The 230686-nt window shown below is 29.0% G+C and carries 208 protein-coding genes, 2 tRNA genes and 3 rRNA genes (1 of these 213 running past the window's edge); 116 read left to right on the top strand and 97 right to left on the bottom strand.

Annotated features, from left to right (window positions below; genetic code table 11):
- Positions 1-801 carry the 5' portion of an ADP-forming succinate--CoA ligase subunit beta gene (sucC, locus tag ACULEV_RS06910; protein WP_445457939.1) on the bottom strand. It extends 393 nt beyond the left edge of the window, so the window shows 801 of its 1194 coding nt (coding positions 1-801); it begins with the start codon at positions 799-801; its stop codon lies beyond the left edge, outside the window.
- A gap of 223 nt (positions 802-1024) precedes the next feature.
- Between sucC and lysA the strand changes: the two genes are divergently transcribed.
- Positions 1025-2251, top strand: coding sequence for a diaminopimelate decarboxylase (gene lysA, locus ACULEV_RS06905; protein WP_445457938.1), 1227 nt, complete (start codon positions 1025-1027; stop codon positions 2249-2251).
- 14 nt (positions 2252-2265) lie between these two features.
- Here the strand turns inward: lysA and ACULEV_RS06900 are convergent, their stop codons facing one another.
- The 9 genes from ACULEV_RS06900 to ACULEV_RS06860 are packed head-to-tail and all read right to left on the bottom strand — an operon-like array spanning position 2266 to position 11154.
- The gene (locus ACULEV_RS06900; protein WP_445457937.1) at positions 2266-2925 is read right to left on the bottom strand and encodes a tetratricopeptide repeat protein; all 660 of its coding nucleotides are present in this window, start codon (positions 2923-2925) and stop codon (positions 2266-2268) included.
- Positions 2926-3573: a hypothetical protein gene (locus ACULEV_RS06895; RefSeq protein ID WP_445457936.1), complete on the bottom strand. Its 648-nt coding sequence runs from the start codon at positions 3571-3573 to the stop codon at positions 2926-2928.
- Complete coding sequence (gene pafA / locus ACULEV_RS06890) at positions 3570-5177, bottom strand: alkaline phosphatase PafA (RefSeq protein ID WP_445457935.1); 1608 nt, start codon at positions 5175-5177, stop codon at positions 3570-3572. Before pafA ends, ACULEV_RS06895 begins: the two co-directional genes overlap by 4 nt.
- Before the next feature lie 54 nt (positions 5178-5231).
- The gene (locus ACULEV_RS06885) at positions 5232-5642 is read right to left on the bottom strand and encodes a hypothetical protein (protein WP_445457934.1); all 411 of its coding nucleotides are present in this window, start codon (positions 5640-5642) and stop codon (positions 5232-5234) included.
- A gap of 6 nt (positions 5643-5648) precedes the next feature.
- Positions 5649-6593, bottom strand: coding sequence for an NAD(P)H-dependent flavin oxidoreductase (locus tag ACULEV_RS06880; protein ID WP_445457933.1), 945 nt, complete (start codon positions 6591-6593; stop codon positions 5649-5651).
- Complete coding sequence (locus tag ACULEV_RS06875) at positions 6593-8200, bottom strand: S8 family serine peptidase (protein ID WP_445457932.1); 1608 nt, start codon at positions 8198-8200, stop codon at positions 6593-6595. Before ACULEV_RS06875 ends, ACULEV_RS06880 begins: the two co-directional genes overlap by 1 nt.
- Before the next feature lie 49 nt (positions 8201-8249).
- Positions 8250-9185, bottom strand: a complete 936-nt coding sequence (locus ACULEV_RS06870) for a calcium/sodium antiporter (RefSeq protein ID WP_445457931.1) — start codon at positions 9183-9185, stop codon at positions 8250-8252.
- 7 nt (positions 9186-9192) lie between these two features.
- A complete protein-coding gene (mnmA, locus tag ACULEV_RS06865) occupies positions 9193-10380 on the bottom strand; it encodes a tRNA 2-thiouridine(34) synthase MnmA (RefSeq protein WP_445457930.1) in 1188 nt (395 codons plus the stop codon).
- Between the two features lie 12 nt (positions 10381-10392).
- Positions 10393-11154 carry a toxin-antitoxin system YwqK family antitoxin gene (locus ACULEV_RS06860; RefSeq protein ID WP_445457929.1) on the bottom strand — a complete coding sequence of 254 codons (762 nt, stop codon included), beginning with the start codon at positions 11152-11154 and terminating at the stop codon, positions 10393-10395.
- Between the two features lie 163 nt (positions 11155-11317).
- Between ACULEV_RS06860 and ACULEV_RS06855 the strand changes: the two genes are divergently transcribed.
- On the top strand, positions 11318-12310 hold the full coding sequence (locus ACULEV_RS06855; protein WP_445457928.1) for a fasciclin domain-containing protein: 993 nt from the start codon (positions 11318-11320) through the stop codon (positions 12308-12310).
- Positions 12311-12392: 82 nt separating this feature from the next.
- Here the strand turns inward: ACULEV_RS06855 and proC are convergent, their stop codons facing one another.
- From proC to ACULEV_RS06840, 3 genes are all read right to left on the bottom strand, one after another.
- Complete coding sequence (gene proC / locus ACULEV_RS06850; RefSeq protein WP_445457927.1) at positions 12393-13202, bottom strand: pyrroline-5-carboxylate reductase; 810 nt, start codon at positions 13200-13202, stop codon at positions 12393-12395.
- A gap of 172 nt (positions 13203-13374) precedes the next feature.
- Positions 13375-15264, bottom strand: coding sequence for a membrane protein insertase YidC (yidC, locus tag ACULEV_RS06845; protein WP_445457926.1), 1890 nt, complete (start codon positions 15262-15264; stop codon positions 13375-13377).
- A gap of 242 nt (positions 15265-15506) precedes the next feature.
- Positions 15507-17120 (bottom strand): CTP synthase, encoded by a 1614-nt coding sequence (locus ACULEV_RS06840; RefSeq protein WP_445457925.1) that lies wholly within the window; start codon positions 17118-17120, stop codon positions 15507-15509.
- A gap of 168 nt (positions 17121-17288) precedes the next feature.
- Here ACULEV_RS06840 and ACULEV_RS06835 point away from each other — a divergent pair, with 168 nt between their 5' ends.
- The gene (locus tag ACULEV_RS06835) at positions 17289-17669 is read left to right on the top strand and encodes an RDD family protein (protein WP_445457924.1); all 381 of its coding nucleotides are present in this window, start codon (positions 17289-17291) and stop codon (positions 17667-17669) included.
- 49 nt (positions 17670-17718) lie between these two features.
- Here ACULEV_RS06835 and ACULEV_RS06830 read toward each other — a convergent pair whose 3' ends face one another.
- The 11 genes from ACULEV_RS06830 to ACULEV_RS06780 form a co-directional block, all read right to left on the bottom strand.
- Positions 17719-17946, bottom strand: coding sequence for a DUF3820 family protein (locus tag ACULEV_RS06830; protein WP_445457923.1), 228 nt, complete (start codon positions 17944-17946; stop codon positions 17719-17721).
- A gap of 67 nt (positions 17947-18013) precedes the next feature.
- On the bottom strand, positions 18014-18418 hold the full coding sequence (locus ACULEV_RS06825) for an OsmC family protein (protein ID WP_445457922.1): 405 nt from the start codon (positions 18416-18418) through the stop codon (positions 18014-18016).
- A gap of 2 nt (positions 18419-18420) precedes the next feature.
- Complete coding sequence (locus tag ACULEV_RS06820; RefSeq protein ID WP_445457921.1) at positions 18421-20325, bottom strand: LysM peptidoglycan-binding domain-containing protein; 1905 nt, start codon at positions 20323-20325, stop codon at positions 18421-18423.
- A 65-nt stretch (positions 20326-20390) separates the two neighbouring features.
- Complete coding sequence (locus tag ACULEV_RS06815) at positions 20391-22094, bottom strand: LysM peptidoglycan-binding domain-containing protein (RefSeq protein ID WP_445457920.1); 1704 nt, start codon at positions 22092-22094, stop codon at positions 20391-20393.
- 91 nt (positions 22095-22185) lie between these two features.
- Complete coding sequence (guaA, locus tag ACULEV_RS06810; RefSeq protein WP_445457919.1) at positions 22186-23718, bottom strand: glutamine-hydrolyzing GMP synthase; 1533 nt, start codon at positions 23716-23718, stop codon at positions 22186-22188.
- 157 nt (positions 23719-23875) lie between these two features.
- On the bottom strand, positions 23876-24652 hold the full coding sequence (locus tag ACULEV_RS06805; protein WP_445457918.1) for a hypothetical protein: 777 nt from the start codon (positions 24650-24652) through the stop codon (positions 23876-23878).
- A gap of 7 nt (positions 24653-24659) precedes the next feature.
- Positions 24660-25838, bottom strand: coding sequence for an AIR synthase related protein (locus ACULEV_RS06800; protein WP_445457917.1), 1179 nt, complete (start codon positions 25836-25838; stop codon positions 24660-24662).
- Positions 25839-25915: 77 nt separating this feature from the next.
- The gene (locus ACULEV_RS06795) at positions 25916-26365 is read right to left on the bottom strand and encodes a hypothetical protein (RefSeq protein ID WP_445457916.1); all 450 of its coding nucleotides are present in this window, start codon (positions 26363-26365) and stop codon (positions 25916-25918) included.
- Between the two features lie 6 nt (positions 26366-26371).
- A complete protein-coding gene (locus tag ACULEV_RS06790; protein ID WP_445457915.1) occupies positions 26372-27178 on the bottom strand; it encodes an OmpA family protein in 807 nt (268 codons plus the stop codon).
- 125 nt (positions 27179-27303) lie between these two features.
- Positions 27304-27753 carry a GNAT family N-acetyltransferase gene (locus ACULEV_RS06785; RefSeq protein WP_445457914.1) on the bottom strand — a complete coding sequence of 150 codons (450 nt, stop codon included), beginning with the start codon at positions 27751-27753 and terminating at the stop codon, positions 27304-27306.
- Between the two features lie 21 nt (positions 27754-27774).
- The gene (locus tag ACULEV_RS06780; RefSeq protein ID WP_445457913.1) at positions 27775-29964 is read right to left on the bottom strand and encodes a glutamine synthetase III family protein; all 2190 of its coding nucleotides are present in this window, start codon (positions 29962-29964) and stop codon (positions 27775-27777) included.
- A gap of 256 nt (positions 29965-30220) precedes the next feature.
- Between ACULEV_RS06780 and ACULEV_RS06775 the strand changes: the two genes are divergently transcribed.
- Genes ACULEV_RS06775 through ACULEV_RS06765 form a run of 3 tightly spaced genes read left to right on the top strand, consistent with a single transcriptional unit; the run spans position 30221 to position 35882 of the window.
- Positions 30221-32965, top strand: a complete 2745-nt coding sequence (locus ACULEV_RS06775; RefSeq protein WP_445457912.1) for a T9SS type B sorting domain-containing protein — start codon at positions 30221-30223, stop codon at positions 32963-32965.
- A 10-nt stretch (positions 32966-32975) separates the two neighbouring features.
- Positions 32976-33914 (top strand): PorP/SprF family type IX secretion system membrane protein, encoded by a 939-nt coding sequence (locus tag ACULEV_RS06770; protein WP_445457911.1) that lies wholly within the window; start codon positions 32976-32978, stop codon positions 33912-33914.
- A gap of 12 nt (positions 33915-33926) precedes the next feature.
- Positions 33927-35882, top strand: coding sequence for an OmpA family protein (locus ACULEV_RS06765; RefSeq protein ID WP_445457910.1), 1956 nt, complete (start codon positions 33927-33929; stop codon positions 35880-35882).
- A gap of 97 nt (positions 35883-35979) precedes the next feature.
- Here ACULEV_RS06765 and ACULEV_RS06760 read toward each other — a convergent pair whose 3' ends face one another.
- Positions 35980-36405, bottom strand: coding sequence for a DUF5606 family protein (locus ACULEV_RS06760; RefSeq protein WP_445457909.1), 426 nt, complete (start codon positions 36403-36405; stop codon positions 35980-35982).
- A gap of 92 nt (positions 36406-36497) precedes the next feature.
- A complete protein-coding gene (def, locus tag ACULEV_RS06755) occupies positions 36498-37085 on the bottom strand; it encodes a peptide deformylase (RefSeq protein ID WP_445457908.1) in 588 nt (195 codons plus the stop codon).
- A 210-nt stretch (positions 37086-37295) separates the two neighbouring features.
- Here def and ACULEV_RS06750 point away from each other — a divergent pair, with 210 nt between their 5' ends.
- The 8 genes from ACULEV_RS06750 to argH are packed head-to-tail and all read left to right on the top strand — an operon-like array spanning position 37296 to position 45435.
- The gene (locus tag ACULEV_RS06750; protein WP_445457907.1) at positions 37296-37970 is read left to right on the top strand and encodes a GNAT family N-acetyltransferase; all 675 of its coding nucleotides are present in this window, start codon (positions 37296-37298) and stop codon (positions 37968-37970) included.
- Between the two features lie 9 nt (positions 37971-37979).
- Positions 37980-39197, top strand: a complete 1218-nt coding sequence (locus tag ACULEV_RS06745; RefSeq protein WP_445457906.1) for an argininosuccinate synthase — start codon at positions 37980-37982, stop codon at positions 39195-39197.
- On the top strand, positions 39187-40161 hold the full coding sequence (gene argC, locus ACULEV_RS06740; protein WP_445457905.1) for an N-acetyl-gamma-glutamyl-phosphate reductase: 975 nt from the start codon (positions 39187-39189) through the stop codon (positions 40159-40161). The genes ACULEV_RS06745 and argC overlap by 11 nt, the downstream gene beginning before the upstream one ends.
- An 11-nt stretch (positions 40162-40172) precedes the next feature.
- Positions 40173-41339, top strand: coding sequence for an aspartate aminotransferase family protein (locus ACULEV_RS06735; RefSeq protein WP_445457904.1), 1167 nt, complete (start codon positions 40173-40175; stop codon positions 41337-41339).
- On the top strand, positions 41317-42270 hold the full coding sequence (locus ACULEV_RS06730; protein WP_445457903.1) for an acetylornithine carbamoyltransferase: 954 nt from the start codon (positions 41317-41319) through the stop codon (positions 42268-42270). The genes ACULEV_RS06735 and ACULEV_RS06730 overlap by 23 nt, the downstream gene beginning before the upstream one ends.
- On the top strand, positions 42263-43063 hold the full coding sequence (gene argB / locus ACULEV_RS06725) for an acetylglutamate kinase (protein WP_445457902.1): 801 nt from the start codon (positions 42263-42265) through the stop codon (positions 43061-43063). The genes ACULEV_RS06730 and argB overlap by 8 nt, the downstream gene beginning before the upstream one ends.
- The gene (locus tag ACULEV_RS06720; RefSeq protein WP_445457901.1) at positions 43038-44123 is read left to right on the top strand and encodes a M20 family metallo-hydrolase; all 1086 of its coding nucleotides are present in this window, start codon (positions 43038-43040) and stop codon (positions 44121-44123) included. The genes argB and ACULEV_RS06720 overlap by 26 nt, the downstream gene beginning before the upstream one ends.
- Position 44124: 1 nt before the next feature.
- Entirely contained in the window at positions 44125-45435 is a 1311-nt protein-coding gene (argH, locus tag ACULEV_RS06715; protein WP_445457900.1) for an argininosuccinate lyase, read from the top strand.
- A gap of 10 nt (positions 45436-45445) precedes the next feature.
- Here argH and ACULEV_RS06710 read toward each other — a convergent pair whose 3' ends face one another.
- The 4 genes from ACULEV_RS06710 to ACULEV_RS06695 form a co-directional block, all read right to left on the bottom strand.
- Entirely contained in the window at positions 45446-45919 is a 474-nt protein-coding gene (locus ACULEV_RS06710) for an Lrp/AsnC family transcriptional regulator (protein WP_445457899.1), read from the bottom strand.
- 9 nt (positions 45920-45928) lie between these two features.
- Entirely contained in the window at positions 45929-46342 is a 414-nt protein-coding gene (ruvX, locus tag ACULEV_RS06705; RefSeq protein ID WP_445457898.1) for a Holliday junction resolvase RuvX, read from the bottom strand.
- A 101-nt stretch (positions 46343-46443) separates the two neighbouring features.
- Entirely contained in the window at positions 46444-47922 is a 1479-nt protein-coding gene (locus ACULEV_RS06700) for a malate:quinone oxidoreductase (protein ID WP_445457897.1), read from the bottom strand.
- Positions 47923-48049: 127 nt separating this feature from the next.
- Positions 48050-48664, bottom strand: a complete 615-nt coding sequence (locus ACULEV_RS06695; protein WP_445457896.1) for a PAS domain-containing protein — start codon at positions 48662-48664, stop codon at positions 48050-48052.
- Between the two features lie 246 nt (positions 48665-48910).
- Here ACULEV_RS06695 and ACULEV_RS06690 point away from each other — a divergent pair, with 246 nt between their 5' ends.
- Entirely contained in the window at positions 48911-49738 is an 828-nt protein-coding gene (locus ACULEV_RS06690) for a 2,3,4,5-tetrahydropyridine-2,6-dicarboxylate N-succinyltransferase (protein ID WP_445457895.1), read from the top strand.
- A 141-nt stretch (positions 49739-49879) separates the two neighbouring features.
- Entirely contained in the window at positions 49880-51751 is a 1872-nt protein-coding gene (locus tag ACULEV_RS06685) for an LTA synthase family protein (RefSeq protein WP_445457894.1), read from the top strand.
- Here the strand turns inward: ACULEV_RS06685 and ACULEV_RS06680 are convergent.
- On the bottom strand, positions 51748-52500 hold the full coding sequence (locus ACULEV_RS06680) for a glycosyltransferase family 2 protein (RefSeq protein ID WP_445458527.1): 753 nt from the start codon (positions 52498-52500) through the stop codon (positions 51748-51750). The two genes, ACULEV_RS06685 and ACULEV_RS06680, sit on opposite strands and share 4 nt — an antisense overlap.
- 96 nt (positions 52501-52596) lie before the next feature.
- Here ACULEV_RS06680 and ACULEV_RS06675 point away from each other — a divergent pair, with 96 nt between their 5' ends.
- Positions 52597-53661, top strand: a complete 1065-nt coding sequence (locus tag ACULEV_RS06675; RefSeq protein ID WP_445457893.1) for a glycosyltransferase family 9 protein — start codon at positions 52597-52599, stop codon at positions 53659-53661.
- Here ACULEV_RS06675 and ACULEV_RS06670 read toward each other — a convergent pair.
- Together ACULEV_RS06670 and ACULEV_RS06665 are read right to left on the bottom strand one after the other, a co-directional pair.
- Positions 53658-54473, bottom strand: coding sequence for a glycosyltransferase family 2 protein (locus ACULEV_RS06670; protein ID WP_445457892.1), 816 nt, complete (start codon positions 54471-54473; stop codon positions 53658-53660). The two genes, ACULEV_RS06675 and ACULEV_RS06670, sit on opposite strands and share 4 nt — an antisense overlap.
- Before the next feature lie 25 nt (positions 54474-54498).
- Positions 54499-55257, bottom strand: coding sequence for a lipopolysaccharide kinase InaA family protein (locus tag ACULEV_RS06665; protein ID WP_445457891.1), 759 nt, complete (start codon positions 55255-55257; stop codon positions 54499-54501).
- A gap of 74 nt (positions 55258-55331) precedes the next feature.
- Between ACULEV_RS06665 and ACULEV_RS06660 the strand changes: the two genes are divergently transcribed.
- Positions 55332-56132, top strand: coding sequence for a glycosyltransferase family 2 protein (locus ACULEV_RS06660; protein WP_445457890.1), 801 nt, complete (start codon positions 55332-55334; stop codon positions 56130-56132).
- On the opposite strand, the gene ACULEV_RS06655 is transcribed toward ACULEV_RS06660, so the two are convergent.
- Positions 56113-57228, bottom strand: a complete 1116-nt coding sequence (locus ACULEV_RS06655) for a glycosyltransferase family 4 protein (protein WP_445457889.1) — start codon at positions 57226-57228, stop codon at positions 56113-56115. The two genes, ACULEV_RS06660 and ACULEV_RS06655, sit on opposite strands and share 20 nt — an antisense overlap.
- A gap of 101 nt (positions 57229-57329) precedes the next feature.
- Between ACULEV_RS06655 and ACULEV_RS06650 the strand changes: the two genes are divergently transcribed.
- Entirely contained in the window at positions 57330-58247 is a 918-nt protein-coding gene (locus tag ACULEV_RS06650; protein WP_445457888.1) for a glycosyltransferase family 2 protein, read from the top strand.
- Positions 58244-59413, top strand: coding sequence for a glycosyltransferase (locus ACULEV_RS06645; RefSeq protein ID WP_445457887.1), 1170 nt, complete (start codon positions 58244-58246; stop codon positions 59411-59413). The genes ACULEV_RS06650 and ACULEV_RS06645 overlap by 4 nt, the downstream gene beginning before the upstream one ends.
- Here ACULEV_RS06645 and ACULEV_RS06640 read toward each other — a convergent pair whose 3' ends face one another.
- From ACULEV_RS06640 to ACULEV_RS06630, 3 genes are read right to left on the bottom strand one after another with little or no spacing between them, the layout of a single operon-like run.
- On the bottom strand, positions 59414-60556 hold the full coding sequence (locus tag ACULEV_RS06640; protein ID WP_445457886.1) for a glycosyltransferase: 1143 nt from the start codon (positions 60554-60556) through the stop codon (positions 59414-59416). It abuts the gene before it with no gap.
- An 11-nt stretch (positions 60557-60567) separates the two neighbouring features.
- A complete protein-coding gene (locus tag ACULEV_RS06635) occupies positions 60568-61818 on the bottom strand; it encodes a glycosyltransferase (RefSeq protein WP_445457885.1) in 1251 nt (416 codons plus the stop codon).
- Position 61819: 1 nt separating this feature from the next.
- Positions 61820-62872 carry a glycosyltransferase family 2 protein gene (locus ACULEV_RS06630; RefSeq protein ID WP_445457884.1) on the bottom strand — a complete coding sequence of 351 codons (1053 nt, stop codon included), beginning with the start codon at positions 62870-62872 and terminating at the stop codon, positions 61820-61822.
- A gap of 179 nt (positions 62873-63051) precedes the next feature.
- Here ACULEV_RS06630 and ACULEV_RS06625 point away from each other — a divergent pair, with 179 nt between their 5' ends.
- From ACULEV_RS06625 to ACULEV_RS06610, 4 genes are all read left to right on the top strand, one after another.
- Positions 63052-63612, top strand: a complete 561-nt coding sequence (locus ACULEV_RS06625) for an L-threonylcarbamoyladenylate synthase (RefSeq protein ID WP_445457883.1) — start codon at positions 63052-63054, stop codon at positions 63610-63612.
- A 116-nt stretch (positions 63613-63728) separates the two neighbouring features.
- Positions 63729-65144 carry a CCA tRNA nucleotidyltransferase gene (locus ACULEV_RS06620; RefSeq protein ID WP_445457882.1) on the top strand — a complete coding sequence of 472 codons (1416 nt, stop codon included), beginning with the start codon at positions 63729-63731 and terminating at the stop codon, positions 65142-65144.
- 62 nt (positions 65145-65206) lie between these two features.
- On the top strand, positions 65207-66226 hold the full coding sequence (locus ACULEV_RS06615; RefSeq protein ID WP_445457881.1) for a COX15/CtaA family protein: 1020 nt from the start codon (positions 65207-65209) through the stop codon (positions 66224-66226).
- 57 nt (positions 66227-66283) lie between these two features.
- Positions 66284-67054, top strand: a complete 771-nt coding sequence (locus ACULEV_RS06610) for a CDP-alcohol phosphatidyltransferase family protein (protein WP_445457880.1) — start codon at positions 66284-66286, stop codon at positions 67052-67054.
- Here ACULEV_RS06610 and ACULEV_RS06605 read toward each other — a convergent pair.
- The 7 genes from ACULEV_RS06605 to ACULEV_RS06575 all read right to left on the bottom strand — a co-directional run bounded on the left by ACULEV_RS06605 (position 67051) and on the right by ACULEV_RS06575 (position 74361).
- Positions 67051-67806 (bottom strand): LytR/AlgR family response regulator transcription factor, encoded by a 756-nt coding sequence (locus tag ACULEV_RS06605; protein ID WP_445457879.1) that lies wholly within the window; start codon positions 67804-67806, stop codon positions 67051-67053. The genes ACULEV_RS06610 and ACULEV_RS06605 overlap by 4 nt on opposite strands.
- A gap of 17 nt (positions 67807-67823) precedes the next feature.
- Entirely contained in the window at positions 67824-69314 is a 1491-nt protein-coding gene (locus ACULEV_RS06600) for an ArnT family glycosyltransferase (RefSeq protein WP_445457878.1), read from the bottom strand.
- A gap of 24 nt (positions 69315-69338) precedes the next feature.
- Complete coding sequence (locus ACULEV_RS06595; protein ID WP_445457877.1) at positions 69339-69707, bottom strand: 2TM domain-containing protein; 369 nt, start codon at positions 69705-69707, stop codon at positions 69339-69341.
- A gap of 1 nt (position 69708) precedes the next feature.
- Complete coding sequence (locus tag ACULEV_RS06590; protein WP_445457876.1) at positions 69709-70011, bottom strand: 2TM domain-containing protein; 303 nt, start codon at positions 70009-70011, stop codon at positions 69709-69711.
- 2 nt (positions 70012-70013) lie between these two features.
- A complete protein-coding gene (locus tag ACULEV_RS06585) occupies positions 70014-71348 on the bottom strand; it encodes a 2TM domain-containing protein (RefSeq protein WP_445457875.1) in 1335 nt (444 codons plus the stop codon).
- Between the two features lie 9 nt (positions 71349-71357).
- Positions 71358-71984: a hypothetical protein gene (locus ACULEV_RS06580; protein WP_445457874.1), complete on the bottom strand. Its 627-nt coding sequence runs from the start codon at positions 71982-71984 to the stop codon at positions 71358-71360.
- A gap of 223 nt (positions 71985-72207) precedes the next feature.
- Positions 72208-74361 (bottom strand): TonB-dependent receptor, encoded by a 2154-nt coding sequence (locus ACULEV_RS06575; protein ID WP_445457873.1) that lies wholly within the window; start codon positions 74359-74361, stop codon positions 72208-72210.
- Positions 74362-74502: 141 nt separating this feature from the next.
- On the opposite strand from ACULEV_RS06575, the gene ACULEV_RS06570 reads away from it, so the two are divergent.
- From ACULEV_RS06570 to ACULEV_RS06555, 4 genes are all read left to right on the top strand, one after another.
- A complete protein-coding gene (locus ACULEV_RS06570) occupies positions 74503-75417 on the top strand; it encodes a glutaminase (RefSeq protein WP_445457872.1) in 915 nt (304 codons plus the stop codon).
- 84 nt (positions 75418-75501) lie between these two features.
- Positions 75502-76032 (top strand): IS1096 element passenger TnpR family protein, encoded by a 531-nt coding sequence (locus ACULEV_RS06565; RefSeq protein ID WP_445457871.1) that lies wholly within the window; start codon positions 75502-75504, stop codon positions 76030-76032.
- 53 nt (positions 76033-76085) lie between these two features.
- A complete protein-coding gene (locus ACULEV_RS06560) occupies positions 76086-76487 on the top strand; it encodes a four helix bundle protein (protein WP_445457870.1) in 402 nt (133 codons plus the stop codon).
- Between the two features lie 54 nt (positions 76488-76541).
- Positions 76542-77600 (top strand): nucleoid-associated protein, encoded by a 1059-nt coding sequence (locus ACULEV_RS06555; RefSeq protein WP_445457869.1) that lies wholly within the window; start codon positions 76542-76544, stop codon positions 77598-77600.
- A 178-nt stretch (positions 77601-77778) separates the two neighbouring features.
- Here the strand turns inward: ACULEV_RS06555 and ACULEV_RS06550 are convergent, their stop codons facing one another.
- Positions 77779-78399 (bottom strand): L-threonylcarbamoyladenylate synthase, encoded by a 621-nt coding sequence (locus tag ACULEV_RS06550; protein ID WP_445457868.1) that lies wholly within the window; start codon positions 78397-78399, stop codon positions 77779-77781.
- 188 nt (positions 78400-78587) lie between these two features.
- Entirely contained in the window at positions 78588-80921 is a 2334-nt protein-coding gene (locus ACULEV_RS06545) for an ATP-dependent helicase (RefSeq protein ID WP_445458526.1), read from the bottom strand.
- A 209-nt stretch (positions 80922-81130) separates the two neighbouring features.
- Between ACULEV_RS06545 and ACULEV_RS06540 the strand changes: the two genes are divergently transcribed.
- Positions 81131-81652, top strand: coding sequence for a DUF7935 family protein (locus tag ACULEV_RS06540; RefSeq protein WP_445457867.1), 522 nt, complete (start codon positions 81131-81133; stop codon positions 81650-81652).
- Positions 81653-81766: 114 nt separating this feature from the next.
- On the opposite strand, the gene ACULEV_RS06535 is transcribed toward ACULEV_RS06540, so the two are convergent.
- The 3 genes from ACULEV_RS06535 to ACULEV_RS06525 all read right to left on the bottom strand — a co-directional run bounded on the left by ACULEV_RS06535 (position 81767) and on the right by ACULEV_RS06525 (position 86617).
- Complete coding sequence (locus ACULEV_RS06535) at positions 81767-83515, bottom strand: hypothetical protein (protein WP_445457866.1); 1749 nt, start codon at positions 83513-83515, stop codon at positions 81767-81769.
- Positions 83516-83597: 82 nt separating this feature from the next.
- Positions 83598-84506, bottom strand: coding sequence for a patatin-like phospholipase family protein (locus ACULEV_RS06530; protein WP_445457865.1), 909 nt, complete (start codon positions 84504-84506; stop codon positions 83598-83600).
- Entirely contained in the window at positions 84506-86617 is a 2112-nt protein-coding gene (locus ACULEV_RS06525) for a M1 family metallopeptidase (RefSeq protein ID WP_445457864.1), read from the bottom strand. The genes ACULEV_RS06530 and ACULEV_RS06525 overlap by 1 nt, the downstream gene beginning before the upstream one ends.
- Positions 86618-86702: 85 nt before the next feature.
- Here ACULEV_RS06525 and ACULEV_RS06520 point away from each other — a divergent pair, with 85 nt between their 5' ends.
- The 23 genes from ACULEV_RS06520 to pheT all read left to right on the top strand — a co-directional run bounded on the left by ACULEV_RS06520 (position 86703) and on the right by pheT (position 113896).
- Complete coding sequence (locus tag ACULEV_RS06520; protein ID WP_445457863.1) at positions 86703-87425, top strand: Dph6-related ATP pyrophosphatase; 723 nt, start codon at positions 86703-86705, stop codon at positions 87423-87425.
- A 6-nt stretch (positions 87426-87431) separates the two neighbouring features.
- Complete coding sequence (locus ACULEV_RS06515; protein WP_445457862.1) at positions 87432-87926, top strand: hypothetical protein; 495 nt, start codon at positions 87432-87434, stop codon at positions 87924-87926.
- A gap of 2 nt (positions 87927-87928) precedes the next feature.
- Positions 87929-88630, top strand: coding sequence for an aspartyl/asparaginyl beta-hydroxylase domain-containing protein (locus ACULEV_RS06510; RefSeq protein ID WP_445457861.1), 702 nt, complete (start codon positions 87929-87931; stop codon positions 88628-88630).
- Between the two features lie 98 nt (positions 88631-88728).
- Complete coding sequence (locus ACULEV_RS06505) at positions 88729-89331, top strand: hypothetical protein (RefSeq protein ID WP_445457860.1); 603 nt, start codon at positions 88729-88731, stop codon at positions 89329-89331.
- Positions 89332-89480: 149 nt separating this feature from the next.
- Positions 89481-91586: an ATP-dependent DNA helicase RecG gene (recG, locus tag ACULEV_RS06500; protein ID WP_445458525.1), complete on the top strand. Its 2106-nt coding sequence runs from the start codon at positions 89481-89483 to the stop codon at positions 91584-91586.
- Between the two features lie 253 nt (positions 91587-91839).
- Complete coding sequence (locus ACULEV_RS06495; protein WP_445457859.1) at positions 91840-93321, top strand: S41 family peptidase; 1482 nt, start codon at positions 91840-91842, stop codon at positions 93319-93321.
- An 81-nt stretch (positions 93322-93402) separates the two neighbouring features.
- Positions 93403-94248 (top strand): helix-turn-helix domain-containing protein, encoded by an 846-nt coding sequence (locus ACULEV_RS06490; RefSeq protein WP_445457858.1) that lies wholly within the window; start codon positions 93403-93405, stop codon positions 94246-94248.
- Positions 94249-94343: 95 nt separating this feature from the next.
- Positions 94344-94943, top strand: a complete 600-nt coding sequence (locus tag ACULEV_RS06485) for a peroxiredoxin family protein (protein WP_445457857.1) — start codon at positions 94344-94346, stop codon at positions 94941-94943.
- Between the two features lie 4 nt (positions 94944-94947).
- Entirely contained in the window at positions 94948-95370 is a 423-nt protein-coding gene (locus tag ACULEV_RS06480; protein WP_445457856.1) for a hypothetical protein, read from the top strand.
- 285 nt (positions 95371-95655) lie between these two features.
- Positions 95656-96042 (top strand): VOC family protein, encoded by a 387-nt coding sequence (locus ACULEV_RS06475; protein WP_445457855.1) that lies wholly within the window; start codon positions 95656-95658, stop codon positions 96040-96042.
- 522 nt (positions 96043-96564) lie between these two features.
- On the top strand, positions 96565-98343 hold the full coding sequence (locus ACULEV_RS06470; RefSeq protein WP_445457854.1) for an AHH domain-containing protein: 1779 nt from the start codon (positions 96565-96567) through the stop codon (positions 98341-98343).
- Positions 98344-98345: 2 nt separating this feature from the next.
- Positions 98346-99086 carry an imm11 family protein gene (locus ACULEV_RS06465; protein WP_445457853.1) on the top strand — a complete coding sequence of 247 codons (741 nt, stop codon included), beginning with the start codon at positions 98346-98348 and terminating at the stop codon, positions 99084-99086.
- A 20-nt stretch (positions 99087-99106) separates the two neighbouring features.
- On the top strand, positions 99107-99520 hold the full coding sequence (locus ACULEV_RS06460) for a hypothetical protein (RefSeq protein ID WP_445457852.1): 414 nt from the start codon (positions 99107-99109) through the stop codon (positions 99518-99520).
- 71 nt (positions 99521-99591) lie between these two features.
- Positions 99592-100491, top strand: a complete 900-nt coding sequence (locus ACULEV_RS06455) for a biopolymer transporter ExbD (protein WP_445457851.1) — start codon at positions 99592-99594, stop codon at positions 100489-100491.
- 611 nt (positions 100492-101102) lie between these two features.
- Positions 101103-101786: a hypothetical protein gene (locus ACULEV_RS06450; RefSeq protein WP_445457850.1), complete on the top strand. Its 684-nt coding sequence runs from the start codon at positions 101103-101105 to the stop codon at positions 101784-101786.
- Positions 101787-102015: 229 nt separating this feature from the next.
- Positions 102016-102585: a superoxide dismutase family protein gene (locus ACULEV_RS06445; RefSeq protein ID WP_445457849.1), complete on the top strand. Its 570-nt coding sequence runs from the start codon at positions 102016-102018 to the stop codon at positions 102583-102585.
- A gap of 279 nt (positions 102586-102864) precedes the next feature.
- Positions 102865-103932, top strand: coding sequence for an efflux RND transporter periplasmic adaptor subunit (locus ACULEV_RS06440; RefSeq protein WP_445457848.1), 1068 nt, complete (start codon positions 102865-102867; stop codon positions 103930-103932).
- A 2-nt stretch (positions 103933-103934) separates the two neighbouring features.
- Positions 103935-107024 (top strand): efflux RND transporter permease subunit, encoded by a 3090-nt coding sequence (locus ACULEV_RS06435; RefSeq protein ID WP_445457847.1) that lies wholly within the window; start codon positions 103935-103937, stop codon positions 107022-107024.
- Between the two features lie 3 nt (positions 107025-107027).
- Positions 107028-108332 carry a TolC family protein gene (locus ACULEV_RS06430; protein WP_445457846.1) on the top strand — a complete coding sequence of 435 codons (1305 nt, stop codon included), beginning with the start codon at positions 107028-107030 and terminating at the stop codon, positions 108330-108332.
- Positions 108333-108386: 54 nt separating this feature from the next.
- Positions 108387-109250 (top strand): bestrophin family protein, encoded by an 864-nt coding sequence (locus ACULEV_RS06425; RefSeq protein ID WP_445457845.1) that lies wholly within the window; start codon positions 108387-108389, stop codon positions 109248-109250.
- A gap of 21 nt (positions 109251-109271) precedes the next feature.
- Positions 109272-110222, top strand: a complete 951-nt coding sequence (locus ACULEV_RS06420) for a S41 family peptidase (protein WP_445457844.1) — start codon at positions 109272-109274, stop codon at positions 110220-110222.
- A 4-nt stretch (positions 110223-110226) separates the two neighbouring features.
- Positions 110227-111249 carry a proline iminopeptidase-family hydrolase gene (locus tag ACULEV_RS06415; RefSeq protein ID WP_445457843.1) on the top strand — a complete coding sequence of 341 codons (1023 nt, stop codon included), beginning with the start codon at positions 110227-110229 and terminating at the stop codon, positions 111247-111249.
- Between the two features lie 217 nt (positions 111250-111466).
- Positions 111467-113896 carry a phenylalanine--tRNA ligase subunit beta gene (gene pheT / locus ACULEV_RS06410; RefSeq protein ID WP_445457842.1) on the top strand — a complete coding sequence of 810 codons (2430 nt, stop codon included), beginning with the start codon at positions 111467-111469 and terminating at the stop codon, positions 113894-113896.
- Positions 113897-113993: 97 nt separating this feature from the next.
- On the opposite strand, the gene ACULEV_RS06405 is transcribed toward pheT, so the two are convergent.
- Complete coding sequence (locus tag ACULEV_RS06405) at positions 113994-114845, bottom strand: DUF2911 domain-containing protein (RefSeq protein ID WP_445457841.1); 852 nt, start codon at positions 114843-114845, stop codon at positions 113994-113996.
- Between the two features lie 138 nt (positions 114846-114983).
- On the opposite strand from ACULEV_RS06405, the gene ACULEV_RS06400 reads away from it, so the two are divergent.
- Positions 114984-115448, top strand: a complete 465-nt coding sequence (locus ACULEV_RS06400) for an SRPBCC family protein (RefSeq protein WP_445457840.1) — start codon at positions 114984-114986, stop codon at positions 115446-115448.
- A gap of 175 nt (positions 115449-115623) precedes the next feature.
- Positions 115624-116910, top strand: a complete 1287-nt coding sequence (locus ACULEV_RS06395) for a cryptochrome/photolyase family protein (protein WP_445457839.1) — start codon at positions 115624-115626, stop codon at positions 116908-116910.
- Positions 116911-116934: 24 nt separating this feature from the next.
- Here the strand turns inward: ACULEV_RS06395 and ACULEV_RS06390 are convergent, their stop codons facing one another.
- A complete protein-coding gene (locus tag ACULEV_RS06390) occupies positions 116935-117594 on the bottom strand; it encodes an HAD family hydrolase (protein WP_445457838.1) in 660 nt (219 codons plus the stop codon).
- 100 nt (positions 117595-117694) lie between these two features.
- On the opposite strand from ACULEV_RS06390, the gene ACULEV_RS06385 reads away from it, so the two are divergent.
- From ACULEV_RS06385 to ACULEV_RS06370, 4 genes are all read left to right on the top strand, one after another.
- Entirely contained in the window at positions 117695-118237 is a 543-nt protein-coding gene (locus ACULEV_RS06385; RefSeq protein ID WP_445457837.1) for an RNA polymerase sigma factor, read from the top strand.
- A gap of 31 nt (positions 118238-118268) precedes the next feature.
- Complete coding sequence (locus ACULEV_RS06380) at positions 118269-118673, top strand: hypothetical protein (RefSeq protein ID WP_445457836.1); 405 nt, start codon at positions 118269-118271, stop codon at positions 118671-118673.
- Positions 118674-118675: 2 nt separating this feature from the next.
- Positions 118676-119119: a sensor of ECF-type sigma factor gene (locus ACULEV_RS06375; RefSeq protein ID WP_445457835.1), complete on the top strand. Its 444-nt coding sequence runs from the start codon at positions 118676-118678 to the stop codon at positions 119117-119119.
- Between the two features lie 268 nt (positions 119120-119387).
- Complete coding sequence (locus tag ACULEV_RS06370; RefSeq protein ID WP_445457834.1) at positions 119388-119672, top strand: hypothetical protein; 285 nt, start codon at positions 119388-119390, stop codon at positions 119670-119672.
- Between the two features lie 146 nt (positions 119673-119818).
- On the opposite strand, the gene ACULEV_RS06365 is transcribed toward ACULEV_RS06370, so the two are convergent.
- Positions 119819-120862 carry a VPS10 domain-containing protein gene (locus ACULEV_RS06365; RefSeq protein ID WP_445457833.1) on the bottom strand — a complete coding sequence of 348 codons (1044 nt, stop codon included), beginning with the start codon at positions 120860-120862 and terminating at the stop codon, positions 119819-119821.
- Positions 120863-120973: 111 nt separating this feature from the next.
- Here ACULEV_RS06365 and hemN point away from each other — a divergent pair, with 111 nt between their 5' ends.
- Positions 120974-122332 (top strand): oxygen-independent coproporphyrinogen III oxidase, encoded by a 1359-nt coding sequence (hemN, locus tag ACULEV_RS06360; protein ID WP_445457832.1) that lies wholly within the window; start codon positions 120974-120976, stop codon positions 122330-122332.
- Between the two features lie 468 nt (positions 122333-122800).
- Here the strand turns inward: hemN and ACULEV_RS06355 are convergent, their stop codons facing one another.
- From ACULEV_RS06355 to ACULEV_RS06315, 9 genes are all read right to left on the bottom strand, one after another.
- Positions 122801-122980 (bottom strand): hypothetical protein, encoded by a 180-nt coding sequence (locus ACULEV_RS06355; RefSeq protein ID WP_445457831.1) that lies wholly within the window; start codon positions 122978-122980, stop codon positions 122801-122803.
- Between the two features lie 75 nt (positions 122981-123055).
- Complete coding sequence (locus tag ACULEV_RS06350) at positions 123056-123757, bottom strand: sulfite exporter TauE/SafE family protein (protein ID WP_445457830.1); 702 nt, start codon at positions 123755-123757, stop codon at positions 123056-123058.
- Between the two features lie 218 nt (positions 123758-123975).
- Complete coding sequence (locus ACULEV_RS06345) at positions 123976-124422, bottom strand: FixH family protein (RefSeq protein ID WP_445457829.1); 447 nt, start codon at positions 124420-124422, stop codon at positions 123976-123978.
- A 111-nt stretch (positions 124423-124533) separates the two neighbouring features.
- The gene (gene ccoG, locus ACULEV_RS06340) at positions 124534-125952 is read right to left on the bottom strand and encodes a cytochrome c oxidase accessory protein CcoG (protein ID WP_445457828.1); all 1419 of its coding nucleotides are present in this window, start codon (positions 125950-125952) and stop codon (positions 124534-124536) included.
- A 55-nt stretch (positions 125953-126007) separates the two neighbouring features.
- The gene (locus tag ACULEV_RS06335; RefSeq protein ID WP_445457827.1) at positions 126008-126979 is read right to left on the bottom strand and encodes a cbb3-type cytochrome c oxidase N-terminal domain-containing protein; all 972 of its coding nucleotides are present in this window, start codon (positions 126977-126979) and stop codon (positions 126008-126010) included.
- Between the two features lie 11 nt (positions 126980-126990).
- Positions 126991-127164, bottom strand: a complete 174-nt coding sequence (locus ACULEV_RS06330) for a CcoQ/FixQ family Cbb3-type cytochrome c oxidase assembly chaperone (RefSeq protein ID WP_445457826.1) — start codon at positions 127162-127164, stop codon at positions 126991-126993.
- A gap of 6 nt (positions 127165-127170) precedes the next feature.
- On the bottom strand, positions 127171-129372 hold the full coding sequence (ccoN, locus tag ACULEV_RS06325; RefSeq protein WP_445457825.1) for a cytochrome-c oxidase, cbb3-type subunit I: 2202 nt from the start codon (positions 129370-129372) through the stop codon (positions 127171-127173).
- A gap of 2 nt (positions 129373-129374) precedes the next feature.
- Positions 129375-129566 carry a cbb3-type cytochrome oxidase assembly protein CcoS gene (gene ccoS / locus ACULEV_RS06320; protein ID WP_445457824.1) on the bottom strand — a complete coding sequence of 64 codons (192 nt, stop codon included), beginning with the start codon at positions 129564-129566 and terminating at the stop codon, positions 129375-129377.
- Positions 129567-129642: 76 nt separating this feature from the next.
- A complete protein-coding gene (locus ACULEV_RS06315; RefSeq protein WP_445457823.1) occupies positions 129643-132021 on the bottom strand; it encodes a heavy metal translocating P-type ATPase in 2379 nt (792 codons plus the stop codon).
- A gap of 106 nt (positions 132022-132127) precedes the next feature.
- On the opposite strand from ACULEV_RS06315, the gene ACULEV_RS06310 reads away from it, so the two are divergent.
- From ACULEV_RS06310 to ACULEV_RS06295, 4 genes are all read left to right on the top strand, one after another.
- Positions 132128-132805, top strand: a complete 678-nt coding sequence (locus tag ACULEV_RS06310) for a Crp/Fnr family transcriptional regulator (protein ID WP_445457822.1) — start codon at positions 132128-132130, stop codon at positions 132803-132805.
- 57 nt (positions 132806-132862) lie between these two features.
- Complete coding sequence (locus tag ACULEV_RS06305) at positions 132863-134101, top strand: hypothetical protein (protein ID WP_445457821.1); 1239 nt, start codon at positions 132863-132865, stop codon at positions 134099-134101.
- A 91-nt stretch (positions 134102-134192) separates the two neighbouring features.
- Entirely contained in the window at positions 134193-135407 is a 1215-nt protein-coding gene (locus ACULEV_RS06300; RefSeq protein WP_445457820.1) for an RsmB/NOP family class I SAM-dependent RNA methyltransferase, read from the top strand.
- A 3-nt stretch (positions 135408-135410) separates the two neighbouring features.
- On the top strand, positions 135411-136523 hold the full coding sequence (locus tag ACULEV_RS06295) for an endonuclease (RefSeq protein ID WP_445457819.1): 1113 nt from the start codon (positions 135411-135413) through the stop codon (positions 136521-136523).
- An 87-nt stretch (positions 136524-136610) separates the two neighbouring features.
- Here the strand turns inward: ACULEV_RS06295 and ACULEV_RS06290 are convergent, their stop codons facing one another.
- Together ACULEV_RS06290 and mazG are read right to left on the bottom strand one after the other, a co-directional pair.
- Positions 136611-136904 (bottom strand): antibiotic biosynthesis monooxygenase family protein, encoded by a 294-nt coding sequence (locus ACULEV_RS06290; protein ID WP_445457818.1) that lies wholly within the window; start codon positions 136902-136904, stop codon positions 136611-136613.
- A gap of 95 nt (positions 136905-136999) precedes the next feature.
- Positions 137000-137773, bottom strand: coding sequence for a nucleoside triphosphate pyrophosphohydrolase (gene mazG, locus ACULEV_RS06285; protein ID WP_445457817.1), 774 nt, complete (start codon positions 137771-137773; stop codon positions 137000-137002).
- 94 nt (positions 137774-137867) lie between these two features.
- Between mazG and ACULEV_RS06280 the strand changes: the two genes are divergently transcribed.
- Positions 137868-137999 (top strand): helix-turn-helix domain-containing protein, encoded by a 132-nt coding sequence (locus ACULEV_RS06280; RefSeq protein WP_445458524.1) that lies wholly within the window; start codon positions 137868-137870, stop codon positions 137997-137999.
- Between the two features lie 83 nt (positions 138000-138082).
- Positions 138083-138649 (top strand): DUF1543 domain-containing protein, encoded by a 567-nt coding sequence (locus ACULEV_RS06275; protein WP_445457816.1) that lies wholly within the window; start codon positions 138083-138085, stop codon positions 138647-138649.
- Positions 138650-138667: 18 nt separating this feature from the next.
- On the opposite strand, the gene ACULEV_RS06270 is transcribed toward ACULEV_RS06275, so the two are convergent.
- Entirely contained in the window at positions 138668-138904 is a 237-nt protein-coding gene (locus ACULEV_RS06270; protein WP_445457815.1) for a hypothetical protein, read from the bottom strand.
- Positions 138905-139010: 106 nt separating this feature from the next.
- On the opposite strand from ACULEV_RS06270, the gene ACULEV_RS06265 reads away from it, so the two are divergent.
- Entirely contained in the window at positions 139011-140735 is a 1725-nt protein-coding gene (locus ACULEV_RS06265) for a T9SS type A sorting domain-containing protein (RefSeq protein WP_445457814.1), read from the top strand.
- Positions 140736-140795: 60 nt separating this feature from the next.
- On the opposite strand, the gene ACULEV_RS06260 is transcribed toward ACULEV_RS06265, so the two are convergent.
- From ACULEV_RS06260 to ACULEV_RS06235, 6 genes are all read right to left on the bottom strand, one after another.
- Entirely contained in the window at positions 140796-141332 is a 537-nt protein-coding gene (locus tag ACULEV_RS06260) for a hypothetical protein (protein ID WP_445457813.1), read from the bottom strand.
- Positions 141333-141428: 96 nt separating this feature from the next.
- Positions 141429-142415, bottom strand: coding sequence for a hypothetical protein (locus ACULEV_RS06255; RefSeq protein ID WP_445457812.1), 987 nt, complete (start codon positions 142413-142415; stop codon positions 141429-141431).
- A 19-nt stretch (positions 142416-142434) separates the two neighbouring features.
- On the bottom strand, positions 142435-142791 hold the full coding sequence (locus ACULEV_RS06250; RefSeq protein WP_445457811.1) for a hypothetical protein: 357 nt from the start codon (positions 142789-142791) through the stop codon (positions 142435-142437).
- Positions 142792-142971: 180 nt separating this feature from the next.
- The gene (locus ACULEV_RS06245) at positions 142972-143583 is read right to left on the bottom strand and encodes a response regulator transcription factor (protein WP_445457810.1); all 612 of its coding nucleotides are present in this window, start codon (positions 143581-143583) and stop codon (positions 142972-142974) included.
- On the bottom strand, positions 143580-145343 hold the full coding sequence (locus tag ACULEV_RS06240) for a tetratricopeptide repeat-containing sensor histidine kinase (protein ID WP_445457809.1): 1764 nt from the start codon (positions 145341-145343) through the stop codon (positions 143580-143582). Before ACULEV_RS06240 ends, ACULEV_RS06245 begins: the two co-directional genes overlap by 4 nt.
- The gene (locus ACULEV_RS06235; RefSeq protein WP_445457808.1) at positions 145343-145798 is read right to left on the bottom strand and encodes a hypothetical protein; all 456 of its coding nucleotides are present in this window, start codon (positions 145796-145798) and stop codon (positions 145343-145345) included. The genes ACULEV_RS06240 and ACULEV_RS06235 overlap by 1 nt, the downstream gene beginning before the upstream one ends.
- 214 nt (positions 145799-146012) lie before the next feature.
- Between ACULEV_RS06235 and ACULEV_RS06230 the strand changes: the two genes are divergently transcribed.
- The 4 genes from ACULEV_RS06230 (at position 146013) to ACULEV_RS06215 (ending at position 150558) form a co-directional block, all read left to right on the top strand.
- The gene (locus ACULEV_RS06230; protein ID WP_445457807.1) at positions 146013-146228 is read left to right on the top strand and encodes a DUF5963 family protein; all 216 of its coding nucleotides are present in this window, start codon (positions 146013-146015) and stop codon (positions 146226-146228) included.
- A 135-nt stretch (positions 146229-146363) separates the two neighbouring features.
- Positions 146364-149099: a choice-of-anchor I family protein gene (locus ACULEV_RS06225; protein ID WP_445457806.1), complete on the top strand. Its 2736-nt coding sequence runs from the start codon at positions 146364-146366 to the stop codon at positions 149097-149099.
- Between the two features lie 196 nt (positions 149100-149295).
- On the top strand, positions 149296-149841 hold the full coding sequence (locus ACULEV_RS06220; protein WP_445457805.1) for a type 1 glutamine amidotransferase domain-containing protein: 546 nt from the start codon (positions 149296-149298) through the stop codon (positions 149839-149841).
- A 363-nt stretch (positions 149842-150204) separates the two neighbouring features.
- Positions 150205-150558 carry a VOC family protein gene (locus ACULEV_RS06215; protein ID WP_445457804.1) on the top strand — a complete coding sequence of 118 codons (354 nt, stop codon included), beginning with the start codon at positions 150205-150207 and terminating at the stop codon, positions 150556-150558.
- Between the two features lie 214 nt (positions 150559-150772).
- On the opposite strand, the gene ACULEV_RS06210 is transcribed toward ACULEV_RS06215, so the two are convergent.
- Positions 150773-154198, bottom strand: a complete 3426-nt coding sequence (locus ACULEV_RS06210) for a methylmalonyl-CoA mutase family protein (protein ID WP_445457803.1) — start codon at positions 154196-154198, stop codon at positions 150773-150775.
- A 130-nt stretch (positions 154199-154328) separates the two neighbouring features.
- Between ACULEV_RS06210 and ACULEV_RS06205 the strand changes: the two genes are divergently transcribed.
- Positions 154329-155039 (top strand): DUF4197 domain-containing protein, encoded by a 711-nt coding sequence (locus ACULEV_RS06205; protein WP_445457802.1) that lies wholly within the window; start codon positions 154329-154331, stop codon positions 155037-155039.
- Positions 155040-155201: 162 nt separating this feature from the next.
- Here ACULEV_RS06205 and ACULEV_RS06200 read toward each other — a convergent pair whose 3' ends face one another.
- The 4 genes from ACULEV_RS06200 to pyrF all read right to left on the bottom strand — a co-directional run bounded on the left by ACULEV_RS06200 (position 155202) and on the right by pyrF (position 158104).
- Positions 155202-156011 (bottom strand): alpha/beta fold hydrolase, encoded by an 810-nt coding sequence (locus tag ACULEV_RS06200; RefSeq protein WP_445457801.1) that lies wholly within the window; start codon positions 156009-156011, stop codon positions 155202-155204.
- Between the two features lie 65 nt (positions 156012-156076).
- Complete coding sequence (locus tag ACULEV_RS06195; protein WP_445457800.1) at positions 156077-156880, bottom strand: ABC transporter substrate-binding protein; 804 nt, start codon at positions 156878-156880, stop codon at positions 156077-156079.
- A gap of 5 nt (positions 156881-156885) precedes the next feature.
- The gene (locus tag ACULEV_RS06190) at positions 156886-157269 is read right to left on the bottom strand and encodes a DoxX family membrane protein (protein ID WP_445457799.1); all 384 of its coding nucleotides are present in this window, start codon (positions 157267-157269) and stop codon (positions 156886-156888) included.
- A gap of 1 nt (position 157270) precedes the next feature.
- Entirely contained in the window at positions 157271-158104 is an 834-nt protein-coding gene (pyrF, locus tag ACULEV_RS06185; RefSeq protein WP_445457798.1) for an orotidine-5'-phosphate decarboxylase, read from the bottom strand.
- Between the two features lie 135 nt (positions 158105-158239).
- Between pyrF and ACULEV_RS06180 the strand changes: the two genes are divergently transcribed.
- The 20 genes from ACULEV_RS06180 (at position 158240) to ACULEV_RS06085 (ending at position 177883) form a co-directional block, all read left to right on the top strand.
- Complete coding sequence (locus ACULEV_RS06180; RefSeq protein WP_445457797.1) at positions 158240-158485, top strand: hypothetical protein; 246 nt, start codon at positions 158240-158242, stop codon at positions 158483-158485.
- 33 nt (positions 158486-158518) lie between these two features.
- On the top strand, positions 158519-158998 hold the full coding sequence (locus ACULEV_RS06175; RefSeq protein WP_445457796.1) for a Dps family protein: 480 nt from the start codon (positions 158519-158521) through the stop codon (positions 158996-158998).
- 48 nt (positions 158999-159046) lie between these two features.
- Positions 159047-159232, top strand: a complete 186-nt coding sequence (locus ACULEV_RS06170; RefSeq protein ID WP_445457795.1) for a CsbD family protein — start codon at positions 159047-159049, stop codon at positions 159230-159232.
- A 71-nt stretch (positions 159233-159303) separates the two neighbouring features.
- Entirely contained in the window at positions 159304-160425 is a 1122-nt protein-coding gene (locus ACULEV_RS06165; protein ID WP_445457794.1) for an AI-2E family transporter, read from the top strand.
- 205 nt (positions 160426-160630) lie between these two features.
- Positions 160631-165589 (top strand): translocation/assembly module TamB domain-containing protein, encoded by a 4959-nt coding sequence (locus ACULEV_RS06160; RefSeq protein WP_445457793.1) that lies wholly within the window; start codon positions 160631-160633, stop codon positions 165587-165589.
- An 8-nt stretch (positions 165590-165597) separates the two neighbouring features.
- Positions 165598-167886 (top strand): translocation and assembly module lipoprotein TamL, encoded by a 2289-nt coding sequence (gene tamL, locus ACULEV_RS06155; protein WP_445457792.1) that lies wholly within the window; start codon positions 165598-165600, stop codon positions 167884-167886.
- A 151-nt stretch (positions 167887-168037) separates the two neighbouring features.
- Positions 168038-168847 (top strand): MlaE family ABC transporter permease, encoded by an 810-nt coding sequence (locus tag ACULEV_RS06150; protein WP_445457791.1) that lies wholly within the window; start codon positions 168038-168040, stop codon positions 168845-168847.
- Entirely contained in the window at positions 168844-169575 is a 732-nt protein-coding gene (locus ACULEV_RS06145; RefSeq protein WP_445457790.1) for an ABC transporter ATP-binding protein, read from the top strand. Before ACULEV_RS06150 ends, ACULEV_RS06145 begins: the two co-directional genes overlap by 4 nt.
- A 6-nt stretch (positions 169576-169581) precedes the next feature.
- Positions 169582-170313 (top strand): MlaD family protein, encoded by a 732-nt coding sequence (locus ACULEV_RS06140; protein WP_445457789.1) that lies wholly within the window; start codon positions 169582-169584, stop codon positions 170311-170313.
- An 83-nt stretch (positions 170314-170396) separates the two neighbouring features.
- Positions 170397-170960: a helix-turn-helix domain-containing protein gene (locus ACULEV_RS06135; RefSeq protein WP_445457788.1), complete on the top strand. Its 564-nt coding sequence runs from the start codon at positions 170397-170399 to the stop codon at positions 170958-170960.
- A gap of 7 nt (positions 170961-170967) precedes the next feature.
- Positions 170968-171414: a response regulator gene (locus ACULEV_RS06130; RefSeq protein WP_445457787.1), complete on the top strand. Its 447-nt coding sequence runs from the start codon at positions 170968-170970 to the stop codon at positions 171412-171414.
- Positions 171415-171424: 10 nt separating this feature from the next.
- On the top strand, positions 171425-173635 hold the full coding sequence (locus tag ACULEV_RS06125) for a PAS domain-containing protein (RefSeq protein WP_445457786.1): 2211 nt from the start codon (positions 171425-171427) through the stop codon (positions 173633-173635).
- Between the two features lie 410 nt (positions 173636-174045).
- A complete protein-coding gene (locus tag ACULEV_RS06120; protein ID WP_445457785.1) occupies positions 174046-174639 on the top strand; it encodes a hypothetical protein in 594 nt (197 codons plus the stop codon).
- 123 nt (positions 174640-174762) lie between these two features.
- Positions 174763-175410, top strand: coding sequence for a porin family protein (locus ACULEV_RS06115; protein ID WP_445457784.1), 648 nt, complete (start codon positions 174763-174765; stop codon positions 175408-175410).
- Between the two features lie 12 nt (positions 175411-175422).
- The gene (locus ACULEV_RS06110; RefSeq protein ID WP_445457783.1) at positions 175423-175575 is read left to right on the top strand and encodes a lmo0937 family membrane protein; all 153 of its coding nucleotides are present in this window, start codon (positions 175423-175425) and stop codon (positions 175573-175575) included.
- Positions 175576-175599: 24 nt separating this feature from the next.
- Positions 175600-175887: a YtxH domain-containing protein gene (locus ACULEV_RS06105; RefSeq protein WP_445457782.1), complete on the top strand. Its 288-nt coding sequence runs from the start codon at positions 175600-175602 to the stop codon at positions 175885-175887.
- Positions 175888-175889: 2 nt separating this feature from the next.
- On the top strand, positions 175890-176258 hold the full coding sequence (locus tag ACULEV_RS06100) for a phage holin family protein (protein ID WP_445457781.1): 369 nt from the start codon (positions 175890-175892) through the stop codon (positions 176256-176258).
- Positions 176245-176598, top strand: coding sequence for a hypothetical protein (locus ACULEV_RS06095; RefSeq protein WP_445457780.1), 354 nt, complete (start codon positions 176245-176247; stop codon positions 176596-176598). The genes ACULEV_RS06100 and ACULEV_RS06095 overlap by 14 nt, the downstream gene beginning before the upstream one ends.
- A gap of 43 nt (positions 176599-176641) precedes the next feature.
- Positions 176642-177115, top strand: coding sequence for a hypothetical protein (locus ACULEV_RS06090; protein ID WP_445457779.1), 474 nt, complete (start codon positions 176642-176644; stop codon positions 177113-177115).
- Between the two features lie 102 nt (positions 177116-177217).
- A complete protein-coding gene (locus ACULEV_RS06085; RefSeq protein ID WP_445457778.1) occupies positions 177218-177883 on the top strand; it encodes a hypothetical protein in 666 nt (221 codons plus the stop codon).
- A 90-nt stretch (positions 177884-177973) separates the two neighbouring features.
- On the opposite strand, the gene ACULEV_RS06080 is transcribed toward ACULEV_RS06085, so the two are convergent.
- Positions 177974-180004, bottom strand: coding sequence for a DUF7619 domain-containing protein (locus tag ACULEV_RS06080; protein ID WP_445457777.1), 2031 nt, complete (start codon positions 180002-180004; stop codon positions 177974-177976).
- Positions 180005-180136: 132 nt separating this feature from the next.
- Here ACULEV_RS06080 and ACULEV_RS06075 point away from each other — a divergent pair, with 132 nt between their 5' ends.
- The 7 genes from ACULEV_RS06075 (at position 180137) to ACULEV_RS06045 (ending at position 187907) form a co-directional block, all read left to right on the top strand.
- Positions 180137-180886: a Rossmann-like and DUF2520 domain-containing protein gene (locus tag ACULEV_RS06075; protein WP_445457776.1), complete on the top strand. Its 750-nt coding sequence runs from the start codon at positions 180137-180139 to the stop codon at positions 180884-180886.
- Entirely contained in the window at positions 180879-181406 is a 528-nt protein-coding gene (locus ACULEV_RS06070; protein ID WP_445457775.1) for a KdsC family phosphatase, read from the top strand. Before ACULEV_RS06075 ends, ACULEV_RS06070 begins: the two co-directional genes overlap by 8 nt.
- A 59-nt stretch (positions 181407-181465) precedes the next feature.
- Entirely contained in the window at positions 181466-182413 is a 948-nt protein-coding gene (locus ACULEV_RS06065) for a geranylgeranylglycerol-phosphate geranylgeranyltransferase (protein ID WP_445457774.1), read from the top strand.
- Entirely contained in the window at positions 182400-182990 is a 591-nt protein-coding gene (locus tag ACULEV_RS06060; RefSeq protein WP_445457773.1) for a Maf family nucleotide pyrophosphatase, read from the top strand. The genes ACULEV_RS06065 and ACULEV_RS06060 overlap by 14 nt, the downstream gene beginning before the upstream one ends.
- A complete protein-coding gene (locus ACULEV_RS06055; protein WP_445457772.1) occupies positions 182974-183510 on the top strand; it encodes a mechanosensitive ion channel domain-containing protein in 537 nt (178 codons plus the stop codon). Before ACULEV_RS06060 ends, ACULEV_RS06055 begins: the two co-directional genes overlap by 17 nt.
- 96 nt (positions 183511-183606) lie before the next feature.
- The gene (locus tag ACULEV_RS06050; protein WP_445457771.1) at positions 183607-186051 is read left to right on the top strand and encodes a PIG-L family deacetylase; all 2445 of its coding nucleotides are present in this window, start codon (positions 183607-183609) and stop codon (positions 186049-186051) included.
- Positions 186052-186167: 116 nt separating this feature from the next.
- Complete coding sequence (locus tag ACULEV_RS06045) at positions 186168-187907, top strand: sodium:solute symporter (RefSeq protein ID WP_445457770.1); 1740 nt, start codon at positions 186168-186170, stop codon at positions 187905-187907.
- 26 nt (positions 187908-187933) lie between these two features.
- Here ACULEV_RS06045 and ACULEV_RS06040 read toward each other — a convergent pair whose 3' ends face one another.
- Positions 187934-188806: an AraC family transcriptional regulator gene (locus tag ACULEV_RS06040; protein ID WP_445457769.1), complete on the bottom strand. Its 873-nt coding sequence runs from the start codon at positions 188804-188806 to the stop codon at positions 187934-187936.
- A 183-nt stretch (positions 188807-188989) separates the two neighbouring features.
- On the opposite strand from ACULEV_RS06040, the gene ACULEV_RS06035 reads away from it, so the two are divergent.
- Positions 188990-189388 (top strand): secretion protein, encoded by a 399-nt coding sequence (locus ACULEV_RS06035; RefSeq protein WP_445457768.1) that lies wholly within the window; start codon positions 188990-188992, stop codon positions 189386-189388.
- Positions 189389-189461: 73 nt separating this feature from the next.
- On the opposite strand, the gene ACULEV_RS06030 is transcribed toward ACULEV_RS06035, so the two are convergent.
- On the bottom strand, positions 189462-190763 hold the full coding sequence (locus tag ACULEV_RS06030) for a DUF5723 family protein (RefSeq protein WP_445457767.1): 1302 nt from the start codon (positions 190761-190763) through the stop codon (positions 189462-189464).
- A 71-nt stretch (positions 190764-190834) separates the two neighbouring features.
- Positions 190835-191908, bottom strand: coding sequence for a peptide chain release factor 1 (prfA, locus tag ACULEV_RS06025; RefSeq protein ID WP_445457766.1), 1074 nt, complete (start codon positions 191906-191908; stop codon positions 190835-190837).
- Between the two features lie 186 nt (positions 191909-192094).
- On the opposite strand from prfA, the gene ACULEV_RS06020 reads away from it, so the two are divergent.
- The 6 genes from ACULEV_RS06020 to ACULEV_RS05995 all read left to right on the top strand — a co-directional run bounded on the left by ACULEV_RS06020 (position 192095) and on the right by ACULEV_RS05995 (position 199100).
- Positions 192095-194251 (top strand): TonB-dependent siderophore receptor, encoded by a 2157-nt coding sequence (locus ACULEV_RS06020; RefSeq protein WP_445457765.1) that lies wholly within the window; start codon positions 192095-192097, stop codon positions 194249-194251.
- Positions 194252-194321: 70 nt separating this feature from the next.
- Complete coding sequence (locus ACULEV_RS06015; RefSeq protein WP_445457764.1) at positions 194322-195431, top strand: PepSY-associated TM helix domain-containing protein; 1110 nt, start codon at positions 194322-194324, stop codon at positions 195429-195431.
- Positions 195432-195567: 136 nt separating this feature from the next.
- Positions 195568-196365 carry an alpha/beta hydrolase gene (locus ACULEV_RS06010; RefSeq protein WP_445457763.1) on the top strand — a complete coding sequence of 266 codons (798 nt, stop codon included), beginning with the start codon at positions 195568-195570 and terminating at the stop codon, positions 196363-196365.
- Complete coding sequence (locus tag ACULEV_RS06005; protein ID WP_445457762.1) at positions 196362-197261, top strand: AraC family transcriptional regulator; 900 nt, start codon at positions 196362-196364, stop codon at positions 197259-197261. Before ACULEV_RS06010 ends, ACULEV_RS06005 begins: the two co-directional genes overlap by 4 nt.
- A gap of 156 nt (positions 197262-197417) precedes the next feature.
- Complete coding sequence (locus ACULEV_RS06000; RefSeq protein ID WP_445457761.1) at positions 197418-197882, top strand: Na(+)-translocating NADH-quinone reductase subunit F; 465 nt, start codon at positions 197418-197420, stop codon at positions 197880-197882.
- A gap of 114 nt (positions 197883-197996) precedes the next feature.
- Entirely contained in the window at positions 197997-199100 is a 1104-nt protein-coding gene (locus tag ACULEV_RS05995) for an acyltransferase family protein (RefSeq protein ID WP_445457760.1), read from the top strand.
- An 8-nt stretch (positions 199101-199108) separates the two neighbouring features.
- Here the strand turns inward: ACULEV_RS05995 and ACULEV_RS05990 are convergent, their stop codons facing one another.
- The 3 genes from ACULEV_RS05990 to ACULEV_RS05980 all read right to left on the bottom strand — a co-directional run bounded on the left by ACULEV_RS05990 (position 199109) and on the right by ACULEV_RS05980 (position 204387).
- Positions 199109-201430: a hypothetical protein gene (locus ACULEV_RS05990; RefSeq protein ID WP_445457759.1), complete on the bottom strand. Its 2322-nt coding sequence runs from the start codon at positions 201428-201430 to the stop codon at positions 199109-199111.
- Entirely contained in the window at positions 201390-202421 is a 1032-nt protein-coding gene (locus ACULEV_RS05985; RefSeq protein WP_445457758.1) for a hypothetical protein, read from the bottom strand. The genes ACULEV_RS05990 and ACULEV_RS05985 overlap by 41 nt, the downstream gene beginning before the upstream one ends.
- Positions 202422-202920: 499 nt before the next feature.
- Positions 202921-204387 carry an aminoacyl-histidine dipeptidase gene (locus tag ACULEV_RS05980; protein ID WP_445457757.1) on the bottom strand — a complete coding sequence of 489 codons (1467 nt, stop codon included), beginning with the start codon at positions 204385-204387 and terminating at the stop codon, positions 202921-202923.
- 99 nt (positions 204388-204486) lie between these two features.
- On the opposite strand from ACULEV_RS05980, the gene ACULEV_RS05975 reads away from it, so the two are divergent.
- Positions 204487-205554, top strand: coding sequence for a DUF3810 domain-containing protein (locus ACULEV_RS05975; protein ID WP_445457756.1), 1068 nt, complete (start codon positions 204487-204489; stop codon positions 205552-205554).
- Between the two features lie 4 nt (positions 205555-205558).
- Here the strand turns inward: ACULEV_RS05975 and ACULEV_RS05970 are convergent, their stop codons facing one another.
- Together ACULEV_RS05970 and ACULEV_RS05965 are read right to left on the bottom strand one after the other, a co-directional pair.
- Positions 205559-206116, bottom strand: a complete 558-nt coding sequence (locus ACULEV_RS05970) for a hypothetical protein (protein ID WP_445457755.1) — start codon at positions 206114-206116, stop codon at positions 205559-205561.
- Positions 206117-206148: 32 nt separating this feature from the next.
- Positions 206149-207453, bottom strand: a complete 1305-nt coding sequence (locus tag ACULEV_RS05965) for an NAD(P)/FAD-dependent oxidoreductase (protein WP_445457754.1) — start codon at positions 207451-207453, stop codon at positions 206149-206151.
- 266 nt (positions 207454-207719) lie between these two features.
- Here ACULEV_RS05965 and ACULEV_RS05960 point away from each other — a divergent pair, with 266 nt between their 5' ends.
- The 3 genes from ACULEV_RS05960 to ACULEV_RS05950 are packed head-to-tail and all read left to right on the top strand — an operon-like array spanning position 207720 to position 209751.
- Complete coding sequence (locus ACULEV_RS05960; RefSeq protein ID WP_445457753.1) at positions 207720-208214, top strand: RNA polymerase sigma factor; 495 nt, start codon at positions 207720-207722, stop codon at positions 208212-208214.
- A gap of 4 nt (positions 208215-208218) precedes the next feature.
- The gene (locus ACULEV_RS05955) at positions 208219-208860 is read left to right on the top strand and encodes a hypothetical protein (RefSeq protein WP_445457752.1); all 642 of its coding nucleotides are present in this window, start codon (positions 208219-208221) and stop codon (positions 208858-208860) included.
- Positions 208861-208872: 12 nt separating this feature from the next.
- Positions 208873-209751 (top strand): TraB/GumN family protein, encoded by an 879-nt coding sequence (locus ACULEV_RS05950; RefSeq protein ID WP_445457751.1) that lies wholly within the window; start codon positions 208873-208875, stop codon positions 209749-209751.
- 637 nt (positions 209752-210388) lie between these two features.
- On the opposite strand, the gene rrf is transcribed toward ACULEV_RS05950, so the two are convergent.
- The 6 genes from rrf to ACULEV_RS05920 form a co-directional block, all read right to left on the bottom strand.
- Positions 210389-210498, bottom strand: a 5S ribosomal RNA gene (gene rrf / locus ACULEV_RS05945).
- Between the two features lie 163 nt (positions 210499-210661).
- Positions 210662-213533: ribosomal RNA gene (locus ACULEV_RS05940) — 23S ribosomal RNA — on the bottom strand.
- A gap of 115 nt (positions 213534-213648) precedes the next feature.
- Positions 213649-213722: transfer RNA gene (locus tag ACULEV_RS05935), tRNA-Ala, on the bottom strand.
- Positions 213723-213803: 81 nt separating this feature from the next.
- A tRNA-Ile gene (locus ACULEV_RS05930) sits at positions 213804-213877 on the bottom strand.
- A gap of 82 nt (positions 213878-213959) precedes the next feature.
- Positions 213960-215477: ribosomal RNA gene (locus ACULEV_RS05925) — 16S ribosomal RNA — on the bottom strand.
- The 16S, 23S and 5S rRNA genes sit together here with 2 tRNA genes alongside, the layout of an rRNA operon.
- An 814-nt stretch (positions 215478-216291) precedes the next feature.
- Positions 216292-216978 (bottom strand): DUF4294 domain-containing protein, encoded by a 687-nt coding sequence (locus ACULEV_RS05920; RefSeq protein ID WP_445457750.1) that lies wholly within the window; start codon positions 216976-216978, stop codon positions 216292-216294.
- 81 nt (positions 216979-217059) lie between these two features.
- Here ACULEV_RS05920 and ACULEV_RS05915 point away from each other — a divergent pair, with 81 nt between their 5' ends.
- Positions 217060-218148, top strand: coding sequence for a M42 family metallopeptidase (locus ACULEV_RS05915; protein WP_445457749.1), 1089 nt, complete (start codon positions 217060-217062; stop codon positions 218146-218148).
- A gap of 180 nt (positions 218149-218328) precedes the next feature.
- On the top strand, positions 218329-219027 hold the full coding sequence (locus ACULEV_RS05910; RefSeq protein WP_445457748.1) for a hypothetical protein: 699 nt from the start codon (positions 218329-218331) through the stop codon (positions 219025-219027).
- A gap of 64 nt (positions 219028-219091) precedes the next feature.
- Here ACULEV_RS05910 and ACULEV_RS05905 read toward each other — a convergent pair whose 3' ends face one another.
- The 7 genes from ACULEV_RS05905 to ACULEV_RS05875 all read right to left on the bottom strand — a co-directional run bounded on the left by ACULEV_RS05905 (position 219092) and on the right by ACULEV_RS05875 (position 225420).
- The gene (locus ACULEV_RS05905; protein ID WP_445457747.1) at positions 219092-219487 is read right to left on the bottom strand and encodes an ankyrin repeat domain-containing protein; all 396 of its coding nucleotides are present in this window, start codon (positions 219485-219487) and stop codon (positions 219092-219094) included.
- 174 nt (positions 219488-219661) lie between these two features.
- Positions 219662-220606 (bottom strand): phosphoribosylaminoimidazolesuccinocarboxamide synthase, encoded by a 945-nt coding sequence (locus ACULEV_RS05900; RefSeq protein WP_445457746.1) that lies wholly within the window; start codon positions 220604-220606, stop codon positions 219662-219664.
- A 115-nt stretch (positions 220607-220721) separates the two neighbouring features.
- Complete coding sequence (locus ACULEV_RS05895; RefSeq protein WP_445457745.1) at positions 220722-221234, bottom strand: hypothetical protein; 513 nt, start codon at positions 221232-221234, stop codon at positions 220722-220724.
- Positions 221235-221422: 188 nt separating this feature from the next.
- Entirely contained in the window at positions 221423-221884 is a 462-nt protein-coding gene (locus tag ACULEV_RS05890; protein ID WP_445457744.1) for a hypothetical protein, read from the bottom strand.
- A gap of 11 nt (positions 221885-221895) precedes the next feature.
- The gene (locus ACULEV_RS05885) at positions 221896-222714 is read right to left on the bottom strand and encodes an SDR family NAD(P)-dependent oxidoreductase (protein WP_445457743.1); all 819 of its coding nucleotides are present in this window, start codon (positions 222712-222714) and stop codon (positions 221896-221898) included.
- Between the two features lie 110 nt (positions 222715-222824).
- Positions 222825-224261: an alpha-amylase gene (locus tag ACULEV_RS05880; protein WP_445457742.1), complete on the bottom strand. Its 1437-nt coding sequence runs from the start codon at positions 224259-224261 to the stop codon at positions 222825-222827.
- A gap of 208 nt (positions 224262-224469) precedes the next feature.
- Positions 224470-225420 carry a PhoH family protein gene (locus ACULEV_RS05875; RefSeq protein ID WP_445457741.1) on the bottom strand — a complete coding sequence of 317 codons (951 nt, stop codon included), beginning with the start codon at positions 225418-225420 and terminating at the stop codon, positions 224470-224472.
- A gap of 193 nt (positions 225421-225613) precedes the next feature.
- On the opposite strand from ACULEV_RS05875, the gene ACULEV_RS05870 reads away from it, so the two are divergent.
- From ACULEV_RS05870 to dnaN, 5 genes are all read left to right on the top strand, one after another.
- On the top strand, positions 225614-226444 hold the full coding sequence (locus tag ACULEV_RS05870; RefSeq protein WP_445457740.1) for an SAM hydrolase/SAM-dependent halogenase family protein: 831 nt from the start codon (positions 225614-225616) through the stop codon (positions 226442-226444).
- A gap of 3 nt (positions 226445-226447) precedes the next feature.
- Entirely contained in the window at positions 226448-226744 is a 297-nt protein-coding gene (locus ACULEV_RS05865; protein ID WP_445457739.1) for a putative quinol monooxygenase, read from the top strand.
- Positions 226745-226874: 130 nt separating this feature from the next.
- Positions 226875-227600, top strand: coding sequence for a gliding motility-associated ABC transporter permease subunit GldF (gene gldF / locus ACULEV_RS05860; protein WP_445457738.1), 726 nt, complete (start codon positions 226875-226877; stop codon positions 227598-227600).
- Positions 227600-229282, top strand: coding sequence for a gliding motility-associated ABC transporter substrate-binding protein GldG (gldG, locus tag ACULEV_RS05855; protein WP_445457737.1), 1683 nt, complete (start codon positions 227600-227602; stop codon positions 229280-229282). Before gldF ends, gldG begins: the two co-directional genes overlap by 1 nt.
- Positions 229283-229368: 86 nt before the next feature.
- Entirely contained in the window at positions 229369-230487 is a 1119-nt protein-coding gene (gene dnaN, locus ACULEV_RS05850; RefSeq protein WP_445457736.1) for a DNA polymerase III subunit beta, read from the top strand.
- The last annotated feature ends 199 nt before the right edge of the window (positions 230488-230686 follow it).

Here is a 230686-nt window from a genome sequence, read left to right as displayed (position 1 = left end):
AGTTCCATCAAGATCAACATAATTTAATCCTACTTCTTTAGCTTCAACTTCAATTGGATTTTCCTCACGAACATCACGCAAATCAGCTAAATCTTTATGACGAAATAATGCGTTATCATCTAAATCAACTTTTGCATCAACAGCAATAATTTTATCGTCTGATGTTTTTAATACTGGATTAATTTCAAACATTGAAGCGTCTGAACCAATATAAGCTTTATATAATGAATCTACGAATTTCACCATTTCTTTAAAAGCATTCCCTGATAAACCTAAATTAAAAGCAATTCTTCTTGCTTGAAATCCTTGTAAACCAACAGCTGGATCAATTTCTTCGGTAAAAATTAAATGAGGTGTGTGTTCTGCAACTTCTTCAATATCCATTCCACCTTCTGTAGAATACATAATCATATTTCTACCTTTACCTCTATTTAATAATACAGACATATAAAACTCAGAAGTTTCACTTTCACCTGGATAGTATACATCCTCAGCAACTAAAACTTTATGAACTCTTTTACCTGTTGGAGGTGTTTGAGGTGTAATTAAATCCATACCAATAATTTGACCTGCAATTTCTGCTACTTGATCTAAATTTTTAGCTAGTTTAACTCCTCCTCCTTTTCCACGACCACCAGCGTGAATTTGAGCTTTAATAACATGCCAACCCGTTCCAGTTTCAGCAGTTAATTGTTTTGCTTTAGCTACAGCTTCTTCAGCGTTATTGGCAACATGACCACGTTGAATACGCACTCCATAGCTAGCTAATATTTCTTTACCTTGATATTCGTGTAAATTCATAATATAATAGGTTATTTCTTTTTAAAAAGTGCCACAAAAATAGGAAACTAATTTTTAATTGGCTAACATTTTTAAGGATAATTTGGAAAACATAAAACCAAAAAAAAGTTTTACAAACTTACTTGTTGTTATATTTATAACTAAATGTTATTTTTTGTTTAATAAAAATACTTTTACAAGTAGATAACAAGAAAAGTTTTTAATTTGCAAAAAAATACAGAAGATGAAAAGTCAAGATTTATTACACCTTGTTGAAGAATTTGGTTCTCCACTATATGTATATGATGCAGAAAGAATTGAAACTCAATACAAAAGATTAACAAATGCTTTTTCAAAAGTAGAGCAGTTTAAGATACACTATGCTGTTAAGGCATTATCTAATATTTCAATATTAAAAGTGCTAAAAAAATTAGGTTCTGGTTTAGATACAGTTTCTATTGAAGAAGTGTTATTAGGTTTACATGCAGGTTTTGAACCCAAAGAAATTATGTATACACCAAATGGAGTTTCATTAGAAGAAATTGAGAAAGTAGCAGAAATGGGTGTTCAAATTAATATTGACAACTTGTCCTTCTTAGAGCAATTTGGTACAAAGCATCCAGATATTCCTGTTTGTGTAAGAATAAATCCTCATGTTATGGCTGGTGGGAATGCAAATATTTCTGTAGGTCATATTGATAGTAAATTTGGAATTTCAATTCATCAATTACCTCATTTATTACGTATTATTGAAAACACAAAAATGAATATCAATGGAATTCACATGCATACTGGTTCTGATATTCTAGATGTAGATGTTTTTCTTTATGCAGCTGAAATTTTATTTGAGACTGCTAAAAACTTTAAAAATCTTGAATTTATAGATTTTGGAAGTGGTTTTAAGGTCCCTTACAAAAAAGACGATATTGAAACTAATGTTGAAGAATTTGGCAAAAAACTAACCAAACGTTTTTTAGCTTTCGAAAAAGAATATGGAAGACCATTAACATTAGCCTTTGAACCTGGCAAATTTTTAGTAAGTGAAGCTGGTTTTTTTCTTGCAAAAGTAAATGTAGTAAAACAAACTACCTCTACTGTTTTTGCAGGTATAGACAGTGGTTTTAATCATTTAATTAGACCCATGTTATATGGTTCTCAACACTACATTGAGAATATATCTAATCCAAAAGGGAAAGAACGTTATTACTCTGTTGTAGGTTACATTTGTGAAACAGATACATTTGCTAACAACAGGAGAATCTCAGAAATTCATGAAGGAGATATACTTTGCTTTAGAAATGCTGGTGCATACTGTTTTTCTATGGCTTCTAATTATAATTCTAGAGTAAAACCAGCAGAAGTACTTTGGTTAAATGGAAAAGGCTATTTAATAAGACAAAGAGAAAGTTTCGAAGATATTATTCGCAATCAAGTTGAAATTGATATATTAAATGAAACAGTTTTAGCATAAACAGAAAAGCTTCTCTAACGAGAAGCTTTTTTTATGGAATCGATTTTGAACTTTAAAAGATCAATATCTTTTATATAGTTAATTTTATTCTCTTTCTGTTCTATTTTTTTAAGTAACTTAGAATAATAAAAAATAGCACTATCTTTTTCTTTTTTTGAATTAAAACAACTACCAATTTCATACAAATTATCAGATAAAGATGATACTTTGTAATAATAAATAGCAGAATCAAACATTTTTAAATTTTCAAAACACAATGCTATATTTCGATTATTATTCATTTTTGTACCCAAATACTCTGAATAAGGTGTATCTATTATTTTATACAATTGTAATGCTTCATGAAATTTTTGTTGATTATATAATGCAAGTGCTTTGTATTCAAGAAAAACAGTTTCTTTTTTATATTTCTTATGAAGCTTATCTGCAAATAATTCTGCTTGTATAGGATTAATTTCAAGTAAGCTATCTAGTTTAAAAGTATAAATATCAATTTTCTGTTGATATAAAACTAAAGGATCATATTCAATATTATGGTCATTATCTATTTTAAAAAAACTTGATTTAAATTCTCTTGCAAAAATCCCAATCCCTAAAAAAAATGCACCAACAATATTTAAAGTGATATATATTAAAAAAACTAAAGCAATTATTTTAAAAATTTTAACCTTCATTTAAAAAAACAAAATATAGATTACATTAAATATGAAAAAAATTATACCTACATATAGAATATTCTTACCATGCTTTCTATCTGACTCAATATATTCATAAACTCTTTCCCCATTAGGCAATGTTTTCATTTGTGTTAATAATACATAGCCTATAATAAACCCTAAAAGACCACCTAACATAGCAATAATATAACCCACAATAATCCAACTTCTAGCACTTTTTTCAGGTTTCTTTAATTGAGAAAGTCTATCTTTTTGAGTTTTTTCAATATCTTCACTAGTAATTTCAACACCTCTATTTTTTAATAAATTAATAGCTAAGAGATAGTCAATTTCATTCCACTCATCTTTTTTCTGAATGACTTCAATTAATTCATTATTTGAAAAGGAAAATAAATAATAATCTTCTGGTAAAGTTTTTATATATTCTTTAGAATCATTCAATAAAATTTCATCCGCCTTTTTAAAATCTTTCTGCTCAATTTTAATTTCAAAATCATTTAATATAGTACTACTAAAATTTGAATCTAATGATGCTTTATTCTCAATATATTCATTCGCTAAAGCATGCTTAGTTAAAAGATTAGTGATATACTTTGCTTGTTCACTAGTTGGATATTTTTTATAGGTTACAAATGAACTGCTCATTCCATTATTTCTTCTAATACTTTTGCATCAGTACCATTTGGTAAAGTGATTTTTAATTTTAAAGCTACTGTTGGTGCAATTTGTGAAATTTCCTTCTTATTGTATGATGCTCCATGTTTTATTTTCCAACCATAAAATAACAATGGAACATGAGTATCATAAGTATAAGGAGAACCATGAGTTGTTCCAGTTGCTCCATATTCTAAATAACCTGGTTTTTCTAAAATAACTAATTCACCATTTTGAATTGGATCATAACCATTAGCTATAAAATTTAAGTACATATCATTTCCGGAAGCTCCTAAAATTTCAGAATCGCTATACACTCTTCTAACAAAATTTTGTTTGTAAATAAATGTCTTGAATGCATTTTTTATTTCTTCTAAATCTAAATTACTAGCTTCTATTACTTCTTTATTGAAAAACACATTTGAATTTGAATAATTTAAAACAACATTTTGTCCATATTTTTCTTTAGAGAAAACTTCTAAGTCATTGATAAATTGTTTAGTGTTTATTTGATCTACATTATATTTATTATCCTTTAAATAAGTCACATTTTCTGCACCGGCATGATCAGCTGTAAGAAATAATAAATAATTATTTTTACCAATATTTTTATCTAAATAAGCTAAAAATTCTCCAATAGTTTCATCTAATCTTAAATAAGTGTCTTGCAATTCTATAGCACGAGGTCCTAATACATGACCAATATAATCTGTAGAAGAGAAACTAACTGTTAAGAAATCAGTTATATTGTCTTTTCCTAAACTTTCTTTTTCAATAGCTTTCATTGCAAAATCAACTATCAAATTATTTCCAAAAGGAGTAGAGCGCAATACACCAGCATCATTATTCTCATACATTTCTTTCATATTATAAGGAAAGAATGGTATTTTTTTGTACAATTTGCCTTCATAAGGATTATTATCATTCAAACTTTCATTATAAACTTCTTTTGGCTTAAATAATTCCCATTTTTTATTTAAATATTTTTCATAATGCTTTTCATCATTAAATTGTAAAACCCAATCTGGTAATTTATCCCCATAATATGTACTAGAAACAAAAGAACCTGTTTTACTATACCAAAAAGCCCAATTTGCAAAATGGCCTACAGGTAAAATAGCTCCTCTATCTTTTAAACTAATACCTATTACTTTTCCTTGAAAGTTTGTAGCAAGTTTCAACTCGTCTGTAATGGTTGTGCTTAATAGATTTTTAGGAGACATTTTTCCTTCATAATCGGTTCCATTACCTAAGGTTGTTACCGAATTATCATCAGTACAATACATTTCTTTTCCTGTAGACTTATTAAACCAATTATTACCCACAATACCATGTACACTAGGTGTTGTTCCTGTAAAAATAGAGGCATGACCTGGACCAGTATATGTAGGCATATAATTAAAATGCATATTATGAAATGTATAACCTTCCTTCATTAAACGCTTAAATCCATTTTCTGAAAAATCGTTAGAAAATCGATATAGATACTCCATTTTCATTTGATCTACCACAATACCAATTACTAATTTTGGTTTATCTTGTGCATTTAAAAAGGAAATGAAAATTAAAGCGAAAAGTATAGAAAACTTTTTCATGGTTTTTTTATATAATTTTGAATTCTAAAAATGATTTGGATTAACTTTTAAAGATTATTTTACTATTTCAAAAATATCGTAGCAAAAAATATAATCTTCATTATAAACATATAATTGGGTTTTATTTTTAAGATCTTTTCTTACTATAAATGATATTTTCAAAGGATAACCATCAATATTTTTACATAAATAAGAGTTAATTTCATCCACTTTAGTAACTTCTTTAGGAAGATATTCCACTATTGAATAATATTGGATAACATTAGAATAAATAATAATTTTATTTTTATCATAGTCTAATTTTACAATGGCTTTTGCTTGTTCTGGAGTACTCCACTTTCCCCACTCTCCTTTTCTGTTTTTTTGTAAAACAGATAGCGTAGTCGTTTGAAATTGGAATTGTTGGGCATTTGCTATACCTACAGTAAGAAAAGTAAATAGAGCAATATATTTAAATAGTTTCATAAAATATTAAAAAACAAAATTATGTATTTCTTCCTTTGCATTATGAAATTCATCCATAATAGTATCAATAATAGTTTGAACGGGTAAAATATCATGAATTAGACCTGCAATTTGACCAATTTCTAATTCACCATTTTCTAAATCTCCTTCAAACATACCTTTTTTTGCTCTTGCTCTACCTAAATGTGATTTCAAATCATCAATTGTAGGGCATTTAGCATATAACTCTTGCAACTCGTTATAAAATTTATTTTTTATTAAGCGTACAGGAGCTAATTCTTTTAATGTTAAAATGGTATCGCCTTCATTTGTTTCGACTATAGTCTTTTTGAAATTGTCATGAGAACTAGATTCAGTAGAAGCTGCAAAACGGCTTCCCATTTGAACACCATCTGCACCTAATACCATTGCTGCAAGCATTCCTCTTCCTGTTGCAATACCACCAGCTGCAATTAATGGAATAGTAATATTTTCTCTTACCATTGGAATTAACGTTAATGTTGTTGTTTCTTCTCTTCCATTATGACCACCAGCTTCAAAACCTTCAGCAACAACAGCATCAACACCTGCTTCTTGTGCTTTTAGCGCAAATTTTGAACTACTAACCACATGAACTACTATAATGCCTTTTTCCTTTAAAAAAGAAGTCCAAGTTTTAGGATTTCCAGCCGAGGTGAATACTATTTTAACTCCTTCCTCAACTATAATTTTCATAATCTCTTCAATATTTGGATATAACATAGGTACATTAATTCCAAAAGGTTTATCTGTCGCTTTTTTACATTTTTGAATATGTTCTCTTAACACATCTGGATACATAGAACCTGCTCCAATTAATCCTAAACCTCCTGCATTACTAACAGCACTAGCTAATTTATAACCGCTATTCCAAATCATTCCACCTTGAATAATAGGATATTTTATATTAAAAAGTTGGGTAATTCTATTCATTACTGTTTGATTAATTTTCCTTGCAAGTTAGCATTATTAGCAGAAAAATCATACATATATATACCTGGAGATAGAGATTCTAAAGAAATACTTTGTTGGCTATTTGAAACAGCAACCTGTAAAACTCTCTGTCCCAAGTTATTATACAAATTAAATTCCCCGTTAGTATTATTATTTAATTTTATGAACAATTTCTCACTAACAGGATTAGGATATATTGTTATTTCAGTATTAAAAGATTCTATGTTTAAAGCGTTATTTAGAGCCAATTGAAAATCAGGAACACCATAACCTTTTAGATTATCTGGATTTAAATACTGATCTGCAGATTGTCTTACATATTGAATTACTTCACTAGCTGTTAAATTTGGTAACGCAGACCAAAATGAAGCAACCATACCTGCAAGAATTGGACTAGAAAATGAAGTACCATTAGCAGTAGTAATTGTGCCTGTTGTACTACTAACAGTTGCATTTTGTCCTTTAGCACAAACATCTGGTTTAACTCTTCCATCAAAAGAAGGACCGATAGAACTAAAACTTGCATAAGCTTCTGTGCTTGTAACTGCACCTACTGTTAAAATATTATCTGCATCGGCAGGAATACTAATATGATTTTCAGAAGCGCTACCATCATTTCCAGCACTCACCACACAAACGATTCCTTTAGAAGATGCTATTGAAGCTCCTCTAGAAGCAAAACCTATTTGTCCGTTTCTTTGTGAATAAGAATAACTGTAAGATGTATTATCATAATCTGTATAACCTAAAGATGAATTAATTATATCTACACCTAGACTATCAGCCATTTCTAATGCTTCTACCCAATAAGATTCTTCAACAGGATTTTCAGAATTAGTATCTTCAGTAATAAACAAATAATACTCAGCATCTGGAGCAGTTCCAACTAGTTGTCCATCTGCAAAACCACCCATAGTAGAAAGTACATTTGTACCATGAGAGTTTCTAGTATAAAAATTAGTATTTCTATCTGGAAAATTATAGCCTCCTAAAATTAAATTATTATCTCTCAATCTTTGAAAAGGTGTTGCTGTATTTACTCCTGGAAATCCTGCATCCAGAATAGCAATTATTTTCCCTTGTCCAGTATAATCTTGTTGATGTAATAAATGTCCATTTAACATTTGAATTTGGTTATTTGAATTTCCATAATTAAAATTAGCCATAATTTCAAAGGCTTCTTCATTTTTATTAGAATTTGAATAACTTCCATTTCTAGGAGTAGAATTTAAACTATGATTTGCAAATTGCACATAATCTACAAAACTTAAAACTTCTAATGCCTGAATATTAGTTTGAGAACCTCTAATATGTAAAGCATTCAACCACTTTGATTTGGCCATTATAGTTATTCCTGTGGCTGAAGCAACTTGATTAATATAAGTTTGAGAAATAGGAATATCTTTTATATCCAAAGTAATATTTTGAGTGGTTCTTCTGTCTAAAGCTCTTTGTGATAACATTTCCAGTGGATTATTTGTATAATAAACTTCATCAGGTTTATCAGTAAAATAAACCCAAGCGTCTTCTTGACCAAAAGAACATAAAGTTAATAGCAAGAACAAAAGAGTACCTATTTTTTTCATAATTAAGATATTTTGCTTTCAAATATATGAAATTCTAAACGCTAGATTATTAAATTACAGTGAAATATAAAAAAACACCATAAGCCATTAATAACAGAATACCTTCTTTTAAGCTTAAACTATTTCTTTTTGGCAAAATTACCATTGGTAACAAAATAAAAGCAAAACCCAGCATCCAATAAATGTCCTGTTCAATAATTCTAACATCTACTTTTTCTATTGGTTTTATAATGGCAGTAATTCCTAATACACTTAGAATATTAAAAATATTAGAACCAATAATATTACCAATTGAAATATCATTTTCTTTTTTAATAGCTGCAATGATTGATGAAGCTAATTCTGGTATACTAGTTCCTATTGAAACTACTGTAATAGCAATAACACGTTTACTAACACCTACACTTTCTGCTAAATTTACTGCTCCTTTAACTAATAATTCTGAACCACCCCATAATGCAACACCTCCAATTAATAAAAAACCGAAAATTTTTAAAAAAGACATATTTTCATCAGTTGTTACATCAATATCAACTTGTACCTTTTTATTATTACGAATTAAAATAATTAAAAAAACAACTAAAACAGCCATAAAAATAATCCCATCTATTCGAGTTAAGCCACCGTCAATGACTAGAAATACAAATAATAAAGTTGAAGCAATCATTTTTGTTGGCCAATCTGTAATATAAAAACTTTTATCTACTTGGATAGCATTAATTAGTAAAACAATACCTAGAACTAAACCTATGTTTCCAATATTTGATCCTATAACATTTCCAAGTGCAATATCAGGAAAACCATCTAAAGCTGCCTTTACGCTAACTATCATTTCGGGTGCTGAAGTGGCAAAAGAAACAACTGTTAATCCAACAATAATTTTTGAAATATTAAGTCTTAATGAAAGTCCTACTGATGATTTTAATAACCAATTTCCTCCCACTACTAATAATACTAGTCCAATAACAATAAATAATATATCCATAAAATAATTAAGAAATTACTCCACTACCTAATACTTCATCATTTTTGTGCCAAGCGACAAATTGACCTTCAGTAATAGCCGATTGCGGTTCATTGAATACAACATACATCCCATTTTTAAATTGGTGCAAAGTTGCTTTTTGCAAAGGTTGTCGATAACGAATGCGTGCCATCACTTCCATTGTTTCATTTGGTTGTAAAGTTAAATCTTCACGTATCCAATGAATTTCGTCTTTTTTAATAAACAAAGCTTTTTTAAATAATCCAGGATGATTAGCACCTTGACCTGTGTAAATGATATTCTTTTCAACATCGGTTTCAATTACATACAAGCCTTCTTTTGTTCCACCAACATTTAATCCTTTTCGTTGTCCTTTTGTAAAATAATGAGCTCCTTGATGTTTTCCAACAGTCCTTCCTATTTCATTTGAATAATCTCTATTTCTTGATTCAAAAGCAAAAATCTCTTCTTCTGAAGAAAATTGTGGAGTTTCTAAATTAAAAATTGTCGCTTCTTCTGGCACTTCTATAATAATACCTTCTTTTGGTTGTAATTGTTGTTGTAAAAAATCAGGTAAACGCACTTTACCGATAAAGCACAAGCCTTGAGAATCTTTCTTTTCTGCTGTTATTAAATCTAATTTAGCTGCAATTTCTCTTACCTCTGGCTTTGTTAATTCTCCTATTGGAAACAAGGCTTTTGATAATTGTTCTTGAGATAATTGACATAGAAAGTAAGATTGATCCTTATTATCATCTTTTCCAGCTAATAATTGGTATATTTCTTTTCCATCTTGTTCAATGATGCCTTTTCTACAATAATGACCTGTTGCTACATAATCAGCACCAAGTGACATCGCAATTTTCATAAAAACATCAAATTTTATCTCTCTATTACATAAAACATCTGGATTAGGAGTGCGTCCTTGTTCATATTCTTTAAACATATAATCAACAATTTTCTCCTTATATTCTTCTGATAAATCTACTGTTTGAAATGGTATTCCTAGTTTTTCAGCTACTAAAAGTGCATCATTACTGTCTTCTAACCAAGGACATTCATTTGATATAGTTACAGAATCATCATGCCAATTTTTCATAAAAAGACCTATAACCTCATATCCTTGTTCTTGCAATAAATAAGCGGCAACACTAGAGTCTACTCCTCCAGAAAGTCCTACTACTACTCTTTTCATTTTCTAAAAATATTAATTTTCGTTTTTAGATTTTAATTTGGTTGGAACCAATTTTCCTTCTTTATCTTTTTCTAATTTAAAAGTCTTTCTGGTTTCTCTTGAAACTTTTTCTTTAGAAATTAATTTTCCGTTTTCATAGGTTTCCCAATAACCCCATTTTCTATCATTCTTATATTGCCCTTTTACATTGATGTTCCCTTTCCCATCATAATATAAAGCAGGACCATCTAATTTACCTTTCTTATAATTTATCTCTTCTAATAGGGTTTCATTCTCTGCATATTTTTTATATACACCATCAATTTTTCCATTCAAATAATTAGATTCTTCAGCTAGAGAACCGTCTTTATAAAAGACTTTCTTTATTCCATTAAGTTTTCCTTGCTTATAATTTTCAAGAGACATTACTTGATCACTTTCAAAATGATAATATTTCCATTCACCTTGAGGCAATTTATTCATTAACAAGCCCTCACTTACTTTATTCCCTTTTTGATTGTAAAAAATTGCATAACATGAACCATCCCCTTTAGAGAAATCTCTAGTAGCTATTACTGTTCCTGCTTTAGTATCATCAAAATATTTAAAAATCCCAGTTTCTTTACCATGATTAAAATTGCCTTCATATCTTGGTCTTTTTGATGCTTCGTAAACTCCTTTCCAAATACCATGTCGTTCCCCATTTCCATCAAACTGATTACTATTACTTTGAGAGAAAATTGTTAAACAATTTAGAATAACAAATAGAATTGTTAAGTGTGGTTTTATTAACATTTGTTTTATATTTTTTACTTATTTATAAAAATTTTATAATCAATCAGTTGAACAATAACAAATACAACGTTAAACTTTGCTTTTTTTAATTTTTTCGCGTTTAATCTGGTGTTTTTTTGTTTAAAGTTTTCTACATTTGTTTAAACAATTAAAACAAAATGCTATGAAAAACTTTGCAAAATTAATCAAATTAACTTTAATCGCTACTACATTTGTAACGATGTTTTCATGTTCGGATGATGACACTGTTGTAACACCTGTAAACAATAGTATTGCGGCTGTTGTATCTAGAGCACCACAATTCACTACGCTAGTTTCTGCCTTAGATAAAGCAGGATTAGTGCAAACATTAGACCAAAATGGTCCATTTACCGTTTTTGCTCCTACAAACGATGCTTTTAATGAATTTTTAACAGCCAACAATTTTGCTTCTTTAGATGATGTACCTGTACCTCTTCTTAAAGAAATTTTATTAAATCATGTGGTTATGAGTACCAATTTATCTTCAAACCTAACCACAGGTTATGTAAAATCTATGGGAAAAGGTTCTGCTTCATCCACAAACACATTAAGTTTATTTATTAATACAACAAGTGGAGTTGAAATAAATGGTGTAGCAACAGTAACTGCAGCAGACATTTTAGCAACAAATGGTGTTATTCATCAAGTTGATGCTGTAATAGGATTAGCAACAATAATTGACCATGCTACAGCAAATCCAGATTTCTCAACCCTTGTAACTGTAGTAACTAGCACAGACACAAATGGTAATGGTTTTGGAGACCAAAGTGCTATAGCTACAGCTTTAACAACTAATGCTTCACCGCTAACTGTTTTTGCTCCAACAAATGACGCATTTGCGGTTGCAGTTGGTTCTGGAGGATTTGCAGAAAATGCAACACCTGAACAGGTTTCCACAGTGTTACAATATCATGTAACAGCTGCTGGAAATGTAGAAGCATCTTCATTAACAGATGCTCAAGTAATATCAATGATTACTAATCCGGTACAAGATATCACTATTGATTTAACTACACCAGCAACTCCTAAAATAACTGATCAATCTGCTACACAAGCAAACATTATTGTAATTGATGTGCAATGTGCAAACGGTATTATTCATGCAGTCGATAAAGTATTACAACCAACATTATAATTTCAAAAATAAATAATAAAAGTAAGTTAAGGTTATTATTTGATTTTCCAAAAACTCGATTAATTTGTATTAATCGAGTTTTTTATGAAATTGTTTTGCCTAATTCAATAGCTCGGTTATTTGCTGCAAAAATTCCGTTTTTAATTGATTCTAATAAATTATTTTCATCAAAAACTGATAAAGCTGCTTCTGTTGTCCCTTTTTTTGAAGCCACTTTATTAATCCATTCTTCATGTGATAAATTGCTTCTGTTTTGCAATTGAACAGCTCCTATAAACGTTTGACTTACTAAAAATTCTGCTTCAGATTTAGAAAAACCTAATTCAATAGCTGCTTGAATCATTGCATTCATAAAATAAAACACATAGGCTGGACCACTTCCAGAAACAGCCGTTGTAGCATTGAGCATTTCCTCTTTGTCAATATAAATAGATTTTCCTGTTGTATTAATTAAATTCTGAATAATAAACAATTCTTTTCTATCTACATGCGGAGAAGCACAAAAAACAGTCATTCCAAGACCAATTTGTGTTGGTATATTTGGCATAGACCTAACAATTTTTTCACAACCCAACTTTTCTTGAATAGAATATAATGTTAAACCTGCCATAACAGAAAGAATAAGGTGTTCTCTATGTATAAAAGGTTTTATAACCAATGCTAAATCATTAAAATCTTGTGGTTTAACAGCTATTATAATAATGTCTACATCAAAAATAACAGGACTAGGAGCTGTATGAAAATTATCTACATCTATTGTGTATCGATTAATATTTTCTGTGCTACTTCTGCTTAATATTAGAATATCTGAAGGAGTAATAAATCGAGAACTAACAAAGCTATTAGCATACGTTTGTCCCATGTTTCCATAACCAATAATAAGTATCTTCATATATCAATATTATTCTTTTGTGAATTGAAAATTGTTAAATAGTTTTCAATAGCTTTTGCTAAAGATATTGAGTATTTACAATTAGAAAAACTAATTCTTCTTTTATAACAATTTCAAAATTATTGTTTCAAAAAAAATCCCTGTATGAAAACAGGGATTTATAAAGATTTATTTATTTACTTTTTTTTTGAGCTTCTGCTTGTTCCATCATTTCCCTCATTTTTCTTTGGAACTTGCTTTCTGATTTGGGTTTAGATTTATTCTCTTGTATTTTAGCAAGAATCTTATCTTCTTTTACTATATAATTTTTAATCACTAACATAATACCAATAGTAATTAAGTTAGAAATAAAATAATATAGAGATAAACCAGAAGCATAGTTGTTAAAGAAGAACAACATCATTAATGGAGAAATGTAAATCATTATCTTCATTATTTTGCTCATATCTGGCATACCTTCCTGTGTAGGAGCACTCATTTGTTGGTCACCTGTTGTCATCTTCATATAAAAGAATATTGCAATAGAAGCCAAAATTGGAAATAAACTCACATGACTTCCATAAAAAGGAATGTGGAAAGGTAATTCATAAATACTATCATAAGAAGACAAATCGTTTGCCCAAAGGAACTTTTTTTGTCTTAAATCAAACATGGATGGAAAGAACTGAAATAATGCATAAAAAACAGGCATTTGCATTAAAGCTGGTAAACATCCTGCCATAGGATTTACTCCTGCTTTTGAATACAGCTTCATTGTTTCTTGTTGTTTTTTCATTGCATTGTCTTTGTATTTCTCATTCAATTCTGCAATTTCTGGTCGTAAAACTTTCATTTTAGCTTGAGAAACATAAGACTTATAAGTAACAGGAGACATTACTATTCTTACAAGAATAGTAAATATAATTATTGAAATTCCATAACCAATTCCTATACTAGAAATAAAACCAAAAACTGGGATGAAAATATAACGGTTTATCCAACCAAAAATTCCCCAACCTAAAGGCATGATCTCATCTAAATTTCTATCATAATCGTTTAAAATTTGATATTTAGCAGGACCATAATACCAATTCATATTATAATTAATTGCTCCATTTTTTACTTCTAATGGTACTTGAGCAATAAAGTTTTTTGTAAAAATTGTATCAATTTCTTCGTCGTCAATTAAATTATCAGATACAAATTTAGCAGATTTAAAAGGAGTATCTGTTAATAAAATAGATGTAAACATGTGCTGTTTAAAAGCTATGTAAGAAACATCTTCAGCTGTGTCTTCAGAATCTTTTGCAGCATTTAAATAATCATCTTTTCCTCCTTCATATTCAAAGACCAATTCTGTATATCTGTTTTCATAAGAAACACTCTTTTCATTACGATACGTTTTTAGTTGCCATTCTAAATCAACTGGTTTAGTAGTGTTAATTACATTTTCTAATCCTTGAGAACGAATGGAGAAATCTAACATATATTCTCCTGGCTTTAAAACATAACGGTATTCTAAGAATTGTGCTGGACCTGCTTTTAATTGCATCGTCACCACTTGATTCTCTCCTTCTTTTGAATATTTTGGTTCGAAAAATAAATTGGATGTATGTAATAATCTATTATCTGCAGTGTTTAATGATAAATCGAATTTTGCGTTATTATCATTGATGATTTTTACAGGTTTCTTAGAGTCTTTTTCAAATTGATCATAATTTAAAATTGTAGCATCTACAATGTATCCTCCTTTATTAGCTATTTTTAAAGAAAGAACATCATTTTTAATTTCTGTAAAATCTTCTTTTGCAGATGGTAAAGTTGCTGAATAAGCAAAAGTTCCCAAAGCTGCTTTGGCTTGTTCTTGAGATATAGAGTCTGGAAGAATTTGAGTAGTTTCTACAACTTTATCAGTTGTTTTTACAGTACTTTTTTCTTCTTGTTCTTTTTTAGCTTTTTCAAGCTTTTCTTTTTCTTTTAATTCTTCGGCTGTGGGTTGATTTGAATACATCATCCACATTAAAATACCAGAAATTAATACAAACCCAATAATTGATTTAAAATCAAACTTTTTTTCTTCCATTTTAATTATTTGTTCCGATAGCTAGAGCTTACGGCAATTAATATTATTGTTACTCTTTTTTTACTATTTTATGTCTAAAGCCAATGACAATTACTATTATTTACAAAAATATTCCAATAGAAAAAGAATAGCCCCGATTGACGTGGAAATCTTTTTTATTTTTCAAATTGAAAAATAAAAAAATTGTAACAAAAAGCGGGAAAATGGTCGGCTAAAATACTCCAAGCCATTCGCTCCTTACTCTATTTATTTTTATATTGAACAGCTGCTTTTACAAAACTCACAAAAAGTGGGTGCGGATTTGCAACTGTACTTTTATATTCTGGATGATACTGAACTCCAATAAAAAACGGGTGATTTTTTATTTCAACAACTTCCACTAATCCTGTATCTGGATTAATCCCTGAAGCTGTTAAACCAGCCTTTTCTAATTCGTTCAAATACTTACTGTTAAATTCATAACGATGGCGATGACGTTCCATAATTTCAGCTTTACCATAAATTTTATTTGCCAACGTATTTTCTTTCAAGCTACATTTCCATGCTCCTAGACGCATGGTTCCTCCCATATTTTTAATATCTTTCTGTTCTTCCATTAAATTAATTACTGGATGAGTAGAACTTTCATTCATTTCTGTAGAGTTTGCATCTTTATAACCTAATATATTGCGAGCAAATTCTATTACTGCCATTTGCATACCTAAACAAATTCCTAAAAAGGGAATATTATTTTCTCTTGCATAACGAACAGTATCAATTTTTCCTTCTATTCCTCTATTACCAAAACCAGGAGCAACTAATATGCCATCTAATCCTTTCAAATGTTTTTCTGCCGTTTTGACATCTAAATGTTCTGAATGTATGGAAATTACATTTACTTTTGTTTCATTGGCAGCGCCAGCATGTATAAACGCTTCTAGTATTGATTTATAAGAATCTTGCAATTCTACATATTTTCCAACTAATCCAATATTAACTTCATGTTTAGGGTTTTTATGCTTTTGTAAAAACTCATTCCATTGTTTTAAATCTGGACTATTTTTTTCTGGTAAGCCTAGTTTCTTAAGTGTAACTGTGTCTAAGCCTTCTTCAAGCATTAAGTTAGGAACATCATAAATAGTAGAAGCATCGATAGATTGAATTACCGCTTCTTTCTTAACATTACAAAATAATGCTAATTTTTGACGTAAATCGTCTGACAATTCATGCTCTGTTCTACAAACAAGAATATCTGCTTTTATTCCACTTTCCATTAATGTTTTTACAGAATGCTGAGTTGGTTTTGTTTTTAATTCTCCCGCAGCAGCTAGATAAGGCACTAATGTTAAATGAATTACAATTCCATTTTCATCACCTAATTCCCATAATAACTGACGTACCGATTCTATGTAAGGCAATGATTCAATATCACCAACAGTTCCTCCTATTTCAGTTATTACAATATCAAAATTTCCATTTTGACCTAGTAATTGCATTCTCGATTTGATTTCATTTGTAATATGAGGTACAACTTGAACTGTTTTTCCTAAAAATTCTCCTCTTCTCTCTTTTTCAATAACAGACAAATAAACTCTTCCAGTAGTTACATTGTTTGCTTGAGAAGTAGGTACATTTAAAAAACGTTCGTAATGCCCTAAATCTAAATCTGTTTCCGCACCATCATCAGTTACATAACATTCTCCATGTTCGTAAGGGTTTAATGTGCCTGGATCGACATTAATATAAGGGTCAAATTTTTGAATGGTCGTTCGATACCCTCTTGCTTGTAGCAATTTAGCTAAAGAAGCTGCTATAATTCCCTTTCCCAAGGAAGAAGTAACACCCCCTGTAACAAAAATATACTTTGTTTGATTCATTGTGTTGTGGTTTGTTGTAGTTGTGTAAAAAACTTGGCAAAAATACGATTAAATTTATGAATTAGGCAATTTCATAATATGAAAATTTAGATTTATTTAATAGGCTAAAAATATTGAAAATTAACTTTTTTTTATATATTTGATGACTAACAATTAAAACTATAAAAAATGGAAGTATCAAAATTAAACAGATTTTTAGCATTATTTATTGATGGATTAGTTCTTGCAATTCCGTCATTTGTATTAGGCCTTATAGCAGGACTAATTGGAGGAATGGATTGGCTAGTATATATCGTGTATCTTATACAAATTGGTTATACTTTGTTCCGTGATGCTTTATTTGGAGGACAAAGTATTGGTAAAAAAATAATGAAATATAAAGCCGTTAAAGAAGATGGTTCTTCTTTAGAAGGAGATTTTGGAACTAGTGCAACTAGAAATGTAAGTTTAATTATTCCAATTGTTAACTTAATTGATTGTATTTTTGTAATTACTGATAAACCTAGATTAGGTGATAATTGGGCTAAAACAAAAGTAGTAAACGTATAAAAATAATTTTAACGTGAAAATATATAAAAGCTCCATTATTTATGGAGCTTTATTTTTTTGGGAAATTCCTTCTTATATTTCTAACAATTTCTTCTAGACCGTTTAGTTTTAATTCGTAAACCAATTTCAATTGTTCGCCAAGTTGTCCTTTTGGAAATCCCTTATTACTATACCAAACGACATAATATTCGGGCAAATCGATTAAATACCAATCTTTGTATTTACCAAATGGCATTTTTGTGTGTGCTAGTTTTATAAGTTGGTCTTGATTGTTCATTTTTTTGAATGTAGTAAATGTATATATAGACCAATACAATTGGAAAACTAAATTTCCTATCTAAAACTTATTTCCAATTAAAAGTCACTTCTTTTTCGATATCTGGATGTAAGCTTAATAAAACGGGGCAAGTCATGGCTGCTCTTTCTAATATGGTTTTATTTTTATCTGAGGTTTCTATTGCCATATCTAATGCTACAATAATTTTAGAGATTCTTCTAGGTTCAGACTGCATTATTTTGGTAACAGAAATTGTGGAATCCTTTAAATCAATATCTAAGTCTTTTGTTTTTATTGCCATTATTGAAACCATACAACTTCCTAAAGCTGTTGCTACTAAATCTGTAGGAGAAAATGCTTCTCCTTTACCATGATTATCTGTTGGAGCATCTGTGAGTATTTCGGTTCCTGATTGCAAATGAATACAAGTTGTGCGTAGTTCTCCTACATACGTTATCTTTGAAGTTGGCATTTTTAGTTTACTTTTTTAATAGAATAATCTGTGTCATAATACATTAAATAAACACCATTGTTAATAATATTTCCATTATCATTAACATAATCGAAAGTGTTTTCAAAATATTCTGTTTTTTGTGTTTGAACTGATTTTGCATAGCCACCTTCTTGATAAATACGTAAAATTGTATCAAAAGTTACATCAAAACCTCTTGCTGCAGCACTACTAGGTAATGTTTTGTTTTCTTTAAGGTATTTATTTGCAAAAATCTTATCTGATTCCGTTTCTATTTCTTTTCTATTTGAAGGGAATAACATATTTAACTCTGTTAAGTTTGTCATTGGAATTTCTTCAAAATCTAATGTATCATATAATTTTAAAACTACTAATTGGATATCGAAATCAGATTTTAATTTGATTAAAAGATTAGTTACATTTAAAATTTGAGATGTTGTTTCTGATTCAACAATCACAAAATTCTTTTTGTCTTTGACTAGTAACGATTTTAATTTGTCTGTATCAATTCCTCCTTTTGTATTAAATTCTGGAAATTGAGCTTCTGGATATCTTGAAATTAAATACTCTTTTGTAGAACCTTTTTTTGCACTAACTACTGCAATTACATTTCCATTATTTTTTTTAAAATGAGAAAACAATTTATTCATCATATAATCTTCAGTAGGTACAGCGTTGTACAAATTAGGATATTTCATACCAACTTCTTTAGATAAGGGAGAAATTACAGGAATACTATCTTTTAATAATAGTTCTGCAGTTTTTTCAGCAAGTGAATTTTGAAATGGTCCAATTACAGCATCTACATTAGAAAAATCATTTTCCAAAATTAATTTAGAAATATTAGAACTTGTTCGAGAACTTTCAACATCAAGAATTTTTACATTTAAAGGCAATCCTAAAACTCTTGCTGAATCTATAGCCATCATTGCTCCAGAATAAAATTCTAAAGAAAGATTTAAAAGTGGATTTTCTTTCAAGGTTTGTTTTAATGAAGTGGAAGAATTTGAATCTAGTTTATTTAAATTAAAAGGTAATAATAAAACTAAATTTCTTTTTTTCTTTTTATTTATTGTTTCTAATAAATTAGCTACTTTTTTTTCTATATAAATACTGTCTTTTTTTATTATACCAGCAGTATTTGGTAACTTCAAAATCATTCCTACTTTTAATCCATCTTTTAAATCTGGATTTAGGGCAACTAATTCTTCTTTTGAAATATTTAACTCTCTAGTAAGGCTATAAAAAGTTTGCTTAGGCTTTACTATATATAACGTTGTATCGTTATTAATTTCTGTAACCGTTTTTTCAGTTTTCCTTTTTAAAGTAAGAATTGTTCCATTCTTTAAACCCTCTTTTGCATCAGGATTAAGTGCTATAATATCTTCGATTGTAATGCCATATTTTTTAGAAATACCATAAAGTGTTTCTTGAGGCTGTATTTTATGAGAAAAAGTTTCAATTGTATTTTTAGTGTTTTGAACTTCTAAATAATTTTCATTTACAGGTAATATCTCTTTACCTACAATAATTTCTTGTCCTTTTTTTAAACCATCTTTCAATAATTCTGAATTCCATTCCTCTAATTGTGGAACAGTTACTTGGTACTCTCTTGCAATACTATATAACGTTTCTTTTGCTTTTACTTCGTGAATAATATTTTTAGTTTCAGTTTTAACAACAGCGGTAGGTGTTTTTGGAATTAACAAAACCGTTCCTTCTTGAATTCCATTTTTAGCGTCAGGATTTAATCTATAAATATCAAAAGGTGTAATTTGATATTTTGTAGATATTTGATAAATAGTTTCACCTTTTCCTACATTATGTCTTAAGAAATTCTCTTGTTTTACTTTGGCTGCACAAGAAACGAAAAAAAAGAATAAAATTAAAAGCTTGAAAATTCTCATATTTAGATTTTATATTATTAAGAATAACAAATAGATTTATTATTTATTATGTATGTAGTCAAATTTTATTCCAATTTTAATTCAACTATTTTTGCATTTTCATACAAAGGTAAACTTTCTTTGGTTTTAATAGCAAATAAAGCTTCTTCAAACAATTTAAATTTATCTGTATAAACACAATAAGTAAACGTATTTATATCATAGAAAAAACTAGTTTTCAATTCTCCTTTATCAGATAATTCTCTAGCATATTCATCTCTTTCGCTCTGGCTTTTAGTTACTTTATGCACTATGTAAAAACCATCTTCAACTTGTTTTAAATTATTTATTCTTTCAATTGCAGGTATTTTTTCATTATTAAAATTACTTGCTTTAATTTTTGCTCGTATTTCTTCTAAAGTGATTTGCTTTTCCTTAACATCAACTATGTTTTTTTCTTTTTTAATATTATTTTGATAACGAATTAATTTTTGAAGAGCTAATCTGTCATCATATTCTCTTGCTGAAGCACTATAAAAAGTTGCTTTTTCAATACGTTTTGTAATAATATATTCTTTTTCTTTTTCTATAGTAGCCATTTTAAAGAATAGTGATTCATTTGTTTTATCACTATCTGCATGTAAAGCTTTTATTTTTTCAATTTGTTCTTGTTCCGCTTTATTTTGAGCTTCAATTTCTGCCATAGATTTACTACGCTTTTTGAGTTCTTGATCTTGCGCAACGTTTACTCTTTGTACCTTATTCATTAAAGAAACATAATTTTTTCTTGATTCATTTAAGTCTTTTTTTAATTGAATAATTAACTTACTTGTTTCAATTCTATTAGATTGTGTTTCTTTCTGTAACTTTCTATATTCATCAACATCAACAATATTTGAGTTTTTTAATTTTTCTAAATCTTCATACATGTTTCCAACTAATGAATCTAATTTAGAAGTTAAGAGATCCTGAATATTTTTATTAGATTGTAGAATCAATTTTAATTTATCAACAGAAGTTCCTTTAGAATCATCAATTTCTTTTAAATCTACATTTAAGGAATTCATTTTTATTATTTTCTGATTCATTTGTTTTTGGACAATCAATTTATCCTCTAAATCTTCAATCTTTGCATTTTGAACTTTACTCTTTTCAATAGCAGCTTCTTTTTCCGCTATAGTAATCATTAATTCATTTGAAATATCTTTTGGAGCAATTCCGTTTTTGTTAACTGCTAAAACTGTTCCAACAGCAAATCGGTTTACAATTTCAGGGTTTTGCAATTCTAATTGTTTAATACTAATGTTATATAGTTTAGATACCGAATATTTAGTTTCACCAGCTTTAACTTTATGAAAAACAGTTTCTTCTGTAACTATTCTAGTTTTACCATCTATTGTTTTCTTTCTGGATGGAATAGCAATAACTTGTCCTATTTTCAAGCCTTCTTTTAAGTTTTCTTTATTTAATTCTTCTAAATCTTGAACAGATACATTATAAGCTCTTGCAATTCCGTATAAAGTTTCTTGAGATTGAACTGTATGTGTATATGCATTTTTATAACTACTATTAGTTATATTCTTTGAAAGTGGAATAGTTATTTCTTGACCTATAGCTAAATTTGCTTCAGTAATAGATGTATTTACTTTTTTGATTTCGTCTACAGTTACATTAAATTTTTTGGAAATTGAATATAGTGTTTCTTTAGGTTGAACTATATACTTTCTGGTTTTAATTTCTTGAGCAAAAAATAGATTAGTGCATGCTAATAAAATCAAAATATATCTCATGAAGCGTTAGTTTATTTAGAATTAAAAAGTCATTACAAAGTTATTTATTGTAACGACTTTTCAAAGCATTTTTGTTAAAATTATCTAAAAATTATTCCCATTCAATAGTTGCTGGTGGTTTAGAACTAATGTCATAAACTACTCTATTTACTCCTTTTACTTTATTAATGATTTCGTTAGATGTTTTCATTAAAAATTCATAAGGTAAGTGAACCCAATCTGCTGTCATACCATCAGTAGATTCAACTGCTCTTAAGGCAACTACTTTTTCATAAGTACGTTCATCACCCATTACACCCACACTATTTACTGGCAATAGAATAGCACCTGCTTGCCATACTTTATCATATAAGCCGTGTTCTTTTAATCCATTTATAAAAATGGCATCAACTTCTTGAAGAATAGCAACTTTTTCAGGTGTAATATCTCCCAAAATGCGAATCGCTAAACCTGGTCCAGGAAAAGGATGACGACCTAATAATTCTGGGTCAATTCCTAAAGTAGCTCCTACTCTACGCACTTCATCTTTAAAAAGCATACGTAAAGGTTCAACTATTTTTAGCTTCATAAAATCAGGTAAACCGCCCACATTATGATGTGATTTTATAGTTGCAGATGGACCACCAGTGGCAGAAACTGATTCGATAACATCTGGATAAATTGTCCCTTGACCTAAGAATTTAACATCAGTTAATTGATGTGCTTCATCATCGAAAACTTCAATAAAAGCATTTCCAATGGCCTTTCGTTTTGCCTCTGGATCGTCCAAACCAGCTAATGCATCATAAAAACGTTTTGAGGCATCAACTCCTTTTACATTTAAACCCATTCCTTTGTATTGATCCAATACGTTTTGGAACTCGTTTTTACGAAGTAAACCATTATTTACGAAAATGCAATATAGATTTTTACCAATGGATTTATTTAATAAAACAGCTGCTACGGTTGAATCTACTCCACCTGACAAACCTAAAACAACTTTATCAGTTCCTATTTTTTCTTTCATTTCAGCAACAATTTCCTCAACGAAAGCTTTTGGTGTGAAATTTTGTGGTACTTCAGCAATTCTCACTAAGAAGTTTTCCAGCATTTGTTTTCCATCTGTAGAATGATATACTTCAGGGTGAAATTGAATAGCATATGTAATTTCTCCTTCAATTTTATAAGCTGCATTTTCAACATCTTTGGTACTGGCAATCTTAATACCATTAGTTGGTAACTGCTTTATTGAATCAGAATGGGACATCCAAACTTGACTATTAAGATTAACTCCCTCTAAAAATGGTTCGTTTTCTTGTATAAATGAAAGATTAGCTCTTCCATATTCTCTTGTATTAGAAGCGGCAACTTCACCGCCTGAAAAATGAGCTAAGTATTGCGCTCCATAACAAACGGCTAATAAAGGCATTTTACCTCTTATTTGAGATAAATCTGGATGTAAAGCCTCTTCAGAACGAACTGAAAATGGACTTCCTCCTAAAATCACTGCTTTATAGGATGATAAATCTTCAGGAATTTTATCGAAAGGAAAGATTTCGCAAAAAATATTCAATTCTCTTACTCTACGAGCAATTAACTGAGTGTATTGCGAACCGAAATCTAAAATTAATACGTTGTGTTGCATTGTTTTAAAAGTTAGAAGTTAGAAATTAGAAGTTAGAAATTAGAAGTTAGAAATTTTAAAATTCATACTCCTAACAAATAACTCATTTTTATATGTAAAATAATTAGTTGTTTTATCATTTTATATCCATTTTGAGATTGAAGTTTTAAATTTGAAATCAATTCTCATAAATTAATCCTTTCAATACAGGATTTTTTAAATTTATATAGAAAATAGATATTGGTTCATCATCAGACGTCTTACCATCTTTATTTAAATCATGTATTGCATTAATATATAAATAATCATTGTCAGCATCATAATCTGCACCTATAACTGAATATTTTTTTGGAATTATTAATGACATATTTTCACCATTTTTATCAAAAAAATAAAATCGTCTTAAATCTTTACTATTGATATATTTATCATTATTCGTATCTTCATCATAAACAGAAATCATATAAAAATTTCTATTTAGTGGTTGAAAACTAAGTGTATCAACTCTTGATGATGGATAATAACAAGTTTTTATTAGAACTGGTTTCTCAAATAGATTTTTTCCTTTGTTTTCTTGATGATCAAAATGAAAAATATTAACTAAATTATATCCATAAAGAGCATCAAAACCAGGGATTATATTTTGCCAATAATTCCCTTCTTTTAAATCATCTACATAGTAATTATAATGAAATTCTCTTGAACCTGTATAATAGGTTTTATCTTTCTCATTATAATTTAGCTTAAATAATGGTGCTATTCTTACGTTAGGATTACCTGTTAAAAGTACTCCTAATGATTTTACTTTAAAATCTAAAGAATCTTTTTTAATGACGTTTTTAGAATCTTTCGAATCAGTGACTTCTTCAACTTGCAATCCTTTTTTATCCAATTCATTTGAACTATTACAACTAATTAAAAATATTGTCAATAGCAAAAAAAATATTTTGTTCATTTGTTTGTTAATATTCAAAATTTCCGTATTCTGAAACAATGGTTAATTTCTTTTCATTAGAAGTTTCGACTTTTCCTACTATTTGTGCATCAATGTTGAATGATTTTGAAATTTCAATAATTTCTTGAGCTATTTCAGTAGGAACATAAATTTCCATTCGATGACCACAATTAAACACTTGATACATTTCTTTCCAATTGGTTTTCGATTGCTCTTGAATTAATTTGAATAAAGGTGGTACTGGAAATAAATTATCTTTTATTACATGAACATTATCTACAAAATGAAGCACTTTAGTTTGTGCTCCTCCACTACAATGTACCATTCCATGAATTTTATCTGATTTATATTTTGATAAAATCTTCTTTATAACTGGTGCATAGGTTCTTGTAGGTGATAAAACTAATTTTCCTGCATCGATTGGACTATTTTCTACAGCATCGGTTAATTGAGCTTGACCCGAATATACCAATTCATTTGGCACAGAAGCATCGTAACTTTCAGGGTATTTTTCTGCTAAATATTTGGCAAAAACATCATGCCTTGCTGAAGTTAATCCGTTACTTCCCATTCCTCCATTGTATTCTTTTTCGTAGCTAGCTTGACCATAAGAAGCTAGACCAACAATAACATCACCAGCTTGAATATTTGCATTATCAATAACATCGGAACGTTTCATTCTAGCTGTAACTGTTGAATCTACTATTATGGTTCGCACCAAATCACCTACATCGGCAGTTTCTCCACCAGTAGAATGAATTGTTACTCCATGATGTTTTAAATCTTCGATTAACTCTTCGGTTCCATTAATAATAGCTGATAAAACTTCTGCAGGAATAAGACTTTTATTTCTTCCAATAGTAGAAGAAAGTAAAATATTATCTGTTGCACCAACACACAATAAATCATCAATATTCATGATTAATGCATCTTGAGCAATACCTTTCCAAACTGAAATATCTCCAGTTTCTTTCCAATACATATAAGCTAATGATGATTTTGTACCAGCACCGTCTGCATGCATAATAATACAATAGTCATTATCATTTGTTAAGTAATCAGGTATAATTTTACAGAAAGCTTTTGGAAACAATCCTTTATCAATGTTTTTGATGGCATTATGCACATCTTCCTTAGAAGCAGAAACTCCTCTAAGATTGTAGCGTTGGCTCGTATCAGAACTCATTAAAAAGTAGTTTGTTGTGTTGTGGCACAAAGATAGTTTTTTATATCAAATTTTAGAAATTTGGTAAAAAAAAAGGGTTAAATTTTTACTAAGAATACTCCTTCTACATATTCAGATGGATTTTCAGGGAAAAGTACGTTAGTAATTTTAAATGAAGTATAACATTCCTCTATTTCAGATTCTACATTATATTTTAAATTAATTTCCTCTGTAATCATAGTGGTTTGGTTATTCAATGTAATTTTTATATCAATATTTCTTGCATTAATAGTTGTTTTGGGCAAGAATTGAATAATATTTACATCTTCAACAAATTCGTATGGAATATCATTACCTATTACATCTGTTACAGAAATGTCTGCGCTTGAGAAGGTCTCATTTTCAAAAACATTTTCACTAGTAGTTTCGTCTAAAATTTCAACAAAAAAAGAAGCAGGAACAGCTTGTTTCCCTTCAATACATTTATCTGAACAACTGCATATAATAAGACCAACAAAACTTACAATAGCAATAATATTATTTTTCATTCTCTTTTATTTACTTAAAATTTCAATTTCAACTCTTCTGTTTGCAGCTGCTTGTTCTTCATTTGCTTCTGGAATAGGGTAAATAGGATGATTAACTCCAAAACCAGTTACTGATATTCTAGTCATTTCTATTCCTTTTACTACTAAAAAACGTCTTACTTGTTTTGCTCGTTCTAGAGATAATTTTCTTCTATCGCTACTTACACAACAAATATGACCTTGTATTTCAATTTTTAAATTAGGATTATTTTGTAAAACGAATAATAAATCATACAAAGCTCCATTTGATTCTGGTGTTATAGCAAAAGTATTTTGAAAAAAATTTATATCTTTAAGTTTTATTCTCGTTCCTTTTTTGGCTAATTTAATTTTTTCATGTAGAGGTAAGTTATCATCTATTTCTTCTTCCTCAATTCCTAATATTTCATTCTCTCGTTCTAAATCTTTTTCTAAAATATAGTAAATAGTCGCTTTTCTGTTTTCGGCTTTATTTTGAGATTGATTAAAATTTTCACCATAACTTCTAGTCTTAAAATCTTCTCTAATAGCTACTTTATCAAGAATATAGTCTGCAATAAAATCAACTCTTTTTTGGGCTAAAGAATCATTATATTGAGCTGAACCAACTTCATCAGTATAACCATTTATGGCAACAATTTTTGACTTTATATTTTTTTGAATCCAATCCTCTAATCGAAGTAATTCCTTATTTGTTAAATCAGATTTATTACTTTCAAAATAAACAGAGAATTGCTCTTGTGCAAAACTGCAATTTAAAAGGAGAAGTAATAATAATGATAAAATAGGCTTCACTTTAAATATTTTTTACGAAGTAACACTTTTTTTAGAAAATAAAAAAGCATGCTACAAGTATTTTAACGTGAACCTTAATCAAAAAGTATAAAAAAGCCTATTCAAAAATATGAATAGGCTTAAAATTAAATTTCTTTTTTGAAACAGACACTATTATCAATACCAATATATTGCCCATAATTTGGAATTATAGAAAAACCATTTTTTTGATATAATCGAATAGCTTCGGGTTGTTTTTTTCCTGTTTCTAGAATTAATTTTTTGCATTTTAAATTAATCGCCCATTTTTCAAGAGCTATTAACACTTTAGTAGCAAATCCTTTACCTCTAAAATCATCTAAAACATACATCCTTTTCACTTCCATTGTATCTTCATCAAAATGCTTAATAGCACCACAAGCAACTGGAATATTTTCAAAATATAGAATTATTACATATTTAATTACATCAATAGTATTGAATTGTGCGTAAAATGAATGTTCATCACCATCTCTTATCGCCAAATCTTCATCTAATTTTGTCACTAAATCAATAAAATCCTTATTTGATGAGTTGGTTTCAACAACTTCTATCATTCCTTTATATATTTAAATATATTATCTTAAAAATAATAATTCTCTGTATTTTACAAGTGTCCACATTTCATCATCAACTAGTAATTCTAATTTATCTGAATGATAGCGAATTTCTTCAAAATAAGGTTTCACTTTATCGCAATAAGCTGCTGCCATTTTAGAAATATCTGTAAGATTATTAGCTTTCTTACGCTCTTCTACCATTGCATCTACTTTAGTATTTATTCCTTCAATATGCTCAGAAATCTCTTTAATTAATGAAATTTGTTCTTTTGCAATTTTCTCAAAGTCTTTACCAAAAATCTCTTTTAAACCTTTTACATTTTCAATTAAGGTATTTTGATAACGAATAGCTGTAGGAACCACATGATTGCGAGCAATATCTCCTAAAACTCTACCTTCGATTTGAATTTTCTTAGTATATTCTTCTAATTCAATTTCATAACGAGCTTCAACTTCAACATGATTCATAATTGACAACTCATCGAATAAATCTATAGCTTTTTTAGAAACTTTAGCTTTTAATGCTTCTGGAGTTGTTTTATGATTACTTAAACCACGTTTTTTAGCTTCTTTTTCCCATGCTTCACTATAGCCGTCACCTTCAAAAAGAATATTTTTAGTTTGCTTGATATATTCTCTTAGTACATTGAAAATTGCTTCATCTTTCTTTAAATCTTTTTTAGCAATTAAAGCATCTACTTCAATCTTAAAGTCTTTTAATTGCTTGGCAACGATTGCATTCAAAGTTGTCATTGAAGTTGCGCAATTAGCTGAAGAACCTACTGCTCTAAACTCAAATTTATTTCCTGTAAAAGCAAATGGAGAAGTTCTATTTCTATCTGTATTATCTAACAATACATCAGGAATTTTACCTACTACATTTAATTTTAAATCTGTTTTTTCTTCTGGTGATAATTTCCCTTTAGTAACTCCTTCTAATTCTGCTAATACTTTTGTTAATTGTTGACCAATAAAGACAGAAATAATTGCAGGTGGAGCTTCGTTTGCTCCTAAACGGTGATCATTACTAGCAGAAGCAATAGCAGCTCTTAATAATTCTTCATAATCATGTACTGCTTTAATCGTATTAATAAAAAAAGTTAAAAACTGTAAGTTACTCATTGGAGTTTTACCAGGAGCTAATAAATTAATTCCAGTATCTGTAGCTAATGACCAGTTATTATGTTTACCTGAACCATTAACTCCTTTAAATGGCTTTTCATGAAATAAAACTTTATAATCATGTCTCTCAGCCACTTTTTGCATCACATCCATTAATAATGAATTATGGTCTACTGCTAAATTGATTTCTTCAAATATAGGAGCTAATTCAAACTGACTTGGAGCAACTTCATTGTGACGTGTTTTCACAGGAATTCCTAATAACATACATTCATTCTCTAAGTCACGCATATAATTTAGTACTCTTGATGGAATAGAACCAAAATAATGGTCATCTAATTGTTGCCCTTTTGCTGATGCATGTCCTAATAAAGTTCTTCCAGTAGCTAATAAGTCGGGTCTCGTGTTTGCTAAGGATTTATCAATTAAAAAATATTCTTGCTCCCAACCTAAAGTAGGAGTAACTTTTTTAACATTTTTATCAAAATATTTAGCAACATCTGTAGCAGCACTATCAATTGCTTGAAGTGCTCTTAATAAAGGTGTTTTATTATCTAAAGCTTCACCAGTATAAGAAACAAATATCGTAGGTATACATAAAGTAGTACCATAGATAAAAGCTGGGGAAGTTGGATCCCAAGCTGTATATCCTCTTGCTTCAAAAGTATTTCTAATTCCTCCATTTGGAAAAGAAGAAGCGTCTGGTTCTTGTTGTACCAATTGACTTCCTCCAAATTTTTCAACTGGGTCGCTACCATCAAAAGAAGTTTCGAAAAAAGCGTCATGTTTTTCAGCTGTACTACCAGTTAATGGCTGAAACCAATGTGTATAATGAGTAACATCTTTAGATAATGCCCATTCTTTCATTCCCATTGCAATTTGATCAGCAACAACTCTGTCAATCTTTGCACCATTTTGAATTGCATTTTTAACGGCTTTGTATGCTTCTGGTGTTAAGAACTGACGCATTGATTTATCGTTAAACACATTACTTCCAAATATTTTGGACTTTTTTTCTAATTTTTCAACAGCAACAATTTTTCTACTTGCTGTCTCTTTTAAAGCTTGGAAACGAAAAGTTGACATAAATTTTATTGTTTTTAAAGTTACACCCCTAAATTTTAAGTGCAAATATATAAAAATATATACGTTTTAAATAAAAGACCCCCTAAATTTTTTAAAGTTTAAGAAATAAATATTTTTATAAAACATTTTAATAAAAAACTATTTTAATAAAACAAATTTTGCCTCACTAACATTTTAACAATTTTATGTTAATAATTTACAAAAAAACCTTTTATTTGCATCCTATAATGGTGGTTAACCAGCAAAAAGAATACTTATGAGAGGATACAAGTTGAAACTAATTATGTTAACAATTAGTTTTTTTGTTTTTATGACCAAGTCGATTGCTCAATGTGCAGGAAGTGATAATAGTATTATAATATGTGATAAAGAGAGTTATAATCAAGGTATTGGTAATCCTAATGGAGTTGTCAATTTATTCACCTTACTAGGAGTTGGTGCAGTTCCAGGAGGTACATGGTCAAATTTGAATGGTGCAGGAGGATTTAATGCATCAACAGGTATTTTAAATTTGTATCAAACTTTACAAGGTGGAGTATATAATTTTCAATATACTGTAAATGGTATTCCTGGATGTACAAATAATACTGCTACAATTGAAATAACTTTAAATGGTTATGCAGGAGTGGGCACTGGTGGTAATTTATGTACAAATGATTCTCCAGTAAATCTAAAAAATTATTTTGACTTAACTAACTATCCAAGTCCTGACTCGAATGGCGTTTTTACTATATCTGGTAACATAATAAGCAATATTTTTAATCCAAACACGGCTGGTCCTGGAAATTATTTAATTACATACACTACTCCTTCTTTTGGGAATTGTCCAATTAGTAGTACAACTTTTCCTGTAAGTGTTGAACAAGCACCAAATGCGGGTACTCCAACACCTTTATTATTTTGCGAAACCGATGACTTTTCTCTATTTACAAATGTAAATTTATTAAATCAATTAAACGGTCAAGATAGTGGTGGAAACTGGTTAGATATAAGTTCAACTGGAGAGATAAGTAACACTAGTGATACATTTATTAATATTCAAAATATTTATAATAATTTTGGTCCTGGAACATATATTTTTAGATATAATGTTAACGCTGTTTTCGCTTGTGATCCATCAAATGCAGATATATTAATAATAATAGAGCCTGTTGTTGATATTAATGGAGCTAACCTTACTATAGCACCTACTCCAATTTGTTTTGAAAATTTAAACACAACAATACTTACTGGAACAATTACTCAAGGAGCAAATCCTATTCCAGATGGAACTTATGACATTACTTATGTACTTTCTGGAGTAAATTCGGGAACTGAAACAGTAAGTATTACTTTTACTGATGGAATTGCAACTTTTGCTATTAATCCAACTTTTGTAAATAATATAGGTTTAACAAATATAGATATAACAAATATTGTAAATTCTAGTAGCGTTACAAATTGCACAAGAACAATAACTAATCTAAATAGTTCTTTTGAAATCGCAGAAAGTCCAAATGTAAATGATACACAAATTTCAGTTAGCAATTTTTGTGTTGGAGAAACAGGACAGGTGGTTATAAGTGATATTAATAATTCGAATATTGAGTTATCAGATGATAGATACATCATTACTTACACTATTACTGATCCAAATGGATTACAAACTACTGAAACTATAGTTATTCTAGTAACCAATGGTGATGGAATATTTTCTATATTAAATTCTTTAACATCAATTGCTGGAAATTATACCGTCACTATTACCAACATTGAAAATGAATATTCTGGTTGTTCAACAGCTACGAATTTAAGCACTCCATTTATTGTTTATCCTATACCAAATGCAAGTAATTTAATTGTTTCAATTGGTGATGTTTGTTTTGGAGATGATGTAATTGTATCTTTATCTGGTGCTAATAATCTACCTGATGGACTATACGATTTAAATTATAACATAGTAGGAGCTATTAATGTAAATAATCAAGTAGCAAACAATGTTAATTTTACAAATGGTTCTGCTAGTTTTATTCTACCTAATGGAATACTAAATATTGGTACATCTACATTCACTTTAAATAGTTTAACTAGCGTAACGACTATATGTGGAACAGATACTTTTAATAGTGCTAGTGATGATTTTGAAATCTTACCTTTACCAAATGCTACAAATGCAACAATAACAGCTAGTGATATTTGTATTTCGGAAACGGAAACAATTTTTATTCAAAATGCAAACGGATTACTTGATGGCGAATATACTATCATATATGACTTAACTGGAGCAAATATTAGTACAGCTAACTCAGTTGTAGTTACTTTTACTGGAGGAAATACTCAATTTACAATTCCATCAGAATTATTAGAAAATGGAGGTTTAACAACTATTACAATTCAAACCTTAATAAATAATACTACTGGATGTGGTACTAATGATTTATCCAATAATCCTGTTAGTTTTACTATTACTGATCCTGGAGTTCCTACATTAGCTACAGATGGCAATTTATTTTGCTTACAAGATTTACCAAATCCAACTATTGCAAATTTAACAGCTAATATAACATCAACAGGTACAATTGCTTGGTATGATGCTCCTTCAAACGGAAATATGTATAATTCAACAGATCCAATAACAAATGGAACAACTTATTACGCTTCTCTTACCGATGGTCAAGGTTGTGAAGGTTCTTTAAGACTTGAAGTTGTGGTTGACTTAACTTCTTGTCCAAATTTATTTATTCCTGATGGCTTTTCACCAAATAACGATGGTTTAAATGATACTTTTTATATAAAAGATATTGATATTATTTATCCCAATTTTGCTCTTGAAATTTACAATAGATATGGGAATTTAGTATATAAAGGAGATATAAATACTCCTGATTTTAATGGCAAACCTAATCAAACAACTGTATTAGGCAATGATATTTTACCTACAGGAGTCTATTTTTATATTTTAAATTACAATGACTCAACAAATAAAAAGCCAACACAAGGAAGATTATATTTAAGTAGATAAGAGAAGAAAAATGAAAAAATTTAATTATATATACGGAATCATTTTGTTGGCATGTAGTATTTCATTTGCACAACAAGATCCGCAATACACTCAATATATGTATAATATGAGTGTTATTAATCCAGGATATGCAACAGACAACTTAGGAGTCATTAATTTTGGAGGAATTTATAGAGCACAATGGGTTGGAGCAACTGGTGCTCCTACTACATCCTCTCTTTTTGTTCATGCTCCTTTATCTGAAAAATTAGAGTCAGGTTTTAATGTAGTTAAAGATGAGTTAGGAGACGATGTCCTAAATGAAACTACACTAACAGCAGATTTAGCATATAAAGTATCATTAAGTGAAAAAGCAACACTTTCCATTGGATTAAAAGCCGGTGTAAATTTCTTTAACACAAACTTTAATGGATTTCAATTAAATGATGATGATATAGGAATAGATAATGCATTTCAAAATTTAAATGAAACCTTTCTTAATGTAGGTGCAGGAGCTTTCTTTTTTACAGAGAACTATTATTTAGGTTTATCAGTACCTAATTTTTTACCAAATAAACAATTAAAAGAAGCTAGCGGAATAACAGCCATAGGTATAGATGAATTACATTTCTTTTTTACTGGAGGTTATGTCTTTAATTTATCTGATAATGTTAAATTCAAACCAGCATTCATTACTAAATTAGTTCAAAATGCACCATTATCAGCAGATATTACAGCCAACTTTATGTTCTTTGAAAAATTTGAAATTGGAGCAGCACATCGTATTGATGATTCCTTTAGTGGTTTAGTAAATTATAGAATTACACCACAATTGAGAGTTGGATATGCATATGATCATACTATTAATAATCTGGGGCAATTTAATTCAGGTTCTCACGAAATAATTTTATTATTTGATCTTGATACTTTTGGTAACAAAGGATACGATAAATCACCAAGATTCTTCTAAAAGCATATTCTTATGAAAAAAATATTATTTATATATCTCATAACAACAATTACTGTTTTTGCTCAAGACAGCCAAATCAAAAAAGCTGATAAATATTTTAAAATAGCTTCCTTTGAAAAATCTGCTGAAGCTTATTCTAATTTAATTGCTGATGGAAATACAGATCTTTTAGTTTTAAAAAGAGCAGCCGATTCTTATTATTACATTTCAAACTTTGAAAAAGCGACTGATTTATATAAAACATTAATTGACAAGCAAAAAGAATCTTTGGATGACCAATATTTATTTCGCTATGCCCAATGTTTAAAAGCCATGGGAATGACAGAAGAATCTAATATTTGGATGAAACTGTATGAAAAAGAAACACCAGATGTTGTCTATAAAGCTTCAATTGAAAAATTAGAGAACATTAAGAAACAAGGTAATAAATTCGAAATAAAGAACGAAATTATTAATACACCACAATCTGATTTTGGTCCAGCAATTTATAAAGATAAATTAGTATTTTCTTCAGCAGCAAAATCAAGAGGATTATTCTCTAGAAAATACAAATGGAATGATCAAGCCTACCTTAATTTATATCAAACCACAATAACTAATACAACATTAGATAGCACTGTTGTTCCTTTTTCTAAAGAATTAAATTCAAAACTTCATGAAGCTGATGTTACTTTTACAAGTGATGGAAAAAGAATTTATTTTACTAGAAACAATAGCGAAAAAGGAAAACGTAAAAAAGATGACAATAAAATCACACAATTAAGTATTTATTCAGCAGACTTAGTGGATGGAAAATGGACAAATATTACTTCTCTTCCTTTTAATGGTTTAAATTATTCAACCATGCATCCTTCTCTAAATAAGGAGAATAATCGTCTATATTTTTCTTCTGATATGCCTGGAACATTAGGTTCATTTGATATTTTTTATGTAGATATTGATACCAATAATAATTTTGGAAAGCCCATTAATGTTGGTACAGAAATAAATACTAAAAACAGAGAACAATTCCCATTTATTAGTGATGAGGGCAAATTGTTTTTTGCATCAGATGGTCATACTGGTTTTGGTCTATTAGATGTCTTCATGTCAGAAATTAAAGATGATGTTTATGCAAAACCATTAAATTTAGGATTACCAATAAATACTAACTTAGACGATTTCTCATTCATTTATAATGACAGTTCGAAGAGAGGGTTTTTTGCTTCTAACAGAGAAAACGGAAAAGGTGATGATGATATTTATAGTTTCTTACAAATTGCACCTTTACAAGATTTTCAATATTATGTTCAAGGAATTGTAAAAGATGATGAAAATGATTTACCAGTTACAGAATCAACTGTGTTTTTATTTGACGAAAAAGGAAACAAAATAAATGAGATGATGGTAAATGAAACAGGAAATTTTTATTTTGATTTAAAACCTGGAACATACAAGATAAGTGTTTACAACCCTAATACTATTCCAGCGGAAAAAACCTTTACCATTTTAGATAATGGTACCACTAAAACAGAACAAATTATTACAGTAAAAAGAATTCCAAAAACATTCTTAGAAGAATTAATTGCTGAAGAAGGAGATCCAAAAGTCATTACTGATAACGGTGTTTTAATGTTTGATTTACCAGAAATTTTATTTGATTTCGATAAATTTAATATTCGTGCCGATGCTAAAATACATTTAGACCAATTAGTGGATAAATTAAACCGTTATCCATTAATAAATATTGCTATTGGTTCACATACTGATAACAGAGGAACAGAAGAATACAACAGACAATTGTCACATGATAGAGCCACATCAACAATGAATTATTTAGTAGAAAGAGGAATAGCGGCTTCAAGAATAACAGCTGAAGGATTTGGAGAAAGCAAACCAAAAGTAGATTGCATTAATCAAGAATGTTCAGATGATGAACATCAAATTAATAGACGAAGTGAATTTATTATACTAGTAAAATCAGAATAATTAAAAAAACCTTAATATGCTAAATGCCCTCAAAAGTTATATACTATTGAGGGCATTTCAGTTTAAGGACTTTCCTATATTTTTAAAAACCGAAAAATTACTCTGATTTTTCTTCTTTAACTTCTTCTTTTGATAAAGCTTCAACGGATACAAATCCTTTTGGCTGAAGAATGTTATACCAATTCAAGATTTTTTTAATATCTGAAGTATAAACTCTATCTTCATCAAATTCTGGCAAAACTTCTCTAAAATAAGCTTTCAATACAGCATCTTCTTCTTTATGAGAAATTGCTGGACCATCATTCTCTTTAGTTGCAATTGCTTTTAAAACTTCTGCTAAACGAATCTCTTCTGAATATGTATAAACTGCAATTTCAGATAATAAACTTACGTTACTTCTCATACCAACAGTAATTCGTTTTCCATCTAATAAAGATTCAGCAACAAATCCTGTACGTGTTTGAATTTTTAATTCATATAAACCTGGTTTCCCAGCAATAGCTAATATTTTTTGAATGCTCATGTTTTTTTTAAGGTTTAAGGTGGCAAATATATATTTTAAAGTTTAAAGTCGAAAGTATAAACTTGAAAAAATCTAATTGATTAATTATTAAATTATTTTCTTTTTACTTTAGCAAATTTCATTTTATAGTCAGGTCTTGCCTTTCCTTCTAAAATATTATTTAATTTTTTACCAATTAACTTCTTTTTTAAAGCAGATAAATGATCTGTAAATAAGATACCTTCAATATGATCATATTCATGTTGAATAACTCTTGCTATCACACCCGAATATACTTCCGTTTTTTTATTAAAATCCTCATCATAATATTCTATAGTTATTGTATCATGACGAAAAACATCTTCTCTTACATCTGGAATACTCAAACAACCCTCATTAAATCCCCAAATGTCTCCTTCTTCTTTTAGAATTTTTGCATTAATAAAAGTTTGTTTAAACTTTTTCAATTCAGCAGCTTCTTCTTTAGAAACATCATCGCTTTCAGCAAATGGCTCTGTGTCAACAACAAATAATCGTATTGATAAACCCACTTGTGGTGCAGCTAAACCTACACCAAATGCATGATACATCGTTTCATACATATTAGCTATTGTCTCTTTTAGATTAGGGTAATCTGGTGTTATTTCTTCTCCAACTTTTCTTAAAACGGGTTCACCGTATCCATATATTGATAATATCATTCTATATTTTAATTATAATAAAGTGCAAAATTAAACAATTAAATTATATGTTTTAGTACATTTTTTAAACTAAAAAAAGATATTTTATTTTTAAAATCAACTTTAAAAGATAAAATATCTTATTTTTAATTTATTTTATATTATTTATCTGTTTATTTGTTTATTCACAAATAATAAATCTATATTTGCCGCCTACTATTTATTATAACTATGATATTTACAATTGAACAAGCTTCTGAAAAACATTTGCATCATGCAGAAGCTATTTGCAACGAAATGGAAGCCTCTGCAAAAGTTAGAGGTACTGGTATTGCTAAGCGTTCTCCTGAATATTTACAAAAAAAAATGATTCAAGGTAATGCCATCATTGCTTTAACAGAAACAGGTAATTGGGCAGGATTTTGCTATATAGAAATTTGGAGTCATGAAAAATTTGTTGCAAATTCTGGTCTAATTGTATCACCTGAATACAGAGAATTTGGCTTAGCCAAAAAAATCAAACAAGCTATTTTTAAATTATCACGAAATAAATATCCAAATTCCAAAATATTTGGGCTTACAACTGGTTTAGCAGTAATGAAAATAAATAGTGACTTAGGTTATGAGCCTGTTACCTATTCAGAGCTTACACAAGATGAAGATTTTTGGAAAGGATGTACTTCTTGTGTGAATTTTGAAATTCTTTTAAGTAAAGATCGAAAAAACTGTATGTGTACAGCAATGATTTGGGATCCTATTGAGAAAGAAAAAGACAAGCGATTAAAAATTGAACAAAAAGTTTTAGCAAAAGAACGATTGAGTAGAATGAAAAAAAAACATTCATTACTTAAAATTATATCCTTAAAGTTTAAAAAAAAAAGTAAAACCTTTTTTAATATTATTTAAATAGTTAAAATGAAAAAGAAAATAGTTTTAGCCTACAGTGGTGGTTTAGATACTTCCTTCTGTGCGGTATACTTATCAAAAAAAATGAATTACCAAGTTCATGCAGTAACAGTTAATACAGGTGGTTTTTCTGATACTGAAATTTCAGATATTAAAAAGCGTGCTTATGAATTAGGTGTTTATTCTTATACTTGTATAAATGCAACTGAAGATTATTACAATACTTGTGTAAAATACTTAATTTATGGCAATGTTCTAAAAAACAACACTTATCCTTTATCTGTTAGTGCTGAAAGAACCATTCAAGCTAAATCTATAGCTGAATATGCCCTTGAAATAAATGCAAATGCTGTTGCTCACGGAAGCACTGGTGCTGGAAATGATCAAGTACGTTTTGATGTAATTTTTACTATTTTATGTCCGAATGTCGAAATTATTACGCCTATTAGAGATTTAAAACTTTCTAGAGAAGCAGAAATCCAATTTTTAGCTGAAAATGGATTTGAAATTAATTTTGAGAAGGCACAATACTCTATTAATAAAGGCTTATGGGGAACTTCTGTAGGAGGTAAAGAAACTTTAACTTCTCACAGCTATTTACCAGAAAATGCATTTCCATCACAATTAGACAAAACAATAGCTACCTCTACCGAAATTACTCTTCATTTTAAGAAGGGAGAACTAGTAGGTATTAATAACAAAACGTTTTCAAATCCTGTAAAAGCCATTCAAAACCTCGAAAGTATTGCATCTCCTTATGCAATAGGAAGAGATATTCATGTCGGTGACACCATTGTGGGCATAAAAGGAAGAGTCGGTTTTGAAGCTGCTGCTGCTATTTTAATTTTAAAAGCTCATCATTTATTAGAAAAACACACTTTATCTAAATTTCAATTAAATTTAAAATCACAATTAGCAGATTGGTACGGAAGTTGGCTACATGAAGGTCTATTTTTAGATCCAGCAATGAGAGATATTGAAGCTTTTTTTGAAAATACCCAAGACAAAGTCAATGGAAAAGTATTTATTACACTACTACCCTATCGTTTTATTTTAAACGGAATTAAATCTGACAATGATTTAATGAATGCCAAATTTGGTAGTTATGGAGAAATGAACTTAGGTTGGTCAGGTAATGATGTGAAAGGATATTCAAAAATTATTAGTAACTCACTTTCTATTTATCACAAAGTGAATGCTAATCAAACAGAAGTAGATGCAAACTAAAATAAAAATTGGAATTATAGGTTCAGCAGGATATACAGGTGGGGAATTGATCCGTTTATTATTAAATCATCCCAATGTTGAAATCGCTTTTGCATTAAGCAGAAACCATGCAAACAAACCCGTTTATGACATTCATACAGATTTATTTGGAGAAACCAATTTACAATTTACTAATGACTATTCAAATGCTATTGAAGTATTATTCTTGTGTTTGCCTCATAAAGAAAGTAAAATTTGGATTGAAAATAATGCCATTTCTAATACTATAAAAATTATCGATTTAGGAAATGATTTTAGATTAGATGGCAATTTCAGTCAAGGTGAATTTATCTATGGTTTATCAGAAATCAATGAAGAAATTATTAAAAAAGCAAATTATGTAGCCAATCCAGGTTGTTTTGCTACGGCTATTCAATTGGCTTTGCTTCCTTTGGCTAAAGAAAAATTATTAAACAAAGTGTACACAACAGGAATCACAGGTGCAACAGGTGCTGGACAACAATTACAACCTACGTCACATTTTAGTTGGAGAACCAATAACATTTCGGCATATAAAACTTTAAACCATCAACACGTTCCTGAAATCTGTAAAACATTGGAAAACTTAAATAAAGAAAAAGTTCAATTGGAATTTGTTCCTTGGAGAGGTGACTTTACAAGAGGCATCTTTACGAGTTCTACATTGGAAACTTATTTATCATTAGAATCGATTTACGCTATTTATGAAACATTTTATAAGGACAATCATTTTGTATTTGTTTCTCGAAATACAATCGATTTAAAACAAGTAGTCAACACAAACAAATGTTTGATTCATATAGAAAAACAAGGAGAACAAATAGTTGTTCATTCTATTATAGATAATTTAATAAAAGGAGCTTCAGGTCAAGCCGTCCAAAATATGAATTTAATGATGGGTTGGAACCCAAAATTAGGCTTAAAATTGAAAGCTTCAGCATTTTAAAATTTAAACATATGAAATTATTTGATGTATATCCGGTATTCGATTTAAACTTCGTTGAAGCTGAAGGAAGTTATTTATGGAATGATAAAAATGAAAAATATCTAGATTTATACGGTGGTCATGCTGTTATTTCAATTGGTCATAGCCATCCAACTTATGTGAAAATGTTAACCAGACAATTGCATAATATTGGTTTTTATTCTAACTCAGTACGAATTCCTATTCAAGAAGAAGTAGCTAAATTATTAGGAAAAACTAGTGGTTATGAAAATTACGAATTTTTCATGTGTAATTCTGGAGCTGAAGCTAATGAAAATGCCTTAAAATTAGCGTCTTTTCATACCAATAAAAAGAAAGTTGTTTGCTTCACAAAAGCTTTCCACGGAAGAACTTCAGCTGCTGTTGCAGCAACCGATAATAAAAAAATAATTGCTCCTATTAACGAAACAGATAACTTTATTTTCTTGCCATTTAATGATGAAAAAGCATTAGAAAAAGTATTTCAAGAAAACAATGATATTGCAGCCATTATTATTGAAGGTATTCAAGGTGTTGCTGGAGTTCAAATTCCTAACGTTTCTTTTTTCCAAAAAATTAGAAGTTTGTGTGATCAATATGGCGTTTTATTCATTGCAGACGAAATACAATCGGGTTATGGAAGAACTGGTAAATTTTTTGCACACCAACATGCAAATGTTCAAGCAGATATTATAACAGTAGCAAAAGGAATGGGAAATGGATTTCCTGTAGGTGGTGTAATCATTTCTCCAAAAATTGAAGCTAAACACGGTTTATTAGGCACTACCTTTGGAGGAAATTATTTGGCATGTGCTGCATCAAAAGCCGTTTTAGAAGTAATTGAAACTGAGAATTTACTACAAAACGCTTCTGAAATGGGTGATTATTTATATAGTCAATTAAAGGAAGATCCAAGTATTAAAGAAATTCGTTATCAAGGTCTAATGTTTGGTATCGAATTAAAAACACTTTGTGCTCCATTTAGAAATCAATTGTTAGAAGATTTTAAAATTCTAACAGGAAATGCTTCTTGCCCAAATACCTTACGGATTTTACCAGCTTTAAACATTTCTAAAAAAGAATTAGATGTTTTTATCAGTGCATTTAAAACCGTTTCAAAATTAAATAGTAAAAAAAATGAACAGATTCTTTTCTGTTAATGACATAACAGACTTACATACAACAATAAAAGAGGCAATTGCGTTAAAAAAAGCACCTCAACAAAACAATCATCTTGGTAAAGGTAAAACTATTGGATTAGTGTTTCTAAATTCGAGTTTACGAACAAGATTAAGTACTCAAAAAGCAGCTCAAAATTTGGGTTTACACACAATTATACTAAATGCCAATCAGGAAGCATGGACTTGGGAATTTGAAGAAGGTGCGATTATGAATGGAAATACGGTCGAACATGTAAAAGATGCAGCAAATGTTTTAAGTCAATATTGTGATATTATAGGAATTCGTTGCTTTGCTGGTTTAACCAATAAGGAAGATGATATATCTGAAAAAGTTTATACTCTATTTGAAAAATACGCAACTGTTCCTGTAATTTCCCTCGAATCTGCTACATTGCATCCTTTGCAAAGTCTAGCGGATTGCATTACCATTGAAGAGCATTTACCAAAGGATAAAAAGCCTAAAGTGGTTTTAACTTGGGCTCCTCATATAAAACCTATTCCACATGCTGTTGGAAACTCATTTGCACAATGGATGAATGCAACCGATTATGAATTTGTAATTACGCATCCTGAAGGATACGAATTAGATACTGAATTTACTAAAGACGCAAAGATTGAATACAACCAAGAAAAAGCATTAGAAAATGCCGATTTTGTTTATGTAAAAAATTGGTCTTCTTTTAAAGACTATGGAAAAATAACTCCAGTTGATGAAGATTGGTTGTTAACAAATGATAAATTAAAAACAAGTAATAATGCCAAAATAATGCATTGTCTTCCTGTCAGAAGAAATGTTGAAATCAGCGATGAAGTGTTAGACAGTGAAAATTCATTGGTTTACCAACAAGCCAATAACAGAACCTTTGCAGCACAAATCATTTTGCAAAAAATATTAGAAGACAATGAATAACCAAAAGTTATTAGTTATAAAAATAGGTGGCAATAGTATTGATAATTCAAATGAATTAAGCTGTTTTATTGAAAATATTGCTACTATCAAAACATCATTTATTTTGGTTCATGGTGGTGGAAAATTAGCTACAGATTTAGCTGAAAAACTAAATATTCCTCAACAATTAATTGATGGTAGAAGAATTACTGATGCAGAAACCATCAAAATTGCAACTATGGTATATGCAGGCTATATCAATAAAAACATTGTAGCTTTATTACAAAAAAACAATAAAAATAGCATTGGATTATCTGGTGCTGATGCTAATTTAATTAAAACAACAAAACGAATTCATCCCACAATAGATTATGGATTTGTTGGTGATTTAAAAGAGAATAGTGTAAATATAGATTTTCTTGAAAATCTAATAAACTTTGGATTAATACCAGTTGTAAATGCAATTACACATGATGGTAATGGACAATTATTAAATACAAATGCCGATTCGATTGCGAATGCTTTAGCGGTTAGCTTAGCGTCAAAATATGAAGTATCTTTACTCTATTGTTTTGAAAAAAAAGGTGTTTTATATGACCCCAGTAATGATGATTCAGTAATAGAAAACTTGAATCATCAACAGTTTGAACAATTAAAAAAAGAAGGCATTATTTCGAAAGGAATGTTACCCAAATTAGACAATTGTTTCAATGCCTTACAAAATGGAGTAAAAGAAATAGGAATCTTAAAAGCCACAAATATTTTGAGCTTTTTAAACAATACAACTCATGAATACACAAGAATTATCGAATAAAACTGTTACCCAATTATATGAAACGGCACTTTCACTACTAAAAAAATTAATAGCCACTCCATCCTTCAGTAAAAGTGAAGATAAAACGGCTGAAATTATTGAAGATTTTTTTAAATCAAATGCAATTCCTATACATAGAAGTATGAACAACGTTTGGGCTTACAATAAGCATTATGATGCTTCAAAACCAACAATTTTATTAAATTCTCATCACGATACGGTAAAACCAAATACAGGCTATACTTTAAATCCTTTTGAGCCAATTGAGAAAGATGGAAAATTATTTGGTTTAGGTAGTAATGATGCTGGTGGACCATTAGTAAGTTTAATTTGCGCTTTTTTATATTTCTACGAAAAAGAAAATTTGAACTATAATCTTATCATAACTGCAACAGCTGAAGAAGAAATTTCAGGTGTTAATGGTATCGAATCGATTTACAAAGAATTAGGAAAAATTGATTTTGCTATCGTAGGTGAACCAACCGAAATGAATTTGGCTATAGCCGAAAAAGGATTATTGGTTTTAGACTGTGAAGCTTCTGGAACATCTTCTCATGCTGCACATCCAAATGAGGATAACGCAATTTTAAATGCTATTCAAGACATTCATTGGTTTACCCAATATAAATTTGATAGAATTTCTCCTATTCTTGGTGAAGTAAAAATGACACCAACAATCATTAATAGTGGTTCCCAACATAATGTAGTGCCAAATTCCTGCCAATTTACCGTAGATGTACGCACAAACGAATTGTATTCTAATGAAGAAGTTTATAATTTGGTGAAAGAAAACATAAAATCAAAAGTAACGGCTCGTTCATTACGATTGAACTCCTCTTCTATTCCACTCGATCATCCTTATGTAAAAGCTGGTTTAGCCATTGGAAGAACTTATTATGGATCACCAACCTCATCGGATCAAGCAGTTATTCCTTGTCCATCCTTAAAAATTGGTCCAGGATTATCTACTCGTTCTCACAGTAGTGATGAATTTATTTATACCAATGAAGTTAAGGAAGCGATACAAATTCACATTTCAATTTTAAACCAAATATTATAAAATGGCAGCAAAAATTTGGCAAAAAAACAATACATCTAATCAACAACACACTAAAATTGTTGAAAAGTTCACTGTAGGCAACGATGTAACTTTTGATTATTCCTTAGCTAAATATGATGTTCAAGGTTCGTTGGCTCATTGCGAAATGCTTAATTCTATTAATTTGTTGACCAATGAAGAATGGTTGGCAATCCAAAAAGAATTACAAAATATTTCAGCTGAAATTGAAAATGGTGATTTCGAAATTGAAGCAGGAATTGAAGATATTCATTCGCAAGTAGAACATTTATTGATTCAACGTATTGGTGACATTGGTAAAAAAATCCATAGTGGACGTTCTAGAAATGATCAAGTTTTAACCGATTTAAAATTATTTTTTAAGGCTGAAATTCTTGAAATTCTTTCTCAGACGGAAACACTTTTTAATACATTAATTCAATTAAGTAATCAACACAAAGGAACACTTTTACCAGGTTATACTCATCTACAAATTGCGATGCCTTCTTCTTTTGGCTTATGGTTTGGAGCTTATGCAGAAAGTTTAATTGATGATTTAGAAGTGCTTTTAGCTGCTTATAATGTAGTAAATAAAAATCCATTAGGTTCTGGAGCTGGTTATGGTACCTCTTTTCCATTGAATAGAACTTTAACTACTCAATTATTAGGTTTTAAAACCTTAAATGTGAATTCGGTTTATGCACAAATGACAAGAGGAAAATCGGAAAAGATTGTAGGAATGGCTTTAGCAACTATGGCTGGAACATTGAGCAAATTTGCCTTTGATATGTGTTTGTATTTGAATCAGAATTTTGGTTTCATCTCATTTCCAGACTCGTTAACGACTGGAAGTAGCATTATGCCTCATAAAAAAAATCCAGATGTTTTTGAAATTATGAGAGCCAAGTGCAATAGAATTCAGGCTGTTCCAAACGAATTGATTTTAGTTACCAATAATTTACCTTCTGGCTATCATAGAGATGTTCAGTTGACAAAGGAAATTCTGTTTCCAGCTATAACTTCTTTAAAAGATTGCTTGGAAATGTTCAATTTCATGTTGGCACACATTCAAATTAAACCAGAAATTGTAAAAGACGAGAAATACAAATACATGTTCAGCGTTGAAAATGTAAACCAACAAGTTTTAGACGGAATTGCGTTTAGAGATGCTTATAAAAATATTGGATTAGCCATTGAAAATAATAGATTTGAGCCTAACTATAATGTGCAACATTCCCACGAAGGAAGCATTGGAAATTTATGCAATGATTTGATTGTGGAGAATTTTAAGGAAGTAAAAAGTAGATTTGAATGAGATAAAAAATCTACTTAAAACTAAAAGGATAAGCCGTTTCCTTCTTACATTCATTCATTACAATACTACTGTGATATTGACCAATGTTTGGAATGTTAGAAATAACATTAACCACAAATTCATTATAACTTCTAATATCATGTGCCACAATTTTAAGCATATAATCATAATTTCCAGACAAGCTTATTACATCTAAAACTTGTGGAATAGCAATTATCATTTGTTCAAATTCATCTAATGCTTCTTTTGATTGTTCCTTTAAAGTAATGTTACAATACACCACAATTTCGACACCAATTTTGAATCGGTCAACCAAAGCTACGTATTTCTTAATAACACCATTGCGTTCTAAATTTTTAATACGTTCGTAAGTTGGTGTAAACGAAAGTCCAATTTTTTCACCTATATCTTTCACAGAAATAGTAGAATCTTTTTGTAAAATTTCCAATATTAATTGGTCTTTAGCATCTAATTGATCTCTCATTTTTAACTATTATCTTTTGTATTGTAAATAATCTTGAAGCATTATGGTTGCAGCAATTTCATCTATTAAAGCCTTATTTTTTCGTTGGTTCTTTTTCAAACCACTATCAATCATAGTTTGAAATGCCATTTTTGAGGTAAAACGTTCATCTACTCTATCTAATGCCATTTCAGGAAATTGCTTTTGAAATACTTTTATAAATTTTTCAATGATTTCGGTACTTTCAGAAGGAGTTCCATCCATTTGTTTGGGTTCACCAATGATTACTTTTTCTACTTTTTCTTTCAAAAAATACTCTTTCAAAAAAGCAATTAAAGTATCTGAAGAAATAGTGGTTAAACCAGAAGCAATAATTTGCATTTCATCAGTAACAGCAATTCCTGTTCGTTTTAAACCATAATCTATAGCAAGTATTCTAGGCATTTTTTTATTATATAAAGCAAATATACGGAAACTAGAAATAGTTTTATAAACAAAAAAACACATCTGTTTTCAAATGTGTTTTTATACTGTTTTATAAAAATTTAATTTGCTAATTTCAAAGTCTTACTCGTCATTTGTCTAATTTGAGTACACAACTCATCATTATCATTTAATTTTTCACCAAAAGCAGGAATCATTTCTTTCAATTTATTTTGCCATTCTTCTGAATTGTATTTATCTGCAAAACATCTACTAATTACTTCAATCATAATAGAAACCGATGTTGATGCTCCTGGAGAAGCTCCTAATAAAACCGCTAAAGAGCCGTCATCATCATTTACTACTTCGGTACCAAATTCCAAAACACCTTTACCACTTTTATCTTTCTTAATTACTTGTACACGTTTTCCTGCAGTTTCTAAAACCCAATCTTCAGCTTTTGCATCAGGAAAGTAATTTCTTAAAGCTTTCATCCTATCATCTTGCGATTGCATTACTTGTTCTATTAGATATTTAGTTAACGGAATATTATTAATTCCTGCCGAAAGCATTGGACGTATATTATCAGTTTGAATGGATTTCAATAAATCTAAATAAGAACCGTTTTTTAAGAATTTTGTTGTAAATCCTGCATAAGGACCAAAAAGTAATTCTTGTTTTCCATCGATAATACGAGTGTCGATATGTGGTACAGACATAGGTGGTGAACCTACAGATGCTTTTCCATAGACTTTTGCTTTGTGCTGCTTAATTATTTCTGGGTTCATACAACGCAACCATTGTCCGCTAATTGGAAATCCACCATAACCATCTCCTTCTTCAATATTTGCTTTTTCAAGTAATCGCAATGAACCACCACCTGCACCAATAAAAACGAAAGGTGTTTTAATTTTTCTTGACTTTTTAGTGTCTAAATCTCTAACTTTTATTTTCCAATCTCCTTCTTCTTGTTTCTTCAACTTTTCAACCTCAGTTTGAAAATATAAAGTGATACCATCTTGATTTTTTAAATATTCAAAAAGTAAACGAGTAAGAGAACCAAAATTCACATCAGTACCAATAGGCATATAGGTTGCAGCAGCTGGAACATTTTCATCTCTATTTTTAACAACCAAAGGAATCCAATTGTTTAATACTTCTTTATTTGTACTAAAAAGCATTCTTTTGAACAAACTTTTTTGAATTAATGCTTCATGTCTTTTCTTTAAAAATTTTACGTTATCATCACCCCAAACAAAACTAACATGTGGAATAGAATGAATAAAATCTTCTGGATTTTTTATAATTTCTTTTTGAACCAGATAACTCCAAAATTGTCTTGAAACTTCATAAGCTTCCGAAATTTTCAAGGCTTTAGAAATATCTATAGAACCATCTTCTTTTTCAGGAGTATAATTCAATTCACAAAAAGCTGCGTGTCCTGTTCCAGCATTATTCCAAGCGTCACTACTTTCAGAAGCAGCTTCAGATAAACGTTCAAAAATTTCAATTTTACAATCAGGATTTAATTCTTTTAATAAAATTCCTAAAGTTGCACTCATTATTCCAGCTCCAATTAGAACTACATCTGGATTTTCCATTCTTTTACTTCTTTATATACATTCAACTTATACCTAAAATGTAGTACAAAGATATATAAAGAACAAACAGAAAATTATAATAAATCCATAAAAATATGAGCTTAAAATATTAATTTAATACTAATTTCTATTTGCCAAAAAACCTACTAAAGAAACCTTTTTCTTCTTCAGCTTTAGTATTATGATTGTCTAATTTTTCTTGATTGTAAATTAGCTCAAGAATATATTGCACATAAGTTTTATTTCTTTCTTCTAAAAAACCATTTAGATATTTTTCACTATACTCCATTCCACTTGCTCCTTCTATTTGCAATAGTTTTCTATATAAGGGTTCAATATGATTTGTTATTACTTCTTGAGGAACTGATCTTCTTCTGGCAAAATAGTTAATGATTTCTCCTTCATCATTTCTTGAAATATCAAAATCGGTTATTACCCAATAATATCTCCCAGATTTAGCTAAATTCTTTACAATAGCATGAAAATTCTCTCCATTTTTTAATTTTTCCCATAATACTTTAAAAAGAACCTTTGGCATATCTGGATGTCTAATGATACTATGAGGTTGTCCCATTAATTCATAATCTTCATAACCACATACATCAACAAAAACCTCATTTGCATATTCAATTATACCTCTTGCATTTGTTTTACTCATAATTACTTGTGTTTTATCCCAAGTAACTTCTTTGTCAATAATTTCTCTTTTATTATAAGGCCTATTATTATAGTCTAGATTCATCTTATTTAGTATCTTTATTAATTAAGCTACAAATTTAATTAAACATTACATTTTAAAACCTGATAAAAATCAGTTTCCATTTTATAAAAAAGCATATCAAAGCAATACTAAATCAAAGCAATTATTTCTATTCATTTACTAAGCAATTAAAACTCACATTTATATCAACAAACTAGAAATATGTAACTAAAAACAAATTATGATTTAAAAAAAATCGAATTATCTTTGCAATAAATTCACAAAAAGATGACACAATTACAATCAATAATAGAACAAGCTTGGGAAAACAGAGCTTTATTACAAGAAGAAAACACACAAAAAGTAATTAGAGAGGTTATAGAATTAATTGATTCAGGTACATTAAGAGTTGCTGAACCAATTGATTCCGAAACTTCTGGTGGTTGGCAAGTAAATGAATGGGTAAAAAAAGCAGTAGTTATGTATTTTCCTATTCAAAAAATGGAAACCTTAGAAGCTGGAATTTTTGAATATCATGATAAAATGCCATTAAAAAGAGGTTATGCCGAAAAAGGAATTCGTGTTGTGCCAAATGCAGTAGCACGTCATGGAGCATATATCTCAAAAGGTGTTATTTTAATGCCTAGCTATGTAAACATTGGTGCTTATGTAGATGAAGGAACCATGGTTGATACATGGGCAACTGTTGGAAGTTGTGCACAAATAGGTAAAAACGTGCATTTATCTGGTGGTGTAGGAATTGGTGGTGTTTTAGAGCCTTTACAAGCTGCTCCTGTAATTATTGAAGATGGAGCTTTTATTGGTTCTCGTTGTATAGTTGTAGAAGGCGTTCGTGTAGAGAAAGAAGCTGTTTTAGGAGCAAATGTTGTCCTTACTGGTTCTACAAAAATTATTGATGTTACTGGTGCTGAACCAAAAGAGTATAAAGGTATTGTTCCTGCTCGTTCTGTTGTTATTCCAGGAAGTTATACTAAAAAATTCCCAGCGGGTGATTTTCAAGTTCCTTGTGCTTTAATTATCGGACAAAGAAAACCATCAACAGATTTAAAAACATCACTTAATGATGCATTACGTGAGTATAACGTAGCAGTCTAAATTAGTATTAAATAATATAAGTATCAGAATCCAAGTATTAATCAGCTTGGATTTTTTATTTATTGAAAATTTAATGTAAATAAATACTTAATTAATTGTAAATATTTTTTCGTTTTATAAATTTGCTGAAATATTTTACAAATGAAAAATTACTTTCAAAGTATATTCCTTTTTTTTAAACGCTTTTTACTCATTGTCATCATTTATCAATTTTGTCGTATTTTATTCTTCTATTTCAATAGAAATGCATTTAATGGAGTAACTCTTAAAGCTTTTTTAGGTGGACTACACTTTGATTTATCAGCAATTGCTTATATTAATATTCTCTTTGCCATTTTACATTTTATTCCAGGAAATTTTAAATATAAATCGGGTTACCAAAAAGGGTTAAAAATAGCTTTTTTTGTGGGCAACTTAATCTTCATTTTAACCAATTTTGTTGATTTTGAATACTACAAATTTACTGGAAGAAGAAGTACTTTTGGGATGATTACTGCAACGGGAATGGAAAACGAAATTGGAGGCTTACTTCTTTCATTCTTAATAGAATTTTGGTATTTACCAATAATTGCCTTGACATTAGCAATTGTTTTTTGGAAAACAATCCCAAATATTAAACTTATATTCTCAGGTGAAAAAACAACAAAAATTACAGTTGTAAAACAAGTTAGTCTTTTCCTATTTTTACTAGCCTTTGTATTCTTATTAGGTCGTGGTGGATTTCAACAAAAACCATTAAAAATAGTTGATGCTGTAAACTATGGTTCTATAAATCATTCTGCATTAGTATTAAATACTCCATTTTGCATCTTAAAAACCATTGGTAAAAAAGAAACTCTTGAATCTCCAAAGTTCTATTCAGAAGAAGAATTAAATACTATTTTTAATCCTGTGCTAACGTTAAATCCAGAGGAAGAAAAATTAAATAAAAATATAGTAATTATTATTTTAGAAAGCTTTGGAAGAGAAAATTTACAAATAGGACAAACTCCTTTTATCGATTCATTAATGACAAAATCATTATTCTTTGAAAATGGTTTTGCTAATGGGAAATTATCTATTGATGCCGTTCCTTCCATTTTATCTAGTGTTCCAAGTTTAATGAATAATTCTTTAATTACTTCTAGTTACTCGATTAACGAAATTTATGGTTTGCCAAAAATTTTAAAAGACAACGGATATTACACCGCTTTTTTTCATGGTGCTTTTAATGGAAGCCAAAATTTTGATCAATATTGTAAGGTTGCTGGTTTCGATGATTATTTTGGAAAAAATGAATATGTGGGTCCAGAAGCCTTTGATGGGAATTGGGGAATTTTTGATGAAGAGTTCTTTCAATATTATTGCCATCAAATGACAAAATTTAAACAACCCTTTTTTACTTCTATTTTCAGTATTTCTTCTCACAATCCTTACACAATTCCAGAAAAATATAAAGAAAAATTCCCTAAAGGAAGTTCAAAAATTCAAGAAAGTATTGCCTATTCTGATTTTGCATTAAGAAAATTCTTTGATTCTGCTAAAGAACAGGAATGGTATAAAAACACTCTTTTTGTAATAACTGCAGATCATACTTCATCAGAGCCTACAGCGGAAAAGTATAAAACTAATGTGGGCAAATTTAGAGTACCAATTTTATTTTTTAACCCAGGAGAACCAACATTTGGTGGAATAAGCTATAGAAATACTCAACAAATAGATATAATGCCATCCATACTAAAATATTTGAATGTAAAAACTAAAATGGTAACTCTTGGTAAACCTTATCAATCTGAAAAAGATTTTGTAGTTTATTATCTAGATAATATATATCATTACATTGATGGTGATTTTTATATGGCTTTTGATGGTAAAAAAGCAATAGGTTTATATAATTTTAAAGAAGATGAACTACTAAAAAAGAATGTTTTGAAAACCAATAAAGAAATAAAAGATAAAATGGAACGATTTATAAAAGCATATGTTCAATCGTTTAATGAACGAATCATTAATAATAAATTAACTATTGACTAATTTTTTTCTTTCCGTTGTAACTTTAATAATTTAGCATATTTCATATAGGAAAAAAAAGCTTGAATCATTGCAATAGTTAATCCATCTAAACCATTAATGATTCCTTTTTTAAAGAAATAACAACGAACAAAAGAAATCGTTCCATTTAAAATTGGTTTTAAACTACTAATTCGTTTTCCTTGATCAAAAAGTTGTTGTGCATGCCAAGTAGAATACTGATTTTTTTTAGCTAATATTTGGTCAAAAGAACTCCATCCATAATGCAAAATATGTACAGCGACTTGCTTTTCATTTGTTGTTAGTATTTTTTGATGTACTTTATCATCTGATGGTTTGGCAGTCCTTTTATTAAAAAAACGTACTTTACTATCTGGATACCATCCTGAAAAATTAATTAATTCATCAGCTAAAAAGTTTTTAACACGAAAAGAAAACGCATCATAATTTCCATCTAAATACTTTTGCTTTAAAATAAAGTCTTTAGCATCAATATCTAAAAATTCATCCGCATCAAGATTTAAAATCCAATCATTTTTACAATAAGGTAATCCATGCGAACGTTGTGGTCCATCTCCTAAAAATTTTTGCGAAATAACCTTCGCACCTTTCTCTTCAGCAATTTTAACAGTATTATCAGAACTTAAAGAATCAACAATAATTATTTCATCACACACTTCAAAAAGTGCATCAATACATTTTCCAATGTTTTTTTCTTCATTAAAAGTGATAACTAAACCGCTAATTGCCATATCAAAATGATTTTTTACAAAAGTAACTAAATTATTTTGTTCTCTTAGTTTCAAAATCTTGCTTAGTTGTGTATTTTAGCACAAAATAATGAAATAATGAAATTTCTAATCATACAGCAAAAAAGAATTGGCGATGTCCTAACTTCAACTATACTCTCAAATAATCTTAAAAAAACATATCCTAACGCAGAAATTGATTATATGTGTTATGCAAACTGTGTTGCTGTTTTAGAAAACAATCCAAACATAAGTAATATTATCGTTTTAGAAGAAAAAGTAAGAAAAAATTACTTTTCTTTATTTCAATTTATTTTTAAGATTCGAAATAAAAAATATGATGCTGTAATTGATGTCTACAGCAAATTAGAAACAAATTTAATTACATTTTTTTCTGGAGCAAAATATAAAATATCCTATAAAAAAGGGTATTCTAACATATTTTATAATTATAACATTGAGCGTCTAAAAAACGGCACAAAATCTGAAATTGGTTTAGCCATCATTAATCGCTTAAGATTATTAAAACCATTAATTTCTGAAGAGATAAGCGATTATAAACCAAAAATTTTTCTTACTGAAAAAGAAATTGAATCTGCAAAGGAATTATTAGAATCCTATTCTTTAAAAAAAGAAAAACCAATCTTTATGATAGGTATTTTAGGAAGTGAATGGTATAAAACCTATCCTTTTGAAAGAATGGCTGAATTATTAGATTATATCGTTGCTTCTACTGATGCAAATTTATTATTCAATTATATTCCAAAGCAAAAAGAAGAGGCTCAAAAAATTTATAATTTGTGTCAACCAGAAACTCAAAATCGTATCTATTTTGATTTGTATGCCAATGATTTACGTTCATTTTTAGGATTATTATCTCAATGTAATGCTTTAATAGGAAATGAAGGTGGTTCTGTAAATATGGCCAAAGCTTTATTTGTCCCAACCTTTTCATTATTTTCACCAAGTGTAGATAAAGAAACATGGCAAATTTTTGAAGATGAAAAAAACATTTCAATTCATTTGAAAGATCTAAAACCTGAAATTTACAAGGAACACGATGAAAAATTCATTAAAGAAAATACTTTTCGTTATTTTGAAGAATATCCTATTAACCTAATTAAAGAAAAATTAGCTTCTTTTTTTGAAATAATTAAAATTTAAAAATATTGGTTCAAACCTTTGTCAATCGCAATTATATTATGTTTTTTATTGTAAGATCTAATTGCATAATTCTTTTGCCAAGTTTCTTGAGTTGCGTAACCTCTTTTATGGTCTAAATGTAAACAAATTGTACTATAACGAATTTGTTTGCCTAAAGTTCCATAATTAAATAATCTTTCTCCTAATTCTCTATCTAAACCTCCATATTGCATTTCTTCATTAAATCCATTTACAGCTAATATGTCTTCTTTAAAACAAGATGTATTATGACCGTTAAATGTCTTTTTTGTAGGTGTAATCCAATTCATAAACATAGCAAACCATTTATTTTGGGTCAATTTCGATAGCTTAAAGGATTTTTTTACTCCATTTTTAGTTAACCAATTAATAGAAAATGCTTTTTGATTTAAAATTTCTTCATCTGAAATTAAATTTGAAGTAATCATAGGTAACTTAAAATAGCCTCCAGAAAGAAAATAGCCTTTTTCTTTATATTTTATATGATGGAATACAAAATCTTTTCTCGGAATACAATCTCCATCAGTAAAAATTAGATATTCTGAATTTGTTTTTAAAATAGCTTTATTTAAAATTTTACATTTTTGAAAGCCTTCATCTGGTTGCCAAATGTGAATAATAGGAAACCTGAATTTAGATTGAAATTTTGCAACAACATTTTTAGTAGCTTCAGTAGAACCATCATCAGCAATAACGATTTCAAAATCTTGCTCCGTTTGGACACTATAGCCAAGGAGCACTTTTTTGAGCCATTCTTCAGAATTGTAAGTTGTGATAATTACCGAAACTTTCATGTAAGGGTTTAAAAGAGTGAAAATACTACTTTTTCCAGAATTTTAGTTTCTTTTTAATCCTTTTTTTACGGTAAAAACGATATTGAAAATCTTGAGTAAGTTGCCACATCAACCCAAAAACTTTTTCTTCTGCTTCTCCAGAAATTTTTGCATATTCATTACTCATAATAGCAACCATATCCTTTTTAGGAGTTATTTTAGAAAGATTTTTCATTCGAGTTTCAAAACTTAAAGAATCATGAAATTTCATTCTATTCAAATCTACTAAATAAAATGAATATTTTCCATTTCCTTCGTTTTTAATCAATGTGTTTCCAGGGGAATGATCTAAAAATTCAATTCCTTTTTCATGCATATCAAAAGTAAATTGAGTAAATTGACGTAGAATATTCTCTGCATCAGGATAATCTGTCTCTACTAATTCTCGATAGGTTAAATCGCATTCAAGATGTTCACATGCGTAATAACTTTCTTTTAAACCTATAAAATCATGCTTTTCATAATATGCTATTGGTTCTGGAGTTCCAATTCCTTTTTCTTTTAAAATAGAAGCAAATTCAAAAGAGCGTTTTGCTTTAGATTTACGAAAATATTTATAAGCTATTTTATTTATTAAATTAGGCTTTTTAAATGATTTAATATTTACAATTTGTCCCTCTATTTCAAAAAGTTTTATTGAATTACGAGAGCCCTGAACAAACATTTTACCTTGTTGTTCAAATTTTTCTATACAAACACTTATTTGTGATGATTTATTTTGGTATGCTGGTGCTATTTTAATCAAGCTATTTTTTTATCAAAAGTAGATATTGTGTTTAATAATTCCAATTAATTCAATATTTTTACGAAAAATTAAGTATGAATAGTTTTCCTAAGTGTACATTAGTAACTCCAACTTACAATTGGCCAGAAGCATTAGAACTTTTACTTTTAAGCATTAAAGATCAAACATACTTACCTAATGAAGTTATAGTTGCTGATGATGGTTCAAAAGAAGAAACAACTGCACTTATAAAAAAATTTCAATCTGAATTTCCAATTCCTTTAATTCATGTATGGCATGAAGATAACGGTAACCAAAAACCAAAAATAATGAATAAAGCTATTGCTCAGGCAAAGTATGATTACATTATTGAAATTGATGGTGATATTATTATGCATAAAAATTTTGTAAAAGACCATCTAAAATATGCTAAAAAAGGACAATACTTGTTTGGATCAAGAGTAAATATTCAAAAGTCTATTTTGGCAACTATATTCAAAAACAAAATCACCAATTTTAATATTTTTTCAAAAGGAATAAAGAAACGACTTCGCACCTTAAGAATACCTGTTTTTATGCGCTTTGAGAAAGAACATCATATTATTTCTAAAAAACTTAGAGGTTGTAATATGTCTTTTTGGCGTGAAGATTTTATAAAAATTAATGGTTTTAATGAAGGACTTGTTGGTTGGGGTGTTGATGACTCAGAAATGATTCAGCGTTTACACAATATTGGTATAGTAGGAAAACGTTTAAAACATACAGGAATAGCATTTCATATTTATCATAAAGAGCAAGACAAAAGTCATATAGCTTTAAATAATGCTCTTGAAGATGAAGTTAGAGAGAAAAAAATTAAATTTATTGATAAAGGAATTAATCAATATTTAAATTAATTATTTTTTCAAATTCAGACTTAATTTGACTAGCAATATAGGTCGAAGAAAATTTAGTTTTAATAATTTCTTTACTTTTCAAGCTAAATTGGGTTTGTAATTCTTTGTCATCCAAAATTTTAATAAGTTTTTGTGCTAATGTTTTTGCATCTTTAATTTCTGCACTAAAACCGTTTTCTCCATCAACTATAATATCAGGAACAACACCCACTTTAGTTGTAACAATTGGTACACCTAGTAACATTGCCTCAAGTAATGAAGTTGGACCTCCTTCCCTTTGAGAAGTAAGTAAAAAAACATCAAACTGATTATTTAAAGAAGATGCATCTTTTATTTTATCCATAAAAATGATTTCTTTAAAAACTTTCTTATAAATTGCATATTCCTTTAGTCTATCTGTTTTTTTTGAAAACTCACCTATCTGAACAAAAACAATATCATTTCTATTTAAACTAAACTTTAATTCTGCTAAAACATCAATTAAAACAAATAAATCTTTAGCACTAGTATGGTTTGCAATATTACCAACAATTAATTTATTATTAGGAATATTGTATAATTCTCTAATATTTATCGTACTTTTTAAATTTAAGACTTCTAGTGATACACTATCATTTATAACGAGAGTTTTTGCTTTTGTTTCTTCATTCAAAGTTTTTCCAAATGAATCCTGAACCATTTTGGAAACGCATAAAATTGCATCAATTCGTTTACTATTATATTTTATTTTACTCAAAAAACTACCACTAGCTCCTACTCCTTTTTTTGAAAAAACTAATTTACCTTTTAAACGATATAAAAAATTAGTCATTAAAAAGAAGATTAGAGAATCGCTAGTATGTAATTGAAAAATATCAGGCTTTTCTAGCTTAGTAATTTGGGCTAATTGTTTACAATTATTGATGCTTTTTAATTTTTTCTTCTTGAAAGGAATAAATAAAATATTATTATTTTTACACTCTAATTCTAAAACTGAATTTTTTAAACCACATACAATATTTTCAACCCCAAAATCGTTTAATTTTGGTAGAATATAAATTATTTGTTGCTCATTTCCACCCCATCCTTTTGCACCAGATATATGTAGTATTTTCATAAAATTATTTGTTACTTTGCGACTAAAGTTTTACTCTGTAAAACTATATAAAAAAAAATAGAAAGAAAAGTCATATACTTTAACTATACGAAAAAGATTAAATGTTAGATTTATCAATTGTAATAATAAATTATAATACTAGTAATTATACCATTAAATGTGTGGAAAGTATTTTAAAATATACTTCATCAAACATCAATTATAATATCATTTTAGTAGATAACCATTCTCACTCTGATGATTTTAATAATTTAAAAGAAAGTTTTCCATTAAAGAACCAAAATATTAAATTATTAAAGAATCACATTAATACTGGTTTTGGAGGTGGAAATATGATTGGATGTCAATTTTCTGATGCAAAATATTATGCCTTTGTAAATAATGATTCATTACTATTAAATGATTGTTTTTCAATTATTCTAAAAGAAATGGAAGAAAATATAGAATTTGGAATTTGTGGTCCTCAATCCTATAAAGAAGATGGAACTTTATTACCCACATTAGATCATTTTTCTTCTCCCTTAAAAGAACTATTTGGTCGCTATTTTTTAGAGAAAATCAATCCAAAGAAATATCCAAAAAGAAAACTAGAATATAAAAGACCTCAAAGAGGTCAATTTGTCTCAGGAAGTTTCATGGTTGTACGCTCGGAAGATTTTTGGAGTGTAGGAGGCTTTGATACAAATATATTTTTATATCAAGAGGAAACTGATTTGTGCATTCGATTAGCAAAAATAAAAAAGTATGCTTATTTAATTCCAGAAGCAAAGTTTATTCATTATCATGGAGCAAGTACACCTAAATCAATAGAAATTAAAACAGAATTAAAAATTTCTCTTCTTTATGTTATTAGAAAACATTATGGCTATTTAAACTACAGAATAATATTATTATTATTACAAGTTAAATACTTTATTAAAAGCTTAAGAAAACCAAAATATTGGTATTTATTTAAAATTTTATTTAGAGGTGGTAGATTAACTGATTCATTAAAGCACAAACAGAATAATAAACAATGATTTTTTTTAAAAAGTTTTTTAATAAAACAGTTGATTTTGATTTCAATACTTTAAAAAATAGTGAAAAGTATAACTCTAAAAAAAAGACTATTGTTTTTATTTCTGGATCAATTCCTACTTATGATAAAGATTCAGGCTCTAATAGATTGAAAGAGATTATTGTAGCATATGTACAACTAGGTTATAATTGTATATTGTGTTTTGAAACTACAGAAAACGATGATAAATATGTTCGTTTTTTTAATGAATTTAATGTTATTTTATTTTCTGAACTAAATAATCCCCACAAAACATCTGCATTTTTAAAATCAGTTTCCAAAATAGATTTTGTTTGGTTTTATGGTCCAAATACATTAAAAAAACAATTAAAAAATATTTATAAAATAATCCCTGAATCCAAGACTATATATGATATGGTCGATATTCATTTTTTAAGATACAAAAGAGCTATAGAATTAGATCCAAAAAGAGTTTCTTTAAAAAGGAGGTATAAAAAATATTTCAAAATTGAAACTATTGTAGCAAAAAAAGCAGACGTCATTATTGCTATTTCTGATCAAGAAAAAAAAGTAATGTCTTCTTACATTGATGAAAATAAGATTATAATTATTTCAAATATTCATTATCCAAAAGTAAATATTAAAGATACTCTTCATTTTGAGGAGAGAAAAAATATTCTCTTTATTGGTTCCGCTCACTCTCCAAATATCGATGCTTTATATTTTCTATATCAAAAAATAATGCCTCAAGTATGGGAAAAAATACCTGATTTAAAAGTAGATATTATTGGCAATTTAGATACTCAAATTTCAGATATTAAACATCCCAATTTAATTTTTCACGGTTATGTACCTGAGATTGAATCTTATTTTAATTCTACCAAGTTCATGATTGCTCCATTGCGATATGGTGCAGGTGTAAAAGGGAAAATTGGACAATCATTTGAGTATTATCTTCCATTAATTACAACCACAATTGGAGCTGAAGGAATGTTCTTGAAACACAACACAAATGCTCTTATTGCAAATAGTGCAGAAGATTTTGCTACTGAAATTATTAATCTATATCAGAACAAAGCACTTTGGTTACAACTACAAAGTAATTCTGAAATAAGTTTAAAACCTTTCTCCAGAGAAATTTTAAAGCAAACTTTACTGTCTATTTAGTTATAATTTAAATACTTCATCTAACTTTGAATAAGCTGCTTTTATAGAATGATTACTAATAAAAAAATGTCTAGATTCATTAGAATGAAAATTATAAAATGATAAATCTTTGCGTAATTTTTCTATATAACTAGCAAATTCTGTTGCATCATTTGTAGCTAAACAACCATTATTTGTTTTATTTAATAAGCCATCAACTCCTCTTTCATTACACACTATAGGAATGCCATAAGACATCGCTTCCACTACTTTAATCTTTAAACCTGTTCCACTTAACATTGGGCAAATAGCAATTTTTGACTGAGAATAAATTTCACCTAAATCCTCTATAAAGTCTATTTTAGTTACATTTTCTTTATCTGGACAATAGTTAACAATTCTACCTACAATACATATTTTTATATTTTTGTCTAATTTAGGATAAACTTCTTCAAAAAACCATAAAGCTGATTTTATATTATGTTCATTACTACTTGCAACATATACTAAATCATATTTTTTATCACTCTGGTTTGCATCAAATTTTTCCTCTAAAGCATGTGTAACTATCGACACTTTTTTATCCAAGAATTGAGAAAATAAATATTTTTCTTCATTAGATATAACTAAAACTTCATCAAACTTATTTAATAACTTTATTTCAGTCTCAAAATACTTTCCTAATTTAAAGTTTTTCATATTTTGAAATTGAGAGGTTAAAAAATCATGCGTATCTATAATTAATTTGGCTCTAGGTTTAGTGTCTTCAATTTTTTCAATTAAATTAGCCCAATAAGCATAGGATATCAAAATGAAATCATATTCTTTTTTTATTACTATTTCTTCAAATAATTTTTCTTGACCAAATCTTCTTCTATCAAATTCTTTTATTTTTCTTACTATTTTTCTTGGTAATGAATACAGAAAAAAATAACGCAATTGATTTTTCTTTCTTGATAAACTTTTCAGAAGATATCCTTCTTTAATGTATTTATTATTCTTTAAATTATCAATTTCTTTATTTTGAAAATTATCTGCATAAACACCTACAAAATCAACCTCTATTTCTTTAAATTTAAAATATTCTAACAATGCTAATGCTCTTGCATTGTTACCTTGATTTTTTAAAAGTGGATTTTCAGGATAAAAATATAATATTCGCATTCTTATGAATTTTACTTTTCAATTTTAATAAACTTTTTTATAAATTCTAGCCATTTATTAAAAACAGCTTCTTCTGTATATTCTTCAACTTTATTATGAGCCATAATTCCCATTTCTTTTCTTAACTCTTTATCGTTGATAAGATTTTCAATAAACATTTGCATCATATCCTCATTATCTGCTAAATAGCCATTCTTCTCATGATCAATCAATTCATTCACTCCAGAACATGTTTTAAAACCAACAGAAGGTAGTCCAACAGACATTGCTTCTGTTAAAGCTAGTGGAAATCCTTCATATTTACTAGGAAATATAAACAAATCAGATTCCTTAAGTTTTTCAATAGGCTCGTTGGTAAACCCTTTAAAAAAAATTCTATTCTGCAATTTTAATATTTTTACTTGTTCTTCTAAAAGAGTCAAATCATTTCCTATTCCCCAAAATTCTAAATCCCAATTAGGATATTTATTAGCAATTTTTGAAAATACCGAAATAGCAATATGTTGTTGTTTACAACTTGTGTTTAAAGAAGCAATATTAACAATTTTATATTTTTCCTTTATTTCGGAATGATTTGTTATTTCTGAAGCATTAATTTGCAATACAGGATTTGGAATTGTTAATGCAATTCCATTAAATGTTGTTGGTAAAAATTTTTTATAGCTTTCAAACAAAACCTGAATTCCATCCAAATATTTATAAGACTCTTCTAGCAATTTCATTTCAATATTGGAACGATACCATAATAAATCGGTAAAATCATAATCTGGTCTACCATTTACAGAATTTAATATTGTTTTTTTACATTCATTTTTATAAGTGATTTCTAACAAAGAACCAATTGACATGGTAATAATCAAATCAGGATTAGACTCATTTATATACTTATTCCATTCTTTTGAACGTTGCTCTAGATTAAATTTATAAAGTCCATCAATTCCATTTATTTTTTTTAATAGTGCTTTATTATAAATTTTATGATACTTTTTTTTAACCTTGTAATAAATCCATAAAAATGGGTTCTTCCCTTTATAATTAAAAAGTTCTACTATTTTTTTTTGGACTATAGAATCATTAAATATATTAGTTAATTTAACTTTAGGTTCTAAAAAAAACATTGGTTTACCTAAAATACTTTCATTAGTTGCGATTTCAACCTCAAAATCTTTTTTCACCAAATTGTTAGCTAAAAAACAACATATTTTTTCAGTTCCTCCAGCTCCATTTAAAAAACCTTTATGCTGAATCAGTAAAATTTTCATTTTATAAATCAATTTTTATTTTATTACGTAAAGATCTTCTATACTTAGAAATTGGGATAATATTTATTAACTTTAATTTAAATTTATAAAGAAATTTTTTAAATTTAAATTTAATTTTTAAATTCAGAAGATACCTTTTATGATATTTTTCAAATTCTTTATAATCATTTGATGCTAAAAAGACTAAAAAGAGTTTACTCAATTTCGTTCTATCATTCATGTTAATATAAGGATTAACATTTTTTTGATAAAAATCCTTAATTAATTTATGCAAATATTCTTTCTGATTAGAACTAATTGGCATTGCAATATATCTTAATTCAAAAGGTTCATGCTCTAAAAAGAGTGCAAAATGAAATGCATGTGAATTATATAAATTATATTTATTATAAAAATCTTCTAAAATTTTAAACCATATGGGAATTTGAGTTAATAATTTATCCGTATCATTATTTATCTTGATGTGATTCTGATTATCGTGTTCTCTATAGTTATAAATTCCTGATGGATTTTCGGCTATTTCATGGGTTAGTGCTAGTAATTGATGAGAAAATAACCCATCTTCACATGGTTGTATATTTTTTGGAAATCTAATATCAAAATGCTTTTTTAAAAAACTATGCTTTAGAAATAAAGCACAAGTAGGTAATGCTGAAATATTAGGCAATCTTTTACAATAATAATCTCCAATTATTACAATATCAGAATCCTTTTTTTTGGCTATATTATAAGAAGTACTAATAAATTCTGAATCAATTGTATCATCAGAATCCATAAAAAAGATATATTCACCTAGAGCTGAATTTAATCCATTATTCCTAGCAATTGAAACTCCAAAATTTTTTTGTTTTATTAATTTTATTCTCGAATCCTTATATAAATACTGTTCGCAAATTATCAATGAATTGTCATTTGAACCATCATCTACTAAAATAATCTCAATTGATTCAAAACTTTGATTTAAAACACTTTCAATTGCTTCTGAAATGAATTTTTCAACATTATAAACGGGTATGATTACTGAAACTAAAACATTAGGATTACTAACATTCATTATTATTAGATATTAGTCTCCAAATATATGTAAAATAAAATAATTTTACTTGGGTTAAGAATAAGAAGTCACTAAAAAGAGTTTCTTCACTTTATAATAATTTTTATCTCATTAATTAAATATATTTGCAATTAATAAGCTAGCAATTATTTTCAATTTGCTTACTATTAAATAATAAAATGAACACTGAAGTACATAACGCTTACGAAGCAATTAAAAATGGAGGAATTATTCTCTACCCAACAGATACTGTTTGGGGAATAGGTTGTGATGCAACTAATGAGGAAGCAATTAAAAAAATTTATGCATTAAAACAACGTGAAGAAAGTAAAAGCATGATTGTTTTAGTTAATGGAGAAAGAATGATGCATCAAGTATTTAATGAAATTCCTGAAGTGGCTTGGCAAATTCTCGATTTTTCAGAAAAACCAACCACCTTAATTTTAGACAAACCTAGGAATGTTGCTAAAAATATAATTGCTGAAGATAATTCACTTGCTGTAAGAATTGTTACTGAGCCTTTTTGCTATAAATTAATGGAACGAATGAAAAAACCATTGGTTTCAACTTCTGCAAATATTTCAGGAATGTTTACTCCTAAATCATTCAAAGAAATTTCTCCTGAAATTTTAAAAGGTGTTGACTATGTAGTAAATTTGCATCAAGAAAAAATTTGCAAAAATCCTTCTACTATCATAAAATTAGGATTGGATAGTCAGGTTAAAGTTATTAGAAAATAAAAAATGACCGTAAATTTGCAAATAGATTAATATGCTAATGTAAAATTAGTCGAATGTATCAATCTACTTGCTTAAATTGACACATTTTCAAATTGACTAATTGACTAATTAAAAATATGAATTACAAACAACATTTAGAACACAAAATATTTACAATTATATCACAAGCTGCTCAAGAACTTGAATTAGAATGTTATGTAATTGGTGGTTATGTAAGAGATATTTTGTTGAATAGAAATCACAAAAAAGATATTGATATTGTTGCTGTTGGTAGTGGTATAGAATTAGCCCTAAAAGTTTCAAAACTAATTCCTAATCATCCGAAAGTTCAAGTTTTCAAAAACTATGGAACTGCAATGTTGCGTTACAATGATATGGACATCGAATTTGTAGGTGCTAGAAAAGAATCTTATAATAGAGATAGCAGAAATCCAATCGTTGAAAACGGTACTTTAAATGATGACCAAGAAAGACGAGATTTTACGATAAATGCTTTGGCTTTTTCTTTAAACGAAAACACTTTTGGCGACCTAGTTGATCCATTTAACGGTGTAACAGATTTAGAAAATAAAATCATTCGCACTCCTTTAGATTCAGATATTACCTATTCTGATGATCCTTTGCGAATGTTACGCGCTATTCGTTTTGCTTCTCAATTACACTTTGAAATTGAAGCTAAATCTTTAGAAGCCATTACAAGAAATAATCAACGTATTAAAATAATATCTGGAGAACGCATAGTCGATGAATTAAATAAGATACTTTCTTCAGAAAAACCTTCAATTGGATTTTTATTATTATATCAAACAGGATTATTAGAAATTATTTTACCTGAATTAACAGCATTAAATCAGGTGGAAGAAATTGAAGGTCATACGCACAAAAACAATTTTTACCATAGTTTAGAAGTTGTAGATAATATTTGTCCCTATACAGATGATGTATGGTTACGTTGGTCCGCTTTATTACATGATATTGGAAAAGCACCCACAAAAAAATTTAATAAAAAGCAAGGTTGGACTTTTCACGGTCATGAGTTTTTAGGTGGAAAAATGGTGAAACGTATTTTTGAACGTTTGCACATGCCATTGAACCAGAAATTAAAATTTGTGCAAAAAATGGTAACAATGAGTTCACGACCTATTGTATTAGCACAAGATATTGTTACTGATTCAGCTGTTAGAAGATTAGTTTTTGATGCTGGAGAAGATGTAGAAAATTTAATGACACTTTGTGAAGCTGATATTACTACTAAAAACCCTAAAAAATTCAATAAATACCATCAAAACTTTAAAATTGTTCGTCAAAAAATAGTTGAAGTTGAAGAGCGTGATCATGTTCGTAATTTTCAACCACCCATTTCAGGAGAAGAAATCATGGAATTATTTGGATTAAAACCAGGAAGGGAAATTGGCACCCTAAAAGAAGCTGTTAAAGAAGCTATTTTAGAAGGAGAAATTCCTAATGAATATGATGATGCCTTAGCTTTTGTAATTAAAAGAGCTGAAAAAATGGGATTGCAAAAAGTTTAACTTTTGTTATTGAGCATTCAGTTTTACAAAACTTATTTTTACAATTTGAAAAAGAAATCAAAATGAGAAACAACAAATTAGTAGTATATTGGCTTTTATCTGGCTGTGTTTTACTTTTCGTTATGGTTATGGTTGGTGGAATTACTCGTTTAACAAATTCTGGATTATCAATGACCGATTGGCATTTGGTGACTGATACTTTTCCTCCTTTAACTGAGGAAAAATGGGTTGATGCGTTTGAAGAATATAAGAAATTTCCAGAATATCAAAAAATTAATATTCATAACGATTTTACACTTTCTGACTATAAATTTATTTATTTTTGGGAATGGTTTCACCGTTTTATAGGAAGAATCATAGGAATCGTTTTCATTGTTCCTTTTATTTATTTTTTAATTAAGAAACGATTAAATAGTGAAACAATAAAGAAATGTTTTGTGCTACTTTTAATGGGTGGATTTCAAGGCTTTCTAGGTTGGTATATGGTTAAAAGTGGATTGATAGATAATCCAGATGTGAGTCATTTTCGTTTGGCATTGCATTTAACTTTTGCATTCATAACTTTTGCCTATACACTTTGGGTAGCCTTAGATATTATTTATCCAGAAAAAAAACCAGCTGTAAAATCTCTGCAAAGAATTGCACAGATAGCTCTTGTTGTGTTAATTATTCAAATAATTTATGGAGGTTTTGTTGCAGGATTAAACGCTGGATTAGTACATAATCATTGGCCTTTAATGAGCGATGGACAGTTCTTTCATGAAAGTATTACGATAGAACAATCAACACTTTTAAAATCGTTTACAGAAGGTAAGAGTGGAGTTCAATTTATACATAGAACATTTGCTTATGTAGTTGTTTTCATGATGTTGTTGTTATACTTTAAAAGTAGAAAAAACAGTTTAAATAAAGTACAAGAAAAAGGTGTTAAAAGTTTAATTTTAATTGTTTTTATACAATTTGCATTAGGAGTATTTACAATTCTATTTCATGTTCCTTTATGGTTAGGCTTAGCCCATCAATTAGTTGCTTTTGTCTTATTATCTGCAATGGTGTTTACATTACATAGACTTTCAAAATAAAAAGACTATTTTTACAACCCGACTATATTGTCACAGGTTATTGTAGTATAATTTTAAATGTCAAAATTAAAAAAAGAAGATAAATTTTTAGATTTATCTGATTATGGACGCTCTTTTGGAAAAATACTTGCTTACCATTTAAAAGAAACTAACTTTACTCCTATTCACGTAACCATACTTTTTGGAATTTCTGGTTTAGTAGCTACTTATTGTATTTGGAATAATCAGTATGGTCTTGCTTCTTTTTTTATTCTTTTAAAATCTGGAATTGATGCAGCAGATGGAGAATTAGCGCGATTAAAAAAAACACCCTCTTATTCTGGAAGATTCTTAGATAGTATTTTTGATATCCTTTTAAATTTTATCTTTTTAATGATAATTTGTTATGTTTCCCAAACAGCACTTTGGCTAACATTAATTGCCTTCTTTTGTATTCAATTACAAGGAACATTATACAATTATTACTATGTTATATTAAGAAATAAATTAGTTGGTGGTGATGCAACGAGTAGAATTTTTGAATATGAAATACCTAAGGCATTACATGGTGAAAATCAGCAAACAGTAACCATTTTATTTAAAATCTACATGATTTTATATGGATGCTTTGATAAAATAATTCATTATTTAGATACTGATGCTTATAAAGCAAAATCTTTTCCAAATTGGTTTATGACCTTTTTATCGGTTTATGGTTTAGGATTTCAATTATTAATTATGGCAATTATGCTTTCATTTGGTCTTATAGAATATCTTATTCCTTATTATATTATTAGCACTACATTGTTATTTCTATTAATTAGTATTCGAAAGAAATATATTCATTAATCTAACCAATTTTTAAAATCGTTAACACGCTCTCTTGCTACTATTATTTCATCCTCTTTATAAGAAGGTAAAATAATCTTTAAACGAGAATTAGTATGCATTTGTATTTCTTTTATTCCTTTTAATGGTAAAATAAACTTACGGTTAATTCTAAAAAAATCTTTTGGATTTAATTCGTTTTCTAATTGTTCCATTGTTGTGTCTAATAAATAATCTCGATTTTCAAAAGTATGTAAATAAGTGCCTTTGTTTTCACTATAAAAACATTCTACCTCTTGAATAGGAATCACTTTTATTTGTTGGCCAATTTTTACCGAAAAGCGAGTTTTATATTCTCTTTCTACAGGATTTACTAACATTTTTTTTATGGCTTCAAAATCTAAACTTACAGATTTATTTACTATTGTTCTTGCTTTAAATTTACTAATAGCGATCTCTAAATCATCTTCATCAATAGGTTTTAATAAATAATCAATACTATTTAATTTAAAAGCTCTCAAGGCATATTCATCATAAGCAGTAGTAAAAATTACTGCGCTACTTATATCGATTTGCTCAAAAATTTCAAAGGACAAACCATCAGACAATTGAATATCAAGGAAAATTAAATCAGGATGCTCATTATTTTGGAACCAATTCAAAGATTCTTCTACGGAGTGAAGCATTTGATTGACTTGTAATCCTAATTTTTCTACTTTTCGTTGCAATAATCTTGCAGCTGGTTTTTCGTCTTCTATAATTATAATGTTCATTTTATATGTTTAATATTTTAATCGAAAACATGACTTTCCAGTGAAGGCCAAATTTTCTTTATTTTAATTTTTGGCTTTTTACAAAGATAAACAGGAATATTATTTTCCTCATCAATCGCATATTTATGATGAATTGTTTTTATTAATTGATAGTCTTCAAACACTTTTTCAATAATTTCTTTTTCAATTCCAAGAGTAATTGTTGTTTCTCCAGATGTATTACCTGGTCCCCATAACCAAAAACTTCCATGACTACAAACTGGTTTTGGTAAATTGTATTTTTCTCCTAAAACAATTAAAGCACCAGCTTCACCATAATTTTCAGCTAAAATGATACATTCTTCCTTTTCAGTTTTTGATAAAGAATGATAAACGCTATCTACAATTTCAACTTCTTTTTCCCAACCAAACATATCGGCATAATCGCTTGTTAAAATATATCTACCATCCTCTTCAGGTTTAATGTTTTTATAATCTACATATGTTTCAATAGGCAAAACTGGTATAGCTTCAGGAATGAAATAAAATGAAATCAAAACTAAAACACTAACCATTGAATAAAATAGTGCATTTTTATTGATTAGCATTTTTTCAATTTTATAAGCTCCAAAAGCAAAAAAAACAGGATAAACTGCATAAAAATAATAGGCTTTAGACTTTAAAAACCACATGGCAAAAAACACTATTATAAAAGTGATTCCAATGCTTTTGTATTTCTTAATTTCTTTATTAAAAAAAATAGCTAACAAACCTATTAATACTATTATAAAAGTAAATGGAGAATGTAATTGATCTAAAATAAAATCAAAAGTTCCAATACTATCTAATTGTTTTTCATTTAATTTCTGAAAATGTTTTAAAATAGGAAAATGATGTTGAATTTGCCAAATTAAATTGGGTAAAACAATACTAAATGAAATGATTCCAGTTGTATAAAGCCACTTGTTTTTTACTATTTTTTCTCTTTGAGTTACTAACAGACTAATCAAAATACTAATTAATAAAATTCCAATAGTATATTTATTTAAAAATCCTATGGCTAAACTTATTCCTAAAAAAATTAAATACTTATTAGCATCAGTTTTTAGAAATCGAACTAAGTAATAAAAACTTAATGTCCAAAATAATTGATCAAAAGCAACAGGTTGAAAAAGTAAATGATTCCTGTAAAATGGAATGAAAATTAAAATTAAAACTCCAGACAATAGAACAGCCTTTTTCTTTCCTCCAATTTCTATAGCTATTAAACAAGTTAGAACTAAAATAGCAATACCTGCAAAAGTTGGAAACAAACGCATTCCAAATAAGGAATAACCAAATAAAAAACAGGAAAGCTTGCCAATTAACGCAATAAAAGGAGGAAATTCCATGTAACCCCAATCTAAATGCTCACTAACAGAAAGATGTAATAATTCATCCCTATGAAATCCATAATTTTGATTTCCTATAAGATGAATTATTAATTTAACTAATGATAGCCCGAAAATCAGAGGTAAAAATTTTTTCATTTTTAAATTATGATAAATTACAATTTATTCCCATTTATTATTTTTTTCTTTCTCCATTAACTCTCTTATTTTTCTCTCTTCCCAATTACTTCCTAAAATCATTCCAGGTAAAAAAACTGATAGACCATGAGCCAACAAACCAATTCCCCAAAAGGAAAGCGTGATGAAATTTTTAAATTGAAAATAACTTTCTCCCTCTTTTAAATCTTGAATATTTACAATTACAATCATAATATTAATCACAATATAAACTAAAGCATGTGTGTAAAAACCTTTTATTCTTTTTACTCTTTTCAAAGCTTCTTGATATTTTGCTTCTTCTGGATTTGTAGGAACGAAATCGTTACTTCCTCTTCTATCCATTCTTCTTTGTATTCTATCTTCTATACTCATTTTATTCAAATTTATTTTTATGAGATTTTTCTTCTTCCATAAATTGCTTAATCTTCTTTTCTTTCCAGTTGGTATTCAAAAAAGGAAATACATGAAAAACTTTCATACCATGAAAAACTAAAGGAATTGCTGAAGGAATTAATGTCCATATAAACCATAAAACTTCTGGTGTGTATTTTAGATTGATGTAAATTAATGCAATCATTACTATAGAAAAAACAAGTAAATGTCTGTAAAAACCTTTTATATCCTTAACTCTTTTTTGTGCCTTTATATAGCGTTCCAATTCATTATCTATTTTCATAATTAGTTCCATTTTGATTGTTCCCTATTTTCTCTTTCTAAAATTTCTTGAATTTTCTTTTCTTCCCAAGATTTTCCATATCCAAAAGTTTCTAAAGCATGAAAAGTAACTCCTAATCCCCAACCTAACATGGGAAACCAGAACCATTGGAAACTTGATGTAGTTAGATTGATAATAATTAAAACTGGAATAACACAACAATAAGAAATAAGATTGCCATAAAATCCTTTTAATTTTTCAACTCTTTCTTTAGCTCTTGCATAAGCCATATTTTCTGAATATATATTTTTTGATTCCATAATTGTAATTTGTTTAGTTAAAATGGGTAGAAAAACTTTAAAATAATTCTCATTTTCCTCTATTAATACATTTCTTTTTGTTAAAATAGCGTAGCGATTTACTATGTTTTGCAAACCTACTCCTTTTCTATCTTGTAATACTTCTTTCTTTTGAAGGTTATTCTTTATTGTTAATTGGTTTTCTTCTATACTAATTTTTATATGTAATGGTTTTGATTCGCTTACAATATTATGCTTAATACAATTTTCTAATACTAATTGTAAAGACAATGGTACTACTTTTGAATCTTCGTTACCAAAATCCTCAGGTAATTCAAACGTAATACTATTTTCAAAACGCATTTTTAGAAGATTCATATAGGTTTTGGCAAATTGCAATTCTTCAGCTACAGAAACCAATTCTTTATCTCTTTGTTCCAAAACGTATCGGTATATTTTTGATAAAGAAGTTGTAAATTTTTGCGCATTTTCAGGGTTTTCTTCTATTAATGAACTTAAAACATTTAAACTATTAAATAAAAAATGTGGATCTAATTGATTTTTTAAACTTTCAAACTTAGCAGATGCAGTTCCTGCAATTATTTTTTGTTCTTTAAGTTTATTTTCTTGATAAGCTTTATAGAAATAAACTATATGAACCATTAGTGTAACAATTACTGTTATAATCATTGCTACCAAATAGTTTGAAGGTTTTTCAGATTTTAAAAACTCCTCTAAAGATTTGTTTTCAAATGCTACATCTTCTAAAATCCTCAATAAAAAAATTGCAAAACCTGATATAGCAAAAGATGCCAAAAAACCTATAACCAACCTTTTTAAATGAAATCTATTCTTTTCAAAACGTTTATCTAATTGAATAAAAACAAGAGCATTAGCCATATACAAAACAACTGAATAAAGCATGGTATATATGAAGTTCCATTTAATACTCTCTAAATTTGGCAAACTTTGGTTTAAAACTAAATTTACAATTTGCATTACAGCAAAAATAATAACCCCTAATAATAATGCTTTCTTTATTTCTTTTAGATAATTCATTATAATCTCTTATTTTTTACATTTTTCCAATTCGCTTTGAGCTCTATCTAAACCCCAAGTTGGATGAAAAGGTGATTCCGGTTTAAAGTTAGCAAAAAGTTCTATAGATTTTTCTAATTGCTCACACATTGGCTTTGTATCCTGACCAAAATAAGCAGCCATACCTATTTCAAATGAAGCCTTTTGAGATACAACTCTAGGGTTTTCAGGAGCAATCGCGTAGGCTTTGTTGTAAATATACATAACATCACCAGATAGTTTCTGACCATTAGTCATAGGATCATAAACTATCCAAGCTGTATGAATCATTGCCTGCATTACTAATACTTCTGGATTATCTAAAGCTATTCTATTCAACTTATCCTGTGCACTTTGTGCTGCTTCTAAAAGTATTTTTACTTTATTCTTATCATTCATATTGCGAAAAGCTTGTGTCGTGTTAATTAAAACGATATAATAATTTGGCAACCAGTTTTGCTCTTCTGCTGAAGCAATTCTTTCAAATAAAGCAATAGCTTCTTCTGGTTTGTCATTTTTCCATGATGTTAATGCTTCTTGCATTCCTTTTTCATACTGAGCTTGTGCTGTTACTACTGAAATAACAAAAATTGCGATAAAAGTGATAATTCGTGTCATGATGTTTAATTTTTTAATTGTTTCTAATTTAGTATTCTCTGTTTTCTGTTGTAATTGTAATTGTTTTTTGATAGAACAAATTTCGGTTAGATTACTTTCTTATAAAATTGATTTGTACCGAACTGTCATTTTTAAAGGATGAATTGTTTTTTAGTAATTAGTGAATAGTGATTAATCTAACAAAAATCCACTAATTACTAATCACTCTTCACTAATCACTCCCTTACAAATTATCCAAATTATTAGTTTTCTTATTATCGCTAATCGTCCAAAAGAAACCTACAAAGAAGAATTGATTTGCTGGTTGAGTGATAGCTTGTCTCTGAAACTGTCCGTTTATATCTTGATTGGTAGCATATTGATAACCAAAAATATTATTAGCATTTAAGACATTGGTAACAGAAAAGAATAAAATCTTTTGTTGCGATAATAAATATGCCCAACTCAAACTTAAGTTATTAAATGATTTTGTCTTTTCATTCATAAATTCAGTAGTATTTGGATTATCATAAGGTCTTCCAGAATTAAAACTATAAGTTGCGCTTATTTGTGACTTTAATTTGTCTGACCAATATTTAGTTACTACTGAAAAATTATGATTGGCAATAAAACTTGGTGTAACCTCTTTAGTATAGTTTTTATAATCTCTCTCAGAATCGATAAAAGAATAGGAAATCCAATAATCTAAATTTTTAATGGTTTTATTATCTCTCCAAAATAAATCGATTCCTTTTGCATAACCGTAACCATTGTTATTATAATTACTAGTGTAAGTAGCTTGATTATCATTATATTTTACTAAATCATTGTAATTCTTAAAATAAGCTTCTGCTCGCAACATTTTCCCTTCTTTGTTATACATATAATTTAAAATATAATGTTGGGTTTTCTCATAATCTAAATTGGAATTAAATTTTAAATAATCTTGGTTGGCGGTTTGATTAAAATTACCATAAGCCATTGAAAATTGAGAATTATCAGCAATTTTATAAGCAAAGGAAACTCTAGGTTCTATTGTATATGCATCGATAATTGAAGATTTTGAAGAACGTAATCCAACATTCATTGCCATTTTTTTAGAGAAAAATATTTCTGCTTCAGAAAAAACAGCCGACATATTATTTTGGTAACCATAATCAAATCTGCTTGATTGAAAAGCTGTAAAATTTTCATCAAAATTAGTATGAAAAAAATCACCACCTACATTCAATTTTATTCTGCTTGTTATGGTTTGACGCAATTTCAATTTGTAATGCAACGCTCTTTCATTATTTTTAAGCAAATCGTTTACAATTCCTATTTCATTTTGGCCATAGCCAAAACCAAAACCTGTTTGCAATTGTAAATTATCGTTTAAATATCCTTTATAGCTTGAATTAAAATAGAAATTTTTATTTTGAATAGCTATATTTCTTTTCTCAGAAAAATTTACATCCTTTTGATTAATGTCGAAAGTTGTATAATCAAAAGCACCATACATTTTTAAAAGACCATTTTTAAACTTTCTACGATAAACACTTTCTCCAGAATAAACTTGAACTGGTTTATTCCAATCTATTTTTTGAGGAACTGCTAACTGATAAGGAGCTAAATTGATGTAACTGGTATTAAAAGTCAATGAACTTTTTTCCCATTTCTGAGTATTTCCCAAACCAACACCAACAGACATAATAGAAATATCGGTCTGACTTTGAATAGGTTCGTTAATTGTATTTAATAATAATACACTTGACAAAGCATTACCAAATTCTGCACTATAACCACCAGTAGAAAAAGTCATTCCATCAAATAAAAAAGGAGAAAAGCGACTTCTTGTAGGTAAATTATTAGCCGTAGCACCATAAGGTTGTGCTACTCTAATTCCGTCTACAAAAGTTTGTGTTTCATCGCTTTCTCCACCACGAACAAAAAGCCTTCCACTCTCTCCTACTGTTTGTGTTCCTGGTAAAGTTTCTAATGCACCTATTATATTTCCTACTGAACCAGCTGTAGTAACAATGTCTAGTGGTTTTAACGCTGTTGTTTTGCTATTATCACCAGCTTTGAAAGTTCCAGCAGAAACTACCACGGCATCTAATGTATTTACGTTTTCTTTTAAAGTAAAAATCTTTGGCTTATAACTTTCAATTATAATTTTTAGAGTAATTGTTTCAAAAGACATAAAACTTATTTGAAGTATTTGCTCTCCTTTTGATATAGTCTTAAATTTAAAATTGCCTTTACTATCTGAAATAGCTCCATCATAAGTTCCTTTGATATACACATTAGCACCAGAAAAAGGTTGGCCAAATTCATCCATTATTGTTCCCTCAATTTCTGTTTGTGAAAAACTTAACGTTGTTACTGTGAGTAATAAAATTTGAAATAATACTTTCATTTTTGTTCTTATTTAATATTTTTTGATGAAGCAAAATTGTATTAGAAAAAGTCACAATTCAATTTAAGATTACTGAACTGTTATTTTTTCTATCTGAATTGTAGCTTATAACATTTTAGTACATTTACCAAAAATTACAAGATGGATTACCAAAGTATACTCAATTCTATATATAATGAAGTTCTTGTTTTAGACAACAATGGAAAAATAGCCGATTATATACCTGAACTTAAGAGAGTTAATACAGAAAAATTTGGAATTGCCTTAATTGACAATTATCAAAAAATATATACTGTAGGTGATGCTATTGAAAAATTTTCGATTCAGAGTATTTCAAAAGTAATTACCACAGCACTTATTTTTTCTAAAATTGGTAATGATTTATGGCAACGAGTTGGTTTTGAACCTTCTGGAAATGCATTTAACTCTTTAGTTCAACTAGAATATGAAAATGGTATTCCAAGAAATCCGTTTATTAATGCTGGTGCATTAGTAATTGCTGATTTAATGCTAGAACATTTTGAAAACCCTAAAGAGTATTTTCTAAATTTTATTAGAGAATTAGCAGAAAACGAGAATATTAATTATAATGAAATTGTAGCTCAATCCGAAAAAGAGAATGGATATAGAAATGCTGCATTAGTAAATTATATAAAATCATTTAATAACATTAAAAATGATCCTGATGCTGTCTTAGATTTCTATTTTCACCAATGTTCGATTGAAATGAGTTGTGAAGATTTAGCAAGAGTATTTCAAGTTTTTTCGCATAATGGAATTGTCCCAAGAAGTAAATTTAAGTTTCTAACAACTAGTCAATGTAAAAGGATGAATGCCTTAATGCAAATGTGTGGTTTTTATGATCAAGCAGGCGAGTTTACATTTAAAGTAGGTTTACCTGGAAAAAGTGGTGTTGGTGGTGGTGTTGTGGCTATTTATCCAAATCATTATACTGTAGCTGTTTGGAGTCCAAAACTAAATAAAAAAGGGAATTCCTTTTACGGATTAGAAACACTAGAACGTTTAACTACAATTACCGAAGCATCAATATTTTAGACAAAATATTATTAACAATCCTAAAATCATAAAACATAAATCGTAAATAATCCCTACTTTTGCGTTTCCTAAAATTTCAAGATTATGATTTATAAATTCCGAGCAATACTCGATGCAGAAGAAGATATTTTTAGAGATATTGCTATAGAAAAAGAAGCAACACTAGAAGATTTACACAATGCATTAGTAAATGCATTTGGTTTTGATGGAACTGAAATGGCCTCTTTTTATACTTGTGACGAAAACTGGAATCAAGAAGATGAAATTCCATTATTCGATACAGGTGATGTTCCTGGTGAAATGAGAATCATGAATAATTTCATATTAGAAGATAATTTAGATCAATATCAAACGAAAATTATTTATGTGTATGATTTCTTTAACATGTGGACTTTTCTAGTTGAATTAGCTGCTATTGAAGAAAAAGTAGAAGGAGAAACTTATCCAGCATTATTATTTTCTCACGGTCAATTACCATTAGATGCACCAGATAAAGCCTTTGAAGCAGACGATTTTGGTTCGGAATTTGATGATGACTATGATGAAGATGATTTAGACATGCTTGATGGTGATGACAGTTTTGAAGACTTTGGTTTTGAAGAGAATTGGAATTAATATCTTTAGTTTAAAATTGTTTTAAGTTGGTTTAAAAGTTTAAAGTTGTTACTATGGCAACAATAAAAAAATTTGAAGATTTAGAAATTTGGATTGAAGCTAGAAGACTTTCGAAAGAAATAATTTTAATTTCAAAAAACTCTGATTTAAAAACTGATTTTAGATTAAAAGCCCAAGTAAAAGATTCTTCTGGTTCAGTAATGGATAATATTGCTGAAGGTTTTGAACGAAATGGAAATAGAGAGTTTATTCAGTTCTTATCTATTGCTAAAGGATCAGCTGGTGAAACTCGTTCTCAAATCTATAGAATATTTGACAACGATTATATTGACGAAAATAAAATGAATTACTTAGTTAATGATTATGAAAAACTTAGTATCAAAATTCACAATTTCATAATCTATCTTAATAAAAGAGAATTTAAAGGAACTAAATTTATAGATAATAATGGTTAACTGTATTTAAACCAAATTAAACAACTTTAAACCATTATTAAACCTTAACAAAAAATGATAAACTTATTCAACACGCACATAGAAAACCTTTCCATACATAGAGTTGGAAATAAAAGTCGAAATGAAAATACTTTTTTATCTGAAAGTCCTTATGGATTGAATGATGAAATAATGCCATTATTGAAAGAATTTTTCTTTAAATCATTTCGTGAAAAAGAAGAAAACTATTATCAATTCGCTCACGAAGTAGATTTAGAATACAATGAAATGTTCAACTTGGCAACTGAAGCTTTTACCAATCCAAGTGAAATTCATGCTGTTTCAAAAAAAATAACACAACATCTTTTTGAACAATCCAATCATCCCCATATCAAAAATGGTGAAGTATATGTAACCTATTTTACAAATGTATCAATAGATAACAATGTAGTAGATGCCATTGGTGTATTTAAAAGTGAAATTCAAACCGATTTCTTACAATTTGAAGAAAAAGGAAGCAATCTTGAAATGATTTTACAACAAGGAATCAACTTAAATAAATTAGATAAAGGCTGTATTATTTTCAATTATAAAAAAGAAGAAGGTTATAAAATACTTACAGTTGATAGTAACCGTTATGATGCACGTTATTGGTTAGAACATTTTTTATCAGTAGATGTATTTCAAGACGAAAATTTCATCACTAAAAAATACCTGAAATTTTGTCAAGAATTTGCAAAAGATGTTGTTTTACCTGCAGAAGATAAACAACAAGAAGTATTGTTTATGAATAGAGCCGTAAATCATTTTGCAAAAAATGATGAGTTTGAAGAAACCGCTTTCTTAAATGATGTAATGAAAAATCCAGAGTTTATCCCAGAATTTAAGAATTACAAAATTGATAAAGGAGCTAAATATAGTATTGAGGATGTTTCTAATTTTCCAATTGCAAATGCCGCAGTAACAGATGCCAGAAAGAAAATGAAAAATACAATTCAATTAGATACTAATATTCAAATAAAATTAGATTTCATTAATCCAGAAAGTGCAGAGAAATTTGTTGAAAAAGGTTGGGACGAAGAAAAACAAATGTATTACTACTTAGTCTATTTCAATAAAGAACAAAAAAGCTAATTTTAAGTTTCTACTAGTTCAAAATTTAGATACAGATAATAATATAAATTAAAAACAGCATTCAAAATATTTTGATGCTGTTTTTTTATTTATCTAATATTTATTAAGACTAATAAAAACTTACTTCAACAATCCGAAGCTTTTTGTGAAATTAATACCATTAACGCCATCTATAAATTTATAAAACATCTAAACTACCTTTACCTTCTCTTATTATTTCAGGTTCATCTCCAGATAAATCGATAATAGTTGAAGCTACATTATCTCCATAACCACCATCTATAACCAAATCGACTTTATTTTGCCATTTTTCAAAAATTAATTCTGGATCAGTTGAATACTCAAGTACTTCATCTTCATCATGAATCGATGTAGACACGATAGGATTTCCTAACATACTTACAATTTGTATCGCTATATTATTATCGGGAACACGAATACCTACTGTTTTCTTTTTGCGAAATTCTTTTGGCAAATCATTATTTCCAGGTAAAATGAAAGTATAAGGTCCAGGAAGAGCTCTTTTTAAAATTTTAAAAGTTGAAGTGTCAATTTGTTTAATATAATCTGATATATTACTTAGATCACTACAAACAAAAGAAAAATTAGCTTTTTCAAGTTTTATTCCTTTAATTTTCGCAATTCGTTCTAAAGCTCTAGAATTTGTTATATCACAACCTAACCCATAAACTGTATCAGTGGGATAAATAACTAAACCTCCATTTCGTAATACATTTACGACTTTCTTAATAGCGGCTTCGCTAGGTTTATCTTCGTATATCTTTATGAATTCAGCCATATTAATTAAGAATCAAAAAAAGTTAAAATAGAAAGCTATAATTTATTAGTAAAATTAGTTATAAATTTGCAGGAATTATTTTTTACCCTTATTATTTTTGAATTATTTTTTTAATCAACTGGCTTAATTATCTGTTTTTATCTCTGTGTTTACTGCTTTTTCTTCTTTTTATTTTTAACAATGCATTGTTACCCTATTACTTCTAATTTAGCAAACTTTAATAAAAGCTTCTTTAAGCCACCAACATCAAATTTGATTTCCGCTTTTTTATCTGCCCCTATTCCTTCAATACTCATAATTTGACCTTTACCAAAACGTTCATGCATTACGATATTACCAACAACCAACTTACTATCAAATAAATTAGTATTACCTTGAGTTTTAATTCCCGAAACTGGTTTTAATTTACGAATATTAGCTTTATCATTCACTTCGGTATTCAAATAAACTGGTGGTTTACTGGAAATAGGTTTTGCTAATCGCAATTTTGATTTATCAATATCACCAAAAATATCAATATCCATTTGTGGTTTGTATCGATAATTACCATTATCAACTGGATTTAAATATTCTAAATAAATATCATCAATTTCTTCAATAAATCGAGATGGTTCACTATCTACTAATTTTCCCCATCGATAGCGAGATTGTGCATAAGCCAAATACGCTTGATGTTCAGCTCTTGTTAATGCTACATAAAATAATCGTCGTTCTTCTTCTAACTCACTACGTGTATTAAGACTCATAGCACTAGGAAACAAATCTTCTTCTAGACCAACTATAAAAACATGAGGGAATTCGAGCCCTTTTGCTAAGTGAATTGTCATTAAAGCCACTCTATCATCATCTCCTGTATCTTTATCCAAATCAGTTGCCAAAGCTACATCTTCTAAAAACTCAGCTAAAGCACCACGCGCTCCATCTATTTCCTTTTGACCTTCGGTAAAATCTTTTATACCGTTTAATAATTCTTCTATATTTTCAATACGAGTAATTCCTTCTGGAGTACCATCTTTTTTTAATTCTTGAACTAAACCTGTTTTTTTTGTAACATGCTCTGTCAAATAAAACGCATCCTGATTTTCATTTATTACTTGAAAACTTTTAATCATAGTAACAAAATCCTGCAACTTTGTTTTTGTTCCTGCATTTAATTTCAAATCTATTTTATCAATATGTTCCATCACTTCAAAAATAGATCGTTTAAAATGATTAGCAGCAACTGTAAGTTTTTCAATAGTAGTGTTACCAATTCCTCGTGCAGGATAATTAATAACACGAACTAATGCTTCTTCATCTTTTGGATTAATTACTAATCGAAGATAAGCTAATACATCTTTAATTTCCTTTCGTTGGTAAAAAGATAATCCTCCATAAATACGATAAGGAATATCTCTTTTACGCAAGGCATCTTCTATAGAACGTGATTGTGCATTGGTTCGATATAAAACTGCAAAATGACCATTTTGCAATTGGTTCTGCATTTTTTGTTCAAAAATAGTTGAAGCTACAAAACGTCCTTCTTCACTATCAGTTACGCTACGATGTACTTTAATTTTTGGACCATCCTCATTTGCAGTCCAAACTATCTTATCAAGTTTTGTTTTATTTTTATCTATAATATTATTAGCCGCTTCGACTATATTTTTTGATGAACGGTAATTTTGTTCCAAACGGTACATTTGCACATTTTCATAATCTTTTTGAAAGTTCAGAATATTATTAATATTTGCTCCGCGAAAAGCATAAATACTTTGTGCATCATCACCTACTACACATATATTTTGAAAACGATCTGATAAAGCACGAACAATTAAATACTGAGAATGATTAGTATCTTGATACTCATCTACTAATATATATCGAAAACGATCTTGATATTTTGCTAGTACATCGGGAAAACGATTTAATAATTCATTGGTTTTTAGTAATAAATCATCAAAATCCATTGCTCCAGATTTAAAGCAACGCTCAACGTATTGTTGGTATATCTCACCCATTCTTGGCTTTTTGCTCATTGCATCAGCTTCCTGTAAATCTGGATTATTAAAATAAGCCTTAACGGTTATTAAAGAGTTTTTATAAGAAGATATTCTGCCTAAAATTTGTTTGGGTTTATAAATATCTTTATCCAATTGCATTTCTTTAATGATAGCACCAATAAGTCGAACTGAATCTTGAGTGTCATAAATAGAAAAATTAGAAGGATAACCCAATTTTTCTGCTTCAATACGTAAAATTTTTGCAAAAACAGAGTGAAATGTTCCCATCCAAAGATTCTTAGCTTCATTATTTCCTACAATATCAGCAATACGTTTTTTCATTTCACGTGCAGCTTTGTTAGTAAAAGTTAAGGCTAGAATATTAAAAGCATCAACACCTTGACTCATTAAATTAGCAATACGAACAGTAAGTACTCTTGTTTTACCTGAACCAGCACCAGCAATAACAATCATTGGTCCGTCTTTTTGTAAAACAGGTGCTTGTTGCGCTTCATTAAGTTGGGAAATTATATTTTGTATCACGATTTATCTTATGAGTTTACTAATCTACAAAAATACGTGATTCAAAGTCAATGTCAAAATTCAATTTCAAAAATCAATTTTTATTTTATTTAATTCATTTTAGGTAGTTTAACTGAAATTTTTTTCTTTTTGATATTGGATTTTGAAATTTAACGTTTGGAATTTTATTTATATTATACTTCCTTTGTAATCGAAAAATTATATAAATGGACGGTACAAAAATTATTGAATTAGCTTCTTATACATTACCTGCTTTGATTACTGGTGGTGTAGCTTATTTTTTATTTCATTCTTTTTTTAAAAATGAAGAAAATAGAAGACGTTTTGAATTATTAAAAGAGAATCAAAAACAAGCATTACCTATTCGTTTACAAGCTTATGAGCGCATTGTTTTGTTATTAGAACGTATTAATCCTACTCAATTATTATTACGTGTTTCTCCTCCTAATTCAGACAAAAATGATTATGCAACTTTATTAATTCACACCATTCAAACTGAATTTGATCATAATTTAACCCAACAAGTTTATGTTACTACAAACACTTGGGATATAATTAATAAAGCTAAAAACTCTACCATTCAAATGATTCGTCAAAAATCAATTGAAGAAGATATTTTAAATGCTGAAAAATTGCGTGAAGCTATCTTAATCAATTTAACTGAAAACGAATCTCCTAGTAATGTGGCAATAAGTTATATTAAAGAAGAATTAAAAACAGTTTTTTAAATAAAAAATCCCGAAATTCATCGGGATTTTATTTTCTTTTTCATATATCTTATCACCTTTTAATGGTGTTTGGTTCTACAAACTTATTATTAATAGCGATTTTGCTTTATTGATTTAATTATCTCTAATTACATGTATAACACCTGTAATTGTATGAGTAACATTTGTAGTTGGATCTTCATAAGTTCCACTAAAAGTCATGTCGATATAACCTCCTACTGAACCAAAATTAGTAAAATTAAATGAAACAGTATTTGTTGTTTGCTGACCAATGTAACTAAAATTACCACCTTCTAATTGAAAAGTTGAAGTTGTATAAATCCCAGGAACATTTGTATTTCCCCACAAGTAAAAACTGCCTACAGTTGTTCCATTACCTTGAAGACTAATAGATAATCCATTTGGAGAATAGCCTGCATTAATTGAACCAATTAAGTATTCCACTGGATCGTTATCTATTTGATAAGTAATATATTCAGTTACTGTATTACAAGTTAATAAATTACCAATATTAGTTACTGGTGAAGTAAAGGTATAATTAATCACCCCTGAAGTTTGCAAGTTGGTGTAATCAAAACCTTCCAATGTAAAAGTGTCATTTGAACTACATACTAGTGTATTAAAGTCAAAACTTCCGTTAGTAACATTAGTAATTAAAGTTTGATTCCCATAATTTAATAACACATAACCATCAGTAACATTTGAATTATTACATTGAGCTAAAGTTCCTACTACAGTGGTTTGTTGAACCATTCCTGCCGTTAAAACTATATTTGGCAAAACTGTATTTGATGAAAATGGACCTATTTGTGAAGTACTAATTATATTCCCACAATTGTCTAATACATTCATTGTAAGAGTTTCATTTGCAGGAATTAAACCACATATTTCTCCGTTATTATCACTTGTTCCGCTTCTAGGATACGTTTGATTATTTGGAGCTAATTCAACATGAACATTAGCAATTGGTTGATTATTAGGATTTACTACAGTTAAACATAAATTTACAGTTGGAAACTGAGCATCACAATTCCACCATGAGAAATGAGAAACAGTTCCTACATATTTATTACCAATTTTTGTAGCTGTTCCTTCTTCTACCCAATAACCTACTTCTTCATCAAAATGCCATAAAGGAATAATATTAGGTGATGAAGTTGATTGTGCTGTATCAATAGGTAGTTCAATAGATGCAGAACCAGATAATTGTAATTTTTCTCCTCCAGCACCTTGTAACTCAACATTAATCATTCCAAATGTTTCCAATACTTTTGCTTCACCGTTGCTATCAGAAGCCAATAAAGAACCTGGCATTTTTGCCTCTACATTTTCATCAGATGGATCTAAATGATGCATGATTACACTAACTGTACCAGAATAAGAAGAACCATCTTCTTTTTTGAAATTACCATCAAAATCTACTTTTGTACCATTTGGTAAAGTAACATTACCTGTTGAACCAGAATTAACCGTTCCAATTACGGTAGCACTTAGTAGCATAATTTTAATGTTATTCTCACCTGAAGTAGGAATTACTGTGCGAGAACCTTTTAAATAACCCGCTTTAGTAGCTGTTATGTATGCAAATTTAGATTTTACTGAAGCATTTTTAATAATAAAAACACCATTAACATCTGTTTGAGCTGAAGTAGATCCAATGTTGACCATAACATTTTGAATAGGGTCTTCATTTTCATCTATAATTTGTCCAATGAAATCCCTTGATACTGTTGAACCAAAATCATAATTAATAGTGGTGTCCGAATTTTCCTCAGGAATAAAAATATCATCATTATCATCACAGCTTATAATAAGAAATGATGTTAAGATGAATAAAGCTAAAATGAATTTTAAGTTTTTCATGATAAATGTTTTTTTAAAGTTTTATATAAACAGATACATTAAGTTTTTATTTGTTACCCCTAAAATGCATTTTTTTTAAAATTTATTCTTCATCTGGTATTTCTTGAGAATCTATTTCTTTGCTTTTGGCATATTCATAGCCTGTTTCCCACCATTTCATCATTTGTTTTTTATTGAAAACTAGCGAATTGGTAGTTAATAATGTGGGTGTGTAATAAAAATTAATAGTTGCATTATTAATTTTAGCTTCATACTTACCAATCTTTATATTTTGATATTCAATACGATCCATCATAAAGGAAAACAAATTAGTTAACAAACCAAAAGGACCTCTAGCAGGCATTCTATTATATAAATTAGTTTCACTTTGCAAAATAATTGCATCTACATGAGTTGCACCTCTTTTAATTGCTTCTTCAATAGGAATCATTGAGGCAAAACCTCCATCTGCATACTCACAACCATCTTTTCTTACCAAAGACATAAAAGGAATATAATTACAAGAAATCCAAACCCAATCACAAAAATCATCATAACTAAATTCGTTTATAGACTTATATTCCACAGTATTTAAAGATAAATTTGAAACCGTAACAATAATTTCTTTTGGACCCGCTTTTAATTCTTCAAATTCTTCTGGAGTAAATATTTTTCTAATTAATTTTTTTAAATTTTTACTTTCCCCAAAAGTTTTAGATCCTTTCAAAAAATTTCGGAATACATTAAAATGATTTATCGCAATAGTATCTTCACCAAATTTCTTTTTTATAATAAAGGGACAATTACTAAAAATACTATTCTGATTAACAGAAGTATAAATGCTCTTTATTTTTTCTACTTTTTGTAATGCTAAATGAGAAACTAACAAACTTCCAGTTGAAGTTCCTAAGTATAAGTCATAATCTTTATGTAAATCTTCAATTAAATACTGTGCCACACCACCAGCAAAAGATCCTTTGCTTCCTCCTCCTGAAATTACTAATGCTTTCATTATGCTGTTTCTTTTAAGAAATAATTTATGCGCTCTTTTTGTTTATCATTTACTTTACCCTTTAAAAGTATGAATTTTTCTCTAATTTCATCATTAGAAATTAATGCTCTTATATTATCCTTGGCAAATTTTACAAATTGCCATTTATGATGCATGGATGCGTTTAACAATTCTACTAGAACAACATCTGATATTATATCTAACTTTATTAAGGTTTCCAAAGCTGGTTGTCTTACAGAAGATTCATATGGGAGTTTAGTATAATTTTCCAATTCTTCAACTGCATTTTGTTTTCTGCTTTCATTGTTATTTGAACCAACAATCTTTAAAGTTAAATGGGCAATTTTCAAGTTATAGTTTAAACCTGTCCAATCTTTTGATAGTTCAACTAAACGTTCTCTATCTTGCTCAAAATTAGTCCATAAACGAAATAATGCTATTTCTCTTGTAATATAAGATTTGTCATTTAACAGCGTTTCAAAATCAGCTTTAAAAGAATAAGGAATTTTAGATAATATCTCAGCAACTGCTTGTCTTACTTTTAAATCATTGGTTTCTAAAGCCAATTTTAATAATTCTAATTGTTTTTCTTCTGAAAGATTTTGAGATTGGTAAACAATTTCTTGCTTAACTGTATAAAATACTTGCGAACTTAAAATAGCTTTAAATTTTTCAAACAATTCAGTTTCTTCTAAATGCTTATTAGTTTTTCCAAATTGAATCAATTGATTTACCGAATTATTTTTAGTTAAATGACTTAAAGCTTCCTCAAAATTAAATTTTGGGCTTTCCAACCAATTTTTCATAAAAGTTGCTGTATCATATTTTGATACTTTATTAATTTCACTTAAAAAATCATCCGTATTTACATTTTTAAAAGCATATTTTTTTAAATAACTTTTAACTGCTTTTCTGAAATTCTTTTCTCCAATATTTTCTCTTAACACATGTAAAGCACAAGCTCCCTTTTTATAAAATGTCAAGGAACTAGCCTTTTCATTCAAAATAGGAATACTGTCATATTGGTTAGCATGTTGTAATTCTTGAGCATATTGATATAATTGATTGTAAAAATAATCATCTCCAAAAACTTCTTTTTCGGCTAATAAAGCATAATAAGTTGCAAAACCTTCTTGTAACCAATGATGTTTACTTTCTTTTGCTGTTATTAAATCTCCAAACCATTGATGCGCTAATTCATGAGCATTTACATTTACATAATTTTTATCATTAAAACCAATAGAATCAACTACAAAATCCTGAGAAAAAATAGTAGAAGTGGTATTTTCCATTCCAGCGTATAAAAAATCACGCACAGGAACTTGTCGATACACTTCCCAAGGATATTTTACTCCAATCTCTTCTTCTAAAAATTCAAATATTTGTTTCGAATAACGATATGTAGGCTCAAACTTGTTCTTATCATTTTTATCCAAATAAAATTCTAATGCAGTTCCTGATTTGGTTTTTTCAGTTTGTTTCACAAAATTACCAATGGCAAGCATCACTAAGTAGGAAGACATTGGCTTTTGCATTTGATAATCCCATGAAATTAGCTTTTCTGATTCATAAGATTCATTAGGTAGTTTTAATTTTTCAACTAATTTACCATTTGAAATAATTTCAAAATTTTCAACAAACCCAATACTTAAATTAAAAATAACTTTCTCATTTACATCATCAAAACTAGGCAACCAATGACTTGTGTTTTTCCCTTGTCCTTGAGTCCAAACTTGAGCGTTTAGACTATCAGGTTGAGTAGAATCGAAATTTCCTGTAAAATATAAGGTTTGTTTTGGTCTTGCTTCAAAACGAAATGACACCCAATTTTCACCTTTAATAAAACCTTCAAAAAATTGAATTTTCTTACCTGAATTTTTAAATTTTACTTTTTCTCCATTCAATATTACATCAAAAAAATTCATATTAATTGCATCAATACTTATTGTGTCAATTTTATTTAAAACTTTAAACTTGTAGATAAGGTTTCCATAAATAGATTTTTCTTTTATTTGAGGAACAACAAAAGCATCACAAGAAATAAAATCAACCTTTTCGGTTTGTTGGGAAAAAAGAGAAAATGAAAAAAATAATATAAAAAAGTATCTCATGCTTAAAATTTATTGTTTCAAATTTACAAAGCCTAGCTAAATAATTCAGGTATTTTTGTAAGTTTACGCTATAATTATACCAAAATTGAGAAAGAAAGCCCTTTTTAACTGGAGTAGCGGAAAAGATTCTGCCTTAACACTACATAAAATCCAACAAGAAAACGAATATGAAATAGTAACGCTTCTTACTAGTGTTAATTCACAATTTCAGCGCATTTCAATGCATGGTGTTCGTATTGAGTTATTAGAAAAACAAGCCGAAAGCATTGGTTTGCCTTTAAAAAAGATGATGATTCCAGAAATGCCAACTATGGAAATCTATGATGATATCATGAAAAATACACTTTTGGAATTTCAAGAAAAAGGGGTAACTCATTCTATCTTTGGAGATATTTTTTTAGAAGATTTAAGAAAATACAGAGAGGATAAATTGGCTAAAGCTAATTTTAAAGGTGTTTTTCCTTTATGGAAAAAAGATACTAAAGAATTAATTCATGAATTTTTAGAATTAGGTTTTAAAACTATTATTGTTTGTGTAAACGAAAAATATCTAGGTAAAGAATTTGTAGGTAGAGTAATTGATGCTAATTTTACAAAAGATTTACCTGAAAATGTTGATCCTTGTGGGGAAAATGGTGAATTTCACACCTTTACATTTGACGGACCTATTTTTTCAAAGCCTATTGATTTTGAATTAGGTGAAGTAGTATATCGAAAATATGAACCTACTAAATCATCTAACAATGATGTTTGTAAAACAGATGATTCTCCTTATCAATATGGGTTTTGGTATTGCGATTTAATATAAATTTATATGGATGCAACTGTTCAAAAAATTACATCTTTCTTAAAAGAAATTGGTATTAATACCATAGAAAAAGAATTACCTAATGATACTTTTCTACCTGGTTTAGCTCTTTCAAATGAAGGAATATTAATCGATTTTAATAAATTATTATATCCTGGTGACATTTTACATGAAGCAGGTCATATTGCAGTAACTACTTCTGAAGATAGGAAAAAAATTGGAACCGATGAAATGCCAAAAGACTGGCCCACACAAGGTGATGAAATAGGCACTATGCTATGGTCATTTGCAGCTGCACATTATTTAGAAATTCCTCTTAATGTTGTATTTCATTCTAATGGATACAAAGGGAGTTCAGATTGGTTGATTGATTCTTACAAAGAAAACAATTTCATTGGTTTACCTTTCTTAGAATGGTGTGGATTAACTTTTAGCAACGAAAAAGCACGAGAACAAAATGCAAAAGCCTTTCCACACATGGTAAAATGGTTAAGAGACTAATCATGAACGATTTAATAAGATATATAAAGTTCCCAATAGTATTTGACGTTCAAAAACTACAAAATGATGTCGAAAAAATACTGAAAAGAAATTGGGTAAACCACTATAATACAAATGATTATTCTGGTGAATGGTCCTCTATTGCCTTACTTTCTCAGGGTGGAAAATCAGAGAATATTAATGCTAATAATAGTGGTACAGAAAAAGTCACTTATACAGAAGTTATCGATTCTTGTAATTATTTAAAAGAAGTTATAGATGGTTTTCAATTTGAAAAAACAACCGTTCGTCTCTTACGTTTAGCTGCTGGTGCATATATTAAACCCCATACCGATAATTGTTTGGGTTATGAAGATGGCTACCTTAGAATACATATTCCAATAATTACGAATGAAGATGTTGCGTTTATTTTAGACAATCAAAGATTAATCATGAACGAAGGAGAATGTTGGTATATTGATGCTAATTTCACACATTCGGTAGCCAATAAAGGTAAAAAAGATCGCATTCATCTTGTTATTGATGGCATTCGCAATGAATGGACTGATACTTTATTTTTCCAACATGCTAATGAAAATCAATTCATAAAACACGAACCCGAACTTTCAAAAGAAGAAAAAAAATTACTTGTTGAACAACTAAAACTAATGCAGACTGAAACTGCCAATGCATTAATTGAAAAAATTAGTAAAGAAATAGAGTAAAATTGGGGGAAAACCCTTATTAAAAACCATAATTTTCCTTATAATTTATATTCAAAAGAGTACAACCTTTGTAAAATAAAATTGTAAACTTTTGAATTATGTTTGAAAATCTAGACGTTTTAAAAATTTTAGGTTATGGTATTTCGGGATTTAGTTTTCTATTAGTACTACTTACCTTTTTCTTACTAAGAGCCGAGCAAAACAAAGACCAAGAACCAAGACCACTTATCATAAAAATGATTTGGAGATTCATGTTAATGACAATTTTCATGGTTATTCTTAATGGCTTTATATCATTACCTCTTTTCAATCAAAATATAAAATTACAAGAAAGTGTAACCGAACTTTCAAATAGTAGTAATACAGAAATTACAAATGAAATAGCTCAAAATACAAATCAAATTGAGGAAATAATTGGTAATGAGAAGGATTCAAAAAATCAAGATTCTTTAAGAAAAGAGATGCAAGATGTCATCGACAAACAAAACAAAGCATTAGATAGTATAAAAGCAACGTTAACAATTGCTCATTCAAATCCGGAAAGGATTACAAAAATTGAAAATTTAAAAAAAGAAATGGAAATAAACCACCAAATACTTTTAAATCCTGATTTAGATAAAAACACTAAAATCGCTGCCAATCAAAATCTAAAAACACTAACATTAGATATTAAAAGAATAGCAATTACAACAAAAAAATAAAATCAGATTTTAAAATAAAATAAGGATATTTTAGAATATTTAAATTATACCCTATATTCGCTATCGAAATTAAAATTTACAAAAACTACTATTGATGTTTGCAATTGAAATAGACTATTACAATTGATTTTTGAATTTGATTTTTGATATTGAATATGAATTTACTAGAGACACCCATTGAATATCTAAAAGGAGTTGGTCCCAATCGTGGTGACTTACTTCGTAAAGAACTCAATATTCATAAGTATGGTGATTTAGTAAATTTGTTTCCCAATCGGTATATCGATAGAACTCGTTATTTTAAGATTAACCAACTCCAGAACAACAATTCCGAAGTTCAGATTATCGGAAAAATTATCCATATTAAAACTGTCGAACAAAAAAGAGGCAAACGCTTAGTTGCTACTTTTGTTGATGATACAGGAGAAATGGAATTAGTTTGGTTTCAAGCACATAAATGGATAAGAGAAAGCTTAAAAATTAATGAAGTTTATGTGATTTTCGGAAAAGTTACCCAATTTGGAAATACCTTCAATATGGCTCATCCAGAAATGGAATTGTTAGCAGAACATAAAGCTAGCCTTCGTTCTGCCATGCAACCAGTTTATCCAAGTACTGAAAAATTAGCCAATAAAGGAGTTTCAAATAGAGTTATCAATAAACTAATGCAACAGTTATTTATTGAAACACATGTTTTGTTTACTGAAACCTTACCCACATATCTTATTGAAGAATTAAAGTTAATTCCAAAAAACGAAGCCCTTTTCAATATTCACTTTCCTAAAAACCAAGATTTATTATCCAAAGCACAATTTAGATTAAAATTTGAAGAGTTATTTTTTATCCAATTGCAATTAATTACCAAAAATCTTATTCGAAAACATAAAATAAAAGGACATCCATTTGGAATTATTGGTGATAATTTTACCAATTTCTATAATAATCATTTACCATTTGAGTTAACCAATGCTCAAAAAAGAGTCATTAAAGAAATTAGAAATGATTTAGGAAGTAATGCCCAAATGAATCGTTTACTTCAAGGAGATGTTGGTTCAGGAAAAACAATAGTAGCTTTACTTTGTATGTTAATTGCAAAAGACAATGGCTTTCAAAGCTGTTTAATGGCTCCAACAGAAATTTTGGCAACCCAACATTTTATCGGTTTAACCGAATTAGCTAAAAATCTAGATATCAATATTCAAATTCTTACTGGATCTACTAAAACTAAAGACAGAAGAATTATTCATGAAGCACTTGAAAATGGTTCACTAGACATTTTAATTGGCACACATGCCCTACTAGAAGACAAAGTAGTGTTTCAAAATTTAGGCTTAGCGATTATAGATGAACAACATCGCTTTGGTGTAGAACAACGCAGTAAACTTTGGAAGAAAAACCACATTCCTCCACATATTTTGGTGATGACTGCTACTCCTATTCCACGTACACTTGCAATGAGCTTATATGGAGATTTAGACATCTCAGTTATTGATGAATTACCAGCTGGAAGAAAACCCATCCAAACCGTACATCGTTATGATAGTAACCGTTTAAAAGTTTGGAAATTCTTAAAAGATGAAATTGCAAAAGGAAGACAGGTTTATATTGTTTATCCATTAATTCAAGAATCAGAAAAAATGGATTATAAAGATTTAATGGATGGCTACGAAAGTATTTCCCGTGATTTTCCTTTACCACACTACTCTATTTCCATTGTTCACGGACAAATGAAACCAGCTGATAAAGAAGCAGAAATGCAACGTTTTGCAGCAGGAAAAACAAATATAATGGTTGCAACAACTGTTATAGAAGTTGGAGTAAATGTTCCTAATGCTTCCGTTATGGTTATTGAAAGTGCTGAACGCTTCGGTCTATCCCAATTACACCAGTTAAGAGGTCGTGTAGGTCGTGGTGCCGAACAAAGTTATTGTATCTTAATGACAAGTTTTAAATTAAGTGAAGACAGCAAAACCAGAATAGAAACCATGGTAAGAACCAATGACGGTTTTGAAATTTCTGAAGTAGATTTAAAATTACGAGGACCAGGTGATATAATGGGTAAACAGCAAAGTGGTGTTTTAAACCTTCAAATTGCAGACATTGTCAAAGACAAAGACATTCTACAATTAGCCAGACACCATGCTATAAAATTATTAAAAGCAGATGCACCAATGGAAAAACCAGAACATGCAACACTTAGAAAAGTCTTTATAGAATTAAGCAAGAAAAAAAATATTTGGAATTATATCAGTTAGCACATTCCTTTACAGTCTAAATCGTCATTCAGAACTTATTTCAGAATCCCACAAGAAATACAAATCCCAACGCTTCAAATGGGGCAATGTAGTTCTCTTTATAACTTTACTAATAAAAGACAGGCATTTGACCTATAATTTTATTGGAACAAAAATCTAAATTTGTAAGAATTAAATAATAAATTTGGTACTCATAGACTTAATACAAAATCTGTTGTAACATAAAATTGACATACTATTTCAAAACCAAACTATGAGAAATTTAATTATACTTTTATACTTATTGCTATTTATCTCTTGCAAAAAAACAGATAACCTAACAAGCAAAATTTCAACTTTTCCAAATCTTGAACTTAAAAGTTATTCACACTCAGAACTTGAAACCGACTTTAATTTATTGGTAAATAGCTTAAAAGAAGCACACACAGGCTTATATTGGTATTCAACTGAAAAACAGTTTGATAGTATTGTGGCAATTCAGCGAAATTTATTAAAAGATAGTCTAAGCGGTATGCAGTTTTACAACATTGTTGCACCGATTATTGCCTACACAAAAGAAGATCATTGTGATATTTCTCTTTCAGAAGATATAAATAATACATTGGCTCATAAAGGCTTATTTATGCCCTTACTAATTATCAATCTCGAAAAGAAAGTAATAATTTTAAATCAACCTTATAAAGGTTTTGAACTAGTTTCTATTAACAACATTGAAATCAATAAAATTTATCAAACGATATTTAACACATTTGCTTCTGACGGATTTATTCAAACTTCAAAGTACAGATACTTAGATTTTAAAGGATTTTCTAGAGAGTATGCAAAAGTAATTGACCAACAAGTAGAGAATCAAATTAAAATCAAAAATCCAACGACAGGGAAAACTGAAACTCACAAACTACATTCCATATCTTTTTCAAAACTTAAAGAACTTATGATTCAAGTACTTAAAGAGAACAACATAAGGAAAGAAATAGAAAAACCTGGAAATTTAGAATTTCAGGATAAAAACACAGCAATTTTAACATTCAGAACATTTGGAAATAGCAATTTTGAAGATTACCAAATGAATTTTAAAAAATTTGTCGATTCATCATTCTTAGAAATTCAAAAAAGACAAACCAAGCATCTAATTATCGACATTAGAGATAACGGAGGAGGTTCAGAAGGCAATGAAGATTATCTATTTTCTTATTTAACAAATAAACCATACAACAAATACAAATATGTTGAACTTTCAAATTTCACTTTTAGTTTCCTTAAATTTACAGATTATGCAAGTAACGAAGATAAAACAGATTTAGAGGACGAATTAAGAAATGAAAATGAACAATCTCAAGACGGAAATATATATAGAAAAACTGGTATCTATATTCCAGAACCAATAAAAGAAACTCCTTTTCAAGGGGACATTTATATCTTAACAAGCGGTTGGACTTATTCAGGTGGTGCAGAATTCTCAAGCTTAATGAATGAATATACAAATGCTATTTTTATAGGAGAAGAAACTGGTGGTGGTTATTTTGGAAACACTAGCGGTACCTCTTTAGAACTCACATTACCAAACACCAAATTGAAAATTGATATTCCAATTTTGAAATTTGTTCTAGATGTTAAAAAAGGAGAATCTGGAAGAGGAATAATACCAAATTATAAAATAGAACCTACATTTAAAGAATTTATAAATGGATATGACACCGAACTTGAATATGCTAAAAAACTAATAAACAAATAAAATTTCCAATTGCTCAAAAAAAGAAATATCGTAAGGAAGTTAGCTATAAGTGTCAGAGACTTCTAAACTTGAAAAAAACAAATGATAATTGACCGAAAACATTTCGACATAAATAATAAATGTGTAATTGAAAAATTACTCATAAAAACACCATTTAGATATGGGACAATTTTTCAAAATGAAGCCTGCTTTTTATATATTAAGAATGGGGAAAGTATAGTAAGTTCTCCAACAGAAAGCGTGAATGTAAATGTTTCAGAAAGTGTACTATTAAAATGTGGGAGTTATTTTGCAAATTTAATCCAAAAATCAGAGCATGAAAATTGCGAAATTTTTGCAATCCATCTTCATAAAGACATTCTTTTAGACTTGTACAAAGATGAAGTCCCAAACTTTATTAAACCAAATGGGAAGAAATATTTTGCTCAAAAAATTAAAAGACACGATATCATAATCCATTTTATGGAAAGTCTAAACTTCTACTTTCAAAACCCATCATTAGTCAATGATGACTTATTAAAACTTAAAATTAAAGAACTTATTTTATTATTGCTTCAAACTAATAATGCGGAAAATATAATTAGTTTATTTTCTCATCTTTTTACTCCACGACAAGCTAATTTCAAAGAAGTAATACAATTTCATCTCTTTTCAAATATTACAATTCCCGAATTAGCTCTGCTTTCAGGTCGAAGCTTGTCAGCATTTAAGAGAGATTTTGAAAACTATTACAAAGACACTCCTGCTAATTATATTAAAGAGCAAAAATTACTCAAAGCGAGTGAGTTGCTATATTCAACTGATTTTTCTATCAGCGAAATAAGTTATGAAGTTGGATTCAATGATATTTCTCATTTTACCAAATTATTTAAATTAAAATATAATTCAACACCATCTCAATACCGAAAAAACAAAGTATTGAAATAAAAATTTGGACTTCATTATCCAATTTTTGGACTTTATAACCAAATTAATTTGGCTTTTTAGTTTCAATTTTGTTTAAAATTTAATAAATAAAAAATATGAAAATAAAAAAAAGTACAATTGTTCTAATTCTTTTGATGCTGTCTCAAAACATCACTTTCTCTCAAAAATTAAAAGTTGGAGATAAAGCTCCTAATTTTGAAGTAATTGATACAAATGGAGACAGTATAAAATTGAGTCAGTATAAAGGACAAAAAGTAATGGTGGCATTTTTTAGATATGCATCATGTCCTGTTTGTAATTTTAGAATTCATGAGTTAATTGAAAATTATGACAGTATTACTTCAAAAGGATATAAAATTATTGCAATCTATGAATCAAATAATACTACACTAAAAGATTACCTAACCGAAACTCCAGTACCATTTATAGTAATTGGTGATCCAGAATTAAAGCTATACAAAGAATATAGACTGGAAAAATCATTCTGGAAAATGCTAGGTTCAGTATTTAAAAAACAACCAAAAGAAGCAATGAAAAAAGGGAAGAAGTTATTCTTAAAAAAATATAAGCGAGATGGAAATTTAACGAGGCTTCCTGGTGACTTTATTGTCGATGAAAATGGGATTTTGACAACAGTGTACTATGGAAAAAATATTGGCGACCATTTACCTATAACAGAAATCTTAAACAATTAGTAAAATGAAATATATAAAAATAACTTCTTGGTTTTTAGCCATTTCAATGTTTCTGTTTGGCGTTCTTAAATTTGTAAATCCGTTCAAATATTGGTATACTGTTCAAGTTACAAATAGTGAATTAGGACAACTATCATACAGTATAGGAATTATAGGAGAGATTGCAGTGGGAATAACTCTCTTGGTATGTTTGGTCTATGAACAAAGAATCTCCACAAAATTATACATTCTTTTAACAAACATTTCCTTTTTTACAATTAGCATTATGATGTTAACTGCTGTCTATGTTCATTTACATTCTAATGTACCTGCAAATGTATTACCACTAAAAATTAAGTCTCCCTATATTCCTCTATTCTTTCTATTAATTACATTATCAAATATAATCTTAACAACAAAGAATGTTCTAAAAGTAAAACGAGTATAAATATTTACAATTACTCAACTAATTCTCTTTCATAATATTTCCATACTTACCAATAAAACGAAAAAAAGAGCGTTTGTAATACCTGCAAAAGTAAACAAACGCTCTCCTATTTTCAATTCATTCTGATTTTCAATTATTTATTACTATTTTTGATTTAAGTAAAAAGGATAAGATTTGTCCCGCACATCTATGCAAATATTTAGGTATTAACTCTAACAAAATCTGACCTATGTACTAGCTAGCAGATATTATAAAAACATCAAAAAACAACTAAACAGACAAAAAATGAAACCATACAAACCTGAAAATTACAATTCCCTTTCACCCTACCTAATTGTTAACAATGCACAAAAATTGGTTGACTTATTAACTGTACTTTTTGATGCTAAAACTTTAAGACGATTTGATCACAAAAATGGAAAAATTGCTCATATCGAATTACAATTAGACGACACAGTCATTATGATTAGTGATAGCACAGAAAGCTATGAAGCTAACAAAACCATGCTTCACATTTATGTGCCTGATGTTTTCAAAACTTTTGACAAAGCCATTGAAAACGGATGTGAAATAATCGAAAAACCCATTAACAAAAAAGGTGATCCAGACACAAGAGGTTCGTTCTATGATTATGCAGGAAATTATTGGGCAATAAGCACACAAACAAATTAACTGTGAAAAAATTTTAACTACCAACTGTCATTTATAACAATTCCTACTCACTAATAAAAGTAGAAAAGAGCATTTGTAGTGCAAGTAACAGAAAACAAAACGCTCTCCTATTTTTAAACCTTTTTTTTCAATGTTTTCGATATATTTGTAAATATCAGTAGCAAAAAGTCTTACCTCCACATTGAGTACCATTGAAAACAATAAAACATGCAACACTTAGAAAAGTCTTTATAGAATTAAGCAAGAAAAAAAATATTTGGAATTATATCAGTTAGGTTTTTGAAGTACTAATCATAATTAGATTTTAACAATTAAAAACTACTTGTAAAATTTAAAAAAGTGATTTTATAACTTTTTCATATAATACAAATACATGTAAGAAAATATTCTTATCAGTATAAATACGTAGTAAAAAACATGAAAAATACGTATAAATACGTATTGACTACCATAAATATTAAATTTATTTTTGCCATAAAATTATTTACAGTAAATTTAAAAATCTATTCCATAAAAAAAACAATGAAAAAAATCAAATTATTATCTTGGTTTCTGTTAGTTATCTTTTTTACTAATTGTGAAAATGAGGAAGTTGCTACAGAAATAAAAGAGGATAATATAGTAAGTATTAATTCTAGCAGAATTTCAATATCTGAACTTTATAACGAAATACAATCGCCAGAAATTAAAACAATTTTACAAAACAAATCTTTTTATAAACTTAACAATGATTCTTTTTCAAGAATAAATGATGCGAATGTTACTTTCATTAAAATTCAAAAAAGAGATAGTCTAACAACTTATATTTTAAATCTTAATTCTTATTCGCAACAAAATCCTTATTTTCTAAAGTTTATTATAACAAAAAATTATAATGAAACTGAAAAAGTAGGTTACCTAAAATACATTCCAACAACACCAACTGTGTTATTAGATTTAAAATCATTTACTGGTGAAGCTCAAATTTTAAATAACGAATTAGAGATAACTGCATCAACACAATTTATTAATGGAGTAAAACAAGAGAATCAAAGTAAAACAGAAAACCTTTTAAGAGGAAGATGTAGAGATTTAATCGATATAGTAGAAGTAAAATGCAGTCATTCAGGAGAACATGGTGTAGGAGAATCATGTAATACAGGTTATATTAACGATGCACATTATGAAATTTACATTACTACTACTTGTAATGATCCTTCAACACCAGTTGAAATTATAGACGATACTTCAAACCCTAATTTATATAATGATGGAGCAGGTGGAAGCATAACCGATGTACTAGAAAATATTTTAACTCCTGAAGAATTACTTTGGTGGAATAATGCTAATGTAAATACTAAAAATGCAATTTTAGATTATTTAAATCCTAGAGTAAATGACGGTGAAGCTTGGATGTTTACTAAAGAATTGATTAGCGAACTATCAAACGATATTTATAGTTCTGATGAAGATATTTCTGAAATAACAAAAGTTTTAATATATGCTCAGCAATACAATTATTTTAATCAAAATTTTGATATTGACTTTTACAACGGAGTTGATTCTTTCACCCAAGTTAACTTACAAGATCCCATTTTATTAATACAATTTGCCAAATTATTTGCTACACATTGTGCAATTTTAAAACAAGAAAATCCTGGATGGAGCAACTTTAAAGTGTTAAAACAAGCATGGTTAGATGCAACACATTTATCACTCGATTTAGCAGGATTAGTTCCAGCATTTGGTGAAATTGCAGATGTTACAAATGGAGTAATTTATACAATAGAAGGTGATGGTTTAAATGCTACATTAAGTTATGCAAGTGCAATACCCGTTGCAGGTTGGTTTGCTACTGGTGCAAAATATGCAAATAAAATTCAGATTGTTTATACAATTGGAACTAAAGTAAGATTAAGTTATAGGGTATTAGCAAATGGTTTAATTTATTTTGGTTCAAATAGCACTTGTAGAGCACAATTAAGAAGAGTACTTGGTTTAGCTGTAGGGAATCCATTAATTGCTCACCATATAATCCCTCTAGGAATTCAAACTCATGAAGTTGTACAAAAAGCCGCAAAATCTGGAAGTGCTTTTCATATGAATGAAGCTTTAAACGGGATTGGATTAAGTACTTTAGTGCATAGTGGAAGTCATGGCGCTTATGATGCTAAAATTTTACAAAAATTCAATGATTTTTTATTAGCAAACCCTAATGCAACTCCAAACCAATGTTATGCAAAAGCAAATCAAGTTATTCAAGAGATTAGAACTGCAATTGCAAATAATCCAAATACACCAATTAATCAATTAAACTTTTAATAATGATGTACTATTTAATACAGAACTCATTTAATAAAAAAATATTAGGTAATTACCCTCAAGTTAAAGAAATAATCTATAATTGTCATGTTTGGGATGAACCTAAATTTATTCATCACGTACATTTTGAAAAAATTGATTTTGAACCTATAACTGCAAATGCTATTTTGCATGCTAAGTCAAAACAAACTGATCTAATTAATGCAAATTCTGCCATGGGTTTTTCAAATAAACTTTTAGTCAGTGGAAAATTAAAAAAAATATTAGAGGGAAAAAGAAATGATAGTATGCAATTCTTTAAAGCTCCAATCATACAGAACAATTTAATGTTAGAGGATTATTGGATATTGAATTTTTATAAATTCAATCAAGAATATATTGATTTTTCAAATTCTAAAATTCTATACACTAAAAGGGCTGATGACTATGAATTAACATATAATACTATTAAAGAATATGTAAAGGTTGAAAATTTTAAGCAATTTGAAATAAAACTATCAGAAGCTAATGCAAAAGAAGAAGCATTAACAATTGAAAAGTTAAGTTTATCTAGTCAAAATATTTTTGAAGATTTTTTTATAATTAAATATGTTTTTGGAGGGTTGTATTTTGTCTCAGAAAAATTAAAAAAAGAAATAGAAGATTCTGGTTGTACTGGTATAGAATTTCAACCTGTCGAGTTAAGTTATAACGAGTGGACAGCCCCAGGTGGTGAAAGAGAAAAAATATATGGTAAAGGTTAAAATAAATTTATAAAATAGAAATGAATCATTTAGAAAAAGCAGGTAAAACAAGAACTATCCTTATTTCGATAAGTATTTTAATGGTATCGTTACACACCATATACATTTATAACTCTGTTATTCCAGAGATTGAACCAAAAAAAATTATTCAACAAATAATAAGATTTCTTTTGACAATAGGATTATTGTTAATGATTTATAAAGGAAAATCTTGGGCAAGAATCATAGCAATAATATTATTTGTATTAGGTATACTAGGTGCTGTTAGAGGTTTACTAACAATTAAACAATCCATTTTACTAAAAAGCCCTTTTATTGTGATGTTACTTGTTTACACAGTAGCAATCTATCATTTTTGGTTATCAAAAAGTTTTAAAGCCTTCTTTAATTATCAGAATAGATTGGACAATTCAGAAAGTAATAATAACATTTAATAAGTAATGATAACACTTTTCAGGATAAAAAATATTATCCTGAAAAGTTTTTAAATAATTAATTACATATTATGAAGCTAATAATATTTGTTACTCTATTTGTAAATGTGGCATTTTCTCAATACAATATTAATTTGCCAGAAATTAAAGAAAGTAATTTTAAAGTCATAGCACTTCCATTCCACTCAATTTATATCACAAAATCAAATACTATTATTTTTGATAAGGACACTATCAATTTAAATAATTTAAAAATAAGATTATTAGAAAATTATCTCAACAATCCATATGATGTTTCGTCAACTATAAAAGGAAATAAAAGCATTCATTTTTTTATTGATAAAAATGTAAAGTATGAATTTCTAGATAAAGTTTTTACTGAGGTCTCAACTTCATTAAATGCTCCTAGTGTTATATTTAGAAGCAACTTTAACGACCAGAATAAAACCGATAATATTCATGGACTAAAAAGTAAGTTGCCTCAATCCTTTTATAATTTTTCAGCTCCAGAATATCTTTATACAAATGAATATTTAGAAAAAAAAGAGAAAAAACATCAAGAAGATTTAAATAAAGGCTTTCCACCTATTCCTAATGAAAGTATAGTTATCTGGAAATTAAAATCGGTAGCAAAAGCAACATATTCTATACAACAAGAAATTATTAATGAACAATTATTAAATAAAAAAGTTGAATGTGTCACAATAACTAACGATGGTATAGAAATTAATAAAAAAATAATCCCTTTCGATAATAAAAATGAATGGGAAAATTTAATTAAACAAAATGATGTTGTTTTTATAAAATTTAATGACAATCTTTTTTTTGATAACTACACTAAATATGTAAAGTTGAGACCCGCAAATTTTAATATTTTAAATAACTCAAATAGCGAATTAATAGAACTTTCAACTGAAATTTTAGATATTCATAAAAAAGCAAATATTAAGTTATGCTCATGTATAAAATAAAATTAATTATAAATACATTTAGTATTTTTCGTCAAAAAAATCACTAATGAAATTTAGTTTGAAAATAGTATTCCATGACTCCCACCTAACCCACATTCATACATAACAATTACCTCCTTACTAATAAAGCAAAAAGAGGTAATGTAGGTAATAGAAATACCAACAAACAAAATCAAGAGAAACAATAAAACTAATTGTTAACACTATAATTATAAACAGAATTTCACTACTACAGACATCTATTATAAAACAAAGTGTAACACAACCTATTACTATAGTAACCTACTATAAATACAAGTGTAACATAACCTACTACTATAGTAACCCACTATGAATACAAGTGTAACATAATCTACTCCTATAGAAATCTACTATAAAACCAAGTGTAATACAATCTACTACTATAGTAATGCATTATAAAACACTATGTAAAACACCTTACTCCTATTGTTTATTATACTATTATAAATGGTAGATAATCCCATTTATTACAAGTCTTAAGAAGGACAAAAGCACATCTAAAAATTAAGATTTTTTTATAAGATATTTCTTTTAAAATTTTAAATAGTTTTCTACTTTTATGTTAAATCAATTAATTTAATACAATAATTATGACAGAAACGACATCAAATGCTGAAAACGCAAAACCTGCAAAAAAGAGAAATGTACCTGCTGCTGATATAAACTTTGGCAATGTAGTGGCAACGGTAAGTACAAAATGGATAGCAAATGATTGGCTTACCTTGAAATGGTTAACTGCTACTCAATTTCAAACTAATACCACTAGCTTTAATACCACTTTAGAAGCTAGATTACAAGAAGGTTCCACAAGACCACAACTTACACAATCCATAAAAGCATTAGACAAATCTATAGACAATGCCTTGTCTTATGTAAAAGGATATATTACAAATAAATATAAAAAAGAAAATGCAACTAGCTATTATGCAGCATTTGGTATAGAACACAAAGGAAAAAAATACGTGTTCCCTACAGATCAGAACAAAAGAATTGCAGCCTTAAAATTAATGATTGAAGCAATAAGTACACATGAGTTTGTCAACGAAGAGTATGGTCTTGCTTTCTGGACTCCCATAAAAGAACAATATACTTTACTTGTTAAAGAAGCTACCAAAACAGATGGACAAGTGGCTGTAAAAGTAGGTGACAAAAACAACTTAAAAAACAATCTAAAAAAAGGACTAAATGCTATTGTAAATGTACTAAAAGCTAATTATCCAGACACTTACAAACAAGAATTGAGAGACTGGGGCTTTCAAAAAGAGAAATATTAAAAGCTATTTAAACTAAATAGCATTAGAATAAATACGAATCCTATTATACAATAGGATTTTTTTATACGCAATTATTTAGAATTGGTACGATTCCTTAAACAATGATTTTCAGAATTATACTTCTTCTAAACATGGAGATTATGTAACACAAACCACACTTAAAAAAAGTAATTTAGCACTAACAATTAAAACTATAAAAACAAATTAATAACTTAAAATAAACTTACACATGAAAAATTACTTAATTATACTACTACTTTGTGTTACACTTATAGGATGTAAAAAAACAGAAACTGTAAAAGAAAATGATACCGAAACAGTAACAGATACAATAGCAAAAGCTGTAACAGCAACTGCTATCATTGAAGCCAAAAGCAATAGTGCTGTCTCAGGTACAGTAACATTTACAGAAAATGATGGAAAAGTTTCCATGACAGCTACTTTAGCTGGTTTAACCCCAGGTCAACACGCTATCCATATTCATGAAAAAGGCGATTGTAGTGCAGTGGATGGCTCATCGGCAGGAGAACATTGGAATCCAACCCATTCAGACCATGGAGTTTGGAAACATGATGGATTTCACTTAGGAGATATTGGAAACCTAGTGGCAGATGAAAATGGTATTGCCACTATCACAAAAGAAACAGATTTATGGTGCATCGATTGTGAAGATGAAGCTAAAAATATTATAGGAAAAGCCATTATAGTACACAAAGATGCCGATGATTTTAAAACACAACCAAGTGGAGCAGCGGGTGACCGCATAGGTTGTGGTGCCATTGTACTGGAAAAAGATTAATATTTACCTTTATTATTATTGCTACGAGTATTTTATTCTTAAATATAAGAATGAAATTCAGAGGCTGTTCGAAAAAAAACTTTTCAGACAGCCTCTTTTTATAGAAACACTTCCCTATTATCTACTAAAACACCTATAAAAACCTTATCCATTTCCTAAAAAAAACAATTAAACAACTATTTGTTTCATTTGTACCTACAATTGTTAAATAAATTATAAGTAATTGGCTTTATAAAATTGGAACAATTAGTTTTGTTAACATAATTTTATAGTCACCAAATGAAACTTAAAACACTACTTTTAACTCTTATAATTATTCTTTTTGTAGGCTTTATTGGCTATCGCATTAAAAGTAATGCAGACAAAGCTTCCAGTAACACTAGTAAACCAAATGGCGATAAAAAACCAAGCGTTAAAGTAAACGGAATAGTCGTTTCTGAAGGAAAATTTTCAAACGTCATTTCTGTTTCAGGATCTATTGATGCTAACGAACAAGTAGAAATAAGAAGTGAAGTTTCAGGTATTGTGGAAAACATTTATTTCAAAGAAGGAACAAACGTTACCAAAGGACAAACACTATTTAAAGTCAACGATATCGAATTAAGAGCACAATTAGCACAAGCAGTCACTAGAAAAAACTTAGCAGGCGAAAATGAAAGAAGAGCTAAACTTTTACTAGAAAAAGAAGCTATTAGTCAAGAAGAATATGATATTGCTAGCGCAGAATATAGAAGTTTACAATCACAAACCCAGTTAATTCAAGCACAAATTGGAAAAACAGCTATCAAAGCACCTTTCTCAGGTAAAATAGGACTACGTAATATTTCTCCAGGTACTTACCTCACTCCTACTACTGTAGTTACCAATTTAGTTAGTGCTAGCGAAGTAAAAATTACATTTTCCATTCCCGAAAAATACGCAAGCGAAATAAAAGTAAACAACGAAATAGAATTTACCGTTTCAGGTTCAAACGAAGTTTTCAAAGCTAGCATTTATGCAATAGAACCCAGTATTGATGTAACTACCAGAACACTTTTAGTTCGTGCCAAAGCCAACAACAAAGAAGGTAAATTGTTTCCAGGTACCTATGCCAATGTAAAATTACCTTTGAATGCTATTGAAAAAGCAATTTTAATTCCCACAGAAGCCATCATTCCTATTCAAAATGGAAAAAAAGTATTTATTTCGACTCATGGTAAAGCCAAAGAAGTAAAAATAGAAACAGGAACCAGAACGGAAGAATCCATTTTGGTAACCCAAGGGTTAAAAGCAGGTGACACTGTTATTACAAGTGGTATTATGAGTCTCAAACCAGAAACAGCAGTACAAGTAACCCTTAAAAAATAAGTATGAGTTTATCTACATTAAGTATAAAAAGACCCGTCCTTACTATTGTACTAAATCTTGCCATAATCTTATTTGGATTTATTGGATACAAATTTTTAGGCGTTAGAGAATATCCTTCAATTGACCCAGCGCAAATTTCAATTCGTACTAATTATACTGGTGCCAATGCTGATATCATTGAATCACAAATTACCGAACCCTTAGAAAAAGCCATTAACTCTATTGATGGAATTCGAAACATAACCTCTTCAAGTAACCAAGGAAGAAGTTCCATTACCATAGAATTTAATCTAGAAAAAGATTTAGAAGAAGCAGCCAATGATGTACGTGATAAAGTCTCACAAGCCATTCGTAGCTTACCAGAAGATATAGATTCCCAACCCATAGTTTCCAAAGCAGATGCAGATAGTGAAGCCATTATCTCCATGACAGTACAAAGTGAAACCAGAAATGCATTAGAACTAAGCGATTATGCCGAAAATGTAATTGGACAACGTTTAGAAACTATACCAGGAGTAAGTGGCATTCAAATTTGGGGACAAAAACGGTATGCCATGCGTTTATGGATTGATCCATACAAATTAACTTCCTATGGATTAACAGTTGCCGATGTTAGAAAAGCACTAAACGATCAAAATGTAGAATTACCATCAGGAAAAATTACAGGAGATAATACCGAACTAACCGTAAAAACAGTTGGAAACCTCACCACAGCAGAAGAATTCAACAACATTATCATTAAAGCAGAAGGTGATAAAATCATTCGTTTGAGCGATATTGGTTCTGCTACTTTAGGACCAGAAAATATAGAAACCCAATTAACACAGTCAGGAAAACCAATGGTTGCTGTGGCCATCGTTCCATTACCTGGAGCTAATTATATAGATATTTCTGATGAATTCTATAAAGAATTTGAAAAATTAAAAAAAGATTTACCAAAGGATATCCAATTAAATATTGCTATCGATACAACCGTTTTTGTAAAACGTTCCGTAACAGAAGTTGCAGAAACACTGCTGATTTCAATTATATTAGTAATCCTAATCATCTATTTATTTTTCAGAAATTGGGCCATAGCCTTTAGACCATTAATAGATATTCCAGTATCATTAATTGCTACCTTTTTCATCATGTGGCTATTTGGGTTTTCCATTAATGTATTAACCTTACTAGCAATCGTTCTAGCCACAGGATTAGTTGTAGATGACGGAATTGTAGTAACAGAAAACATCTTCAAAAAAGTAGAAGAAGGCATGTCTCCTATTGAAGCAGCCATAAAAGGTTCTAATGAAATCTTCTTTGCAGTAATATCTATTTCTATAACCTTAGCTGCAGTATTCTTACCAGTAATTTTCTTAGAAGGTTTCGTAGGAAGGCTATTCCGAGAATTTGGAGTAGTTATTGGAGCTGCCGTTTTGGTGTCAGCCTTTGTATCTTTGACCTTAACTCCTATGCTGAATGCCTATTTAATGAAAGGTGGTGAACAAAAAAGAACCAAATTTTATGACCTAACCGAACCTTATTTTGTAAAATTAAACAAAGGCTATGCTACTTATCTAGAACGCTTTGTAAAACACAAATGGATTAGTTTTGCAATTATCATAACTTGTTTTGGATTAATTTATTTATTCTTCAGTATTCTACAAAAAGAAACCGCTCCTTTAGATGACCGAAGTGGTTTTGTTATGCGAATGTCTACACCAGAAGGAGCAACTTATGAATACACAGATAGATTCATGCAAGAAATGTCGCAATTAGTAGATGATTCTATTCCTGAAAAACGAGTAAGTTTAGTTATTTCTTCACCTGGTTTTGGTGGTGGTGGTTCTGTAAATAGTGGTTTCATTCGCATTTCATTAAAAGATCCAAGTGAAAGAGAAAAATCGCAAATGGAAATAGCTGATGATTTATCCAAATGGACAAAAAGCTACCCAGATGCTAAAACCTCTATAATTCAACAACCTACAATTTCAGTAAGTCGTAGAGGTGGTTTACCAATACAATACATCATTCAAGCACAAAATTTTGAAAAACTACAAGAAAAGATTCCATTATTCATGGAAGAAGCCTCAAAAGATGAAACCTTTTCTATGGTCGATGTCAATTTGAAATTCAACAAACCCGAAATTAATGTTACTATAGACAGAGAAAAAGCAAAAAGTTTAGGTATTTCAGTAATTGATATTGCTCAAAACTTACAATTATCTTTAAGTGGACAACGTTTTGGCTACTTTACCAAAAACGGAAAACAATATCAAGTAATTGGTCAGTTTTTACAACAAGATAGAGCAACTCCATTAGACTTAACTTCGATTTTTATAAAAAATGACAAAGGACAATTAATTCAAATGGACAATGTAGTTTCTGTGGACGAGCAAAGCAATCCTCCACAATTGTATCACAATAATCGATACATGTCAGCTACTGTAAATGCTGGTTTAGCTCCAGGAAAAAGTATCAGTGATGGTATTGATGCCATGAATGCTATCAAAGCAAAAGTATTAGATGATACATTTACAACTGATTTAGGTGGAGAATCTAGAGATTTTGTGGAAAGTAGTTCCAATACTTCGTTTGCTTTTGGTTTAGCCTTATTATTAATTTTCTTAATATTAGCAGCTCAATTTGAAAGTTTTATTGATCCTTTCATTATTATTTTAACAGTTCCTATGGCTATTGCTGGAGCATTATTCTCTTTGTGGTTATTTGATCAAACTTGGAATATTTTCAGTCAAATTGGAACCATCATGCTAATTGGTTTAGTAACCAAAAACGGAATTTTAATTGTAGAATTTGCAAACCAATTAAGAGAACAAGGAAAATCGAAATATGAAGCTATTATAGAAGCTTCAGAATCACGTTTGCGACCTATTTTAATGACTAGTTTAGCCATTGCATTAGGAGCTTTACCCATTGCTTTATCGCTTGGAGCAGCTTCTGCTAGCAGAATGGGAATGGGAATTGTAATTGTAGGAGGAACTTTATTTTCTTTAATATTAACGCTTTTCGTAATTCCTGCCATCTATTTATTATGGTCAAGAAATAGAAAACACCGACCAGAATTTGATAACCTTGAAGCCTTAGAAAAATAAATCATGTTAAAGATTATACAATATATCCTACTCCTTTTGGTAAGTTTTCAATTGCAAGCACAAGAGATTTTATCACTTGAAGATGCTGTAAAAATAGCTTTGGAAAACAATTATGAAATAAAAATTGCCAAAAACAATTTAAAAATTGACGAAACCAATAATAATTTGGCCAATGCAGGACTATTACCTACAATAAGTGCAAACCTAACCAATAATAATAGTCAATTAAATACAACACAAACTCAAGCTGATGGCTCAGTTAGAACATTAGATGGTGCAAAAAACATGAATCTATCCTATGGTGTGGGTCTAGATTGGACCATTTTTGACGGATTAAGTATGTTTGCTAGAAAAGAACAATTAAGTGTTTTAGAAGCACAAGGCAAATCAGAACTACAAGCTACTATTTTGAGTAGAATTAGTGATGTTTATCTCACATATTATGATTTGGTACAACAACAACAAGTTATGGCTTCAATTGATAGTGCTATTGTAATTTCCAATCAAAGAGTAACAACTGCTCAAAATCGTTATTCAATTGGTAAAGCTGCCAAATTAGAAGTTTTAAATGCACAAGTAGATTTAAATACCGATAAAAGTTTACTATTAGGTCAAAAAGAATTGTATAAAAACACCAAAATAAAATTAAATGAATTATTAGCCAGAGACCTGCAAACCGAATTTAAAGTAATACAAGAAATCACGTTTGAAGAAAGTTTGACTTATGATGAATTAAAAGAATTAGCAGCCAAACAAAATCCACAATTACAAGCACAAATCTTAAACAAAAAAATAGCAGATTTAAACTTAAAACAAGTCAAAGGCAATCGCTACCCTACTGTTCGCTTAACTTCAGGATACAACTTTACACGTTCAGAAGCTTCATTGGGTTTCATTACACAATCTTCGGGTCAAGGATTTGTTTATGGAGTTTCAGCAAGTGTACCTATTTTTAATGGTTTTTTACAAACCAAAAGAGAAAAAGCTGCCAAATATGAAGTAGAAAATGTTTCTTTTTTAGTAGACCAACAAAAATTAGCTTTAGAATCTCAAATGGCTTCATTCTATCAAAGTTATCAAACCAATTTAGAATTGATAAAAGTGGAAGAAGAAAATGTAGCAATTGCAAAACAAAATCTAGACATTACTTTAGCCAAATTCAGAATAGGAACCATAACCACCATTGAAGTTAGAACAGCCCAACAAAATTATATTGAAGCTTCAGTTCGTTATGCAACCGCACAATACAACACTAAGTTATCTGAAATTAATTTAAAAGAATTAGCTGGAACTTTAAGTTGGGAATAATTTGCTAAATTTACGCTTCATTCTAAATTCTGATTTTCAAATTTCTAAATTCCTATGGTTCAATACAACCCAAAAGACTGGATAACTTTTATTTTTCGTTTCCACAAATCCGATACATTTCGTCAGTTGATTCCTATGATGATTACTATAGGATTGTATTCCTATGCAGTAGCTTATTTAGAAATTGAATATTGGCAATTATCACAGCAAAGTCATGTAAAAAACATTACCATTATGCATGGAATGCTTGGTTTTGTAATTTCATTATTACTAGTTTTTAGAACTAATACAGCTTATGATCGTTGGTGGGAAGGTCGAAAACATTGGGGTGCTTTAGTAAATAATAGTAGAAATTTAGCTATTAAATTGTCGGTCATTTTAAAAGAGGATTACGACAAACTTTTCTTTAAAAAAGTAATTCCTGCTTATGCTTCTATTTTACAAAAACATCTAACCGATGAAGAAACTGCCAAGATGCTTTTTGAAGGCTTAGATTTAGAAATCGATCACCACAAACACAGACCTAATCAAGTAGCAAAAATATTGTTTCACAAAATCAATGATTTACATGAATCAGGTAAAATTTCGGGTGACCAATTAATTATTATCAATAATGAAATTCAATCCTTTACTGATATTTGTGGTGCTTGTGAACGTATTAAAAACACGCCTATTCCTTATTCTTATAGTTCATTTATTAAAAAATTCATCTTCTTTTACATCATGACCTTACCTTTTGGCTATGTGTTTAGTTTAGGTTATTATGTAATTCCAGTTGTAGTTTTTACTTTTTATGTTTTAGCCAGTTTAGAATTAATTGCAGAAGAAATTGAAGATCCTTTTGGTAATGATGCAAATGATTTACCAACTGAAAAATTAGCTAGTAATATTAAGAAACATGTAGAAGAGATTTTGTAGTACTTTTACAAAAAACATAAAATGAAAAAAATTATTTTATATGCTTTTTTAATAGTACTATTAGGTTGTAATAACAATACTAGAAATCATATATCTCCAACTGCAAAAGAATATATAGATGAAGTAATTTCTTTATTAGAACAAAAATCTATCAAAAAGAATCAAATAGATTGGACTGCTTTTACTAATAAAATATATTTACATGCAAGAAATTCAAAAAAAATAGAAGACACATATCCTTGTATTTCTTTTGCAATAAGTGAATTAAAAGATAACCATAGTTATTTTGAACCTGCAAAAAATTCGACTAAAGATGAAAATTTAAATCCTTTACCAATTTTAGCTGATGAAAATGTTCCTAGAGATATTGGATATATTAGAATCCCCTTTTTTATTGGTAATAATGAGACAATAAAAGATTATATTGATACTATTACAGAAAAAATTTCCCAACAAAATAAAACAGAATTAAAAGGTTGGATTGTTGACTTAAGAGAAAATTTTGGAGGGAATATGTGGCCAATGCTAGTTAGTATAGAGCCTATTCTAGGAGATGGAATTGTAGGATATTTTCTAGACAATAATAACAATTACGAAGTTTGGAAAGTCTTAGAAGGAAAAGTTTTTCTTAATAGTGAAATTATGGAACAAAACACAAATTTGATTCATTTAAAAAATGAAAAACCAAATGTAGCTGTATTAATTAATGCAAAAACAGCAAGTTCTGGAGAAGCAATAAGCATTGCGTTCAAAGGTCGTGATAAAACAAAATTTTTTGGAACAAAAACATTTGGTGTTTCAACTGGCTGTAAATCATATACTTTATCAGATAATTCAAGAATTAATTTAGCAGAAAGTATATTTGTTGATCGAAACAAAACAAAATATGGTAGTTCAATACAACCAGATGTAAAATGTAATGATAATGAATCATTACAAAAGGCAATAGATTGGTTAAATAAAATAGATTAAAATCATGAAAACAGTATTAATAACAGCTCTCCTTACATTTTTTTTCACTAGTTGTAAAAAAGAAAATAGTATTTCAGCTAAAGAAGAAATCGCAAATTATTACCAAATCGATTCAACTGTTATTCAAGACGGTGGTGTAAAAATGATACCTATTACCACAAACGATACTACTTTTCATGTTTGGACAAAACGCATTGGGAATAATCCAAAAATAAAAGTATTATTACTCAATGGTGGTCCTGGATGTACTCATGAATATTTTGAATGTTTTGAAAATTTTCTTCCTGCTGAAGAAATTGAATTTATATATTATGATCAGTTAGGCTGTGGCAATTCAGATAATCCAAACGATACTTTATATTGGGATTTACCAAGATATGTGGAAGAAGTGGAACAAGTAAGAAAAGCTTTGAATTTGAATAAAGACAATTTCTATATTTTAGGCCATTCATGGGGAGGCATTTTAGCAATGGAATATGCTTTAAAATATCAAAATAACATGAAAGGTCTCATTATCTCTAACATGATGTCAAGCTGTCCAGAATATGGAAAATATGCAGATGAAAAATTAGCAATACAAATGAAACCAGAAGTTTTAGCAGAAATTAATAAAATTGAAGCTGAAAAAGATTTTTCAAATCCAAGATATATGGAATTATTACTTCCAAACTTCTATGAACAACATATTTTAAGATTACCTTCAAAAGATTGGCCAGAACCAGTTAATCGTTCGTTTGCCAAAATGAATCAATCCCTTTATGTAACCATGCAAGGCCCAAGTGAGTTTGGTATTGCAGGAAAATTAGAAAATTGGGACAGAACAAACGATTTAAAAAATATCACAATTCCTAGTTTAGTAATTGGTGCAGAATTTGATACAATGGATCCAAAATTTATGAAAAAAATGGCTGATCTACTACCAAACGGAAATTATTTATATTGTTCAAAAGGAAGTCACATGGCATTTTATGATGATCAACAAACCTATTTTAAAGGATTGATTGCCTTTTTAAAGAAGCAAATTTAAATCATTTAGCTTTTTTCTTGATTTTAATTCAAACGAAGATTATAAATAGTACTAATTAATCATTTTATTGCACAAAAGTGATAAGTAACCATTTTTAATAAAATTAATCCCATTAAATTGCCAAATAATCAATAATAAAGAAAATGTATTTTAGATGAAATATATTTTAAACTAAAACCTACAATACTTATCTTTGCGCTTTAAAAATCGATAGAAAATGCGTATTTCATACAATTGGTTAAAACAATTTATAAAAATAGACTGGAAATCAGAAGAAACGGCTGCTTTACTAACCGATCTAGGTTTAGAAGTAGAAGGTATAGATAAATTTGAAAGCTTAAAAGGTGGCCTAGAAGGCATCGTTGTAGGACATGTTCTTACTTGTGAAAAACATCCAGATGCCGACAAATTAAAAGTGACTACTGTAGATTTAGGTGATGGTAATCCTCCAGTACAAATTGTTTGTGGTGCTCCAAACGTAGCAGCTGGTCAAAAAGTACCTGTAGCAACAATAGGTACAAAATTGTATGATAAAGAAGGGAATGCTTTCGAAATTAAAAAAGGAAAAATTCGTGGACAAGAAAGTCATGGAATGATTTGTGCAGAAGACGAACTAGGTTTAGGTGAAAGCCATGATGGTATTCTAATTTTGGATGAAACATTAAAACCAGGAACACTTGGAAAAACAGTTTTCAATATAGAAACAGATGAAGTTTTTGAAATTGGGTTAACACCTAATCGTGCTGATGCAATGAGTCATTTTGGTGTGGCTAGAGATTTAAAAGCTGGATTAGTTCAAAAAGAGAAAAACATAGAATTAATTACACCATCTGTAAGTAATTTTAAAATTGATAAACGTACACTAAAAATAGATGTAGTTGTAGAAAATGAAAAATTAGCACCTCGCTATTGTGGAGTTACTATTTCTGGAATTTCTGTCAAACCATCTCCCACTTGGCTACAAAACAGACTAAAAGCTATTGGTTTAACACCAAAAAATAATGTAGTAGATGTTACTAATTACGTTTTACATGAATTAGGTCAACCCTTACATGCTTTTGATGCCAATAAAATAAAAGGAAATAAAGTGGTTGTAAGAACTGTTGCAGCTGGAACAAAATTTACTACTCTAGATGATGTAGAAAGAACGCTAGATGCTGAGGACCTAATGATCTGTCATGCAGAAGGACCAATGTGTATTGCAGGTGTTTTTGGTGGAAAAGATTCTGGTGTTACCGAAGATACTACAGCTATATTTTTAGAAAGTGCATACTTTAATCCAGTTTCTATTAGAAAAACTGCAAAACGTCATGCTCTAAATACAGATGCTTCTTTCCGATTTGAAAGAGGTATCGATTCTACTATTACACAATATGCTTTAAAAAGAGCTGCTTTATTAATTCAAGAAGTAGCAGGTGGAGAAGTTACATCAGATATTGCAGATGTTTTTCCAAAAAAAATAGAAGATTTTCAAGTATTCTTAAATTTTGAAAAAGTAACCAAAGTAATTGGTGAAGAATTACCTAAAGAAACTATCAAGAAAATTTTAGTTGCTTTAGATATTAAAATTAATAATGTAACAGAAGCTGGAATTGGTTTATCCATACCTTCTTACAGAGTAGATGTACAAAGAGAAATAGATGTAATTGAAGAAATACTTAGAGTGTATGGCTACAATAATATTAATTTTACAGAAAAATTAAATGCAACCATCTCAAATTCATCTCGAACTGAAGAATATAAAGTACAGAATATTGTAGCAAATCAATTATGTTCATTAGGTTTTAATGAAATGATGGCTAATTCATTAACCACTCCTGATTATATTAAATTATCACAAAATTTAAAAGAAGAATTTAATGTAGTAATGTTAAATCCTTTAAGCAATGATTTGTCAGTTATGAGACAATCGATGTTGTTTTCTGGTCTAGAATCAATTTCTTTCAATATCAATAGAAAAAGAAGCGATTTAAAATTATATGAATTCGGTAAAACGTATCACAAATTACCTTCTGGTTATGAAGAAAACAAACATTTAACTTTATTCCAAACTGGAAATAGAAGTGATGAAAATTGGACTCAAAGTCAGCAAAAGTCGGATTTCTTTTTATTTAAAGGCTATATTAATAGTGTTCTTTCTAGAATTGGTTTAGATGCCAAAGTTTCAAATTTACCTATTGAAAGCGATATTTTTGCTGAAGGACTTAGTTTTGCTATTGGTAAAGAAATAATCATCGAATTTGGAACCATTAAAAAATCGATTTTAAAACATTTTGACATCAAGCAAGAAGTTTTATTTGCAGATTTTAATTGGGGTAAAATCCAAAAATATGTATCTAATAAAATAAAATTTACTGATATTCCTAAATATCCAGAAGTTAGACGTGATTTAGCTCTATTACTAGATGATACAACAACTTTTGAAGAAGTATATAAAATTGCTAAACAAACCGAAAAGAAATTATTAAAAGACATTAATCTTTTTGATGTATACCAAGGTAAAAACTTACCAGAAGGAAAAAAATCGTATGCAATTAGTTTCATTATTCAAGATGAGAACAAAACTTTGAATGACAAAGAAATTGAGAAAATAATGAACAAATTACAAACTAATTTTGAAAGTCAATTAGGAGCTAGTTTGAGATAACGTTCAGTTTTTAGAAAGCAAGCTAAAAACACTTTATATATATAAAAAACTCGTTTAGAAATTCTAAACGAGTTTTTATGATTTATTTTATTAAAGATTATTTAGACCATTCAGCAATACTATCCTTATTCATTTTTTCATAATCAGAATTACCTGCTTTTTTAGCACCTTCTAAAGATGATTTTGCAGTAGCAATTGCTCCCTTTTTATCACCTGTTTTAGCTTGGATTAAAGATTTTAATCTTAAGTACCAAAATGGAACATCTCTATCAGAAGGCGTTAATTCGATAGCTTTATTAACCCATGTTAAAGCTTTATTCATATCATTATTTGACTGATAAAAATATTGAGCTGCAGAAAAATAATCACCATAAGAAGGTCCAGCAAGTGCTTTTTCAATACTAGCCATTGCAACTTCATTAGTTGGCACTGTAAAAGGAACAGAAACCATAGTTCTTTCCCAAGCTAAATCTAAAGAAGCTGAATCATTAGTTACGTTATTAATTGAAATAGTAAAAGACTCAACAGATCCCATTAAAGTTTGCGGCTTTACAGATGTTCTTAAAGCAACTTTAGATTCATCCCAATTCTCAGGTAAACCCCAATTATCTGTTGATGCATAGAAAATAACGTCCCAACTGTCTGCTTTTGGAGTAGTATATAAAGCATATTTTCCTCTCTTTAATTCTTTACCATTTACTTTTATATCTTGATCAAAAGAAATAGTAGTATTAGCATTTGCTCCAGTTCTCCAATTTTTACCATATGGAACTAAATCTCCATAAACTGTTCTTCCTTTTGCTCCTGGTCTTGAATATTCAATTTGAACATTAGCTAAACCAACAACTTGCTCAACCTTTGCAGCTGGACTAGCTTGAGGAGTCTTAACTTGTGCCTGAACTGACAAAGTTACCACCGTTAATAATGCTGTAAAAAATAACTTTTTCATCTTTAATTTTATTAATTTGTGTTATAAATAAGATTTTTACGAAATTACTAAAAAACGAAGATGAATATGTTAAGCTATTCCTAAAATTAAAATAATTTTGTTTAATATTTTTGTACATTTGTTAAACAAAATAGTTTTATGAAAATCTACACCCTTAATTCTAAGCAAAATTTACCCATTAGTATTGATGATGCATGGGAATTTTTATCAAATCCTAAAAATCTAAAAACAATTACTCCTGACTACATGGGTTTCAATATTTTATCTGGAGCAGACAAACCTATGTTTTCTGGACAAATTATTCAATATATAGTAACTCCTATTTTTGGTATACCAACAAAATGGGTTACCGAAATTACACATGTGCATGATAAAAAATATTTTGTGGACGAACAACGTTTTGGGCCTTATTCACTTTGGCATCATAAACATTTTCTAAAAGAAATTCCAAATGGTGTTGAAATGGAAGATATTATTGATTATAAAATTCCAATGGGAATTCTTGGTCAGTTAGTTCATCCTATTTTGGTTAAACCCAAATTAAATGAAATTTTTGACTATAGAAGAAGAAAATTAATTGCGCTTTTTGGAGAATATAAATAATTATTTTTTAAAATTTTAAAGTATAAGTAACACTAAAAAATGAAGTCAATCTTTATGTTGCTTCTCGAACAGGAGAACATTTAGATAATTCTATTCACCATATACGGATAGTTAAAAATTGGTGTTAAAACAATTTTTAACTTTTAAACAATCTTGAATACTTAAGCAATAAAAAATGAACATATTTTGGTTTAGAAGAGATTTACGAACAAAGGATAATGCAGGTCTTTTTCATGCTTTAAATAATGATGAAAAAGTATTACCCATTTTTATTTTTGATAATTCTATTCTAAATGAATTAAAAAAAAATGATGCAAGAGTAAATTTCATTCACAATCAATTAGTAATAATTAATAATGAATTACAAAAATACGAGAAATCTTTAGCTATATTTTATGGTAAGCCAAAAGATATCTTTGAAAAATTATTAAGAGAGAATAAAGTAAATACTGTTTTTACCAATCACGATTATGAACCTTATGCAAGAAAAAGAGACAAAGAAGTCTATCAAATTTTTAAGGAAAATAATATCAATTTTAAAACTTCAAAAGATCAAGTTGTTTTTGAAAAAAATGAAGTAGTTAAAGAAGATGGAACTCCTTATGTAGTTTACACTCCTTTTTCTAGAAAATGGAAAGAAACTTTAAAAAATTCAATAATTCCTTATTACAATTCAGAAGAAAAATTAGACAACATTGCTTCACATTCCTACCCCTTTCTAAGTTTAGAAAATATTGGTTTTAAGCCAACAAACATTAGTTTTCCGAAATCTACAGTTTCCGAAAAACTAATGGAAAATTATGAAGCAACTAGAAACTTTCCGGCTATAAATGGAACCTCAATGCTTGGTGTTTACTTACGTTTTGGAGCAATTTCTGTTAGAGAAATGGTTAAAAACGCCTTGACAGTAAAAAATGAAATTTTTTTGAACGAACTTATTTGGAGGGAATTTTTTATGCAAATACTATGGCATTTTCCTCATACCGTGAAAGAAAGTTTTAAACCAAAATATGATGCTATTGTTTGGAATAATAATAAAGTATTGTTTAAAAAATGGTGTGAAGGCAAAACAGGTTATCCTTTTGTAGATGCAGGAATGCGCGAATTAAACGCAACAGGACATATGCATAATCGTGTGCGAATGATTGTAGCGAGTTTTTTATGCAAACACTTATTAATCGATTGGCGTTGGGGCGAGACTTATTTTGCTCAGAAACTATTAGATTACGAACAAGCGAGTAATGTAGGTAATTGGCAATGGGCTGCAGGTTCTGGTGTAGATGCAGCTCCTTATTTTAGAATTTTTAATCCAACCGAACAAATTAAAAAGTTTGATAAAGACTTGAAATACATAAAAAAATGGATTCCGGAACTAGAAACTTCAAAATATCCAAAACCTATTGTAGATCATAAAGAAGCAAGAGAGAGATGCTTGAAAACTTACAAGCAAGCTGTTGGATAATCTAAAATATTTTACAATGAAATCTTAGTTTTTTAAATTAGTAATTATTTCAGCATTAATTTCTGAAAAATCATTAATAATAGTATCTGCAAGAGATAAATCTTGATTTTTAGAATTTTCACTGTTGTAACCAATACAATAAATTCCTGCTCCTTTTGCAGCAATTACCCCATTAGTACTATCTTCAATCACAATACAATTCTCTTTTGGATGAACAGACAAACTAGCTGCGTGTTCAAAAATAGCAGGATGTGGTTTTGATTTAGGAAAATCTTCACCTGAGACTTTATGTGAAAAATATTGATGCAAATTAAAACGAGTAAAAACTCTATCAATGGTACTATTAGAAGCAGATGAAGCAACAATTAACTGAATATCATTGGTAAACAAATCTTTAATCAACTCTTCTACTCCATTTATCAAAAACAAATCGGGCTTAGAATCAAAAGCATCATTAAAAAGAAATCTTTTTCTTAAAATTAAATCTTCAACATCTTCATCCAAACTAAATAAAGCTTTTAATTTTTGAAAAACATTTCGGGTAGAATTCCCTGTAAAACTTGAATAAATCTCATCTGAAACAGTAATATTTAATTCTTTAAAGTGTTGTTTGTAAGCATAATGATGAACAGGTTCTGTATCTACAATAACACCATCCATGTCAAAAATTACTGTTTGAATCATCTTTTTCTTTTTTTTGCAAAAATAGCATATAAAATTTTCTTTACCCACTAGATTAAACCATTTTAATTATCTTTAGTCTTATGAATAAATTAATTTAAAATTGCAAGACGAAAAAGTATTCATTGAACGCTTACTTAATCCTAAAACGCAGCAAGAATCGTTTAGGGAATTATTACATTTGTATCAAAAACCATTATATAACCATATTCGAAATATTGTTTTAAATCATGATGATACTGATGATGTTTTGCAAAATACATTTCTCAAAATTTTTCAAAATATTTCTAAATTTAAAGGTGAAAGCAAATTATTTTCTTGGATTTATAGAATTGCAACTAATGAAGCTTTGACATTTTTACAACAAAAAGCTAAAAAAACAGGAATAAGCAGTGAAGAAGTACAACAAAATGCTTTGAATAAACTGGAAAGTGATGTTTTTTTTGATGGAGATGAAATCCAATTAAAATTACAAAAAGCCATTGCCATTTTACCCGAAAAACAACAATTAGTCTTTAAAATGAAGTACTTTGAAGAATTAAAATATGAAGAAATATCAGAAATTGTGACTACTTCTGTAGGAGCTTTAAAAGCTAACTATCATTTAGCTGTAAAGAAAATAGAAGAATATTTAAAAACGAATTAAACCATTTACAAAAATTATTGTCTTACTAAATATGAAAGATTTTAACTTAAATACTAAACCTAAAATAAAAACTGGATTTCAAGTTCCAGACCATTATTTTGAGCAATTTGAAGCCAAAATGATGGAACAATTGCCTAAAAAAGAGGTAAAAGTAATTTCTCTATTTCATAAAAAACAAGTTTGGATTTCAAGTATCGCAGCCATTTTATTGGTGATGATTGCTATACCCATTTATTTTAATATGGCAAAAACCAATACGCTTGAAACAGCAACCTTAGAAACTTACTTAATAAGTGAATATTCAACCTATGACATTGTAGATAAATTAACCAATGAAGATATTATGGCTTTAGAAAATGATTTATCCTTAAATGATGATGCTGTTGAAGCTTATTTATTAGATACACAAAACATTGACTACTATTTAAATCAATAACAATGAGAAAAAAAATAACCCTATTACTAATTTTTATAGTTAGTCTTTCCTTTGCACAAGGTGGCATGAGAGAGAAAAAAGAAAAGATAAAAGCACTTAAAATAGCTTATATTACAGAGCAATTAGAACTCACAAGTGATGAAGCACAAAAATTTTGGCCCGTTTACAATGCGTTCGATGACAAACAATTTGAACTCAAACACAATAAAATGAAAGTCATTGTAAACCAATTTGAAAATGGTGGAATTGATAAGCTTACTGAAAAAGAAGCTTCCGAATTGATTACAAAAATGGATGATTATGAAGACGAAATGCATACCCTAAAAAAGAAATATCTCAAAGATTTACTCAAAGTTTTACCTGCCAAAAAAGTAATTAAACTAAAAAAAGCAGAAGACGAGTTCAACAGAAAACTTTTACGAGAATTTAGAGGAAGAAAAAATTAAAAAAAAAGCACTGAAAAAGGTGCTTTTTTTGTTTTAGACTAATTTTACATTAAAATTATTTGCTAAAAAAAAGCAAATACTAATTATTTTTTGGAATAAATTATTATTTTTGATTGCTCTCATTTCTAAAAATAATGAAAATACAACTAATTCTCTCACTATACATCTTTATTAATTTCCCTCTTTTTTCACAAAGACTATTAAAGGAAAAATTATTCTAAAGAATCCTTCCTATAAAGAATTAGTACTAAAGGATACAAAAATATTTTTGAAGACTGATTTTCATTCTGATATAAAAATTGATAGCACAACAATTGATAAAAATCTTAGCTTTTCCTTTGAAAATATTGTAAGAGACAGTGTTTCTCTCTCAATCGAACCTAGGAACTATTCAATAAACACTTCTTATATTCTAAAATTAAAAAACAAAAAGGTAGTTAATTTAAAAATAGAGTATAATCCTGTTTGTGAGTACTCAAAAACAGATAGTATTTGTCCAAAATGCAAAAAAATAGACAAAGTAGTTCCTATAGCATACGGTTTAATCTTTTAAAAAAAATCTAATGCTGATAAAGTAAAATTAGGTGGTTGTGTAATAAGTGATTGTGATCCTCATTGGCATTGTAAAAGGGATGATTTGGATTTCTAAAACAACTAAACCTATAGCAACTTGAAAAATAAGTTATATTATAAAATCAACTAATACTCAAATCGCAACTCCACCACTCTATTTCTTCCCGCCGCATAAGCTAGTGAATCATTTTGAAAGCGAATGGTGTATAAATCTTTGTCGTTTAGCATTTTTTGCCAATTCTTTCCGCTATCACTGGAATAATGAAGTCCAGTTCCTCCTACACAAACTAAGGCTTTTCCTTTACTGTTTGGTACAAATTGTACGCAAGAAGCATAGCCAAAACCATTGTTTTGTCCAACTAGTTTCCAAGTTTTGCCTCCATCTTTTGTAATAGCTTTGTTATTTACATTTTCTTCTTGCTTTTCATAATCACCACCAGCAATAAATCCTATATTTTCATCATAAAAATCGGCTGTAAAAATACCTGTCATGGCTTTCCCTTGTACAATAGGTGTTTCATACACTTGCCAAGTATTTCCTCTATCTTCACTCACAAAACAGCGTGATTTTTTTCCTCCTGAAACAATTATTATTTTGTTGTTTCTTAACATTAAATTAGTATTACTTGCCGCAAAAGCAGCTTCTCCTTCTTCTACTTTTGGCAATTTTTCACAAGGTATTTTTTGCCAAGAATTTCCTCCATCATTAGTAATAATAATATTTAAACAATCTAAAACTGGGTCACCCATAGCTACTCCAAAAGTAGTATCAAGAAATTGCATACTATCATAAAACACTTTTTCATTTTCTTCTTGGTAAACCAGTTTCACTACCTTCTTATCATTAGAAATCTTATATAACAAAGCAGGATTAGCAACACTTAATACAAAAATAGCCTCTTTCGTTTTTGCAATACTTCTAAATTCGGGATGCAAGGAATCTTTACCTATTCTTCCTCTAAACATTTTTTGAGTAACCAAATCAATAGCTCCATACTTTCCATCATTTCCTGCAAACCACAATTGATTGCTATCTAATACAATCGCTCTGACACTGATAGAATCATTGTGAATCTCATTTACTTGTATAGCCGTAAATGATTTCAAAGGTTTTTCAGCACACGAACTCAATAGCATTGGTAAACAAAAAAGAAGTAGTATTTTTTTCATTTTAGAAGTATTTGAGTACGAATTTACAACATATTTTAGAATTAGTTCTTATATGATAATTATCATTTTTACCCAACTTGGCTATGCTTACTTTTGAATAAATTTTGCACAATGAGTTTAATTCAAAAATATAATGTTCCTGGACCAAGATATACCAGTTATCCTACTGTTCCATATTGGGAAGAAGATTTATTTTCGATAAACCAATGGAAAACATCTCTTATTCAGTCATTTATTGCGTCAAATACAACAGAAGGTATTAGTTTATACATTCATTTGCCTTTTTGCGAAAGTCTATGCACCTTTTGTGGTTGCAACAAACGAATTACTAAGCGACATGATGTGGAAAGTCCGTATATAAAAGCAGTCTTAAAAGAATGGGATTTATATTGTGAACTATTACCTCAACGCCCAAAAATCAAGGAGATTCATTTAGGTGGTGGCACACCCACTTTTTTTTCTCCAGCAAATTTAACAACTTTATTTAATGGTCTTTTCGTCAATGCTGACAAAGCTGATGATTATGAATTTAGTTTTGAAGGTCATCCAAATAATACTACTCATGAGCATTTGCAAACTTTGTATGATTTAGGATTCAGAAGAGTTAGTTTTGGAGTGCAAGATTATGCTGAAAAAGTGCAAAAAGCGATTCATAGAAACCAATCATTTCATAACGTTGCTAAAGTAACATTTTGGGCAAGGGAAATTGGTTATACCTCAATAGGGCATGATTTAATTTTTGGTTTGCCTTTTCAAACCTTAGAGGATGTTTTAGATACAATTGCAAAGACGAATTCGCTCCAGCCAGATAGAATAGCATTTTACAGTTATGCACATGTACCTTGGATAAAAGGTAATGGACAAAGAGGTTTTAAAGACGACGATTTGCCTAAAGATGATGTAAAGCGTGAATTGTATGAAAAAGGAAAAATAGAGCTTCTAAAACGCAATTATATCGAAATAGGCATGGATCATTTTGCGTTAAAAACCGATACTTTGACCAAAGCTTTTGAAAACGCAAACCTACATCGCAATTTTATGGGTTATACTTCCTCTAAAACAGATGTGATGATTGGTTTAGGAGTTTCAGCAATTAGTGATTCTTGGAGTGCTTTTGCCCAAAATGAAAAGACTTTAGAAGACTATTATGCAAAATTAGCTCAAGACCAATTGCCTATTTTTAGAGGACATATTTTGAATACTGAAGATTTAGTAATTAGAAGACATATCCTAAATTTAATGTGCCAATTTCAAACTTCTTGGAACGATTCTACTACTTATTTCCCTGAAATTGAAACTATTTTACCCAATCTTGAGGAGATGAAAAAAGATGGTTTATTAGAATTTGGAAACCAATCGATACAAGTAACCGAAAAAGGGAAACCATTTGTACGTAACATTTGCATGGCTTTTGATTTGCGATTAAAACGAAAAGCACCACAGACACAGTTGTTTTCTATGACGATTTAGATTTTTGGGAGCAGAAACCAAGTCATTCAGTTGAAAATCTCACCTGCTATCCACTATATCTTTTCTTTTTTTCTTTAAAAAAAGAAAAGGATGTCGTTCCTATCAGGGCTAAATTAGACGTTTTTCATTTTTAGACACCCTTTACATCAGAATAAAACTCCTATTTTTAGATACTCAAGTGGTCGTTTTAGGTCTTTAACCTAAACTTTTACGTTGGGTAACCTAAAATTTTAAGTCCGAGACTTAAAACGACCAGTTTCAGAGATAAAATTTTAGGTTTTCATCCTATTTTTAATAGAAAACAAACTTTTTGGAACACTCTTCTACTATTATTTTTAACAATAAAGAGCAAAAAGGTATATTTACTGTATCCTTTATAGAAGACAGATTTAATAAATTTTATTGTTTCAAATTGCTTTGAAAATAAAAAACAACCCTAAGGTTGTTTTTCTATTTTCAATAACTGTTCTATTCTGGTGGACAATATGATTGACCTCCAGGAATAGTACAGCACCAAATACCAGATTGAGCCATTTGCCCCCAAAAACCTCCCATTGCGTCACAACTTTCCTTAGTTTTCCATCCACCATTAATTTTTTTTTGTTCTTCTTTACTTAGGCATACACCTATTTTTTTTAATTCTTTCATAAAAAAATGTTTTTAATTATTTGTTTGACAGTCACTAATTTACAATTTTAATTTTAAAAATTAAAAAAAATATTTCTAATGACAATTTGCTTCCGCTTGAACAAAAAGACTAGTTGTTCCTGGAGAAATGTAAGGAATATCTAAACCTAAACCTCTTATAATAAATAATATTCCTATAAAAACGGCAATAATAGGAATCATTTTTTGTATGGTATTTCGAATAGGATTTGTTAGTAAATTGGAGATAATTACTACTAAACTCATCATTGGAACAGTTCCTAAACCAAAAAGTAGCATATACAAAATACTATATTCAATGTTTGGCATAGCCAATGCTCCGAATAAGGCAACATAGACCATTCCACAAGGCAAATAACCATTTAACAAACCAATGGTGAAAAAGGATTTGTAACTTCTATTTTTAAATTGTTTCCCTAGATTTGATTTTACTTTTGAAATAACGCTATAAACGGGTTTTGAAAAATTATATCGGGCTAAAGTTTTTTCTGGAACCAATGCTATAATAATCATGATTATCCCAACAACTATAGACAATTGTTGTTGCATTCCTGCCAAGAAAAAACCTTTACCCAATATCCCAAAAACTAAACCTAAAGAACTATAAGCGAATAATCTGCCGAAATGATAGACGACTAATTGTGTAATTTTCTTTGCTTCATTATTTCTATCAACTGGTAACATCATAGCAATAGGTCCACACATTCCGATGCAGTGAAAACTACTAATTAATCCAAAGATGATAGCCGTGTAAAGCATGTTATTTAATGTATAGTGTCTTGTTGTATAATGTATATTGAAATGGTGTCTAGAAATTTAGAATGTTCTATTTTAGCCCCGATTGTAACGGCATCCTTTTCTTTTTTCTTTAAAAAAAGAAAAGATATAGTGAAAAGCGGGTGTGATTTTCTACTAAAGAACTGTTTTGTGCTCCTAAAATCTCCCTAATAACTAGTCACTAAGTACTAATCACTAAATTAATAATAAATCGATTGCTTGTTTCTATATGAAACTCCTTGATATTGCCATTCAATAGTAATGTCCCAAAGACCGCCCACCAAATTACTTTTAGGTATGAGCAAATGTGAAGAAGATAATGAAATTTGCATTTCAGTATCTAATTTCTGGTTAGACGGTCTGTATAGGGACACTTTACCTTTAATAGCTTTATAATCAAAGTCTTTTGGAAAAGAAATTTCGATTCCATCTTCCACTTTTTCCATTTCTATTTTGTGTATCAATGCATTAGCATTGGAAGCTCTATCAATATTCCCTTGAACTTTAAGTTCTTGTTGGTAATAATCTTCTGTTACTAATTCGTTATCGTATTTTGAATTAGATTGTACTTTAAAAACAAAGAACAATATAAAAGTCATAAACAATCCAAAAGCGATTACTATTCCTGTTCCCCAATTTATTTTCATCTTTTTTTGCATTACGAGAAGCGAAATAATCGCATCCTCAATTAAATTATTTTCAGTTTCTATTTTTGATTCAAACTTTTTTAAATAACATTAAACCTTTAAACTAAAAATCTAATTAAATGATCTTGGACCTAAAAATGTAGTTGTAGTTGTTTCAATCAACTTTCCATCATTATAAACTCCTATTTTTATTTTTATTTTATCTTTTTTAATCAGTGAAGCTGGAATTTCAATAAACATATTCCCTTGAAATAATGCTTCTTTTTTAACGATTATATTTGTATTTCCCACTAATCTAATAACTCCTTCTGGCTTTTCTAATTTAATAGTAACATTTTCAAAATCTTTTACCGTTTTATTTACTATTTTATAAGTAAACACATTACTAATCACATCACCTTTTTGTTCGTACAACTGACCTGGTAATCTAAAAACATTTGCCTCTACATCATTTCTTAAAAAAAGTAAGCCAATTAAAATTCCAATTAGAATAGTAAGAACTGCAATATAACCTTTCATTCGGGTTGTTAACTTAAACTTTTCTTTCTTAACTATTTCATCTTCACTGGCATAACGAATTAATCCTTTTGGAAGTCCTACTTTATCCATGATAGTATCACATTCATCAATACAAGCTGTACAATTGATACATTCTAATTGTGTACCGTTTCTAATATCAATTCCTGTAGGACAAACTACTACACATTGTTTACAATCGATACAATCTCCTTTTCCTGTTTCAGCTCTATTCTCTCTTTTATCCCATTTTGCTCTTCCAGCTTCTCCTTCTCCTCTTACATGATCATAAGCCACATTTATAGATTTATTGTCTAACAAAACTCCTTGCATCCTACCATAAGGACATGCAATAATGCAAACTTGTTCTCTAAACCAAGCAAATATAAAATAGAAAACTCCTGTAAAAATTAGTAAAGCAATAAGCGTACTTAGGTTTTCTAATGGTCCTTCTTCAATGTATTCTAATAATTTATCACTACCAATAAGATAGGCCAAAAACACATTGGCAATTAAAAAAGAAATAATAAAAAAGAGTACCCATTTAATTATTCTTTTTCTTATTTTTTCAGCATTCCATTCTTGTTTGGCTAGTCGTATTTGTGCTCCTCTATCTCCATCAATCCAATATTCAATTCTTCTGAAAACCATTTCCATAAAAATAGTTTGAGGACAAAACCAGCCACAAAATATTCGACCAAAAGCTACTGTAAAAAGGGTAAGTCCAACAACTCCAACAATCATTGATAACACAAAAATGTAAAAATCTTGTGGCCAAAATGGAAAACCAAAAATAGAAAACTTGCGTTCTAAAACGTTAAATAATAAAAACTGATTGCCATTAATTTTTATAAATGGTGCCGACAATAAGAAAGCTAAAAGAAAATAACTTAGTAATTTTCGCTTATCATAATATTTACCAACAGGCTTTTTAGGATAAATAAAATTCCTTTTCCCTTCTTCATTGATAGTTCCTATACTATCTCTAAAACTTTCATCAGGCAAATTTGACATAATTTTTGAATTAATTTGGATTAAAAAAGAGGCTTAATATTAAACCTCTAATTTATTAATTAACTTTTGTTGAATCTGTAACATTTGTTACTTCGTCTGTACTAATTGCAGTTGTATCTGTGCTAATTTCAGTTGCAGTAGTACTTCCTCCCTCAACCCAAATTTCTCCTTCAGGTTCTTTTGCATTAGCTGGATTTGAACCTTGTAAAGATAAAATATAACTTGCTAGTTTTTGAATATCAGAGGGTTTAATAGCTTCTTTCCAAGGTGCCATAACACTATTTGTAGGACTTCCTTCAGAAATTACTGTAAATATGTTTTTAACTCCACCACCATTAATCCAATACTTATCGGTTAAATTTGGTCCAATATTTCCTTCTAAATTTTCTTTATGACAAGAAATACAGTTATTAGCTGCATATATTTTTTTACCTTCTGCTATGCTAGCCGCATCAGTCATTAAAATTACATTATCAACATTCACTAAATCGGGAGCATTCTTTAAATATTCTTCGTGTTCTTTTTTAGCTTCTGACATAGCCATTTCATATTCTTCTTTTTGCGTATAATCACCCACAATATGAAAACGAACTAAATAAACTACTGCAAAAATGATACAGCTATAGAATAAATACACCCACCAAGGAGGTAATACATTGTCTAGCTCCTTAATACCATCATAATTATGATCTAACATCACGTCTGCTTCTTGTTCGATAGTTTTAGAACGTGTTAGTTTTTTCATGATGTTTTTGTAAAAAGCACTTTCAGTAAAAGATAAAGACTGTGCTTCTTCCAATTGTTTTTTCTGTTCCTCACTCAATAATAAATAAGTCACTCTATCTACAGCATTGACTACTATTTCTATAGCGATTAAAAGGAATAAAAAAACACCTAAGAATAAAGAAACCATTGGATATTCAATAAATGCAGGTTTTTCTCCTGAATCTATAAAGTATTCCATTCCTGCAAATACAGTAGCAAAGATTAATGGAACTCTTACGTATGAAGGGATTATTTTTTTCATATAAATCTGTATTATAATTCGTCTTTAATTGGTAATTCACTTAACTCCTTAATTTTGTCTTTTTTATAGGTAAAAACCCAAATGAAGAGCACTAGAAAAAAGGTAAAGAATATGCTTAATGATAGTATTGGGTAAACCTCAATACCAGCAATCGTTTCTAAATTATGTTTGATAAACTTTAACATACTACTTTATTTATTAGTGTTATCTTGTTTAGTTATGTCTGTACCTAAGCGTTGCAAATAAGCAATTAAGGCTACAATTTCTCTGTCTTTCACAGGAACAAAATCTTTCCCTTGAATTTTCTTTTGTTCATCAAAAGATTTACGGATATCTTTATTTTTCAATAAATTTTCTTCAATTTTTGAAGCTTGTTTTTCAATAGAATCCATTGCTTTTTCTACTTCGGCATCTGTATAAGGAACACCTAAAGATTGCATAACTTTCATTTTATCCTGAATATCCGATTTATCTAAAGTATTTCTAATAGTCCATTTATAACCTGGCATAATAGAGCCAGAAGATGTACTTTGAGGATCCCAAAGGTGATTAAAATGCCAATCATCAGAACGTCCTCCATAAAATGGATTTGAAGATTTTGCTCCTTCTCTTGCTAAATCTGGTCCTGTGCGTTTTGAACCCCATAAGAATGGATGATCATAAACAAATTCTCCCGCTTTTGAATATTCTCCATAACGAACTACTTCTGAACGGAAAGGGCGAACCATTTGCGAGTGACAGTTATTACAACCTTCTCTAATGTAAATATCTCTACCTTCTAATTCTAAAGGTGTATAAGGTTTCACACTTGAAATTGTTGGTATATTAGATTTTACCATAATTGTTGGTACAATTTGAAGAATACCTCCAATTAGAATAGCAATAGTTGCTAAAATGGTCAATTGAATTGGTCTTCTTTCTAACCAAGGGTGGAATTTTTCTCCTTTTAATCTTCCAGATGTAATTTTTGTTAAAGCAGGAGCTTCAGCTAATTCGTCTTCCACTTTTTGTCCAGCCATAACAGTTCTAATAATATTATATACCAAAACTAAAAGACCAATTACAAATAAAGTTCCTCCAATAGCACGCATTAAGTACATTGGCATAATTTCGGTAACTGTTTCAAGGAAATTTCCATATTGTAAGGTTCCATCTGGCTTAAATTGCTTCCACATAGATGCTTGAGTAAATCCAGCCACATACATTGGTAAAGCATATAAAATGATTCCTAAGGTTCCAATCCAGAAATGGAAATTAGCTAATGCAGTAGAATATAGTTTTGTTTTTGTCATTCTAGGAATTAACCAATAAATCATACCAAAAGTCAAAAATCCATTCCATGCTAATGCTCCAACGTGAACGTGAGCAACAATCCAATCGGTAAAGTGTGCAATTGCGTTTACATTTTTAAGTGATAACATTGGGCCTTCAAAAGTTGCCATTCCATAACCAGTAATAGCTACTACAAAGAATTTTAAAACTGGTTCTGTTCTTACTTTATCCCAAACACCTCTCAATGTTAATAGACCATTGATCATTCCTCCCCAAGATGGTGCAATCAACATAATAGAGAATACAACTCCTAAATTTTGAGCCCAATCTGGTAAGGCAGAATATAATAAATGGTGTGGTCCAGCCCAAATGTAAATGAAAATTAAAGACCAAAAGTGTATGATAGACAATCGGTAAGAATATACTGGACGATTAGCCGCTTTAGGTACAAAATAATACATCAATCCTAAGAATGGTGTAGTTAAGAAAAAGGCAACCGCATTATGTCCGTACCACCATTGCACTAATGCATCTTGTACTCCAGCATAAACAGAATAACTTTTTAAGGCAGAAACTGGTAACTCAAGACTGTTAAAAATATGAAGTACAGCTACTGTTACAAAAGTGGCAATGTAGAACCAAATGGCAACATACAAATGACGCTCTCTTCTTCTTAAAATCGTCATTATCATGTTGATACCAAACACTACCCAAATTAAGGCAATAGCAATATCAATTGGCCATTCTAATTCTGCATATTCTTTTGATGTGGTGTAACCCAGTGGCAATGTTATAGCAGCTGCGACTATAATTAATTGCCAACCCCAGAAATTAATGTTACTTAATACATCACTATACATCCTTGTTTTTAACAAACGCTGTAATGAATAGTAAACTCCTGCAAAAATTGCGTTACCTACAAAGGCAAAAATAACAGCATTTGTATGTAATGGTCTTAATCTACCAAAACTTAACCAAGGAATTCCATCGGTCATGTTTGGGAAAAGAAACATAAAGGCTACTGTTAAACCTACAAGCATTCCTACGACACCGAAAAGTATACTTGCATAAAGAAACTTCTTTACAATTTTGTTATCGTAATAAAATTGTTGCATCTCCATAATTAGATTGATTTTTGTTTTTCTACTTCTATTATTTTACTTGAACTTTTTTTTAACTCATCATCGAAAAGCATTCTGACTGATGGTGTATAATCGTCATCATATTGTCCGCTTTTTACCGCTTTTATAAAAGCAATCAAGAAAACAACCGCAACTACTATACTTACTGTGATTAATATATAAATGACACTCATACCTTAAATTTATGTTAACAAAGTTAGTTCTAGCTACTATCTTAAAATATGACATTTATCATATCGCTTAAAAATATTAATGTTTATTTCTAGCATAATAATTACTCATTAAGGTTACAAAACTTACTACTGTAATAGAACTCAAAGGCATAATAATGGCAGCAACTAATGGAGATAAATTTCCAGTAATAGCAAATGACAAACCAACCAAATTATACAATAAGGAAAGTCCAAAACTCATGTAAATGGTTCGCATAGCATTTTTGGAATAATTCAAATAGTAACCCAGTCTTGAAAATTGAGAAGCATCCATAATTCCATCACAAGCTGGAGAAAACACATTTACATTTTCTGAAATTGATATTCCTACATTACTTTGTGCCAAAGCTCCTGCATCGTTTAATCCATCACCTATCATCATTACATTTTTTCCTTGCTCTTGTAATTGCTTGACAAATTCTAATTTTTGCTCTGGCTTTTGATTAAAAATTAATTGGGTTTCTTTTGGTAATAAAGACTGAAGATTTTCTTTTTCTCCTTCATTATCTCCTGAAAGTATTTTTAGCTCATATTTTTTACTTAATTGCTCGAATAACTCAACCACACCATTTCTATACTGATTATCAAAAACAAAATATCCTTTATAGCTATCCTCAATTGCAATATAGACTTTGGTTTGTTTTGATTGATTTTCATCAGAAATACTTAATAAGCTAGCTGAACCAATTACTACTTTCATATCATTAGCCTTAGCTATAATTCCTTTACCTGTTATTTCTTCGAATTCTTGAATTTCTATTTTTGGTAAATTGGGTAAAAAATCATAAATCTTTCGACTTAAAGGGTGATTTGAACCTCTTATAACATTCTTAATCAATGATAATTCTTCAGAGGACAGTTCCTTTCCTATAAATTCTATAGCCGATTTTTTATTTGAGGTAATAGTTCCAGTTTTATCAAAAACAAGTGTGTCTATTTTTGCTAATTGTTCAATAACCATTGCGTTTTTAAGATACATTTTTTGTTTTCCCATAATTCGCAATACATTTCCTAAAGTAAAAGGAGCTGTTAAAGCTAATGCACATGGACAAGCCACAATTAAAATTGCAGTTAACACATTAAAAGCCATCGAAACATCAATGAATAGCCAAAAACTGAAAACTACAAACGCTAAAAACAAAAGTATAGGTGTAAAATAACGACTTACTTTATCAGTAATACTTTTATGTTTTTGTTCAATTTTCTTTTGAAAAACTGCATTACTCCATAATTGTGTTAAATAACTTTGGGAAACCGAAAAAAGCACTTCAAGTTCAATTACTTTACCATTTATTTTGCCACCAGCATATACTTTATCTCCAGATTTTTTCTCAATTGGAATAGCTTCACCAGTAACAAAACTATAATCAATTAAAGCCTTTTCAGAAATTAAAATACCATCAACTGGAATTAATTCTTGATTTCTGATTAACAATCGATCTCCTTTTTCTATATCATATACTTGAACAGGAATTTCTGTTCCATTAGCATTTAGCTTAGTAATTGCAATTGGAAAATAAGATTTATAATCCCGTTCAAAAGAAAGAAAATTATACGTTTTTTGTTGGAATAACTTTCCTAAAAGCATGAAGAAAACCAAACCCGTTAAACTATCAAAATAACCTTGACCATAATCAAATATTATATCAACGGTACTTCTCACAAACATTACGATTATTCCTAAAGCAATAGGAATATCAATGTTCAACATTTTAGATTTGATGCTTTTATAGGCAGAAACATAATAGTCACTTGCTGAATAAATAAAAGAAGGCAACGAAAGTGCAAAAATCAACCACCGAAAGAAGCCTCTATATTGATTGATCCAATATTCTTCTACTTCAAAATATTCTGGAAAAGATAAAAGCATTATATTTCCAAAACAGAAAAAAGCAACTCCTAATTTATAAATTAAACTTCGGTCAATGTTTTTCTTGCCTGTTTCAAAATTTTCTAGACTAATGTAAGGTTCGTAACCAATGGAACTCAACAAATAAACAATCGCTTTTAAAGATGTTTTTGTTGAATCAAATGTGATTCTAACCTTTTTTTCTGAAAAATTAACTTGTGAAGTACTTATACCTTCTTGAAGTTTTTGTAAATTTTCCAAAATCCAAATACACGAGCTACAATGTATATGAGGAATAAAAAGTGAAACAATATTTGTCGACTCTTCTTGAAATTCCAGAAGTTTTGCAATAATTTTTTCATCATCTAAGAAATCATATTTTCCATTAATATCTTGCGGTGTTGCACCAGGTGCATTCTCAAAATCATAATAACAACTTAAATCGTTTTGACTAAAAATCTCATAAACAGTCTTACAACCATTGCAACAGAAACTTTTTTCTTCATAAACAATTTCTTCTTTTTTTATAATTTCAATACCACAATGGAAACATTTTTTTGTGTCCATAATTTGCTCATTTTACCTGTAACAAAGGTTGCAAATGGTTCTAATTTAAAATATGATATTTGTCATACTTTAACTATCTTTGAATATCTTTATAAAAAAATCATCCATGAGTAAATGTGAACAATGTATTGTAAGACAGTTCAGCTCGATAAAAGCTTTAAATAAAGAACAGTTAGTTCAAATGGCTAATTGTAAAACTTCATATACAATTAAAAAAGGTGAACCTATTTTTGAAGAAGGTGAAACTTTAAATGGTATTTACTGTATCAAAGATGGTGTGTGTAAATTATCAAAACTAAGTTCAAATGGTAAAGATCAAATTATAAAATTAGGCAAACCAGGAGAATTATTAGGACAACGCTCAATGATAAGCGAGGAATCGGCAAATCTATCTGCAATTGCATTAGAAGATATGGAAGTTTGTTTTGTTCCTAAAAATGAAATACTCCAATTTTTCAATCAAAATAATGATTTTTCAATGAATGTGATGAAAACTATTTGTGGAGATTTAAAAGAAGCAGATGAACACATGGTTGACATGGCACAAAAAACTGTAAAAAAACGATTAGCTGAAACCTTACTTTATTTAGAAGAAACTTTTGGTAAAAATGAAGATGAAAGCATTCGCATTCAATTATCGAGAGAAGAATTAGCTGGAATGATTGGTACGGCTACTGAAAGTTGCATTCGATTATTATCTGAAATGAATAAAGCAAAAATAATTGATTTACAGGGCAAAAGAATCTTTTTAAAAGACAAAAAAGCACTTCAAAAAATTAGCTAATATTTTTTGGCACAATAATTGGTTCATTGTTATTATCAATTTTAAACAATGAATGATATGAAAACGAATTTACTTACAGGGATATTTAGTTTTTTCTTAGCCATAACTTCTTTTGCACAAGATAAAACAACAGTTACTGCTAACAGTAGTGACATAAGCGATAATTTAGACTTAAGAGCAGTTGCTACCATTTTTGGAGACGCTTCTGATTTAGAAGATTTTGAAAGAAGATTAAATGACCCTAAATCACAAATTTCAAATTTAGATCTAAATAACGATAATTATGTAGATTATTTAAGAGTTATCGAATCAATTGAAGGTAATGCTCATATTATTGTAGTCCAAGCTGTTTTAGATAAAGATTTATATCAAGATGTAGCTTCAATAGAAGTTGAAAAAGATAGAAACAATAATGTTCAGGTTCAAGTTGTAGGTGATGTTTATATGTATGGCGATAATTATATTTATGAACCAGTTTATGTACACAGACCTATAATTTATACTTCTTTTTGGGTAAGTAGCTATCGTCCATATTGTTCAAGCTGGTATTGGAATTATTACCCAACATATTATACTTACTGGAGACCATTCCCTATTTTTAGATATAGAAATCATATTGCAGTTCATATTAATTTTGGTCATACATATCATTATGTAAATACAAGAAGATGTGCATATGCTTACAATGCTTATTATGGAAGAAGAGGAAATGGATATGAAAGAAGATACCCAAATAGATCATTTAGTCATAGAAATTCTGGTTATTCTAATAGATATGAAATGGATCAAAACAGAACTATAAAAACAAGAACTTCTGGATCTAGAGAATTAGCTTACACTAATACTAGAAGTAATTCAACAAGAGGAAATAGAGATAATACTCAAGGTGCAACTAGAAATAATTCTTCTACAAGAAGTAATAATTCAGCTACAACACCTAGAAATTATTCTTCAACTAGAAGTAATACTTCTACAGGAAATTCTCCTAGAACATATTCTTCTACAAGAAGTACTAAATCTGTAACAAATTCTCCAAGAACTAACTCATCTACAAGAGATAATACAACTTCTACTAGAAATTACTCATCAAATAGAGGAGATAATTCAAATGTAGGCTCATCAAGAAGTAATTCATCAACAAGAGGAAATAGTTCTAATGTAGGTTCGTCAAGAAACACTTCATCTAATCGAGGAAGTTCAACTGTAAGGAGTTCAAGTAGTTCCTCTAGACAAAGTGGAAATTCTGGAGGAAGTAGAAGTTCTTCATCAAATCGAGGAAATTCAGGAAGAGGATAAAAAAATTAATACCATATATCATAACAAAGCTGTCATAATAGACAGCTTTTTTTTATTAAATCACTATCTTTGCACGCTGATTAAATAAAAAATGAGATTACATAGAAATTTAGTATTCACAGTTATAGATTCTTTACTTGCTATATTCAATGAAGGAGAATATGCAGATAAGGTTGTAGCACGTGCATTAAAAAAAGATAAACGTTGGGGAAGCAGTGACAGGAAATTTGTTGCAGAAACGATTTATGAAATTGTTCGTTGGAAACGTCTTTATGCAGAAATTGCTGAAGTAAGAGAACCTTATGATAGAGATAATGTTTGGAGAATATTTGCAGCTTGGGCTGTTTTAAGAGGTATCATGCTACCCGATTGGAAATATTTTGAAGGAACTCCAGCTCGAAAAATAAAAGGAAGATTTGATGAATTATCTAAAATTAGAAAATTTAAAGAATCTATTCCTGATTGGATGGATGAACTTGGTGTAAAAGAATTGGGTGAAGCTACTTGGGCAAAAGAATTAGAAGCTCAAAACAAACAAGCTGAAGTAATTCTTAGGGTTAATACTTTAAAAACTACCAAAGAAAAATTAAGAGCAATCTTAATGGATTTGAATATTGAAACATATACTTCAAAAGATTATCAAGACGCTTTGATTTTGAAAGAAAGAGCAAATGTTTTCATGACTGATGTTTTTAAACAAGGTTATTTTGAAGTACAAGACGCTTCATCTCAATTAGTTGCCTATTTCTTAGATGTAGCTCCAGGAATGCGAGTAGTAGATACTTGTGCTGGTGCTGGTGGAAAAAGCTTGCATTTAGCTTCTTTAATGGAAAATAAAGGTCAATTAATTGCTATGGATATTTACGAAAGTAAATTAAAACAATTGAAACTGCGTGCAAAAAGAAATGGTGTTCACAATATTGAGTTTAGAGTTATAGATTCAACCAAAGTAATTAAAAAATTACACGAAAAAGCAGACCGTGTTTTAATTGATGCACCCTGTAGTGGATTAGGCGTAATGAAACGTAATCCAGATAGTAAATGGAAATTACAACCTGAATTTATTGATAATATTAAAAAAGTACAAGCTGAAGTTTTACAAAATTATTCTAAAATAGTAAAACCAGGAGGAAAAATGGTTTATGCAACTTGTTCTGTACTTCCATCAGAAAACGAAGAACAAGTGAAACATTTTCTAAATACCGAAGCTGGAAAAAATTTTACTTTTGTAAAAGAAAGGAAAGTATTAGCTCATCAAAGTGGTTATGATGGGTTTTATATGGCTTTATTAGAACGAAAACTATAAAAAATGAAAAACAAAATTACACTATTATTAGTATTAAGTTTTACTTTAAACTTTGCACAAAATGGAGCACCAGCAAGTCCTTACTATGATGACATCAATTGGAATCTAACTGGAAGTGCATTAAAAAGTGCTTTGGAAACTAAAATTTCAAATACTCATACCAATTATTTGACTTATTCACAAGTTTGGGATGCAACCCAAGTAACAGATTTAGATCCTAATGACCTAACAAATTCAAAAGTTTTATTGCTTTATGGATTTAGTTCAAATACCTGTCCTACTTCTCCAACTGATGATAAAGACCACAGAACTAGAGATAAGTTTTCAAATGGTGGTTCATCATCTTGCGAATGGAATAGAGAGCATGTGTATGCTAAATCATTAGCTGTACCTGGTCTAAATGATGGTGGAGCAAGTGATGCAGGTGAAGATGCACATCATTTAAGAGCTACTGATGTAGATAGAAACAATGATAGATCTAGTGAAAAATTTGCGGCTGGTTCTGGTAACTCAGGAGATATCACTTCTACAACATGGTATCCTGGTGATGAATGGAAAGGAGATGTAGCGAGAATGATGATGTATATGTATTTAAGATATGGCTCTCAATGTTTACCAATAAATGTTGGTGTAGGAAATCCTGTTGCTAGTGATGCTAATATGATTGATTTATTTTTGCAATGGAATGCTGAAGATCCAGTATCACAATATGAGGATAATAGAAATACCTATCACGGTAATACTTCTAACACATTTGCTCAAGGAAATCGTAATCCATTTATAGATAATCCCTATTTAGCAACAGTAATTTGGGGTGGATCAGTAGCTGAAAATAGATGGCCATCTGTCTTTTTATCATCTGAAAATTTTGATTTATTAGCCTCAGTAAATGTTTATCCAAACCCTACTATCAATAATACCATTTACATTTCTTCCTCTACAACTTTAAAAGATGTTATTGTTTATAATGTAAACGGACAAATTGTTAAAGAGATTAAAAATCCTAATACTATTAGTACAGAAACTTATCAGATTACTAATTTGAACAGTGGATTTTATATGATAAAATTATCTTCTGATACTGCTTCAATAACTAAAAAAGTAATAGTAAACTAAACATTTTACTAACACAATATTAAAAAGGTTTAACTCCAATCTAATCGAAGAGTTAAACCTTTTTATTTATATAATATTTCTTTATTATTAAAAGCCAAAATCATATTCACGTTCTATTTTTGCTATTCTTACTTTGTAATTTTTATACCAAGTAGTTTTTCCTTTTTTTTGTGCAAACAAATGATCTATGTTTGATTTCCAATTTTGAATCGCTTCCAAATTTTCCCAATAGGAAACGGTAATTCCTATTTCATTACGAGCACTTTCGATACTTATAAAGCCTGGTTGAAGTTTTGCCAAGGCTTCCATTTTTTGGGCCATTTCATTATAACCTTCTTCAATTTCGGTTCTTGTTGAGGTAAAAATTACTGCGTAATACATGTTGAAGTTAGAAGTTAGAAGTTAGAAGTTAGAAAATTACAAATATGTTTTGAATTATATCGCTTTTTAAAATAAAATCGCTCAAAAACTAAGTATTATAACCGTTTTGCTTCTTCCCAAAACACATCCATTTCTGCTAAGGTCATATCTGCAAGTGGTTTTCCTAATTCTCCAGCTTTACTTTCCAAATACATAAAACGTTTAATGAATTTTTTATTGGTTCGTTCCAAAGCATCTTCTGGATTGACCTTTAGAAATCGTGCATAATTTATCATTGAAAATAAAACATCACCAAATTCAGCTTCAATTTTATCTTGGTCTCCCATTTTTACTTCTTCTTGCAATTCGTGTAATTCTTCTTGTACTTTGTCCCAAACTTGATGCGATTCTTCCCAGTCAAACCCTACTCCTTTTACTTTATCTTGAATACGACTTGCTTTCACTAAAGCAGGCAAGCTTTTTGGAACACCTTCTAAAACTGATTTTTTCCCTTCTCTTAGTTTCAATTTTTCCCAATTTTGCTTTACTTCTTCCTCATTAGCAACAACAACATCTCCATAAATGTGAGGATGACGATCAATTAATTTATCACAAATTGAATTAGCTACATCAGCAATATCAAAATCATTAGTTTCGCTTCCTATTTTAGCATAAAAAACAATATGTAATAATAAATCACCCAACTCTTTCTTAATTTCTTGCAAATCATTATCTAAAATAGCGTCACCTAATTCATAAGTCTCTTCAATCGTTAAATGACGTAAGCTTTCTAAAGTTTGTTTTTTATCCCATGGACATTTTTCTCTTAAATCATCCATAATATCTAGTAATCTATTGAAAGCTTGAAGTTGATTATCGCGATTGTTCATTTTATAATGCTTATGGATTATTTACTATTTATTGTTAAAAATTGAAATTGTAAAATTATGGATTATTTTAGAAAGTATTTAATTAGATGAGATTATTTCTTATTTGTCTCAATACATAAATGTAAACATGGCAAACAACATTTTAAAAATTCGATTTAGCACTTTAGAAGCTATTTGCAAAGTACTAGAATGTCAACCTGGAGATATTTTGGAATATTCAGAATAAATTAAAAACTAAAAAAGTGTACGAATAGTATCTAACTTTTTTGAGCCGTTTATTTTTTTAAAGTCTTTTTTTATCTTTGACACATGGAAAAAAATAGTTTATTCATGATTATGTTGGGTTGTACTCCAAAAGGAAGACTTACTGAACAACACGATATATTTTTTGGAATAGGAAATTCCCTATATGATATAAAACAAGATATGTTAGATTTTTGGCCAGAAGCAAAAGGAATAATTCACTTAGATGCTTGGCAGAAAGTAACCCAAATAGATGGTTACACTATTGAAATTATTTCAAGAAATGAAAAACTTGAACAAGAGGAAAAACTATTTTTTCTTAATCTAGGTGGTTATAAAGAAAATGTGTTTGAAGAATATCACTATAAGGTTTTGGCTGTAGCCAAAAATAAAGCAGAAGCTATAAAAAAAGCAAAAGAAACCGCTTTTTATAAACATTATGACTTTAAAGGAGCAACTTCACACATTGATGATAAATATGGAGTTGATGTAGACGACATTCATGAAATTGAAGATATTTTAAATCAAAAATTTAAAGAAAAATTTCAATTAAAAATTACAAAATCAAATTTAGGGTTAGAAGACGAAAAGCACATTGGCTATTTAAAGTTTGATAAAATAAAAGCGTCCTGAATGTCAGGACGTTTTTATTTATATTTTACCTTCTGTATCATTTTCATTCTTCCACTCTTTTGCATCTTCAATTTTTTCTTTAGGAATTAGAAAATAAATAGCTAAACCAGCCACCGTTATTCCTATCATAATTATCCAAGCAACAGTATCACCCCACTTGTAAATCCATGAGAGTAATCTTGGCACTCTATCAAAAAACTTTAAAACTATGGCAAATGCACCAAAGAAAGCCACGTAACCTCCTACTTTTTTCATATAAATTCGTTTATGTTTATACTGCAATATAAAAAATATTTTTTATTTAACATTAAATGTTGTCTTTTCTTACAATTGAATTATATTTTTGCAAAAAATAACAAACATGAATAAAAAAACATTTTTCAAATTAGTCTTTTTATTATTGATAAATTTCAGTAATAATTGTTTTTCACAAACGGTAACTATAAATGTTACGAATGTCAATGGGAGTGCAATAAGTGCTAGCCAACCTATTACAATAAATTCAAATTCTATTGCCAATGTTTCATTAGAAACGCAAGTAACACTTCAAAATGCTCCAAGTGATAATTATCCTGGTACAATAAAAATTTATTATCAAAAAAATTCATCAAACCCTGTAAATATTGCTAATGGTGGAGATGGTGGATCTCTTTTATTTCTAGGTTCAACAACGGCATATAGATATTTTAGTATAACCTTAAATTCTGGTCAATTTGATGCAACAGGTGGTTATATTTATTCTGAATATGAAACTTATTCAGGAATAAAATATAAAAGTGATAATAGAGCTGTTGTCGTTACTACTTCTTCTGGTGGTGGAAATGGTGGTGGAAATGGAGGAAGTAACAACTCCCTATATGAATCAGACTTCACTCCTTATGGAGCTAGCCCATTACTACCCTCTAAATCTATTGATATACCTGGACAAATAACATATGAGTGGATACATGGAGAAAATAGCTCAGAGCCGTGGGGTACACCTTTTCAAATTGGCAGATCTGGAAGGATATATGAATCTGTAAATATTGTAGAGAAAAAAACATTATATAGTTCTTTAAATAATACTGTTTACTACTCATATCCATTTACTATTATTATTAATAGACCATTTGCAGATGTTTCAAGACTTATTTTTACTAATGAGATTCAAATGAGTCAATATTTAATTTATGGAAGTAATGTACAAGAACTGATTGGAAATGAAGTTATAATTTCAGGGAGAGATAGTGAGTATTCTGGCAACATTCCTTATAGTTATCAATGGCAAAAAAGGATTGCGAAACCTACTCCTTCTTGGGATTTAAATCAGTATAATAATTTTAAAAATAATTATGGATGGGTTGATATTCCCAATGCTACAAACCAGAATTACACACCTTCAGAGTCTGTAACAATAGGTATCGAATATAGAAGATTAGTAATAGATCCTAATTATCCTTACATTGGGAGAGCTTCCGTATCAAGTAATGTAATTGAGATTTTTCCTGTAAATCTATCAGATATTTCTAATAGCATTTGTTGTAATCAGGATATTTATTCAAATCAAGATGTAAACTTAATAACAGGAAGTAATCCCTCTTTACAAAATGTCAGATATAAATGGCAAATGAGAAATATAACTTATTCTTTAGATTCTCCATGGGTAAATATTGATGGGGCAGACCAAAGTAATTATATGCCTGCTAAACCTAGATTAGGAAGACAACCTTTAATAAAACATGAATATAGAAGAATTATTGTAAGTGAAGATTTAATATACTACCCTAGTAATTCAATAATAATTAATTATTATTCCGTTTCAAACAGAATTTCCAAAAATAATGAAGAAATAGAAAAAAATGATAATTTTAGCATATATCCAAATCCAGTTGTAACGACATTAAATATAAGAAAAATTGATGATATTAATTTTTTGGATTTAAAAATTATTGATTTAACAGGTAAAGTTTTATATTATAACAATAAAATTAATAAATTTGAATCAAAGGAGTTTCCAATAAATGTTTCGAACTTACCAAAAGGATTGTACAGTTTGATTATAAAAACTGATAAAAAAGAAATTATATATAAATTTGTTAAAGAATAATTAAAAAAAGAGACAATTTCTAAATAAAGAAATTGTCTCTTTTTATTAAATTAAAATTATCTATTTTAAATCAATTTTAGTAATATTTTTATCATCTATACCATAGTAATTAATTACAGCTTGATAATCATTAAAATTAACTGGATTAGCACTTTTTCCATTGAATGTTATTGCTGCTGGAATAACTACAACTCTTAGTACCTGATCTAATCTAAATTCTGGATTTAACGCTGGTAAATCAAAACCATAAAGATTAACTTTTGCATTATAGCGTGTTGCAACATAATCATAACCGAAATCTAAGGTTCCATCATCAAAATAATAGGTTTCTGGTAATAGTTTCCAATAATCACCCGTAGTTGAATTATAATTTGATAATCGGTATACTAAAACCATATCAGATCCATAAATAGTGTAGGGAAAGTCTAAAACTACTGAGTATCCATTTGAATTTGTAAAATTCACATTATTACTATACTCAAACACTTCACTGATGGTATCGTTATCAAAATCATCTTGCACTACTACTTCTTCTTTAACACAACTTTGTAGCGTAATCATCCCGATTAAAGCTAAAATTAAAGTAAATTTTTTCATAACTATTCGTTTTTATATTTATATATTGTTTCTTACAAAAATAAACCAATAGTCGTGCCAAAAATAAAAATTCATCAGATTATTCTCTATTTAATTTTAACAAAAGCCAACAGCCACACATATTTCTGAAGCTACTGCTCCAGCACCAAAACTTAAAAAAGCAGTAACTCCCTGTATAATAGCTAGTGCTTGTGCCGCTGATGCTAAACCTAATGCTCCCATTAAACTAACTACTACAGCAGATTCTGGAGTAAGTAATGCAATTCCAACTGTTCCAAGAAGTATAAGCGCTCCAGCGGTTGCGTAAGCAGCACCTTTACACGCTGCACAACCCATAGAATATTCTGAAATTTCGAAATTAATTGATTTAATCCCAAATTTATCTTTTTCATCATTCAAAAAACCAATGAAATTATCATAATTCACAATTGTTGGTATTCCAAATTTATAAAGTTGTTCTCTAGAAATATCTATTTTTGAATCGGGTGAACTAAACATTTCTGGGTTAGATATAAAATAATTCTTCAATTTTTCTACTGTAGTTTCATTGTCAAAAGTTGTAAAATTTCCTTGTACAACAACTCTTTCTTCTATTTGAAATTCTACTCTTTCTGGTTTAATGTCTGGTTTATTAGGCTTAGAAACATTTAAGGCTAATAGAACAGAATCAACAATTCCTCTCCATACAATTGGTTCCATACCACCAGGCCAAAAGGTAGGGTCAAAAGCTAATCCAGATTCTGTACCAATATAATGATAAGCTAAATATAAAGTAATTGAACCATCAGCATTAAAAATTTTTCCCTTCAGCCATTGAAAAGCCACATTTGCCACACCTCCTAAGGCAGCACCTAAAGGTCCTGCAATAGCTGTACCACCAGTTGCAAGAGCGGCACATACTCCATTTATAATTGTATCTATAGTTTCCGATGCATCTTTAATATGCTTTTTTTCTATTTTAAGAATCGCAAACTTTTCGGTATACGTTTGGTCTCCATTTAAATAAGACATTGTATATTTATGAGGTTTTGAAACATAGCCTGAAAAACCTTCTATAATAGTATAATTTGCTTGAATTTGCATGATTTTATTTTTTAAATTATTACCTTAATAAATCTAATGAAACTGAATTTTCGTCAATTATCAACATTCTATCTCCATCAGTTTTTGCAATCCCACTAATTGGTTTTCCATACATATCAAATCCAAAATTTGAATACCTAACTTTATCCCCAATTTGCCAAACATAAACTCTTTTATTCTCTCTTAAATAAGATATTTCAATGACTTTTTCATCAAATTCTTGCTGATTTAAAACCCAAGGTATCCAAATTTCTTCGTTTACTTCCCAATGCGGTTTCAAAATTACAATATCATTAAAATTGTCTCTTTTTCTTACTTCTACTGGTTGATTAGTTCTATTAACTATTTTCTTAATTGCTGTAATTCCAAATGCCATAATTATATTAATTTAATTACCCTACTCATCTGGCTTTTCGGTTACGCCCTGTTTTCTTATGGTTTCCAGACTCCATTTTTAAATTGTGTGTTAGCTAACTACAATGTAAAATTGAACATTTTGGAGCAAAAAAAAATCCCTAACAATAGGGATTTTTAACTAGTAAAAGTCTGATTTTAATTAAAAATCATATTTTCTTTCTATGGCAAATCGGATTAAATCGGTTTTTCCATAGATATTCATTTTTTTAAGAATATTTTTTCTGTGTGTGTCTACTGTACTTTTAGCAACAAATAGTAAATCAGCTATTTCTTGTGATGTTTTACCTTCACCTACTAACCGTAGAATCTCTTTTTCTCTTGTACTTAAAATAATTTCTTCTTTACTAATTGCATCTTTAGTACTTATAGAATCATCATAAAAAGGAATATTTTTAGCCACACTTTTTATCGCTTCAATTAATTTCTTCAATGAGGAATTCTTCATAATATAGCCTAATGCTCCTGCTTCTTTCATTTGTAGAATTGCTTCTTCTTGATCAAACATGCTAAAGGCTACCACTTGTATCTCTGGATAGTTTTTTTTTATCATTCTAGTAGCAGCTATTCCATCACATTTTGGCATTCGAATATCAGTTACCACAACATCTGGTATTTTATGTTTTACTAAATCAAGGAGCATTTCTCCATCCAAAGCTTCACCCACAACCTCTATATGTTCTTCATATTCCAAAGCTAATTTAATCCCATCTATTAATGCTTGATGATCTTCTGCAATTATAATTCGTATCATAATGGTAAATCTATTATAATGGTTGTTCCTCTTCCTTTTTTAGTATCAATAGTAAAAGTTCCCGATAATTGCTCAATTTTTCTTTCTATATTTTTCAGTCCAATACCATTATTTACATTAATCTTATGAATATCAAAGCCTTTTCCGTTATCTTCTACCATTATATTAATTTCGTTGTCGAATTGATTCAAATAGATATTAACTTCAGTTGCATTTGCATGTTTGATGCAATTTGTTGCTAATTCTTGAATAATTCTAAATAATAAAACTTCAATAGTATTTTCTATTCGATTATCTAATCCAGAAGGAATTACATTAAAAATAATTCTTTTTGGAATTGACATTTTATCAGCCATTTTTTTTATAGCCAACGATAAACCATCTTTACCAGTAACACCAATATTCTTAAGATGTGCAATATTTCTAACTTCATTATAAGCTTCGTCTATAATCTTATTAGTTTTATCAAATAAAACAACATTGGTTTCTTGTTCGCATAAAGTTTCAAAATTAATTTTTAAAGTTGTTAATAGACTTCCTAGATTATCGTGCAATTCATCCGCAATTTTTTGCCTTTCTTTTTCTTGAATAGCTAACATTTTATCTATTTCATTTAGTTGATTCTCTTTTAATTGATTGACCAAATTATTTACTTCAATAGTCTTTTTTTGCACAATAATTTTCTTCTTATTCTTTACGTTTTTAAATGATAGAAAACCAATTAAAATGGATAATAAAAGTAATAATAAGCTAACACTAATTGTAATTTTATTCTTAAAATTGATTTTTTTTAATATGGTATTTTCTTTTTCCTTTTCGACCGTTTTATATTTAACATCAATGTCAAGAATGGCTTTATTTTGCTCTTTTTCATCTAAAATATCTTGATAAACTTTCTGTTTCTCTAAATATTCTATCGCATTTTTATAATTTCCACTTTCTTTATAAGCGTTTGCTAAAAATCCATAAATTATTTCTTTGTTTTTATTCTTAAACTCTTTTACAGAAATAGAATCCGCTTTAAGAAAACTAGAAATAGCTTCCTCATATTTTTTTTGTTTTGTAAAAGCTACACCTCTATTAATATAGATATAGGAAATATATTCATTTAGATTTTCTCTTTCAAAAATTTTCATTGCTTTATCATAAAAAAACAGAGCCGAATCCAACTTTAAAATAGCATCAGAGGCATAAGTTGCTCCTAAATTTTGCATAATTCTCGCTTTATAAATAGGATCATTTGCTTTCTCATTTTCATATAGAGCTTTAAAAAAATAATTTATAGTTAGCTTAGGATTTGAATTATAAAATGACTTTCCTAACTGCATATAACCTTCACTTAATATTTTTGGCTCTTTAGAAGTTTTGGCATAGTCTAAAAATTCTTTTATATAAATATTATAATCAATCTTATTATTTTTGATAGCTAATAATAATGATGTCATTTCAATATTAATTTTTGCAACTTGAGAAATACTATCTAACTCTTTATAATTGTTTTTTGCTTCGAGATAATTTTTATATGCTAAATCATCTTCATTAATTAACTTATAGTAATTGGCAAGTAAATAATTAAATTTAGCCTTTTGAGGTTTAGTTAAACTAATGTTTTTGAGATTATCAATACTTTTTTTAGATGAGTCAATGGCTGCTTCATTAATATACTTATTTAATAAAATTAATTGGCTATTTTGACCAAATGAAATAGCAACAATAAGAATTGTTGCTATTGAAAATATTATATTTTTTGAATTATTCATTATGAGCATCCATCAATAGTAAGTACACCTCCATTCCCTACTTTGGGTTCTTCTATTAAATCAAAATCTGGAAATTGTGGTAAACTTTTTTGAAATATTTTCAAATCTTTTTCAGAACCATTAAATGAATCATCATGAAAACACATAAAATGAATACTATCATTTGATTTTAAATTAGAAAAAGTCTTTCCGTTTTCCAATGGTTCTAACTCATTTAAGTTAATTGGATTTGTATCAACTGGTATTTTCTTAAGAACACCATCAATACCTGATAAATCATCATTTGGCCCATTCTCTACTAATAAGATACCTAATATGCCATAATAATTTTCATTTGAAATATTATAATATTTTACATATTTATAAACTCCTTCTTCTAATTCTGGTAGCATCGTTTTTACTTCTACTGTTTTTGTTTCGATGTTAATTTTCCCACAAGACTGATATGTTTTCATATACTATTTTATTTTTTTAGCTAAATTAAGTTTCTAAAATAATAAAAAAATCACTAACAATGGGTATTTATTTATACCTCAAAAATGTAAATAATATAACATAATTCTCAAACTCTGTAATGAATTTTAACTAAGTGCTAATTAATTTTACAAGGATAATTAAACAAAGAAAAAACCTTATAACAAATTTATTTAACCACAAAAATCAAATAGTATGAAAACTGCAAAAATTATTGGAATCCTTTTAATTGTCTTTTCAATTTATTTAGGATATATTGGAATTAATAAAGTATCTAACAATACTAATGAAGTAAATTTCTTAGGACTTGAAATTGATGCCTCAAATGAATCGGGGCAAACTGAAGGTTTAGTATATCTAGGATTAGCAGGTGCCTTATTTATAGGAGGAATATACACAATTAAAAAGTAATAAATTAACATTAATTTTACCAATTAACCTTTTAAGAACTTTACAGTAAAGTTTTAAGAATAATTTGATAATATTTAAATAACAAATTCATTAAACCATAAAGGTAAGTTTGCACTACAACAATAAACTTACAAAATGAAAACAAAAATTACGCTATTATTCTTATTTTTCGCTTATTTCTCACAAGCGCAATTAACAACTACAGGAGATATTGCATTTACAGGTTTTAATGCTGATGGAGATGACGATATAGCATTTGTAACCTTCAAAGATATTCCAGCTAATACACAAATAATCTTTTGTGATTCTGAATGGAACGGAACAAGTTTTGGAACTGATGAAGGTGATTTTACATGGTCTTCGGGTTCAACAATTATTCCAGAAGGAACTGTTGTTACTTTTAATTCTATTAGTGCTTCAATTACTCCATCAATAGGAACAATCATTGTTAATAATGCTGGTGGTCTTTCTTCTTCTAGTGATGCTATGTTTGCTTTTTTAGGAACCTCACCTAGAACAGTAACAACTATGTTGGCTGCTATTTCAAATTCATCAACTGGTTTTGGAGATTTAACTAATTCTGGTTTGACTATAGGTTCAACTGCTATTTTACTACCAGAAGGAACTGACATAGCTAATTATAATGGTCCTAGAACTGGATTAGCAATCAATAATTATTTATCTGAATTAAATACTGCATCCAATTGGCAAACTGAAGACACAAGTGCAGATGATAGTAGTAATGGTATTGCTCCAGATTTACCTTTTAATACTATGGCTTTCAATAGCAGTGTTTCTGATATTTCATTCTCAAGCGAATTTTCAATTGTTAATGAAAATGAAAACTCTGTTGACATTGTTTTATCTTTAACAGCTTCGTCTGCTTCTCCAATAACGGTCGAATTATCCGTTGTTAATTCAATTGGAACAGCAACAAATGGTTTAGAATATAGCTTTACAAATCAGACAATTACTTTTCCTGCTAATACTACAACGCAAACGGTTACTATTCCTTTAACGAATAATACAAACTTTGATGGAGATACCTATTTTGTATTAGAATTATCAAATGCCACTGGTGGTAATCTTTCTGGAATAACACAAAAAACAATTTATATTTTAGATGACGAAGAAAATGTACCAACTACAGCAACAAGTCTTGATATTAACTTTTTAACAAGTTATCTAGTAGATGCTACTGGTTCAGCGGAAATTGTAGCACATGACCCAATTTCACAACGTTTATTTGTCATGAATTCTACAGCTTCTAGAATTGAAATTTTAGATTTTTCAAATCCTACATCAATTTCATCTATACAATCTATAGATTTATCAAGCTATGGAATAGGTGGTACAAGTATTTCATTTAAAAATGGCATCGTTGCAGCAACTATTGAAAGTGCAAATTTTGCCAATGGAAAAGTTATTTTCATGGATATTGATGGAAATATTGGCTCAATAGTAGAAGTTGGTGTTTTACCAGATATGATAACTTTCACACCAGATGGAACAAAAGCTTTAACAGCTAATGAAGGTCAACCAAATAATGACTACACTATTGATCCAGAGGGAAGTATTTCAATTATTGATGTTACTAATGGATATAACGGAGTAATACAATCAGATGTAGTTACTTTAAACTTTAATGCTTTTGATAGTCAATTAGCTAGTTTAAGGACTAATAATGTTCGTATTTATGGTGTTAATGCCACTGTTTCAAAAGACATAGAACCAGAATATATTACTGTTGCAGCAGATGGTTTAACCGCTTGGGTAACTCTACAAGAAAATAATGCTTTAGCAACAATAGATTTGGTAAACAATCAAATTACTACCATCACACCATTAGGATTAAAAGATCATATGATTTCTGGTAATGAATTAGATTCCTCAGATCAGTTTGGTGAAATTTTTATGAGTAGTTGGCCAGTAAAAGGAATGTATATGCCAGATGCTATTGCAAATTATACTGTAAATGGAACAACTTATTTAGTAACAGCTAATGAAGGTGATGCTAGAGATTATAACGGTTTATCTGAAGAAACTAGAATAAGTAGTGGTAGTTATGTTTTAGATGCTACTGCTTTTCCAAATGCATCTTTCTTAAAAAACAGTAAAAACTTAGGAAGATTGACCGTTACTAATGCTACTGGAGATACAGATAATGACGGTGATTTTGATGAAATACATGTTTTTGGAACACGTTCTTTTAGTATTTGGAATGCTACAACTGGTCAATTAGTTTACGATAGTGGTTCTGATTTTGAAAGAATTACAGCAGCAGATCCTGTTTTTGGAGCTTTATTTAATGTTAGTAATGATAATAATAATTTAAAAAACAGAAGTGATAATAAAGGACCTGAACCTGAAGGAATCACAGTTGCTGAAATTAATGGAGCTACTTATGCATTCATCACTTTAGAAAGAACTGGTGGATTAATGACTTATGATATTACCAACCCAATGATGCCAATATTCATTTCGTATAAGAATAGTAGAAACACAAGTACTATTGGAGGAGATTTAGGTCCTGAAGGAATTATATATATTACACCAGAAAATAGTCCAATTAATAAAGGTTTAATTATTATGGCTAATGAAGTTAGTGCCACATTAAGTATGTATGAAATAACCAATGATGTTTTATCCACTACTTCATTTACACAGAAAAATCAATTTTTAGCTTATCCAAATCCTATTAAAAACGGAATTGTTTATTTTAGCGAAGCTATAAGTGTTAGTTTATATGATATGCTTGGTAAAAAACTAACTGAAAAAGAAAATATAGTAAGCTTGGAAATGAATTATCCTAAAGGAGTTTACTTCATAAAAACAAAAGATGGAATCACACAAAAAGTAGTTGTTGAATAATTATAAATGTGTTATCGTTGATTCCAAAAAGACCTTCCATTTGGAAGGTCTTTTAGTTATTACAAATCATTTAATTAAATAAAGAGACATGGTAATTCTGTAATAATTTTGAAAAATAATGTAAGGCTTATACCTCAATTTATTAGTAATTTATTACCAACAAATTAATAATATAAACTTTTAAAAATTTAAAATTATGAAAAAGAGAATAGCAATTTTAGCTACCAATGGATTTGAAGAAATTGAATTAACATCTCCAAAAGAAGCATTAGAAAAGGAAGGTTGGCAAACCGAAATAATAAGTCCAGAATCTGGAAGTATTAAAGCTTGGGCTTCTACTGACTGGGGAAGATCTTATCCTGTGGATAAAACATTAGAGGAAGCAATTGCTTCAGAATATAATGCTTTAGTTCTACCTGGTGGGGTAATTAATCCCGACCGTTTAAGGACTAATGAAAAAGCGCTACAATTTGTAAAACATTTTTTTGAAGAAGGAAAACCTGTAGCAGCCATCTGTCATGGGCCACAAACTTTAATTAATGCTGAAGTTGTAGAAGGTCGAAAAATGACTTCCTATCCTTCCATTAAAAAAGATTTAATGAATGCAGGTGCAGATTGGTATGATAAAGAAGTGGTTGTAGATAAAGGGTTAGTAACTAGTAGAACACCTGATGATTTATCATCCTTTAACAAAAAAATGGTAGAAGAGATTAAAGAAGGCAAGCATGAACATGCTTTATAAAACATCTTTAGTCTTTGATGAAGCTGTTCAAAAAGAGTATTTTTTTTTGAACAGCTTTTTTTATGAATTCTTATTAGGAAAGAATGAATTTCTCTTCAAGTATGTATGCTGACTAATCAAGTAACTCAAAATATAAATCAAGTAGATTGAAAGACTAATCAAGTAGGTTGATAAACTAATCAAGTAGGTTAAAATACAAATCTAAGTAGGTTGGTAAACTAATCAAGTAGCTTAAAATACAAATCAAGTAGGTTGATAAACCAATCAAGTAACTTAAAATACAAATCAAGTAGTTTTAAATACAAATTAAGTAATTTGCAACAAGATGAAAAATTGAATTTATAAAACTAAAATAAATTAACTATGCTACGAATTGTTCCGAATATTTACTCAAATGACATAGAGAAAAGTAAGCAATTCTATACAGAATTTTTAGGAATGTACTTAGCTATGGACATGGATTGGATTTTGACTTTTACATCAAAAGAAAACAAAACCGCACAGATTTCAATTTTCCGAAACGACAAAAACAAACCTTTAGATAATTCGGCTATATTTTTATCCATTGAAGTTTCAGATATTGATAAATGGTACGAAGAGGCTAAGAAACAAAAGGTTGAAATTGTATATCCAATTACTAATGAAAATTGGGGAGTAAGACGATTTTTCGTAAAAGACCCCAACGGAGTAACCATTAATTTATTGACACATATATAATAGAAAAGCGCGTTGGCAGGATAAAATGAATTTAGTCCATAAGATAAAACTGGGGCTTGGTTGACAGAGATGTATTCCAAAATCCGTAAGTTTCTCAACTGAACACAGTTAATAGAATAATCAAGTAGTATGATTTTATCTTTTATATAAACCTAATTCATTTAAATAAAAAAACCTTCCATTTCTGAAAGGTCTTTGTTCTATTTTCTAAAAACTACATATTCCTTCTATACTGACCTCCTACTTCAAACAAACCTGAAGTAATTTGACCTAATGTACAGTATTTTGTAGCATCCATTAGTAATTCGAAAATATTTTCGTTTTTAATAGCCGCTTCTTGTAGCAGATTGATTTGTTCTTTTGCTTTCTCTGCGTTTCCTTTATGAAGATTTTCTAAGGTTTTAATTTGGAATAATTTTTCTTCTTCTGTAGCACGAATTACTTCAGAAGGAACAATTGTAGGTGAACCTTTTGAACTTAAAAATGTATTTACACCAATAATAGGAAATTCACCAGTGTGTTTCAACATTTCATAATACATCGATTCTTCTTGAATTTTACTTCTTTGATACATTGTTTCCATTGCTCCAAGAACACCTCCTCTTTCAGTAATTCTATCAAATTCGGTTAAAACGGCTGCTTCAACTAAATCGGTTAATTCTTCTATGATAAATGAACCTTGAATTGGGTTTTCGTTTTTGGCTAAGCCTAATTCTTTATTAATAATCAACTGAATTGCCATTGCTCTACGCACTGATTCTTCTGTTGGTGTTGTAATTGCTTCATCATAAGCATTGGTATGCAATGAGTTACAATTATCATAAATGGCATATAAGGCTTGCAATGTAGTACGAATATCATTAAAATCAATTTCTTGTGCATGTAACGAACGACCAGAAGTTTGAATATGGTATTTCAACATTTGTGCTCTTTCATTAGCTCCGTATTTTAATTTTAAAGCTTTTGCCCAAATTTTACGTGCTACACGACCAATTACGGCATATTCTGGATCAATTCCGTTTGAAAAGAAGAAGGATAGATTTGGTCCAAAATCATTAATATTCATTCCTCTACTTAAATAATATTCCACGTAAGTGAAACCATTCGCTAAAGTAAAGGCTAATTGTGTAATAGGGTTTGCTCCTGCTTCAGCAATATGATATCCTGAAATGGAAACCGAATAAAAATTACGAACATTTTCTTTAATGAAATATTCTTGCACATCGCCCATTAAACGCAATGCAAATTCGGTAGAAAAAATACAGGTATTTTGTGCTTGGTCTTCTTTTAAAATATCGGCTTGAACCGTTCCACGAACTTGTGCTAACGTTTTTACTTTAATTTCTTGGTAAATATCCGAAGGTAACACTTGATCACCTGTAACACCTAACAACATTAATCCTAAACCGTCATTACCTTCTGGTAAAGCTCCGTTATAGGTTGGTCTTTCTGTGCCTTTTGCTTTATAAATTGCTTTAATCTTAGCTTCAACTTCAGTTTCTAAGTTATTTTCTTTAATGTATTTTTCACAATTTTGATCGATGGCAGCATTCATAAAGAAACCAAGTAGCATAGGTGCTGGACCATTAATTGTCATGGAAACTGAAGTAGCAGGATGGCTTAAATCGAAACCAGAGTATAATTTTTTAGCATCATCTAGACAGCAAATTGAAACACCTGCATTACCAATTTTACCATAAATATCTGGTCTATGATCTGGATCATTTCCGTAAAGTGTAACCGAGTCAAAAGCAGTTGATAAGCGCTTTGCTGGCATACCTAAAGAAACATAGTGAAAACGACGATTTGTTCTTTCTGGTCCACCTTCTCCTGCAAACATTCTTGTTGGGTCTTCACCTTCTCGCTTAAATGGATATAATCCAGAAGCAAATGGAAATTCTCCTGGTACATTTTCTTGTAAATTCCATCTTAAAATATCGCCCCAAGCTTGGTACTTTGGCAAAGCAATTTTTGGAATTTGTGAATGCGAAAGTGATTCTGTATGTGTTTGAATTTTAATTTCTTTATCACGAACTTTAAAACTATAAACTGGATTTTTATATTTGTTTACTTTTTCGTCCCAAGTTTGAATAATTAACCAATTAAATGGATCTAAATTCATTTTTACTCGGTCAAATTCTTTTATTAATAAAGAAACGAAATCTTTGTTTGAATCGTTAATTTGTAGTGACTCTTCAATAATTCCAGCCTTGTCTATTTGAGGAAAATTTCCATTAACAGATTCAATAGTTTTGAAAATTCCATATAATTTTTGTGCTACTTCTACTTGTGATAACACAGTTTCATCATATTTACGATTATTTTCTGCAATTTCAGATAAATAGCGTGTTCTATGAGGAGGAATTACAAAAATTTTCTCACTCATTTCACGAGTAATCTCAAAAGTAGACTTTAAATCAGATTCAGTTTTTTCTACAATCTTATCCATTATAGCTTTATATAATGTATTCATTCCAGGATCGTTGAACTGAGAAGCAATGGTTCCAAAAACTGGCATCTCATCTGGATTTACATCCCAAAGATTATGATTGCGTTGGTATTGTTTTTTCACATCTCTAATTGCATCCAAAGCACCTCTTTTGTCGAATTTATTTAACGCAACTAAATCAGCAAAATCTAACATATCGATTTTCTCTAACTGAGTTGCCGCACCAAATTCTGGAGTCATTACATATAAAGAAACATCAGAATGATCCATGATCTCTGTATCAGATTGACCAATTCCAGAAGTTTCTAATACAATTAAATCATATTTAGCTGCTTTCAATACTTGAATGGCTTCTGCAACATATTTTGACAACGCTAAATTAGATTGACGTGTTGCTAGAGAACGCATATAAACTCTAGAATTGTTAATAGCATTCATACGAATCCTATCTCCTAAGAGTGCTCCACCCGTTTTGCGTTTTGAAGGATCAACTGAGATTAATCCAATTGTTTTTTCTGGAAAATCGATTAAAAAACGACGCACAAGTTCATCTACTAAAGATGATTTTCCTGCTCCACCAGTTCCTGTAATTCCTAAAACTGGAATTTTAGAGGTTTCGTTTTCTTTGTGTATTCTATCTAGCGTTTCTTTTGCTATTTCTGGGAAATTTTCTGCAGCAGAAATTACACGAGCTATCTCTCTTGAGTTTTTATTTTCTAAATGATTGGCTTCACCATTTAAAACGTTTCCAATTGGAAAATCAGAACGTTTCACTAAATCATTAATCATACCTTGTAGACCAAGAGCACGACCATCATCTGGAGAATAGATTTTTTCAATTCCGTAAGCGTGAAGCTCTTCGATTTCTGTTGGAAGAATTACTCCACCTCCACCAGCAAATATTTTTATATGACCTGCTCCTTTTTCTTTAAGCAAGTCAAACATATATTTTAAATATTCTGTATGTCCACCTTGATAGGAAGTCATAGCAATAGCATTTGCATCTTCTTGAATTGCTGTATTCACAACTTCTTCTACACTTCTATCATGACCAAGATGAATTACTTCGCAGCCAGTAGCTTGAATAATTCTACGCATTATGTTAATTGCTGCATCATGTCCGTCAAAAAGTGATGCTGCCGTAACAATTCTTACTTTATTTACAGGAATATAAGGTTGTTGTTGTTCCATTTGTAATTTTATCTCAATTTTAAGGCTGCAATTTACGAATTTAATAAATTTCCTAGCTTATTTATGCTTAGAATTTCCAACTAAAAAAAAAGGCATTATCTTTGATAAAAAAAGTACTAAAATATTACACATGAAAAAATTTACACTGAGTTTATTCGTTCTAATTAGTTTTAGCTGTTCAGAATTACAGCAAGTAATGGATCAATTACCACAAGGAACTCCAGGATTAAGTCAATTAGATATTGCAAATGGTTTAAAAGAAGCTCTTGATAATGGAATTGACAAGCAAGTAACTAAGTTAACCGCTACTGATGGTTTTTTTAAGAATGATTTAGTAAAAATTTTACTTCCTGAAGAATTACAAAAAGTTGACAAAGGATTGAGAGATATTGGTTTATCTAAATTAGCAGATGAAGGTCTTAAAGTATTAAATAGAGCTGCTGAAGATGCGGTAAAAGAAGCTACACCTATTTTTGTAGATGCAGTAAAACAAATGACTTTTAATGATGCAAAAAATATATTAATGGGAAATGATAGAGCGGCTACTTCTTATTTAGAAAGTACAACTTCAAATGCCTTATATGGCAAATTTAATCCTGTTATTAAAAATTCTTTTAATAAGGTAGGTGCTGATAAAGTATGGGCTAACATTATTACTAAATATAATAGTATTCCTTTTGTTACTAAAGTAAATCCTGATTTAACAGATTATACAACTAATAAAGCAATGGAAGGCGTATTTAAAATGATTGCTGTGGAAGAAGGAAATATTAGAACCCAATTGAGTTCGAGAACTTCAGATTTATTAAAAAAAGTATTTGCTTTGCAAGATACTAAATAGCAAAATTTTAATATTCAATAACATATATATAACACATCGTTAACACATCTTAACTTAAAATAGTCGGATATTTGCAGTGTTAAAAGTAACAAATCTCATATTTGTTTGGTTAAGGTTAGTTAAAAAAATACCACGTTTTTGTAGACGTGGTTTTTTTATGGGCTAAAATTTCTCTTTTAAGAAGGACACAACTGCAGTATTAAAAATTAATGGTTGTTCCACATTTACTACATGTCCGCAATTTTGAATTATAAAAAGCTCTGCTGTTTTTACATGCTTTTTTACCACTTCTTTTACCGCTGGCAAAAACATATAATCTTCTTCTCCCATAACATATAAAGTAGGTATGTCTAATTCTACTTGTCTGAACCAACGAAGAATTGGATTTATTTCCGAAGTTAATTTAAACCATTTTATGAATTCTTTTTGATATAACTTTTTTGCTTCATTAATAAATAATAAACGTGATTTTTTATGATTTTTCTTTGGCATAATTACAAAAGCAAATAATTTATACAAAATTAAATAAGGTAAAATGTATTTGAATAAATTTCCTAAACGCATTAAAATTTGTGAACGAAAATTCATTTTTAAAATTGCACCTCCTAAAATCATACTCTTCACTTTTTCAGGATGCATTTCAGCTAATTGTCTGATTACGATTGAACCTAATGAAATTCCAACAAAATGTGAGGATTCAATTTTTAGATGATTAATTACCTCAACTACATCATTTGCTATTGATTTGAAAGTATATTTTTGCTTAAATGCTGTTTTTATTTGCTGATTAGAGTTTCCATGACCTCTTAAATCTAAAAGCAAAACATTAAAATGCTTTTGAAAGGCTCTAATTTGTTTATACCAAATAGATGAACTTCCTCCAGCTCCATGAATAAAAATAACCCATTGATTTTCAGATTGAGTTAAGAGTGTTTCTTCTGGTTCTGCTTGATAAATAGTATAAGAAATCAAATGTATAAATTTAGAAATACAAATGTAGTACTTTAGAATAGATAGTTAGAATAAACAATTATTAATTAATCCTGCATTTTTTCGTGCAATTTTTTGAAATAATCAAAGGCTTTAACTAATCTACTTCCGTACCAAGAAAACATTTCTCCATCTACAAAAACGGTTTTAGCATGGTGTGTTACCCTTCCTATTTCAAAAGCATGTTCGTCTTTAAAAGGAAAAGGTTCAGAAGATAAAAAAACATAATCTGGATCACCTTCTAATCTAATTTTTTTTAATTCTACTTCTGGATAACGACTTTCTTTATTTTCGTAAATATTACAAAAATGATTTAATTGCAATAATTCATTAATAAAAGTGTTATTTCCAGCTACCATATAAGGGTTTGCCCAAATAAAATAGGCTGCTTTTTTTATAGGTTTGTCTGCAATAAAAGTTTCAAAATCTTGCAAAGCATAATTGGTTTTATCAATCCATTTTCTAGCATCTGTACGCTTGTTAAAAAGTGTACCAAAATCTCTAATCATTTGCAGATTATCTTCAATAGTAAGAATATTTGTAACCCAAACTGGACAAATCTGACTTAGCTCATCTACAATTTCTTTGGTGTTTTCTTCCTTATTAGCAATAATAATATCTGGTTTTAAGTCCTTTATCTTCTCAAACTTAACATTTTTTGTTCCACCAATAATTGTCTTTTTTGCTTTTAAATGATAAGGATGAATACAAAATTTAGTTACACCAACGATAGCATCTTCCAAACCTAAGTCATATAATAATTCTGTTTGAGAAGGAACTAAAGACACAATCCTCTTGGGTGTTGTCTCAAAAGTGTGTTTTGTACCTATTTGGTCTGTATAAGTTTTCAATTTTACTACTTTTTATTTTTAATTATTATTCCTTTTGGAAACATAATAGTAAGAAATGAACAGATTAGTAAAAAATTAAACTCTACACCATTTCTACCTCCGCCTACAACATACCAACCTTCTGCAAGGTGAATCATAATAATTCCTATTATAAGTATTAAAATAGTTATGATGGAAATTATTCTTATGTATTTATTCGCAACTAATAAAATAGCTGTTATTACATGAGATAATTTAATTATCCAAGCTATTATTAATCCATAAGGACTAAACCCAACTTCATTCAAATATAAATTTCCAAAATCATTTATTCCACCATTAAACATTCCTGGAACGCTATGCATAATCAAAATAATAGCCAAAGCTATTCTAATAATAAATGTATTCATCTTAATTTTGATGTAAAATAATATTTTCCATCTCCTTTTGTAATTTCAAAGCTTCTGCCCTAGCTTTTTCTGCAAAATCAACTCCATTTGAAGCATAAATAATTCCTCTTGATGAATTAATAAGTAAACCTACATTTTTATTCATTCCGTATTTACAAACTTCTGACAAACTTCCTCCTTGTGCTCCTACTCCAGGAACTAACAAAAAACTATCTGGGACAATTTTTCTTATTTCTGTAAAATGTTCTGCCTTTGTTGCTCCTACTACATACATTAGGTTTTCTGAATTTTTCCACTGTTTAGAAGTTTCTAATACTTGCTTATATAATTCTTTTCCATTGCTTCCCAAAACTTCGCTGTTAATCTGAAAATCAAAAGCACCTTCGTTTGAGGTTAGAGCTAGCAAGATGGTATGTTTATTTTCAAATGCTAAAAATGGTTCTACTGAATCTTTACCCATATAAGGAGCAACAGTTACGGAATCAAAATGTAAATCTTCAAAAAAAGCTTTGGCATACATAGAAGAAGTGTTTCCAATATCTCCACGTTTTGCATCAGCAATTGTAAAAATGTTAGGATAATTATCATTTATATAATTAATTGTTTTTTGTAGTGACTGCCATCCTTTTATTCCATAAGCTTCATAAAAAGCAGTATTAGGCTTATAAGATACACATAAATCATGTGTAGCGTCTATTATTGCTTTATTAAATTCGAAAATAGGATCTTCTGTTTCTATTAAATATTGTGGAATTTTTGTCAAATCTACATCTAAACCAATACATAAGAATGATCTTTTTGATTCAATTTGATTAACAAGTTGTTGTGTTGTCATGAAAAAATTATTGTAGTTCCTGCAAATCTACAAAGTTTAAACTTCAAAAATAAATATTGTGTAAATATCTATTGAAATTATATAAAGAATGAGAGGCTCATGCCTAATAGATTTGTATTATAAAGAATAATACTTATGAAAAGTAATAAATTAACCACTAACTGTATGAGTATTTTAATTTCTACTTGTACAAATGATTTAGTAATTAATGCCAAACAAGTTAACTATTTTGAAATGTTCATGTTATCATTAGTCATTGCGTGTAAAAACAATGTAATTCAAGACAAATTAGTATTTAATGCAAGGTTTAAAGCTCAATTATTAAAATTATATAAGGATTATCAAAAATCCTGTAAACCTTTCTCTAGTGGTGTAGCTTAACTTTGTATTAAATCAAACAATGAAAAAATTATTATGGAAACTATTTTAGAACCAAAAATTGGATTAGAAAAAAAAGAGTTAATAAAAAGCATCAAAGATTTAACCATAGTATTATCTAATGAAATGGTTTTGTATGTAAAAAGCAGAAAATTCCATTGGAATGTTAAAGGAAATAGTTTTATGGAGTTGCACAAGCTTTTTGAAAACCAATACAGTAAACTTGAAAAAACAATAGATGAAGTTGCCGAAAGAATTAGCAAACTAGGTGGAAAAACTATTGGAACAATGAAAGAATTTATAGAGCACTCTATACTATCAGAAGAATCAAAATATGTGAATCAAAATCAAATGCTTGAAGAATTATTAGATGATCATGAAAAGATAATTCTTCAATTAAGAGCATTTATTGAAAACGCAGAAGAAACTAAAGACGCAGGGACAGCCGATTTTTTAACTGGAATTCTTCTAGATCATGAATCTAAATCTTGGGTTTTAAGAAAGTATTTAAGTTAAAAAAAACACAACAAACAAAAATAAGTATTAATTTTAAAAACAAACATTATGAACACTACAGAATTAAAAGGTAACTGGAATGAATTAAAAGGTAAAATGAAACAAAAGTATGCAGATTTGACCGATGATGATTTACTTTACGAAGAAGGTAAAGAAGATGAATTGTATGGTCGTATCCAGAAAAAAATTGGCAAATCAAAAGATGAAGTCAAAAAATGGATTGCAGAGTTGTAGGATTAAACCTATTTAACAACATAAAAAGAGGTGAAAACCTCTTTTTTGCTACAATTTAATAAAAACATTATATGAATTTACAAAGTAAACAACATCATAGCTCTCTAGATTTATTAGGCTTTATTGCCATATTATTTATTGCCTTTATGTTAAAGGGATTAATCATTCCACTGCTGTTTGCTATAATTTTAAGTGTTTTATTGTATCCTATTGTATCCTTCTTAGAAAAGAAATTCAGATTTAATAGAATTTTATCTGCACTAGTTTCTATAATTACTTTAACTATTTTAATAATGTCTGTCGTTTCTATCGTAGGAATTAAAATGGAAGAAATTGCATCAAAAAGAAACGAATATTATACTAGTGCAAAAGAAAAAATAATACCCTTAATCAATAAAGCAGAAAAATCTACAGGAATTCAATCTGAAGAAATTATCCAAACTGAAAATATGAAAATGGGTAAAGTTGTAAAAGATAATTTTTCAGACATCACAGGCTTCATAATGGCTTCTGGAAGTCTTCTTAGTAATCTAGTGTTAGTTCCTTTATACATGTTTTTCTTCTTGTTATATCGAAAATTCTTTATTAGTTTTATTTACTCTATTTGTTCAAAAAGATGTAGTAAAGAAGAAACAAAAGGAATTTTAACCAAACTTTACGAAGTACAACAAAACTATCTAATAGGATTATTAACCGTTATGCTAATTGTGGGTTGTTTAAACTCTATTGGATTGTTATTATTAGGAATCGATTATCCTTTTTTCTTTGGATTCTTATGTGCTTTATTATTATTAATCCCTTATATAGGTATCATTATTGGTTCACTTTTACCAGCAATAGTAGCTTTGGCAACAAAAGATTCCGCTTGGTATGCAGTTGGAGTGATCGGTATTTTTGGATTTATACAATTTATAGAAGGTAACTTTATAACTCCACATATTACTGGCTCAAAAGTAAGTATTAATGCTTTTGTATCTATACTCTCGATAATTGCTTTCTCCATGTTATGGGGAACATCAGGTATGATTTTGGCATTACCCATAACCGCAAGTTTAAAAGTAATTTTTGATCATTCAACTCAATTTCATGCTATAGGATTTTTATTAGGTCAACCCACTGATGAGTTTTTAAAAAGCAAAGCAAGAAGAAGGCTAAAAATTTGGAAGGAAATTAGAAAAAGGAAACAAACATAAATCTCTTAGTTTAAAACTTAAAATCAAATTCTACTCAAAGTATTTAAATTGATAAAAGATTTGGTTTGCCATCAGCTATTATTGAAAGAAAAATAGCAGAAAAAAAGTATTTTTACGCAAGTTTTAAGCAAAAGAAAAAAGCAAATATTTACAATTGCAAACATTATGAGTAACAAAATAATGTAGCAAGTTATACGTTAGAATTTTGAAAAGTAAATTAAAAAAAGTTTTAAAAGTATTTTTATGGATAATAGGTTCAATTTTTGGGCTTATTTTTCTTTTAATTATTGCTTTACAAATTCCTTTTGTACAAAAAATTGTTAAAAATAAAGCGATAACCTATTTAGAAAATAAAATACAAACTAATGTAGATATAGGTTCTATAGAAATAGGCCTACCAAAAAAAATAATACTAAACGACTTTTATTTTGAAGATCAATCTGGTGATACTTTATTAGCTGGAAAAAAACTTGATGTAAATATCAGCTTATTCAAATTATGGAATAACACTCTCGAAATTAATCATGTTAATTTAGAAGGTATTACAGGTAAAATTAGTAAGAACAAAGATTCTGTTTTCAATTTTGATTATATTATTAAAGCTTTTGAGACTAAAAAAGATACTACAGCTTCTGAACCAATGGTTATTAATGTTGACCAAATTAAAATTGAAAAAAGTAAGTTTTACTATAATGATGTTATAAACAAAAATGATTTAAATGTAAGTATTAATTATTTTGAAACTGAATTTGAAGTTTTTGACTTAGCTAATTTAAATTTCGATATTCCAAAAATTAAATTAGATGATTTTAAATTAAATCTAAATCAAGGTTTAGTAGAAACGACTAACAAAATCAATAAAAATATTCAAAAACAAACCAAAGAGAAAAACTTAACTCTAAAACTTAGTGAAATTGATTTCTCAAAAATATCGGTTTCTTATATAAATGAAACTTCAAAATTAGGAACAAGTCTTGGATTTGAAAAACTAAATACTACTGTAAAAAACATAGATTTAAAGAATCAAAAAATTGAAATAAAAGATTTAATTCTTGAAGATACTTATGGAAAATTAGAACTTGGGAAATTAGAAAAAAAAATAATAGACAAAGAAAGCAAAGACATCAATTCAAACTGGAGTTTTACAGTTAATACTATTTCCTTAAAAAACACAAATTTTGTTTACAACAACAATAACAAAATAGAAAAAACAGCTGGCTTAGACGCTAATCATTTATCTATTAACAAACTAAATTTAAAAGCTAAAGATTTAGCTTATTCTGCATCAAAATTTTCTGGCATAATTGATAGTTTTAATTTTTCAGAAAAAAGAGGATTCATCCTAAATAATTTAAGCACTCAATTTGAGTATACTGAACAAAATGCATTCCTTAAAAATTTAGAAATTAGTACACCACAAACTAATCTAAAAAACGAAAATATAGTACTGAAGTATCCTTCTATAACTTCATTGACAAATAATCCAGAAACTATTCAATTACAAGCTAATTTTAGCAATAGTAAATTAGGTTTTAAAGACATTCTTTTATTAGTGCCAAATTTAGCAACTACTTCTCCATTTAATCAGTATCAAAATAGTATTGCCAATTTTACTATAAATGCAACTGGTAAATTAAATGATCTTCAAATAAAAACAGTAAAAGCTTCTGGAATTGGTACTACAAAAATAGAGTTAAATGGTTCTATTTTAGGTTTACCAAATATAAACGAAACTTATTTCGATTTAACCATTTCAACTATCGAAAGTACGTCAAAAGACATAAATATTTTATTGCCAAAAGGAACAATACCAAATTCAATAACGTTACCCGAACATTTTGTTGCTAATGGAAATTTCAAAGGTTATATCAATAATTTTGAAACTAAGTTCAACATAGAAAGCTCCTTTGGAAATGCGATTGTTGATGCTTTATTTGATCAATCTAGTCCAAATAATGAAAAATATAATGTATTAGCTTCACTAGACCAATTTAACATTGGTAAACTAATTCAAAATAAAGATTTAGGAGCTGTTTCATTAAATACAAGCATAAAAGGAATCTCTTTGGATCCAAAAAAAGCCGATGCAAAAGTGGAAATGAAAATTCTTTCGGCAAATTATAATCAATATAATTACAATAATATTGATTTAAATGGAACTATAAAAAATGGTAATTTCACCCTACTTTCACAAGCAACTGATCCTAATTTAACATTCAATCTAAACACTTCTGGAAATTTTAATGATAAAACCCCAAAAGCAAAACTAAATTTAAATATCGAATTAATAGATTTAAACAAATTAAACTTATATGCTAGTGCCTTAAAATTAAAAGGAGACATTAATGCCGATTTTAATGCTCTTGATATAGACAACCTCAACGGGAATTTAAGTGCTACGAATTTCTTAGTTGCTTTAGAACATGAGCAATTTCCGATAGACACCATAACTTTAAGAGCAGTTTCTTCAGTTGAAAAAGATTCTATTATTTTAAAATCTCAGTTTGTTAATGCAACTGTAAATGGTAATTATGATTTAACTACGATTGGTAATACACTTTCGAATAGCTTATCAAAATATTTAGATACTAATTCTAAATCGAGAAATAAAATTCCTTCAAAACCACAGCATTTATCCTTTGAAATTAATATTAAAGAAGAAGAAATTCTTAAAAAAATTGTTCCAGATTTAAAAGAATTATCCGCTATCTCAATAACTGGAAAATACAACTCAGTGAACGATACAATTATAATTAATGGTTCTATTCCAAATCTAAATTATGCAGATAATGAAATTACTGGAGGAAATTTTTCAATTAATACTGAGAATGAAGCCTTAGTTTATGATTTAAACATTGGTAAAATTCAAAATAATGATTTCATCGTTCCAAAAACAAAAATTTCTGGTAAAGTTGAAAACAATCAAATAGATTATCAATTAAGTGTTATTGATTCCAAAGAAGTGGAAAAATATGCTGTTTCTGGAAATTATTTGTTAAAAAATGGGCTATCAGAAATTAAATTAAATTCAGAAAAATTAATTTTAAATTATGAAAATTGGACTATTGAATCAGACAATATAATTGCAATAAATAATGAAGGAGTTAATATTAAAAATTTCAATCTTTCAAAAAACCAAAATGCAATAGTCATACAATCACAAAATGAGTCTTTCTCTGCACCAATTGAAGTTAATTTGAACAATTTTGAAATACAATCAATTACTAATATTGTGAGTTCTAATTATGAATTTGGAGGAACAGTAAATGGAAATGCTACCATAAAAAACATAAATAAATCTCCGCTTTTCATTGCTGATGTAAACATAGAAAATTTCACCTTAAAAAAAGATACAGTAGGAAATATCGCTTTAAAAATTGATAATAAAATAGCCAACACTTATAATGCTAACCTAGCATTAACTGGAAATGACAATGTGGTAAAAATAAATGGTGATTATAAAACCGATTCACAAATTTTGAATTTCAATATCGATTTACAAAAATTAAACATGAGTTCATTACAAGCTTTCACTTTAGGAAATTTAAAAGATAGTGAAGGTTATTTAAATGGTAAAGTTCTTGTTACAGGAAAAGCTTCAAACCCAAATGTTGAAGGCCGTATAAAATTTAATGAAGTTGGTTTTAATGTTGTTCCTTTAAATTCAAAATTTAAGCTTATTAATGATGCTATCCTCTTTCAAAAAGATATAATTGTTTTTAATAATTTTAAATTGAAAGACGAAAATGATAATGATTTAAAAATAAATGGTACAATTAAAAGTACAGATTATTCAAATTTAGGTTTTGATTTAAATGTCGTTGCTGATAATTTTAAAGCGCTAAATTCTAAAGCAAATGATAATGAATTATTTTATGGTGAATTATATTTAGACAATAATTTAAATATAAAAGGTGATTTTAATAATCCAATTGTAAATGGTAGTGTTAAAATTAACAAAGACACTAAGTTCACCTTTGTTTTGCCGCAAGAAGACCCTTCAATTACAGATAGAGAAGGCATTGTAGAGTTTATAGATCAAGATCAACCTGTTTTAATCACGATTGAAGATCCAATGAAAAAAATTACAGAGACAAAAGTAAAAGGAATAAATGCATCTGTAAATATTGAGATTGATAAGGAAGCAGAAATATCTATTATCATTGACAAAGCAAACGGTGATTTTTTAAGATTAAAAGGCGAAGCAAAGCTTAGTGGTGGTATTGATGCTTCTGGAAAAACCACTTTAACTGGTAAATATGAATTTACTGATGGTTCTTATGAAATGAATTTTAATTTAATTAAAAGAAAATTCGATATAAAACCAGGTAGTTATATTTTATGGACAGGCGAACCTACTCTAGCAAATGTTAATGTAACTGCTATTTACAAATCAAACATTGCTCCTATTGATTTGGTAAACGACCAATTAGGAACAGTTTCTACAGAAGTTAGAAATACATATAAACAAAAAATACCATTTGAAACCCAATTAAAAATGTCGGGTGAATTATTACATCCAGAAATTAAATTTGATATCGTTTTACCAGAAGGGAATAATGATGTTTCAACTGAAGTAATTAATACTACTCAAGCCAAATTAGTACAAATTAGACAACAAGAAGATGTTTTAAACAAGCAAGTCTTTGCCATCTTATTATTAAATAGATTTATTGGTAAAAACCCTTTTCAGAGTGAAAGTGGTGGCATAAGTGCAACTTATTTAGCTAGGCAAAGTGCTAGTAGAATTTTATCTGAACAATTAAATCAATTAGCTGGAGATTTAATTCAAGGCTTTGAAATTGACTTCGACTTAGAGGCAACTGAAGATTATTCTTCTGGTCAAAAAAAAGATAAAACTGATTTAAATGTAGGCATTTCAAAAGAATTATTAGATGATCGTTTGAAAGTAACAGTAGGAAGTAGTTTTGGAGTGGAAGGCTCACAAAATGAAAACGAACAAGCAAACAATATTGCTGGTGATTTAACTGCCGAGTATTTGCTTACTAAAGATGGAAGGTATAGGTTAAAAGCCTATAGAAAAAATAATTATCAAGTAGCATTACAAGGCCAAGTAATTGAAACTGGTGTTGCTTTTATAATTACCATGAATTATGATAAGTTTAAAGAGTTATTTCAAAAAAGTAAAGCAAAAAAACAATAATATTTTTTATGAAAAAGTTACATCTCCTATATATAATTGCAACAACCTTACTTCTATTTTCTTGTAGTGGTGTCAAGAATATTCCTGAAGGTGATTTACTATACATTGGTCACAAATTAGATGTGAATGGAGAAAAAACAAAAAGAGCAGAAAGAAAACAAATTGAAAATAACTTAGATAATTTAATTAGACCAAAACCTAATCGCTCTATTTTAGGAATGAGACCTGGAATTTTCTTTTATAACCTTGCTGGAAATGTAAAGAAAGAAAAAGGTTTTAGACATTGGATTAAATACAAATTAGGAGAAAAACCAGTATTATTTAGCGAAGTTGATTTAGCATACAATAAGAAAATTATCCAAAATCATGCTGAAAATAAAGGTTTCTTTAATGTGCAAACTGTTTCAGATTCTACTAAAAGAGGCAAAAAAGCAATTGCAAAATATAGTGTAAAATTAAATCATCAATACAAAATAAAACAAATTATTTATCCAAATGATTCAACAGTTGTAACTAAACAAATTACCGATTTAAAAGAGAATAGCTTTTTAAGGGTTGGTGAAGCTTATGATTTAGATAAAATTAAAAACGAAAGAAGTAGAATTGATACTAAATTAAAAGAATTAGGCTACTATTATTTTAATGAGAATTTTATACTTACAAAAATAGATAGCACAGTAGGAAATCATGAAGTTGACTTATTTATAGATATTAAAAACACTACTCCAGAAAAAGCAAAACAAGCTTTCAAAATTAATTCGGTATATGTTTACCCAACCTTTAAAATTGATAATGACACATTAAGCAAAAGTTCTAATACATCTACAAAATATGAAAATTTCACTATTATTGATGATGAAAAGCTTTTTAAACCTGTTGTTTTTGAAAATACATTATATTTTAAAAAAGAAGATTTATACAATCGAACCAACCATAATTTATCCTTAAATAGAATCATTACTTTAGGTACATTTAAATTTGTAAAAAATCAATTTAAAGAAAGTGATACCACTGGTAATTATCTAGATGCCTATTATTATTTAACTCCATTACCAAAAAAATCCATTCGATTAGAAGCATTAGCGAAAAGTAATTCAGCAAACTATTCTGGAACAGAACTAAACATAAACTGGAGCAATAGAAATACTTTTAGAGGTGCTGAACTACTTACATTATCCATTTTTGGAGGATTAGAAGTCCAAGTTTCTGGTCAAAACAATGGTTTTAATGTATATCGATTTGGTGGAGAATCTAGCTTAACATGGCCAAGGTTTATCATTCCTTTTAAAACTCATATTGCTAGTGGTTATGTACCTCGAACAAAAACTACATTAAGTTATGAATACCAGTTTAGAGCAAAACTATATTCCTTACAAACCTTCAAAAGTTCATTTGGGTATTTATGGAAAGAAAATGAGAGAAAAGAACACAATTTTAATGTTTTAGATATTACTTATACCACATCAAACGGTGTTACCGACTTATATCAGCAACAAATTGATGCTAATCCATCACTAGAAAAAATAATACAAAAGCAACTTATTTTTGGTCCAACTTATTCTTATACTTATACCAATACAATGCTGGCCAATAAAAAGAACACATTCTATTTTAAAGGTGCTTTAGATTTATCTGCTAATGCAACCGGACTTATATTAGGTGCTAATGATGCCAACAATCCTAAAACTATTCTTGGAGTTCCTTTTAGTCAATTTTCAAAATTTGAAATAGATTTTAGACATTATCTAAACTTTGGGAAAGAAACAAAACTAGCCAGTAGAGTAATTATGGGAGTTGGTATTCCTTATGGTAATTCTAATGAGCTTCCTTTTATAAAACAATTCTTCATAGGAGGAACAAGTAGTATTAGAGCTTTTCGGGCACGTTCTATTGGTCCAGGAATCTTTAATGGTAGTACAACAAATAGTACTTTCTTACCTGATCAATCTGGTGATATAAAATTTGAATTTAATACAGAATTAAGAACTAAAATTTATGATTTAGTCAAAGGTGCTGTATTTGTTGATGGTGGTAATATTTGGCTATTAAATGAAGATATTAATAAACCTGGTGCTACATTTTCAAAAGATTTCATGAATCAATTAGCAATAGGAGCTGGTGTTGGACTTCGATTCGACTTCTCTTTCTTAATCCTAAGGACTGATTTTGCTTTTCCATTAAGAAAACCCTATTTACCGAAAGGAAGTGAATGGGTAATTGATGAAATTGACTTTGGCAGTAGAAATTGGAGAAAAGAAAATCTAATATTCAATTTAGCAATTGGTTACCCTTTTTAATATAAAGTAAAGCTTTTCATATAGAAAAACATATAAATTCAAATAAAAACAATCTTCTTTCACATAATTATTATGTAAGAATTCTAAGGAATCTTATAAGCTTTGAAAATGGTTTTATTTATAGCTTTGAATAACTATAAGAAAATCAAAAATGCATTATCAAAAACAAAATAATTTACTAAGTAAAAATCAAATAATTATAAGCATAAAAGAAAAAATTATTGCTTTTTTTATTGATGTTGCTAATGTTATAAATTATCAAAAAAGTGTATTTAAAAACATTTTTACAAATACATTTGAATTCAATGAGTTTTTAAAACAATGTTATCAAATAGGTAATAAATCTGTTGGTTTAATCTCAATTACAGGTATTATAATTGGTTTAGTATTAACTATTCAGTCACGACCACCATTAGTTAAATTTGGAGCCGTGGGTATATTACCAGGCATGGTTGCAATTTCGATAATTAGAGAAATGGGGCCAGTTATTACAGCCTTAATTTGTGCTGGTAAAATAGGCTCAAGCATGGGAGCAGAATTAGGCTCAATGCGAGTAACAGAACAAATAGATGCCATGGAAGTTTCTAACACAAACCCAATAAATTTTCTAGTTGTTCCAAGGGTTTTAGCAGCAACTATAATGATACCCATTTTAACCTTATATGCAGATGTAATAGGTATTTTTGGTAGTTGGTTAGGTGTAAACATCAAAGACGATGTTAGTCTAACACTTTTTATTCATCAGGCATTTAAAAACGTTGAATTTATCGATTTAATTCCAGCGTTAATTAAATCCTTCTTTTTTGGAGCCGTAATTGGTATGGTCGGTTGCTATAAAGGATTTAATGCAGGAAGAGGAACAGAAAGTGTTGGTATAGCAGCCAATTCAGCTGTAGTTACCTCATCTCTTTTATTAATAATTGTTGATTTAATTGCTGTACAAATAACAGATTTGTTATGAAAAATGTATTAATTGATATTAAAGACATTAAAAAAAGTTTTGGGGAACAAGATGTCCTAAAAGGTATTACTTTGCAATTATTTGAAAACGAGAATCTAGTAGTTTTGGGAAAATCTGGATCAGGAAAATCGGTTTTAATTAAATGTATCGTTAATTTATTAAAATTGGATTCAGGAAGTATAAAAGTTGGTGAACGTGAAATTTCAGAAATAAATGAAGATGATTTAATTGAAGTTAGAAAACAAATTGGGTTTTTATTTCAAGGAGCAGCATTATATGATTCCATGACAGTAAGAGAAAATTTAACTTTCCCCTTAACTCGATTAACTGAAGAATTTACAAATGAAGAAATTACTCAAAAAATTGAAAAAATTTTAGAAGAAGTAAGTTTACCCGAATCTATTGATAAAATGCCTTCTGAACTTTCTGGTGGAATGAAAAAAAGAATTGGTCTAGCTCGCACCTTAATTATAAATCCTAAAATATTATTATACGACGAACCAACGACTGGTTTGGACCCAATAACTTCAAATGAAATTAGTAACCTTATAAATGAAACCAAAAATAAGTTCAATACTTCCTCCATTATAATAACACATGACATAAAATGTGTAAAAACTGTAGCCGATAGAATCGTTATGTTAAAAGATGGAATCGTATACAAAACAGGAACACTATCTGAATTTGAAAATGATACTGATAGTTATATAAAATCATTTTTTAAATAAAAAAACATGGAAACTCAAAACAAATCTTATAAAATAAAGCTAGGAATTTTTGTAACATTAGGAATACTTTTTCTAATTTCAATAATTTTCGTAATAGGTAGTCAACAAAATCTTTTTAGTAAAGAAATTAAATTAACCACAAAATTCAAGAATGCCAGTGGACTACAAGTGGGAAGTATTGTAAGATTTTCTGGTATAGCAATAGGAATGGTAAATAATGTAGAAATTATAAATGACAGCTCAGTTGAAGTAAATTTATCCATTAAAGATGAAATCAAAGAATTTATTAAAAAAGATAGTAAAGCTTCAATAGGTTCAGAAGGAGTTATTGGTGATAAATTATTAGTTATATCACAAGGAAATCCAAAATCAAAATCAGTTGAAGATGGAGATGTTATTAAATCTTTCGAACCCATAGAGATAGATGATATTTTAGCTTCTGTAAAAGTTACTGCGGAAAATGCTGAAGTAATTACAAGTGAATTAGCTATGTTACTTACTGATGTCAATGAAGGTGAAGGAACATTAGGAAAATTAATGAATGACGAAGAAATGGCTAAAGATCTTGAAAAAACTATGGAAAACTTAAGAAAAAGTTCTAAAGGATTAGAAGAAAATATGGAAGCTGCAAAACATAATTTCTTATTAAGAGGTTATTTTAGAAAAAAAGAAAGAGAAAAAAAGAAAGCTTTAGAAAAAACTCAAGAAGAAGCCGAAGAAAAAACAACTAAAAAATAGCAACTAATTTCTATTTGATTAAGACAAGTAACCTAATAAACGTTTTTTTTTATTACTTTTACTAAAAATCAAAAACAACAACAGTGAAACTATTTTTAAAGCTTGATTCTAATATTTTAGCTAAAAAAATCTTGAATGAAAAATTAAAAAATTTCAATATAAAGTATGAAATAATAAATTCCTCAGAGATTTTATTTTTAGAAAACATACCTACAGAAATTTATCAACAAATTACTACTTTATTAGAAGAATACGGATTTGAAATAATTGAAAATCAAAAAAATATATTAGTTCAAAAAATTAAAGATACCATAATTGAAATGGTTCTCAATGAGGATGCGCCTAATGTAAAAAGCTCCGTTTATTTAGCAGAGAAACTAGATCATAGTTATGGATATTTGTCAAATATTTTCTCAGAAGTTACCTATACTTCTATTGAAAATTTTATCATTATTCAAAAAATTGAATTAACAAAACATCTTATCATTAATGAAAATCTAAGTTTAACCGAAATTGCTTTTAAATTAAATTATTCAAGTGTTGCTCATTTAAGTACGCAATTTAAAAATACTACAGGTATAACTCCTTCTGCCTTTCAAAGAATTATTACAAAAAGAAGAGAAATTGCTACAAAAAATATAAATTAAATTAAATATGCAGAAAGATTATATCCTTATTACTTTAGCAGATGATGATGAAGACGATCGTTTATTCTTTACAGATGCATTTGATGAATTAAAGATTAATACCGTTGTAAACACTTTTAAAAATGGTAAAGAATTATTAGATTTTTTACATCATCCAGAATCTATTTTACCAAACATTATTTTCTTAGACTTAAATATGCCCATTTTAAATGGTGTAGATTGTTTAAAAGAAATTAAAAAGAGTGATAAATTCAATAACATTGCCATAGCTATTTATTCAACCTCATCTTCAGATCAAGATGTAGAAAATACTTTTGTACTAGGTGCTAATATTTATATTAAAAAACCAAGCGATTTTAATACATTAAAAAAAGTTTTATCTGAAGTAGTAACAATAAATTGGCAATATCATACCAGTGGATTAAATAAAGATAATTTTTTATTACGATTATAACCAGTAATTTATGGGTGAAAATAAGTTTAAATCATCAAAATTTCATAAAATAATTTTCACTATTAGTTTATTTATTGTTCTTTTTATTGGAGCAATTACATATAAACACATTGAAGGTGTTTCTACCTCTTCTAAACTTATAATGCACACTTATGAAGTTAATTTAGAATTAGAGCAATTATTCTCATATATAAAAGATTCTGAAAATAGTATGAGAGGTTTCTTAATAACTAATGAAAGTATTTATTTAAATCCTTATTATACTGCAAATAGCAATATTAATAGATCATTTGGTATATTAAAAAAATTAACTGCAAATAATAAAAAACAACAGCAAAATCTTAATGAATTATATGAGATAATAAAAAAACGTTTGGATTATAATGGCGAATATTCTGACCCAGATGTAAACAAACGTAAAAATGCTTCTAAAAAATTTAAAAAAAACTTTAGTGAAAGTAGTAAACTTTTAGTTGATATAAGATATAAGATTAATGAAATGGCTGACTTACAGAGTTCATACTTAAAAAAACATAATTCAATTTATAACCAACAAGTCAGTTTTACTCCTATTTTAACACTTAGTATTTTATTAATTACTATCATATTAATTGTCTATTCCTATTACAAAACGGATAAAGATTTAGAAAAATTAAAAGAAATAAATAATAGTTTAAGCAAATCGTTTTTTTTAAACTCACAAGCAGAAATTCTTTCAAATTTTGGTACTTGGGAATGGAATTTAAATAATCACCAAATCATCTATTCTGATAATTTTTATCGTTTATTAGGCGTTGAACCTAATTCTTTTTCTTCAACTAATGAAAATTTTATAACTTTTGTTCATCCAGAAGATAAAGAAACTGTTCTTGAAATCATGAATAAAATTGTTAAAGAAGAGAATTTACCTCCTTCAATCTACAGAATCATAAGAGCAGATGGAGAAACTCGTTTTTTTAGAGCAACAGGAAAATTATTTGATGAGAAATTAAAAAATCGAACAGTTTTAGGTGTTACACATGATATAACGGATGAAATTAATAACAATTTACTTTTAGAAAAAAACATAGAAGATTTAAAAAAAGTAAATAACGAACTTCAAATCTTTGATGAATCAAGTAAACAGGCAGAAATTTTAGGAAATTATGGCAGTTGGGTTTTAAATTTTGAAAACAACAAATTTATATATTCTGATAATAATTTTAGATTAATGGGATATGAGCCACAAGCTTTTGAGCCAACAATTGAAAACCTTTTACTTCATGTACATGATGAGGATAAAGAAATTGTAATTGAAGCTAAAAAAGCTGCAATTTCAAATGGTGAAATTCCAACAATGGATTATAGAATTATTAGAAAAGATGGTGCCGTTAGACGTTTTAAAACTGTTGCTAAATCATTTATTGATTTAAGTGGTGAACAAAGTATAATAGGTACAACTCAAGATGTAACTGAAGATTATAACAAAAGTAAATTATTAAAAGAACGTAATTTAGAACTAGAGCAAAATATAAAAGAACTCAATGAATTTAATCATGTGGCTAGTCATGATTTACAAGAGCCTTTAAGAAAAATTCAAACCTTTATCTCAAGATTGAATGATCGAGAAAAAGAAAACTTATCCGATTTTGGTAAAGATTATTTATTAAGAATTGAAAGTGCTTCAGATAGAATGCGAATTTTAATTAATGACTTATTACAATATTCTAGAACAAATAGAGGAGATAAAAATTTCATTAATGTAGATTTAAATGAAGTTTTAGCCAATAGTTTGTCTGAGTTATCACAGAATATCGAAGATAAAAAAGCAACCATTAAATATGATTCTCTCCAAGTTATAAAAGGTGTAGCTTTTCAAATGCAACAACTTTTTACCAATTTAATAAGCAATTCATTAAAATATTCAAAAGATAATGAAGCGCCACAAATTGTAATTAAATACAAAAAAGTAAAAGCTATAAATGAAGCCATTTTAAAAGACAATTCAAATAGAGTGTATCATAGAATAAGATTCAAGGATAATGGAATTGGATTTGAACAAGAAAATGCGGAAAAAATATTTTTACTATTTAATAGGCTTCATGGAAAAACTGAATACCAAGGAACTGGAGTAGGTTTAGCCATCTGTAAAAAAATAGTAGAAAATCACAATGGTTATATTTTTGCATCAAGTAAACCAAATGAAGGATCTGTATTTAGTATTTATATACCAAAAACATAATTAACTTTTGCTGTCACACTCTACCCTTTAGAGCCATATTCACAATTCTTACAAATATTAAAATAAAACAGAAGTAAGTTCATTATTTCTGTTTTACTATTTCTCTTTACCAAATTTTTAATTTCTTTTTGCATTATAAACTCAGTTTAAGTTTCTGCAGTTTCTCTTCTTATAGTCTTTTTGTCTATAAACTACTAAATACATTCAACAAACTTAAAATTCTATAATATTCTACAAAAAACATATAACATGAAGGCTAAGCAATCTGCTTAAATTTGTATTATAAGTTCTTTAAATAATAGATAAATCAAGCAAGAGTGTTAGTGGTAATGATATAATTTATAGATAAAATGATGTAATATAAATTTTCATTGAATGAACCAACTTTGTAATGTATTAAAAAAGAAAAAATGAAAAAGTCAACCCCCAAAAGAACCTTACATTTTTATTTGATATTATGCAGCATGGCATTGTTAACGATTATTTCTTGTGCATTTACAAATAAAGAAGAAGAAGATAGTTTAATGACCTATATAAACGGAAACATTTATGAATATAAAAATAACAATTATGAATATAAGAACATTGAAGCAGAATTATTAGCCAAGTTTAACGAAAAAAAACTAAATCTTATCACAATTAGTGCTAAAGAAAAAGAAAAAGAAATTCCTTTTAGAGTGAAATGCTTAGCAACAAATTTAATTGAAGAGCAAAGCAAAATAAATGAAACAATTAATGAAATTACTTCAAAAAAATTAATAATCATTCCTTGTATAAATATTCAAAATAATTGTATCCAATTAGATGATGAAGATGACAATGATATTTTTAGAAATAAATATTTAGAGACAGTTTCAAATATTTTAAAAAGTCAGATTCAAGATTTAACACTATTATCTCAAACAACAAAAGATATAGATTTTAAAATTTTAGCCATACAAACAATTGCTAAACTAAATACTTCTTTAAATGAAGTGAAGCAAATTATAACAGTTAAAACATAAATCAACAGATAATACCAATCGTCATATTAACATTAATTGCAAATGACACAATAATAATTATCTATTAAAAATAAAAATTTAGAAACAATTTAATATTAAACATAAACATTAAAAACAATTAACATGAAAACAAGAAAAAAAATTGCAGCAACACTGGCATTACTTTTAACTACATCATTAGCGGTTAACGCTCAATCTAAAGATTCAAATGCAGAATTTGGTTTTAAAGGTGGTGTAAATTTCTCAAATATGTACACAGAAGATGTTGATGACAACAATGTATTAACCAGCTTTAACGCAGGTATATATGCAAAATTACCATTAACTGATGCAATAGCCATTCAACCAGAATTACTTTATAGTAGAAAAGGTGCAGAATTAGTCTATGACAATGTATTTGCAGAAGGAACTGCTAAATTCAAATTAAACTATATAGAATTACCTATTCTACTAAAATTTAATCTAACAGATAATTTCAACATACATGCTGGTCCTTATTTTGCATACTTAATTGATGCGCAAGTAACCAATGAAACAGATGATGGCACATTTGATTTTGAAGACAACTATGATAATGATGATTTTAACAAATTTGATTATGGATTATCGGCAGGAGTAGGTTTAGACTTTGAATCTATAGGAATTGGAGTTAGATACAACTATGGTTTACAAACTGTAGGTAAAGACAGGGATTTTGCTGGAACAACATATACAGTTCCAGATGGAAAAAACAGTAATTTAAGTTTATACTTAGCTGTAAGATTAAATTAAAAATATAATATTATGCAAAGCTTACTATATCTTATTGCAATAGTATTAATTATCCTTTGGATTCTTGGTTATTTTGTATTCAGTGCAGGATCTTTAATACACATATTATTAGTTATAGCGGCTATTGCAGTATTATTACAAATTATTCAAGGAAAAAAAAATTAAAAAACATTTTAAAAACACAAAATTATGAAATCAAATAAAGTAATATTAGGAGTAGCAGCAGGTTTAGCTGTTGGAGCAGTTATTGGAGTATTATTAGCACCAGATAAAGGTTCAGAAACAAGAAAAAAAATAGCAAAAAAAGCAACTGATTTAAAAGATAATCTTAAAGAAGGGTTAGACAATACAATTAGTTCATTGGAAAACAAATATGGTGAACTTCAAGAAAAATACAACTACCTATCTGAGAATATTGAAGAAAAGATAAAAGAAGGTAAAACAAAAATTAAAGAAGAATTAGCAAAAATTCAATAAAAATGGAAAAGATAGCTACAAATATCGAAATGCTTTTTGAAAAAGCTCAAGATTATACTAAATCAAGTATTGAATTATTAAAATTGAATGCTATAGATAAGACAGCAGATATTACTGCTTCACTAATTTTTAGATTAGCATTTGGGTTGATTGTAGCTATGTTTTTATTGTTTATAAATATTGGAATAAGCCTTTATATTGGAAAACTAATGGGAGAGAATTATTTAGGTTTCCTTATCGTTTCAGTATTTTACTTAATACTAGCCATAATCTTATTCATTTTTAGAAATCAATTGATTAAAGTACCAATAACTAATTTAGTTATTAAAAAACTTTTAGAAACAAAAAATAGAGAAGATGGAAACAATTAATGAAAATCAACTTTTAGATAAAAAAATTAGGCTTTTAAAATTAAAACAATCTAATGATTTTGAAATTTTGAGGGACCAATTTAACCTTACTCTAGAAAGTCTAAAACCCATAAATATAGTTAAGGAAAGTATTGACGATTTTAAAAAATCTAAAGAAATAAAACACTCAATCCTAGAATCAACATTAGGAATTGCTGGAGGTTATCTTGCTAGAAAAATGATTGCAGGTAAATCAGCAGGAATATTTAAAAAAATATCAGCAACTGTAATTCAATATTTGGTTACCAATTTTATTACAAACAAAGCAGAAAAAATAAACTTAAATGAAAAAGATATTTAAAGTATTAGTAATTAGTTCTCTACTTATAGGCTCAAATTCAAAAATGTCCGCTCAAGATCAAAGTGATAATTACGATCGCAAATTTAAATTAGGCGTAGGAATCTCAGGTGGTTTACCATTTAACGATCCTTATACATTTAATTTAGGAGGAGATGTCAGACTTCAATATGACTTCTCAAAAACTTATTCATTGACACTTACGACAGGATTTAACAACTTATTTGTTGAAGATAACGGAACTGATCTTAGTTATATACCCGTTAAAGTAGGATATAAATCTTTTATATTCAAGAATGAATTTTATATAATGGGAGAAATTGGTGGAGCTTTTTCAATCACTAAAGAATATAGTGATAATTCTCTATTATTCTCACCTGCTATAGGATATGCTACAAAATATGTTGACATAAGTGTAAGATATGAATTCCTTAAAGATTTCCCTGTGATAAAAGACAATGTAGTTGATGATGGTCTAGGACAAATTATGGTAAGACTAGCATATGGTTTTGATTTATAGAATAGAAATTATATAAATCTATATCAAAATTGTATAAAACAATAGATAGAGAATCAAACTAATTTTACAAAATAATATTAACATTAATTAAAACAATTTAAGATGAAAAATTTAAAAATCACTTTAGGATTATTAGTAGTTGCTGTATCATTAACTGCTTGTACAGACGAAAAAGAGTTACAAGCTAAAAAAGATGTAGCGATGTATACAAATTATGTTGACTCTGTAAGCAACATAGAAATGGAAACAGCAGCTAATGAATGGAATGAAATTGAAAAAGATTACAATAGATTAAAAATGAACGCTGAAAACTCTCTAACAGGAGTAGAAGAAAGTAAAAATTTAAAAGAATCTATTGACAATGCAACTGTAAGATATGAGGAATACAAAGTAAAAGTAGTATCTGAAAAAGAAAAAGCGGATATGGAAAATACCAAAATCTCAATCCGTAAAACATTATTAGGAGATGGATATGATGGTTCTTCAGACATGACATTTACTTGGGTAAACAAAGACAATATCTTAAGTGTATATGACAATCTTGTAACTACTGTAGAAAAAAATAAAGATTCTTACTCAAGAGAAGATTGGGACGAAATTAAATTAATTTACGAAGCATTAGATTCAAGAAAAAATACTGTTGAAAAAGAAGGATTATCTTCAGAAGATAATAGAAAAATTGCAGCATTAAAACTTAGATTTGCACCTATGTACACAGTAAATAGAATGGGAGCAAAATCAGAAGAAAATCAAGAAGCTAAAAAGTAATTATTCATTTGATGTGTTAATTACTCAAAATAAAAAAACTGCGAGAATCATCTCGCAGTTTTTTTTATATTCTAATCAAGAAAATTATAACTATTCCTTTACAAACTTAGTATTAGCACTACCCTTTTCAGTATTTACTTTTACAAAATAATTTCCAGATTTCAAACTAGAAACATCAATTGAAGTAGTTGCATTGGGAACAGATATAACAATTTGACCCAACATATTATAAATCTCAACAGATTGGATGTTTAGATTTTCTTTGGAGTTAAAATTTAAAACCTCTTTTACTGGATTTGGATACAAAGTAAATTCATTACTAAAAACAAAATCTTGCGAATTTAAAGCCTGAATCGTAGTCGTGTAAGTATTTGTTGTAATTGGAAAATTATAATCAAAATAAATATTGGCATTATTTGAAAAAGTACTTCCAACAGTTAAATTAGATTTTGTTTTAATTTTGAAAGCCACATAACCATCATTAGTAGCATCATTGAAATCTAAATTTATATTTTCAAAGATAAATTCTACTTTATTATCTTTAATTCTAGTATAAAAATCATGACTTCCTTTTAAAGGTACTAAAGTAGCGATATCAAATTTAGTCAAATCAATCATGTCTTTTACTACAACATTTTCAGCAGGATATGTTCCTGTATTTTCAAAACGAATTAGATAATGTACATATTCTCCTATCATGTCTGGACCAACTGTTTCTCCTTCTAAACAAGTTTTGTCATTTGGATCATAAGAACCAACAACAATTTGTTTTAAAGAAGAAGTATTATCAAAAAGTACTTCATCATTAACCATTGGAGTAATTTGTGCAGTAAAATTCAATTGATCTCCAATATTCATTGCTGGAGTTCCTGTAGGTGAATTCACATTGAAAACTACTTCAATTTCTCTAGTTTCAAAAGGTTGTAAATTGCTATAATTCCAAGTATAAGTACTTGTCCCAATGCCACTATAAACTGGGTTTGAAGAAACATAATCTAAAACAGTATCATTATAAGTGAATGTAATAGCACCACTTTCTATTTGATTACCTTTATTACGATATAGAATTTTATATTTAGCATCAAAACCTGGACGTGCAGGAACTATTGGCAAAATTACCACTTCCACATCATGGCGAATTCCATTTGCTGTCACACAAAAATCTTGCGTAAACGGGATAGCTTGTGATGGAAAATCAACAGTTAAATTTGCAGGTGATATATTAAAATAAGTTGGATTTTCTAGATTTGGAGTTATAGTATGCGAACCTGCTTGAACTGGAATAGAATAATTTCCTGATTGATTTGTGATATAAACACCTACTAAATCATTTGAAATAGTATGATTAAATTTGAAATTTGAAAAATTAAAATCAAAATTATCACAACCATTATTATTAGAATCATATTTATTGTTTCCTGTAATATAGTAAAAAGTACCTCCGGGAATAAACGAACAATAACTATTTACACTACAATTTAATATCCCATTTTGAGCAGTAAGAAGTTCTAAGTGATTTACTTGATCATCATCACAACAAATATAGCTCAAATTAGGGTTATCCATAATTGAAATTGAAGTTTCAATTGATCCATTTTTTAAAAATAAACTCTCTAACTCATTTCCCCAACAATATATTTTTTTCAAATTTTTTGAGTTATTTAAATTTAAAGTAGTTAACTCATTTGAATCACAATATAATTCTTCTAAACTAATAAGATCAGAAGCATCAAATGTAATTAATTGATTAGCTATACATGTGATTTTTTTTAAATTTATTAATCCATTTAAGCTTATTGATGCAACATGACTATTTGTACAATTAAATTCAATTAAATTATTCAATCCATCTAAATTTAATGTTATTATTGAATTTCCTGCACAATTAAGGAATGTTAAATTTATAAATTCATTAATACCCGTTAAATTAGTAATATTTTGATCACTAACATTCAGATAAGTAACTTGATGAGCTTCATTTATCTGAATATTTCCATCATTATTAGCATCTATTCCTAAAGCGATTAACTTCGCTTTAAAATTTGCATCAGGAATGTTAACAATCTGTCCTTGCAAATTCAATCCAAACAAAACAAACAATAAAAAGTAGATTTTCTTCATAATATAAATTTGAGTTGGCAAAAATAGTGTAAATAATTAAGTAGTAATCTATTTTTATTCTAGAAATAATAATTCCTTAAGATTGCTAATTTCCAGTAATGTCATTCTGCAAAAAAATAGTATTTTAGCCACATGATTAAAGTCGTGTTAATTGGTAGTGGAAATGTAGCCCAACACTTATTACAAGTGATGTTAAAAACAGCTGATATTGAGTTGGTGCAAGTTTTTGCTCGTAATAAAAATAGTATTTTACATTTAATTGCTGAAGAACGAATTACATCCAATTATCAAGATATTAAAGAAGCTGATGTGTATATTATTTCGGTTTCTGATAATGCTATTGCAGAAGTTTCCAATCATTTACTTTTTCAAAATCGATTAGTTGTACATACTTCTGGTACTTCTGAACTTTCGGTTTTGGATAGTAAAAATAGAAAAGGTGTTTTTTATCCTTTGCAAACGTTCAGTAAATCAAAAGCAGTCGATTTTTCAACGATTCCAATTTGTTTGGAAACAAAAAATGAAAGTGATTATAAGACTTTGGAAACATTAGCAAATCTAGTATCTAAAAAAGTGTATTCCATTTCATCTGAACAACGAAAAAGTTTACATGTAGCTGCCGTTTTTGTTTGTAATTTTGTAAATCATTTGTACCAAATTGGCAACCAAATTTGCGATGAAAATCAAGTTCCTTTCGAAATTTTACACCCTTTAATTTTAGAAACTGCCAACAAAATAACTGAACTGTCTCCAAAAGAAGCGCAAACTGGTCCAGCTGTGAGAAACGATACTAAAACTATTGAAAAACACATCGAATTTTTACAAAATTCAAATTATAAAGAAATTTACACATTATTAACCCAATCGATACAAAATGTCTAAAAGCTATAAAGAATTAATGAACGAAATCACCACTTTCATCCTTGACGTTGATGGTGTATTAACCGATGGAACCATTCATGTTACTCAAACTGGTGAAATGCTTCGCAATATGAACATTCGAGATGGTTATGCTATGAAAGCGGCTGTTGAAAATGGATATACAGTTTGCATTATTTCAGGAGGAAGTAACGAAGGTGTTCGCGTGCGTTTACGTAATTTAGGCATTACTGACATCCATTTAGGTGTTTCGGATAAAGTGGAAACTTTTAAAGAATTCATAGATATTTACAATATTAAACCCGAACAAGTATTATATATGGGTGATGATATTCCTGATTTTCATGTAATGAAATTAGTAGGTTTACCAACTTGTCCACAAAATGCTGCACCAGAAATTAAAACAATCTCAAAATATATTTCTCATAAAGATGGTGGAAAAGGTTGTGTACGCGATGTCATTGAGCAAGTTATGAAAGTACAACATAAATGGATGGAACATTTTGATGCAAAATATGATTAAAATTAAGTGTTCAGTGTACAAACTTATCACTAATTACTTATCACTAATTACTCAACAATATGAAATACTTACAACTTATACGCTTTCAAAACCTACTTATGCTTGCTTTTATGCAAGTGCTTTTTCGTTATACTTATTTGAAAGCAGCAACTTATAATACTTTAACGCCTTCAAATGATTATTTATCATTGACGCATTTTCAATTTGCATTATTAGTTTTATCAACAGTGTGTATTGCAGCTGCTGGTTATGTAATTAATAATATTATCGATCAAGATAATGATGAAATTACCAAACCAAAAGATAGAATTGTTGGTAAATCTATTTCAGAAAGTCTAGCCTATAATTTGTATGTAATATTAAATATTATTGGTGTAGGAATTGGATTTTATTTATCCAATGTTGTGGGTAAAAAAGGATTATTTACCATATTCATATTTACAGCAGCTTTACTATATGTATATTCTACATTTTTAAAGAGAATTGTAATTGTAAGTAATCTAGTAGTTGCTTTTATTTTATCTTTTAGTATTATTATCCTTGGAATTTTCGATTTATTTCCTGCTACTTATGATGGAAATATTGTACAAATGAAAAAAGCATTTGGAGTATTATTTGATTATGCAGTATTTGCATTTATTATCAATTGGATTAGAGAGGTTGTAAAAGATATTGAAGATACAGATGGTGATTATGCTTCTGGCATTCAAACTTTACCTATTCTTTTGGGTAAAACAAGAACGGCTAAACTAGTTAGTATTGTAATTATTATCCCTATTCTTTTATTGCTTTATTATATCAATAAAAATTTATTAGATTATACTTATGTTTTCTTGTATGGTCTATTATTTATTGTAGGACCTTTATTGTTTTGCATGATTAAATTATGGAGTGTAAAAACAAAATCTGAATTCAAGCAAATTAGTTTAGTACTAAAATTAGTTTTATTTTTTGGAATACTTTCAATTGCTGTAATCACTTATGCTATAAAAAATGCTCAAGGATAAATTAAACCAATATACTATCATTTTAGCTTCAGGTTCACCTAGAAGACAACAGTTTTTTAAAGAAATGGATATTCCTTTTAGCATTCAATTAAAAGAAATAGAAGAAATTTATCCTAATACTCTCAAAGCTGAAGAAATTACCAATTATTTAGCCGAATTAAAAGCAAATGCTTTTGAAGACTTAAAAGAAAATGATATAGTAATAACAAGTGATACCATTGTTTGGCACGAAGAAAAAGCACTGGGAAAACCAAAAAATTATGAAGATGCTCTTCAAATGTTGCAATCTATGTCAGGGAAAACTCATGAAGTAATAACTTCTGTTTGCTTTAAAACAAAAAACAAAGTTGAAACCATCTATGAAGTGACCAAAGTAACTTTTAAAACATTATTAGATGCTGAAATAATCTATTATTTAGATAATTACAAACCTTTTGACAAAGCTGGTTCTTATGGTATTCAGGAATGGATTGGTTTAATTGGAATTTCAAAAATTGAAGGTTCTTACACTAATGTAGTAGGAATGCCAGTTGAGAAAATATATTCAAAATTATTAGATTATGCTAAAATTTATTGAAAACCCTTATTTACATGAGGAAATACTAACTTTTATTACAATTTGTATTTTTTTTATTTCGAGATTGTTTTTTGCAGAAGTTGTTAAAAAATTCGCTCGAATGAATGAATCTTTAGAGCACCGAACGAATCTTGTAATTAAATATATTAATATTTTACTGGGCTTATTAGCCATTTTTTCTGTTGTTATTATTTGGGGTGTAAAACGAGAACAAATATTTTTATTCATATCATCAGTATTTGCAGTTGTTGGAGTAGCTTCCTTTGCACAATGGTCCATTTTAAGTAATATTTCAGCTGGAATTATACTTTTCTTTTCCTATCCTTTTAAAATTGGTGATAAAATAAAAATATTAGACAAAGACTTTCCTTTAGAAGGAGAAATTGAAGATATTAAAGCTTTTTATATTCTTTTAAAGACAATAGATGGTGAACAAATTACCTATCCTAATAACTTATTAATGCAAAAAGGGATATTAATTGTTAAATCTAATTTTGAAAATAAAGAGTTTACCGATTAAATCATCTTATAAATTAATGTTAAAAAGGAAGAATTTCAATCTTCCTTTTTTAATTTTAAACGCAATTTCAAATTTGAGGTTAAAAAAATAATACAAATGATAAAAAAATATACTGCATTACTTTTACTAGTTACCTTATTTACTCAAGCGCAAGCTCCCACAAAATTAAATTCAAATCAGATATTTGAAGAAATTCAAAAATTAAATTTTCTAGGTAAAGTACTATATGTTGCAGCACACCCAGATGATGAAAATACACGTTTAATTACTTATTTTGCTAATCATTATCATGCAGAAACGGCTTATTTATCTTTAACTCGCGGTGATGGTGGTCAAAACCTAATAGGTCCAGAATTAAGAGAAAAACTTGGAGCTATTCGAACACAAGAATTATTAGCAGCAAGAAATATAGATGGAGGAAATCAATTTTTTACACGTGCCAATGATTTTGGTTATTCCAAAGAACCTAATGAAACATTCTCTATTTGGAACAAAGAGCAAGTACTAGAAGATGTAATACAAGTTATGGAAACCTTTCATCCAGATATTGTAATTAATCGATTTAATCATAGAACACCAGGAACGACTCATGGTCACCATACAGCTTCTGCCCTATTAACTTTAGAAGCTTATGACAAATTAACAACAAAACCCAAAAGAGTTTTTTTTAATACTTCATGGTGGTTTTATGGAAGTGAAGAAGCTTTTGAAAAAGCCGATAAATCTAATTTAATAGGTTTTAATGCCAATGTATATTATCCTTTAAAAGGAAAAAGCAATCATGAAATAGCTGCTTTAAGTAGAAGTCAACATCAATGTCAAGGTTTTGGATCAACAGGTTCAAGAGGAGACGAAACCGAATATTTAGAATTATTAAAAGGAGATTTACCAAATGTTACTAATCTTTTTGAAGGTATTGACACTTCTTGGAACCGAATTAAAGGTGGTGAAGCCATTGGAAAAATAGTAGTTCCTATTCAAAATAATTTTGATTTCAATAATCCTTCTTCACATATTCCACAATTAGTAAAAGCGTATTTATTAATTCAAGAATTAGAAGATTCTTATTGGAAAAACGATAAAACAAAACAAATTTTAAAAATAATTGAAGCTTGTAGTGGTATGTATTTAGAAGCTGTAGCTTCAGTAGAAAATGCTACTAAAAAAGAAGCTATAACAATTAATTTTGAGGCTATTAATAGAAGTAATTCAAAAGTGAAATTATTAGGTTATTCTATTCTAAATGAATCTAAAAAAACAAAAGAAGTTCAACTTAATAATAATGAAAAAATAAGCTTTGAAGAGAAAAATTTTAAAATTCCAAATACCATAGGTTATACAAATTTATTTTGGTTAAAAGAAAAACCAACCGTTGGAATGTACCAAGTTTCAAATAAAGCGATTCGTATTTATCCAGAAGAGAAATTACAATTTCCTATTCTCTTTTCAATTGAAATTGAAGGAACTAAAATTGATTTTGTAAAGAATTTAGTATTCAAAATGAACGACCGAAAAAAAGGAGAAACCTATATTCCTTTTTCTGTTTTACCAGAAGTAACTTCTGAAATAACTAATAAAGTTTCCATTTTTAATACAACTGAACCAAAAGATATTCTAGTAAAACTAAAGGCAAACAAGGAAAACAGTTCTGGAAAAGTTAGATTAATTGTTCCCAATAATTGGAAAGTAGAACCAAGTGAAATTCCATTTAGTATTGCTACTAAAAATGATGGAAAAACGGTAAGTTTTAAAGTTTATCCTCCAAAAAATGAAAGTAATGTTGATTTTTCAGTAGAAATTCAAACAGCTTCAGAAAAGCATCAGCTAGAATGTGTAGAAATTAAATATGATCATATTCCAAAACAAACCATTTTACAACCATCTGAAGGGAAATTGGTAAAGCTAGATATACAAACAAAAGGAAAAAATATTGGTTACTTAATTGGTGCTGGTGATGAAGTAGGAAAATATTTAGAAAACATTGGCTACAATATTTCCTATATTACTACTAATGAATTAAATGCAGAAAATTTAAATAAATTTGACGCTATTATATTAGGAATTAGAGCTTTCAATACTGTTGAAGATTTAAAATTCAAACAAAAGGAATTATTTAAATATGTAGAGAATGGTGGAAATCTTATTGTACAATATAACACAACAAGTGGTTTAATAACAAATGAAATTGCACCATTTGATTTATCCATTTCAAGAGATAGGGTAACCAATGAAAAAGCTAAAGTAACATTTATAAATCCTTCACATCATATTTTAAATTATCCTAATAAAATATCTCCAAAAGATTTCGAAAACTGGGTTCAAGAGCAAGGATTGTATTATCCTAATAAATGGGACAAAGCCTTCACTCCTATTTTATCAGCTTCAGACGATGGAGAAGATCAAAAAGAAGGAGCGTTATTAGTTGCAAAATATGGAAAAGGAAATTATATTTATACAGGATTAAGTTTCTTTAGAGAATTACCTGAAGGTGTTTCTGGAGCTTATCGTCTTTTTGTAAATCTAATTTCTCTTGATAAATAAACATTCTCATATGGAAAAAGAAAAAAACCAATGGAAAAGAAGTTATAATTATGTGCTAATTCTAAATGCCATATATATTTTAATTTTCTTTTTACTAATGGAAATCTACTCGTAACATGGAAAATTTAGATTGGATTGTATTATCTTGTACCTTACTATTTATAGTTATCTATGGAGCTTTAAAAACAAAAGGTAGTGCTAATGTAAAAGATTATTTATTAGATAATAACGAAACTCCTTGGTTTACAGTTGGTCTTTCTGTTATGGCAACTCAAGCTAGTGCTATTACCTTCTTATCTACTCCAGGACAAGCCTATCATGATGGTATGGGATTTGTTCAATTCTATTTTGGGTTACCTCTTGCAATGATTGTAATTGCTTATACTTTTATTCCTATTTATCATAAATTAAAAGTATATACAGCTTATGAATATTTAGAACAGCGTTTTGATATTAGAACACGAACCTTGGCTGCTGTTTTATTTTTAATTCAAAGAGGATTAGGAACAGGAATAACTATTTATGCACCTTCTATCATTTTGTCTGCTTTGTTAGGCTGGAATTTAACCTTCCTAAATATTATAATAGGTGTACTCGTAATTATTTATACAGTAACTGGAGGAACTAAAGCTGTTAACATTACTCAAAAACAGCAAATGTTTGTTATTATTTCTGGTATGTTCATTACTTTTTTCTTAATACTTGATTACCTTCCTGAAGAATTAGATTTTGGAAATGTACTTCATGTGGCTGGAGCCAATGGGAAAATGAATATCTTAGATTTTTCCTATAATCCAAAAACAAGATATACCTTTTGGAGCGGAATAACTGGTGGATTTTTCCTAATGCTTTCCTATTTTGGAACAGACCAATCTCAGGTGGGACGATATCTTTCTGGGAAATCGGTAAAAGAAAGCCAAATGGGATTAATTATGAATGGTGTGTTGAAAGTTCCAATGCAGTTTTTTATATTATTAACAGGAGTTTTAGTTTTTGTATTCTTTCAATTTAATGATGCCCCTTTACATTTTAATCCAAATAATGTTAATAAAGTAAAAGAATCGACTTACAAAATTGATTATGAAAAAATTGAAAATAAACTCCAAATAGTTAATGAAGAAAAAAAAGTAGTCAATAAAATTTACATAGAACAACTACAGCATAATAATTTTGACAATCCTACATTAAGAAAACAAATGGTAGCCTTGTCTCTAAAAGAGAAAGAACTTAGAGAAGATGCAAAAGATATTATTAAAAAAGTAGATAATGGTTCTGAAACTAATGATAAAGATTATGTTTTTCTCTATTTTATTTTACATTACTTACCAAAAGGATTATTGGGTTTACTCTTAGCCGTTATTTTCAGTGCTGCCATGTCTTCTAGTGCTTCCGGATTAAATTCTCTAGCTGCAACAACTGCTATTGATATTTATAAAAGAAATGTAAGTGATAAATCCGATAAGCATTATGTATTTGCTACACAATATTTTACTTTATTTTGGGGAATTGTTGCTATCGGTTTTGCATGTATTAGTTCTCTTTTTGAAAATTTAATCCAATTGGTAAACATTATTGGTTCTATTTTTTACGGAACAGTTTTAGGAATCTTTTTGGTTGGTTTTTATATTAAATACATCAAAGCAAAAGCTATATTCATTGGAGCATGCTTGAGCCAAACAATAATTTTTATTATTTATTACTTTTATATTCATATTCAACCCGAAGATGAAAAATTAAGTTATTTATGGCTTAATTTTATAGGAGTAGTATTAACCTTATTCTTGTCTTTTTTTATACAATTATTCATACAGAACAGTATAAAGTCAAATTTAAACAGTAAAGAAGAGCTTGCTTAAAGCTCTTCTTTACCTTTGTAGATAAATCATTTAATTATATTTTTTAATTCATTCCTATATTGAGAAGCACTCTTGCCAGTGTATTCTTTAAATAGTTTATTAAAATGACTAAAATTATTAAATCCACTTTCAAAACAAATTTCTGTAATACTAATTGGTTTTTCGGCTAATAACTTACAAGCATGTACTAACCTATATTCGTTTACAAAAGAAGTAAAAGTTTTATTTGTTATTTTTTTAAAGAATCTACAAAATGAAGGTACTGTCATACTAACCAAACCTGCTACTTCATCCAGAGTTATTGGCTCATAAAAATGATCTTTTACAAAATTAAATATAACATTAATTTTATCATTATCCTGAACTTGTGTTTCCAAAGAAAAACCATCAGCATTTAAAAGAATATCATCATTTGAAATAGCTAATTCATTTAAAATTTTCAAAAGATTTAGTAATCTATCAAAAGGATTTTGAGATTGCATTATTTCAATTTGAGCGCCTACTTTTCTTTTCGTTTCATTGTCAAACGCAATACCTACTCTAGCCTGATTCATTAAATTTTGAATTTTCTTCATTTCAGTAATATCCAAAAAATCATTTCCTAAAAAGTTAGGCTTCATTTGAATTACTGTTTCAATTTTATTACCCGTTTGTTCATTGGTAAAACCACAATGAGGCAAATTACTACCTATCAAAATTAAATCACCATCTGTATAATAAGAAATGTGACTTCCTATTTGCCTTTTCCCAGAACCACCGTTTACATAAACCAACTCAATTTCAGGATGATAATGCCATACATCAGATTTGTTATTCGTTTTTTCTGAATAACTAAAATAAGCAAATGAACTTCCAAATGAAGGAGTAATAACTTCAAAAGACGGTACTAAATTTTTCATATTAGACAATTATAACTGTTCAAAATTAACTATTTTATATACAAAATTATCAATTTTAACCTAAAACGTTTTCGTAAATGGTAAAATAGCATACATATATGAAAAAATTGTTGCAATATCTTCTGTAGTTATAACATAAATTTGCTCCATCAACAAACAAATATTAATTTAAAAACTACAATTATGAAAAATCTTTTAAAATTAAGCTTAGTATTCGCAGTAGTTTTATCTACTATGACGGTGTATGCAAATGATCACGATTTCTTACTTTATGTAAAAAATAAAAATGGAAAACAAATCACTTTTTCAATAAATGGAATCCAAAATGTTAACATAACTATTCTTGACAGTGATGGAGAAAAAATTTATGCTGAAAAAGCAACTGGTCAAAAAGGAATTAAGAAAATTTACAACTTAGAACAGTTTCCTTCTGGGAAATACATTCTAAAAATTGAAAATAATCTTAAAAAAGTATCTTACGAAATTACAGTAACTAACGAAGATGCTATATTATCCTCAAGAGGGATTTCAGAAGTATATAAAGTAATAGAAAATACTAGTGAAAAACTTGCTAGCAATTAGCTATTCAATAAATAGTAATACAGTTTAATTAAAAGAATAGAAAACTAATATTTAAATAATTAAACTGTATTATTTATTTTGTACTCTGATAAATAGGGATTTTTAAGCCAACATGTACATCAATGGCATTTGTGTAACCAAAAAGTCCATTAAAAACAGAACCTGAACCCACTGTTACAGGACCAGCTCTAAATCCAAAACCAGATAAAAACCCAGAATCTTGAACAATAGATAATGGCAAATAAATACTAAACCATTTTGATTCATAACGAGGAGTTAGACTTGTTGTATTTTTTATGTAATTAGAATTTGGCTTAGTCTCTTTGTTCATATTTAAATCAGCATTAAAATTTAAATAATATTTTTCATACACATTCCAATCAGCATTTAAATGTAACGCAGTTGGTAAAGAAACATTAAAAGATCTACTTTCACTAATTCTTGTATAATAAGTATCAAAATCATCGTTTATAGCATATTCTGCATCTGTATAAGAAGCATCTGCTTCATAAAGAACTTTCTCTCCATCTTTAAATTTAACACTTCCAATATCTGTTACTGACAAACCAAATTTTAATAAATATTTATTAAAATTTGTATTAGAACCATTAGCTCTCAATTCATAAGTAAAACCAATATCTGTACCAAAACCACTACCCGTATTTTCGATTGGATCATCAAAACTTTCAAGGCTGGATATATTTCCTGTTTCAATTTCTCCAGAAGTTGTTGTTGTATTTGTAATTTCTAAACCTGTATAATCATATGAAATCGATAAATTTCTAGCTTTTATATATCCAGAATATATTCCTCCTATATATTTAACCGAAATTCCTCCTTTTAAAAAATGCTTTTCATTATTCAACAAAATTCTTGCATAAGATAAACCAATTTCAAACCAAGAATTAGTAGCTAAACTAAAATTTTGATTATCTACATTAAAATCTTGTTCAACATCATCTTGTATTTTCTCAAAAAAGACTCCATCTATATCAGAAGCATGACCAATTCCTCTTGCTCTTGTAAAAAAACCAATAGCACTTTTATCATTAATATTCATCTGAAACGAAGGTCCTAATATATCTACATTAGTGTAAAAATTATTACTATTCGTAGGTGTCTTTTTGGCATAATCTTCAAAATCAGAATTATTTAATACATCACCTAATTTAACAGCATAATAATCACTACCGGCAAAAAGACTTGCAGAAGAAATGTTAATATCAGTTCTAAATGGAGAATCAACAATATTTGCAGGGTTATTTAAAACACTATAAATTCCAGCATAATTATCATATTGACTTCCAAAAAAAGATTGTGATTGAATAGTTAAACTTAAAATAAACGTCACAAATAGAAATAAATTTTTAGACATAAATTAAAGATTTAGAAATTAAAAAAGGCTATAAACACAGTTTATAGCCTTTCAAAAATAATGCTTTTATTTTAAAATACTTCAGTTTCTTTTAATTTTTCTGTATTTGCAACTAATTGAAGTTCTTCTACAATTTTTTGAATATCACCATTCATAATATTACCTAAATCATATAACGTTAACCCAATTCTATGATCTGTAACACGTCCTTGAGCATAATTATAAGTTCTAATTTTTGCAGATCTATCTCCACTACTCACTTGTGAAGTTCTTTTAGTAGCATCTTCAGCTTCCTTTTTAGCTAATTCCATCTCATATAAACGAGAACGAAGTACATTCAATGCCTTATCTTTATTTTTATGCTGTGATTTCTGATCCTGACATTGAGCCACTAATCCAGTTGGTATATGTGTTAAACGAACAGCAGATTTAGTTGTATTTACAGATTGTCCACCTGGTCCAGAAGAACAAAAGAAATCTACTCTCACATCATTCATGTCTATTTGAACATCGAACTCTTCTGCCTCTGGCAAAACCATAACTGTTGCTGCTGATGTATGCACACGCCCTTGAGTTTCAGTTTGAGGAACACGTTGTACACGATGCACACCCGCTTCATATTTTAAAGTACCATAAACATCTTCTCCTGTAACTTCAAAAATAACCTCTTTAAATCCTCCCGATGTTCCTTCATTCATATCTACAACAGAACATCTCCATCCTCTAGATTCGCAGTATTTAGTGTACATTCTATACAAATCTCCAGCAAAAATAGAAGCTTCGTCACCACCAGTTCCTGCACGTATTTCTACCATTACATTTTTAGCATCCTCGGGATCTTTAGGAATTAACATAAATTTAATTTCCTCTTCTAACTGAGGTAAACGTTCTTTAGCTTCATCTAACTGCATTTTTGCCATCTCAACCATCTCTGCATCAGAACCATCTGCAATAATTTCATTAGCTTCCTTGATGTTTCCATCCAGAACGATGTATTCTTCACGTTTCTCAACTAAGGCTTTAAGGTCCTTATATTCTTTATTTAATTGTACATAACGTTTCTGATCAGCAATAACATCCGGTTGAATAATCAAATCGGATATTTCATCAAAACGTTGTTTTACATATTGCAATCTATCTAACATAGCATTTTCTTATTTTGGAGTGCAAAGTTAATAAAAAAATCAATCCATTAGCATACTATCCAATCGACTTTTCTTATTCTGATTCCTAATGACTTATGTTTTTTATTTTAAATAAGTCTAAATAAATTTTGAATTTAATTTTTTCAACATTATTTTTGCGCCATTATTTTAATTAAATCTAAATAAATGAAAAGATATTTTATTGCCTTAACCAGTTTTCTCTTCATAGCTAATGCTATTGGGCAAGAAAACGAACAAAAAGAAAGAGATACTATTAAAAGTTTAAATGAAGTAACTGTAACAAGTAACTATAAATATGCCCGTGAAAAAAGTACTACTGTTTCTAAAATGCCTTTAAAAAATATTGAAAATCCACAAGTTTATAATGTTGTTACAAACGAATTACTAAAAGAACAAGTGGTTACAAATCTAAACGATGGACTTAAAAATGCAACTGGTATTACTCGTCTTTGGGAATCAACAGGTCGTAATGGAGATGGTGCAGAATTTTATTCAATGAGAGGTTTTTCGGTTCAACCGTCCATGGTAAATGGTTTGCCAGCATTAACAAACGGAAATATTGACCCTATAAATATTGACAATATAGAAGTTATTAAAGGTCCTTCAGGAACATTATTTGGTAGTAGTGTTATTTCTTATGGTGGTTTAATTAATCTTGTTACAAAAAAACCAAATAAAAAATTTGGTGGTGAAATAAGTTATAATTCAGGTACATATGGAATGGATAGAATTACAGCTGACATAAATATTCCCGTAAAAGAGAATCTTGCAGTAAGAATTAATAGTGCCTATCAGAATACTGAATCATTTCAAGATGCTGGTTACTCAAATTCATTTTTTATTGCACCATCAATTAGATATGAAATAAACGATAAATTAACTTTCTTAATAAATACAGAAATATATAACACTACATCAGCTAAACCTGCTATGTTATTTTTAAGTCGTTATTCTCCTCTATCTTTCACTGGTATGGAGTTATTTGACAGAAATTATAAAAAATCATTTATTTCTAATGATTTAACAATAGACAATCAGTCATTTAATATGCAAGCGCAAGCTTTATACAAACTTTCAAATAATTGGACTTCACAAACAGTTTTATCAAGAAGTACAACAAAAACAAATGGTTATTATCAATATTTATGGGATATGGCTGATGGTGATAATTTTGTACGTTACATCGCTTTTGCAAATGGAACAAATTATACTACAGATATACAACAAAATTTTATTGGTGATTTTAAAATTGGTAGTCTAAGAAATCGCTTAGTAGTAGGTTTAGATTACTATAATACAGATATTAAAAATGGTGGTTCTGGATGGGTTACAAACGGAATGGTTTCTTTGGTAAATGATACAGATACAGGGGATTTAACTCAAGCAGGAACAGATGCTTTATTAGTAGGAACTTATACTGGAAACACAAAAGCTACGCAAAAAATTTTTAGTGTCTATTTTTCAGATGTTTTAAATATTACTGACAGATTATCTGTTATGGCTAGTTTACGTTTTGATAATTTTGGTGAAAAAACATCCAATAACAATGATGATGAAGCTAAAGATCAAACGGCATTCTCTCCAAAATTTGGTGCTGTTTATCAAATCATAGAAAATAAGGTTTCTGTTTTTGGTAATTATATGAATGGTTTTAAAAACATTACACCTCAAAGTATTTATGATACAGGAGGAAATCTTGTGGAAATTAAGAAATTTGATCCAGAGCATGCAAATCAATTCGAATTTGGTATTAAAACAAATTTATACAAAGATATTATCTCGGCAACTATTAGTTATTATAACATTAATGTAAAAGATAAGGTAACCTCAAATCCTAATAATATCAATGATGTAATTCAAGGTGGTGAAGTAGAAAGTAAAGGCATAGAAGTTAGTTTCACAGCCACTCCAACAAAAGGATTAAGCATTATAGCTGGTTTTAGTAACAATAAAAGCGAATTAACAAAAGATTATTTCCCAGATAATGGTTATTTAGGCTTACGTCCTGAAGAAGCTGGTCCCGAAACTTTAATTAATTTTTGGGCAAATTATAAAATTTCAAATGGAAGTTTAAAAGGCTTTGGAATTGGTTTTGGTGGTAATTATGCTAGCGAATACAAAACGCTTAATCGATCAAATATTGGAACTTTTGAATTACCAAGTTATACGATTTTAAATAGTGCTTTATCATACGATGCAAACGATTTTAATATTACATTAAAATTAAATAATGCCCTAAACGAAAAATACTATTCAGGTTGGTCAACTGTAACACCACAGCAGTTAAGGAGTGTCATTGCTGGCTTAACCTATAAATTTTAGTTATTTACGGATTAGTATTAAAAAACTCCTCATTTCGATGAGGAGTTTTATCATTCAAAAAAAAAATAAAATGACAATTAAAAAAGCCATTCTAAAAATACATCTTTGGTTAGGTTTAGCAACTGGAATAATACTTTTTATAGTTGCCATCACTGGCTGTTTATATGCTTTCCAAGAAGAAATTCAAAACTTAACAGAAACCTATCGTTTTGTTGAAAAACAAGATAAACCCTATCTATTACCCTCTGAAATTGAGAAAATAGCAAAAAAGGAATTACCTAACAAACATTTACATGCTATTCAATATCGAAAACCAAATCAAGCAGTTGAAGCCATTTTTTATAATGATGATCCTTTATATTATGTCATTTGCTACATTAATCCATACACAGGAGAGATACAACGCACTGTAAATGAATTTTCAGGTTTTTTTCGTTTCATTTTAGATGGTCATTTTTACCTTTGGTTACCACATGAAATAGGTCAATTTATAATAGCTTCTTCTACTCTACTCTTTTTATTCATAATCATTAGCGGCTTTATTTTATGGTATCCCAAAAATAAAAAAGCAGCAAAACAACGTTTTTGGTTTAGGTGGAAAGAAACTACAAAGTGGAAAAGAAAAAATTATGATTTACACAATATAACAGGATTTTATATTCTTTCTATTGCTCTTATTTTTGCAATTACAGGTTTGGTTTGGGGCTTTCCATGGTTTGCATATTGTTATTATTCAGTAATAGGAGGTGAAAAATCATTAATTTATGAAGAGCCTACTTCATTAAAAATAAAAGACAATGATTTAATTATTAACCCTTTAGATAAAGTATGGTTGAAAATGCAAAAAGAATATCCAAATGCAATGTCTATTGAAGTTCATCCGGTTGAGACAGAAACTTCAACAATTGCTGCCAATGCTAATTTAGGAGATGGAACATATTGGAAAACCGATTATCGTTATTTTGATCAATATACATTAGAAGAAAAAGAGGTTTCTCATATTTATGGAAAATTTAAAAATGCATCTACTTCAGATAAAATAATGCGAATGAATTATGATATTCATACTGGAGCAATCATTGGATTACCTGGAAAAATATTTGCATTTTTAATTAGTCTTTTAATAGCTAGTTTGCCAATTAGTGGATTCTTAATTTGGTGGGGAAAAACTTTTAAATAGCTTATAAGGAAAAAAAGAGCAAGTCTATGAAAAAAATAAAATTTAAAATAACACATCCTCAATTCTATTAAATAATTGAGGTTTTTTTATATTTACCCATTCACTAAAAATATTAAATTTAAAACTACAACTTGCTATGAAAAAAATAGCTTTAAAATTTTTCAAAACCATAGCACTAATTTATATTTTAATATGCGGAATTTTATATTTTTTTCAAGAGAAACTTATTTTTCAACCACAAAAATTAAATAAGAATTTTAAGTTTCAATTTAACCAAAATTTTGAAGAACAGAATTACAAAACATCTGATGGAAAACTCCTAAATGGATTATTATTTAAATCAGAAAATTCAAAAGGACTTGTTTTTTTTTTACACGGAAATGCTGGTAATTTAAGTTCTTGGGGATTTGTAGCTAAAACTTATACTGACTTAAACTATGATGTTTTCATTCTAGATTATCGTGGTTATGGAAAAAGTGAAGGAAAAATAAAAAATCAAAATCAATTATTTGATGATATTCAAATGGTTTATAACGAAGTAAAAAAAGAATATCAGGAAAACAAAATTATAGTACTTGGTTATTCCATTGGAACTGGAATGGCTTCCAAATTGGCTTCTGAAAACAATCCAAGATTACTTATTCTACAAGCACCTTATTACAGTTTAACCGATTTAATGAATCGCACTATTTCAATTATTCCAAATTTCATCCTAAAATATAAATTAGAAAATAATAAGTATTTAAAAGACTGCAATATGCCTGTGATTCTTTTTCATGGTAAAGAGGACAATGTTATTTATCATGAATCTTCCATTAAATTAAAGGAAGAATGTAAAAGTGTACAACAACTTATTCTATTAGAAAAATTGGGACATAATGGAATGACAGATGATCCAAATTACAAAATAGAAATTGAAAAGATATTACAATGAACGAAGAGTACATCAAGCGAATAAATACAGTTTTTGAATACATAGATGATAATTTAGATAGCGAATTATCATTGGAAACTATAGCTAAAATTGCATTTTATTCTCCTTATCATTTTCATCGTATTTTTAAAATAATTACCAATGAAACCTTAAATAATTACATCACTCGCAGAAGAATCGAAAAATCAGCAGCTTTGCTATTGCATAAAAAAGAGATTACAATTTCTGATTTGGTTACCCAATTCGGTTTTACAAGTATTTCTACTTTTACAAGAGCATTTAAAAATTATTATGGAGAAAGTCCAACTTCTTTTCGAAAATCAAATTCTCTAAAATTTAGCAAGATTAGCCAAATTGATAGCAAGAATAGTCAAATAGAAACCAATTATGACACCTACATTTGCAACATAATTAATCTAAAAAAGTGGACAATTATGAATGCAAACATTGAAATTAAAGAACTATCAAAACTAGATTTGGCTTATGTGACACATATAGGTGTAAAAAGATTAGAAAATGCTTTTAATACAATTTTAAAATGGGCTACACCCAAAAACTTACTTGACGATAATTCTAAAATAATACGAATATTTCATGATAGTTTCAAAATAACTACACCTGATAAAATAAGAATGAGCATTGGAATTACTCTAAACCAACCTATAGAAGTTGAAGGAGAAATTGGGTTAACCCAAATAGAGAAAGGAAAATATATTGTGGGACGTTATGAAATTGAACCTAACGATTTTGAAAAAGCGTGGACTGGTCTTTTTATTTGGATGAATGAAAACGGCTATAAAAAAGCAGATACAAATCCATTTGAAATATATCATAATAACTTTATAAATCATCCTGATAAGAAATGCATTGTTGATTTGTGTATTCCTGTCGAATAGAAATAATTGTTGACTAACTATTGTAATTAATAATTAAAATGAAAATATTATTTAGACCTTTTTTTACTATAAAATAAAGCTAAAAAAGTTTTTAATATTTATTTATTTCTTAATTCCTTCATTTTTAGTATCTTTAGTTTATAAATAAATTAAGTCATGAAAACTACAAAAAGATTTAATGAAGCTATAAATAAATTATATAATGCCTTCCATAAAAACACTTTGAATCCATTATGTTGTAACCAATGTGCAGTTGGAAACATATTAGATAATAAAGATTATTGGAAACATTTGTCTGATTATAATGGTTCGCTTCAATTAAATTATGTAGGATTAGTAAATCAAAATTTAGGAAAACGTTTCAATGGTTATTCTCCTCTTGAACTTTTACAAATTGAAATAGAATTCTTAAAAAATTGTGGTTACTCATTACCCTTGCATCTTACCAACAAAGTAAAAAACACGACTGACAAAGATGTTTTATTTACAGGACTTAGTGCTGTGGTTACTTTACTTTGCAAATTAGATGATATTCCAAACGTAATGGATTACTCAAAAATATTTGAATATGATATCGTTAATTTAAATCGAAAAACTTCATTAGTTGTTAATGTATTATAAATTTTTAATTAGTTTATAAAAAATAAAGATATATAATCTCCAATTGTTAAATGATTGGAGATTTTTTATATTTACTTCTAAATTTGACTTTTATCATAACAACAAACAAAGAATATGACTACTATTTCAAAACAGCGACTTTTATCACTAGATACGTTACGAGGATTTGATATGTTTTGGATAATTGGTGGTGATGTATTATTTAAAGCACTAGGACAACAAACAAATTGGCCTTGGGCAGAAGCCATAGCAACTAATATGAATCATGCAGAATGGCAAGGGTTTTATGGTTTTGATCTTATTTTTCCACTCTTTATGTTTATTTCTGGAGTTGCTATTCCTTATGCTTTATTTAGCAAACTTGAAAAAGGAACATCTAAAAAAACTATATATCCAAAAATTTTAAAAAGAGCTTTTATACTTATCCTTCTAGGAATTATTTATAATGGTGGTTTAAATTTTCAATTTGAAAACTTAAGAATAGCAAGTGTTTTAGGACAAATTGGTATCGCTTATCTTATTGCATCAATCATTGCAATAAACTTTAGAAAGTTTAATTCAATTATGTTTTGGATTATAGGAATTTTACTTGGGTATGCTTTTTTACAGTTATTTGTCCCAGTTCCAGAACATGGAGCAGGAATTTTAACACCAGAAGGAAGTATTAATAGTTATATAGACAGAATGTTACTTCCTGGTCAACTTTATGGAAAAGTTTTTGATCCAGAAGGGTTGCTTTGTATCATTTCTGCGTCTGCAATAACACTTATGGGAACTTTAGCAGGAATTATTCTACGTTCCAATATTTCAACTTCTTATCAAAAAGTAATGATTTTTACTGTAGCTGGTTTATCATTACTAATCATAGCTTTATTTTTAAACAATTGGTATCCAATAATTAAATCAATATGGACATCTACTTTTACTCTTTTAACAGGAGGAATTAGTTTTATTTTACTGGCTCTTTTTTATTTAGTAATTGATATATGGAAATATCAAAAATGGACCTTTTTCTTTCGTGTTATTGGACTAAATTCAATTGCAATATATATGGCTGTAGCTATAATTCACTTTCAAGCAACATCCCATTTTTTATTTAGTGGTTTTGCCTCTTTATTTGGTGATTTTAAAACGATTATACTTGCTCTTGGTCTTATTTGTATTGAATGGTTATTTCTATATTTTCTTTATAAAAAGAATATTTTTATTAAAATTTGATATTAATTTTATCTTCTAGCTTTAAAATAATCTTCAAAAGCAGAACAGCCATAAACAAGATTATCATAATCTTTAGGATACTCTTTTTTCAATTTTTTATAAGTAGCATTCAAATTAAAAATAGAGTCATTATAAGTATTATAATCTTCGTAAGAAATGTTAGGATTTTTATGTCTAATTTCAAAAGATTCGCAACGACCTATCATTCGTAAACAAAGTGCTTTAAACTTATCTGTTTTAGCATTTTGGAATGCTCTTTCATAATATTTTTTGGCTAAAAATCCATTTTTAAATTCGGCATCATCTTCAGGATATGGTTCTACATCATTAGCTGAAACTCCAAATCGCCTCATCATCCAAGCATTTCCGTGAATAGTCATATTGTAATAACAATTGGCTACCAAAAAATTATAGTAGTCTTTTTTGGAAGATTTTTCAGCTTTAGAAATATATTCGATAAGCTTTGCTGTCACTGTTTTTTTATTTAATACAAAGTTTTCCTTTTGTTTAATAAAATCATTGGTATACTTTAAAGTAAAAAATGGATTTTCATCATCAAAACCATCTTCATTATTGGCTCTTTTCCATAAATAATCGGTTTCATTCCAGTAAGCATTATCAATTTTTTCAAAATAATATAAAGCCGTTTTTAAATCGTTTTTTCTAATGTATTGTGTACCCACTAAATCATATAATCGTTGAAGTTCAGTACTACAAGTTTTATATTTCCAAAGAGAAAACTCATCTTTTAAATTTACATTTGTTTCCACATCTGATATCAAATTTTTAACATCTTCAACAGAATACATCACATCAATATATTGAAAATAATCATAAAAATAATCTCTATATGATCTTGATTTATTTTTCTTTGATTTCCAAGTTACATAATTACCACTATCTTTTAGGATTGAAAATAATAAAGCAGCATCAGTCTTATTACCGTTATATTCTAAAATTCGACCTAAAGCAAAAATAAATTGAGCGTTAGATTTATTCTTTAAAAGAATTTGTTTAGTTTCTGGAAGAATTTTAAATTCACCTTGTTTTTGATTGGCTGTAAGACATAATGCTTCTATAATTTCTAATTGATTTTTTAAAGAAGGAGATTTATGATTCTGTTTCTTAATTATGGCTATTTCTTTTAAACAGCTATTATAGTCTTCTGTAATAAATAAGAGTTGAATTTTTAAAACATTCCATTCTAATAAATTACTAATTTTCTTAGCCTTTATAGCATTGGCAAAAGCCAAAACTTGAGCTGCATATTTTCTATCTTTTGCAATCCTAGCTTGAATTTGACTGTACGAAAACTCTTCACTATACTTTTCATTATCACTTAGAGTATTAACTGCAGGGTCATATAATGAAAAATAAGGTGTAAAAATCCAATCCTCTATTTTATTTACTTCTCGCAATAATAAAAAAGATAAAGCTTCATTAGATGCATTTAATTCATAAACTTTTTTAATGTATTCTAATGTTCTATCGTGTTTTCTGATACTTGCCAAAGCATACACATTTGCTTTTTCTTCATTTGTTTTAGCATGTATAAGAATATCATTCATTTCAATATCATTACTAAAACTATAAAAAACAGCAAATCGCTTGTCTGGAGCATTTATAAAAACTTGAGCAGCATAAAAGCTTTTCAATGCTTTATCTTTTTCAACAATAGTTCTAAAATACAAACTCCAATAATAAACAATGTCTTTCTCTTTATTATTTGTGAAATTAGTTTCAAAAAGACGAATTACATCTATTGCTTGGTCATTATAGTACGCTAGTCTAATTGCTAAAAAAGCATAACGTCTCTTTAAATCAATATTTTTAACCAATTCTGATAATTTCTCAGCAGCATGAACCATCTTTTTTCTTTCAGGAATTGAATATGATTCACTTCTTTCCCATGGATCATTATATAGAACATTAAAGACTTCACATTTCTTAGCAAATTTCAAATAATCAATTGCTTCATTATCTTTATTAGAATAAAGATAGGTAACCATTTTATTAAATGCTTTTTCATTAAAAGATTCGTAAGGAATGCTATAAACACAAGTAGAAATGTCCTCAAAACTTACTTTACCTTTACAGTAGTTGTACCAAAAAACCAAATTTGGATTTTCTTCCAAAGTCTTATATTTTTCATCATTAGGATAAAAAAGATCAGCTGAATAATTAAATTCAGAAAAACCATGCATATTAAAATACTCTGGTTTTAAAAAACAAAAACGAATATCTTCTCCATAAGGATAAAACCCACAAGCAGAAACGGAAATAGAAATACTACTTAATAAAAAGAGTGAAAAAGTTAGTAATCTCTTCATGAGAATAGTTTTTTAATTGTTGATCATCTAAATGGAATAGTGAAATGGTGATTGAATCTTCCAAAATTACATTTTTTTTAATAATTTCTATGGCTTTATCCACTTGATTAGCGGTAACATTATCATATTTAATTTTATCACCTATTCTCAAATAAACATTAGAAACCACTATGTCCTGAGTAACTTCATACCACAACGGTTTAATAGGTTTCAAAACTGTTTTAATTTTATCAAAATCGGTATAAATCACTTTGGTAAACTCATTATTTTGGAACAATTGCATCCAAGAATAAACTGGTAAAGCAATGTCTAAATGCAAAGGATAGTCACGTTGTCTATTTAAATACAAACTCAGTTCGTTGTTATCTAAAATTGAGTTTTTACCTTTATTATCTAATGGATTGATTAAATTATAACACATTAACATGGCTTTATCCACTGGAGGAATTCCCATTTTATCTGGATATTTATAAGGATATAAGCGAAGTGTACAACTTACTTCTTTCTTATAAATTTCCTTTAATTTCTTTAAAAAATAGAAATAATTATCTTTTGAGTTGATCGTCCAATCACAATCCATTTGAATTTCATCAAAGGCTTTTATATCATTTAAATTATCCTCTTTTTTCTTATTGATTAAGAAAACAATATTATCTGCTAAAAGATCTAATTCTTCTTTTTTACTTTCTAAAAACACTTCATTTCTAATATAAACACAAGGAACAATCGAATATTTTTCTTTAGAATAAATGGATAAATTATTTTTAGAAATGGGAATATTACCCATTAAATCATTGTGCTCCACTTCAAAAAATTTCACATAAAGTTTAGAAACTTGTTGGGTGTCAATTGTCTTTTCCTCCATTTCTGAAAGATTCCCATTATCAGATTTCCAATAATAAAATGCACGTTCCACATTTTCAACTTGATAGGGTTTAGAACAAGCTTGAAAAAGTAAAATTAGTAGAAGAAAGAATAGATATTTTTTCATTAGAGGAGAACCATTTTAAATACAACGGAAATTCTGGATAAAATTATGTAATTTCAGATATATTTACCTAAATTTAAAGTCAAAATTCTCAACTTAAAAGAGAATATTTAAAAATAAATTACATAATTAATCGATAACATTTAATTAATTGAATAACACTAAAAAGAAATAGCGGATTAAATTTCTTGAATAATATTTATAAAATGAATAATACAATAGAAGTAACATTTAACTCTTTCGAAGATCTTGAAAATCATCTAAAAAATTGTATTCACTGATATTCTACTGAAAATGTAGGTCAATATGATGCAACTGGAATAACAATTTTACTAAACGCTTTACTAGAAAATTTACAAAAAAACACTCATGAGGATGACATTAAAGATTTAAAAGCGATTCTTTCCAAAGAAAGTTTAAAATTCCTCACATTACTTTCAAAATCTCAATAAAAAACCTCGTTTATGATAAACGAGGTTCTCTATTTTCTATATTCTTTGTTCTATTTTCTCTCAGGAATATTCTCCAAAATCTCCAGCACAAATTTCCAATACTTTTGAGCCGAAGAAATACTTGCTCTTTCATCTGGACTGTGAGCACCTTTGATTGTTGGTCCAAAAGAAATCATATCCATATCAGGATAATTGGTTCCTAAGATTCCACATTCTAATCCAGCGTGACAAGCTACAACATCTGCTTTTTTACCGTTTTGCTTTTCGTAAATAGAACTTAAAACATCTAAAATTTCTGAATTAGCATTTGGTGTCCAACCAGGATAACTTCCAGAAAATTCAACTTCGCAACCCATTAATTCAAATGCAGAACGTAATGCATTTGCTAAATCAAATTTAGCCGTTTCCACAGACGAACGTGTTAAACATTGAATACTTAGTTTTCCTTCTCCAACGATAACTTTTGCAATATTATTAGAGGTTTCAACCAAATTATCAAAATCGGCACTCATGCGATACACTCCATTATGTGCTGTGTACAAAGCACGAACCAAATAATACTGAGCCATAGGTGGCATTACTTTTTTAGGAGTAACTTCCGATTTTTCAATTACAATTTGAAGATTTGGTTCGGTAGTCTTTAATTCGGCTTTAATTTCATTAATTACAGCTTGCATGTCATAAACAAAAGCTTCATCATACACATTTGCTATAATAACTTCTGCTACACTTTCTCTTGGAATAGCGTTACGAAGACTTCCTCCTTTGATTGAGGCAATTTGCAATCCAAAATCATCAAAACCATCAAATAACAAACGGTTCATAATCTTGTTAGCATTTCCTAAACCTCTATGAATATCCATTCCTGAATGACCTCCATTTAATCCTTTTACAGTAATGGTGTATCCTACAGCAAATTCTGGTGTGTCTTCTTCGTCATATTCGGCTACAGCCGTAACATCAACACCTCCTGCACAACCAATATCGATTTCGTCATCTTCTTCTGTGTCTAAATTTAATAAAATTTGACCCTCAAGCATTCCTCCTTGTAAACCCATTGCTCCTGTCATTCCTGTTTCTTCATCAATGGTAAACAAAGCTTCAATAGCAGGATGTGGAATATCTGTACTTTCTAAGATTGCCATTATAGTGGCAACACCCAATCCGTTATCAGCTCCTAATGTAGTTCCTTTTGCACGAACCCAATCACCATCAACATACATTTCGATACCTTGTGTGTCAAAATCAAAAACAGTATCGTTGTTTTTTTGGTGTACCATATCCAAATGCGATTGCATGACTATAGTTTTTCTATTTTCCATTCCAGATGTTGCAGGTTTTTTTATAATAACATTTCCTACTTCATCATTAACAACAGCTAAACCTAATTTTTTAGCAAAATCATTCATAAAAGCAATCACACGTTCTTCTTTTTTAGACGGACGTGGTACAGCATTTAAATCGGCAAATTTGTTCCAAAGTGCTTTTGGTTCAAGGTTTCTTACTTCTTGGCTCATTCTATTTTATAGTTTCAAAAGTTTTAAAGTGTCAAAGTTACAAAGTTTAAATTCTTTACTAAATGATTTCTAATTATATTTACGTTTTAAAATTGAGCTTTGAACAGAAAACACATTTTACCCTTATTATTACTCTTACAAATTGTCATTGTAAAAACTTTGGCATTATTTCCAGAATTTATCGAAAAATGGTATTCAAAGGGTTTATATCCAAAAATTGCTTTTGTTTCTCGAAAACTATTCGGTTGGATTCCTTTTTCTATTGGAGATATTGTCTATTTTATTCTAATATTTTTTCTACTACAATGGATTTGGAAACACAGAAAAGGATTTTTCAAAAATTGGAAAGCGAATGGATTGAGCATTTTGAGTTGGTTTTCTGTATTTTATTTCTGCTTTAATTTTCTTTGGGGAATGAATTATTATCGAGTTCCTTTAAATGAAAAATTAGCCATTAGAAAAGAATATACATTGGTACAATTAGAAATATTTACTGAAAAGATGATTGCCAAAACCAATGATTTACAAGAACAGATTACTGGAAATAACTCTTTAGCTGTTAAAATTCCTTACACTGAAAAAGAGATTTTTAATTTAGCTTTAAAAGGTTATCAAAACTTACCTGAAAATTTACAAGAATTCCAATACAAAAACAAAAGCATAAAAGCCTCTTTATTAAGTTATCCATTAAGTTACATGGGGTTTGGTGGTTATTTAAATCCGTTTACCAATGAAGCTCAAGTGAATATTTTAAAGCCTAAATATAATTGTCCAATGACCACTTGCCATGAAATGGCACACCAAACAGGAATAGGAAGCGAAAGTGAATGCAATTTCATTGGCTTTATAGCTGCGATTAAGAATGAGGATATTTATTTTCAATATTCGGCATATAATTTTATTACACGCTATTGTTTAGGCAATTTAGAGAAAATTGAAGAAGGGAAAAGCAAACCCTATTTAGACAAATTAAACAAAGGAGTACTTAAAAATTTTGATGAAAATGAAGCTTTTTGGAACTATTATCACACACCCATTAATACTTTTTTTGAATATTTTTACGATAATTTCTTAAAGTTAAATCAACAAAAAGATGGTTTAGAAAGTTATAGTAAGTTTGTAGGGTTGATGATTGGGTATGAGGAAGTAGTGATTAGTGGAGAGTGATTTTTTAACAACCACCTTTTATATTTTGTTTTTTTAGATTCTTCCTAATAATCTTTTTAAAATAATAAACAGTATTATTCATTTTATAATTAACTAATCCTCTGGACTTAATAAATAAATAGCTATCACTAGATATAACTTCTTTATTTTTATTATTTATTGTAGAATCTTTTTGGATATGATTCACAAATTTTGAATTTGAAACCAAATTAAGTTGATAACCAAAGTAGCTTTTGGGATTATCTAAATTGTTCATTGTAATATCTAAAGTGTCTTTCTCATTTCTAAAAATTATATGCTCACTATCTTCACAATGTCCGCACTTTACAAAATTCATATATGCATTTGTATGAACTAATTCAAGAAAAGAAACTTCTAGTTTAATTTCTTTATTTTTTTGAGATTCAAAAATTAAAATATCTCCTTCCTTGTATGGAAACCAAGCGAAGTATTCTGAGTTCATTTCTGGACAAGAAGTAAATAAATAATTATAAATACTTGTAAAAACTAAAATAGATATTAAAAGTAAGATACAAAAACTAAAAACAAATTTTCTAATCATCTAAATATATTATATTATGAAGAAGTTAAAAACTAAATCTCATCACTAGTAAAACTAACCGCTTGCTTCTTTTTATAAGGTCTAATGATTAAGCGTGCTTCCCTATCAAAACGAATGTAATTGTAAACCCAATTTAAAAATACAACGGCTTTATTCTTAAAACCTATTAAAGAAAACAAATGTACAAACATCCATACGAACCAAGCAAAAACACCACTAAAATGATAATTGGGTAAATCTACAACCGCTTTATTACGACCAATAGTTGCCATAGAACCTTTATCTTTGTATGCAAAAGGCTTCATTTCCTTTTTATATAATAATCGAACTAAATTTTCTGCTAAATGCTTTCCTTGTTGTATCGCAGGTTGAGCCATCATAGGATGTCCATCTGGATACTCTTCAAGTGACATGGAAGCAATATCACCAATAGCAAAAATATTCTTATATCCTTCCACTTGATTATATGAATTCACTTTTATTCTATTAACTCTTGCAATTAAGGCATTAGCATCTAATCCGTTAACTAATGCACCTTGGACACCAGCTGTCCAAATCACTGTAGCACTATCAAAAGATAAATCGGAATTAGTAGTCACTGTTCTTCCATCATAACCAGTAACACGCACATTTTTCCAAACACTTACTCCTAATTTGATTAAAAACTCCTCTGCTCTTAGAGAAGCTTTGTCACTCATTGTATTTAAAATTCGATCACTACTTTGTATTAAATTGATTTCCATTTTACGAATATCCAAATCAGGATAATCCTTAGGTAAAATAGCTTTTTTCATTTCTGCTAATGCTCCTGCAAGCTCCACTCCTGTTGGTCCACCACCAACTAAAACAAAATTCATTAAACTGTGTCTTTCTTCAATATCATTTGTTAAAAGTGCCTGTTCAAAATTTTCTAAAATTAAACTACGAATGTTTAACGATTGCGGAATTGTTTTCATTGCCATACAATTACGCTCCATCTCTTTGTTTCCAAAAAAATTTGTTTTTGAACCAGTAGCCAAAACCAAATAATCATACTTTAATTCACCAATATCTGCAATAATTTTATTGTTAACAGAATCGATTTCCTTTACTTCAGCCAAACGAAAATAAAAATCATTATGCTCTTGAACCACTTTCCGAATTGGATAAGCAATAGAATCTGGTTCGAGACCACCAGTTGCTACCTGATACATTAAGGGTTGGAAATTGTGATAATTATGCTTATCTAATAAAACAACTTGAACTTTTTTATTTCTTAATTTTTTAGCTAACGCTATGCCTGCAAATCCTCCTCCGATAATAACAATTCTCGGAAAACTACTACGAGGTATATTCATTTTTAAGGTACTTAAATTGTAATTCAAAGATAGTAATTAATTAATGTATATTATAAACTGTATATTGTATAATATTAGTTTTCTAATATGAAATTGAGGTTGGTTTTTAAAGTTGAAATTCTAACCCTAGAATAGTAATCTTTTTTTGAAGCAATTTTATTTATTTTTACTCATAAATAAAACCACCAAAGGAAATTTTCGAAAATGTTACAAAAATTAAAATCAAAAAATTGTAACGAATAACAGGAAGATGCTACTTATAGAATATGAATCCAACTTCGGAAGAAAATTTTGTAAAACAATTACAGGAAAATCAGAATATAATCCACAAAATTTGTCGATTATATACTACTGATGAGGATGCTCATAAAGATCTATTTCAGGAAATTACTATCCAATTATGGAAAGCATTTCCAAAGTTTAGAGGTGATTCTAAATTTACGACTTGGGCATATCGTGTAGGCCTAAATACAGCTATTACTTTATACAGAAAAAAGAAAAAGTCACTCACAACTATAGAATTTGATAGCACTTTTCATAAAGTAAAGCAGGAAGACTACAATTATGAAGAAGAAGAACAATTAAAATTATTATACAGCGCAATAAGTGAGCTGAATGACATTGAAAAGGCATTAGTTTTCCTGTATTTAGAAGATAAGGATTATGCTGAAATTTCAGAGACTTTGGGTATTAGTGAAGTTAATGCAAGAGTAAAGATGAACAGAGTAAAAGGAAAATTAAAAAAAATATTAAATCCGTAATTGAATGGATGAATTAGAAATATTAAAAAAAGATTGGAAAAAAAGAGAACATTCTTTTAGCCAACTCACCGAAAGCGATATTTATAAAATGCTACACAAAAGGTCATCCTCAATTGTGAAGTGGATTTTGATTATTAGCATTTTGGAAATATTATTATGGCTTAGTTTAAGTTTTTTTACAACTGATGAAAATTATTTTAAAACACTTGAAATATATCATTTAAGTAAAGTAGTACCGATAATTACAATTGTAAATTACGGAATTATGATTTATTTTATTTTTCTATTTTATAAAAATTTTAAAAACATTAATACTACCGAAACTGTAAAAAAATTAATGCAAACCATCATAAAAACTAGAAAAACAGTCAAATATTATGTTTGGTATAATTTGGCAATGTCATTTATATCGTTTGTATTAGTCTTTACTTTTCAGTTTAAATATGATCCAAATTTAAATATTGTCATTGAAAAGGCTACTCAAAATATTAATCCAAATTTATTTTATATTCTCCTATTCACTGTTTATATCGTTTCTGTTCTAATAATTATTGGAATTATATGGCTATTTTATAAGCTTTTATACGGCATATTATTAAAACGATTAAATAAAAACTACAAGGAATTAGAAAAATTAGATCTTTAAATTATTCACATCATGATAAGAATTATTGTAAATTTTGTAAAATTTTCCGTTGTATTTGCTGTTTTTATTGTTAGCTATATTGCCAATGCGCAAAAGCTTGAAAATAGCTTATTATGGAAAATTTCAGGAAATGGAATTGAGAAACCTTCATTCCTTTATGGTACGATGCATGCAGTTTGTGAAACTAATATTAATGAAAATGTTTTAAAAGCATTTGAGCAAACCAATCAATTATATTTAGAAATTGATATGGATGACCCAAATCTACAAGCTGCAATGATGAACAAAATGATGATGGAAAATGGAGTTACAATTAGTTCATTAGTTTCAGAAGAAGAATCCAAAATAATAGATATTTTTTTGAAAGAGAATGTTGGTTTTTCATTAAAAACAATAGATACATTCAAGCCATTTATGATTAGTTCAATGTATTTACCAAAATTATTAGATTGCCCAATGAAAGCAGTTGATATGGAATTAATGAAGATTGCAACTGAACAAAACGAAGAAGTATTAGGATTAGAAACTATAGAGTCACAATTAATAATTTTTGACAAAATACCATATAAAATTCAAGTTGAAGAGATTTTAAAAACTGCTAAAAACAATATGGTAAAGGATAAAGAAGAAATGAATAAAATGTTATCCATTTATAAAAGTGAAAATATTGAAAAGATGCTAGAATTAAGTCTAGAATCAGAAAATAAAATGTTTGTAGAATATACAGACGATTTATTGACAGAAAGAAATAAAAATTGGATTCCCACAATTGAAAAAGTAACAAAAGAAAAACCTACTTTATTTGCTGTTGGTGCAGCTCATTTAGCAGGAGATAATGGTGTTATTAAATTACTTCGAACAAAAGGATATAAAGTAGAAGCTGTAAAATAGCATTATAAAAACAAATATTTTAAAAGAATAAAAATATATTACCTTTATAATATATTTTGAAGATTTTAAAAAAAAAAGTGATTGTTCAATAGAGTATTCTATTTTCAATCACTTTTTTATTTATAGTGCTATAATATGCCAATTGCTACTCAACAAAAAAACAAGGTCAAAATGAGTATCGTTATCGTTCCTGAAAAACGATAATATTTGTAATAATAATGCAAAAAATACTGATTTAAATTGTAGCTATTATATAGGAAGTAATTTCATTATCTCAAAATACTAATAAAAAACATCAACAATCATCAAAATCAAACAAAAGTAGATTAAGTATTTAACTAATGGTAAAATAACATCTATAAAACACTGCATAATACAAATATAAATAAAAAAAGATAAGTAAAAACAATCTAAATAATCTTAATTATAACGTAATCCTTTAAATCATACAATTCACACTTGTTTTTTCTGGAGCAAAAAAACAACTTAAATAAAGATTCTATCTCTCATTTATTTAATTCCAAAATTACTTTTCCTCTTTAGAATAATATAGTTTTTGTACTTCCAATTTAGGGCAAGACAACATTAATATTAAAACAAAAAACCCTCATCAATTAAATGATGAGGGTTTTTAAAAGAAAGGCGACGACATACTCTCCCACAAGATTGCAGTACCATCTGCGCAGTCGGGCTTAACTTCTCTGTTCGGAATGGGAAGAGGTGAGCCCCGACGCAATAATCACCTTAAGTTTTAAGTCTAAAGTCGATTGTCATAAAGTCTAAAGTTTCCTTTTTAACTTTGGACTTTCGTCTTTAAGACTGCAACTTCGTTGCAAATATCTTAACATACTGAGACAAGAAAATAATTAATATAGAAAGTTTCTTCCCGAGTCTTGCGACTCGGGATGACGTACATAAGCTTACGGGTTATTAGTACTACTCGACTATGACATTACTGCCTTTACATCTATAGCCTATCAACCTAGTCATCTTCTAGGACCCTTAAAAGAAATCTCATCTTGTGGTGGGTTTCGCGCTTATATGCTTTCAGCGCTTATCCCTTCCAAACGTAGCTACTCTGCAGTGCTCCTGGCGGAACAACAGATACACCAGAGGTTTGTCCAATTCGGTCCTCTCGTACTAGAATCAGATCCACTCAAATTTCTAACGCCCACAGTAGATAGAGACCGAACTGTCTCACGACGTTCTGAACCCAGCTCGCGTGCCACTTTAATGGGCGAACAGCCCAACCCTTGGGACCTTCTCCAGCCCCAGGATGTGACGAGCCGACATCGAGGTGCCAAACCCCCCCGTCGATATGAGCTCTTGGGGGAGATCAGCCTGTTATCCCCGGCGTACCTTTTATCCTTTGAGCGATGGCCCTTCCATGCGGAACCACCGGATCACTATGCTCTACTTTCGTACCTGATCGACCTGTATGTCTCTCAGTCAAGCTCCCTTATACCATTGCACTCTACGCACGGTTACCAAGCGTGCTGAGGGAACCTTTAGAAGCCTCCGTTACTCTTTTGGAGGCGACCACCCCAGTCAAACTACCCACCAAACAATGTCCCCCACAATCGCGGGGTTAGGCCTCAGACAAGCAAAGGGTGGTATTTCAACAATGACTCCACAACGCCTAGCGACGCCACTTCATAGTCTCCCACCTATCCTACACATCACGTGTCCAAGGTCAATATTAAGCTATAGTAAAGGTGCACAGGGTCTTTTCGTCCCACTGCGGGTAATCGGCATCTTCACCGATACTACAATTTCACCGAGCTCATGGCTGAGACAGTGTCCAGATCGTTACACCATTCGTGCAGGTCGGAACTTACCCGACAAGGAATTTCGCTACCTTAGGACCGTTATAGTTACGGCCGCCGTTTACTGGGGCTTCAATTCAATGCTTCTCCGAAGATAACATCTCCTCTTAACCTTCCAGCACCGGGCAGGTGTCAGGCCCTATACTTCATCTTACGATTTTGCAGAGCCCTGTGTTTTTGATAAACAGTCGCCTGGACCTTTTCACTGCGGCCCCGATTGCTCGGGGCGACCTTTCTCCCGAAGTTACAGGTCTATTTTGCCTAATTCCTTAGCCATGAATCTCTCGAGCACCTTAGGATTCTCTCCTCAACTACCTGTGTCGGTTTACGGTACGGGTACTTATAATCTAAGTTTAGAAACTTTTCTTGGAAGCCCTTAGGCACACTATCCCTTTGTCCGAAGACTCCGAGTACTATCGTATTTCACCATTCTCTACGGATTTGCCTATAGAGAATATAGTTAGGTACTTCAACGAACTATTCCGTCAGTTCGCGGTGCTTTCATCACTCCGTCATTCCATCACAACTATAAGTAGTACGGGAATATTAACCCGTTGGCCATCGACTGTTCCTTTCGGATTCGCCTTAGGACCCGACTAACCCTCAGCTGATTAGCATAGCTGAGGAAACCTTAGTTTTTCGGTGTGCGGGTTTCTCGCCCGCATTATCGTTACTTATGCCTACATTTTCTTTTCTAAACAGTCCAGCAATACTCACATATCACCTTCAACCCAGTTTAGAATGCTCCCCTACCACTCCTTAGAGTCCATAGCTTCGGTAGTATACTTATGCCCGATTATTATCCATGCTCGTCCGCTCGACTAGTGAGCTGTTACGCACTCTTTAAATGAATGGCTGCTTCCAAGCCAACATCCTAGCTGTCTATGCAGACAAACCGCGTTTTTTCAACTTAGTATACATTTGGGGACCTTAGCTGATGGTCTGGGTTCTTTCCCTCTCGGACATGGACCTTAGCACCCATGCCCTCACTGCTGAGCATCATTATATAGCATTCGGAGTTTGTCAGGAATTGGTAGGTGGTGAAACCCCCGCATCCAATCAGTAGCTCTACCTCTATATAACTAATTCAGCGCTGCACCTAAATGCATTTCGGGGAGTACGAGCTATTTCCGAGTTTGATTGGCCTTTCACCCCTACCCACAGGTCATCCCAAGACTTTTCAACGTCAACGGGTTCGGACCTCCACTTTGGGTTAACAAAGCTTCATCCTGCCCATGGGTAGATCACACGGTTTCGCGTCTACCATTACTGACTATAGCGCCCTATTCAGACTCGCTTTCGCTACGGATCCATACCTGAAGTACTTATCCTTGCCAGCAACGGTAACTCGTAGGCTCATTATGCAAAAGGCACGCCGTCACCCCACGAAAGGGCTCCGACCGCTTGTAAGCGTATGGTTTCAGGATCTATTTCACTCCGTTATTCACGGTTCTTTTCACCTTTCCCTCACGGTACTGGTTCACTATCGGTCTCTCAGGAGTATTTAGCCTTAGCGGATGGTCCCGCCAGATTCACACAGGGTTTCACGTGCCCCGCGCTACTCAGGATACTGCTATCTATATCTTCTATTACCTATACGGGACTATCACCCTCTTTGGTTAACCTTTCCAGGTTATTCTAATTCTATCCGCATAGAATATCGCAGTCCTACAACCCCAAAATTGCCGTAACAACTTTGGTTTGGGCTAATCCGCGTTCGCTCGCCACTACTTACGGAATCACTTTTGTTTTCTTCTCCTCCGCCTACTTAGATGTTTCAGTTCAGCGGGTTTGCCCCCTATCGGGTACTATGTCTTCAACATAGTGGGTTGCCCCATTCGGATATCTACGGATCAATTCGTGTGTGCCAATCCCCGTAGCTTTTCGCAGCTTATCACGTCCTTCATCGCCTCTGAGAGCCTAGGCATTCCCCATACGCCCTTATTTTGCTTATTGTACTTTTTTATAAACAATCCACTTGCGTAGACTGCCCAAAATTTGTGCTTTCTATTATATTTTTAATTTTCTTTTCTCAATATGTCAATGAACTTCTTTCGCTTCTAGCGAATCGTGGAGAATATCGGAGTCGAACCGATGACCTCCTGCGTGCAAGGCAGGCGCTCTAGCCAGCTGAGCTAATCCCCCAATTTAAATTCAGAATTATGAATTCAGAATGATGAATTGTGAATCCCAACTTCTAGAATTTCCTTTAAAACTTAAAATAAGTAGTCCCGGGCAGACTCGAACTGCCGACCCCTACATTATCAGTGTAGTACTCTAACCAGCTGAGCTACGAGACTCTGTATTTTTAGCTTCTTTAAATCTTGAACTAACAGCGAGAGTAAAATCAAATATCTTAAAATTATCCTTATCTTTCTCTAGAAAGGAGGTGTTCCAGCCGCACCTTCCGGTACGGCTACCTTGTTACGACTTAGCCCTAGTTACTAGTTTTACCCTAGGCAGCTCCTTACGGTCACCGACTTCAGGCACCCCCAGCTTCCATGGCTTGACGGGCGGTGTGTACAAGGCCCGGGAACGTATTCACCGGATCATGGCTGATATCCGATTACTAGCGATTCCAGCTTCACGGAGTCGAGTTGCAGACTCCGATCCGAACTGAGACCGGTTTTAAAGATTCGCATCCTATCACTAGGTAGCTGCCCTCTGTACCGGCCATTGTAGCACGTGTGTGGCCCAGGACGTAAGGGCCGTGATGATTTGACGTCATCCCCACCTTCCTCGCGGTTTGCACCGGCAGTCTCGTTAGAGTTCCCGACATCACTCGCTGGCAACTAACGACAGGGGTTGCGCTCGTTATAGGACTTAACCTGACACCTCACGGCACGAGCTGACGACAACCATGCAGCACCTTGAAAGACGTCCGAAGAAAAATCTGTTTCCAAATCTGTCGTCTCCCATTTAAGCCCTGGTAAGGTTCCTCGCGTATCATCGAATTAAACCACATGCTCCACCGCTTGTGCGGGCCCCCGTCAATTCCTTTGAGTTTCACACTTGCGTGCGTACTCCCCAGGTGGGATACTTATCACTTTCGCTTAGCCACTCAATCCGAAAATCGAACAGCTAGTATCCATCGTTTACGGCGTGGACTACCAGGGTATCTAATCCTGTTCGCTACCCACGCTTTCGTCCATCAGCGTCAATCGTTTGTTAGTAACCTGCCTTCGCAATTGGTATTCCATGTAATATCTAAGCATTTCACCGCTACACTACATATTCTAGTTACTTCACAAAAATTCAAGCCCTACAGTATCAATGGCAGTTTCCTAGTTGAGCTAGGAGATTTCACCACTGACTTATAAGGCCGCCTACGGACCCTTTAAACCCAATGATTCCGGATAACGCTTGGATCCTCCGTATTACCGCGGCTGCTGGCACGGAGTTAGCCGATCCTTATTCCTACAGTACCGTCAAGTCTCTACACGTAGAGATGTTTCTTCCTGTATAAAAGCAGTTTACAACCCATAGGGCCGTCTTCCTGCACGCGGCATGGCTGGATCAGGCTTGCGCCCATTGTCCAATATTCCTCACTGCTGCCTCCCGTAGGAGTCTGGTCCGTGTCTCAGTACCAGTGTGGGGGATCTCCCTCTCAGGACCCCTACCCATCATTGTCTTGGTAAGCCGTTACCTTACCAACTAACTAATGGGACGCATGCTCATCTTGTACCGTTGGAACTTTAATTATAAAATGATGCCATTTCATAATACCATGAGGTATTAATCCAAATTTCTCTGGGCTATCCCTCTGTACAAGGTAGATTGCATACGCGTTACGCACCCGTGCGCCGGTCTCAAAGTTGCAAGCAACTCCTACCCCTCGACTTGCATGTGTTAGGCCTGCCGCTAGCGTTCATCCTGAGCCAGGATCAAACTCTTCATCGTATATTTTTAATTTTGTACGATAAGCCAACTTTAATTCTATTTGCTTTACTCTCTTAAATTTTACAATCTAAATCCGAAGATTTAAATCGTGCTGTCAATCCAATATGTCTATGAACGTGTCTTCTTATGTTTCGCTTGTTTCTCAAAGCGGGTGCAAAAGTACAACTTCTTTTTTATCTGGCAAGCTTTTTTGAAAAAATTTTTAATCTTTTTTTCGCAATCACTAAACCTCAATATATTTTATGAACGTTGCCCTATTTGCGGGTCGCAAAGGTAAATCCTTTATTTGATTCTGACAAACTTTTTTTGAGAAATTTTTTCCCTTTTTTTTATCAGTCGATAACTCTCATTATCGTAATCAATATTTGTATGAACTTCCCTGTTAATGCGGGTGCAAAAGTAATCCTTTTTTTGAATCTGACAAACTTTTTTGAAAAAAAATTTTCTTTTTTTTGTCTTCTCAATAACTCGCGTTATTTATTCAAAATGTAATAAGAACTTTGCTTCATTGCGGGTGCAAAACTAATACCTTTTTGTTACAATCCTAACCTTTTTATAACTATTTTTTAATCTTTTTTTCTCTACCTTGATTTTGAAGAACTTACATTCTTAAAAAAAAGAACATAGAGGAAAAACTGAAATCAAACATATACTATATATAAGGAGTAATCGGTTTACGTCTTCTGAAATAGCTCTCTCCTAATATAGCCCTGATTGGAGTGGCATCCTTTTTATTTTATCCAAAATAAAAAGATAGAACGGAAAGCAGGAATAATAGCCTTTTATAACTATATATAAGTGCTACTAATATTAACTAATCAATTTCTTTTGATAGCCTTTCTTCTTTCATCTTTTTGACTTTCTCCTTCCAAGTTGCTGTCAACTGATTTAAATCTATAGGTTTTGCAGGTGCTTGATTTACTAAATGTCCTTGTCGGAAAGCGGTAACTAATATACTTTCTATATGAAAGTCTTCTAGTCTATCATAAGGTTTGTATTCTTCCTTAATATTTATATCAAATAATTTTGCTGTATTGTTTGACCAAAAGGCTTTCCATCCACTTTTATATTCTTTAATTAAGTCGAAGGTTGTCTCTCCTGTTTGTCTATTAATAAGCTTAACCAAAATTTGTCCGTCTTTTCTTGAGAGCTTCTTTAGTCTTGGTTCAAATTCTTCTTGCAAATACTTTTCTACTATTTTAAAATATTTTTTCTTTTCCTTTTTGGTTTTAAGTTTATTCATTGTTGCATTTAACTGCAATAACTTTTCTGATGTTAATTTTGCATATGGATATGTTTTATATACTCTTCTCTTTAATATGAGTAATTTCTTTTTCTCATCATCTAAACTTACTACATCATTTTTTGAAACCACTATCTCTTTTAGCTCGATAGAATACAAAACTGCTGAATCTTGAGCAGTAACTCTTAAGGTATCTTGAACTTGGGCTTTAATTGATATACTAATAAATAAGAATATATATATAATGTAATTTTTCATAGCTTAAAATTATAATCAAAAATAAATAAATAATAGATAAGTCTTGATGCATTTTTATAATTTAGCAAAAAAATAAATTTTATGAGTTCGAAATCGATATTAGGAAAGTCTTCTATGACTTTTTTAGAAAATTATTTGAATAATGCGTCTCCAACTGGTTACGAATCTGAAGGGCAGAAAATATGGATGGATTATTTGAAACCTTATGTTGATACTTTTATTACTGATATTTATGGAACAGCTGTGGGTGTTATAAATCCTGAGGCAGCCTTTAAAGTTGTAATTGAAGGTCATAGTGACGAAATTTCATGGTATGTAAATTATATAACTGATGACGGTCTTATTTATGTGATAAGAAATGGTGGTAGTGATCATATGATTGCTCCTTCTAAACGAGTACATATACATACTAAAAAGGGAATTGTTAAGGGTGTTTTTGGATGGCCAGCTATACATACAAGAAATAAATCGAAAGAAGAACCTGCAAGAATTGATAATATTTTTATAGATTGTGGTTGTGAGACAAAAGAAGATGTTGAAAAACTAGGCATTCATGTAGGATGTGTAATTACTTATCCTGATACTTTTGAAATCTTAAATAAGAATAAATTTATATGCAGAGCAATTGATAACCGAATGGGTGGATTTATGATTGCTGAAGTTGCTCGATTATTAAAAGAAAACAAAAAGAAATTACCTTTTGGTTTATATATAGTTAACTCTGTACAAGAAGAAATAGGTTTAAGAGGTGCCGAAATGATAACGCAAACCCTAAAACCTAATATTGCTATTGTTACTGATGTTTGTCATGATACAACAACACCTATGATAGACAAAAAAATTGAAGGTGATTTAAAAATAGGCAAAGGTCCTGTCATTGCTTATGCACCAGCTACACAAAACATTTTACGTGAAATGATAGTTGAAACTGCTGAGCAGAATAAAATTCCTTTTCAACGACATGCCTCTTCTAGGGTAACTGGTACAGACACAGATGCATTTGCTTACAGTAACGGTGGTGTTGCGTCAGCATTAATTTCTTTACCATTACGATATATGCATACTACAGTTGAGATGGTTCACAAAGATGATGTTGAAAATGTAATTAGATTAATTTATGAAAGTTTGCTAAAAATAGAGAAAAATCATGATTTTTCTTATTTTAAATAAAAAATAGCCGTTTAACGGCTATTTTTTTTACAATTTATTAACTAAAAAGTATATTTTACCGTTTTTATATGTTAGTTATCGATTTGTTTGTGTTTCATTAAGATTTAATTTTAAGATTTGTGCTGTTGAATTGAATATCAGTTATTTATTATTCAATCTTTATTAACCAAATACTTAATCATGAATCCAAAAAAAATAGTAGTATTACTTTTAATTTTCCCTTTTTTAATTTTTTCACAAGTAGGTATTGGCACTACTAACCCAACAAAAGAACTTGACATTAATGGTAATGTAAGAATAAGAGGTCTTTCTAACAATTCTGGAACTACAACACCAGTATCAGTTACTGAAGATGGAACATTAGTTACTGGTTTTAATAATGCAACAGCTCCAGGAATTAAGTTTGTGGGCTTTTTATCTTCTGACTTAACTCTTAATTTAGATTTTAATTTTAAGGAAATTATTTTATCTAATGAGCTTATTGATATACTAAATGAGTACAATACTACAAATGGCAGATATACACCGAGTATTGATGGGTTTTATAAAATTTCAATGGATTTTGATATTGGTGATTATAGTAATAGTTCACATGATTTAGATATCCTTATAGGTTTATGGGATTTTACTGATAACAGATGGGTATTGAGAAGAACTTTTAAGCACAGAGACAATAACAATTCTGGATTAGGTTTTGGCAGAAACGAAAGCTATGGCATTACTAATTATTTACAACTCCTACAAAGTCATTCTTATGGATTTAGAATTTTTACTGATTATGAGAATAACACTACTAGAGATGCTAAACTAAAATCTCACAATACAGGTTCTACAGGAACTTCATTATCTACTAATTTTTCTATTGAAAAAGTATTATAAAAACAAAATAATAAGGCTGTCCCAGAAAGGATAGCCTTATTATTTTGTTTTAAATTAAAGATAATTATCTTCTCTTTTTACCTTTTTTTAATACTTCTAAAACTGCATCTGATTTGCTAAGTTTTGCATGATCGAAAACTGTATGACCAGTATTGTCTTTTTTGTCTAAATCAGCGCCTTTTTCTAATAATAATTCCACAATTTCAACTTGATTATAAATAGCTGCATACATTAAAGGAGTCATTCCTCTAAGAGTAGTATCATTTACATCTACTCCATATGCAATTATTTCTTTAACCTTATTAATATCTCCTTTACTGATTGCTAAACACAATGGATTTACATCTGATACTTCATAACTAAATGAAATTTTAGACGAATTGTCTACTACGTTTGAAGCTATTGCAACATTTCCTAACATTACTAAAGCTAAACTAAAAAAACTGATTGATTTTTTCATAATAAATAAAATTTTAATGATTGATGATTTATATTCTAATAGTCGCTAAAAATTAACTTTGTTACTAGTTTTTAAATAAATAACATTTCTTTAACACTATTAAGTTAATAATACAAAGAACAAAAAAACCACGCAAAGCGTGGTTAATATAGTATCAAAAACATGTTATCTTATTTAGTTTAAATAATTTAAAACATTTTCTTCAATACGTTTTTGAATATCTGTTATATCAGCTTTTATAAATTTTTCTCCTAAAATATTTTCATATAACTCAATATATCTCTCAGAAACTGATTCTATATACTCAGCTGTCATATTTGGTATTTGTTGCCCTTCTTTTCCTTGAAAACCATTAGCAATTAACCATTGACGTACAAATTCTTTAGATAATTGTTTTTGAGCTTCACCTTTATCTTGTCTATCTTGATAACCTTCTGAGTAAAAATAACGTGAAGAATCTGGTGTGTGAATTTCATCAATTAAAACAATTTTTCCATCTTTAGTTTTTCCAAATTCATATTTGGTATCCACCAAAATTAAACCTCTTGAAGCTGCAATTTCTGTACCTCTTTGAAATAAGGCTCTAGTATATTTTTCTAATACTAAATAATCTTCTTCAGTAACAATACCTTTTACTAAAATAGCTTCTCTAGAAATATCCTCATCGTGTACTCCAAAATCTGCTTTTGTTGTAGGAGTTATAATTGGTTCAGGAAATTTATCGTTTTCTTTTAGGCCTTCAGGTAAAGAAACACCACAAAGGATTCGTTTTCCTAAAGCATATTCTCTTGCTGCATGCCCTGATAAATATCCTCTGATAACCATTTCTACTTTAAAAGGTTGGCATAAATGTCCAATAGCGACATTTGGATCTGGAGTTGCGATTAACCAGTTTGGAACAATATCTTCCGTTAATTGCATAAATCTAGTAGCAATTTGATTTAGAATTTGTCCTTTATAAGGAATTCCTTTTGGCATAACTACGTCAAAAGCTGAAAGTCTATCGGTTGCAATCATTACAAGGAGTTCATCGTTAATATTATAAACTTCTCTAACTTTACCATGATAAACTGATTTTTGTTTAGGAAAATTAAAATTTGTGGTTGTAATTGTATTCATTTAATGTTGTGTTGTTGAAATGCAAATGTAATTTGTTTACCAATGCCAAACAATATCAAAATAAAAAAAGGAAGAAATTTACTTTCCTCCTTCTTATTTAAAATAAAACAATCGATTATTTAAAACGAATATTATAGGTAACTCCTACTCCAACCGTTTGCAAATCAACATCATTTTCAGCAAATGTATTTTGATAAAAAGCATAAATATTCCAATCTCTATTATGATAACCTATTTGAGGATTAACATATAAACCACCTTCATTATTTTCTACATTACTTAAAAAACCGTAGCCTAAATCAGAACCTATAAATATTCCACTAGGTGTAAAGTAATAACGTAAAAAACCTGCAACAGGAATAACTCCAAAATCTTCTAAATCATCTTTAGCAAAAAAATGACTATATCCAGAAGCTATACCAATAGCAAAATTTGGATTGAATAAGTATTGACCTCTTAAATCAACACCTAAATTAAATGATGAGACATCGCTAGCGTCTCCAACAGGAATACCCGCAGTTAAACCTGCTTTCAACCAAGAATTGTCTGGTGTAATATCTATTTCATTTTGCTGTGCAAAAATTGGGCTTAATCCTAATAACCCAATAATTAAAAATAAATTTTTCATATTTTTTTTCTTTTAATATTATTGTACAAATCTCGATAAACTAAACTCTAAATGAATTACATCATTTTTGTAATAATTTATAGAATTAAAAGAAAAAAACAGAATTACAATAGTAATATAGGTAAAATATCTGTAAAAATAGCCTTTATTAAAAAACTCTAGAATGAATATAATAAATTATAAAAACATCATTTGATTAATTTTAAATCCTTTAAAATTTGAACTCCTTTTTCTTCTATATTTTCAATTTTTTCAAAATCTTCTTTTCCGTCTAAATTCATAAAATATATTTTTAAACTATTAAAAGAATATTCCATTTTATTAATTTTTGAAAGTGGAATTTTATATTGATTACCAGAACCAGCTCTTATATAATTGTAAGCCGACAAAAGCAATAAGACAATACCTAATGGTAACATCATTTTACCGCTTTTACCATTATTAAGATTAAAAAACAATAGTAAAGAAAAAGAAAGCAACATTGCATAAAAGCTATATGTTCTAATTTTCTTTTTAGAATTTTGACTTTTTGATTTTGACGATTTTTCTAAAAGTAATTCTATTTCTGACCAATTACCAGATTTGGTTAAAAAAAGATTTTCTTCATTAATATTTATAAACCCTTTTTCATATTTAAAGAAATGTTTCATTACATTTTTTTTTATTTTTTTAGAACAAAATATTTGATTAATTTATTAAATAATCTATACCCTAAAATCCTTCTCAAATAGCGCATAAAATTAGCATCGAAACCAATTGTATATTTTCGGAAACTTTTCTGAGGGTTTTCTGCTATATCAAATAACTTGGTTACAATTTTTGTAGTTAGATCTTTATTCTTAGATGTTTTCTTTTTTAAAATACCATTTATTGTACACATCATATCTTCATAAGAAGAAATTTTTGAAACCTCGCATTTTGCAACGTTATTTTGAAAGCTTGTTGGTGCATTACCAAATTGAACCGTACAAACACTTACATTAAAATCTAGCAATTCATAAGACATGCATTCAGAAAAACTTTCAACAGCTTTTTTTGTTGCATGATAAAAATTTCCTAATGGAAGATTTACCAAACCAGCTACAGATGTAATATTTATAAACATTCCTCTATTTTGTTTTCTAAAAACAGGAATAAAAGCTCTACAAACTTTAATGACTCCTAATAAATTAACATTTACAATAGTATCTATTTTTGAATCTTCAGATAATTCAACAAAACTTCTATATCCTAAACCAGCATTATTAATAATTACATCTATGGTGTCAAACTCCTTTAAAATATTTTGCTTTGCTTTTTCAATACTTTCTGTAGAAGTAACATCTAATTCAAAGCATTTTATATTTGGATAATCTAACAAATCTTCTGCTAAACCAATATCTAACATAGTAGCTATAACACTCCAACCATTTACCGCAAAATATTTTGAAGTTAGTTTTCCTAATCCACCAGATGCCCCAGTAATAAGTATGTTTTTCAAATTATATTTTTTTAAACATTGCAAATAAAGTTTATTTAAAAGACAATAACAAAAAAAGATGCTGTACGTTTTGTACAGCATCTAATCAAATCATAACTCAATAAATAAAATTACAAAGTAGACCAAATAGAATAACTATTAGGAGGACATTGTATTTTAACCCATTTATCACCTTGGGTTGTAGGATACCAAGAAGAATTTCCTGTATAATCTTTAATAGTAGTATTTGCCCAATTTGTTTGAATCCATCTCTCTTGCCATGAATTAGAGCTATTTAAATACACTACTAAACCTGGATTGCCATTATAACCATTTCTTCTTGCCACATACTCATCATTGTCTGCATATAATATTGATGTATTACCAGTTGCTTTATTATTATGAATCCAAATTAAATTATTCAATTTGTTTTTATCCAACCATTCTTCATAATCTCTGTAGAAAATTGTTGGATACCCTTCATGTGTTAGAATGTAAGCATAAGCTAATGTTTTATTCCATATTTGATCAGTATCATGATTAGATACAAATGTTACTGCTCTAAATGGTCTTCTTTTCCAAAGCATATCACCAGAACTTAATTTTGTTAAATCATTACCGTCAAAGGCTTCATCCATTTTGTAATAACAAGCAAAATCAAAAGCTGAACTATTTGCATTATCACACCACCATTCTAAAGTAGCAGCATTCCCATCCCAATATTCACCAACAGAAAAACCACCTACATTAGCATTCCATTGATTTACAACCCAAGGACCAAATCCTTTAACATAATCGAAACGCCAACCATCAAATTTCATAGTGTTTTTATAATATTTACCAACAGCATCAGATCTACCCCATAACCAGTCTTGCACATAAGGATTTGCATGACACAAATCTGGAAAGCCACCAAAACTACCTTCATCGTTATTTCCATAAGAATTTTTATAAAAATCATTATAAGTACGATTAAATTTTCCAGAAGCAACATTAAACTTAGTATAGGTATTTGAACCAGTAAAAGGATTATATTCTGATTGCCCACCACTGTTATGATTAATAACTATATCTGCATATACTTTCATATTTTGTTCGTGTGCAGTAGTAATCAAACTTGTTAATTCACTTTTAGACCCAAATCTCGTCTCCACAGTACCATTTTGATTATAATCTCCAAAATCATAATAATCTGTTGGGTCATAACCCATAGAAAAAGGTCCGTTTTGAGCTTTAGAAGCTGGTGGCAACCAAATAGCATCTATACCAGCATTTCCCCATGCTGTTACCTTTCCTTTTACTACATTCCACCAAGTTCCTCCAGCAGGAACATCCCAATAAAATCCTTGCATCATAACTCCACCTCCAGCATTAGCTACATATTTATTAGTCAAATTAACATTATCACCACCAGTATTAAATGGTTTACCATCATGATTGGTTACTTGAATTACTTTAAATTCTCTTGAAGCATCTTGACTTTCATTAATAGTTTCATCCTTATCGCATGAAAAAAATGAAAATACTAAACAAGAAGCCATAAGTCGAAGTTGATTGGTTTGTTTCATGTTTTTATATTTATCTAAATTTTTTATCTAAATTAATATAAAATTCGTAATAATTATATTTAAAAAATATGAATTACATAACGAAAACGTTTTCGTGTTGATAAATATTTTAAAATTATCAATAAAACAAAAATTTGAAGAATATTAAAAAAACAAAAAAGCCAATTAACTGAATAATTGGCTCTTAAGTATAAATAACAAGACTATACTAATCGTGATTTTCTATGCTTTTATAAGCATCTATAATCTTTTTCACTAATTTATGTCTAACAATGTCTTTATCATCTAAATAGATAATCCCTACTCCTTCTACATCTTTTAGAATTAAAATAGCTTCTTTTAATCCAGATATAGTTCTTCTAGGTAAATCCACTTGTCCAGGATCACCCGTTATCATAAACTTCGCATTTTTTCCCATTCTAGTTAGAAACATCTTCATTTGACTATGTGTGGTATTTTGTGCTTCATCTAAAATAACAAAAGCATGGTCCAAAGTTCTACCTCTCATAAATGCTAATGGAGCAATTTGAATAATTCCTTTTAAAATATAGTCTTCTAATTTTTCAGAAGGAATCATATCTCTTAATGCATCATACAAAGGTTGCATATAAGGATCTAGTTTCTCTTTCATATCACCAGGAAGAAAACCAAGATTTTCACCAGCTTCCACGGCAGGACGTGTTAAAATAATTCGCTTTACTTGCTTTTCTTTTAATGCTTTTACTGCCATAGCCACACCTGTATAGGTTTTTCCAGTACCAGCGGGACCAATCGCAAAAACCATATCATTTTTAATGATTGTTTCTACAAGTTTTTGCTGATTAGGTGTCATTGCTTTTATTAATTTTCCACTAACACCATGCACTAAAATCTTATCTCTATCATGCATATATTGTGTTTCCTGAGCGTCACTTTCAAGAACTCTAGACACTACATTTTCATCAATATTATTGTATCGAGTAAAATGAAGCATCAATCTCTTAAATTTGGTTTCAAATTCTTCTAGAATCTCTTCTTCCCCATATACTTTTAGAGTCGTTCCTCTAGCCACTAATTTTAATTTAGGATAATATTTTTTAATGGCTTCTAAATGAACATCTTGAGTGCCCCAAAAATCTTTTGGAGTAATCTCTACTAATTCAATGTTTCTCTCGTTCAAAGGCTTTCTTTTTAAATTATTTTTGTTGTACTAAAATTATGCTAGCTTTGTAATCAATTTTAGATTACTATTGTTTTTTTATGTAAACATTTTAAATCTTTTTTTACTATTTTATTTACAAAATAATAAAAGAGTATGATTTCAAATTTAAGAAAAACAGTGCTAGTATCTTTAATAAGTTATAAACAAAAATATGTCAATAATTACACTTACTACCGATTTTGGATTGAAGGACCATTTTGTGGGTGCTTTAAAAGGTAAGTTAATCTCAAATATTGAAAATCCTACAATTATAGATATATCTCATGATATTGATTTATTCAATACACTAGAAGCAAGTTATTGCATTGCTGTTGCCTATAAAAATTTTCCAAAAGGAACTATTCACATTATAGGTGTTGATAGCGAAAAAACACAAAATACGCAACATATTGCCATGCAATGGGAAGATCAGTATTTTATTTGTGCTGATAATGGGATTCTAAGTTCTCTCATTCAAAAAAAAATACCTCAAAAAATTGTAGCTATAACCATTCATGATCGATTACAAGAAGAAGCAACTCCTATGAATGTATTTGTAGCTGTAGCTTCACACATAGCGAGAGGTGGTTTATTAAATGTTATTGGCAAAGAAATTAATGAGTTAAAAATTGTTAATGAACTTACTCCTGTAATTTCCAGTGATTCAAGTTTTATAAAAGGAAATGTCATATATATAGATCAGTTTGGGAATTGTATTACTAATATCTCAAAAAAAATATTTGAAGATGTAGCCATAAAAAGACCTTTTATCATTTCTTTTCATAATAAAAAACTTGAGCGCATTCACAGGTACTATTCCGATTTTAAAAATGTAGATAAATATTCTTTAAAAACATTTGAAGGTAATGCTTTAGCTCTTTTTAATGAGAATGGCTATTTAGAAATAGCAATTTATAAAAGTAATCCTAAAACTGTAGGCTCAGCTTCTACCCTTTTAGGCTTGAAATTTAGAGATGTAGTAACTATAACTTTTAACGAATAAAACATGTTTGTACGAATTGTAAAAATGAGATTTCAAGAAGATAAAATTGACGCTTTTTTGGCCAATTTTAATCAGGTTAAGGAAAAAATAAGACATTTTGAAGGCAATCAATTTTTAGAATTATATCAAGATAAAAAAGATTCTAGAATCTTTTTTACCTATAGCTATTGGCAAGCAGAAGAAAATTTAGAAAACTATAGAAATTCAGATTTATTTAAAGAGGTATGGAATTATACCAAAACCCTTTTTAGTGACAAGCCAGAAGCTTGGAGTGTAGATAAAATAGCTTCGTTAGTTTAAGAGTTTAACATTGTGTAAGGGTTTAATTTTTAAAGTTGTTACATTTTTAAAGTAATATACTACATTTGCACAGTATGTATTTTAAATTAGGTTAAACAACTTTAAACTTTTTTTGAATTTTATAAAATATATGAAAGCATTACTTTTAAGAGAAATAAAATCTTTTTTTGGTTCACCCATCGGCTATTTAGTTATAGCTATATTCCTAATACTTAATGGATTATTCTTGTGGGTTTTTAATGGTGAATTCAATATTCTGAATTCAGGATTTGCCGATTTAGGACCGTTTTTTAAATTGGCACCATGGATTTTAATCTTTCTTATTCCTGCTGTTACTATGAGAAGCTTTTCTGATGAAAAAAAACAAGGAACTATAGAACTTCTTTTTACAAAACCTTTATCAATTTGGGAAATTGTAAATGGAAAATTTTTGGGTGCTTTTCTTTTAATAGTTATAGCCTTATTACCTACTTATGTTTATGTTTGGATGATTTCTTACTTTGGTAATCCTACAGGAAACATTGATATGGGAAGCACACTAGGCTCTTATTTTGGATTACTTTTTTTAGTGGCTGCATACACAGCTATTGGAATTTTTACCTCTTCTATATCTGACAATCAAATTATTGCTTTTATTATAGCCGTTTTTATTTGTTTTGTTTTTTACTTCGGGTTTGAAGGAATTGCAGGTATGATTAAGGAAGACGGTAGAATAATTTCCTCTTTTGGAATGGATTCTCATTTTAAAAGTATGAGTCGTGGCGTTATTGATACAAGAGATGTTATTTACTTTATAAGTATTACTGTTCTATTTTTATCAATCACTGTTTACCAACTTAAAAGATTGAAAGGATAATGAAGACATCAAGAAAACAAAATATAAAATCATTAGCAATTATAATAATCATTTTAATTGCAATAAATACCATAAGTAATTATTATTTCAAGCGTTTTGATTTAACTGAAGACAAGCGTTATACTTTATCAGAAACTTCATTAAATATCATCAAAAATATTGATAGCCCATTAATTGTTGATGTTTTCTTAGAAGGAAACTTTCCACCCGATTTCATGCGTTTGCAAAATGAAACTAGACAATTACTAGAAGAGTTTTCTGCTTATAATCCAAATATCATTTTCCAATTTGTCAATCCTGTTGAAAAAGAAGAAGAAAGAGTTGAAGTAATGAAGCAATTCTACGAAAGAGGATTACAACCTTTAAATATTACTGTTGATGATAAAGGAAAACAAACACAAGAAGTTGTTTTTCCTTGGGCAGTTGCCAGTTATGGTGATAAAGGTGCAAAAGTAGCCTTACTTAAAAACTTAATGGGTGCTACTACTGAAGAAAAAGTAATTAGTTCCGTACAGCATTTAGAATTTGCTTTTGCAGAAGCTTTTAATAAAATTACAAAAGAAAAACAAAAGAAAATTGCCATTATAAAAGGAAATGGTGAATTACAAGATATTTATATTGCTGATTTCTTGAAAACGGTAAGAGAAAGTTATTTTTTAGCTCCTTTTACTTTAGATTCTGTAGCTTCAACACCAAAAGAAACTTTAACAGCTTTAAAAAATTATGATTTAGCAATTATAGCAAAACCTACAGAAGGTTTTACAGATGAAGAAAAACAAGTACTAGATCAATACATTATAAATGGTGGTAAAACCTTGTGGTTATTAGATAATGTTCACGCTAATTATGAAGATTTATATAGCGAAACTGGCAGTGTTTTGGCACAACAAAACGATTTAAACCTAACAGAATTATTTTTCAAATATGGAATTCGTATTAATCCTTTACTAATTAAAGATGAACAAGCAATTCCTATAAAATTAGCTACTGGACAACAAGGAAGTAATACACAATACCAACAATATTTTTGGAAATTTTCTCCTTTTATATACCCTTCAACTAATCATCCATTAGTGAAAAACATGGAAGGAATAAAATTTGAATTTGCCTCACCAATTGAACTCTTAAATAATTCCGTAAAAAAAACAGTTTTATTAAGTAGTTCGGAATATTCAAGACCTATTGGAACACCCACACAAATTTCACTTGACATTGTTACCGAAGAAACAAAACCTGAAGAATACACAGGAAAAGGATTAATGCCAGTTGCTGTTCTTTTAGAAGGACAGTTTAATTCAATGTATACCAATCGTGTTTTGCCTTTTAAAGACACTTCCTTCAAAAAAGAAAGTACTACAAATAAAATGATTGTAATTTCAGATGGAGATGTAATAAAAAATCAAATTGATAAAGGCACTCCTCTTGAACTTGGTTTTGATAAATGGACAAATAATCTATATGGCAACAAAGAGTTCTTAATGAATTGTGTAAATTATCTTTTAGATGATACTGGACTTATCAACATTAGAAGTAAAGATGTTAATTTACCATTATTAGATAAAGAAAAAGTATATCAAAATTATTCTTGGGCACAAATGATAACTGTCGGATTACCAATTGTTATTTTAGCATTATTCGGTTTTCTGTTTACTTATTTAAGAAAAAAGACGTATAGTAAATAGTTGTTAATAAAATGTTTTTGTGATTGCTAATAATTTAGAATATATTTGTGCAACTAAAATCACAAACGGTTTTAAAATAAAAGAAAATGAAGTTCATAGTTTCGAGTTCATATTTATTAAAACAGCTTCAAGTATTAGGAAGTGTAATTAATAGTAGTAATACGTTACCCATATTAGATAACTTTTTATTTGAATTAGATAATAGCAAACTAACTGTTTCTGCATCTGATTTAGAAACTACTATGTCTGCTAGTCTAGAAATAGATTCTACTAGTCAAGGTAGTGTAGCAGTTCCTGCTAAGTTATTGTTAGACATCCTTAAAACATTTCCAGAACAACCCTTAACTTTTACCGTTGAGGAAAACAACACGGTTGAAATAAGTTCAAATTCTGGTAAATATGCTATTGCTTATGCGCAAGGTGAAGAATTTCCTAAGGCAGTAGCTTTGGAAGATCCTTCCTCTACAATTGTTCCTGCAGAAGTATTAGCAACAGCTATAAGTAAAACAATTTTTGCTGCTGGTAATGATGATTTAAGACCTGTAATGAGTGGTGTCTTTTTTCAATTTTCTCCTGAAGGCTTAATTTTTGTAGCTACAGATGCACATAAACTAGTAAAATATGCTCGTGCAGATGTAAAAGCTTCACAAGTTGCTGATTTTATTATGCCAAAAAAACCTTTAAACATTTTAAAAGGTATTTTAGCTGCTTCAGATGCGGAAGTTAAAATCGAATACAATGATGCAAATGCTACTTTTTCTTTTGAAAATTATGTATTAACGTGTCGTTTAATCGATGGAAAATACCCAAATTATGAAGCGGTAATTCCAAAAGAAAATCCAAATAAATTATTAATCAATAGAGTTCAATTTTTAAGCTCAGTGCGTCGTGTGGCTATTTTTGCAAATAAAACGACACATCAAATTCGCTTAAAAATTGCTGGAACAGAATTAAATATTTCTGCAGAAGATATTGATTATTCTAATAAAGCAGACGAAAGATTAACTTGTGATTACCAAGGTGATGACATGCAGATAGGTTTCAATTCGCGTTTCTTAACTGAAATGTTGAATAATCTTACCAGTGATGAAATTCAATTAGAAATGTCTATGCCAAACAGAGCTGGAATTCTTACTCCTGTTGATGGTTTAGATGATGGAGAAACTGTAACTATGCTGGTTATGCCAGTAATGCTAAGCAACTAATAAAGAAAAAAGATAATAGAATAAAGAAAATAGAATTAAAACTATTTATATTCTTTGCTCTATTTCTAATCTCTTAAAAAAACTATAACCAACCTTAACCCAAAAAACCGCATGAGCTGAATAAGCAATTGCGGTTTTTTATTTTGTAGTTAAAAATAAAGCTATTTATAGCCAATTTTAATGTCATTATTGGAATTTT

Source organism: Flavobacterium sp. HNIBRBA15423 (assembly GCF_052655965.1).
This window is presented reverse-complemented; position numbering and strand designations above follow the sequence as displayed.

What these genes read in the sequence shown, in the direction of transcription:
- lysA (WP_445457938.1), top strand. Translation starts at nt 1,025, where the DNA reads ATGAAAAGTCAAGATTTATTACACCTTGTTGAAGAATTTGGTTCTCCA.
- ACULEV_RS06900 (WP_445457937.1), bottom strand. Translation starts at nt 2,925, where the DNA reads ATGAAGGTTAAAATTTTTAAAATAATTGCTTTAGTTTTTTTAATATAT.
- ACULEV_RS06895 (WP_445457936.1), bottom strand. Translation starts at nt 3,573, where the DNA reads ATGAGCAGTTCATTTGTAACCTATAAAAAATATCCAACTAGTGAACAA.
- pafA (WP_445457935.1), bottom strand. Translation starts at nt 5,177, where the DNA reads ATGAAAAAGTTTTCTATACTTTTCGCTTTAATTTTCATTTCCTTTTTA.
- ACULEV_RS06885 (WP_445457934.1), bottom strand. Translation starts at nt 5,642, where the DNA reads ATGAAACTATTTAAATATATTGCTCTATTTACTTTTCTTACTGTAGGT.
- ACULEV_RS06880 (WP_445457933.1), bottom strand. Translation starts at nt 6,593, where the DNA reads ATGAATAGAATTACCCAACTTTTTAATATAAAATATCCTATTATTCAA.
- ACULEV_RS06875 (WP_445457932.1), bottom strand. Translation starts at nt 8,200, where the DNA reads ATGAAAAAAATAGGTACTCTTTTGTTCTTGCTATTAACTTTATGTTCT.
- ACULEV_RS06870 (WP_445457931.1), bottom strand. Translation starts at nt 9,185, where the DNA reads ATGGATATATTATTTATTGTTATTGGACTAGTATTATTAGTAGTGGGA.
- mnmA (WP_445457930.1), bottom strand. Translation starts at nt 10,380, where the DNA reads ATGAAAAGAGTAGTAGTAGGACTTTCTGGAGGAGTAGACTCTAGTGTT.
- ACULEV_RS06860 (WP_445457929.1), bottom strand. Translation starts at nt 11,154, where the DNA reads ATGTTAATAAAACCACACTTAACAATTCTATTTGTTATTCTAAATTGT.
- ACULEV_RS06855 (WP_445457928.1), top strand. Translation starts at nt 11,318, where the DNA reads ATGAAAAACTTTGCAAAATTAATCAAATTAACTTTAATCGCTACTACA.
- proC (WP_445457927.1), bottom strand. Translation starts at nt 13,202, where the DNA reads ATGAAGATACTTATTATTGGTTATGGAAACATGGGACAAACGTATGCT.
- yidC (WP_445457926.1), bottom strand. Translation starts at nt 15,264, where the DNA reads ATGGAAGAAAAAAAGTTTGATTTTAAATCAATTATTGGGTTTGTATTA.
- ACULEV_RS06840 (WP_445457925.1), bottom strand. Translation starts at nt 17,120, where the DNA reads ATGAATCAAACAAAGTATATTTTTGTTACAGGGGGTGTTACTTCTTCC.
- ACULEV_RS06835 (WP_445457924.1), top strand. Translation starts at nt 17,289, where the DNA reads ATGGAAGTATCAAAATTAAACAGATTTTTAGCATTATTTATTGATGGA.
- ACULEV_RS06830 (WP_445457923.1), bottom strand. Translation starts at nt 17,946, where the DNA reads ATGAACAATCAAGACCAACTTATAAAACTAGCACACACAAAAATGCCA.
- ACULEV_RS06825 (WP_445457922.1), bottom strand. Translation starts at nt 18,418, where the DNA reads ATGCCAACTTCAAAGATAACGTATGTAGGAGAACTACGCACAACTTGT.
- ACULEV_RS06820 (WP_445457921.1), bottom strand. Translation starts at nt 20,325, where the DNA reads ATGAGAATTTTCAAGCTTTTAATTTTATTCTTTTTTTTCGTTTCTTGT.
- ACULEV_RS06815 (WP_445457920.1), bottom strand. Translation starts at nt 22,094, where the DNA reads ATGAGATATATTTTGATTTTATTAGCATGCACTAATCTATTTTTTGCT.
- guaA (WP_445457919.1), bottom strand. Translation starts at nt 23,718, where the DNA reads ATGCAACACAACGTATTAATTTTAGATTTCGGTTCGCAATACACTCAG.
- ACULEV_RS06805 (WP_445457918.1), bottom strand. Translation starts at nt 24,652, where the DNA reads ATGAACAAAATATTTTTTTTGCTATTGACAATATTTTTAATTAGTTGT.
- ACULEV_RS06800 (WP_445457917.1), bottom strand. Translation starts at nt 25,838, where the DNA reads ATGAGTTCTGATACGAGCCAACGCTACAATCTTAGAGGAGTTTCTGCT.
- ACULEV_RS06795 (WP_445457916.1), bottom strand. Translation starts at nt 26,365, where the DNA reads ATGAAAAATAATATTATTGCTATTGTAAGTTTTGTTGGTCTTATTATA.
- ACULEV_RS06785 (WP_445457914.1), bottom strand. Translation starts at nt 27,753, where the DNA reads ATGATAGAAGTTGTTGAAACCAACTCATCAAATAAGGATTTTATTGAT.
- ACULEV_RS06780 (WP_445457913.1), bottom strand. Translation starts at nt 29,964, where the DNA reads ATGTCAACTTTTCGTTTCCAAGCTTTAAAAGAGACAGCAAGTAGAAAA.
- ACULEV_RS06775 (WP_445457912.1), top strand. Translation starts at nt 30,221, where the DNA reads ATGAGAGGATACAAGTTGAAACTAATTATGTTAACAATTAGTTTTTTT.
- ACULEV_RS06770 (WP_445457911.1), top strand. Translation starts at nt 32,976, where the DNA reads ATGAAAAAATTTAATTATATATACGGAATCATTTTGTTGGCATGTAGT.
- ACULEV_RS06765 (WP_445457910.1), top strand. Translation starts at nt 33,927, where the DNA reads ATGAAAAAAATATTATTTATATATCTCATAACAACAATTACTGTTTTT.
- ACULEV_RS06760 (WP_445457909.1), bottom strand. Translation starts at nt 36,405, where the DNA reads ATGAGCATTCAAAAAATATTAGCTATTGCTGGGAAACCAGGTTTATAT.
- def (WP_445457908.1), bottom strand. Translation starts at nt 37,085, where the DNA reads ATGATATTATCAATATATGGATACGGTGAACCCGTTTTAAGAAAAGTT.
- ACULEV_RS06750 (WP_445457907.1), top strand. Translation starts at nt 37,296, where the DNA reads ATGATATTTACAATTGAACAAGCTTCTGAAAAACATTTGCATCATGCA.
- ACULEV_RS06745 (WP_445457906.1), top strand. Translation starts at nt 37,980, where the DNA reads ATGAAAAAGAAAATAGTTTTAGCCTACAGTGGTGGTTTAGATACTTCC.
- argC (WP_445457905.1), top strand. Translation starts at nt 39,187, where the DNA reads ATGCAAACTAAAATAAAAATTGGAATTATAGGTTCAGCAGGATATACA.
- ACULEV_RS06735 (WP_445457904.1), top strand. Translation starts at nt 40,173, where the DNA reads ATGAAATTATTTGATGTATATCCGGTATTCGATTTAAACTTCGTTGAA.
- ACULEV_RS06730 (WP_445457903.1), top strand. Translation starts at nt 41,317, where the DNA reads ATGAACAGATTCTTTTCTGTTAATGACATAACAGACTTACATACAACA.
- argB (WP_445457902.1), top strand. Translation starts at nt 42,263, where the DNA reads ATGAATAACCAAAAGTTATTAGTTATAAAAATAGGTGGCAATAGTATT.
- ACULEV_RS06720 (WP_445457901.1), top strand. Translation starts at nt 43,038, where the DNA reads ATGAATACACAAGAATTATCGAATAAAACTGTTACCCAATTATATGAA.
- argH (WP_445457900.1), top strand. Translation starts at nt 44,125, where the DNA reads ATGGCAGCAAAAATTTGGCAAAAAAACAATACATCTAATCAACAACAC.
- ACULEV_RS06710 (WP_445457899.1), bottom strand. Translation starts at nt 45,919, where the DNA reads ATGAGAGATCAATTAGATGCTAAAGACCAATTAATATTGGAAATTTTA.
- ruvX (WP_445457898.1), bottom strand. Translation starts at nt 46,342, where the DNA reads ATGCCTAGAATACTTGCTATAGATTATGGTTTAAAACGAACAGGAATT.
- ACULEV_RS06700 (WP_445457897.1), bottom strand. Translation starts at nt 47,922, where the DNA reads ATGGAAAATCCAGATGTAGTTCTAATTGGAGCTGGAATAATGAGTGCA.
- ACULEV_RS06695 (WP_445457896.1), bottom strand. Translation starts at nt 48,664, where the DNA reads ATGAATCTAGACTATAATAATAGGCCTTATAATAAAAGAGAAATTATT.
- ACULEV_RS06690 (WP_445457895.1), top strand. Translation starts at nt 48,911, where the DNA reads ATGACACAATTACAATCAATAATAGAACAAGCTTGGGAAAACAGAGCT.
- ACULEV_RS06685 (WP_445457894.1), top strand. Translation starts at nt 49,880, where the DNA reads ATGAAAAATTACTTTCAAAGTATATTCCTTTTTTTTAAACGCTTTTTA.
- ACULEV_RS06680 (WP_445458527.1), bottom strand. Translation starts at nt 52,500, where the DNA reads ATGGCAATTAGCGGTTTAGTTATCACTTTTAATGAAGAAAAAAACATT.
- ACULEV_RS06675 (WP_445457893.1), top strand. Translation starts at nt 52,597, where the DNA reads ATGAAATTTCTAATCATACAGCAAAAAAGAATTGGCGATGTCCTAACT.
- ACULEV_RS06670 (WP_445457892.1), bottom strand. Translation starts at nt 54,473, where the DNA reads ATGAAAGTTTCGGTAATTATCACAACTTACAATTCTGAAGAATGGCTC.
- ACULEV_RS06660 (WP_445457890.1), top strand. Translation starts at nt 55,332, where the DNA reads ATGAATAGTTTTCCTAAGTGTACATTAGTAACTCCAACTTACAATTGG.
- ACULEV_RS06655 (WP_445457889.1), bottom strand. Translation starts at nt 57,228, where the DNA reads ATGAAAATACTACATATATCTGGTGCAAAAGGATGGGGTGGAAATGAG.
- ACULEV_RS06650 (WP_445457888.1), top strand. Translation starts at nt 57,330, where the DNA reads ATGTTAGATTTATCAATTGTAATAATAAATTATAATACTAGTAATTAT.
- ACULEV_RS06645 (WP_445457887.1), top strand. Translation starts at nt 58,244, where the DNA reads ATGATTTTTTTTAAAAAGTTTTTTAATAAAACAGTTGATTTTGATTTC.
- ACULEV_RS06640 (WP_445457886.1), bottom strand. Translation starts at nt 60,556, where the DNA reads ATGCGAATATTATATTTTTATCCTGAAAATCCACTTTTAAAAAATCAA.
- ACULEV_RS06635 (WP_445457885.1), bottom strand. Translation starts at nt 61,818, where the DNA reads ATGAAAATTTTACTGATTCAGCATAAAGGTTTTTTAAATGGAGCTGGA.
- ACULEV_RS06630 (WP_445457884.1), bottom strand. Translation starts at nt 62,872, where the DNA reads ATGAATGTTAGTAATCCTAATGTTTTAGTTTCAGTAATCATACCCGTT.
- ACULEV_RS06625 (WP_445457883.1), top strand. Translation starts at nt 63,052, where the DNA reads ATGAACACTGAAGTACATAACGCTTACGAAGCAATTAAAAATGGAGGA.
- ACULEV_RS06620 (WP_445457882.1), top strand. Translation starts at nt 63,729, where the DNA reads ATGAATTACAAACAACATTTAGAACACAAAATATTTACAATTATATCA.
- ACULEV_RS06615 (WP_445457881.1), top strand. Translation starts at nt 65,207, where the DNA reads ATGAGAAACAACAAATTAGTAGTATATTGGCTTTTATCTGGCTGTGTT.
- ACULEV_RS06610 (WP_445457880.1), top strand. Translation starts at nt 66,284, where the DNA reads ATGTCAAAATTAAAAAAAGAAGATAAATTTTTAGATTTATCTGATTAT.
- ACULEV_RS06605 (WP_445457879.1), bottom strand. Translation starts at nt 67,806, where the DNA reads ATGAACATTATAATTATAGAAGACGAAAAACCAGCTGCAAGATTATTG.
- ACULEV_RS06600 (WP_445457878.1), bottom strand. Translation starts at nt 69,314, where the DNA reads ATGAAAAAATTTTTACCTCTGATTTTCGGGCTATCATTAGTTAAATTA.
- ACULEV_RS06595 (WP_445457877.1), bottom strand. Translation starts at nt 69,707, where the DNA reads ATGAGTATAGAAGATAGAATACAAAGAAGAATGGATAGAAGAGGAAGT.
- ACULEV_RS06590 (WP_445457876.1), bottom strand. Translation starts at nt 70,011, where the DNA reads ATGAAAATAGATAATGAATTGGAACGCTATATAAAGGCACAAAAAAGA.
- ACULEV_RS06585 (WP_445457875.1), bottom strand. Translation starts at nt 71,348, where the DNA reads ATGAATTATCTAAAAGAAATAAAGAAAGCATTATTATTAGGGGTTATT.
- ACULEV_RS06580 (WP_445457874.1), bottom strand. Translation starts at nt 71,984, where the DNA reads ATGACACGAATTATCACTTTTATCGCAATTTTTGTTATTTCAGTAGTA.
- ACULEV_RS06575 (WP_445457873.1), bottom strand. Translation starts at nt 74,361, where the DNA reads ATGAAAGTATTATTTCAAATTTTATTACTCACAGTAACAACGTTAAGT.
- ACULEV_RS06570 (WP_445457872.1), top strand. Translation starts at nt 74,503, where the DNA reads ATGGATTACCAAAGTATACTCAATTCTATATATAATGAAGTTCTTGTT.
- ACULEV_RS06565 (WP_445457871.1), top strand. Translation starts at nt 75,502, where the DNA reads ATGATTTATAAATTCCGAGCAATACTCGATGCAGAAGAAGATATTTTT.
- ACULEV_RS06560 (WP_445457870.1), top strand. Translation starts at nt 76,086, where the DNA reads ATGGCAACAATAAAAAAATTTGAAGATTTAGAAATTTGGATTGAAGCT.
- ACULEV_RS06555 (WP_445457869.1), top strand. Translation starts at nt 76,542, where the DNA reads ATGATAAACTTATTCAACACGCACATAGAAAACCTTTCCATACATAGA.
- ACULEV_RS06550 (WP_445457868.1), bottom strand. Translation starts at nt 78,399, where the DNA reads ATGGCTGAATTCATAAAGATATACGAAGATAAACCTAGCGAAGCCGCT.
- ACULEV_RS06540 (WP_445457867.1), top strand. Translation starts at nt 81,131, where the DNA reads ATGGACGGTACAAAAATTATTGAATTAGCTTCTTATACATTACCTGCT.
- ACULEV_RS06535 (WP_445457866.1), bottom strand. Translation starts at nt 83,515, where the DNA reads ATGAAAAACTTAAAATTCATTTTAGCTTTATTCATCTTAACATCATTT.
- ACULEV_RS06530 (WP_445457865.1), bottom strand. Translation starts at nt 84,506, where the DNA reads ATGAAAGCATTAGTAATTTCAGGAGGAGGAAGCAAAGGATCTTTTGCT.
- ACULEV_RS06525 (WP_445457864.1), bottom strand. Translation starts at nt 86,617, where the DNA reads ATGAGATACTTTTTTATATTATTTTTTTCATTTTCTCTTTTTTCCCAA.
- ACULEV_RS06515 (WP_445457862.1), top strand. Translation starts at nt 87,432, where the DNA reads ATGGATGCAACTGTTCAAAAAATTACATCTTTCTTAAAAGAAATTGGT.
- ACULEV_RS06510 (WP_445457861.1), top strand. Translation starts at nt 87,929, where the DNA reads ATGAACGATTTAATAAGATATATAAAGTTCCCAATAGTATTTGACGTT.
- ACULEV_RS06505 (WP_445457860.1), top strand. Translation starts at nt 88,729, where the DNA reads ATGTTTGAAAATCTAGACGTTTTAAAAATTTTAGGTTATGGTATTTCG.
- ACULEV_RS06495 (WP_445457859.1), top strand. Translation starts at nt 91,840, where the DNA reads ATGAGAAATTTAATTATACTTTTATACTTATTGCTATTTATCTCTTGC.
- ACULEV_RS06490 (WP_445457858.1), top strand. Translation starts at nt 93,403, where the DNA reads ATGATAATTGACCGAAAACATTTCGACATAAATAATAAATGTGTAATT.
- ACULEV_RS06485 (WP_445457857.1), top strand. Translation starts at nt 94,344, where the DNA reads ATGAAAATAAAAAAAAGTACAATTGTTCTAATTCTTTTGATGCTGTCT.
- ACULEV_RS06480 (WP_445457856.1), top strand. Translation starts at nt 94,948, where the DNA reads ATGAAATATATAAAAATAACTTCTTGGTTTTTAGCCATTTCAATGTTT.
- ACULEV_RS06475 (WP_445457855.1), top strand. Translation starts at nt 95,656, where the DNA reads ATGAAACCATACAAACCTGAAAATTACAATTCCCTTTCACCCTACCTA.
- ACULEV_RS06470 (WP_445457854.1), top strand. Translation starts at nt 96,565, where the DNA reads ATGAAAAAAATCAAATTATTATCTTGGTTTCTGTTAGTTATCTTTTTT.
- ACULEV_RS06465 (WP_445457853.1), top strand. Translation starts at nt 98,346, where the DNA reads ATGATGTACTATTTAATACAGAACTCATTTAATAAAAAAATATTAGGT.
- ACULEV_RS06460 (WP_445457852.1), top strand. Translation starts at nt 99,107, where the DNA reads ATGAATCATTTAGAAAAAGCAGGTAAAACAAGAACTATCCTTATTTCG.
- ACULEV_RS06455 (WP_445457851.1), top strand. Translation starts at nt 99,592, where the DNA reads ATGAAGCTAATAATATTTGTTACTCTATTTGTAAATGTGGCATTTTCT.
- ACULEV_RS06450 (WP_445457850.1), top strand. Translation starts at nt 101,103, where the DNA reads ATGACAGAAACGACATCAAATGCTGAAAACGCAAAACCTGCAAAAAAG.
- ACULEV_RS06445 (WP_445457849.1), top strand. Translation starts at nt 102,016, where the DNA reads ATGAAAAATTACTTAATTATACTACTACTTTGTGTTACACTTATAGGA.
- ACULEV_RS06440 (WP_445457848.1), top strand. Translation starts at nt 102,865, where the DNA reads ATGAAACTTAAAACACTACTTTTAACTCTTATAATTATTCTTTTTGTA.
- ACULEV_RS06435 (WP_445457847.1), top strand. Translation starts at nt 103,935, where the DNA reads ATGAGTTTATCTACATTAAGTATAAAAAGACCCGTCCTTACTATTGTA.
- ACULEV_RS06430 (WP_445457846.1), top strand. Translation starts at nt 107,028, where the DNA reads ATGTTAAAGATTATACAATATATCCTACTCCTTTTGGTAAGTTTTCAA.
- ACULEV_RS06425 (WP_445457845.1), top strand. Translation starts at nt 108,387, where the DNA reads ATGGTTCAATACAACCCAAAAGACTGGATAACTTTTATTTTTCGTTTC.
- ACULEV_RS06420 (WP_445457844.1), top strand. Translation starts at nt 109,272, where the DNA reads ATGAAAAAAATTATTTTATATGCTTTTTTAATAGTACTATTAGGTTGT.
- ACULEV_RS06415 (WP_445457843.1), top strand. Translation starts at nt 110,227, where the DNA reads ATGAAAACAGTATTAATAACAGCTCTCCTTACATTTTTTTTCACTAGT.
- pheT (WP_445457842.1), top strand. Translation starts at nt 111,467, where the DNA reads ATGCGTATTTCATACAATTGGTTAAAACAATTTATAAAAATAGACTGG.
- ACULEV_RS06405 (WP_445457841.1), bottom strand. Translation starts at nt 114,845, where the DNA reads ATGAAAAAGTTATTTTTTACAGCATTATTAACGGTGGTAACTTTGTCA.
- ACULEV_RS06400 (WP_445457840.1), top strand. Translation starts at nt 114,984, where the DNA reads ATGAAAATCTACACCCTTAATTCTAAGCAAAATTTACCCATTAGTATT.
- ACULEV_RS06395 (WP_445457839.1), top strand. Translation starts at nt 115,624, where the DNA reads ATGAACATATTTTGGTTTAGAAGAGATTTACGAACAAAGGATAATGCA.
- ACULEV_RS06390 (WP_445457838.1), bottom strand. Translation starts at nt 117,594, where the DNA reads ATGATTCAAACAGTAATTTTTGACATGGATGGTGTTATTGTAGATACA.
- ACULEV_RS06380 (WP_445457836.1), top strand. Translation starts at nt 118,269, where the DNA reads ATGAAAGATTTTAACTTAAATACTAAACCTAAAATAAAAACTGGATTT.
- ACULEV_RS06375 (WP_445457835.1), top strand. Translation starts at nt 118,676, where the DNA reads ATGAGAAAAAAAATAACCCTATTACTAATTTTTATAGTTAGTCTTTCC.
- ACULEV_RS06365 (WP_445457833.1), bottom strand. Translation starts at nt 120,862, where the DNA reads ATGAAAAAAATACTACTTCTTTTTTGTTTACCAATGCTATTGAGTTCG.
- hemN (WP_445457832.1), top strand. Translation starts at nt 120,974, where the DNA reads ATGAGTTTAATTCAAAAATATAATGTTCCTGGACCAAGATATACCAGT.
- ACULEV_RS06355 (WP_445457831.1), bottom strand. Translation starts at nt 122,980, where the DNA reads ATGAAAGAATTAAAAAAAATAGGTGTATGCCTAAGTAAAGAAGAACAA.
- ACULEV_RS06350 (WP_445457830.1), bottom strand. Translation starts at nt 123,757, where the DNA reads ATGCTTTACACGGCTATCATCTTTGGATTAATTAGTAGTTTTCACTGC.
- ACULEV_RS06345 (WP_445457829.1), bottom strand. Translation starts at nt 124,422, where the DNA reads ATGAAAATAAATTGGGGAACAGGAATAGTAATCGCTTTTGGATTGTTT.
- ccoG (WP_445457828.1), bottom strand. Translation starts at nt 125,952, where the DNA reads ATGTCAAATTTGCCTGATGAAAGTTTTAGAGATAGTATAGGAACTATC.
- ACULEV_RS06335 (WP_445457827.1), bottom strand. Translation starts at nt 126,979, where the DNA reads ATGAAAAAAATAATCCCTTCATACGTAAGAGTTCCATTAATCTTTGCT.
- ACULEV_RS06330 (WP_445457826.1), bottom strand. Translation starts at nt 127,164, where the DNA reads ATGTTAAAGTTTATCAAACATAATTTAGAAACGATTGCTGGTATTGAG.
- ccoN (WP_445457825.1), bottom strand. Translation starts at nt 129,372, where the DNA reads ATGGAGATGCAACAATTTTATTACGATAACAAAATTGTAAAGAAGTTT.
- ccoS (WP_445457824.1), bottom strand. Translation starts at nt 129,566, where the DNA reads ATGAGTGTCATTTATATATTAATCACAGTAAGTATAGTAGTTGCGGTT.
- ACULEV_RS06315 (WP_445457823.1), bottom strand. Translation starts at nt 132,021, where the DNA reads ATGGACACAAAAAAATGTTTCCATTGTGGTATTGAAATTATAAAAAAA.
- ACULEV_RS06310 (WP_445457822.1), top strand. Translation starts at nt 132,128, where the DNA reads ATGAGTAAATGTGAACAATGTATTGTAAGACAGTTCAGCTCGATAAAA.
- ACULEV_RS06305 (WP_445457821.1), top strand. Translation starts at nt 132,863, where the DNA reads ATGAAAACGAATTTACTTACAGGGATATTTAGTTTTTTCTTAGCCATA.
- ACULEV_RS06300 (WP_445457820.1), top strand. Translation starts at nt 134,193, where the DNA reads ATGAGATTACATAGAAATTTAGTATTCACAGTTATAGATTCTTTACTT.
- ACULEV_RS06295 (WP_445457819.1), top strand. Translation starts at nt 135,411, where the DNA reads ATGAAAAACAAAATTACACTATTATTAGTATTAAGTTTTACTTTAAAC.
- ACULEV_RS06290 (WP_445457818.1), bottom strand. Translation starts at nt 136,904, where the DNA reads ATGTATTACGCAGTAATTTTTACCTCAACAAGAACCGAAATTGAAGAA.
- mazG (WP_445457817.1), bottom strand. Translation starts at nt 137,773, where the DNA reads ATGAACAATCGCGATAATCAACTTCAAGCTTTCAATAGATTACTAGAT.
- ACULEV_RS06275 (WP_445457816.1), top strand. Translation starts at nt 138,083, where the DNA reads ATGGAAAAAAATAGTTTATTCATGATTATGTTGGGTTGTACTCCAAAA.
- ACULEV_RS06270 (WP_445457815.1), bottom strand. Translation starts at nt 138,904, where the DNA reads ATGAAAAAAGTAGGAGGTTACGTGGCTTTCTTTGGTGCATTTGCCATA.
- ACULEV_RS06265 (WP_445457814.1), top strand. Translation starts at nt 139,011, where the DNA reads ATGAATAAAAAAACATTTTTCAAATTAGTCTTTTTATTATTGATAAAT.
- ACULEV_RS06260 (WP_445457813.1), bottom strand. Translation starts at nt 141,332, where the DNA reads ATGAAAAAATTTACTTTAATTTTAGCTTTAATCGGGATGATTACGCTA.
- ACULEV_RS06255 (WP_445457812.1), bottom strand. Translation starts at nt 142,415, where the DNA reads ATGCAAATTCAAGCAAATTATACTATTATAGAAGGTTTTTCAGGCTAT.
- ACULEV_RS06250 (WP_445457811.1), bottom strand. Translation starts at nt 142,791, where the DNA reads ATGGCATTTGGAATTACAGCAATTAAGAAAATAGTTAATAGAACTAAT.
- ACULEV_RS06245 (WP_445457810.1), bottom strand. Translation starts at nt 143,583, where the DNA reads ATGATACGAATTATAATTGCAGAAGATCATCAAGCATTAATAGATGGG.
- ACULEV_RS06240 (WP_445457809.1), bottom strand. Translation starts at nt 145,343, where the DNA reads ATGAATAATTCAAAAAATATAATATTTTCAATAGCAACAATTCTTATT.
- ACULEV_RS06235 (WP_445457808.1), bottom strand. Translation starts at nt 145,798, where the DNA reads ATGAAAACATATCAGTCTTGTGGGAAAATTAACATCGAAACAAAAACA.
- ACULEV_RS06230 (WP_445457807.1), top strand. Translation starts at nt 146,013, where the DNA reads ATGAAAACTGCAAAAATTATTGGAATCCTTTTAATTGTCTTTTCAATT.
- ACULEV_RS06225 (WP_445457806.1), top strand. Translation starts at nt 146,364, where the DNA reads ATGAAAACAAAAATTACGCTATTATTCTTATTTTTCGCTTATTTCTCA.
- ACULEV_RS06220 (WP_445457805.1), top strand. Translation starts at nt 149,296, where the DNA reads ATGAAAAAGAGAATAGCAATTTTAGCTACCAATGGATTTGAAGAAATT.
- ACULEV_RS06215 (WP_445457804.1), top strand. Translation starts at nt 150,205, where the DNA reads ATGCTACGAATTGTTCCGAATATTTACTCAAATGACATAGAGAAAAGT.
- ACULEV_RS06210 (WP_445457803.1), bottom strand. Translation starts at nt 154,198, where the DNA reads ATGGAACAACAACAACCTTATATTCCTGTAAATAAAGTAAGAATTGTT.
- ACULEV_RS06205 (WP_445457802.1), top strand. Translation starts at nt 154,329, where the DNA reads ATGAAAAAATTTACACTGAGTTTATTCGTTCTAATTAGTTTTAGCTGT.
- ACULEV_RS06190 (WP_445457799.1), bottom strand. Translation starts at nt 157,269, where the DNA reads ATGAATACATTTATTATTAGAATAGCTTTGGCTATTATTTTGATTATG.
- pyrF (WP_445457798.1), bottom strand. Translation starts at nt 158,104, where the DNA reads ATGACAACACAACAACTTGTTAATCAAATTGAATCAAAAAGATCATTC.
- ACULEV_RS06180 (WP_445457797.1), top strand. Translation starts at nt 158,240, where the DNA reads ATGAAAAGTAATAAATTAACCACTAACTGTATGAGTATTTTAATTTCT.
- ACULEV_RS06175 (WP_445457796.1), top strand. Translation starts at nt 158,519, where the DNA reads ATGGAAACTATTTTAGAACCAAAAATTGGATTAGAAAAAAAAGAGTTA.
- ACULEV_RS06170 (WP_445457795.1), top strand. Translation starts at nt 159,047, where the DNA reads ATGAACACTACAGAATTAAAAGGTAACTGGAATGAATTAAAAGGTAAA.
- ACULEV_RS06165 (WP_445457794.1), top strand. Translation starts at nt 159,304, where the DNA reads ATGAATTTACAAAGTAAACAACATCATAGCTCTCTAGATTTATTAGGC.
- tamL (WP_445457792.1), top strand. Translation starts at nt 165,598, where the DNA reads ATGAAAAAGTTACATCTCCTATATATAATTGCAACAACCTTACTTCTA.
- ACULEV_RS06150 (WP_445457791.1), top strand. Translation starts at nt 168,038, where the DNA reads ATGCATTATCAAAAACAAAATAATTTACTAAGTAAAAATCAAATAATT.
- ACULEV_RS06145 (WP_445457790.1), top strand. Translation starts at nt 168,844, where the DNA reads ATGAAAAATGTATTAATTGATATTAAAGACATTAAAAAAAGTTTTGGG.
- ACULEV_RS06140 (WP_445457789.1), top strand. Translation starts at nt 169,582, where the DNA reads ATGGAAACTCAAAACAAATCTTATAAAATAAAGCTAGGAATTTTTGTA.
- ACULEV_RS06130 (WP_445457787.1), top strand. Translation starts at nt 170,968, where the DNA reads ATGCAGAAAGATTATATCCTTATTACTTTAGCAGATGATGATGAAGAC.
- ACULEV_RS06125 (WP_445457786.1), top strand. Translation starts at nt 171,425, where the DNA reads ATGGGTGAAAATAAGTTTAAATCATCAAAATTTCATAAAATAATTTTC.
- ACULEV_RS06120 (WP_445457785.1), top strand. Translation starts at nt 174,046, where the DNA reads ATGAAAAAGTCAACCCCCAAAAGAACCTTACATTTTTATTTGATATTA.
- ACULEV_RS06115 (WP_445457784.1), top strand. Translation starts at nt 174,763, where the DNA reads ATGAAAACAAGAAAAAAAATTGCAGCAACACTGGCATTACTTTTAACT.
- ACULEV_RS06110 (WP_445457783.1), top strand. Translation starts at nt 175,423, where the DNA reads ATGCAAAGCTTACTATATCTTATTGCAATAGTATTAATTATCCTTTGG.
- ACULEV_RS06105 (WP_445457782.1), top strand. Translation starts at nt 175,600, where the DNA reads ATGAAATCAAATAAAGTAATATTAGGAGTAGCAGCAGGTTTAGCTGTT.
- ACULEV_RS06100 (WP_445457781.1), top strand. Translation starts at nt 175,890, where the DNA reads ATGGAAAAGATAGCTACAAATATCGAAATGCTTTTTGAAAAAGCTCAA.
- ACULEV_RS06095 (WP_445457780.1), top strand. Translation starts at nt 176,245, where the DNA reads ATGGAAACAATTAATGAAAATCAACTTTTAGATAAAAAAATTAGGCTT.
- ACULEV_RS06090 (WP_445457779.1), top strand. Translation starts at nt 176,642, where the DNA reads ATGTCCGCTCAAGATCAAAGTGATAATTACGATCGCAAATTTAAATTA.
- ACULEV_RS06085 (WP_445457778.1), top strand. Translation starts at nt 177,218, where the DNA reads ATGAAAAATTTAAAAATCACTTTAGGATTATTAGTAGTTGCTGTATCA.
- ACULEV_RS06080 (WP_445457777.1), bottom strand. Translation starts at nt 180,004, where the DNA reads ATGAAGAAAATCTACTTTTTATTGTTTGTTTTGTTTGGATTGAATTTG.
- ACULEV_RS06075 (WP_445457776.1), top strand. Translation starts at nt 180,137, where the DNA reads ATGATTAAAGTCGTGTTAATTGGTAGTGGAAATGTAGCCCAACACTTA.
- ACULEV_RS06070 (WP_445457775.1), top strand. Translation starts at nt 180,879, where the DNA reads ATGTCTAAAAGCTATAAAGAATTAATGAACGAAATCACCACTTTCATC.
- ACULEV_RS06065 (WP_445457774.1), top strand. Translation starts at nt 181,466, where the DNA reads ATGAAATACTTACAACTTATACGCTTTCAAAACCTACTTATGCTTGCT.
- ACULEV_RS06060 (WP_445457773.1), top strand. Translation starts at nt 182,400, where the DNA reads ATGCTCAAGGATAAATTAAACCAATATACTATCATTTTAGCTTCAGGT.
- ACULEV_RS06055 (WP_445457772.1), top strand. Translation starts at nt 182,974, where the DNA reads ATGCTAAAATTTATTGAAAACCCTTATTTACATGAGGAAATACTAACT.
- ACULEV_RS06050 (WP_445457771.1), top strand. Translation starts at nt 183,607, where the DNA reads ATGATAAAAAAATATACTGCATTACTTTTACTAGTTACCTTATTTACT.
- ACULEV_RS06045 (WP_445457770.1), top strand. Translation starts at nt 186,168, where the DNA reads ATGGAAAATTTAGATTGGATTGTATTATCTTGTACCTTACTATTTATA.
- ACULEV_RS06040 (WP_445457769.1), bottom strand. Translation starts at nt 188,806, where the DNA reads ATGAAAAATTTAGTACCGTCTTTTGAAGTTATTACTCCTTCATTTGGA.
- ACULEV_RS06035 (WP_445457768.1), top strand. Translation starts at nt 188,990, where the DNA reads ATGAAAAATCTTTTAAAATTAAGCTTAGTATTCGCAGTAGTTTTATCT.
- ACULEV_RS06030 (WP_445457767.1), bottom strand. Translation starts at nt 190,763, where the DNA reads ATGTCTAAAAATTTATTTCTATTTGTGACGTTTATTTTAAGTTTAACT.
- prfA (WP_445457766.1), bottom strand. Translation starts at nt 191,908, where the DNA reads ATGTTAGATAGATTGCAATATGTAAAACAACGTTTTGATGAAATATCC.
- ACULEV_RS06020 (WP_445457765.1), top strand. Translation starts at nt 192,095, where the DNA reads ATGAAAAGATATTTTATTGCCTTAACCAGTTTTCTCTTCATAGCTAAT.
- ACULEV_RS06015 (WP_445457764.1), top strand. Translation starts at nt 194,322, where the DNA reads ATGACAATTAAAAAAGCCATTCTAAAAATACATCTTTGGTTAGGTTTA.
- ACULEV_RS06010 (WP_445457763.1), top strand. Translation starts at nt 195,568, where the DNA reads ATGAAAAAAATAGCTTTAAAATTTTTCAAAACCATAGCACTAATTTAT.
- ACULEV_RS06005 (WP_445457762.1), top strand. Translation starts at nt 196,362, where the DNA reads ATGAACGAAGAGTACATCAAGCGAATAAATACAGTTTTTGAATACATA.
- ACULEV_RS06000 (WP_445457761.1), top strand. Translation starts at nt 197,418, where the DNA reads ATGAAAACTACAAAAAGATTTAATGAAGCTATAAATAAATTATATAAT.
- ACULEV_RS05995 (WP_445457760.1), top strand. Translation starts at nt 197,997, where the DNA reads ATGACTACTATTTCAAAACAGCGACTTTTATCACTAGATACGTTACGA.
- ACULEV_RS05990 (WP_445457759.1), bottom strand. Translation starts at nt 201,430, where the DNA reads ATGAAGAGATTACTAACTTTTTCACTCTTTTTATTAAGTAGTATTTCT.
- ACULEV_RS05985 (WP_445457758.1), bottom strand. Translation starts at nt 202,421, where the DNA reads ATGAAAAAATATCTATTCTTTCTTCTACTAATTTTACTTTTTCAAGCT.
- ACULEV_RS05980 (WP_445457757.1), bottom strand. Translation starts at nt 204,387, where the DNA reads ATGAGCCAAGAAGTAAGAAACCTTGAACCAAAAGCACTTTGGAACAAA.
- ACULEV_RS05970 (WP_445457755.1), bottom strand. Translation starts at nt 206,116, where the DNA reads ATGATTAGAAAATTTGTTTTTAGTTTTTGTATCTTACTTTTAATATCT.
- ACULEV_RS05965 (WP_445457754.1), bottom strand. Translation starts at nt 207,453, where the DNA reads ATGAATATACCTCGTAGTAGTTTTCCGAGAATTGTTATTATCGGAGGA.
- ACULEV_RS05960 (WP_445457753.1), top strand. Translation starts at nt 207,720, where the DNA reads ATGAATCCAACTTCGGAAGAAAATTTTGTAAAACAATTACAGGAAAAT.
- ACULEV_RS05955 (WP_445457752.1), top strand. Translation starts at nt 208,219, where the DNA reads ATGGATGAATTAGAAATATTAAAAAAAGATTGGAAAAAAAGAGAACAT.
- ACULEV_RS05950 (WP_445457751.1), top strand. Translation starts at nt 208,873, where the DNA reads ATGATAAGAATTATTGTAAATTTTGTAAAATTTTCCGTTGTATTTGCT.
- ACULEV_RS05920 (WP_445457750.1), bottom strand. Translation starts at nt 216,978, where the DNA reads ATGAAAAATTACATTATATATATATTCTTATTTATTAGTATATCAATT.
- ACULEV_RS05915 (WP_445457749.1), top strand. Translation starts at nt 217,060, where the DNA reads ATGAGTTCGAAATCGATATTAGGAAAGTCTTCTATGACTTTTTTAGAA.
- ACULEV_RS05910 (WP_445457748.1), top strand. Translation starts at nt 218,329, where the DNA reads ATGAATCCAAAAAAAATAGTAGTATTACTTTTAATTTTCCCTTTTTTA.
- ACULEV_RS05905 (WP_445457747.1), bottom strand. Translation starts at nt 219,487, where the DNA reads ATGAAAAAATCAATCAGTTTTTTTAGTTTAGCTTTAGTAATGTTAGGA.
- ACULEV_RS05900 (WP_445457746.1), bottom strand. Translation starts at nt 220,606, where the DNA reads ATGAATACAATTACAACCACAAATTTTAATTTTCCTAAACAAAAATCA.
- ACULEV_RS05895 (WP_445457745.1), bottom strand. Translation starts at nt 221,234, where the DNA reads ATGAAAAATTTATTTTTAATTATTGGGTTATTAGGATTAAGCCCAATT.
- ACULEV_RS05890 (WP_445457744.1), bottom strand. Translation starts at nt 221,884, where the DNA reads ATGAAACATTTCTTTAAATATGAAAAAGGGTTTATAAATATTAATGAA.
- ACULEV_RS05880 (WP_445457742.1), bottom strand. Translation starts at nt 224,261, where the DNA reads ATGAAACAAACCAATCAACTTCGACTTATGGCTTCTTGTTTAGTATTT.
- ACULEV_RS05870 (WP_445457740.1), top strand. Translation starts at nt 225,614, where the DNA reads ATGTCAATAATTACACTTACTACCGATTTTGGATTGAAGGACCATTTT.
- ACULEV_RS05865 (WP_445457739.1), top strand. Translation starts at nt 226,448, where the DNA reads ATGTTTGTACGAATTGTAAAAATGAGATTTCAAGAAGATAAAATTGAC.
- gldF (WP_445457738.1), top strand. Translation starts at nt 226,875, where the DNA reads ATGAAAGCATTACTTTTAAGAGAAATAAAATCTTTTTTTGGTTCACCC.
- gldG (WP_445457737.1), top strand. Translation starts at nt 227,600, where the DNA reads ATGAAGACATCAAGAAAACAAAATATAAAATCATTAGCAATTATAATA.
- dnaN (WP_445457736.1), top strand. Translation starts at nt 229,369, where the DNA reads ATGAAGTTCATAGTTTCGAGTTCATATTTATTAAAACAGCTTCAAGTA.